Source organism: Variovorax sp. Soil_C_33, from assembly GCF_057656935.1.
On the sequence record NZ_JBDGJK010000005.1, the window covers coordinates 1 to 222,735 of the forward strand.

Sequence of the window (222,735 nt, forward strand, 5' to 3'; positions counted from 1 at the left end):
TGAGCGCCAGTCCGCATGCTCATTGTGAACAATCGTCGGTCAGCGTGCACTCCGCTCCCAGTTCACTGCGAATGTCGTCAGTTGGCCGATCCGAGTCGTAGGTCGGCTCAGTGCTAAGGACGGCTTCCGCTGCATACCTGCCGTACGGCGGTCGATGACGACAGGCAGGTGCGGATTCAACCGGTCGATGCAACGATTTGGCTGAACATCTCAGCCGGTGTGTGGAAGTCGAGGGTCTTCCTTGGTCGCTCGTTCAATTGTCTTGCAACGGCATTCAGCTTGGCCTGTGAATGGCTCGAGAGATCGATCCCTTTAGGGAAGTACTGCCTGAGCAAGCCGTTCGTGTTCTCGTTGGTTCCGCGCTGCCAAGGATTGTGCGGGTCGCAGAAGTAGACCCGGATGTCGGTCGCCAGGGTGAAGCGCTTGTGAGCCGCCATCTCCTTGCCTCGATCCCAGGTCAGCGACTTGTACAGCTCCTGCGGCAGCTTGCGAGCGTTCTTGATCAGCGCATTGACGACGGTCTCGGTGTCCATGCCCCCAAGTTTCACCAGCATCACGTAGCGTGTTTGACGCTCGACCAGGGTGGCAATCTGACTGCTCGTGCCCCCGAACAGCAGGTCGCCTTCCCAATGACCAGGCACTGCCCGATCTTCCACCGTGGCCGGGCGCTCGCTGATCGATACGGTGTCAAGGATTCTTCCGTGGTTATCGGTCTTCTGCGTGTGATGGCGCGAACGGCGCATGACCCGCGTGCGTCGCAGATGCTGCAGCAGTTCCTTCTTCAAGGCCCCACGGGCTTGGATAAAGAGGCTGCGATAGATGGTCTCGTGTGACACCTGGAAGTCCTCGTCGCCAGGATAACTATGCTTGAGCCACCCCGCGATCTGCTCAGGCGCCCACAGCGATTGGAGCTTGGCAGCCACGATGCGCGCCAAGGCTCTGTTCCTTGCCAGCTTGCATCTCTTGGGACGGTGCCCGCGGTCCCACGCCGCCTGGTCGGCCTGGGTCGCCCGATAGCCTTCTCGACCACCGTTGCGCTTGATCTCCCGGCTGACAGTCGATGGCGCTCGCCCGAGGATGCTGGCGATCGCTCGAATCGAGAAGCCAGCCACCGTGGCACGCGAGATCTCCTCTCGCTCGTCCAGGCTGAGTGCCAACGGGGAGCGGCGACGCTTTGGAGGCGGTATTCCGCCTGTTCGAGACAGGATCCCTTCGACTGATGAATGTGATCTATCGAACAGCTGGGCAATCTGTTGAAGGCTGTCGCCTGCCTTCCAGCGCTCCCACATCAATGCCTTCTGGTTGTCTGTGTAATACGTTCGCGCCCGGTAAGCCATCTGCAACACTCCTTCTGCCAACGGCAGTCATCAGTGTGTTGCATCGACCGGTTGAATCCGCAGCCGCATGCTGCCACGGCCAGCGGCCCGTCTACACAGCCAAGAGCCCCGCGTCATACCAGACTTCAGTCTTTCCAGGGGCAAGTAGCACGCGCCAACCGGGCGCAAGCGCGAGGTACGGCAAGAGGACTGGGGCATGTGAACCGAGATGGCTTACGTGAAGCGGCTGAAAGAACTGCGGGTCGTCGGATAGTTCGCCACCCCAGATGTACCAGCCGCATGTGCCATTCTCTCGTGGGTGACGAAGCGCGTTGAGCGGCAATCGAGAGAGCGTAGCGAGGGCGATACCCAACTTCTCGTTCTGGCCGGGAGGGTCATAGAGCGCGCCCCATTTCTGACAAATCTCCGCCTGGGATATGGACGTAATCATGAAACCAAATTTCTAAGCTCAGCGTGCACGGAAAGCGCGCCATGTTCGTACTGTGGCGATGCTAGCGGAACGTCCGGTTGAATCCGCAGCCGAACTCAGTCCGTCGATTGATCGTCGGCACGCGAGACGCGGTTGAGATCGCGAACTTCTGCGATACGAGGCTCAGTCAGCCACAAAGCATCCACCAGGGAGAATGCTTGCTCAGCCAGCGATGTGTTGATGACCTCGTGCCGACGCAAAGCTCGACCACAAATTTTCCGATCATCGGCTCGGCGACCGACCGCATCCACAACCATAAATGACCCACCGCGGGTGCTTGGCCTATATGCCAATGAGACAAGATCTCTTGCTGCGGGCTCCGAGCCTTCCCCCCAAGGGCCGATGATCAGATCGATGATCGGGTCATGTTCTGGAGCGCTCACTGTCCACTGTACAAAGTAGACAGCAAGCGCCCCTGATTTGTCAGACAGATCGCCCCAGATCGTTTTTGAAGTGCGCCCGCAGCAGTCGCAGTGACCAGTTGATTCATTCCAGAACTGGGAGGTAATTGGTGCAGGGGTAGCCATGTGATGCTAGGTATATGCGCGCAAGCTCTCGCCATTCCGTTGCTGCTGCGAGCCGATTCTGACCGATGACGAAAGGTCCGGTTCTGGCCGCATTTTGCCGTCAGGACGAACTGAGGCGCACCTCACTGAACCCCATTCGACGGAGGTTGCCCTGCGACTCGATTCGCCCGGCCGCGACGAGCAACGCGACCCGCTGGGCAAAAAAGACATCGGGAACGCCCACCGGGCGGTCTGGCATTGACAGCATGGCCGTTCCCACGACACGCGCCACCTTCCTCCAGTCGTTCGAGACTTGCGAGAGGAGCGCAGCGTCAATATGCGCCAATTCTTCGGGCGAGAGCCTGGCGACCTGCTCGCTTTGGACGGGCGAAAGCTCGCTGTCGTGGTGCGTATCCGGTTGCGTCATTGGTGGGTCGCTTCTCGATTGGGCCTTGGGTTGGGGGTTCGGTCTTGGCCGCATTTTGCCGCTCGATTGCGCTTCCGCACTTCGCTAACGCAAATGTTGACCGACCTTCTGCTGCAGTAGCGTGACGAGCTCAGGCTGCATGAACTGGAAGCGGTCAGGAACATCCAGGCACACGACCTTTTTTCCCTGCAAGGACGTCGCGAACCTCTGCTTGAGCTTCACCCGGTGCTGCTTCTCCATCACGAGTATCAGGTCCGCCCATTCAACCTGTTCGGCGCTCAGTACGCAGTCTGCGTCGGGCGCGAGGCCGGCGGAGTCCGTCTCGATGCCGGGCGCTGCGAACATGCTCTCGGCGGTGGGGCTGCGGAGCCTGTTCCTACTGCAGATAAAGAGCACACGGCGCATAGGTGGAGTCCGGACGTGGATGGGTAAAGCCGGAATTCTGGCAGAGCCCCGACCGTCTGCTCCTGGCCGGATCCTGGCGTACGAACCTCGTACCTTCAGCGAGCCTGCTTTCGGCGATGCCATGACGCCCACAGCAGCCCGGCAAGGTGCAGCGACACGGAGATGCCAACCAGCGCGTATCCGACAAGCAGAACCAGGCGAAACCGGCGCGGCTCAACGCTGAGCTTCTCGCCGTAGAAGGTCGCATGTAGCCACGTGGCAATCTCCGGCAGCCAATGCAGCACAACCAGAAAGATGACCAAGCAGGCGGTCGTCTTGAAGAAGAGTGGGAAGTCCGGCTTGGGGTACGTTGGCATTGCGGGCAGGCTTCCAATGTCAATTCTGAGGGCGGGCTCGAGCGTCGGCTGCTGGCCGCTTTTCGACTATCGTCTGATTTGAATCTTCTTCCAAAGCCCATGCGCAAAAACCAGCAGCAAAGCCCAAAGCAGGCTGTTGCCAAGCCATGCTGTCAGGAAGTTCAAAATGCCAGGGTCCTTGCTCAGGACGAGCCGACCAGGTGTTGACATGGCCAGCGCAGCAGCGGGTATCAATTGAGCCTGAAGGTGATCGAACGCCGTCCACGCCGCTCTGTCCTTGAAGCCGAGACCGGTCACTCCTGCCATCCACAACCAAGCGAAAGCGGTTACGACAGCGTGCACCATCCAAACCAACAGTACCGAAACCAGTAGGTGTCTTCCCCTCGATCGTGGCAATCCGTTGTTCATGTGCGTAGTTGAGGCTCGGTTTGGAATGTCTGGTTCTGGGCCGCATTCTGCCCTTGGTTCTCAGAGCTTCTTCATCATGAACGCTAGGTAGAACACCATTGGTGTGGTTGTCGATGCGCCCGAACTCTTGGTAGCCGCGCTTCGCATAGAAGTCGCGGGCCTGCCATTCGAACGTATCGAGCTTGGCGCTGTGCGCGCCCAAGCTTTTCGCCTTCGTCTCGGCCTGCCCAAGCAACTCGCTCCCAAGCCCGGCTGCCCTGGCCGCCTCGTCAACCCAAAGCACGTCGATGTGGAGCCAGTACAGGAAGACGTATCCGCGAAGCCCTCCGACCATTCGCCCTTGCTCATCCCTTGCGCTTAGCCATACCGGCTGCGATTCGGGATACTCGCCCACGAAACCGTAGTTGAAGTGGCGCAGCCGCCGACCGAGCTCGCCCGACCGCACCTCCTCTTGGGTCGCTTCGATGATGGTCCAGGCTGTCATGGAGGGCTCAGGTTGTTGCAGAGGCAGCCGATTCTGCCCAGCCTTCGATAGTCGGCTCTTGGCCGACTGTAGCCTGTCGCTCGCTTGGCGCTTCGGGCCCTGAACTGCCTTCCAGGCGATCATGCCGAAGGTCCGAGTTCAGTCTTGAACAGCGGTTCGAACCCGGCACTTCAAAGGATCCAAGCGAGGCGCTAGAGGCTACCTACTGCCCTTCAACTTTGAGTGGCTGTCTTCGGATCTATTGGCTTTGTCTGCAGATGCAATGGCTTGTTCTCGAACTTATTAACTCGGAACAATCGTGTTCGTGGACAAAACATTCGCAAACAGACCTCAACGCTCCGTGCGGCCGGGCAGATGCCTACTGCTGCCGACAGGCCAATGCGAATCCGCAAACGAGGCGCGATGCGTTTGCGCCAGAGGCCGCCGAAGTGTCATATCGAGAAAAGCGGGACCGCTGCAGCGGCTACCAGCGCAGCGCCGCCGTGTGCACCGGCGCATCCCACAGCCGCTTGGCTTCGTCGTCGAGCGCGGTGACGGTCAGCGACGCCCCGGCCATCTCGAGCGAGGTCGTGTGGTTGCCCACCAGCGTGCGCGCCACCACCAGCCCTTCGTCGGTCAGCCGCCGGCGCGCATGGTGCTGCAGCAGGTAGAGCTCCATCAGGGGCGTGCCGCCCAGGCCGTTGACGTGCAGCAGCACCTCGCGGCCGCGCGCCAGCGCGAGGTCTTTGAGGATCGGGTCGAGCAGCAGGTCGACGATCTCGGCGGCCGGCGCGAATGGCATGCGCTGGCGTCCCGGCTCGCCGTGGATGCCGACGCCGAGTTCCATCTCGTGCTCTCCGATCTCGAAAGTGGCCACGCCTGAGGCCGGCACGATGCAGCTGTTGAAGGCCACGCCCATCGACGCGGTACAGCTGTTGATGCGGTCGCCGAGCGCCTTGCAGTCGAACAGGTCGGCGCCGGCCTCGGCCGCGGCGCCGATCATCTTCTCGACGATCAGCGTGCCCGCCACGCCGCGGCGGCCGCTCGCGTGGGTCGAATGGTCGATGGCGACGTCGTCGTCGACCACCACCATCAGGTGATCGAGGTCGACCAGCATGTCGCTCGCCATCTGGAAATTGAGGCGGTCCCCGGCGTAGTTCTTCACGATGAAGAGCACGCCGCGGGCGGCGTTCACGCGGTGCGCGGCGGCCATCCACTGGTCGGGTGTCGGCGAGGTGAACACCTGCCCCGGGCAGGCGGCATCGAGCATGCCCAGGCCGACATAGCCGGTGTGCAGCGGCTCGTGCCCCGACCCGCCGCCGGACACGACGGCCACCGCGTCCCGCTTGGGCGTGCGACGGCACACGAAGGTGGGATCGAACTCGACGCGCAGGAGGCCCTCGTGCGCCGACGCCAGGCCCGACAGGCTTTCGACGATCGCGTCGTCAACGTAGTTGATGAACTTCTTCACCGTGTGTCCTTGCGGGCCGAACTTGAAACAGCGATGGTGGGGCGACGGAGCGCGGCTGTCATGCGAGGTTCTCCGCAGTGAGGATGTCGACGCGCGGGTTGCTGACCGCCAGCGCGCCGCGCACGCCTTCGCACAGGGCGCGCAGCACGCGCGCGGCGGTGGTGACCGCGTAGTGCACGTCCTGGTGCAGCACGAAGCTCAACGCACCCGAGATCAGCATCGCGCGATGCATGTCGAGCAGGTCGTGCGCGACCACGCCGAGCGAGGCGTCGTAGCCGTGGTCGGCCAGCGCCCGGTGCACGCCGTGGCTGCCGGGGCCGACGTTGTAGACGGCCGTCAGGCGGCCGCCCGTGGCGGCCGGGGCCAGCGCCTCGCGCACCCGGCGGTAAGCCTCGTCCTCGGATTCCGGCATGTCGTCCACGCGCAACAGCTTCGCGCCGGCGAAGCGCTCTTCGAGCACCTGCGCAAAGCCGATGCCGCGATCGATCTCGGCCGCGTACCGAGTGGCGGGCGACAGCAGCGCGCAGTGCCCCTGGCCGGCCGGCGCCTCGCGCCCGAGCAAGAGGCCGGCGGTGCGCCCGGCGGCGCGATTGTCGGCGCCGATGAAGGTCTCGCGCATCGAGCCGGCAACGTCGGAGAACAGCGTGACCACATGCACCCCGGCGCGCACCAGTTCGTTGACGGCGAGCTTCACCGGCGGCGTGTCTGGCGCCAGCAGGGCCACGCCGTCCATGTCGGACAGCTGTGCGAGCTCCTGTGCGAAGGCGGCGGCGTCGCTGGCCGGCAGGCGGCGGGTCACCTCGGTGATGTGCTGGTGGCGGAAGTCGCCGGCCGCCTGCGCGATGACGCGGTCCACCTGATCGAAGAAGCCGCGCCGCGTCGCCGGCAGGACGAAGGCGAAGCGGTAGCTGTCGGTGGAGCGCGGCCGGCCGCGCATCGGCGCGGCGCCGCCGAGCTCCTTCATCGCATCGCGCACGCGCTGCACGGTGACCGGGTTGACGCCGGGGCGGCTGTTCAGCACGCGGTCCACGGTGGCGGTGCTGACGCCCGCCGCCTCGGCGATCTGGGTGATGGTGACGGAAGTGGTCAAGGGGCGAAAAGAGCCTCAATAAATCAATCAGAAGTGTCGCCGATCTTCGACGTGGACTTGCACCGGGCAATCCCGAGCTTCCGCACCGTCCGGGTCCCGATGCCTGAGGTCTTAGGGTTTGCGTTGATTGATTTATTTATTGCGCTCTTTAATCTTCACTTGCCTTCCTACCGCGGCGAGCGCCGCCTGCCATACACAGGAGATGAGCAAATGAAGTGGTTGAATACGCGATCGACTTTCGCCGCCGCGATGCTCGCGGCGCTCGGGCTGGCGTCGGGTGCCGCGCAGGCCCAGACCAAGCAGCTGACCCTGTGCTGGGCCGCCTGGGACCCCGCCAATGCGCTGGTGGAGCTGTCGAAGGACTTCACCGCACAGACCGGCGTGCAGATGAAGTACGAGTTCGTGCCGTGGCCGAACTTCGCGCAGCGCATGCTCAACGAACTCAACTCCAAGGGCAAGCTGTGCGACCTGCTGATCGGCGACAGCCAGTGGATCGGCTCGGCGGCGACCGAGGGCCACTACAGCAAGCTCAACGAGTTCTTCGATAAGAACGGCATCAAGATGAGCGACTTCATGCCCGCGACCGTCGAGGGCTACTCGACCTGGCCCAAGGGCACGCAGAACTATTGGGCGCTGCCCGCGATGGGTGACGCGGTGGCCTTCACCTACCGCAAGGACTGGTTCGCGCGGCCCGAGCTGCAGGCTGAATTTAAGACCAAGTACAACCGCGAACTCGCGCCGCCGAAGACCTGGGACGAGTTGAAGCAGGTCGGCCAGTTCTTCCAGAACCGCACCCTCGACGGCAAGAAGGTCTACGGCGCCGCGATCTACACCGAGCGCGGCTCCGAAGGCATCACCATGGGCGTGACGAACACCATGTACGCCTACGGCATGGGGTACCAGAACCCGAAGAAGCCGTACGACATGAAAGGCTTCATTAACGGGCCCGAAGCCGTGGCCGGCCTCAAGTTCTACAAGGAGCTGTTCGATTGCTGCACGCCGCCCGGGCATTCCAATGCCTACATGACCGAGGACCTCGACTCCTACAAGTCGGGCCAGGTCGCGATGCAGATGAACTTCATCGCCTTCTTCCCGGGCATCGCGAAGGACCCGAACGTGGGCGGCGAGAAGACCGGTTTCTTCACCATGCCCAGGGCCAAGATCGCCGCGGCGCAGCTCGGCGGCCAGGGCATCTCGGTCGTCAAGTACTCCGACAAGAAGGACCTGGCGCTCGACTACATCAAGTGGTTCGCGCAGCCCTCGGTGCAGCAGAAGTGGTGGGACGCGGGCGGCTTCTCGTGCCACAACGCGGTGCTGACCAAGCCCGGCTTCGAGAAGAGCACCTCGTACGCGCCGGTGTTCCTCGACTCGATGAAGATCGTGAAGGACTTCTGGCAGGAGCCGAGCTACGCGCAGCTGCTGCTCGCGATGCAGAAGCGCACGCATGACTACGTGGTGGCCGGCAAGGGCACGCCGCAGGAGGCGCTCGACGGCCTGCTCAAGGATTGGACCGAGGTGTTCAAGGAAGATGGAAAGATCAAGCCTTAGTAGCTGGGCCACCCCCGTAGCGCCTTCGGCGCTCCCCCTCTAGGGGCGCCGCTGGCGGACCGGCGAAGCCGGATCCGCGGCGGCCGCTTGATCATGCGTCTCAACCGAAAGCTGTCATGAGCTACGTCGTCCACACGAGGTCTACCGCCTCACCCCCCATGCGATTGCGCCTGCACTCGCCGCAAGGCCTCTCCGACCGCGCCCTGGCCTGGCTCTTCGTCGGCCCGACGATCCTGCTGCTGCTGGCCTTCAACATCTTCCCGCTGCTCTGGACCCTCTGGCTGTCCTTCACCAACTTCCGGGCCAACCGGCCCGGCGCGGACGTGCTCTGGGTCGGCATCGGCAACTACTCGCGCGTGCTCAACGACGAGTCGATCTGGGAGAACATGCGCGCCACCGCGCACTTCCTGTGCTTCTCGATCACGCTGCAGCTCTTGATCGGCTTCGGCCTGGCGCTGATGCTGAACCGGCGCTTTCGCAGCCACAGCTTCTGGAGCACCGCGATCCTCCTGCCGATGATGCTGGCGCCGGCGGTGGTCGGCACCTTCTGGAAGTACTTCTTCGAGCCGCAGTACGGCATCTTCAACTACATCGTCAGCTTCTTCGGCGCTCCTCTCGGATATTCGGGCACCTTCACGATGCTCGGTGACATCAAGCTCTCGCCCTGGGCCATCGTGCTGGTCGACACCTGGATGTGGACGCCCTACGTGATGCTGCTGCTGCTCGCCGGCCTGCGCTCGATCCCGCCCTATCTCTACGAAGCCGCCGAGATCGACCGCGCGAGCGAGTGGACCAAGTTCTGGCGCATCACGCTGCCGATGGTGATGCCTTTCATCATCCTCGCGGTGCTGTTCCGCGTGATCGAGAACTTCAAGATGTTCGACCTCGTGGACCAGCTCACCAACGGGGGGCCGGGCTCGGTCACCGAGCTTGCATCGATCAAGCTCAAGCGCGAGGCCTTCGAGAAATGGCGCACCGGCTACAGCTCGGCGCTGGCCATCATCCTCTTCGTGTCGATCTACGGCCTCTCGCTCGTGACGGTGCGCTTTCTCGACCGGGTGAAGCAGCGATGAAAACCACCGTTCACAGCCCTCTGGACCCGACGCCGCGCGCCAAGGCCTTCGCCGGGTTCGTGGTGATCGGCTATGCGCTGATCTCGCTGATCCCGTTAGTGTGGATCCTGATGACCAGCTTCCGCACGCCGCAGGACGCGATCGCGTACCCGCCTCAGGTCGTCACGCAGCCTTCGCTGATCGGCTACGTCAATCTCTTCACCACCCGGTCGCGCGTGAGTTCGCAGGAGCTGGCCGCTCTGCCGCCGCCTACCACCTGGTACGAGGACCTGGTGCGCGAGCAGCAGATGATCTTGGCCGGGCCATCGCGCTTCTCTGACCGCTATCTCAACTCGGTGCTGATCGGATTCGGCTCGACGTTGCTGTCGGTGGTGCTGGGCACGCTCGCGGCCTATGCCTTCTCTCGCTTCCGCGTGCCGGGCAAGGACGACCTGCTGTTCTTCATCCTGTCGACGCGGATGATGCCGCCGATCGCGGTGGCCATCCCCATCTACCTGATGTACCGCGCGGTCGGCCTATCGGACACGCACCTCGGACTGATGCTGCTCTACACCGTGGTCAATCTCTCGCTCTCGGTGTGGCTTCTCAAGGGCTTCATGGACGAGATCCCGCGCGAGTACGAGGAGGCCGCGATGGTCGACGGCTACACGCGCTTCCAGGCCTTCATCAAGGTGGTGCTGCCGCAGGCCGCCACCGGCATCGCGACCACCGCGATCTTCTGCCTGATCTTCGCTTGGAACGAATACGCCTTCGCGCTGCTGCTCACCAGCGGCACGGCGCAGACCTCGCCGCCCTTCATTCCGACCATCATCGGCGAGGGCGGGCTGGACTGGCCGGCGATGGCTGCGGGGACGACGTTGTTCCTGCTGCCGGTGCTGGTGTTCACCGTGCTCTTGCGCAAGCACCTGCTGCGCGGGATCACCTTTGGAGCCATCCGCAAATGAACAAGCACTGGTTGTCCCGTTCCCGGTGGGAGCCCGCCAGCATGGTTCTCATCGCCCTCGGCCTCGCGATGCTGATGCAGCCCTGGTCGCTCGACATCTTTAGCTACTCCTTCGCCGTACTGCTGGCCGGCGTCGCAGGCTACACGGTAGCCGGAAAGCTGCATTGATCATGGCCGAAATCCGCATCGAGAACCTGCACAAGCGCTTCAGCGATTTCGTCGCCGTGCGCGATTCCACGCTGACCCTCGAAGACGGCAAGTTCGTCGTGCTGCTGGGCCCCTCCGGCTGCGGCAAGACGACCACGCTGCGCATGCTCGCTGGCCTCGAGTTCCCGACCTCGGGCTCGATCACGCTCGCCGGCCAGCGCGTGACCTACCTGCGCCCGCGCGAACGTGATATCGCGATGGTGTTCCAGCTGTTCGCGCTCTACCCGCACCTGGGCGTGCGCGGCAACCTCGAGTTTCCGTTGCGCAACGAAGGCCTCCCGCGCGCCGAGATCGACCGCCGCGTGGCCGATGTGGCGGCCATCCTGCGCATCGAGCATCTGCTGGGCGCGCGCGTCGGCGGCCTGTCGGGCGGCGACCGGCAGCGCGTCGCGCTGGGCCGCGCCATCGTGCGGCAGCCGCAGGCCTTCCTGATGGACGAGCCGCTGGGCACGCTCGACGCCGAGTTCCGCGAGCTGATGTGCGTGGAGCTGCGCAAGCTGCACCAGCGCCTTCGCACCACGACCGTCTTCGTCACGCACGACCAGAACGAGGCGATGGCGCTGGCCGATCACATCGTCGTGATGAACCAGGGCGAGATCCTGCAGGCCGACGCGCCGGGCGGCATCTACAACTTTCCGAGCTGCATGTTCGTGGCGCGCTTCATCGGGCGGCCGCCGATGAACTTCATGCCGATCGAAGGCGCGGTGCATGCAGGCGATGAGGCGGTCTCGCTGGCCGGCCTGCCGGTGACCGTTCCGCGCATCGAGCAAGGCACTGCCACCGCCGCGCTCGGCGTGCGGCCCGAGCATGTGCGCGTCGGCGTCGAAGGCGAGGGCCTCGCCGCCGAGGTGCGGCACGTCGAGTACTTCGGCTCGCACTGGATCGCCGAGCTCGCCACCGCGGCCGGCAGCCTGAAGGCGCTGATCGACAAGTCGCAGCGCCCGGCCACCGGTGATCGCGTCGCCATCGCCTTCAATACCGCGCGCATCGTGCTCTTCGATGCCGGCACCGAGCAGCTGCTCGCCAGCGCCACGACGCGACGACACCAGGAGGCCCGGCGCCATGGCCAGCATTGAACTCAGCAGCGTGAGTCGCGCTTTCGGCGAGGTCAAGGCCGTGACCGACCTGAGCATCCAGGTCGCCGACGGCGAATTCCTCGTGCTGCTGGGCCCGAGCGGCGCCGGCAAGACCACCACGCTGCGCCTCATCGCCGGTCTGGAGCGTCCCGATGCGGGCCGCATCCGCATGGACGGACACGACATCACCGACAGCCTGCCCGCGAGTCGCGACTGCGCCTTCGTGTTCCAGCAGTATTCGCTCTACCCGCACCTGAGCGTGTTTGACAACCTCGCGTTTCCCCTGCGCTCGCCCTTGCGGCGCAGCGAGCCGGCCGAAGTCAAGCGGCGCGTGGAGGAGGTCGCGGCCATGCTGCACATCGAGGGCAAGCTCGCGCGCCGCGCGACCGAGCTCTCCGGCGGCGAGATGCAGCGTGTCGCGATCGGCCGCGCGCTGGTGCGCCGGCCGCGCGTGTTCCTGATGGACGAACCGCTGTCCTCGCTCGACGCGCAGCTGCGCGAGGAACTGCGCGTCGAGCTGCGGCGCCTGCAGCGCAGCACCGGCGCCACCGTGATCTACGTGACGCACGACCACGTTGAGGCGACCACCATGGCCGACCGCATCGGCATCATCGAGCAAGGCGTGCTGCAGCAGCTGGGCACGCCGCTCGAGGTCTATGGCGACCCGCGCACGCTGCCGGTGGCGCAGCGCCTTGGCTCGCCGGCCATCAACGTGCTGCCGGCGCAATGGTTCGACGGCCGCTCGCCGGCCGGCACCGCGCACGTCGCCATCCGGCCCGAGGACGTGCTGCTCTCGCCCGAGGGCGAGGCCGCGGGTTTCCAGGTCATCGAGTGCTCGCTGGTGAAGCATCAGCTGGTGGCGGAGCGGCAGGGCGTCGAGGTGCATGCGCGCGTGATGCTCGACGAGCCGCTCACGCCGGGTTCGCAGGCGCGCTTCGGCTTTCCGACCGAGCGCTGCCTTTTCTTCGACGCAGCGGGGCGCCGCATCGCCGCCGCAGCAGGCATCCAGGGAAGCCCATGAACACCAAACACATCATCGACGCGCTGGAGTCCGTGCAGACGGCCATCCTCGTCAACGAAAGCCAGATCGAATCGCTGGACCGCGCCATCGGCGACGGCGACCATTTCATCAACGTGCGCCGCGGCTGCGACGTGCTGATGGCGATGCGCGGCGAGCTCGCGCCGCTCGCGCCCGGTGCGGCCTTCGGCAAGATCGGCATGAAGCTGCTGTCGACCATCGGCGGCGCCTCCGGGCCGCTGATCTCGAGCTTCTTCATCGCGATGGGCAAGACCGTGGGCGGCATCGCCGAGCCCGACCGCCGGCAGTTCGCCGCCGCCTTCGCCGCCGGCGTCGAGGCGATCAAGAGCCGCGGCAAGGCCGACCTGGGCGAGAAGACGATGCTCGACGTGCTGATCCCGGTCTCGCGGGTGCTGCAGCGGCTAGCCGAGGAGAACACGCCGTTGCCCGAACTGTGCGCGCAGCTCACGGCCGAAGCGCACCGCAACATGCTCGCCACGCGCGACATGACGGCCACCAAGGGCCGCGCGTCCTTCCTGGGCGAGCGCGCGCTGGGCCATATCGATCCGGGCTCGAAGACCTGCGAAGTCGCCATCACCGCGGTGTGCGACACATGGAAGGAAACCGCATGAAGAAGTTCGTCAACGACGTCGACACGCTGCTGCGCGAGGCCTTGAGCGGCCTGGTGGAGGCGCACCCGCAGTTGCTGCGCGTCGAGTTCGAGCCCACCTTCGTCGCGCGGCGCGAAGGCGCGACGGGCAAAGTGGCGTTGATCTCCGGCGGCGGCTCGGGGCACGAGCCGCTGCACTCCGGCTTCGTCGGCCGCGGCATGCTCGATGCGGCCTGCCCGGGCCAGGTCTTCACCAGCCCGACGCCGGACCAGATGCTGGCCGCCGCAGCCGCCACCGAAACCGGCCGCGGCGTGCTGTTCATCGTGAAGAACTACGCCGGCGACGGCATGAACTTCCAGATGGCGAGCGAGATGCTGGAGACCGAGAACGCGACTGTGCTGGTCAACGACGACGTGGCGGTCGAGAACTCGACTCACACCACCGGCCGGCGCGGCGTGGCCGGCACGCTCATCGTCGAGAAGATCGTCGGTGCCGCAGCCGAGCAGGGCGCGACGCTGGCCCAATGCAAGGCGCTGGGCGATCGCGTGAACGCGGCAACGGCGTCGATGGGCGTGGCTTTCACCAGCTGCACGGTGCCGGCGGCAGGAAGGCCCACCTTCGACATCGGCTCCGACGAGATCGAGATCGGCGTCGGCATCCACGGCGAGCCCGGGCGCCGGCGCGCGGCCCACATGCCGGCCAACGAGATCGTGCGCACACTGATGGATGCGATCCTCGGCGACCTGAAGCCGAAGACCGGGCGCAAGGTGCTGCTGCACGTGAACGGCTTCGGCGGCACGCCGCTGATGGAGCTGTACCTGCTGCACCACGCGGCCGACCTGAGGCTGAAGGCCGAGGCGCTGGCAGCGACCCGGTCGCTGGTCGGGAACTACACGACCTCCCTCGACATGGCCGGGGCATCGCTGACCGTGACGCTGCTCGACGATGAGCTCGCGTCGCTCTGGGATGCGCCGGTGCACACGGCGGCGCTGCGCTGGTAGGGCAACTGTCGACATGGCTTTAGGCCGCTCTTCGACAGTGCCGACGCAGCTTGGGCCTGGTACGCCGACGGCAAACAGCTGGACTTTCCCGAGCCTGCCGGCGCGTTGGAGCAGGAGGAGTGCGCCGCCACGTAGAGCGCCGAGCGCACATCGGCGTCGCCGGCGCGTGAGATGTGCCCGGGGTTGTCGCTCTCTCCAGACTGGAAGCGCCTGGGCGTGAAGATGATTGCCTGCCGCCGGCGCACATGATGGGCCGGACGCGGCCAACTGCCGACATTCGCAGTGAACTGGGAGCGGAGTGCACGCTGACCGACGATTGTTCACAATGAGCATGCGGACTGGCGCTCATGCACCGGCGCATTCAAGGAGTTGCACCGATGCTGTCGAATCCGTGGGTTGTCATCACGATTCTTGCCATCGCGGCCGTCGCCGCATACGGATGGTGGAAGTGGTTCAAGATATTCAATTCCGCCGACGGGGAACGCTACTCGCGTGCAGTGACCCAGGGGCCGCTGGTTCCCCTTTCACCCGAGGACATTGAGGCTGACACCAAGCGCCGCAGCGACCCGACGGCGAGCTAGTCGTTCGACTGCAGCCGGCCAGTTCCGGACCTTCCAGACGAGCGCGCAATCCCCGTGATTTGATGCGGTCAAACTCATGCTCCTCCTACTCGTAGATTTGCTGCCGTTTTTTGCCCCCTTCCTGGCGCTCCTTGCTTTCATGGTTTGGGACAGGAAGCGAATGGGGAGGCCGAAGGAAGGCTCACCTTCGACGCTCGAAGTCAGAGGTGGATGGGACGGCCGCCAGAAGTGGAAGCTCTGGGCTGGTATGGGATGCGTTGCTGCGGCGATGGGAGCGGCCGAATGGATGAATCCCAAGCGCCCTCCCTTTTCGGGACGTTGGGGATGGCTGGAGACGATGGCGCACTCGCAGTTTGGCCAAGGCGGTATGGCATGGATTTGGTTCGCGGCAGGTGCAATGCTTTTTGCCGCAGCATTCATCAGTCGCGACTGAGGACTGCTTGAGCCGGGCGCGTCGCTGCCACTCGGCGGTCTAGGTCAGAATACGGCCACGAGGTCGTCCAAGCAGAGGAGCCACAGGCACATGAAGACTGAATCACCGCCTACTCTCGCGGGCAGGAAGCCAGATGCTTTCGAGATGAAGGTGCGATTGGGATGTGGGGCACTGCTGGGCCTGGTAGTCGGCTTGGGCATGTGTGTCAGCCTGTGGCCGCTGAGCACCCTGGGCGCGTGCATGCTTATGGGGGTCACCGTTGCGGGCTGCGCTGTCTGCGCAGCTCAGTTCGGTGACAGTTTCTGGTCAAATCTTCGCTGGCTGCAGTAGCGGTCCGTACCGCGGCTGCCGGCCACAACCGGACCTTCCGCGCTGACTTCCGCCTCGTCCCATGTCAGGCTACAGTCGACCTGAAGCCGACGTCAAATCATGGACTGGATTCTTTTCGCATCCGCGTTTCGCGCCAAGCTGAGACACCTCGCGAGTTGCTCCAAAGGAAACAAGGCGCGGGCTCTTGCGGCCAAGGTGTCCGCGCTTCCGTCGGCGTTCGCGACGATAGTGCTGCTGCAGTTCGTTCCAGACCGTGGGTATGATTTCTTGGCCACGATGAGCCTTGCGTTTATAGGCGCGGGGATGGCGGTTGCATATGCCGTACCGTCGCCGTTTCTTAGGCTCTTGCATCTCCTTGCGACCGACTTCAATCAGGTGGTGCTCTGGGGCAAGAGCAGTGAGCGGTCGCGCGACAAGGGCTAGCCTCCTCTCGGCCAGAGCCTGTCGTCACGGAGATCACGATTCGCGCGCAGCAGCTCCTCGCTTGGGCTGGTTTTCGGTCCATTGCTCCTTCCTCGGGCCGCGATTGATTGGGCTTGCCAAAATGTGATGTCGGGCCGGTTCGAAATGCACGTCACGGCCCTGATTCATTGATTACTCGCGCGGGCCCCCACCGCCATTCATGGATGGAGACGCTGAAATGCCCGAAGATCACAAGACAATCCTCGCGACCGCCAACGCCGCCATCATGGATGGCGACTTCGAAGGATTCTTGAAGTTCTGCACCGAAGACACCGTCTGGAACTTCGTGGGTGACACGATCCTGCGAGGCAAGCAGGCCGTTCGCGAGTGGATGGCCGTAACGTACAAAGAGCCGCCCCGCTTCCAGGTTCACCACATGATCGGCGACGGCGACTTCGTTGCCGCACTCGGCGAGATCACGTTGACGGACGAGGAGGGGAACACACGCCCTCATGCATACTGCGATGTCTGGCGATTCCGTGATGGCAAGATGGCCGAACTGCAGGCTTTCGTCGTCCTTGCACCGTAAAGACGGCGGGAGTTGGAGGAGGGCTTGTCGGCTCAGGTCCATTCACGATGGCAGCCTGGGCGGCTACAGTCGGCCAACCGCGGACTTCCGCAGGGCCGAACATCTCCGGCGGCGATTGAGGGGTACAGGTTTGGCTGCTAGACTGGCATTAAAGCAAACCTTAACGGATACTGCAATATGGCGTTGAGAGCATCAGACATTGTTCCCATCAGCGAAGCGCGCGCCCGGCTCACCGAACTGGCCGAAGACGTGGTCGGCAGCGGCTCAGAGAAGGTGCTGACGAAGAACGGGGCGAGCTACGTTGCCTTGGTCGATGCGCGCCGGCTGGACTACTACCATGCCCTCGAGTCGGAGCACGCCAGCCTTGTGCTGGCTGAAGACGCCATCACCGGCCTGCGGCAGGCCTTGGCAGGACAGTTCGTGTCTGACGAGGAACTGGACCAGGCACTCGGCGTCGCACCGGCGCCGTGAGCATTCCCGTCAACGCAAGGGTTCGGGCGGTCCCGAACTTTCTGGTGTGCCTGCACGCTGCGCGTAGCTTCATGGAGGAACAGGACGCCGCTTCTGCGCCTGTGCGCTTCAAGAAATTGCAGGCTGAAGTGGTCAAAGCGCGGGCGCTTCTTTCATTCGCACCCACAAGCGGGCGGCCTGCTCGATTCCTTGATGGCAAGTCGGGCTGGGGGCAGTTTCAAGCTGAACAGGCAAGGCAAATTGCCCAGGCACTTGGCTTGCCCGAGTTGCGGGAGCTGGTGCTGGCTCGCCACGTCTTGCTATACGCACATTCTGAGGGAGACGTGGTACTGCTCTCGATGCGGCACGAGCGGGAGTTGGGCTACGGGTTGCCCAGGCCATCCACCTGACGAGCGCTGACGAAGACTTGACCGCCGGGAGTCGGCCAGGACCGGACGGTCAAGGGTCTGCCAGAATTCCTGCTCTACCATCCCCGTCCAGACGCCACCAATGCGCCGCGTGCTCTTCATCTGCAGTAGGAACAGGCTTCGCAGTCCCACCGCCGAGAGCGTATTCGCGGGGCCCGACATCGAGACGGACTCCGCTGGCCTCGCGCCCGACGCAGACTGCGTACTGAGCATCGAACAGGTTGAGTGGGCGGACCTGATTTTCGTGATGGAGAAGCAGCACCGGGTGAAGCTCAAGCAGAGGTTCACGGCGTCCTTGCAGGGGAAAAAGGTCGTGTTCCTGGATGTTCCTGACCGCTACCAGTTCATGCAGCCTGAGCTCGTCACGCTACTGCAGCAGAAGGTTGGTCAACACCTGCGTTAGCGAGAGCGCCAGCGGAATCGAACGGCAAAATACGGCCCAGAACCAGACGTCGGCGAAGCAAGCAGAATCCGCGTCAAAGCCGACATTTGTGGAGGGAAGCATGAACGAATTTGTAGTCACTGCGGAGCGCCAGACATAGCTTCGATTCCACTCTCGTCGCTATCAACGGGATGGATCACTTGCAAGCTATGTCGTGACTCTGGAAGGCCACGGATTCAGCGCGACTGCGCAGGTTGGGAACCCCGAAGAGGGGCTGTCGCCCCTGAGGCTGTTCGATGAGATGGTCAGCGAATGGACCGGCTGGAAGGGTGAGAAGGGATGGGGTGCCCTTGACGGGGAGATGAGCCTGGTGGCCACTACCGATTCACTCGGGCACGTCAGCCTTGAAGTCAGTCTCGATCCAAGAGATGGGCCTCCTGAGTGGTCCGCGCGCCTCACGCTGGTTCTTGAGGCGGGGAGTCTGGAGCAACTCGCTGCGCAGGCAGGTGCGTTCTTCAGCTCCCGAGCGGTTCAGCACTAGGGCCGAGGTCGGCCATGAGCATCGGTGATCGGGCGGGCCCAGTAGCCCGCCGGAGCTGTCTCTCTAGACTCGTAGTCCGTTTACGAAGGAGAGCTCGAATGACGTACTTCACCGGAATCGATGTGTCGCTGCGCTCCGTCTCGATTTGCATCGTCGATGAGCATGGCGAGGTGTGCCACGAAGCCAAGACGGCGGCGCAGCCGGCGGCAATTGCTCAATGCTTGAGCAGCTTCAGCGCCGATGCGAAGTCCGTCGGCCTGGAAGCGGGAACATTGACTCAGTTCCTTGCCTACGGCCTGCAGGCGGCCGGCTTCGAGGTGATCTGCATGGAAGCCAGGCAGGTCAAGAACACCCTGGCCGCCATGCGCAACAAGACCGACCGCAACGACGCGCGCGGCATTGCGCAGATCCTGCGCACCGGCTGGTACAGCCGTGTGCACGTCAAGAGCATGCACAGCCATCGGGTGCGGGCGCTGCTGGCCAGCCGCAAGGCGATCCTGAAGAAGTGCGTCGACCTGGAGAACGAGCTGCGCGGGCTGCTCCGGGTGTTCGGATCTGCTTGCCGCCCCGCGTGGGCCACGGCGGCTTCGACGCCCAGGTGCGACAGACCTTCGCCGCGGACGAGATGCTGGCGTGCGCGCTCAACCCGTTGCTCGATGCCAGGACGGTGCTCTACAAGACCTACCTGAAGCTGGACAACGCCATCAAGGCGCTGGTGAAGGCTGATCCGGTCTGCAAGCTGCTGATGTCGGTGCCTGGTGTCGGGCCCGTCACCGCCTTGTCGTTCAAGGCGGGCGTGGACGACCCGGGCCGGTTCACCTCCTCGCGCACGGTGGCGGCGCACTTCGGGCTCACGCCCAGGCGCTTCCAGTCTGGGGAGAGCGACAACCCCGGCCACATCTCGCGCGCCGGCGACGCCGATGTGCGCTCTGCGCTCTACGTGGCGGCGCACTCGCTGCTCACGCGCAACGAGCAGTGGTCGTCACTGAAGGCCTGGGGCATACGGCTGGCCAAGACGCGAGGTCATCGCCGCGCTGTGATTGCCGTGGCGCGCAAGCTGGCGGTCATCCTGCATCGCATGTGGGTCGATGGCACGGTGTTCCGTTGGGGCGCTCAGGAGGTCGTCGCATGATCAGCTGAGCCAGACCAACCCCTGCTGAATGGTTGTTGTGAAGAGATTCGTTGAGGTGTGGACGATGGTCCGGATGAAGCCGCAAATGTCTGCTGCGCTTCAAAGCGCGCCCAAAAGCGTGGCTCCCCGCTCCGTCTGACCAATGCGTGCAGCGCCGGGCCGACAGGCCCGGGCCCGACTGCGTAGAGAAGCGTGACCTGCACCCAGACGATTCCAGCACAATGCCCACTACACAGAGACAGCCTGGTGTTGACAAACGGGCCCGATTAGAGAAGCGGACTGTCGATCGGAGCTTCAAGCCGAGGCGTACTGATCGTTCGGCAGTTAACAAGATGGTTGCCGCGGCACGGTTCTGATGTTGCTGGGCGCGCTCTGAGCATCACCTGCCCATCGTTGACGACATGCGATTGACTCGATGCACGAAACTCGCCTGCGCCGGACGAGTGGTTCCGCCGCCCATGTCAGCTTGCGCCGGAATGACTCGCGGCCTATACTGCGTGTAGCTACCCGCAATTGGATGACTGGGACCATGGCTATCCGCTCCAAGTGTGCTTGCACGCGCGTGCGCCGCGCCGCGCGGGTTCTCACCAGCCTCTACGACGAGGCGCTGGCGACCACCGGGCTGAACATCGCCCAGTTCGCGCTCTTGCGGGCCGTCGGAAGGCTGGGCACTCCGAACCTGTCGGAGTTAGCCGAGGAAATGGCGCTGGACCGTTCCACTCTGGGCCGCAATGTTCTGGTGCTGCAGCGCATGCGCCTGCTCGATGTGACCGAAGGCGACGACCTGCGGGCCAGGCGCATCACGATGACCACTCGCGCCCAGCGCTTGGTGGATTCCTGCCTGCCGATGTGGGAGCAAGCCCAACGCAAGGTGGAAGCGCGACTGGGCAAAGAGGGTGTGTCCACCCTGTTCGATCTACTCGAGCGGCTTGAAGCGGCGACTTGATCATGACGCAGCCGACTCGCCCCCTTTCGATCTCATGCGGGTACCTACCCGCTCCTGAAGGGATCCTTCTGCGGGCGCCGAAGAGAGGCCCTACTGGGCAATCGACGGCGTGCCGACGGCGCGCTTGCGACGCTGAGGCAGCGAAGCGGCCAGGCCGAGCACCGGCCTGTTCGAACATTCACGGCTGGTGGTCCTGGCCGCTCGCTCGAGCGGCCCGGGGGCGACCGGCCAAGCAAGGAGAAGTCCATGAACGCACCCCTTCGGGCAGTGGCGCTGCTATGCCTCGCCTTGCCCTTCCACGTCGCTCACGGCCAGTCGTCGGCACTGGTCGACAAGCCCTTTTCGCAGAGCCTGACGACGGCGGAGCTGAAGCGTGTCTACCTCGCCTGCGATCGGGCCTCGTCAACAGCGCGGCTTGCGATGCATGAGGCCATGCAGTGCTCGATCGTCCAAGAGGAGCTCAAGCAGCGGGAATTCGGCGGCAATTTTGACCAGATGCTGGCCTGGTGGAGGGAGCAGCGCGGCGTCGCGGAGGGCCGGACGACAAATCAGTGCGAGTCCCTAGACAACCAGGCCAATGTCGACGGCGGGCGGTGCCATCCTCCCCGGCACGCGCGTCGGGCCCCAGGCGGTGATCGGCGCTAGTCGCGTGTGTTGCGAGGGAGGCCGGGCCGGCGTGTCTGCGGCGGGCAATTGCTGGCGGATTGTTCGACAGACTGCCGAGTATGTCGCGGGCTCGCATCTGTCTTCAGCGCATCCAGCACGCCAGGACCCTGCTTCAGCGAACGATCGGGGGGCCCGATAGACGGCTTTGGGCCCTACCCAGATGCCGCGGCGTGAAGCGCGTGCACACCCACTCGACGTAGGGCAAGATGCGGCCATGAGCAGTCGTACGATGAGGGTTGCTGGATAGAGACCATGACCCCACCAGGATTCGAGTTCGATTGCAGCGCGGACTTGCCATTCATCGAGACATACAACGCGCGAAGGGCCCCTGATGCGCGCAGTCGCCTGCGAACGGAGATTGCGCCTATGCCGTACGAAGGTCGCATTGGCGCGCCATTGACATGGCTCTTGGCGAACCCGGGATACGACACGTCGCTCGGCTATCCCTTCAACCACCCGCCGCCTGTCACAGAAGGCTGGCCTCTTCAGAGCCTTGCGCCCGCCTACAGGGCTGGCTATGGGAAGTGGACCTGGGATCGCTTACGAGAACTGCGTGAGGCGCTGGGCGACCAGCACGTCAGCAACAACGTGCTGGCGCTCCAGTTGTGTCCATGGGCGTCAGCGTCGTTTGATGCCGGCTTGCGGCTGCCCTCCCGCGCTTTCGCTCGCAAGCTGGTGCTCCATCAACTGCAGATGGGGTCCCAATTTGTGCTGGTTCGCAGCGAGGCCACGTGGCGCGAACTGGTGCCAGAACTCGCAAACGTGACGCTCGCCCGGACCGCCCACCCGCTCTCCGCCTACCTCTCAAAAGGAAACCTGGGCGAGCACTGGAACGCGGTTCTTCGAGCGGTTTCCGGCGTGGCGGCCTGAGACCGACGGCGGCCACCGGCAAAATGCGCCCAACACCGGGCATTCATGACAAATCTCAAGACGCCTACGCTCGATGCGCTGAAACAGTTCCTTCATCCGCTCGGCTATCGCAAGAAGGCAGGTCTTTTCTCGCGTGAGTTGAAGGACGTCGTTCATCTTGTCGAGGTGCAGGGTTCGCGTCACAGCACTTCCGCGCAGGCCGTCTTCACGGTCAACTTGGGCATCTTCGTTCCTGAACTTGTGTATCCGGATGTCCGGGAGGCCATCAAGCCATCGATTCCAGGCGGCCACTGGATGCAACGTCTCGGCGTTCTATGCCCAGAAAACCAAGACCTTTGGTGGAAGCCAGAAACTCCCGAGCAGGCTCTTGAAGCGGCGGACGACATCCTGAACCGCCTGCGACTTTTCGGTATTCCCGTTCTTGAAGCTCTTCCAAACGCGGTCTCGCTCGTCGAGCTCTGGAAGTCAGGTCGGAGTCCTGGGCTTACTGAACGCCAACGCGCCAAATTCTTAGTTGTGCTTGGCCAAGTGTGAGTCGATGGGGCCCTCGACGAATGTCAGCTACGGAGGAAGCTGGACAGCCGGTATGGGCCGAGGCCGTGTGCAAACGCTCGGCGTCCAGTGTGCAGGCGATGACCCGGACGCGGCGAAGTTGCCAATAGCGGTTTGTCCATTAGGCGGTGCTCGGCAAGTGCGCCGGGGTCGTCTAAATTGATCGTTGGAGGGGGCCTTACGAGGCTCACGCCCCCATCAATCTCATCGCCTTCATCGTCCTGGCTATACCCAAGATCGCGATGACCCTCTTCAGGTTGTAAGCCAGCACGTGCAGGCTCATCTCGGTGCTCACGTGCTCCAGTTTCCTCGTCAGGAAGTGCGTCCAGCCCATCCAGTGCTTGAACGTTCCGAACACGTGCTCAACGGTGCATCTTCGCAGCGTCATGGCCATAGGCTTGTGGTCCAGGCGTTGCTGGACACGCTCGAGCACCTCCTCATACTCCCACCGCCGGATGCGCCGGTAGTCGCCGGGCGTGCATGGATCCTTCATGGGACACCTGGGGCAGGCGCTGGTCCAGTAGAGACGCGCCTTGAGTCCGTTCCTCTCTAACGTGCTGAACCTGTAGATGGCTCGTTCGCCTGCAGGACACTGATACTCGTCAGCCTTCGCGATGTAGATGAAGTCGCTCTTGTCGAAGCGTCCATCGGCCTTGGCGTTCGAGGTCATCGGCTTGGGCACGTAGGTCTTGATGCCCGCCTCCTCGCAGGCCTTCAGCTCCGTGCCGTTGAAGTACCCGCGGTCGGCAAGCGCTTGCAGCTTGGTCTTGCCCATCGCCTCGCGCGCAGCGTTTGCCATCTTGCTGAGTTGCGCGCGGTCGTGGCCGACGTTGGTGACCTCGTGAGCCACGATCAGGTGGTGCCTGGCATCGACGGCGGTCTGGACGTTGTAGCCCACCAGGCCCGTGCTCTTGCCTGACTGAAGCATCGAGCGCGCATCGGGATCGGTGAGCGAGCGTTGGCCGTCAGGCTCCTTCTTCAACTCTTCTCTGGCGTCATCGAGCTGCTTCATCTGCTGGCGCAGCTTCTTGATCTTGTCCTGCAATCGCTCGGTCTTGGCTTCGATCTCCGCGGGCTGCGTGCGGTCGGCTGTCTCCAGGGCGTCGAGGTAGCGCTGGATGCTCTGCTCGATCTGCTTCTGACGACCGTCGATCTTGCCAGGGGTGAAGTTGCGGTCGCGGCTGTTGACCGCCTTGAACTTGCTGCCGTCGATGGCCACGATGGCGTGCGTGAACAGTTTGAGCTCGCGGCACAGGCCGACGAAGCGGCGGCAGACGTTGCGAATGCCCTGGCCGTTGTCGTGGCGGAAGTCGGCGATGGTCTTGAAGTCCGGCGCCAACCGGCCGGTGAGCCACATCAGTTCGACGTTGCGCTGCGCTTCGCGCTCCAGGCGGCGGCTGGACTGGATGCGGTTCAGGTAGCCGTAGATGTAGAGCTTCAGCAGGACTGAAGGGTGATATGAGGGGCGCCCAGTGGCTGCGGGTTCAACGCCTTCGAAGCCCAGTGAATAGAGGTCCAACTCCTCGACGAACGCATCGACGACTCGCACCGGATTGTCTTCGCCGATGTAGTCGTCAAGGCACTCTGGCAACAGAGTGACCTGCTGACGGTCTTCGCCTTCGATGAATCGCTTCATAGGCCACCACCTCGTTCAAACGGGTTGGCTCAATATAGGCGGCCATCAAGGGAGTTTCCACACAGCCTTGGCCCTGAGCCGACCTTCGCCTCGCTCCGAAGCGGACGCCGACCAGCCCGCAGAAGCTACCGAAGTGAGTGCCTAAGCCGGATGCGTTTGCAGCACAGCCTTGATTTCCCGCACAAGCAAAATGAAGTCTCGGATGAGTGAACGCAATGCATCAGGGCTTCCCACATCCGGCCGCGGATATGGTGCGGGGCCGGAAAAAGGGCTTCTGGAGAAGGTCGGGTCCTCAAGAACCTTTGCGTCATAGGCAAGCACTGCGAAGTTCGAGCCGATGGTCCCGTTCGGACCGGCAGCCGACATCATTAGTTCGGGACCCGAGCGCTGTATCACAAAGAGCGCGCTCCACTCAAGCCCCGCGATAACCTCCGCTTCTACTTCGTATGAACGGTCGCGACTGTTATAGCGTGGCTTGGCATCGAGTTCATCAAAGGCGGCGATGACCTCCGCCTTTTGCCCCCGATAGCTCGATTGAGGGTTCCTGGGATAGCGGTCACAAAGCGCCCAGTACTTCGCTGGGAAGTCGATTGACAGCAAGAGTCGAAGAAATTCCTGTTGAGTCATATCGTTGCAAGCGGACTATGGAAGTCTGGTTCTGGCCGCTATCTGCCGAAGACGCCGCCTCGCCAAGCGAGAAACAGAAACCACCCGATGATGGCCGTCCACATGCCGATGACACCTGCGACCTCCATCTGGACCACAAGCCGCCCTCGTTGGTCTCTTGCAAAGCCATGCCAAGGAAAGGTCAGCGTCTTGTCCGTCTCGCTTTGAACCCTGATTTGTCCGAGCGTGAACGTGCCGAAGACCACGAGACCAAGGATGTACCCAATTGCCTCTCCAAAGAACAAAAGAAAGACGCCCCCCAGGATTGAGAGCAAGAACTCGGGGGTGGGCAGCATGAATACGGTTGTGTTGCAGCAATGGCGAATGTTTGCGGGCAATTCTTACCGGCTTGAAGGTCAGTGTGCACGCGCTTTCTGCACCTGCCCTGAACTTCCGGTATTGGCCGGCTGCTGCCTGTCATGCGGCTCGCCAACCTGTCGGTATTGTGAATATCTCCCATGGCTCGGAGAGTACCTGAGGGCGTAGGAAAAGGTTTTCCAGTCGCTCAATTTCCGGCAGCAAAAATTGCTTGCTGGCGCGAACCTTTCCGACCACCACCACGTCCCCAGGAACAACGAGCGAACGTAGGTACGAATTCGTCCTTTCCATTCGTGGCAGGAAGGCTTCCAGCCTCTGATTTGATGTGATGTGCTTGTCGAAGGAACTCATCACTATTCCGTCGACCCACCCGTGCTCGAGCGCCGGCGCAACGTCACCCAACATAGACTGAACCCACTCCGGCGTGTCTGCTTCGCCTACAACTTCCCGCGTGAAAGCGGCGAACCACACCTCCGCCACTGCGTTGTGCATCCAGAAGCACTTGCCTCGAAAGGTCATCAACGAGCTTGACACATTGAGCCTCCACCTCTTTGTATTAAAACCAAGACGGGCCGTCAGCCGATTTGAAAGGCCGAGAAGCCGACCGTGCTCTCTGCGCACCTTCTTCAAGGATGGCTCCCAGCCCATGGCCGCCTCAACCTCAACGACGCATCCCCAGGAATTTCCGCCGCAGTCAAGCGATATGGTCATCGTCTCGGTCGAGAAAACGCCCACAATTCTGGCAGTTCATACCTAGATTCGCGGTTGGATTGAAGGTCCGGTCCTGGCCGACTGTAGCAAGTCAGCTCGCAGCTCGTACTGCTGACCTATGGGGCGAACCCCGAAAAGCGGAAGAATGCCCGAAGGATGAGACTTTGCACAAACCACCATTGGCCGACCAGCAAGCCCGTGACTACTCCTGCCATAGGCCAGACCTTCGGGCCGGTCTGAAAGAGAAGTCGGGCCGCGAGCAAAGCACTCACGACCCCCAGCAAAGACAGGTACGTGTAATATGAATTGGTGCTCCAAAGAGTCTCGGAAGCCAAGATGGTTAGGCAAGACGCACAGGCGAACGGCCCCCAAAGTTTGACTTGTTGCAAGGTCATAAAGCTGATTTTCGAGGCTGGGGCGAACTTCCGCTAGTGGCCGAACTGTGCCATAGCTGTGTGAGGAGGCCGCGCTGCTATTCGCCGTCGAGGCGCAAGAGCTTCTCGTCGAACCAGATGTCTTCGTAGCCCGGCGCAATCAAGAAGCGCCAGCCGGGTGGCAATCCAAGGTATTTCTTTATCTCGGGCGCCCACCCGTCCAGATGCTCGATGTGAAGCGGCTTGAAGAAGTCGGCCTCAGTCGAGAACTCCTCGCCGGCCCAGATGTACCAACCGCTGGTCCCGGCGCTTGGTGGATGCCTCAGACCATTGATTGGGAGGATGCCATGGCGAACATCTAACGCTATGCCGAGCGTAAAGGTAGGCGGCGCCGCAAAGAATTCTGCGAGCAACCGACGACAGAGTTCGCGCTGCAGGTCTTCGACGGCGCTCCATTGATTCATGGCAGACCCACGCTGGCCGCAACGGGCGCCTTGGCATGGATAGTCATACAGGTTTTGAGCACGGTGTCCGAGTGACTGGTTGTGGCCGACTGTAGCCGGTCGCCGCTTAGGCGACGTAGGCCGAGCTGATGGTCCGGCCCGCGCCGGCGCGGTTGTCGATGACGATGGACTGGCCCAGCTCTTCGAACGGCCGCATTGTTTCCGCGACATGAACGCCAAGGTGCGAAAACGCACATCCGCGAGGCCCTTTGCGGTCGCAAACTTTATCCCACACCAACCCATTCAACCAATTGAAGGAATCCGACCATGAACACCGCTTCCAAGCTCCTCTCCGGTTTTGCGCTCGCGATCCTCGCTGCCGCCGGCGTCCAAGCAGAAACCTATGACGGGGTCGCCAAGGTCACATCAACCCAGAGCCGTGCCGCAGTGCGCGCTGAAGGTGTCGTGGCCGCACGCAGCGGCGACCAGTTCAGCGATGTGGCCGGGCAAGGCGTCGCCAGCATCGCCAGTTCGGTCGATCGCGCTTCGGTTCGCTCGCAAGGATTCGCTGCCGCTCGCAGCGCGAACCCGTACGCGGAAGGCTACGGCCAAGGCGTGACGCGCGTCGAATCGCCTGTCGACCGCGCCAGCGTGCGAAACCAGGCTCGCGCAGCCGCGCGCGGTGATCGCCTCGCCATCTGAAGTGCTGCGTTCCCGAAAAGCCGGGCTGGGCCCGGCTTTTCCTGATCCGTGCTCAGGCCCCGCCGGGCACTATCCCAGCGGCGCACGCAGGAGCTGACGACGCCACCATGCCCCATCTCAACAACGAGCGCAGAAAAACCCGGGGACAAGTGGTAGGCGACCCCGGTAGAAGTCGGGGGCAGCTTAAGGGGGCCTCCGAGCTGTGTCAGGTCAGCTGCGGACGAGCCAGATGATGAACAGGTGCGCCGGATAGAAGGCATAAAAGGCCCAGCGGCGACGCGGCATCGGTATGTCAACGTGCGACGCACCCCAGACGAGCGGCAGGCAGGCCAGCGCCGCGAAGTTGCGGTTCACGATCCAGAGCGAGGCGATCGCGGTCGCCCAGAGAGCGAGCCGAGTCGCAGTTGACCGGCGACAAAAGGCCCAGGCACCCAGGCAGCTCAGTACCCCGAACCACCAGAACTCGACCAGCGCTCCCGCAACGACAAAGGCCAGCACGGCCAAGGTGATCCGCGCTGCGCCGCCGAGCTCGACCATCCACACCATGCCGGTGGCCAGCAGCAGCATGAAGAGAATGTTCAGCGGCCACCACCCGCCGAGAGCGGCGAAGGGAGGCGTCGCCAGCGCGCCAAAGACAAGGAGTCGTCGCATCACCTTGAGGTGCATGCCCGCCTCCAGCGCGCCCGGACGCGCGAGGTTGTACATGAGGACGAAGCCGAAGAGAGGCAGGACCATCCGTCCGAGGTCGAACAGCACGGCCGAAGCCTCATTGAGCAGATATTTGTTGGCGTGATCGAACGCCATCAGGCCGAGCGCGAGCCATTTCAACGCCTCCAGCGTGCCGTCCGCGACAACAAGGCGATCGGTGGGCCGCGCAGGAGGAGTCGATGTCTTCGCGGAGAGTGCCTTTGCCATCTCAGTACGCAGGGGTCAGATCCGTACCCTCGTCCCACAGGCGGCGCCACTGCGCGTCGTATTGCGCCGCGATCGCCGGGGCGTTGCGCACCACCAGCACGTTCTCCGCATTGCGCTCGGCAGCGGACGCCGTGTAGTTGAAACTGCCGGTCTGCACGGTTGCGCCATCCACGACCATGAACTTGTTGTGCTGGATCGCATAGCGCGCATTGATGCGCACGGGCACCCGTTCGTTCGCCAGGAAGCGCGCCGCCGAATAGCTCTTGGTGGCTTCGTCTGAGTCGATGAGCACGAACACCTTGACACCACGGCGTGCGGCGTCGCGAAGCGCTGTCGCGATCGGTCGGCTCGTGAACGAATAGGCGGCCACGAGAATCGATGAGCGCGCGCCACGGATCGTATCGAGCACCAGAGGCAGGGCCTTCCCCGGCGTGAACGCGGCGGAGACGACGGCCTGCGTGGCCTGGGGCGTGGGCGCGAGCTCGGCGGATGCCGCGGCAGGCGCGCCGAGCATGACGACTGCAAGGACCGCAGGCAGGAGACGGCTGGAGAAGGAGGAGGGACGTACGGAGAGAGGCATGGTTTTTCTGATTCATTAGAAACGTGTGCGCGCGGGATCTTCGATGCCGGGCGCGGCGCGTCCGCGATGATGGGTCGGCGACTCTCGCATGCGCCGCGCCGGCACCCGGATGCGCTCACCCTGAGCCACCGCATCGGCCAGCTTGTCGCGGATCGCCTGCACGACACGGACCTGGTCGTCGGTGCGCGGCGTGAGGCGCCGGGCGAACTGCTCGGCCAGCTTCAGCCCGATGACGGCGCCGGCGAGTTCGGGATACTGGGCCAGGATCGCGCTCGTGGGCATCTGCCCTCCGCGCACGATGTCAGCCTTGCGGTTCAATGCTTCCAGATACTGTACTTTCTCCACGGTCCAGCCCATGCGCTGGGTGAGGATCTTCTTCTTGCCCACAAGGTCGCCCGCCTCGTTGCGATTCGGCACGCGAACCGTGACCGGTCGCGCGCCGCGCCGACTCAGCAGCACCTCGTCACCGATGCGTGCGCCTGAACGGGACTCGGCCAACGCGCGTTCCAGATCGGCGCCCCAAATCGTTCGCTCGCCGACCTCGGTCCTGATGCGCACGTAGTACGACATCCGCTGCATCGGATCGAACTGGTACGGCGCGGCCGCATGCGCGAGCAGGACACCGGTGATCGGAGGCCGGGGCCCGTCCCGCGGCGCGCGTCGCTCGCCAGTGAACGTTGACGCAGAGACGGCGGCCGCTGGTGCGCCGTCTGCACGCCCAGCCTGGCTACTCCAGGCTGGCGTCCTTTCTTTTGCACGCTGCAGTTGCTGCAGCTCCAGCGCGTCGGGCTCGTAACCCTGGACGCCGATGCCCTGCAGACTGGCTTCATGCCAGACCATGCGCCGGAACTCCCCGGTGCCGGACAGCTTCACCACCTGCCAGCCTCTCGCCTGCATGATCGCGACGATGCTGTGCACCACTTCCAGGTTGTGGGTGCTGACCCTGAGTCGGGTGCCGTGGTCGACAAATGCCAGTGTTCGATCGGGAAAGAAATAGCGATCGTCGATGCGCAGGAAGCGACGCGCGACTGCGTCCGGCACCACGCGGTTCGCTGGAGCACCAGGATGCGGGGGATGCTCCAGTACAGAGCCGGCCGTTGCATCGTCACTGGCGTGGCTGGGGTCCGGGTTCATGGGCGTCTCCTTGCCTCGTCTTCAGTTCAGCAGCTTCGAGATGAAGCTGTCGGCGGCTGCCTTGACCTCCTCATCGGTCATCGGACCCTGCGGAATCTCGACATCGTCGAAGTCGAGCGAGAAGTCTGCGAGGTCCAATTCGGCGAGGCGAACTTGATCGACTTGCATTTCGGGTGCCTCCTGCGAGGAGATGTGGCTACCTGCCCGGGCGCCATGCCTGGAGGTGCCGCTGTTCACCGATGAACTGTTGGCTGCGGGGCGCAGGCCCACCGCGTTGGCGAGCTCGAGCTTCGGGACCTCCGGTGGAGGCAGCTCGCGCCTGGCGAAGTAACGGTCGCGGAAGTAATAGACGCGACGGGCCAGCACGGGACGCAAGCCCTCATAGAACAGGATCATCCGGTTCGCGCCCAGCTCCTTGACCTCCTGCGGCAGCAGGAGCCGGCGCGGCTGCTCGCTGATGCTCACGGTGGGCGATTTGCCGGCGCCGCCCCACATTGGACGGCTGATGTTCTTCTGCCTGACCGTGTAGGTGCCGAGCTCGCGCGATACGGCCTCGGCGTCCTCGAACTCCTTGGGCGGAAAGACGATGCGCGCCGCGAGCATCTTGCGGATCGACTTGGCACCCTCGACGCCGTATTTCTCGATCAGCTGCGAGTTCGACTGGACGATCACGACCGTGCGCACGTTGTAGCCGGGCAGGAAGGCCGTGGATTCGGCGATGACGGGGATACGACCCAGGGCGGGGAATTCGTCAAGCATGAGCAGCAGCTGATGGCGCAGCGCGGGGTTGTTCTCGGGCAGCTCGCGGGTCTGCAGGCCGATCGCCTGCTGGAAGAAGAGGTTCAGCAGCGGCTGCAGGCGGGCGATGTTGTCCGGGTTGATCTGAACGTAGATCGAGATCGGGCGCTTGCGCAGATCGCGCAGGTCGAATTCGTTGGCCGAGGTGGCCGCGTCGATCATCGGGTTGAGCCAGAGATCGAGCCGGCTCGTGAAGGTCTTGCGGATGCTCGATGCTGTGGTGGGCGCCAGGTCGATCACGTCGTAGAGGCTCTGCACGGTCTCCTGCGACAGCGGGTATCCGGCGCGCTCGCACGCGTCGATCACGCGCTTCCAGTGCTTCTGGAAGCCTTCGTCGTCGCTGGCCATGCCCTGGCGCAGGACCTCCCCGAGTGTCCGGGTCGCGCCTTCGGTCTGGAACAGGTAGAGCGCGATGCCGAGGAAGAGCGAGCGCGCGGACGAGGTCCAGAACGGATCGCCCGCATGCGGATCGGGGAACAGCATGGTGCCGATGCGCTGCAGGTCGTCGATGCAGCGGTAGGGCACCGTCGAGACATAGCCGAGCGGATTCCAGCGCGACGAGCGCTCGCGCTGCGACAAGGGATCAAACAGATGGACCTCCTGGCCGTGGGCCTTGCGATAGCCGGCGGTGCGCAGGAAGTTCTCGCCCTTGACGTCGCTGACGATGGCGGAGCCTGGCCAGTTGAGCAGATTCGGGATCACCACGCCGACGCCCTTGCCGCTGCGCGGCGGTGCCTCGAGCTCGACACCCTGCTGGCCGGGCAGCACGAGGTACCGATGGCCAAGGCGCCCGAGGATGATGCCGTTCTCGCCGAGGAGACCAGCCTGTTCGATCTCGCGTCGGCTTGCAAAGCGCGCTTCGCCATGGAGCGGCCGCCGACGTGGCAGCATTGCGAAGCCGATGAGGCCGAGTGAGAGCCCTTCGCCACCGGCGAGCGCCACAAGCAGCGCACGACGGACGTCGGGGCGCTCGCGGTACGCCTGCCAGTAGCGATAGGTCGTGAGGGGCGTGGCCTCGCGCGGCGGCAACTTCATCGCCACCAGAAAAAAGTAGCCGGCCAGGTACAGGCCCACCGCCGTCGCGAGCAGCAGCGCGACCGTGACCTTGAACGGACTACGCAAGTCCTCGGAGCTTGGTACCAGGTTCAAACCAGATCTCCCGCACGATGCGGCGCTGACGCTCGCGCCCGCACTGCACCACCACGTCCACACTCAGCTGCGCCAGCTCAACACCCTCGCGCGTGCTCATGCCCTGGCCCGCGCCGCTGCGCTTCATCAGCTGCGCCAGTGCCACGAAGGCCATCTCGGCGGTGTCGGCGTGCACGCTCGTGATCGAGCCGGGGTGGCCCGTATTCACCGAGACCAGGTAGTCGTAGACCTCATCGCCGGTGCGCAGCTCGGACACAAAGACACGATCGGGTCGCTGCCGCTTGGCGCTCGCGAGCAGCTGTCCCGGCGTGACCGACGCCTGGCCTTGCGCGCCCTGCGAATAGAACAGTCGGACGTGGTTCGGCTGGTTGTGCAACGACAGCTCCTTCACGTCCTCGATCGTCACGAGACGGTCGTCCGCCGGCACTTCCAGGATCAGCGCCTTGCTCACCGTCGTCTTGCCGGATCCCGTGGCGCCGGACAGGAGAATGTTCTTGCGCAGCTGGACGGCCCGGCGCAGGAAGCGCACGAATTGGCGCTGGGTGAGCAGCTCGGTGAGTTCGCGATCGGCGTCCGAGGCGCTGCCAGCGTCTGCCTGCGCGTGTCGCGGTTTTGGCACGCTGCGCGTCGGCTCGAAGATTCCCAACGCTTCGAGTTCTTCCAGCGTCCAGAGCACGTTCGAGGGCCGGCGAATCGTGATCGAGACCGTTCGCTCCTCGGTTGCCGGCGGCAGCACGATCTGGATGCGCTCGCCGCCCGGCAGGGTCGCGGACAGCAACGGCTCGTTCGCGGAAATGCGTTGGCGCGTGTGGTTGGCCACGAGCTTGGCGATCGACATGCACCAGTCGAAGGTCGCGAATGGCAACGCGTCTTGCGTCCAGCCCGACTGCCGCTCGACGAACGCTGTGCCCGGCTGGTTGATGCAGATCTCCGTCACCTCCGGGTCCTCGAGCAGGAAGGCCAGGGGTCCGAGGAAGAGGGCGAGGGAAGAGGGCGAGGGACGAAGGCTCGTCCCTAAGTGCGCTGGGCAGGGTGGCGCCTGAGGCGCCATTGGCGGCCTCTCGGGGGTGGGAGTGCGCCTCACGGATTGGCTGCATCGTTTCGCAGTGCATAGACGGTGCGGAAATCCACATCGCGCGCCACGAGGATCTGGATGCGCTCGCCCTGGTTCTTGATCACGGTCGGGGGGATCGAGACGGTGCTGCGCAGCACCTCCGTCACGACGTCCCGACCCGTTTGGGGCTCGAGGACCACGCCGCCGCCGCCGCCGCTGCCGATGTTGGTGCCGCTTTGCTGGCGCGCCTCGATCGCCTCCATCGTGCCGTCGATCACCGAGATCAGGATGGCCGCACCGAAGCGCTGCCAGAAGTGCGTGTCGACGAAGCCGGGCAGGCCGTTGCGGCCGAGTTCGTCGGTGCCTGGCGAGGCGAGCTGTACCACCACGCCGGTGGGCGTGCGCGCTTCGTTCCAGACCACAAAGACGCGGCCCTGGCCCTGGCGAGGTTCGCCGCGCTGCTCGCCCACGTACTTGGTGCCGCGTTCGAGCAGCACGACCTTGCCGTCGGCGCCGTAGATGTCGCTCGCCCCGATGCAGGTCGTCATGCCTTCGAACGTGGAATTGATGGCGGTCTCCAGCGTGCAGTCGATGAAGGCGCCTTTGGGCAGCAGCATGCGTCGCGTAGGGAGCAACTGGGCCGCCGCGGCAGGAGTCGGCGTGGGCTTCAGGTTGGCGGCCAGGGTGCCGCCGCTCATGGGCGATGGCGCGCTGCCAGGCATCGGGAGCGAGCCCATCAGTTGCGACATGCTGGGAATCGCGCTTGGCATTGACTGCGGCGCAGCCAAAGCGCCAGAGGGCGCCGCGACGCCTGCCGTCTGAGTGGTCTGGGCGCGACGCAGCACCGGCATGCCGAGCTGGCGCTCCAGGGCCAGCTGCTCGGGGGTCTTCGGCGGCGGTCCAGCGTTGCCGTTGTTCAGCGGGACAGGCGGCGGCAAGGTGGAGCTCGTGGACAAGGGCGTTGTGTTCAGCGGCGGCCTCGGCGGATCCACGCGCCCCAGCGGTGGCACCTTCATCTCACCGGCCGCCCGCGCGGCCGCTGCCTTCTTCGCTGCGTCTTCGGCATCGCGGGTCTTGGCGTACTGGGTGTTGTAGTACCAGAAGAGAAATCCGGCGCCGAGCAGCACGATGGTGCCCAGGGCGAGCGAGCTGCTGATGCGCGTCTGGATAGAGCGCTCGCGGTTGACAGACGGGATTCCCCGTTCGCCGTGCACTGCGTTTCCGCCCGCGTCGGCGATCGTGGACTCGGTTGCCTCTCCCGCACCTTTGCGTGCTGGGCGGATTTCTCCGGTATCGCTGTCGACCGAATACGCCTCATCGACATCAACGGGATCCGACTCGGATGGGAGACTTCGTAAGCGATCTTGTGACGTCATGGGTCGTCTCCCGTCGCGTTTGTCGTCGTGCGCTGGACGCCGGGTACATTCGTGTTCGAACTCATCCGCGCGCCGCCGCCGGCAAAGGACCGGTTCACCACGCAGCCGACCAGCTTGCCGCGCCGCAGCACGAACCGCCGCGCCACGCGATGGATCACGACTTCGTCGTCCTCGATGTTGAAGTTGAGCAGCGACTCGCTGCCGTCGTCGTTCTGGACGAACATCGCGGGAAACTCGGAACGGGCCTGAAAGCGCAGGCGAGTCTGCACGCCATCGTCATAGGCGCTCATGGGCCGCAAGGCCTCGCTGCCGCAGAACCAGTAATCCGTGTTGCGGGGGCGGTCGCTCGCAGCCTGGTTCATTCGGGCTTCTGTCTGCCGTCGCTCGCGCTCGGCCGCCGCGATCCGGGCGTCGTCTTCCGGATAGGTGAAGCGGATCGAATACACCATGCGCCGGGCGGCTTGTCCCGCAGGCGCATGGGCGGAGACGACATACTCGAAGTGATAGGCACGCCGGTTGGTCAGAAGCGTCAGGTTGGTGGAGGCGCGGGCCTCCTTGGGCTTGATGAAGAAGTGGTTGCGCTCGGCGCCGACGTCGAATGCGCCGTTGTCGCCGGAACCCAGGTTGACGAACTCCTCGCCCTCTGCGAACTGCAAATGGATCTGGTAGCCCACATAGCCATGCAGCATTACCACGTCGTCCGGGTTGTAGGCAACGACCCGGACGCGGGCGTCTGCCGATCCCGCCCGCGGCACAGTCGCTGCCGAGGCGCCGCCGGGCAGCAGGCTCGAGGCGACGCAAGAGCCGAGAATGAGCATTGCGGCCACCGCCTTCATCGCGCGTCGGCCTTGCCCGTCGGGACAATGCTTGCTGCCAATTCCGGCTCACGCCGATACTCGACCACGCGAAAGCCCAGCGGGTTCAGCGAACGCGTCTTGTCGTCCTTCGAAGGCTGCGTGTAGGCGTATTCGATCATCGCCACCCAATGGCTGACCTGCTCATCGCCGGTTCCGCCGGGGCGGGTGTACTTGCTGAAGCGCACCTGGGCGAGCTTGTCCTTGCCGCTGTCGAGCTTGAGGAAGGCGACGGAACGTACCTGTGCGCGAACCGTCGTGCCGTCCTTGAAGACGTTCAAGGGGGAGAGCGGGTTGTTGAGGTTCCAGAGCGCCGCCCACTCCTGGTTCAGGCGTGGTGAATTCTCGGCCGCGATGAGCTCATAGTCGGCTTCGGCCGTGCCGTAGAAGTAGCGCTCACGCGAGATCACATAGGTGGAGAGGAGATTGCGCGTCACCACCTGCTCAATGGCGGTAGTGCCTTCGTAGGTGGGAACCACATCCACGATGCCGCTGCTGCTGTCGACCCGGATCACGACGGGAACGGGCTGCTTCAGCGGTGTCAGACCGGCAACCGCTGCAACGGCGAGGATGGCGATGACGGATGCGACACCTGCGACGATCCACGCGGTTCTCGCCGAGCGCATCGCGCGGTCCGCGCGATCCATCTCCCAGCTGCGGGCCTCGAGCAGGTATCGATCAACGGATGGTTCGCGGTTCATGAGCCGCTCCGTTGGTTGCAGCACTGGTCTGGGCGTTGATCGGGCTCAGTGTGCCCTCGCATTCAGGGGGAAGGGGAGGACGCGTCCCGCAGCCGAGCAGTGATGCGGATGCCAGGAGTGCAACGATGTGCTTCATGGGGCGTTTTCCTCGCACACTATCGGGACCGGTTCGGATTGGGCATGACCTGTTCGCGCGGGATGACCGTGCCGCCGCGTTGAGGGCCACCGATCCGGTTCCAGGTGTTGGCGACTCCGGTGCCGACGCGGTTGCCGGCCAGGCGTCGCAGTGAGTCCCACTTGCTTCCCGGTTCGTGTCGCAATCCGTCGAGCACACCGCGACTGAATTCATAGGTGGATCGCTTAGCACCACCCATTCCCCATTGGACGAGTCCGCTCACGAACCCAAAAGAACTGAGTGCGATGCCGCTCGCTAAGCCGGAAGCGATGGGCATCACCTGGCGCATGATCAAGAAGACCAGCGAGGCGCAGAGAACCATGTTGAGCGCGTCGACAGTAACGATCTCCGCACCGCGCGCCGCAGTCTGGGTTGCGTATGAGGAGACCACCTGCAACATGAGTGAAGCGACCAGAGTGCTCAAAACCGAGATGAGGGCGTAGTTCGCCAGTTGGGCAATCCACGCTTCAAAGAAGCGCCGCGTTGCTTCGAAGAACAACAAGCAAAGAAAGACGGGACCGATCGCCAGAATGATTGCCAAGGCGAGCTTCGAGAGCGCCAGCAGAAATAGCGCGTAGACCGCGACGCTACCCATGATCAGGTAGACGATCGCCCCAGCAAGATAGAAGCCGAAGTCGCCACTGAGAACGCCGCCCTTGTTCCAGAGATTCGATGCGACCCTTCCGCCTTGATCCCAGATGGTATCGACCACCGAGACGGGGGCACCCGAACCCGAGATGGCCGCTGCGAGCTGAGCGGGTGCGTTGAAGAAGGTGTCCACGATGACTTCGTTGAACAGCCACAATCGCAGGCCAATGCCCAGTACAAGCGCGATGAAGACGATGCGCTTGACGCCTTCCCAGACCGGCTCCTGAATCCGACCGGTCATGCTCAAGAAGCCCCACGTCACTGTGTAGATGGTGGCGAGGGTCACGGCCGCGGGCTCGATCGCGGAAGCGACCGCAGCAGTATTGGTCGCGACGTATCCCACTAGTTGTGAGTTGAGCCATGTCCAAAACTGCTGAAAAAACATGTCTGCCCCTTGTCTGAATCGAGCTCAGTCGCTTCCGCCATTCGCGGGCGGCATTGAAGGTTGAAAGCGCTTCTCGAAGTTGCCGTGATCAGGCTTCGGTGCCGATACGCTGGGAGGCATCTGATGGGCATGGTCGCGGGAAACTGGCTCCCCCGGAGGAGGCTGTTCCCCGCTGGAGTGCAAGTAAGCACCGCCTGCAGCGATAGCAGCGACGATGACAACGACCAACAGAACGATTGCCTTGGACATGCTGACTACGGCGTGGGTGTAAAGCGCGTCCCAAAACCACCGTGTCCCGATACGACCTGTTCGCGCAGTCGTTGCTGTTGCGCGAGCTCATCTGCCTTGGCAATTTGGTAGAGGCTTTGCAGCTTGGTCTGCTCATTGGCGAGCATGGCCTGCTCCGACTGAATTCGAGCTTGAAGGTCTTGGATGGCCTTCGGGTCCTGTGCTGTGCCAATCCGATCTATAAGCTGCTGCAGAGCAGCGAACCGTTGGCTGGTGTTCTGGTATGCACTCTGCGTCATCGCGTTCAGCATGGCCGAAGCCTGCCGACCTTGCTCGACCACCTGCCGCGTCTCTGGACTCAATGCCTCCATCTGGGTGGCAGAGAGAATGGCGTTGGCCTTCATGATCGCTTGCACCTGATTCGCGAGCCCCGAGTAGTTCGCGGAGGAGCCGTTGACGGTTCTCATCAATTCGTCGTAGCTCGGCGGCAGGTAGTTGCGCGCGAGCTCCGAGGTCGGCAGCACGTGCTCCATGCCCCGGGTGCCGGTCATCGAGTTGTAGGTCTGCTGCAGCTGGTCCCTGGACTGCTTGAGCTGGTCGTACTGCTTCTGCATCGCGGACAGCTGCTGTTGCCACGCCATGAGCTGCTGCATCAGGTTGGCAATGGCGGCAAAGTCGATCACCGGAATGCCTGCGCGGGCGTGAAACGGTGCCAGTGACGCTGCGGCCGCGATCAGGACGCCGATCAGTTGCTTACGCATGGGAGATCTCCTTGGATGAGGCGAGGGCGGTGGACCGATGGCCGGCCAGCGCCGCGCGGAAGTGCGGCAGCCACTGGTCGGGCTGCGGCCCGTGCCGCTCGATGAGCTGTCGCATGAGACGCACGTTGCCCGTTCGGCCTGATATGACGTGCAGCGCGTCGTCGAAGCCATGCAGGTCAAGCTGCGCGACGACGCTCACGTGGTTCTGCTTGATCAGGAACTGCCGAGAGCCGGGTTCGAGCTCCTGCTTGATCAGGGCGAACTCCCGATCCGTCAGGTTGAAGCCTTCGGTGTACTCCTGGTAGTCGGCCTCGGGGTTCGGAAACAGGATCTTGGTGGGTGTCTGCTCGACGATCGCACGCGCAATGCTGGAATCGAGCACGTGGCTCGTGCTCTGAGTGAAAGTCGCGATGCTCGCGTTCTTCTTGCGCCAGGTCTCCAGCCCATTCTTCGCGAATCTGGCGAACGCCGGGTCGTTGAGCAGCTTGGCGAACTCGTCCATCCAGCACACCAACGGGCGGCCATCCACCATGCGGTTGACGAGGTGGAACAGGTACATCGTCAGCGGTGCGCGAACCACTTCGTTGTCGAGGAAGTCCGTGACATCGAAGCCGACGAGCGTGTGGCGGGCCAGCATCGGCGCCACCTCGTCATAGTCGTTGTCGAAGACCCAGGCGTAGTCGCCATGCTCGGTGGCGCACCACTTGCACAGGCGTGCGTGCATGCCCTCCGGATCCGTGATGTCCAGGAAGGATGCGAGGCGCGACAGCCGGCGGAAGACCGGGTCTAGTCGCAGCGTGCCGCGCAGCGCCTGGTCGAGGTCCTCTTCCTGGCGGACGGTCAGCACATCGTTGGGGGCGCGCACCACCAGGCGGCGCAGCCAGTGCCGCATGAACTCCACGTTGTCGGCGATCGAGTCGTCAAGCTGCAGCGGATTGCAGCCTGTCGGCACGCCGTTCTTGAGCGGCAGGTACTGGCCGCCGAGCGCGCGAACCAGGATGTGCAGCCCTTCGTCTTTGTCGAAGATCACCTGCGTCGCATCCAGCCGGTTGCAGATGGCCACCATGCAGAAGCCGAGCAGGGTGGTCTTGCCGGTGCCAACCGGACCGACGCCCGTGATATGCCCCACATCCCGCCGGCTGCCGCCGTCGCCGCGCCGTGGATCGCTCGCGTGCAGCGAGAAGTAGTAGGGCGACCCGGCGCGGGTGACGAACATGGTCAGCGCATCGCCCCAGTAGTTCCCGGTGGCCCGTCCCGTCGGGAAGTTGTGGAACGGCGACATCGCCGCGAAATTGCGGCTGGTGATCGGCGCCTTGCGCGTGCGGTACGCGAAATTGCCCGGCAGCTGGGCCCAGAACGCGGGTTCGAGCGCGAGATCCTCGCGTGCCACCACCATGCCGGTGTCGCCGAGCAGGTAGCGAGCGCGAGCCACGTTGTCGTTGAGCTGCTTGAGGCGCGGCCGGATCTCGGCCGCGCTGGCGCCGTCGAAGGTGTCGGCCAGGACGTGTAGCGAGAAGTGGTGGTCTCCGATCACGAACCGGTTACTCATCAAGTCGTCGAGCGCGTCCTTCAGCTCTTCCGCCTGGGAAACCGCCATGTCGCCCGCGGCGGCCATCCGGTTGTGCTGGCGGCTCATCAAGTCGGCGGCCGTGCCCTTGCCGAGGAAGCTGAAGCTCTGCGTCATGACGAAGGGGAAGGGCGCCGTGAGCAGCGAACTGAACATGCCTGGGGCTGTCGGTGTGGGGTACTCCTTGATGCCCAGGAAGGCGCCGATGCGCGTCTGCGTTCCGGTGCGGTACTCCATCGCCTCGTTGCCGAAGAACGGCCGGGTCGTGGCCAGCACCTCGTTCAGCGGCGCCCGCGGCAGCGGCATGCGCTGCCATTCCCCGTTGATCAGCAGCCCCTGAAATTCCAACAGGGACGAGAAGAGCACGTTCGAGCTCTCCAGCCGGTAGACGCCCAGCGCCTGCGGGTCGTAGCGCTCCAGGGCGGCGAGGAGCTCCTGGCGCTTCTTGGTGCACTCGTCGAGCGAGTCGTGGAGCTCGGTGCGCTCACCCTCCGGATCGGTCTTCTTCAGGATGCGCAGCGCTGCATGGCCGATGCGGCCCGGCTGCGGCCGGAAGACCAGCGACAGGTATAACTCGTTGACCATCAGGCGCTCGCCGGCCATCTTGCGGCGGTAGCGCTGCTCGACTTCGTTAGCGAAGCCCGGCACGGTGCGGCCGACCGGATAGCCAGTCTCGCGCCGGCGGATCACGTGTGTCCACAGTGCGAGGTTGGGCGAAGCGATGTTGCGCCAGAGAACATTCAGGCGTTCGTGCCACCCGTTGATGTCCTCGTCGTCGGCGCTCTCGAAGCTGGCGCCGGAAAGGCGCAGGGTCTGGACGTAGTCGCCCGCGCGGGTCCTGGCAACATGCTCGTCCGCGTGCGCCAGCAGCGGAATCATGGTTGCCGCGCCGACCTCGCGTCGCAGCGTGCGTTCCCGGCGGAGCGTCAACGGCATCGCGCGCTCCCCGTCATAGGACGACCCGATCCGGCACCTGGCGCCGCCGGCCGTTCAGGTACGGCAGGTCGAGCGCCAGCGGGCTGTAGGAGTTGGCGCGCCAGTACCGGAGGTTTCCGGCGATGAGGGCGGGGAGCCGGGTGCGGCCCCAGAGCTGCAGCAGGTCGAAAAACCGCGGCTCGTAGAGGCAGACCAGGTAGAGGACGCCATGGATCGGCAGGAACGCCAACAGCCAGGCGAGGTTCTTCGTCACGATGAAGGACTCGGTCGTGATCACGACGTTGAACATCATGGCCGAGTAGGTGACGCCCCAGACTATCGACGGCCGGGTCATCCCCACGAACAGGGTGTCGCCGACGATGCCTTGGTTGCGGTTCATGGCGGCCGTTCCTTCAGGCTCAGACCCCGAACATGCCGCGGATCCAGGAGACGATCTGCGGACCGCCGAAGACCAGCACGGTGCCGAGCACCACGCCCACCATCCACCACCAGCTGATGCGGCCGAACCAGGCCATCACACCGGACACCATGACCGCCACTGCGGCCAAGGGCGTCAGGATGGCCACCAGCTGGGTCTGGGTCGCTGCCGCGCCGGTGGCGAAGGGACTGCCAGCCGAGGCGAGCGCCGGCAGCAGCGCGGCCCATGTGGCCAGCCATGCGAACCATGCATTCCGTACGTGCGCTGGACGCCGATGCCATGCGCTCAGGTCGGAAGCTCGAGCCGGGTCACGGCGCGACCGGCTTCCAGCGTCTCGAATCGATAGCAACCCGGCGCGCACTCCACGACGATCAGCTCGACGACCGCTTTCTTGTGGAAAGGCTCGACGAGCTCCGGCAGTGAGAGCTCCTTCGACATCGGCGCCGGATCTAGCTGCAGCCTCGTGGGGCTGCACCGGCGGATCGATGCTATGGCTTGTCTGTTCTCGTGGAGACGGAGCCGGATCTTGCGGAAGAGGAGGACAGAGCATGGTGCATTACTCCAAGCCGCGGGTGCGATCGCGGGGCGCGTCGGTTGGGCTCGACGGCTTGGCGAAGGAAACTGGGCCAGGCTTGTCTTCGCGATTGGCTTTGCCGTAGACATCCCACCATGGCGTCGGCAGTCGAGATCTGGTCGGGCTTGACCCGGCAGGTGAAGCCAAACCCGCGCGGGCCAACACGACGACATTGGCTACAGCGGAAGACGGGCGCGCCGCGCCGATCTCGCGCTTGAGGCCTGCCACATCGGCCAATGCGCGGACACGCTGCTCCTCGGCTTCGCCGGCGCCTGCGAGATCGGAGGCGGCAAGCCGCTCGGTCTTTCGCCGTCCCAGCGCTTCGACCAAGGCCTCGGACTTCCTCAGCTCGTCGCGCAGGATGCGAAGGCGCTCATCGTCGCGCGAGGATTGTTCGGCTGCGCTCACAACCACGCGGCTCGACGACTCGGCAAGAGCAGGGCTGGGATGGGGAAGGCACGCGGAGATGCTCAGGCAGACCGCAGCCGAAAGCCTTCTCCAGCCGTTCAACTCAACACCGCGATGAAGATTTCGCACTTGCATGAGCGCAATGTCCAATTTCGTTCGATGGTTGAGCATGAAGGATCACATCCAGGTGATGTGACTACCAAAATCAGTAGTAGGCAGAGAGATTGAGCTGAAACTACGCTCCCAGCCATTGGGTCCGCGTTCGAGGCTCTGAGGTGAATCGCATCAGCCACCACACCCTTCCTGCGGAAGAATGGCTAGGGCGCCTAGAGCTGCTATTTGGTACGACCAAAGTGCCGTATCGCAGCAGAAGTCAAACGAGCGGTTCTCGAATATCCGACAAAGGGTTTAAGGCACTGATGCGCGGGATTGCTGCATGCAAGTTTGGGTCTTCAGCAACCAGAAAGGTGGGGTCGGAAAGTCGACGCTGAGCGTGCTATTCGCGCATTGGCTCGCGGAAATGAATGGCGCGCGGGTTGGCGTGATCGATCTCGACACGCAGTGCAATTGCTCGAAGTCCCTGCATCGCTTCGACAGCGGGATGGAGGCGTCAGCACTGTTTGAATCGCAGCCGGTCCGCGTCCCCGAGGTTGCCGCCTCAAGCATCGCGTTGTTCAGGGGCAGCAAGCGGCTTGCAGATCTCGAGCTGGCGAAGCCCGAGGCGGTCATCCCTCTGTTTCGCAAGCATGTCGCGCTCCTGGCCCAGGCGTTCGACTACGTGGTGATCGACACCCCGCCTGCCCTGGGTCTGCGCATGAGTGCTGCGCTGATCGCTGCGTCGCGCGTGGTGTGCCCGATCGAGCTCGAGGAATACAGCATCGATGGCGTCACCGACATGCTGAAAACAATCTTCGGCGTGCAGAAGCGCTACAACCCGCAACTGCAGCTCGCCGGGATCGTGGCCAACCGCTTCAATCCGCATTCGGTGCGGCAAAAGGCTGCGCTGCACGACTTGGTGCTGCACTACAGCGATTTCGTCCTGCCCGCCAAGATTTCCACGCGTTCTGCGATTCCCGAGGGTCTCGCCGCCGGGGTACCTGTCTGGCAAGTCGCCAAGAGCTCGGCGCGCGAAGCGAGCGCCGAGGTGCTGCAGGTGTTCGCGTTGCTCAAGCAGCGCATGGAGCCAACGGCCGCGACGGAAGTCATGGGGGAGGGCGCGTCATGAGAGCACTCGAGTCGCTGGATCTCAGCTGCCTGGCGCAGTTCAGGGCGAGCGATCTGCTAAACGGGACCGATGCACCGATCGCCGATGGCGTGCCCATGCAGGTGGTGTTGTCGCAGATCGACTTCGATCCATCGCAGCCGCGGCGTACGGTCGATGAAGAGACCATCGGGGAACTGGCCGAGTCTATTCAGGCGCACGGGGTGCTCGAGCCCGTGTCGCTGCGCCGGCATCCGGAGGCGGCGGGGCGCTACATCGTGAACCGGGGGGAGCGTCGCGTCCGCGCCGCCAGGCGCGCGGGACTGGAAACCGTGGCGGCCTTCCTGGACGATCGGGTCGATCCGTTCGCCCAGGCCGCAGAAAACCTCCATCGCGAAAACATGTCGCCGTTCGACTTGGCGCTCTTCATTGCCGAGCGCGAGAGGGAAGGGCATTCGCGCGCGGAGATTGCCCGCCGGCTCAACAAGCCTCGATCATTCATCACCGAAGCCGCTGGCCTGATCGACGCGCCCGCTGAGGTACGGGCCGCATTCGAGACAGGACGCGTGGGTAGCGATACCCGGGTGCTTTACCGGCTTGCTGCGGCGATCAAGAAACGGCCGGATCAGACCATTGCGTTGCTGGAGGCCAGCGCGGCCATCACGCGTCGCAATGTCGATGCGATTCTTGACCGGCCCCTAGCAGCTGAGGGTGGCATGGCAGCGACTGCGGCGCCCGCCCGGATGAACGACGTTCGTGCACACAGCGCCGGCCGCACGGTGCTGGTGGTGGAGCACGGTGGCCGCCGCGGGTCCTTGCGGCTCAAGGCGCACGACAACGATCTGGCAGAGATTCGCTTCGGCGACGGGTCTCGCGACTTCATCAGCCTGAAGGAGCTCCGGCTCGTTTGCTGGGCCACGGAGGAATGAACCATGGGCCACTCAAGATCGACTGTCGATGCTCCTTCGCTAGTCACCTAGTTCCAGCGCCCTCGCGGCGAGCTAACCCCTGAGGTCGTCCAGGCTCTTTCCGGCATCCAGTGCGGCTTTCAGCCATCTGGGCTTGGGTCCGAACCCGCTCCAGGAATTGCCAGCATCATCCCTGTAGATCTTCGACGCTGCGCGCTTCGCTTTCTTGCGAGCAGGGCGGGCAGCTGGCGCGGCAGTCTCGCCGGACGCCGGCGCGGCGGAGACGGGCTTCGACGTCTTGCGCGATTCCGCTCGGAATTCGTCGATGGAGCGACCCGCCGCCAGCGCGTCACGAAGCCAATACGGGCGAGGTCCCCGGCCTGACCAGACGTTGCCATTGCCGTCGCTGAACTTCACACCGGACTTGCCTGATGCTTTCGCGGCCTTCGTCGGCTGAGCAACTGTCTTGTTCGTGCCGAGTCCCAGTTGTGCAGCGGTCAGGCCGTAATGCGTAATCGCCACCTTGATGCGGTCGATGACGCCTTTGACCTCACTGTTGCGCAGCGCTTCTGCCTGTCGTTGAAGCTGTTCGATCTGCTTCTGGATCTGCTTGTACGTTTGCGCCATGGATGGTTCCATTGAATGAATAGAGTGCGGACTTTACTCCATCATCAATTGGAAGCAGCTTAAATCAATTCGAAAGTCAAGCAATCCCACTGGCTGAATCTCGCGTCAGACAGCGAATCAAGTCTAGACCACGTCTTCGGGACTGCTGACGACTCTGCGGTACTTCCCCATGGCCTCTGGCTCGACCCCAAGCCACCGTGCGACTTGATCGGGATCTGTCCCGCGGCGCAGCTGTCGCAATGCAAAGGTATGCCGCAATCGGAACGACCCACCGTCGCTGGAGTCCAGGCCCGCTTCCTCCAGCACCTGCCTGGCGGCCTTGTATTGCGATTCCTTGCTCCAGGGCTTGCCGCTGCGAGTCGACGGAAAAAGGAAACTTCCAAGAATGCGAGCTTCCGCGCGAACCTGCAGCCAGTGCTGCAGCAACTCGCCCGCCCACGCAGCAATGGGCGTTTCCCGCGCCGGCGAGTTGCCATTGCCCGGCACCGCCACTTTCCATGGCCGCTCCCGAACACGGCCACCGTGCGAGGTCGGTGCATCGATGGTCAGCACCCGGACGTCGCCCGGCGCCAGCCCGCCGCCCAACTGCAGCGCAACGGCCACCCGGTTGCGCAGCTCTTGCCAAGTGAAAGCCAGATGACTGTCGCGGCGTGAGCCCGACAAGCCGGGGCGAGGACGCGCATCCGACAGGAACGTGATCAGATGCCGCGCCTCGGCCACCGACAAGAACTCAGGCAAGGGATCGGCCTGCGCGGCTTCGGCGTATCGGATCTCCGGGTGCGCATCGATCCAGTCGCTCGCCGCCGTGTTTACGCGCTCGCCGCTCTCGGCGGCATGGTGACGCAGCACCCGGTCAATCAGGCGCAGCAGGCGAAGCGCGTGACGGGGGGTGAGCGACAGGTCGGCGCTTTTCATGCCGAAGCGCGCCGCCTGGAACGCCTCCAGGTCGCGGGCATCGAGCGACGCCAATGACACCGCAGGGGATTGCCCGAGGCACCAGGCCGTGAAGCTGCCCCACATGTCGCGGTAGACCTCGACGGACGATGGCTGGCGCAGGGATCCAATGGCGCGCTGGTCCTGCAGCCAGCGCTCGAACGCCAGGCGATGAACGGCGACTGGCGCTTCTTCGAAGAGGGAAAGAGAAGGCATTGAAATTACGCTAACGGCGAGCCCGTTTGATTGTGCCTAGGCTGAGATGGTTTTGCACTGGGTGGTGGGATTTGGTGGCTGTATCTGGGGTTTATTGAACGTGGATGCCGTTAGTGTATTTTTATGCTGCGAGAGTGGCCAGTTCCAGTTCACGGCCAGGGGCGAGACCCAGCAGTCAACGCGGCGCCGAGCTCGAGGCACCGCGCCAGGTCTTCGGCGTCGATGTTTGGGGCGTGCAATTCGCCTCCGGTTGTCTGCGAATGCGCACGAACGAAGAAAGCCGGCATCACGAACCTTGGCCGCGAGCCGGTGGCACGAATCTCGACTTCGATCGCTACAGCCCATTGGATTGGGAGCAGTGCTGCCATGCCGCGAACTTCGTGGGCGTCCATGGCTGGGACAAGGGGCAGGAGCTGCGCAGCGTCCGCTTCGCGCCCGTCACGCATTGCACGTCGCGCACAGACCTGACGGAGCACGGGGGAGCACCGCGCCGGCCGCGACGACGAACGGACAACACGGCAGCAACCAAACCAGCCGCTGGATGGCGGTTACCTTGCTCTGGCCAAGCTTCTATTGGTCCGACCGCGCGGACCGAGCAAGCATCGGTGACGGCGGGCCCTCCCGCGCGCGCCGCTGCCGCTACTGCGCCTCGATGCTCGCCACCTTCATCAACCTCTCGGTCAGCGCGATCTCCGCGCGCAGGCTCTGCGCAAGCTCCTCGGGGGTGCTCGGCACGACGGCCGCCCCGTTGGCTTCGAGCTTCTCGCGCACCTCGGGTGTCGCGAGGGCCTGGTCCAGCGCAACGCGCACCTTCTGCGCCGCGTCCACGTTGGTTGGCACGCGCCTGCTCGAAGGCGGTTTCGCGCTGCGGACGCCGCGCGCGATCGGCTGGCTTGGGGCTAGCGCCTGAAAGATCGTTTCGCAGGCCACGCACGCCCGCTCAGAGCCGACTGAACGGGGACATTTCCTTCATTGCGACGCGACCTTGATGCTGCCGCGGCTCTTCCGCAACCCGGCCAACCACGCCGCGAGAGCTGCTGCTACGAGACCTGCCATGGTCCAGCCGAAAAATCGTGATGCGAGCAGTTCGCCCTCCCGCGCCGCGCCCATGAAGAACAGAACGAATGCGAGGACGTGCACAAGAGTGCGCTCAACTCTCACCCAAGTAGCCTCAGACCGAACCAGCCATGCAATAGCGACATCCGCGAGCCACCAGAGCGCAAAAACTGTATCCAGTACCGGCGCGCTCACTCGAGGAGTCGTCATGATGCGATTCCAGTCGTTCCCAAAGATGACGACGACTGCCCAATAGAAGTGAACGCAGAAGGCCACCAGGGCTGCCGTCCAGAAGGCAAGCCAATACCGGGCAGCCAGCTCGGAACGCCGCCGAAACGGGAACAGGCACAAAGCTGGCGTGACCAGCAGCAAAGCCACCCATATCGTGAAGAACGTGCGATGCAGATCCAGACGCTGGCTCGCCAGAATGTCGGGTGCCTTTCCGGGTCCTGGCGCTAAGGAAAAGATGCTGACATCGCGACTCAGCCATGCAGCGACAAAGGCTGACGCCAGGCCGACGGCGAGCGCCAAGATCGCAAGAAGCATGGTCCTGCGGCGGGGTAAGGGGGTTTGGATACAGAGTTTCATCTACAGACGACCAGTAGCAGCACCCTTTGGTGTTGGGTCGCGAATGCTACGGTGAAGCTCGGGGAGCAACTGTCACTTTTCCGACGATTCGGAAGCGCGACCCCGCTCCAAATCCCTGGCTGCGCTGCAGCCACTGCAAGGGCGTCATCCAGGTCGAACCACTCACAGAGATGGGACAGCACTACGGACAGATCCATACCGCCCTCGAGCGCAAAGGCCAGTCCATCGCGATTTGCCGAGGGCGGGCGATACGCTTCCGCTGGCTGCACAGAGGCACCAACCTCGCGCGACGATTCATGGGCGGTCGGCCTCGCTCACCGCCTCACCACACGAAGCACGATGTCGTTGATGACCACGTCGACCTGACCCTGGCTCCCCGTGCCCTCCTGGTTGAAATCAGAGGCGACGACCACCACCAGGTTCAAGCTCGGACTGACGTAGATGCGTTGGCCGTCGGCAGCTCCTGCCATGTAAGGGGCCGGAAGCCGGGAAGAGGGCGCGATCCACCATGAATAGCCATATGCCCAGTGCATCGGCGGCCCGCCTGCGTTCTGCTTCCTCGTCGCCGCCTCGACATAGTGGGCCGGCATCAATTGCTTTCCATTCCAGAAGCCATGCTGAAGGTACAGCCGGCCGAGCTTTGCCATGTCCCGCGTCGTGAGTTGCAAGCCGGCGTAGCCGAGCTCGCTTCCGCCCGGCCGGTCGATTCGCCACAGATAGCGCTCGATCCGAAGTGGCCCGAAAAGCTGCTTCTGAGCGAACTGCGAAAGGCTTTCTCCGGTTGCGCTGACCAGCACTCTCGCCGCCAGGTGCGCCGTTGCCGGATTGAAGTTGAAGGTCCTGCCGGGGTCGCTGACCAAGGCCCGACGCAGCGCAAAGTCGACCGGGAACGCCCACCTTCCGACTTGTTTGATACTCGGGTCGTATCCGGCCGTCAGGGTCAGGACGTGCCCGAGGGTCATCGCACCGACCCGCGCATCGACCCCTTCGCCGAGAGCTTGCGGGAGAAAGTCAGCGATCGGTTGGTCGACACTCTTGATGAAGCCCTGCTGAAGTGCGATCCCTGCAAGCGTTGACACCACACTCATGGTGGCGGAGTGCATGTCGTGCAGCGTCAGTGGCCCCAGCCCGTCTCGGTGGTACTCGAAGGCAAGCTTGCCGTTGCGCACGATGACCACGCTGCGGACACCCCGTTGCTCCGACCTGAGCGCTCGGACGAGTTCGGTCAAGCGCTCGACATCGAGGCGCTGCTCCCTCGGAGACGCCAGCTCCCAACCGTCCCGGACGTCTTTGCGCGGTTGCGACTGAGCTGCGCCCAAGGCGAGCAACATGAGAACCGCACCGGCTACGCGTCGGAGCGACAACGGCGTCAGCCGCGATGTGCGGTCGCGGTGTCGCAATGCGATTGCCATGCCAGCCTCCCGGGTTCACGTTGATGGCCGCGCGTGCTCAGCAGCCAGGTCCAGTATTCTTCATTCTTGCCGCATGTGCGTACCCCAGGGCCACGGCAAGGAGGCCGGTTCCTTCGGCAAGCGGGTTCAGGCATTAGCCCTCGAACCTGAGACGGTCGCGGCTTACATCCGATTCGGACGCATCCGTTGATATTCGATCCCGGAGGTATGCCATGGCTGTTGTCATCCCGTTTCCGCTCGCGCAACTTCCCGCCGGTGCTTCGCCGGCCGCGCTTTTTCCGTGGCGGGGCGACTCCATCAGCATCCGCGGCGTGCGCCTGCCGCGTGCCGAACTCGTCGACCGCTCGCTCTTCGCGCCCGATCAGCGGCAACGCCTGCACCAGAAGTTGCTGGCCGCCTCGCCGTTTCCGCACCTGGTTCTCGAGAACATCTTCCACCCGACCCTGCTGGAGCTGGTGGCCGAAGAGTTCGACATGCTTCCCAGCGACGACTGGGCCGACATCAGGACCGAGTACGAATCGACGCGCCGCTCGGTGCTCGGCGTGGCGCTGGGCCCGGCCTCGCAGCTGTACTTCGACATCATCCATTCCGGCTGGTTCATCAACTGGCTGTCGTCGCTCAGCGGCGTCGACTACCTGCTGCCCGATCCCAAGCTGTTCGGCGGCGGGCTGCACGAAAGCAGGACCGGCGCAACCTTCGCCGTGCACCGCGACTTCAATCGCCACCGGCATCTCGGGCTGAAGAACGAGATGGCCTTCATCACCTACCTCAACAAGGGATGGGACCCGGCCTGGGGTTCCGGGCTCGAACTCTGGGACAAGAAGCAGGACCGCTGCGTGATCACCGTGCAGCCAGAATTCGGCCGCACCATCCTGCTGCCGCGCGGCCCCGCGAGCTATCACGGCCACACCATGCCGCTGCAGGCGCCGGACGGCCGGCCGCGCCGCTCGGTCGCCGCCTACTACTACACCAGCCCGCTCGCCGGCAAGCAGCACGGGGACGAATCGGCCTCGGTCTTCATGAAGACGCGCCGAGTCGACCGCGCCAAGGCACTGGCCCGCATGCTGACGCCGCCTGTGGTCTGGCCGCTGGCGCGAAAGGTGGGCGGGCGCGTCTGAGGAGCTGGCCCGGCGCTGCCCGCAAGATGGGGAGATTAAGTCTTTCGACTGCGGGACTTCCCCGAGTGTGCGACAGTCCTACGCCAACGCTGGCAACTCCAGACACCCTCAGCCGGTGACGCTGCAGCAAGATGGAGCCATGAGACATCCGTGGTCGTGGTTTATGGCCGAGGTGATCGTGATCATTGTGCTGACGCCGGTGGTCACGATGGTGGTCTTGGCCATGGACCGGATCTACGCTGTGCTGGCGCTGCTGTCGCTGCCGTTCCTGTTGGCCTACGAACTGATGCAGCGCAAGGCCGAAGAAGCCGCCTTGGCCGAGCGCGAACTGGATCTGCTGCAGCTGGACCACCCAGACGTTCCACGACACATGCTGGAGCAAGCGAGGCGGGAAACGCTCATGCAGCGGCGCGAACATGAAGTCGACGTGCGGCCGTTGGAACGCGCTGAGACAGCGCAGATGCGGGTCGACACTGCAGGGCAACGCGCGCCAGACTTGTCGTGCTGATGCGCTGGTCAGAAGGCCACTGAGTCCGGCTCGGGACCGATCGGCACTCCACTCGGTCCAGCGTTGAAGTTGGTGAACTGCCAATCAGAGGTCTGGCCGACGCCCGGCTTGGACCAGTCGCAAACGCCGAGCGGCAAGACCGCTGCCAGTCTGGCCTGTTGCGCCGGCGAGAACACGGTGGCGCCGTAGGCAGGGTCAGCAAAGCTCAGGGGCTTGAGCTGACATTGATAGATGTCCTCGGACACGGGGCCGCCCGCAACCTGGCGCGGCGAAAGCGTGGGCCTCAACGGGCAAGCCGGGTCGTTCAACGCAAGCTCTGCCGCAAGCTCCGCATCGGTGCCACCCGGTGTTGCAAAACAGCCATCCTTGACATCGGCAGGCTTGCTGGCAAGAACCTTTGTCTCGAGCGACGCGGGGCTCTTGTCCGCCTCGATAGAGGCGAGCCAGCGATCCATCATCCTGAACGATTGAGCTGCAAGTGCCGCCCCGCCGAAACCGCTGCTGCCCCGAAGGATGTGGTTGCCGTGACCGCCGTTTGCCTGATCCAGACGCGCCCGTGCCTGGTAGCTGCGCCACGTCATGTGGATGTCCGCTCCGAGTTCAGGGCGAAGGTCGATGATTGGAACCTTGGCAAGATTCCTTGCATTGCTGTGCAGGCCACTGCGATAGATCTGCGCAAAGACATCAGGCGATGATCCGAATCGAGCGGCGGGAACTGTCGGCGCGGTGACCGCGCCTGCGGTCCATGCCATGTCGGCGGTGAAGGCACCAATGCCTTCATTCAATTGAACAAACTCTTCCGCGGTGATGGCGCCCTCTCGGAGTGCTTTGAGCCCGTATTGAACGCCGGTATTGTCGTAGGGAAGTTTCGGTTTGATGCTGCCGTCGATATCCGTAACCGTACCAAAGATCGCGATCATCATGTCGTGGATAGAGCAGCGAACACCGTTGGGGCGCGTTCCGGGCACATATACCAGAGATGCCGGAAAGCCGACCCCGCAGTTCGCTGGAAGAGTCGGGTTCTGCGGGTTTATGAACGAGTTGTTCCAGGTCTTGCAGTAGGTCGACGGATGTCCATTGATGGCGGCACGCGCAGCATCCACCAGAGCGCTGCCGCTCGGAGTCTGGTAGTAGCGCTCCAGCAGTCCGCAGTCTCTGGTCTCGATCCAGGTAGACACTGCGTCCGGATAGCTCACTCCTGTTTGAATCCCTTGAAGCAGCCCGGGCATCACGGAGGCGATGACCGTCTGCATCATCGATCCGCCGGAGCCGCCGTCAGACATCGTGTACCGGATCTCGCCATAGGTGTCGATGATGTGCTCCTTCACCATCATCATGTTCTCTGCCGCCAACAGTTCGTTGTTGTTGTCGTTGTGATTCGTGAGCTGGGCACTCGCGACCATGAAACCCGCTGCGAGCGCGTTTTCATCCCATACGAATCCGCCGAACGGGCTCAGCGATGCGTCTTGCTGGAATCGATTGCCGGATGCCGATGCCCCGAACTTCCAGTGAAGCTTGCCGTTCCAGCCCGCCTGCGGAGCCCAGGGCTCCCAGGGTTGGGCGGGATCGAAGTACGCGAGCACGGAGTAGGTGCCGCGGCCGTAGGTTCCTTTCTCGAGCCGCAGCAGCCGCTTCGCGACAACGCCGCGATCATTTGTGAAGTCGGCGATCTCCGCATTGGAAGGCCGCGCGGCGGCCTGGTATTCGACGAAGCAGGGATTGGCTCCCGAAATCGTCAGTGTGCAGCCGGAGCCCTGCTTCGCCACGGGTTGGTAGTAGTAGATGAACTTGGCCGGGGCGTTGCATTGCTCATCTGTGGGGTCCGAATCGAGCCCGTTGACTCGCGTGGGGACGCTGTCGGAGAGACCTGTGCCTTCGACGGCAAGCGTCACTGCCTTGCCATCCTTCGTGCCGCAGATCCACGGCTTGACCTGCGGGCCGGCGAATATCGGCCCGCCACGGGGATGGTTGGTGAGCGAAAGCCTTGCCCCCTTGCCGCTTGCACCCGTGGCGGTAACGGTGTTGCTGCCGTTCTTCAGCCCGGTCAGCACCCCCAACATTCTGCCGTTCGAACGGATGGCGAACTTCGATGTCACGTCTGCGCCGTTGAGGTCGACCTTGATGCCCGCGGCACTCGAACCGGCGGGCACAACCACCTCAACATAGGCGTCGCCGTCGCTGACGAGGTCGGCGCGATTCGAAAGCGTCTTGACGGCGGACGGAACGGCTGTCGATGCCGCCGGCGGGTTCACCGGCGGAAAAAAGCCCCCCGAGCCGCCTCCGCCGCAACCGCCCAGCAGCGCGGCTGCCGCAGCCAGCGCTGTTGTCCATCCAGTAAGAATATTGCGTTTCATCAGCGTCTCCGTATGGGTTGGCAACGCTCGGGACGCGTCGCTACCGCATTCAAGTGATCTACACATCTGCCGTCTGTTGTCGCGTTGACATTTCGAGGGTAAGTCCTATGTCTTCAACGTGGCGGAATCGCCGGCGCGATCGCCCTGGAACACATCGGGCAGGGCAGAATGGTTCCGCTTGCTGGGAGTCCGACCATGTCTGTCGATGCCGAAACTTCGATCTTTTTGCGCGACGCCAGATGGGCGCATGAACTCAGGCCCCACGAGTTGCTGCGTGTGCAGCAGAGCCTTGTCGACCGATGCTTCGACGCGGGCGCTATCGTGACGATGAAGGGGGCGCCTGCCGATCATTGGATCGGCGTGGTGAGGGGCATGGTGAAGGTCGACACCATGGAGGTCGATGGCCGCACGACCACATTCATCGGGGTATCGAAGGGCGGCTGGCTGGGCGAAGGATCAGTGCTGAAAGACGAGCCCCGTCCATACGAGATCGTGGCTCTTCAAGAGAGCCGGATCGCCTTCATGCCTCGCTCGACCTTCCTTTGGCTGTACGAGAACAGTCTCCCCTTCAACCATTTTCTGATCACCCAGCTCAATGCGCGGCTTGGGCAGTTCATTTCCTTGGTTGAGAAAGCACGAATGGCAGAGACGCCGGCGCAAGTCGCATTCGGTTTGGCGAGTCTGCTCAACCCGCTTCTCAATCCGGCCGCCGATTGCAAAGTGCGAATCTCCCAGGAAGAACTCGGAAAGCTGTGCGGCTTGTCTCGCCAGATCGTGAGCGGTTCATTGAGGCGCCTGCAGCTCGCCGGGGTCGTTTCTCTCGAGTATGGCGGCGTGAGAGTACTTGATGTTCCAGCACTCAATCGGTTCGCCGGCGTTGTCTGCCAATGAACGCGTCGAACTTCGCCCTCGCGCTCGGTCGTCGTCGAGCGCTCATTCTGAGCACAGCGCCGGACGCCCTACAACTCGGATCGGCCACGAACGTCGGTTGAGTCGCGCCAATCGTGCGGCGGTCAAGACCGACTCGGCTCGCTCGACGGCGCGAACCGAGCTGGCGGTTTCGACCGAAGGCGGACTGCCGCACGGGCGAGGTTGCTCGTCAAAGAACTGACATTAAAAGCTCGGTGAGCATGAAGTCATGCGTCGGCTGCGTAGCCGCGAACTGCCGACCATTCGGAGCGACCGACCGGTCTTCTAGCCGTTCAGTATCGCCATCGCCCGCGGGAATGCCGGGTTCAAGCCGAGCGACTTCCGTGTCATCTCCTCTTGCGCGAGCACGGTGCCGCCGACCAGCTGCCGCCGCGCGATGACGACGTTGTCGGTGGGGTGTATGCGCAGGACAGTGGGCGAGCTCACTTGCGCAATCAAAGCTGCGGCAGGAGAGCTTCGCGCCAGCGTGCCCCCATGGCTTCGTCGTCGTAAGCCACCACGCTCTGGCGCTGCTCGCCCAACAGCCGGCTGCCCAGCGCGACGCGGTCGCCCGCCTTCAGGAACAGCGGCGGCTTCTGGCCCAGGCCCACGCCCGGCGGTGTGCCGGTGGCGATCACGTCGCCGGCTTGCAAGGCCATGAAGCGGCTCAGATAGGACACGATGTGCGCGATGCCGAAGATCTGCGTGCGCGTGTTACCGCTCTGGCGCCGCACGCCATTGACCTCCAGCCACAGGTCCACGTCCTGCGGGTCGGGCAATTCGTCGGCGGTCACCAGCCACGGGCCCAGGGGCGCATAGCCGTAGTAGCTCTTGCCCTTGGTCCACTGCCCTTCGTATTCGAGCTGCCAGGCGCGCTCCGACACGTCATTGCACAGGCAGTAGCCCGCGACGTGGCGCAGGGCATCCTCCTCGCGCACGTGCCACGCCGGCGTACCGATCACCACCGCCAGCTCCACCTCCCAGTCCAGCTTGGCCGAACCGGGCGCGAGGATCAGCGCGTCGTTAGGGCCAGCCGCAGCGCCAGTGTGCTTGTTGAACACGATGGGTTGCGAAGGGATGGGCGTGTTGGTTTCCGCCGCGTGGTCGGAGTAGTTGAGGCCGATGCAAACCAGGTTGGGGATGCTGCCCACGCACGCGCCCAGCCGCACGCCGGCGGGCGCGGCCGGTAGTTGGGCGGGGTCGATCTCGCGCAGGCGCGCCAGCGCCGCCGTCGACAACGTGCGGGCATCGATGTCCGGCACCACAGCCGAGAGGTCGCGCACGATTCCTTGAGCGTCGATCAGCCCGGGGTTCTCGCTGCCGCGAGCACCGAATCGGACAAGTCGCATATCTTGTGTTCCTTCCAGGTTCAGTGCACCGGCTCGAGCCGCTCGCCCGAGTCCGCGCGGAACAGATGCAAATGCGCCTTGTCCGCACCCAGGCGCACGTGGTCGCCGGGGCGCACGCCGACCCGTTCGCGCAGCACGCAGGTGAGCTTGGTGCCACCCGCATCGACGACGAGGTGCGTTTCCGAGCCGGTGGACTCCACCACTACTACGCGGGCCTCCACGCCCGCGCCGTCCAGCCGCAGGTGCTCGGGCCGCACACCCAACGTGAGGGCCTGGCCGCTTGTGGCCGGCACGCCGGGCACGGCCCAGTGGTTGCCCGCGTTGTCGACAACGCCCTGGCCGTTGACTTTGACGGGCAGCAGGTTCATCGACGGCGAGCCGATGAAGGCCGCAACGAAGACGTTGCGCGGGCGATCGAACAGCTCCAGCGGCGTGCCCACCTGTTCCACCACGCCGTCGTGCATGGCCACGATCTTGTCCGCCATTGTCATGGCCTCGATCTGGTCGTGCGTGACGTAGATGGTGGTGGCCTTCAGGCGCTGGTGCAGCTCGCGGATCTCTGCGCGCATTGCCACGCGCAGCTTGGCGTCCAGGTTGGACAGCGGCTCGTCGAACAGGAAGACCTGTGGGTCGCGTACGATGGCGCGGCCCATGGCGACGCGTTGGCGCTGCCCGCCGGAGAGCTGCTTGGGCAGCCGCGCCAGCAGTGGCTCCAGCCCCAGGATCTTGGCCGCGCGCGCCACGCGCTGCTCGATCTCTTGCTGCGGCGCATGGCGCAGCTTCAGCGAGAACGCGAGGTTGTCGGCCACCGTGAGGTGCGGGTAGAGCGCGTAGTTCTGGAACACCATGGCGATGTCGCGATCCTTGGGCAACAGGCCGTTCACGCGGCGGCCGCCGATGCGGATCTCGCCGGCGTCGATGCCCTCCAGCCCTGCGATCATGCGCAGCAGGGTGGACTTGCCACAGCCCGAGGGGCCGACCAGCACCACGAATTCACCGTCGCGAATGTCGATGCTCACGCCGCGGATCACCCGCGTGCTGCCGAAGGACTTGGTTGCGTCCTGGATATCAACGGTTGCCATTTGGGGTACCTCGTTCAAACGGGATGTTGTTGCCGCGCGAAGTCAGTCGCGTGCCGCTGCGTCGCCGCACCGCGCGCAACTCCGGGTCCAGTGGCGAGTCGTAATCTCTCATCCCGCTTGCCAGGCAGTCTTCAGCCGTGTGTATTCATGCATGTAGCCGCCCACGGCGGCTTCACGCAGTTCTGTGAACTCTCGCAGTAGCGCGAGGGCCGCGCCAAAGGCGTCGACGTCGCAGCCCTCCAGCAACACTACCCAGCGGGCCGGTGCCAACAGGTCCTTGCGGTCCTTGCTTTCCGTTGTGGACTGGCCCGATACGCCGGCATCGGAGCGCAGCAGGTGCGCACCGCTGATGCGTGGCAACCGTGCAGCGGCTTCCATTGCCGAGGTGAGACGCGGCACCATGTCGTGCACAGCGTCGTCTGCGATGTCGAAGCGCATGGTCAGCATCGCGCCACCCGAGCCCACGCCGTGGCTGGCCACCACGCGCGCGAGTGAGCGCGTGGTCGTCTGGAAATGTGCGGTGGTCGCACGCGTCCATTCCGTAGGGTCGTTCAAGCGCGAAAGATAGTCGCTGCCCTGGATAACCTGAAAGCTCGATGTTTCGTACAGGGTGAAGAACTCCGGCTGTGTCGCTCCATCGGCAGCTCGATAGCGGCGCCCCCGCACAAAGCCGGGAATGCCCACGCGCTCGGGCATGTGCTCGTGCAGGTGCCAGGCGTAAAACTCCGCGCGCCCGGCCTCGGCGATGTCGTTCCAGATAGCCACTGCACCTTCACCTGCCAGCACGGTTTTGCTCCTTGAATGTTGGGGGCTCGGCCTCGCGCAGTTTGAGCGCAACTTGTCCGACCCCTTCGAAAACACAGCGCAGCCGCTCGCCGGGCCGCGCACGATGGACGCCGGTATGGGAACCGGCCAGCACAAAAGTCCCCGCCGCGAGGGTCTGGCCGCGCAGCGCCAGGTGGTTGGCGAGCAGGGCGACCGCGAGTAGCGGGTCTCCAAAAGGATTGCCGCCCTGCTTGTCGACCACGGGCGCCTCATCGGCCCACAGCGTCACGCGCAGCTTGTCGAACTCCAGCGGGCGCCAGTCGCTGCACGGCGCACCGAGCACCACCGCGCCGTGGCCCATGCCATCCGCCACGATGTGTTCGCGCGGCGAGGCGAACCTGGCCGGCAAACGGCTGCACAGCAGCTCGAAGGCCGGCATGATGGCGCCCACGGCGGCCATCACGTCGTCGCGCGTGCATCCGCCCAAGGGCAAGGGGCGGTCGATGCGCAAGGCCAGTTCGCATTCGACACCATCGCGCAGCAGCGCGGTGTCGGCGAGGACGGTATCGGACGCCATGCAGCCGATGTCGAACAGGGGCGCCGAGATCACCTCGGCGGCGGGCGGCGCCGCGAGCTTCCAGCCCACGACCGTGCCGCCGAGTTCGGCGCGCACGCTCTCCTGCAGACGATAGGCGCCCTCGAAGTCATCCAGGTGCTCGAGAGCGTGAGCCGTAATGAAGCCATTGGTGCGGCGCGCGACAGCGAGCTCGCACGCCAGGCGTTCGTCGCTCATCGTGCCATCAGCCATTGGCCACTTTCAGCGGCGTCTGCCCCATCATGGCCTCCATCACCTTGCGGCTGGGCCAAAGGTCGGCGATCTCCGCTGCGGTGGCCTGCACGTCGGGCGCAATGGCGGCGATGCGCTCCGGCGGGAGTCGCGCCACGGGACCGGCCACGCTGACGGTACCGATCGCGCGGCGGGTTTGCGGGTCCACGATGGCGCAGCCCACCGCGCACGTGCCTGGTTCCCCTTCCTCGATGGAAGTGCCGTAGCCGCGCTTGCGCGTCAGCGCGAGCTCGGCACGCAGGCTGGCCTCATCGCGCACGACGGGCCGGCCGAACCGGGAAGGCACGACGAAGCCGCGCGCCTTGACCAAGGCCACGGCCTGCGCCTCGTCCAGGGTTGCGAGCCAGGCTTTGCCGGTCGCGGTGGCGTGCAGCACCACGGGTTGGCCCATATCCGGGTCGTAACGCAGGCCGGAGAGGGCGCCCTGGGCCTTGGCGATCCAGATCAGCGCATCGTCTTCCACCAATGCGAGGCGCACCAGTTCTCCGGTCCGCGCGGCCAGCCGGTCCAGGGAGGGCTGGCAAATCTCCGTGATGCCGGAGGCGGCGAGGAAGCGAAAGCCGATGGCGGCCAGCTTCACCGTCATGCGGTAGCGCTGGCTGTACTCGTCCTGCACCGCCAGTCCCCGCCTCACCAAGACGGCCAGCAGCCGGTGCACGGCGCTCTTGGGCAGGTCCAGCCGCCGCGAGACATCGCTGATCGGCAGGCCTTGGGGGTGATCGGCCAGCAGCGTGAGGATGTCCAGCACGCGCTCGATCATGTCGCCAGTGGCCACGGAATCTCCATGTATTTAGAACATGGTTCCAATTTAGCACTCACGTTCGGCGCAACATCGAGGGATTTCCCGAGTGTCGAGCAGCCCCGCGACACTTACAGTGGAACGCCGTTCTACGCGAGGCCACCTTTAATGAATGCCATTCCCTACACGGAGGCCGCGACTGCGCTGCAGACCGACCCTCGGCCGCCGGGCTTCTGGGCGCGTTTTGCCTGGTTCGCGCCGGCCGTTGCCATACTGCTAGCCGTCACGCTCTACCCCACGGCCGTGGTGCTGTGGCTGAGCGTCCACCGCACGCGCCTCTATGAAGTGGTGGAGGGCGTGGGCCTGGCGAACTACGTTGCGGTGCTCACTTCCCCGGCCTTCCTCGAACTCAGCCTCAACTCCCTGCTGTACGTGTTTGGCGCGCTGGCGGTGGTGCTGCCCATAGGTCTGGCCTGCGCCCTTGCGCTGCAGAACATTGCGCGCGGCGCTGCGTACATGCGCACCCTGCTGTTGCTGCCCTGGACGTTGTCTATGGGCGTGGTGGGCTGCTTCTGGCTGTGGCTGCTCAATCCCTCTTACGGGCCCATGAGCTATCTGATGCGGTCCCTGGGCGTGGAGCCCGGCCTGATGCTGGGTGAACCTTCGCTGGCGCTCCTTCTCGTCATCCTGGTCACCGCGTGGTGGTCCTTTCCCTACGTGATGGTGATGATGAGCGCCTCGCTGCAAAGCATCCCGGCGGAGCTGTATGAAGCGATCGACATTGACGGGGGCGGCCTGCGCGCGCGACTGCGCCACGCGGTGTGGCCGCACATCGCGCCCACGCTGGGCAGCACCGCCCTGGCGCTGGGCATCCTCTATCTCACGCTCATCACGCTGATCCTGGTGCTCACTGGCGGCGGGCCGCTGGGCTCGACCGCCACCTGGAGCTTCGAGGTGTTCTCCAGCGCTTTCCGCTCCGTCGACCTGTCGCCCTCATCGGTCATCTCCGTCGTGGTGCTGGGGGTCAATCTCTTCCTTGGCTACCTTTACACGCGGCTCACCGGCCGCGTATCGGGCTGAACACCATGCATATCCGCCGTTCCGAAAAGATGCTGTCCTGGGCCGTGTTGACGGCCTTGGTACTGGTCGTGCTGATCCCGCTGTCCTGGGCCGTGCTCACCTCGCTCAAGAGCGAGGCCAACGTCATGGCCTACCCGCCCACCTTCTTTCCTACCGAGCCGAGCCTCTCTGCTTACAAGGCGGTGTTCCGGAACCAGACTTTCGGCTCCGACCTGTTCAACTCGGTGCTCTATGCCGTCGGCGCGGTCGCGCTGGCGGTACTGCTGTCCGCGCCCGCCGGCTACGCAGCGTCACGCTTTGAGTTCCGCGGCAAGCGCGCCGTGATGCTGATGATCCTGTCCACGTCCATGATCCCCGGCGTTGCGCTGCTGGTGCCAACGTACTTCCTTTTGGACGCGTTGGGCCTCTTGAACAACGCTGCGGTCATCATCGTGGTGCAGGCCGCGCGCCTGGTGCCGCAGACGGTGTGGTTCATGCAGAACTTCGTGGATGCCGTGCCGCGCGAACTGGACGAGGCCACTCAGGTGGACGGCGCCAATCACTGGCAAACCTTCACACGGGTCATCCTGCCTCTGGTGCGACCCGGCATCGCCGCAAGCGCCGTGATCGGCATGATCACTACCTGGAACGACTACATCACCGTGGCCGCGTTCGCGCCTGAGGTAGCGCACCGCACGATGCAAGTGGCCCTGGTCAACCAGGTGTTTGACAGCATCGGCATCACCTGGTCGTACGTCATGGCCTATGCCGTGGTGTCCTCCCTTCCCATCGTCGCCATCTTCGTGCTCGCGCAGCGATGGTTCATCAGCGGCCTGACCGCCGGCGCCGTCAAAGGCTAGCCCGCCACATGCTTACTTAAACCAGGAGACAAGACATGACCGAGCAGAAACCCGCAAACATGAACGAACAGAAGCCAGTGTCCCGCACGAACCGGCGCATCTTCCTCGGTGGCATGGCCGCCATGCTCGGCGCGCCCGCGGGCCGGGTCTTCGCGCAGACCACCGAGACCATCGCCTACGACACCTTTCTCGACCCGGCCAATACCAACGACCCGCGCGCGGCGGCGCAGACGCAGATGATCGCGGCCTTCGAGGCCAGCCAGCCGCGTGTGAAGGTGCGCGTGGTGGTAGACCCCGCCGGGCAAAACGGCGTACGCGCGGCGCGCGCCAAGTCGGACAGCCCGGATGTGATCCGCGTGAACAACTTCCAGATGCCCGAGTTCGTAGCCACCGGCTCGGTGCTGGCCATCGACGAGCTGATCGCGCGCGACAAGGTGGACACCACGGACTGGCTGATCGGCCTGGACCACACGCGCGTCAACGGCAAGATCTGGGGCCTCCAGCAGGACTATCGCATCCCGATCTACGTCTACCGCAAGAGCAAGTTCGACGAGGCGAAGATTGCCGCGCCTCCGCGCACATACGAGGAGGTGGGCGCGCTCGGCCCGCTGCTGACCAAGCAGAACCAGATGGCCTACGGCGTCCCTATCGGCCTGAGCGGCGGGATCGGCGGTGCGCAGGCCTTCATGGAGTTCATTGTGAGTTCCATCGTGGCGGGCAACAGCGACCCCTTCTTCGCGCCCAGCGGCCGCGAGATCGGCTTTAGCGACAAGCGACTGCTGCTGGCTGCCAGCATCGTCAAGGACCTGTTCGGGAAGAAGGCTGCGACACCCGTGAGCCTGCAGTTCGCCTATAACGAGCTGCAGGACGGAATGCGCGCGGGCACGGTGGCGTCTGCCACCTTCGGGCTGTACCGCTATCGAGGCCTGAAGGCGGCCGTGGCCAACGACCTGGCCTGGGCACCGGCCCCTTCGGTGGCGCCTGACGACAAGCACGCGGTGTACGGCTTCCAGATGTGCATCAACCGCCATTCGCCACGCCAGGGCGGCGCATGGGAGTTCGTCAAGTTCATGGCGAGCCCGGCAGCTCAGGCGATCGCCGCACGAGGTGGGGAAGTGGTGGCGCGCGCCAGCGCCTACAAAGACCCCTACTTCAAGACGCCGGAAGCCGAGGACCAGCTGGGTTGGAAGGCGTTGGTGGAAAAACGCGGCCGCATGGTGAACTACTCCATCATCCAGTCAACCTTCAACCAGATCTGCGGTGAAGCCTTCCAGCGCATGATCCTGCGTGATCTGGCGCCCGCAGCCGTGGCGCTCGAGGTGCGCACCCGCTACACCGAAGCGCTGGCCAAAGCATGATGCCGCATGTCACTGGAACAACCCGACTCTATGGGTTGGTGGGCGATCCGCTGACGACAGCCAAGTCGCCCGAACTATTGAACCGGCTCTTTGTCGAACAGCGCGCAGACGCGGTTTGCATCCCATTTGTGGTCAAGGACGATGATCTTCCCGCATTCGTTACCGGCGCACGAGCGTTGGGGAATCTCTCCGGCGTGCTGGTCACGATGCCTCATAAGCAACGGATGCTGGCCTTTGTCGACGAACTGCATCCGACTGCCCGTCAGGTCGGCGCACTCAACGTCATACGTTGCGATAAAGATGGGCGCTGGGTCGGTGCCATCTTCGATGGCCTCGGCTGTGTGCTCGGCATGCAGTGGGAAGGTAACCACCCGGCGAACAAGTCGGTTCTTCTCGTCGGCGCCGGAGGTGCAGGAAGAGCTATCGCGTTTGCAGTCGCAGGCGCGGGCGCCCGGACGTTGACCATCTTCGATGTCGACCAGCGTCGCGCCGACGACCTCGCCAAATCCGTCGCCACCGCGACCGGTTGCACCACACATTCTGGCCCAGCTGATCCTCTCGGATTCGAGATCGTCATCAACGCCACGCCGCTGGGCATGAACGCGAATGATCCCATGCCCGTGAATCCCGAGCGACTGGATCCCGGCAGCATCGTCGTAGACATCATCAATGCGCCCGAGCTGACGCCGCTTTGCCGCGCCGCTCATGCGCGCGGTTGTCGCACCCAAGGCGGAGGCCCGATGCACGAAGGGCAGGCGTTGCATGCCTTGCATTTTCTTGGATTCGATTTCAGCCCGGATGGGAAGTCAATACCGGAAGATGGCCTGCTGTCCGTTCCGCCCAAGGAGGAAACCCTTTGATGCCGAAATTCTCTAGGGCAGATGCCCCAGTTCAACCGCTTGCCTCGCTTCTGCATGACTGCACGAAAGAAGGACACGCATGAAAGTCGCATTGCTGGAGGCCAGTCATTGGCATGTCCCCCTCTATCTCGATGCGCTCGAGGCGCCCGGGATCGAGGTGGTTGCCGTTTCGGATTCAGAGCAAGTAAAGGGGCAGGCTATTGCAACGCGATTCAAGAGTACGCTGTATGCGTCGCCTTACGAGCTGCTTGAGCGCGAGCAAGTCGATTTTGCGTTTGTATTCGGCCGGCATTCCGAAATGCCGGCGCTCGCGGAGGCACTGATCGCACGAAGAATTCCATTCGCACTGGAAAAACCCTGTGGCGTCAACATGTCGCAAGTCACCCGGCTGCGGATGCTGACCGAGGAGGCCAACCTCTATTGCGCGGTACCGTTCATCTTTCGCATGAGCGACCTGCTCCGCGCGCTGAACGGGGCTGAAGGCAGCATCCCGTCGGACTTCAACTACATGTCCTTCCGTTTCATCGTAGGTCCGCCTGGCCGTTACGAAGCTGCGGGCTCAGGCTGGGCGCTCGATCCCGCGTTTTCCGGCGGCGGATCCACGATCAATGTCGCCACGCACTTTATAGACCTCTTTAGATTGCTGACCGGCAAGGAGGTCACTCGCGTCTCAGCCACCATGAACTCTCGAACACACCGAGGCGCCGTCGAGGACTATTCGTTGCTGACGATGCAAACCGATGATGGCGTGATCGGCCTCGTGGAGACCGGATACAGCTTCCCGAGTACTCCAGACGAGCAGCGCGAGTTCTCGTTTACTCTTTCATCCAATCGCATGTACGCGAAATCGGGCCCCGACCGGATCGAGATTCGGGACCGTACCAACCTTGCCGCCGGCACCCGGAGTCTGCGCCTCGAGTTGGAAACTGATGCTTACTACCCCTTGTTCGTCAGGCGGGTGCTATCTGAATGTCGCACGGGTGCAAAGCCGATCGCCTCATTGCGCGACGCCGAGGCAATGATGCAGGTCATGGACGCCGCCTACGCTTCCGCTCGGCAAGGAGGTTCGCTCCAGACTCTTGTGCCGATTTCCATGTGATCCGACCTTTTCGAAGGAAAATCTAATGAGCAAGCCTGCGCGATACCAAGGTCCATTGCCGCTCGACCAGGCGAAATCCAAGTTCGTTCACACTCCCCTCGAAGACAGCCGCTTTCACCGGGATGGCCCTCGCGCGAATGTCGAGTATCGGGATCTCGGAATGGCAGACGCTTCGGGTGGTCGCATCGGCGCCAAACACATCCGTGCTGTCCAGCCATTCGGTAAGGAGACCGGTTGGCACTGGCACGACATGACCGCGCACTTCGTGTACGTGCTGAAAGGCTGGGTCGAATTCAGGTTCGACGGCATGCCCGAATCAGTGACCGTCGTTGCCGGCTCCTGCCTCAGTCAGCCTGCCGGCGTGGCGCACAACGTCGTTCGTCAATCCGACGACCTCGAGTTGATAGAAATCAACACCCCCGCTGACTATGTCACGGTCGAGTGCTCTCTCTGAGCGGAAGTGGCGCGCCCGCGACGACTGACCATGCTAGTGGACGCCGGTGAGGATTGACTTGACACGTCCTCTTTGACGATTCGCTTGCGCGTCGTGGTCGCGCACCACAAGACAGCTTCGCTCCACTCGAATCACATCCTCGCGCTCCATCGCCTTCAGTTCGGAGTTGACGCGCTGGCGCGAAGCACCCAACAACTGGGCGAGCTCATGCTGCCGCCCAGCTTGGGAATGAGGTCGGTGTAGGAGGCGCTCTGGCCCACGAAGACCGGGTTGAAGCCGGTCTTCCTGGCCTCGTCCATCGTCCCGACCGTTTCGCGGACAATGGTGCCCAGCACCACCAGCTCGCAGCCGGCGGATTTCATCTTCGCGACTTGCGACGAGAAATCGGTGGCGCCGCGATGACGCGAATGATCAAACGCGCTCGAGGCACAACGCGATGCCTTGCCCACCGCCGATGCACAGCGACACCACCGCCTTGCTGCCACCCGTTCGCTTCAGCGCGTGGGCGACCTTGGTGATGAGGATCGCGCCGGTGGCGCCGATCGGATGGCCGTGGGCGATCGCTCCGCCATCGATGTTGAAGCGTGATGGGTCGATCTTGAGCTCATCGCGAACCACGATTGCGATGGACGCGAAAGCTTCATTGACCTCGTAGCGATCGACGTCGCCCACCTTCCACCCCGCGCGGTCGAGCGCCTGACGGATAGCCGGCAAAGGCCCCAAGCCGAAGAAGCCCGGCTCGACACCTGCCACCGCAACGCTGCGGATGGCGAGCAACGGCGTTAGGCCGGCTTCACGTGCTACCGAACTTTCACAGACGATCATGGCGGCAGCGCCGCCGTTGATGCCGGGTGCGTTGCCTGCAGTGATCGTGCCGTCGGGTCGGAACGCGGGCTTGAGGCGTGCGAGCGTTTCCACCGTGGTGTCCGGGCGGTTTCCTTCATCCGAAGCGAAGATCGTCGCCCCTTTGTTGCCCTTGATCGTCAACGGCTCGATCTCTTCCTGGAACCATCCCGCCACTTGCGCCGCCGCGAACCGCTGCTGACTTTGCGCCGCAAAAGCGTCTTGGGCTTCGCGCGAGGCGCCGTACTTCTGCACCAGGTCCTCCGTGTGCCAGCCGGAATGTTTGCCGGAAAACGCGTCATTCAATCCGTCGAGCAGCAGCGAATCCATGGCCTCGGCATTTCCCATGCGCGCGCCGAAGCGCATGCCGGGCAGCAGGTAGGGCGCGCGGTCCATGTTCTCGACACCGCCGGCGATCACGATGCGCGAAACGCCGGCGAGCACTTCCGCATACGCGGTCGCGACACCTTGGGCACCGGAGCCGCAGACGCGGTTCACGGTCATGGCGGGTACGCTCACCGGCAAGCCGCCGTGGATTGCCGCCTGTCGGGCCACGTTCATGCCATTGCCGGCCTGCACGACGTTGCCCATCACGACGGAATCCACCCGGGCCGGGTCGAGCCCGGAGCGGCGCAACGTGGCAGCGATGGCATGTGCGCCCAGTGCGGCTGTAGGCGTTGTCTTGAGCGATCCACCGAAACTGGCGATGGCGCTGCGCACGGGGGAACTGATGACGATGTCTTTGCTCATGATGTTTGCCCTTGGATGCTTTCAGGGTGGGAATTGCGGGGCGCGCTTGTCAATGAAGGCTTGAACGCTGCTGTCCAGTTGCGTCGCCGCTATTTCCAAGCGCCGGCAGATTAACTAACGATCGTTTACTAACTGAAGCGTATGCCGTCGCGGCCCTCGTGTCAAGGCGCTGAGCGACTTATGCCATCGGTCGCCAGGGCGTGTGGCCGATGATATGATATGTATCATATTTTTCGCTAGAGTCCGTCCGTGAGCACGACCCGCCAACCCGGCCGCAAGGAACTGAGCCATCAACGCATCGTTGAAGCCGCCGCGCGGGCGATCCGGCGCGAGGGCTTCGCCGGTGTCGGCGTCGCCGACATCATGAAAGAGGCGGGGCTGACGCATGGCGGCTTCTACGCGCACTTTCCGTCGCGCGATGCGTTGCTGGTTGAGGCGATCGAGAGCGCAGGGCTCGAGAACGCCAAGAACGTTCTCAGCAGCGCCCAGGACGCGCGACTGCGAGGCATCAGCGCCTTTCACAAACTGGTCGTGGGCTATCTGTCTGAGGCCCACTTGAAGAGCGCCGAAATTGGCTGTGCCGTGGCCGCGCTCGCGTCCGAGATGCCGCGCCAATCGACGGCGGTGCAAAAGGCCGCCGCGCAGAGTGTCCGAAGGATGCTGGATGCTGTGCAGCAGGCATTGCCGCCAGGCGTCGAGCCGGAAGCGGCCGCCTCGATCGCGAGCCAGATGGTGGGGGCCTTGCAGATGGCGCGCGCCCTTGGCGCCAATGCCGAAGGCAAGTCGCTGCTGGCCGCGGTGCGCCGGCAGCTGCTTGCCCAGTACGACACCCGCCGGCACCACTGACGCATGTTAATTCGGCCTGTCCGGAAATTTTCATTCAACCAAATATGACGACGCTCATATTGACTCGTTGACCTCTATCCCATCACCAGGAAACCTCACCATGAAACTCGACAACGCCATCGTTTTCATCACTGGCGCTAACCGTGGCATCGGGCTGGCCTTCGCACGCGAGGCGCTGGCCCGCGGCGCGCGCAAGGTCTACGCCGGCGCCCGAAACCCGGCGAGCGTTAACCTGGCCGGCGTTGAGCCCATCCAACTCGATGTGACCAACCCTGCCGAGGTTGACGCTGCCGCGGCGCGTTGCGGCGACGTCACGCTGCTGATCAACAATGCGGGCATCGCGAACTTCGGCGGCTTTCTCGCGGACGGCAGTGAAGAATCGGCGCGCGCCCAGCTTGAAACCAATTTCTTCGGTCCGCTGCGCCTGAGCAAGGCATTCGCGCCGGTGCTGGCGGCGAATGGCGGTGGCGCGATCCTGAACGTGCTCTCCATCGCGAGCTGGATCAACCGCCCGACGCTGGGCACCTACGGCGCCAGCAAGTCGGCAGCCTGGGGCCTCACCAACAGCCTGCGCCACGAACTGCGCGCCCAAAAGACGCAAGTAATCGGCATGCACGTCGCCTTCGTCGACACCGATATGACAACCGCGATCGACATGCCCAAGTCCTCGCCCGACGTGGTCGTGCGCTACGTCCTGGACGCAGTCGAAGCAGGCGCCGAGGAAGTGCTGGCCGACGAGCGGACACGCCAGGTCAAGCAAGGGCTCTCGGCCGAGCCGGGCGTTTATCTCGTGACACCCGCCTGAAAGACGTCGATGATGAAAAGCAAGGTCGCACTCGTCACCGGTGCCTCGTCCGGCATCGGCCAAGCTACTGCCCAGCGGCTCGCCCACGCGGGCTACAAGGTCTACGGCACCAGCAGGCGGGGCGGCCCGCCGGGCAGCCAACCGTTCGCGATGCTGGCGCTGGACGTCACCAGCGATGAATCGGTGGAAGCCGTCGTGCAGGAACTGATTCACACTGAAGGCCGCATCGACCTCCTCGTGAACAACGCCGGTTTCGGTGTTGCCCCTGCCGCCGCGGAAGAGAGCTCGATCGAGCAGGCTCGCTCGATCTTTGAAACCAACTTCTTCAACATCGTTCGGATGACGCGTGCCGTCGTGCCGCACATGCGCAAGCAGGGCGCAGGCCGCATCATCAACATCGGTTCGGTGCTGGGTTTCCTGCCGATGCCCTATGGGGCCCTGTATGCCGCGACCAAGCACGCGGTCGAGGGCTACTCGGAGTCGCTCGACCATGAACTGCGCACCCGGGGCATTCGGGTTTCGGTCATCGAGCCCGCCTACACCAAGACCCGGTTCGACGCGAATTTCGTGGAGCCGGACGCCAAGCTCGATGAGTATCGCGAGGTGCGGGCGGCTCTGGGCAAAACCTTGAACGAGGTGATGGCGGCAGCCGACGAGCCGGCCGTGGTGGCAGACGCGGTCCTGAAAGCGGCAGCCGCTTCTCACCCGAAGGTGCGCTACACCCCCGGGGGCCTTGCCAGCCGCCTGCGCTTCCTGCGCAGGTTCGCTCCGTCCGGGCTGCTGGACTCGGGAATCCGAAAAGATTTGAAACTCGACTTGAGGGCTGCATCATGACATTCAAAGCACTACTCGCCACCCAAGACGGCAAGACGGTTTCGACCCGCGTGGTCGACATGAGTGAGCAAGACCTCATGCCTGGGGACGTGTCGATCGCCGTCGACTATTCGACCGTCAACTACAAGGACGCGCTGGCGATCAGCGGCCGTACTGACGTCATCAAGACGTTCCCGCTGATCCCGGGCATCGACCTGGCGGGTACGGTCGAGGCATCGTCGTATCCCGGTATCGCAGTCGGGGACCGTGTGGTCGTCAACAGCTGGGGGTTGAGCCAGACGCACCACGGCGGCTATGCGCAGAGGGCGCGCGTCAAGGGCGAGTGGGTAATCAAGCTCCCGGAAGTATTCTCGACCCGGGATGCGATGGCCATCGGCACAGCCGGGTATACGGCGATGCTATCGGTCCTCGCGTTGGAACATGGCGGGATTACACCCGACCGTGGCGACATCATCGTCACTGGCGCGAATGGCGGCGTCGGCTCGATCGCGATCGCGCTTTTGTCGGACCTCGGCTATCGCGTCATCGCGTCCACGGGACGGATGCAGGAAAGCCAGTACCTTCGCGATCTCGGCGCGGCCGAGATCCTCGATCGCAAGACCCTCTCGGACGCAGGCGCACCCATCGCGAGGGAAAGATGGGCCGGCGCCGTGGATTCGGTGGGCAGCCACACCTTGGCCAACGTGCTGGCGCAAACGAAGTATCGCGGCGTGGTGACGGCGTGCGGCTTGGCTCAAGGGCTCGATCTTCCGGCGTCGGTGCTGCCCTTCATCCTCCGCAACGTGACCCTCGCCGGCATTGACTCGGTCAATGCCCCGCAGCACGTTCGCGTCGAGGCATGGTCGCGACTCGCCCGCGACCTGGACCTCGCCAAGCTCGCCCGCACGACCCAGGTCATCGGCCTGGCCGATGTGCCCGCCGTCGTCGGGCGGATCTTGGAGGGACAGGTTCGCGGCCGCACCATCGTCGACGTCAGCGCCTAAGGGGTTGAGCAGGGGCATCGGCCACTTCGTGTGCATGACTGGGCCGAGCACCCGAGCACCTACCGGGCCAGTCTTGAAGAGGCCGAGGTTGGGACCCACGGGACAGGAAATTGGGGCGTGAACTGCCATCCTGCTGGGGCTTCTACGCTGCATCCAAGGCCTTGCCGCGGGTGGCGAGTGGGCCGGTGCGACCGTCGTGACGGCGGAGTTGGCACCGGTACATCGGCGCGGTACTACGGCATGTACGCACAGCTCGGACCAGCGCTTGGATTCTTACTTTCCAGTGCGACTTTCCTGCTCACGACTCTCACGATGAGCGACGCTGCGTTCCTCTCGTGGGGATGGCGGGTTCCCTTCCTTGCGAGCGCCGTACCGATCGTCGTCGGCTTCGTTGCGCGAATGGCACTTGACGAACCCGAAGAGTTTCAGAAGACATCTCGAGATTCGCTGTGCGCGATATCGGCGGCCGCACCGAGGATTCCTTTGGGGGGATCTGCCGAAATCGGGTTACGGGAAATGCCAAGAATGACTTTCGGCAGCAGGTCTTCGACCGGGAGTGGCCATTGAGGGCCTGGGGCCCATCGCCTTCACTTGCGAGTCCCTGACCTTCCCCGACTCGGGTGTCTCGACGATTGCCTTGCACTCCATGTCGCAACCCGAGGAATGCGCCTTTCTCGGTCATTGCATGTTCTTGGCACGTGCCGTCTTTTGCGGATGTTGCTATCCCTTGCCATGCGACGACGGGCTGCTGGCGCCCGCGAGCCGCCCGATCTGAAAGACATTTTCTGGCGATACCTGCACATAGTCGTTCAGCCCGCCGGACCGCATGATCGGATAGGCCTCGGCTGTCTGATAAACGCCGTCTCTCAGGAGTGCCTTGTCGATGTACACGGCCACCACCTCGCCCAACACGAGCCAGCCACCTACCTCTTTACCTTCGGTATTTCGGAACTGCACGATGTCGATGACCTTGCATTCCATGGCTGCGCGGCATTCCCCCACCCGCGGGACGTTGACCTTGCGCCCGGCCACGGCCGTAAGGCCGGCAAACGGGAACTCGTCTTCCCCGTGCGGAAGCGGTGATGAGGTCTGGTTCATCTGGTCCCCCAGTTCACGGGTGACCAGGTTCCAGGTGAACTCGCGCGTTTCTGATGCGTTCTGAACGCTATCTTTCCACGCGATCGAAGAAAATCCGATGATCGGTGGGTCGTAGTTGAACGCGTTGAAGAAACTGTAGGGCGCGAGATTGACCCGCCCCTGCGTGTCGCGCGATGAGATCCAGCCGATGGGCCGCGGGGCGACCAACGCATTGAGCGGGTTGTGGCTGAGCCCGTGGCCGTTGGCCGGCTCGTAGTAGTGAAAGTCTCGAACGGTCATTGTGTGGGCCCTTCTCGCGCGGCCGCGTTATTGCGGCACCAGGTTAAGGGTCTTGGCGATGTTGATGAACTTTTCGTTCTCTGCACGCAAGAAGGCCGCTGCCTGCTGCGGCGTCATGGAGTCCAGCTTGCGCAAGCCCTGCGCGTTCACGAGCGCGAGAAATTCCGGACTGTCGTTCCACTCGTGGAAGGCCTTGTTCAGGCGCGCGACAACGCTATCGGGTGTACGCGCGGGCGCGAGCAAGCCCGCCCAGATGCCGAACTCGAAGCTCTTGAATCGCGCGTGCTCGCCGAGCGTCGCGAGCTCCGGCAGGAGCGGATGTCGCTTGGTGCTCGCGATGGCGATGGCCTTGATCCGCCCGGTCTGAATCATTCCCAGGATCGGCCCCCCAAGAGGTACAAACGCGAGGTCCACGTCGCCGCCGCCGACGGCCGTGGCAATGGGAGCGATGCCTTTGTACGGCACCTCCAGCAACTTGACGCCGACCCGCTTCTGCAACTCATCGGCCGCAAGATGAGCGAGCGAGGCCTGGCCCCAGTGGGCAATGGACAACTCCTTCGCGCCAGGCTTTTGCATCTGTTCGACGAGCGCGCTGAGGTTGTTGAAAGGGCGGTCGGGATGACTGACGAGGACCATGTCCGCGCTGCCGAACGAACCGATGAGCTTGAAGCTGTCGGACGTGTACTTGGCCGAAGCGACCGTGAGCGGCGCCACCGCCAAATCCGTACCGTTAGTGGCGAGCAGCGTGTATCCGTCGGGCGCCGCGTTCAGCACGTTCATCGCCGCGATGGAGCCGCTCGCACCGGGCATGTTGTCGACTACCAGGTTTTGTCCAAGGGCGCGCTGCAACACGGGTACGGATGGCCGTACTGCAGCGTCGACCCCGGCCCCGGCCGGGTAACCGATCTTGATCAGGATGGGTTTGTTCGGATAGGGCTGCGCGGTGGCGGCGGCGGCGCCGCACAGCGCGACCACGACGACAGCGGTATCAAGGAGTCTGCGAGTCAGTGTTTTCATGTTTTGTCTCCATGCACCGGTCGGAACCGGGCAAAATGTTGTGAATAGAAGGGTTATCCGTTGAGGAGATCGCGCGCTGAGTCAGCGCATATGCCGAGCTGTTCAGCCCACCGAGACACTCTGCGGTCGCAGCTCCTTTCGCAGGATCTTGCCCACGGCTGACTTCGGCAAAGCCTCAACGAAGGTGATGTGGCGCGGCACCTTGTAAGGCGCAAGGAGCTTGCGGCAGTGCGCTTCGAGCTGTTCAGCCACCAACCCGGGTGAGCGGCGAACCACGAACACGTGGGGTGCCTCGGCCGATCGCTCGTCCGGCACGCCGATGCACGCGCATTCGAGCACGTCAGGGTGCATGGCGACCACACCCTCGATCTCGTTGGGATAGACGTTGAAGCCGGACACCAGGATCATGTCCTTCTTCCGGTCCACGATGTACATCAACCCTTGCGCATCCATCGTGACGACATCGCCGGTCTTGAACCAGCCGTCGGCGGTGAATGCCTTGCGGGTCTCCTCTTCCCGATTCCAGTAGCCCGCGAACACCTGCGGTCCCTTGATAAGCAACTCACCCGGCTTGCCCAGCGGGACCGGTTGCCCAGCGTCGTCAACGATCAGGACGTCCGTCGATGGTACGGGCGCGCCAATGGTGCCGTTGCGACCCGGGGCGTTGAAGGTGACGCTGGGCGAAGTTTCGGTGAGTCCATATGCTTCGGTGATCGGCGGGCCGCCTGCCTCCACCCACTTCTTGGCGACAGCCGCCTGGATCGACGCGCCTGCGCCGATGACCAGGCGGCAGCGGGAGAAATCTACCTTCGGAAGTTCAGTCGAGGCCACCATGGCGTTGAACATCGTGTTCACGCCGATCAACATGTCGAAGGGTGCCCGCTGCAACTCGTCGCACAGCGCCTTGCTGTCGCGCGGATTGACAACAAGGCGGTTGTGGGCGCCGCAGGTCAGGGCCATCAAAGTCATGCCAAGCGGGAAGATGTGGTAAAGCGGCAGCGGCGCAATCAATTCCATGCCTTCCAGATCCAATACGAGCCGCAGCCAGGATTGCATCTGCAGCACGCTCGCAAGCACATTGCGGTGCGTCAGGGACGCCCCTTTCGAGACGCCGGTGGTGCCGCCGGTGTACTGCAGGAAGGAAAGGTCCGAGGGTTGGACTTGGTGGGAGACGAAACCGAATGGCGGCAAGGCCGAAATCGCATCGCGCAGCGATACGACCCGGGCGTCCCGGCTGCCGGCCTGCGCCGCGGACTGGGCGGCGGGAGCGAGCAGTACCTGCCTCACGCCTTGCATGGGTACTGTCAGGACATGGCGCATCTGCGTCTGGTCCAGCACCTCGCTTACTAGCGGCACGAACGGCTCTCCGGCGAGCAACAAGGCGGCGCCGGAGTCGCCCAGCTGGTGGAGCAACTCGCGGGTCGTGTAGAGGGGATTCATGGTCACGCCCACCATGCCGGCGCGCAGGATCGCAGCCAAAGCCACCGGATAGAGCAGGTTGTTGTGCAACAGGAGGGCGACGCGATCGCCGCGCTGGAGACCTGCGGCCTGCAACGAGCGCGCGAGCAGCGCCGATGCACGTTCCACTTCGGCAAAGGTCAGGGATTCACCCGCGCAGCTGACCGCGGTGCGCGAGGCGTACCGCGCAAAGGCACGCTCGAGCAAGGTCACGAGCGTCTCGCTCTCCTCAATGTCCAGGTCTCGGGGAAGGCCGGCCGGGTAGGCCGCATGCCAGAGTCGTTGTTCCATGGTTGTCTCCTGATGACGCCGGTGCTCAGGCCGCCAGCGCTTCGCGCACGAAGTCCATCCGGTCCTGGCCGAAGAACATCTGATCGCCGACGAAGATCGTCGGGGCCCCGAACACGCCGCGCTTGACGGCTTCCTCGGTCGTGGCCTTGAGCGCGGCCTTGGTCTCCGGGTCCTGCGTTAGGCGCTCGATCTCGGCCGGATCGAAGCCGCCGGCCTTCAGGATGTCGGCCGTGAGCTGCGGCTCGTTCAGGTTGAGCGCATCGATCCAGAGCGCCTTGAACACGCAGCCGAGCAGTTGCTGCAACTGCTCGGGGCGGCGCAGCTGGACGCCGGTCACCGCGCGCATCAGGAACAGCGTGATGATGGGGAAGTGCACGTTCTCCTTGAAGGGCACCCCATAGCGGCGGGCGTGGCGTTCGTAGTCCATCTGTACGTAGCGCCCCTTGACCGGGATGGTGGCGGGCGAGGCGTTGCCCGTGGCCTGGTAGACACCGCCGAGCAGCATCGGCCGGTAAACGAGTTCCGCGCCGTGGCTCTCGCACATTCCGGGCAACTGCGTCCAGGCCAGGTACGAGGCCGGGCTGCCGACGTCGAAGAAGAAATCAACGGTTCTGCGCATCATGGTTCCTTTAAATTAACGAGCGTTTGGTAAACGGACGCTATTTCATTTCCAGGCGCCTGTCAACGGGACTTGTCTGGTCCGCCAATTCGTTTGACAAACGATCGTGCATTGAATATCGTTGCATAACTGAACGCTCGTTATTTAAAGGAGAGACACATGGACAAGTCGACAGACCCTCGCGGCGTGGCGCTCGTCATTGGCGCAGGCGACGCCACCGGCAGTGCGATCGGCGCGCGATTCGCCCGCGAGGGCTACGTGGCGTGCCTCACGCGCCGATCAGCAGACAAGTTGGAGCCCGCCGTGGAGCGCATCCGCTCGGCCGGCGGCGCGGCATTCGGCTACAGCAGGGATGCGCGCAAGGAGGAGGACGTCGTCGCGCTGATCGACCAGATCGAAAAAGAGCGCGGCCCGATCGAGGTGTTCGTGTTCAACATCGGCGCCAATGTGCCCAGCAGCATCCTGGAAGAGACGGGACGCAAGTACATGAAGATATGGGAGATGGCCACGTTCAGCGCCTTCCTCAACGCGCGCGAGGTCGCCCGCCGGATGGTCGCGCGCGGCCGCGGCACGATCCTTTTCACCGGCGCGACGGCGGGCATCCGCGGCTCGGCCAACTTCGCGGCGTTCGCCGGCGCCAAGCATGCTCTGCGAGCGCTAGCGCAGAGCATGGCGCGCGAACTCGGGCCCAAGGGCATCCACGTTGCACACATTGTGGTGGACGGTGCGATCGACACGGACTTCATCCGCACGCAGTTCCCCGAACGCTACGCGCTGAAGGAACGGGACGGCATCCTGAACCCCGAGCATATCGCGGAGAACTACTGGTACCTGCACACGCAGCCGCGTGATGCCTGGACATTCGAGATGGACCTGCGCCCCTACATGGAAACCTGGTGAAAGACGACACATGAAAACACGCATCACTGAACTCTTCGGCATCCGCCACCCCATCATCCAGGGCGGCATGCACTACGTCGGCTTCGCTGAACTGGCCGCGGCAGTGTCCAACGCCGGCGGCCTGGGGTTGATTACCGGCCTGACCCAGAAAACGCCAGAGTTGCTGGCGAAGGAGATCCGCCGCTGCCGCGAAATGACGGACCAGCCGTTCGGGGTGAACCTTACGTTCCTGCCCACACTGGCCTCGCCACCGTACCCCGAATACATCGCTGCGATCGTCGAGGGCGGGGTGCGCATCGTCGAGACAGCAGGACGCAGTCCTGAGGCCTACATGCCCGCGTTCAAGAAGTTCGGCATCAAGGTCATCCACAAGTGCACCTCCGTTCGGCACGCGCTGAAGGCCGAAGCGATTGGATGCGACGCCGTGAGCGTCGACGGCTTCGAATGTGGCGGCCATCCGGGCGAGGATGACATGCCGAACATGATCCTGCTGCCTAGGGCCGCAGAGGAGCTGAAGATCCCATTCGTAGCCTCTGGCGGGATGGCGGACGCGCGCAGCCTGGTGGCGGCACTCGCTTTGGGCGCGGAAGGCATGAACATGGGGACCCGGTTCGTGGCCACCCAGGAAGCGCCGGTGCACCAGAACGTGAAGGACGCGATTGTCGCGGCAACCGAGCTGGACACCAGGCTCGTCATGCGCGGCCTGCGCAACACAGAGCGCGTCCTGACGAACTCGTCGGTCGAGGAATTGATCCAGATCGAAAAGGAGAAGGGCGCCAATCTCAAGTTCGACGACATCATGGAGCAGGTCGCTGGCGTCTACCCGCGCGTAATGGTGGAAGGCAAGATGGATGCCGGCGCCTGGAGCTGTGGCATGGTGGTCGGGCTCATCCGCGACATTCCCACGGTGCAAGAACTGTTCGATCGCATCATGGACGAGGCCGACCAGCTGATCACCCAGCGGCTAGCGGGATTCCTGGAACCCGTCCCAGCCTAGGCTGTTTCAACGGCCACTCGGTAGCGGAAAGGCCGGCCCGATCGTCGAAAAGTCGGGTTTGCGCTTTTGCAGAAAGGCGCTGAACGCTTCCTTGGCGGCGGGTTCCACCAGCATGCGTTTAAAAATTGAGCCTTCGTCGTCCATTCTCTGCAGCACGGCAGATTGCTGTCCGCTTTTCATCAACCGCTTGATTTCTACCAGGCTGCTGATGGGCTTCGCCGCGAGCCTGGCGGCTTGCCCTTGGGCATAGGCATTGACCTGGGACGCGGGCAAGACCTTGTTGACCAACCCGGTCTCCAGAGCGGCATCCGCGCTCAGGGGCTCGCCGAACAGCAAGGCTTCAGCCGCGCGGTGGTAGCCGAGTAGTTGCGGCAACAAGAGGCTCGAGGCAGCCTCTGGGCACAGCCCCAAATTGACGAACGGCATCGTGAAGGCGGCGTTGTCGCCCGCATAGACGAGGTCGCAGTGCAACAGCATGGTTGTGCCGATTCCCACGGCAGGTCCACACACGGCAGCCAGCAGCGGCTTGGGGAATGCGGCGAGGGCGCGCATGAATGGAAACGCCGGTGCCTCGGAGTCCGTTGTCTGAGTCTTGGCGAAGTCGCCCAAGTCATTGCCGGCTGAAAATATGGTTTCGTGGCCTTGCAGGACGGCAACACGTATCGAGGGATCCGTCGCGGCCGCGCTCAACGCTTCTGTCAGTGCCGCGTACATGGCCCCGGTGATCGAGTTCTTTCTCTCCAGCCGGTCGAAGGAGATCGTGTAGACGCCCGCTTCAGCGCGCGTGAGAATGCCGTTGTTCATGAGGAAGTTCCTTGTTGAAGGTAGCGGTCGCGCAACAGCTTCTTGTAGAGTTTGCCGGTCGCATGCCGCGGAAAATCGGACTCGAAATCGATGCTTTTGGGTGTCTTGCTCGGTCCGAGCAGTTCGCGGCAGCGCGCCATCAGCGCCTCCGCGACCGCCGGTCCGGATTGCTCGGGCCGCGCCGGCTGGATGACGGCCTTGACTTCCTCGCCGAACTCCTCGTTCGGAATGCCGAAAACCGCGGCGTCCGAGACGCGTGGATCCTGCAGCAGCACGTCTTCGATCTCCTGCGGGTAGATGTTGACGCCGCCCGAGATGATGACGAAGTCCTTGCGATCGGTGAGATAGAGATAGCCCTCGGCATCGACATGCCCGATGTCGCCGAACGAGCGCCAGCCTTGCGCGCTGGTGGCGGCGCGGGTCTTGCCCGGATCGTTCCAGTACTCGAATTGGGCGTTGCTCTCGAAGTAGACCTGCCCGGTCTCCCCAGGCGGCAACTCATTGCCTTCGTCATCGAGGATGTGCAGGATGCCGTCCGTGGCTCGCCCGACGGAGCCCTTGTGCGTGAGCCATTCGCGTGAGGTGATTGCCGTGGAGCCGATGCCTTCGGTTCCGGAGTAGTACTCGTCGAGCACGGGACCCCACCAGTCGATCATTTCCTGCTTGACGTGGACCGGGCAGGGCGCCGCGCCGTGAACGGCGTGGATCATCGAGGCCGTGCTGTACCGCTCGCGCACCTGGGGCTCCAGGCGCAGCAGGCGATGGAACATGGTTGGCACCCAGAGCGAATGCGTGCAGGCGAACCGGCCAATGGCGGCGAGAGCACGTTCGGCATCGAATTTTTCCATCACGATGCTGGTCGCGCCGAGATGGATGGCCGCGGACAGGAACCGGTTTGGCGCGCTGTGGTAAAGCGGCGAGGTGGACAGATAGACCGACGATGCATCCAGGCCGAATCCGGCCGCAACCCCGGCGTTGCGGTTGTCTATGCCGTCAAATTTGCCCTCGAATGGCGGTTTGCGAACGCCCTTGGGCCGGCCCGTCGTGCCCGACGAGTACAGCATCTCCCGCCCGGGAGCGAGGAAGGGCGGTGAATCTTCCGATGCCGCAGCGAAGTGCGCGTGCCACCGGTCCATCGAAGAAGATGTGATGGCCACGCGGGCTTGCGAGTCTTTGACGATGTATGCGGAGTCCACCGCCGAAAGGCGCGTCGACATGAGCGTGTAGTACAGGCCGACGCGTTGCGCTGCCAGCGTGAGGAAGAGCAGCTCAGGCGAGTTCTCGAGGCACAGCGCGACGCAGTCATGCTGCTTCAAGCCAAGCGAGAGCAGCGCGTTGGCAGCTCGGTTGGCTTGGCGTTCCAGCTGGGCGAAGGTGAATGCTTTGCCGCTCTCCAGGAAGTGCACGGCCAGCTTGTCAGAGGTGGCGCGTGCGAAATGGCTCAGGTGATACATCGGGGCACGGACCTTTACAGCAGGTCGAGCGCGGGCTCCATGAGCGCGGACGATCCGGCCCGAATTTCCGCGCGGAGTGCCGCAGTCTGCGGCAGTATGCGCTGGAAGTAGAAGCGGGCGGTCGCGATCTTCGAAGCGTAGATCGGGTCTGTCGACTCGGCCTTGTTGATCGACACTTCGGCCATGCGTGCCCAAGTCCATGCAAGGGCCAGATGCCCGACCAGGCGCAGGTAGGGCACTGCCGCGGCTCCGCTCGCATGGGGATCGTCGGCGCATGCGCCCACGAGCTCGGCCGTAAGCTGCCTGACGTCGGCGACCAGTTGGGCCAACGGTTCCGCGAACTCGCGCATGGCTTTGCGTGGCCTGCAGGTTTCGGCAAACGCCCCCGCCATGTCGAGAAGGGCGTTCATGCGCTGGCCATGGTCACCCAGCACCTTGCGTGCGAGCAAGTCCATGGCCTGAACGCCGTTCGTCCCTTCGTACAGTCCGATGATCCGGACATCGCGCAGGTGCTGCTCGACTCCGTTCTCGCGAACGTAGCCGTGGCCGCCGAACACCTGCATCGCGAGCAACGTGGACTCGACCCCGAGATCGCTGGCCATGGCCTTGACGACGGGAGTCAGCAGCCCCAGCAGCTCGCCGGCTTCGGCGCGCCGCGCCGCGTCGGGATGAAGCCGCTGCAGATCGCTGAGCTGCGAAGCCCACAACGCAAGTGCGCGTGCGCCCTCCACATTGGCCTTCTGCGTCAGCAGCATGCGCCGCACATCGGCATGGCCGGCAATCGGATCCGCGCTCTGGTTCGACGATCTCGCGCCCGCCACACGGCCCTGCAGCCGATCCTTGGCATAAGCCAGAGCCTTCTGGTACGCGGCTTCCATGACACCTATGGCGATGACGCCGACCATCACGCGCATGTAGTTCATCTGCACGAACATGCCGGCCAATCCCCTCTCGGCCTCCCCGAGCAGCCAGCCCGTCGCCCCGTCGAAGTTCATGGTGCAAGTCGAGTTGCCGTGGATGCCCAGCTTGTGTTCGATGGAGCCGCAGGTCACGGCATTGCGCGGACCCACGGCGCCGCTTGCGTCCGGGATGAACTTGGGTACGATGAAGAGCGAGATGCCCTTGACGCCCGGCGGCGAATTGGGCATCCGCGCCAATACAAGGTGCATCACGTTTTCCGTGAGGTCTTGTTCGCCGCCGGAAATGAAGATCTTGGTGCCGCTGATGCTGTAAGTCCCGTCGGGTTGCGGGACCGCGCGGGTTCGAAGCAGGCCCAGGTCGGTGCCTGCGTTCGGTTCTGTCAGGCACATCGTGCCGGCCCACTCTCCGGAAGCTATCTTGGGGAGGTAGAGTGCCTTCTGCTCGGCTGAGCCATTGGCGGCCACATTGACATATGTGGCATGCGACATGCCGGGATAGGCCGACCACGCCATGTTGGCGCCCCCGAACATTTCCGTGACAGCGGTGTCGACCACTGAGGGGAAGCCCTGGCCGCCAAACTCCGGGCTGCAAGCCAGCCCATGCCAGCCGTTCCTGGTGAACTCGTCGTACGCGTCCTTGAAGCCAGGCGCTGTCCGCACCACGCCTGGCGCGGGCATTGTGCATCCGTGCTGGTCACCCGCCGCGTTCAGCGGCGCAATCACATCGGACGCGAACTGGCCGGCGGCGGTGAGCACTTGGTCGATCGTGGCCGCGTCGAACTCCGCCTGGCCGCACGCATCCATCATCGATGGGACCTGCAGCAATTCGTGCAGAACAAACTGGAAATCGCGCAGGGGGCTCTGGTAATTCATCTTGCTGCTCCTTGCTTCAAGCGACTTCGAACAGGCCCGCGGCACCCATGCCGCCGCCGATGCACATCGTGACGACAACGTAGCGCGCGCCGCGCCGCTTGCCTTCGATGAGCGCGTGGCCCACCAGCCTCGAACCGGTCATGCCATACGGGTGGCCGATGGTGATGCCCCCACCGTTCACGTTGAGAAGCTTGGGATCGATGCCGAGGCGATCGCGCGAGTAAATCACTTGGCAGGCGAAGGCTTCATTCAGTTCCCACAAGCCGATGTCGCTCACCTTCAGACCATGGGTCTTCAGGAGCTTGGGCACCGCGAACACCGGGCCGATCCCCATCTCCTCCGGTGCCAATCCGGCGACGGCGATGCCGCGATAGATGCCCAGGGGCTTGAGCCCGCGTCGTTCAGCCACGGTGCGCTCCACCAGCACGCAGGCCGATGCGCCGTCAGAAAGCTGACTGGAGTTGCCGGCCGTGATCACGCCGCCCTCGACCACCGGTTTGAGATTAGCGAGGCCTTCGAGTGTCGTGTCCGGCCGGTTACCCTCGTCACGGTCGAGCCGCACATCCCGGTAAGTCACGGCGCCCGTGTCCTTGTCAATCACGGCCATGGACGCGGTGATCGGCACGATCTCGGCGTCGAACAGGCGCTTGTCCTGGGCCATCGCGGTGCGGCGTTGCGCTTCAAGCGAATAGGCGTCCTGCGCTTCGCGCGAGATGCCGTATTTCTTCGAAACAATCTCGGCCGTCTGGAGCATCGGGATGTAGGCGTGCTGGACCTGCGCAACGAGGTTCGCATCGGCCGTTTCCCCGACCCACTTGACAAACGGGTTCTGGACGGCGGAAATGTTTTCCTGCCCGCCGCCCACGGTCACATCCATCCCGTCGACGATGATCTGCTTGGCCGCCGTTGCGACGGCCATCAGGCCGGACGCGCATTGCCGGTCCATGGTCTGACCAGGAACTGACTGCGGCAGTCCCGCGGCCAACGCGGCAAGGCGCCCGATGTTCATGCCCGCCGTCCCGCCGGCCATCGCGGTGCCGATGACGACATCCTCGACTTCCCCGGGGTTGACGCCGGCGCGCTGCACCGCATGACGGATCGCGTGGCCCATCAGCGTGGGCGACTTGATGTTGTTCAGGGCACCGCGAAAAGCCCGGCCGATGCCGGTGCGTGCGGTTGAAACGATGACTGCTTCTCTCATGTAAAAAGCTCCGGGTTGGTTTGGTAGGGATCCTGGACGGCGCTCAGGCGGCGTCCAGCAGATCGGCGTATCGGCGCGCGACCACCCAGCGGCTCAGGCGCAGCGCCGGCGTGAGTTCTTCGTCGCCGGAGCGCAGCGGGCGTGGGATCACCCGGACGTTGCGCACGCGGTGGCGCTCGGGAAGCCGGCCATTCGCGATCTGGACCTGCGCCGCGATCAGCGAATCGATTTCCGGCAGCGCGAGCAGGCTGGTGTAATCAGTGAAAGGCAGCTTGTGCTGCTGCGCGTAGTTCCTGATCCGCTCTTCGTCGAGCGAAAGCAGCACGGTCGTGCGCTCGCCCTTGTGCACGACAACGGCGTCGGCGATGTAAGCACTCTGGCGGAACGCATCCTCTGCAACCTCGGGGCTGATCGGCGTGCCTTTTGCGCAGACCACTCGCGCCTGAACGCGGCCCAGCAGGCGCACGCGCCCCCGCTCGTCGAGGCGGCCCAGGTCGCCGGTGCGCAGCCAGCCGTCTGGGTCCGTCGGGATGTGGGATATCTCGCCTCGTTTCCAGTAGCCGGGAAGCGGGTTGGCGCTGTGTACGAGGATCTCTCCGTCGGGTGCCAGCTTCAGCTGCGCATCGGTGCAGAAGCCCACTTCTGCCAGGCCATAGCAATCGAGTACCGAAACTCCGATGGTTCCGAACCATTCCGCCATGTCGCCCGGACTGGACGCCCCGCTCGTCAGCACCAGCCGCACGTTCTGTAGTCCCAGGGCCGCCCGGATGCGACCGCGTGTCTTGCGCTGCCACCAGCTGGGCCTGGCTGCGGAGAGGCTCGCGGCATAGGCGGCGCGGGCGACTGGAATGGCTTCCTGCATGAACAGCTCGGTCAGGCCCTGCAGCTTTTCAAAGAACCGCGGAGGGGCGAACAGGAAGTGCGGCTCGACCTCGAGCATGTCATTGAACACCGTCGCTGGGTTCTCGGGAAAGTGAAGCAGGCTTTCGTGCACGAGCATCGCTTTGGCCGCCAGCAGCCGTTCGCCATGCTGCGCCAGCGACACGACGGAGAGCGATCGATCCCCCGGGTGCAGGCGCAGCCACTGGCGCGTTGCACGGACTTCCTGCATGAATTCGTGCTGTCGCACGGCGACCAGCCGCGCCGCTCCGGTGCTCCCCGCCGTGCTGGCGAGAAACGCGATGTGATTGCCGTTGCCGGCGTCGATCCGGCTGTCGAACAGGGCGGGCCGCTTGGCGGCGGCTTCGGCGCCGCGGGCGCGCCAGTCGTCATAAGAGCTGACCTGCGCATCGGTGAAGCGCCTGAGGCCGCGGGTCTCCATGACAACGATGTGTCGCAGGTCCGGGCATTGGTCGCGCACGGCCAGCACTTTCATCAATTGATCGGCGTTCTCCACGATCACCACGCGGCTGCCCGCTTCGACGAGCGCATGCCCGACCTGTGGCGCCGTGCTGCACGGATAGATGCCATGCGACACGTAGCCCATCGCCTGCGCCGCCACGTCAGCGATCAGCCACTGCGGGCGATTGTCCGAGAGGATGGAGACGACGTCTCCGGGTGCGAGCCCGGTATCCCCCATCGCGAGGCCGATCGCCCGCGCCTCGGCGAAATAGTCGCCCCAGCGCGGGCCCTGCCAGATGCCGCATTCCTTGTGTCGCAACGCGGGGCGATCACTCCACTGCGCGCAGCGGCTCCGCCACAATTGCGGCAGCGTCGCGATGCGCGCTTCGTCGGCTGCCAGTGATGACGCCACGTGGATCACAGCGAGATCTTGGCCGGGTCGACCACGCTGGACCGCGCCGTCCAACGACCCTGCACCACTTGCTCGACCCGCGTCCATTCCGGGTCGATGTGGTTGTTCGCGAAGCGCTGCGTGTCGTACGAATTCACCCCCTTGAAAGCGGATGCCTGAAGCGCCTTCACCAGCTTCTCGGTCGTCAGATCGCGACCCGCATTGCGCACCTCCTGCAGGAACCAGCTGGTGTAGTCGTAGAAAGTTGCGGCCACATCATCCGGCTCGGCCTTGAAGCGCTTGCGGTAGCTTTCGGCCCACGCCTTTTCTGTGGCGTTGGCCTGGTCGGGCGTGGCGATGCGCCACGTGCCCACGCCATAGACGCCCTCCATCGCCTCCTTCCCCAGGGCGATGGTCAGGCCGGCGCGGCCCGGGCTGGCGGTCAGCACGTTGACGCCGGTCAAGCCGAGCTTTTTGACTTCGGCCGCGACGGCGATCGTTTCGCGTGTCGTGGTCGCGCAGACGATCAGGTCCACTCCCGCCGCCTGCATGCGCGCGACGTGCGAGGAGAAGTCCAGATCCCCGACCTTGTAGCTGGCCTCGGCGGCAAGCGGCATGCCCTTGGCCGCGAGCGCCGCTTTCACGCCCTTTCCGACCAGGTCGCCAAAAGGGCCTTCCTGGTAGACGAAGCCGACCTTCTTCGTGCCCAGATTGCCGGTTGCCCACCGCACCGCCGCCGACGTCGTGCTGTCGTAGTTCAGGTTGGTGGTGAATAGCAGTGGCGTTTGGCCCGCTGCCTGGCGCACCAGGGCCGAGGCGGCATAAGGCGCAAAACAGATCACGCCGGCATCCACGGCTTTTTTCACCGTGGCCACGTTCGGGCCCGAGCCGAAGGGGCAGAGCAGGGCGAAGACCTCGTCCTTCCGGATCAGCTTGTCGACGGCGCGCACGGCTTGCGACGGCTGGCTCGCGTTGTCTTCGATCACCAGCCGGAGCTTGCGGCCATTGATGCCGCCGGCCTCGTTGGCCTCGTCGATGCGCATCTGGATGCCGTTGCGGATCACGGGCATGGCGATCGCCACCGGTCCGGAAAGGTCGAGATGCGTGCCGAGGACGAGTTCCTTGTCGGCAACACCGGCTGCGCGCGCCGGTGTCCACAAGGCGCCTGGCGCCGCGGCAGCAATGCTTGTCTTCAGAAGGGTTCGGCGGTTGAGTGTCATGGGGATTCCTATATCAATGCCAGGAGGAACGTCGACGCGACGGGCGAATGCCGCCGCCGGCAACTTGCGGCAGGTGGTGCGAAGCGCCACCCAGGTAGAACTCTTTGATGTCTTCGCGCTGCGAGAGGGCCTCGCAACTTCCCGCCGCCGCCACGCGTCCGAGTTCGATCACGAAGCCGTGATCGGCGGTCGCCAGCGCGATGGCGGCGTTTTGCTCCACCACAAGGACGGCGGTCTTGGTCTGCTCGCGAATGCGCTTGATGATCGCGAAGATGTCCTTCGTGAACAGAGGTGAGAGGCCGAGCGAAGGCTCGTCCAGCAACAGCAGCTTCGGCCGTGCCATAAGCGCGCGGCCGATCGCCGCCATCTGCTGCTCGCCGCCAGACAGAAGGCCGGCCTGCTGGCGGTGACGCTCCTTCAGGCGGGGAAACCAGTCGTAGATCTGCTCGACGTCCTGCGCGACTTGCGCGTCACGGCGTGCGAAGGCGCCCATGCGCAGGTTTTCGGCCACGGTGAGGAACGGGAATATCTGGCGCCCTTCGGGCACCAGCACGAGGCCGCTGCGAGACACTTCATCCGCGTCCATGCCGCCTATGGGCCGCCCTTCGTATTCGACGGTCCCGTTCGAAGGCGCCAGCACCCCGGCGATGGTGTTGAGCAAGGTCGTCTTGCCGGCCCCATTGGCGCCCAGCACCGTGACGATCTGCGCGGCATGCACTTCGAGGCTGACGCCATGCAACGCCCGAACCGGGCCGTACCAGGTCTCGAGATTGCGGACGGACAAGAGGGTGCTCATTCAGGTCCCCAGGTAGGCCGCGATCACGCGCGGGTCGGCTTGGACTTGCGCCGGCGTTCCGTCCGTCAGCACCTGGCCTTGGTCCATCACGATGACGCGCTTGGCCACCGCGGCAACCAGCGACATGTCGTGTTCCACCATGATCACCGTGATGCCGAGTTCCGCCTGGATGTCCTCGAGCCAGTAGGCAAGTTGGCGCGTCTCGTCGGGGTTGAGTCCGGAGGCCGGCTCGTCCAGCAACAACAACACGGGCTCGGCTGCCAGGGCGCGTCCGAGTTCGACCACCTTGCGTACGCCATAGGGCAACTCGGCCACGGGGCGATTACGATGGGGGGCGAGATCCAGCAGGCGCACCACGTTCTCGACCCGTTCACGCGTTTGCGCTTCCGCCCGTTGGACGGACGGCAGGTTGAGCATCTGCGAGAAGAAGCTGCCGTGGTTCGCCCGGTGGCGGCCGAGCAGCAGGTTCTCCAGCACCGTCGCGCCCTCGAAGAGTTCGATGTTCTGGAACGTCCGTGCGATTCCTTGGCGCACCACATCGTGACGTGCCAGCCGTGAAATGTCGCGGCCGTTGAATCGGATGCTGCCGCTGCTCGCGTCGAATACGCGCGTGATCAGGTTCAACAGTGAAGTCTTGCCCGCGCCGTTCGGGCCGATCACCGCCAGGATCTCGCCGGCCGCAATGGACAGGCTGACATCGCGCACGGCCTTCACGCCGCCGAACGACAGGCTCAGGTGCTCGAGTTCGAAAAAAGCAGCACTCATCGATAGCGCTCCGACTTCATGTAGACCTTGGTGCGGTGGATGCTGCTGGTGCGCACCCAAGGAAACTCGCCGAGCACCTTGCGGATGCGGACCCAGCGTGCGTTCAGTCCGCCGGGCTCGAGCAGCACGAAGAAGGTCAACACGGCGCCGTACACAAACAGCTCCAGGCCGAACTGCGCGCCCACCCTGGCGGGCAGCGCGTCCTTGAGCGCCGAGATGAGCGACGGCAGCAGCCCGATCAGCACAGCGCCCAGGATCGCTCCGCGTAGGCTCCCAAGTCCCCCGATGAACACCATCAGCACTAGTTGCAGTGACAGCGCCAAGCCGAAAGCCTCGGGCGTGATGTGTTGCATCTGGTGGGCGAGCAATGCACCGGCCAAGCCCGAAATCCCAGCCGAGAGGCTGAAGGCGATGACCTTGGTCCGTGCGACGTCGATGCCGAGACCCTGGGCCGCCGCCTCGGAGTCGCGAATGCCAATGAACGCGCGCCCGGTCGCAGAACGCATGAGGTTGACCAGGAGGAGAAGCGCCAGCACAAGCACGACCAGGCAGACGAAATAAAAGGGGCGTGGGCCACCAAGGCTGAACCCGAAAATGGCGGGGTCCGGGACGGGGAGGCCGCTGTGGCCCGCCGTGACGCTTTTCCACCGGCCGAGGACATGCTCGGTCACGATGGCAAATGCCATGGTGACCATTGCGAGGTGCAACCCCGACACCCGGATGGCGGGCATACCGACGAGCAGCCCCGCAATCCCTGCGCCCGCGGCCGCCAGCAGCAGCGACACCGGAAAGGGCATGCCGTTCGTGAGGAGCACCACATGGACGTAAGCGCCGATGCCGACGAACGCGGACTGGCCGAGCGAGGTCTGGCCGGTGAAGCCGGTGAGCATCATCAGCCCGAGGCTGGCGACGCACATGATCAGGATGAAGGTGGCCTCGCCGATGTAATAGTTCGGCAGCACCCAGGGAGCGGCGACCAGAGTCAGCGCGAGCAAACCGTAGGCGACGCGGTCAGACCTGCTGCGTAGCAGCTGCCGTGCTTGGTCGAACCCGGTTTCGTAGCGTGCCATGGCTTCACACCCTCCGGCCGTGGCTCTCGCCCAGGATGCCGCGTGGATAGAGCATGAGAACCGCGATGAGAACGAGGTAAGGCGTAACGTCTTTCACGCCATCGGACAGATAGACACCGGCAAACTGTTCCAGCAGTCCGATGAGCAGCCCCCCGATCACGGCACCTGGCGCGCTGCCGAAACCTCCGAGTACCAGCGCGGCCAGGGCCTTGAGCATCACGAACCACAAGCCCAGATCGACCAGGGTGATGGGGGCGAGCAGCAGGCCGCACAACGCGGCGATGGCGCCTGAGATCGCCCACACGATCGAATTCAGGCGCTTGACGCGCACGCCGCAGAGATACGCGGCGAGCTGGTTCTGCGACGTGGCGTGGACGGCGACGCCCAGTGCGGTGCGGCGCAGGAAAACATACAGAAGGGCCGTGACGCCCATCGCGGCCCCGATGATCACCAGGTTGAGTTCGGCCACGACGCCGCCAGTGATCTGGATCGACTGCCCTGTCCAGGGCGTGGTGTAGCTGCGCGACTCTGGCCCAAAGAACATGCTCACGGCGCCGCGGATCATGAAGCCGATCCCGATGGTTAGCATGACGCCGGCGAACTGCGGCCGGCCCACGATCCTGCGCATGATCTTCGCCTCGAGCAGGAAACTGAGCGCGGCCGTGATGGCCACCACGATCACGAGGCCTGGCCAGAAGGGCAGGCCGGCCCCCACGATGAATCCCCATCCGAGAAAGGCGGACAGCATCACGATGTCCCCCTGTGCGAAATTCAGGATCTCCGTGGCCTTGTAGCTGAGGACGAGCCCCAGCGCCACGAGCCCGTAGATGGCGCCGGTGGAGATGCCCTGCACGATCAATTGGGTGAGTTGCGTCATCAGGTGATCTCAACGGAGGTTTTAGACAAACGTTCGTTTAGTAAACGACCATTGGACTATAGGCGCGCCAGAACGGTGCGTCAACGCCCTGCGGCGCTGCTACGAGAGGGGATTACCCTTAGTTCTTGACCGCATTGCAGCGGCTGCGTCTTCGGGGTCGTGGGCGTCCAGCCAATCGATGTACGGATGTGCGCGGCGAATCGCGCCCTCGCACGCGAGCACGTGCAGGACCTGGTTCACACGCTGGCGGCTGGCGCCCAGCAATCTCCCCAACTCGGCTTGCGTGAGCGCCAGCCCGATGCGAGTCGCCGAGACTTCGCGCGGCGGACAGCAAGGGAACTGCACTGTTCGTCTGAGCGGCGGTTAGGAAACGACCGTTTGTCAAACGGATGGTATGTTATGCTCCTAGCACAGTCAGTTCCAAATTTGCGGAAGATGCATCCATGCGCTATCCAAGCACACACAAAGAGGAAACTCGCAAGAAGCTCATCGGCAACGCAAGGGCTATCGCCAAGCGAGGTGGGTTCGGCACGACGGGCGTTGACGATCTGATGGCGAGCATCGGCCTGACCGGCGGCGCGTTCTATGGCCACTTCCCCAGCAAGGAGGCGTTGTTTGCCGAGTTGGTGGAGCAGGAAATTTCCAACAGTACCGACATGCTCGCGGGCGATGAATCCTCGCCGCCCGACCACGTCGCCAAACGGCTGCGCAGCTACTTGAGTTCGTACCACGCCCTGCATCCGGAAACGGGTTGCGTTCTTCCGGCGCTGGGGCCGGAGATCGCCCGGGCCGGGCCCGAGGTGCGCGCCGCCGTCGAGCAGGGTCTGAAGCGCTTGCAGAAGAGCTGGAGCGGCCGCATCGGCGACCCAGATGCCGCGTGGGCATTGATCGCCCAATGCGTGGGTGCGCTGGTGCTGTCGCGTGCCGTGGAGTCCGAGCGCACCCGCAAGGAGATCCTGGCCTCGAGCCGCCGCTATATCGACCAGACGCACGCACTGGACGAGGCCCCGGCAAAGCCATCCAAAGCATCCTGACGGCTCGGGACCCGTTCGAGTGCCGAATGTTCAATCAATTACTGAACGATCGTGTTCCAGCTACGGCAGAATTGATGTCTTTCCCGTCGCTGGACTGCACCGGCACAAAGCTGCGCCAACTGGCGCGCGTCGTGGCGCACTACTATGACCTCGAGCTCGGCAAGGTGGGTCTCGGAACCACGCAGTATTGGCTGTTGACCGAAGTTCTGTCACATGGGCCGATACGCCCCTGCGACTTGGCCCACGCGATGTCGCTATCTCCGTCAACGTTGACGCGCAGCCTCAAGCCTCTCATCGCGACCGGTTGCTTGGCCCTGGGCCCGGGCACTGACGGGCGCACACGCAGCGTGTCCATCACCACCGCCGGTCGCAGGAAGTGCGCCGAGGGCCTCCCTCGTTGGACCAGCGCGCAGGCCAGAGTGCATCAGTTGCTCGGAAGCCGAATTGTGAGGGCGGTGCACGCGCTCCTTGAAGACTCCTCGGCGCGCATGTCAGCAACGCACCTATGACTAGCCGCCTCGGTCTTCGCCCCAGAGCCTGCTTGACCAAGGGATTCCACACAAAGGCGTCGCTGGCCCGCACTGCTTGCGGGTTGCTGGGGCGCAATGGCTTGCATGGAACGGAGCCTCAACGAGTTGATCGCGGCCAGCGGTGCGCCACGCGGCTCGCTGTACTACCCCGATCATCGCCCCCAAAATTGTCAAGCGCGACGGCGGCCACAGGGCATCCATCGGAGGAAAGGTCTTCGGTCATCGAGCTGGCGAACAGCGCCGATACCTTTTCCTCGAGAGGTCTTCGAACGCAGTGCGAAAGCATATATGCGACTTGGAGAAACACGATCGCGAGCGGCCTGCTGGAACCTGATTCGACGCGGAGGACGCTGGTGGCCGCTTTGGTTCTGATGACTCCCAAAGGTGCGTTAATCAGCGTTCGCTTAACAAGGAACCCTGCAGTTTTGTTGGAGGCGGCAAGTTCGCTCGCAAACCTCCTCTGTTCACGTGGGGACTGAAATGAAATACTACCTGGCCAAATTCCTTCCACCCCGCGCTGACTTTCTCGTCACCATGACCCCTGCAGAAGTCAGTCTGATGCAGGAGCACGGAGCCTTCCTCAACGATCTCCTTCAGAAGGGAGTGGTCGTGGCGCATGGTCCGGTGGACGATCCGGCAGGTGGATGGGGACTCTCGCTCTACCAGGTCGAAGATGGCCAGGATGTCAGCGCGATCGCGGCGAACGACCCAATGGTGAGGTCTGGCGGCGCCCGCTATGAGGTGTTCCCGATGCGGCACCTGAAGGCGCGCGGCTGAGATTGCGGGCTTTCACTGGGTTGAGTGTCACACCCGACCCAGGCGCTGCGCAAAGCAGCGTAGTGGCTGCCAGAATTCCGACACGTTGGTCGGATGCCCGGGGCCGGAATCTTTAGGATCGATGATCGAAAGGCTGCTTCCGGCCGAGACCGTTTGCACACGGCCTCGGGCCAGGAGCGGACGTCAGCGTCGCGGCTATCGTGTTGGTCCGGGTCGCGCTCCGCGGAGTGCGCGCGGGTGTGCCTCGAGGAACTGCGACTGCAGTTCCTTGGTAGACGGGGAATGCCGGAAGCCGAGATTGCGAACCTTGAGCGACAGCTGCTCGCAATTTGTGCGACCGAAGAACCACGCTCAAGACTGTACAAGCAAGGAATTGTCCTGGTGGCGAAGGGAAGGGCAGACTTCAAAACGGCGATTGCCCATGACGCCGTCCTGAATCGAGACCTTGTCACAACCATCGGCGGCGGGCAGCGTGCAATGTGTATAGGCGGCACGCCCGGAGGGCAAAGTGGCGCTGGCGCTGGGTTCCTCTTCAAGGATCTGCCGTCCCCAATGTTCGGGCGAGCATCGGAAGCGGTTCTTGCCCGTCTGCACGGCTCCGATAACACGCAGCTCGCTTCGCTGCCAGAGTACGGTGTGGCTTGAGGTGCGGACCTCAACGAGAAGCTGCGCTGGCAGCTACAGGGTTGGCGACGGCCGCAATGGGCCCCGAAGCAGACGTCGTGCAATAAGAAGCGTCAATTAGACCTCGCCAACTGGCCCTGCAGTTCAGGGCTCGGAACGAAAAGCGGACAAGGCCGAGACCGGGCAGAAAACCATGACCAATTCATGGACCACATCGTGCATTCGCGTCATACATCTCCTGCGTCGGATCGGTGCCCATGTCGCTCGGCAGGCAGACGATCGAGCGTTCAGTCGACGGTCGCTCCCGTCGCCTTCACCACCGTCGCCCACTTGGCCCTTTCCGCGGCCAGGAAGGATGCAAACTGGGCGCGAGGGACCAGTTGCGGCACGATGCCTTGCTGCGCGATCGCAGCATGCACATCCGGCGTCCCCAATACAGCATTGATCTCCTTGTTCAGCACTGCGAGCACATCCTCGGGGGTCCCGGACGGCGCGACCACGCCGTAGAAGACGGAGTACGTCAGGCTGGGAAAGCCCATCTCTGCAAGCGTGCCGATGCCCGGTAGCGCGGCATGCCGCTTCTCCGAGGTGACCGCCAAAGCCTTCAACTTGCCCGCGGACATGTGCGGCAGGGCCGACGTGAGCGACGCGAAGTAGATGTCCACCTGGCCCCCCAGCACGTCAGTCATGGCCGGCCCCGCGCCCTTATAGGGCACGTGCTGCAGGCGCAGACCAGCGGTGACTCGCAAGCTCTCGCCCACCAGGTGTCCCACCGTGCCATTGCCCGAGGATGCGTAGAAGACGTCGCCCTTCTTGCCAGCTTCGATGATCGAAGCCAGGGATTCGAAGCGGCTTCCCGTCCGCACGACCAGCACGAGCGGTCCGGAGCCGATCAAGGCGACCGGCGCAAGTTCGGTAAGAGGGTTGAAGTCAAGCTTCTTGAACAGGAATGGATTGACGGCCAGGTTGCTCGTCTCTCCCATCACGAGCGTGTGCCCATCCGGCGCGGCTTTGGCCCCTGCGCGCAACCCGATGTTGTTGCCCGCGCCGGGCATGTTCTCGACCACAACTTTCCACTTGGCCGCCTCCGTCATCCGTGTGGATACGAGGCGCGCCATCGCGTCCGTACCGCCACCTGGAGGGCTCGGGGAGATCAGTTTAATCACCCGCGCCGGGAACGCCTGTGCGAGTGAGTGGCTAGCCAAAGAGCCCAGAACGCTCGCGCAGAGGAGAGTGAAGGTCCGGCGGCTCAAGGGGCGTGGACGTGTCGTCATGGTGCTGGTGACTCAGGGTGAAGAGCCGAGTGTCTGCGTGGCGTTCTGCCTTGACAATCGAACAATCCAAACAGGTAATGTGAGCCAATCTCAATAATCACGACGACATCCGCCCATGAACATCGCGATGCTTTCGACACTCAAGACCATCCTCGAGCAAGGCAGCTTCACGGCTGCCGCCGAGATAGTCGGGTGCAGCCCAAGTGCGGTAAGTCTGCAGGTCAAGCAGATGGAGCAGTATTTCGGCCAGCCCCTGTTCGACCGCTCCACACGCTCGGTGACGCCGACGCCCTTTGCGCACGACGTGGTGGCCGCCGTGGGGGAATTCTCGGCACGCCTGCAGGTACTGCGGGCGCGGCCGGCACTCAAGGTGCAGGGCCGCATCCGCCTGGGGGTGATCACTAGCATGCAGACTGACGTGTTGCCGCCCGTGCTGGCGCGGCTCAAGCAGGAGCACCCTGCGCTCGACGTGGTTGTGCCGCCACTCAACGACACCGACGAGATTCTGGCTGAACTGAAGGCGGCGCGAGTGGAGATGGTCCTGGTTGTGCGGCCGGAGAACGGCGGCTCGAGGCGCTTGTCCTGGAAAGACCTCCACGCCCAACCGTACGTCATGCTGGCTCCGGCGCAAGCCACCGAACGAACCCCGAGGCAATTGCTGCAGGCCTATGGCTGGATCAGCTATGACAGCAGCATCGCCGGCGGCAGGGTGGCCGCGCGCCTTGTGAGAACTCTCGCCCCCGATGTGCGGCACGCACTGGAACTTCGCTCGACGGACGCTATCGTCGCGATGGTCGCGGAGGGCCTAGGCGTATCAGTCGTGCCGCAGCCCAGAAGCGCATTGCTCCGTGCCTACGCGGTGCGCGAGGTCGGCCTGGGGAGCCGGGCGCCTTCGCGCCGCATCGCACTGGCCTGGCGCAGTTCCGATGACGACAGCCGCAACCTGAAGGCCGTCGCCGCGGCCTTCGACGCGATCTTTGCGCAACGCTCCGGGCTCAGCTGAACGCCCGCTCGCGTAGGCCTGAGAGGCTCTGCGCATTTATGAGCCTTTCTCATAGCAGCAGTTGGGATTTATCGATTCCCATCACAGCCCTAGCTGTCTAAATTACGACTACCCCCCGCGGCCGGCACCTCTTGGCACCGCGAACGACGCAACGACTGAAAGTTCATGAGCAGTTCCAGTTCCTCGACTCTGGTCGATCTCCGAAGCGACACCGTCACCTTACCCACCGACGCGATGTATGCGCGAATCCGCGTTGCGCCCCTCGGCGACGACGGCCTGGACGGAGATCCCACGGCCATGGAACTGGAGCAGTACACAACTAAGCTGCTGAACAAACCTGCAGGGCTGTATGCGCCTAGCGCGACCATGGCCAATCTGTTGGCGATCCTCGCGCAAGTCGATAGGCAGCAAGTCGTGCTGGCTGGCGCCGGCTCGCACATCTACACCGCCGAGCGTGGAGCAGCCACCTTCACTGGCGCTTTCTACCAACCCATCCCCGATCCCGAAGGCGCGCTTGACCTGCAGGCGCTCGAGGCGGCGTTGGGATCGACGAAAGGCAATGTTCAAGCCCGTCTGGTCTGCACCGAAACTTCGCACAACAATGAAGGCGGTTCGGTCGCTTCGTTGGAGCACATGCGCAGCGTGTTCGACCGGTGCCGCGCCTTCGGCGTGCCTGTGCATCTCGACGGTGCGCGCCTGTTCAACGCCGCGGTGGCGCTCGGAACGTCCGCAGCCAGCCTTTGCGAGCAGGCCGACACGGTGTCGGTCTGCTTGTCCAAGGGCCTGAGCGCCCCCATGGGCGCCGTGCTGTTGGGGCCGACCTCCGTGGTCGAACGAGCTCGATGGTTGCGAAAGCTCCTAGGAGGCGCGCAGCGTCAAGTTGGAATCTGCGCGGCGGCCGGCCTGGAGGCCTTGACGTCGCAAGTCGCCCGTCTTGCTGACGACCACGCCACCGCGCAGCTGCTGGCACAGGGCTTGGAAGCCATCCCGGCATTGCGCGTCAGGCGGCCCAAGACCAATATCGTGCAGGTCACGGTGGAGGAGACGGGGATGACCGCCAAGGAGTGGGAGGGCCATTTAGGCGCCCGGGGGGTCCTGGTCCGGCCCTGGGGACCCAATCTGATGCGGTGCGTGACGCACCGCCACATCGACAAAGCCGGCGTGGAGCAAGCCATCGCCGCCTTCAGATCCGTCGCCGCAGCCACTGCGCCGGCCACGCCGCGCTGAGCTCTTCACCCCTTCCCATCACGCAGCGCAATCCCGCCGTCGTGCTATCCCTGAAAGCACCCAAGGAGACAATCCCGTGAGAAAACAAATCCTTCGACCCATCGCGGCGCTGGCCGCCTGCGTTCCTCTGTGCGGCTGGGCCGCCTGGCCCGAGAAGCCAATTCGAATGGTGGTGCCCTACGCCGCCGGCGGTGGGGCCGACATCACTGCGCGCATCGTGTCGCAAGAGATGAGCATCGTGCTAGGCCAGCCGATCGTCATTGACTACAAGCCGGGCGCGGGCGGCGTGATCGGCGCCGACAGCGTTGCGAAGTCGGCCGCCGACGGCTACACCGTGCTCTACGACGCCTCGGCCTTCTCGGTCAACCCGTCATTGCGCAAGCTGCCGTTCGACGCCGCCAAGGACTTCATTCCCGTTTCGCTGGTTGCCACGGCACCGCAGATCCTGGTGGTGCCCGCCGCTGCGCCCTACAAGACGGTCCCGGAGTTGCTCGACTTCGCCCGCAAGAATCCCGGGGCGCTCAGCTTTGCATCCGCCGGCGGCGGCACCGGGTCGCACCTTGCGGGCGAGGCACTGAACCAACAGGCCAAGCTCGATCTCATGCATGTTCCCTATAAGGGCGGTGCGCCCGCGATCACCGACCTGATGGGCGAACGAGTGTCGATCTACTTCGGCAACGTGGCCTTCAGCCTGAGCTACATCAATGGCGGCAAGGTGCGGGCGCTGGGCGTCACTTCCCTCAAGCGCATGGCGATCCTGCCCGACGCCCCTACGCTTGCCGAACAGGGCTTGCCGGGCTTCAGCACGGCAGAATGGAACGGCGTATTCCTGCCCAAGGGCACGCCGCACGACGTCGTGCAGCGCCTCGCCAAGGCAGTGCAGGCGGCGGTGAAAGATCCGAAGGTCAAAGAAAAGCTGCTGCAGCTCGGCTTGGAGCCGGGTGGCACCACACCCGAGGAATTTTCTAAGTTCGTGCAGGACGAGACGAGCCGGGCCAGCGCACTGGTGAAGGCGCGCAACATCAGGATTGACTGAGAGAACCCCGCAAACGGCCCGATGGCATCTAACGTTGTCTCTGCGGATTTCTCTCACGAGAGTCCGGCGGGATGCCAGGTACAGCAGGGGATCCGCCCATTCCGTCATCTGGGTCACTGCCTCGGGCCGAGCCAAGTATCCGCAGCGCAAGCGTACCTCCCGAGCAGCCAATCGAAACTCAACCTTGAGGCAACTTATGGCGCCCCGATTATTTGTACCCCCCAACGCCTGCGATTCCCACATTCATATATTCGATCGTCGTTTTCGCGAAACCCTTCCCGCTGATGATATGAGCGCGATTCCGTGCACTGTATCGGCCTACGCAGAGGTCCAACGGGCGTTGAAGATCGAGCGCGCGATTGTGGTGACACCTAGAAACTTTGACACGGACAACGCCGTCACAGTAGATGCAATCGCGCAAATGGGGCTACACCGTGCACGGGGTGTGGCGGTATTGCGCCCCGACGTCAGTGACTCAGAACTCCGACTGCTCCACGAGCAGGGTATCCGCGGCATTCGTTTTACGCTCTATACGCCAGAGCATGCACCAACCTCATTCGACATGGTTGAACCGCTGGCGGGCCGGATAAAGAAGCTGGGCTGGCATCTCCAGCTCCATTGGACCGCAGAGCAGATCGTCGCGCATGAAGCCCTCCTAGATCGACTTCCAGTGGAGGTCGTCTTTGATCATTTGGGGAGGTTGCCCGCTTCCACAGGCCTTGATCACCCTGCCGCGGCAATCATCGAAAGACTGTTGCGTGGGAATCGCGCCTGGATCAAGCTCTCGGCTCCATATCTAAATTCCGTGAATGCGAAGCAAAGTAATTATGAGGACGTCGACAGAGTCGCCAAGCACTGGATCAAAGTAGCGCCCTATCGTGTCGTCTGGGGAAGCGACTGGCCCCATACCTCTTTGAAGAGTCCTTCCAGCACGGCTGTTTTCCTGAAGAAGCTTTTCTCGTGGGTTGATGATCAGATCTCTCTTGATCGAATCCTTGTGTCGAACCCAACACGCCTCTACTGGAATGCGCAAGCGTAGATCGCGAGTCGCTGCATCAAGTAGGAACCTCCCGGGGGTCCGCGAGAAGCCTGCGTGGAGCAGGCCCTCGCGGCCTTCAGATCCATCGCTGAAACCACGGCGCTATGAACTCTCCACACCTTCCATCATCACTCACCGGTAGCCACCATCATGACCCACGAAACCAAGTTTACCAAGCAGTCGCCCAGCTTCTACGCCGGTGATGCCCTGCATGCCATCAAGCGAGAGAAGATTCAGAAGGCCCTGGAGCAATCCGGGTTCGATGCCTTCCTCTTCTGCAAGGCTGAGGCGGTGCGGTGGGTCACAGACTTCTACGTCAAGGGCTTTCGCCCTTTCCTTGAACCCGAGTACGTTGCCCTGGTGGTGAAGGGCAAGCCGCCCGTAGTGGGCTACATCTCCGGCAGCGACGACTTGCGGATCAAGTTCAAGTCCGACATCCAGGACGCCCGTCGCTTGCCTCACGTGTCGAAGTGGCACGAAGTCATCGAGAAGATGCTCTCCGACTATGGGGTCAGCCGCGGCCGCATCGCCACGGACATCATGCCCCACATGGTGTACCGGGGTCTCACCAAAGCATGTCCAGACCTCGAGATCGGTGATGTCACGCCCATGTGGTTGCAACTCACCGCAGTCAAGCACCCGATTGAAGTGGACCTCATCCGCGCGTCCTTGCGCGTGGCCGACCTCGGCGCTCTGGCCGCGATCGAAGCCATCCGGCCCGGGGTGACCGAGCATTCGGTTTCCGCCGCTGCTGTTACTGCGATGCGGCGCGCCGGTTCGGAGTTCGAACCGTTCATTCCGTTGATTGCTTCCGGCCCGAATGCTTCGATGTTCGAACGCATCGCCACCGAAAAGGTCATTCAGGCAGGTGAGATGGTCATTCTCGACATCGGAGCGGTCGTGAAGGGCTACACCGCTGACCTCGGCCGCACGGTGATCTGCGGCGGAGAACCCACTGCGAAGCAGCGTGAGATCTACCAGGCGACGCACCTCGCCCTGCAAGAGGCGAAGAAGATGATCCGTCCAGGCGTGACTGGCAAGGCGATTGATGCACGCGCACGGGAAGTCATCGTCGACAGCGGCTGGGGCGAATACGTCTACACCGGCAACACAGGGCACCAGCTTGGCTACGGACTGCACGGCGAGCCGCTTGTCGATCGCCGCGTGGACTTCGTGGTCGAGGAGAACATGGTCATGTGCCTCGAGCCCCGCATCGTGCTGCCTGACCAGCCGGAGGTCGGTGGCGCGCATCTCGAGGACGTCGTCGTGGTCACGTCGAACGGCTGCGAACAACTCAACACGACGCCGTACGACGCACGCCTGCTTGCCTAAATCCGCACCGGAGAGCTCAATGACTCGTATCTCGATGAACCGCCGCCACTTCACCACTACGTTCGGTGCGGCAGTCGTGGCGACAGCCATGCCCGGAATCGCGCGCGCCCAGAGCGACAAGCCGCTGCAAATCATCGTCGGCTATCCGCCGGGCGGCAGCACGGACACCTTTGCACGCCTGCTCTCGCAGCCGCTCCAGGGAGTCCTCGGTCGCAGCGTGGTCGTTCGCAACCAGCCGGGAGCAGGTGGGCAGATCGCAGCCTCGGCGCTGCTGCGCGAAGGAACGGACGGCTCTGCCGTGCTCGCCATCAACCAGCCTGACCTCAACCTCGCCATCGCGCGCGGGAATGCCGGTTTCAAGGCGAGCGACTTCCGGGTCATCATGGCCGACCTGCACGAGCCTCGAGTGTTCCTGGTCAAGAACGATTCTGGCATTCCGAACTTCGTTAAGTTCATCGAGCAGGCAAGGGCAAAGCCCGGGAAGCTCTCCATCTCGGTGGCGGGTGGGACCGCTCAGGAGGTGATGGCGAAGTGGCTGACCGACAAGCTCAAGATCGACGTGCTCGTCGTCAATTACAAAGGCGGCGCGGAAGCGGTCAATGCGCTGCTGGCTGGCGATGTCACGGCCAACCTCGGCGATGACTTCGTGCGGTCAAGTCTGCGTCCCAAGACCACGGCACTCTTCATCGGCTCGGACAAGAAGAGCCCCCGTTGGCCGGAGGCGGACACCTTGCAGAGCCAGCTGAACGCGCTTGGCGTCGCAATGCCATCCCCTGAGTTTCTTGGTCGCTACGGCGTCTATGTTGTCTCTGCCGCCTTCGCGCAGAAGAATCCGAAGGGATACCAGGAGCTGCAGCAGGCGATTCTGAAGGCTCGCAGTGGGCAAGTCTTCACGGACTACATCAAGACCAACAATCTTGCTGACCTGTCGCTTGGTGAGCCCGGCGAGCAGTACGAGCGGGTCTTCGCAGCGGAGATGCAGGAGATTGAACGCATGACGAAGTAGCCTGACTTCACTTGCCATGGTGGGAGAAAGACTGCGCCATTCCCGGTGATCTTGGCGACCGGCCGATCGATCGCCCGTTCGAGGCCCGCCTACTCCTGTTTCGGCTTCAGTCTCCGGGCTCTTTCCGCTGGTGCGTCCTGGCTGCCGCGCGACCTTCATTGGTCACCTTCCGCAAGATTGCAGGTCCCAGGTAGCGGCAGCATCCATCTTCCACAAGCACCGGTGGGATATCAGCCTCGACCAAGGCCGCAGACCTGAGCACCGCCAGCTTCTCGATCTCGTCCTGGTCGCAAACTTTGATTGGACCCTCGGCAGCGCAGAGCTGCGTGAGGAGTGTCATTGGCACGTCTACTTCTCCCGTCATTTCAAAAGTGGCCGTCGGACTCTATGTCATCAGTCCAGTGAGCGCGTGCCAAACGGGAGACATCGAAGCCTTCAGTTCATGGAGACCCTGAAAGCTGTGGCGTCAAAAAAACAACGCCGGAGGAACATATCCTTGAGCGCAGACGCATGGTTGCGGCGGCGACCGGTACATCGAAACCGCTGCCACGATCCTGGTTCGGGGACGACGTCGGCAAATTGACCGAGGTGCAGACGGAGAACTTGGCTCGCCAGGACTGCCGGTTCAGGTCAGTCCAGGTAGTCAAGAAACATCGGAGTCACTTGCTGGAGAAAGCAGACCTCCGCAGCCTCAATGACGCGTGGCTCCAGATCGAAATGGATGAACGTGCCATAGGGTGCCCCGGAATCACGTGTCAGCAGCCGCCCGTAGTACGACTCAACCAAGCCAACAAAGGGGCGATAGCTGACCAGGGATTCATCCTTGGAGACGTGGCTGGTCACGAACTCGCCCTGCTCGATCGCATGCTGGCAGAAACTCTTCTGCAAGGGGACTGCTTGCAACCAAGTTCGGTACTCAGAGGCACGATCAAATACGTACTCGGCCTTCAATGATTCGCCGCTCAGTTTGTATATGGCCGTGTATCGGTACTCAGTCCTGTCATTGAGCATCCCCAAAGCATGGCGAACTCCATGGGCAGCAAGCGCGCGGCGAACTGCAGCCGCCTGTACGGGCATATCAAACTCAGACATCGGGGAATTTCGTTCTAGGCGGCGTGCGCAGGAGGCTCAATCGGGATCTTAGTTGCCGAGGAATCTTTGTGCTCGGGTGGGGATATCGAACGTTCCCGCAGTTCGGCCGCTTAGTAAAACAACGGGTCAGTCACATTCCTCCATAAACGCTGTCCTTTGAGAATGAAGCGGTGACGAGCCTTCCCGCGAATCGCGTCTCTTCGATGCCGATTCCTACTGGGTCGGACGATGATTGGCATGTCCGTCGAATGCTGTATCAGTTGCTGCGGCGCGCGTGAAGCAACGCCGTCAGCCGGTGCCGCCCTTGCATATGCGCGCTCGAACGATCTGCTGCTCAGACCGGCCGGAGAACGCGATGAAAGTGCAAGTGCCCCACCCACGGATGCCCCGGGTAGGGCCACCCTGGCGAGTCCTGCCCCTATGTTTCGGCTACAACTCGGAGCCCACACAATCGAGAAACGCACAACGACAACGATGCTCCGGACCCTCGGCCTCATTTCGCTCGAGCGGCGCTTTTTTCACCAGCACCCTCGTCTTACGATCGGCTGGCGCAGACGGTTAGCTGCCTCCCTCGTGACCGGGTGTCCCGTTTTCGTGTCTCACTTTGAAACCTGCTTACCCCGCTCGGAGCACCTTGGCACAAAGAACCCGCATCTTTCCGAGAGATTAGGAGCATGCTGCGCAAGGGATTGGCGGCCCTCGAGCCACCCGAGGACTACGGCGCCGTGAACGTCGTTGAACTTGGTGTCTCGCGTGGCGCTTCCTCGGGTGCGTTCGTGGCAGCAGGAAGTTCAACCGGGGACCACATGCTTCAGAACTATGACGGCAAATGCGCGACTTACTTTTCGACGCCGCGCGTCGAAATCGAACCGCTGCTGCCGGAATTCTCCTCCAGGGTGCTAGAGCTCGGTTGCGGCGCCGGTCAGACGATGCGCTGGCTCAAGGAGACAGGCCGCGCCGGCCAGGGCTGGGGCGTGGAGCTCTTCGAACCGGCTGCGACCCTGGCACGCGCCTATTTTGATGAAGTCTTGGTCGGCGACGCCGAGTCGTCGGTTGAGAGGGCGTTCGATGGCAAGCAGTTCGACTTGATCCTGTGCTTGGACGTGCTTGAACACATGGTCGATCCATGGCACTGCATCGAGATCTTGGAGCATCGCCTCACGCCCGAGGGCAAGTTGGTGATCAGCGTGCCGAACGTGCGCTGCCTGAGAGTCCTGGCCCCCCTGGTGCTGCGGGGCGAATGGCGATACGGGGACGAGGGCATCCTGGATCGCACCCATTTGCGCTTCTTCACGCGAGAAAGCGCACAGGCCCTGGCCTCTGGCACCGCGCTTCGCGTTGAACGCTGCCTCGCCCATCGCACGGCGGACTCGAAGCTCGCAAAGCTGAATCGCTGGACCCTCGGCCGGCTTGACGACTTGACCGCGGTGCAGTACCTGATCTCCGCCTCGCATTCGCCTCCGCCGAGACCACTTTCGGGCCATGCGCCCTAAGCCAACCGAATGAAGATGTGCGAAAGGCAATCGTCGCTGCGAGCCGGCTTCGCCCCGACATTGCCACGCGACTTCCACCTGTCGCAAAGCTGATTCAAAGATCAGCCTCAGTTGGACAGCGGAGGGGCTTGCCGAGGCAAACTCGATTTGGATCCGAAGGTGAGTCCTCGCAGATTGCGGATGCGAATTGACGCAATGGCGTTCGACCTTGAAGATGAGAGCGTACGTGTCCGCTGCGCCGCCCTGCGCCAGCGGGGTTAGCTGGGGAGCTCCGCCGCGACGCGCGCGCCACTGCGCCTTGCCACGAGATCGATCTCGATGCGGGCACCTTTCGCCAGACCAGTCACGCCGACGCAGGTTCGAGCGGGTCGACGCCCGCTCGCGAAATGATGGGCGTAGACCGCGTTCATCGCCGCATAGTCTTCATCGAAGTGCGTGAGATAGATGCGCACCGACAGCGCATGCTCGAGGCCGAGGCCGCAACCGGCCAGCACCGTCTGGAGGTTCTTCAATACCTGGAGCGTCTGCGCCTCGATGCCTTCGGGATAGGGTGCATCCAACGACGTGCCGACAAACGGCATCTGCCCGGTGACGAACACCCAGCCGTCGGCCTCGACCGCGTGGCTGAAGGGCGCGACCGGGTCTGGTGCACCGGTGATGATGTGGAAGATGGGGGACATCGCATGGAGGCAAGCCAGTTGCATGCCAGCCTGCGTCATGGCGAGTGGCACGCGTCTTGCGCACCCTACGAGCAACCAGGGAAACGCCGCCGTGCATTTCGAACAGTTCTCGACCGACTCCTATCCGGTGCACCAGCGGCCCCATGCGTGGCGCGATGCCCTGCATTTGCACTGCCTCCAGCCCGAAATGGTGCCGGCATCAGCCCCCCTGTATGGCACCTTGATCGCGGGGCGCACGACGCGCGGGGTCGGAATGGCGCGCATCTCCTCATCGCCGCAGACCATCCAGCGACTGGGCGACGCAGCCGATGCCATCTGGCTCGCGCTGCACCTGAGCGGTGATGCCGCGCTGCACGATGGCCAGCAGACCATCGAACTGGTCCCCGGGGACATCGTCTTCGGCCCCGCCCGCGCGCGGGCCGGCCTGGATTTCCGTTCCAACTTTCGCCAGTTCATGGTGTCCATGCCGCGTGCCAGCCTGAAGGCCCGGCCGCCCGCTGGCCCCGGATTCGCGCTCGGCCACCTGTCTGGTCGGGCGGGCCTGGGGCGCATGTTCGCGGGCACACTGACCGCGCTGGCCGACGCCTTTGACACCCTGAATGATGACGACGTCGCGCCGGTCGAGGCGGCCCTGTCGGAGTTCATTGCGACGAGCCTGGCCGCTCAGCGGGACCCAGCCTCGCCTGCCATCAGCAGCACGCGGGCTGCCACGATGCACCGGCTTTGCCAATACGTCGACGCCAACCTCAGCGATGCATCGCTATCGCTGGCCGCCGCGGCCGCCCACGAACGCCTGTCCGAGCGCCTGGTGCAGAAGCTCTTCGAGGGCCTCGGTCAGACCTTCGCCACCTACGTGCGCCAGCGCCGCCTCGAACGATGTCGCGCTGACCTCGCGAACCGCCAATATGGGCATCTGTCGATCTCGGACATCTGCTTCCGCTGGGGCTTCAACGATCCGGCGCATTTCAGTCACTGCTTCCGCGACCGCTACAGCATGTCGCCGCGGCAGTACCGGCAGCAGGCCAACGATGCCAGCCAGCAGTCGCTGCGCAAGCGCATCCGGCGCGGCTGGCCGTCTGGCTACTTCGAGACGCCCGCCGAGGACCCGGTGTCCCTCAGCACTCGCATCGACGACCGGGCCATGGCCGAAGGCCCCGCCGCCACCACAGCGCAGGCGGCGTCGGCCGTGCAGCATGGCAGCAGTGTCGTGGCCGGCCGCCACCACCACCTGCCGGCCACCGCGCAGACCATCCACTGGGGCTACTTCAGCCGCTCGATTCCGCCGGTGCTGACCATCACCTCCGGTGACATCGTGACGATCGAGACGCTGACACAGCACGCCTACGATGACCACGAGCGCATGATCAAGGGCGACTCCGGCGCCGAGAGCGTCTTCCACTGGACCCGCGAGCACAAGGCCGTGGACCGCCGCGGCGCCGGCCCCACCGACGCGTCGATCTACGGCCGAGGCAGCGGCGAAGGCTTCGGGGTGCACATCTGTACCGGGCCCATCTACGTGAAGGACGCGCAGCCCGGCGACGTGCTGGAGGTGCGCATCCTCGATCTCGCGCCGCGGCTGGCAGCCAATGCCAAGTACGAGGGCCGGACCTTCGGCAGCAACGCCGCAGCCTGGTGGGGCTTCCACTACGACGATCTGATCGAGGAGCCCAAGCAGCGCGAGGTGGTGACGATCTACGAGGTCGACTGCAGTCAGGGCCATGCCTGTGCTCACGCCGTCTACAACTTTCGCTGGACCCCGCAGCGCGACCCGAACGGGGTGCTGCACCCGACCATCGACTATCCCGGCATCCCGGTCGACCGCGCTTCGATCGTCGAGAACCACGGCGTGCTCCAGGGCGTGACTATCCCGGTGCGTCCGCACTTCGGCGTGATCGCGGTGGCGCCTGCCGAGACCGGCCTCGTCGATTCGGTGCCGCCCTCGTGCTTCGGCGGCAACCTGGACAACTGGCGCATCGCCAAGGGCGCCACCCTCTACCTGCGGGTTGGAGTCGACGGTGGGCTGCTGTCAGTGGGCGACCCACACGCCTCGCAGGGCGACAGCGAACTGTGTGGCACCGCGATCGAATGCTCGCTGACGGGCGTCTTCCAGATCGTGCTGCACAAGGCGGATCAGCTGCGCGGCGAGCCCTTTGCAGACATCGACTACCCCCTGGTGGAGACCGCCGACGAGTGGGTGATCCACGGCTTCAGCCACCCGAATTACCTGAAGGAGTTCGGTGACAAGGCGCGCAGTGCGATCTACGAAAAGTCTTCGCTCGACCCGGCCATGCGCGACGCGTTCCGCAAGACCCGGCGCTTTCTGATGACCGCCATGGGGCTGACAGAGGACGAGGCGATTTCCCTGATGTCGGTGGCCGTCGACTTCGGCGTGACGCAAGTCGTCGACGGCAACTGGGGCGTGCACGCGGTCATCCGCAAGTCGCTGTTAGCCGGCCGCCAGGCGCCGCAGGGCGCAGCTGTCAACGGTCCGTGAAGACGCTCTTGCGAATCGAACCATGGACGCCCCAGTTGGCGTCCACCACCTGCGTCACACCAAAATCAGCCGCCACCGACAGCAACGCGATGGCCTCATCTTCACTGAGACGGTGCACCGTCATCAGGAAGCGGCGCAGCTTGCGGAAAGCGTCGCGCATGGCCGGGTCGAGTGAGGACTTGCCTGCGATCAGCGTCTGTGCCTCGGGCCCGAGAGCGGCCAGGTAGTTGGGATAGGTGAAGCCGTAGACCGACCACTGCTCTTCGGTCTCCAGCAGCGGGTGATCCAGGCCTTCGAGTATGGTGCCGCCCAGCTCGGACTGCTTGTGCAGGATGAATTCGAAGTCGCCCGTCAAGGAGGTCTCGATGGCGGTACCACCGAGCTCGCTGTCGCCTTGGGCCGCATGCGGGTCGCCCACCGAGAAGAACGCGCCGGGCACGGCCACCGGGTAGTACATGCGCGCGCCCTTGCCGATGCGCCAGTCGTCGATGTTGCCGCCGGTGTAGCTTGGCGGAATGGAGCTGACGAAGTCGGACTCCGACGGCGCGAGGCCCATGGTGCCGAAGTGCAGGCGGGCCGGCACCTTGACATGGCGCAGGATGTTCTCACGTTTCTTCACCAGCGCAGGGTCTACACGCACGCCGGGGTAGTCGATCATGGCGTGCACCACGCCGTCAGGGTCGGTCTGCGGCGTCCATACGTAGTTGTATACGGCTCGGGCGAAGGGTTCGCCCGAGGTATCGAGCTCGAAGATCGTCACCACCTCGCGCGGCTTGGGCTCCTCGATCAGGTCGCGGTAGTGGAAGCCCCAGGACGCGGCAGCGTTCGAGCCGAAGCAGCGGCCCGCGTAGCAATGGTTGCAGCTGGGCCGGGGGCGCACGTCGAGGATGCGCACCTCCAGCACGTCGCCCGGCTCGGCGCCTTCGATGACCACGGGGCCGGTGAGCAGGTGAACGCCCACGCCTTCGCCCTCGCCGAGCTTGAAAGGTCCGGTCACCGGCCCGGCACCGCGGCGGGGCACGGCCTTGTGCTCGCGCGTCCACGCGAACACCGACTCGGCGCCGGGGTCGCCGGCGATCATGCGCTCATGGTCGTCGTTGGCATGGTGCGTCAGGGTCTCGATGGTCACCCGGTCGCCGGACTTCACGACGAGCGACGGTGCGACCGCCTTGCTGAAATAGCCCCAATGGATGGTTTGAGAAGAGACTGGCAGGGTGTGGTGCTTCATGGGAATCCTTGGCGGGTGTGGGCTTAAGCGGGGATGGGCATCGAAGGCGTCGGCAGCACATCGGCCGACATCACGCGCAGGAATCGGGCGGTCTCCCGATGCCGGGGTTGCTGCAGCACCTCGAGTGCCGGCCCGCTCTCGACAATGCGGCCGCCGGAGAGAAACACCACGCGATCGGCCACCTCGGCGGCAAAACGCAGTTGGTGGGTGGAGATGACCATCGTCAATCCATCCTCCACGGCGAGGCGGCGGATCACCTCCAGCACCTCGTTGACCAGTTCGGGATCGAGCGCCGACGTGGGTTCGTCCAGCAGCAGCACGCTGGGCCCCGGCGCCAGCGCGCGGGCGATGGCCACGCGCTGCTGCTGGCCGCCGGACAGGTGGCGCGGCAGCGCTTCGACGCGGTGAGCCAGGCCGACCCGGCTCAGCAGTTCCAGCGCGCGCCGGTCCGCGTCCTCGGCCGACCAGCCGTGCACCCAGCGCAGCGGGCCGGCCACGTTCTCGCGCGCCGTCAGGTGCGCGAACAGATTGAACTGCTGGAACAGCATGCCCACACCCAGGCGCGCGCGCTCGCGGGCCAGGTCACTCGGGCTCATGAGTTGACCGTCAGGCCGGTAGCCGAGGCGGTGGCCTCCGACATGGACTTGTCCAGCGTCCCAGCTTTCGAGGTGGTTGATGCAGCGCAGGAGCGTGCTCTTGCCCGAGCCGCTCGGGCCCAGCAGCGCGACCACTTCGCCCGCCTGCACCGTGAGGCTCAGATCCTTGAGTACGGCCTGCGAGCCATAGGCCTTGGACACGCCGTTGATGCGCAACGCGACGGGCGCATCAGCCAGCCGCGAAGCGCGGGCTGCACGGTCGACGGCCGCGGCCCCGGGTGCCGACAGCGCGGCGGGTATAGCGTCGTCGGGCTCAGCGTCGTCGGGCTCAGGCGCTGGCCCCTCGGCGGCTTTTTCTGAGGGCGAAGGGCTCACTGCTGGCTGCGCGGTACGGCGCCAGGGCAGCCACCGCGTCAGTCCGCGCAGCGCCGCCTGGCGGTCAAGGTCAAAGCGTGCTTCGAGCGCCAGCTGCACCATGCTGATTGCGCCGGTCAGCACCAGGTACATCACTCCGGCCGCAAAGAAGACCGAGAAGAAATCGAAGGTCGACGAGGCCAGCTGCGAGCTGCGCAACGTGAGCTCCTGCACCGCGATCACCGAGGCGAGCGAGGAGTTCTTGAGCGTGCCCACTGCCTCGTTGCCCATCGCGGGAATCATCGAGCGCAAGGCCTGAGGCGCGATGATGCGGCGCATCAGCACGCGCGGTGTCATGCCCAGGGCCTGGCCGGCCACGGTCTGGCCGCGGTCGACACCGACAACGCCCGAGCGAAACATCTCGGCGATGAACGTGGCCTCATTGAATGCCAGCGCCACGCCAGCGGCCAGGAGGCCGGGCAGCGTGATGCCGACGTGCGGCAGCGCGTTGTAGACAAAGATCATCTGCAGCGCCAGGGGCGTGCCGCGGAAGATCACCGCATAGCCGCGGGCGAACCCGGCCAGGGGCGTGAAGCGGCTGAGCTGCATCGCCGCCAGAATCAGTCCCACCACCACCCCGCCCGCCAACCCGATGGCGGTGGCTGCGAGAGTGAAGACGATGCCCTGGATCAGGTAGGGCATGGAGAGGTAGTGGAGGAATAGCTCCATCTCACTTCACCACGAGCAGGCGCGGCGCCTCGAGGTTCTCGACCGGCAGGCCGTTCTTCTTGAGCAGATCGGTCTGGATGCCGGCCTTCTGGATGGCCACCAGCGCGGCCATCACCGCGTCGCGGAAGTCGGTCTTTCCCCTGGGTACGGCGATGCCCACCGAGTAGGGAATCGTCACTGCAGCCGCCTTCTCCAGCTTGTCCGGATAGGCCTTGACGGCGTTGTCGACGGTGTTGACGTCGTTGACGTAGGTGTCGGCGCGGCCGGCCAGGATCGCCTGGATGCAGTTCTGGTTGTTGTCATAGAGCTGGATCTCGGGCTCGGGCTTGCCCATGGCCTTGCACTGCGGCGCCAGCGCCTGGATCAGCGGCACCTCGACATAGCCGGTGTTCTCGGCCGCTACCGTGCCGCACATCGAGGTGTTGATGCCGGTGATCTTCTTCGGGTTGCCCTTGGCCACCAGCACGCCATCGAAGACCTTCGAGTAGGTGATGAAGTCGGCCGCCTTGGCGCGCTCTTCGGTGGCGTAGATGTCGGAGATGACGATATCGGCCTGGCCGGCCTGCAGTGTGGTCAGCAGTGCCGCAAAGGTCACGGGCTTGTAGGTCAGCTTGAAGCCCAGGCAGGCGCCGATGGTCTCACCCAGGTCAATATCGAAGCCGATGTACTTGTTCGGATCCTTGGGGTCGATGGTCTCGTAGCCGGGGGTGTGCGGGTTGATCGCATTCACCAGGGTCTTGCCCTTGAATTGCGGGTACTTGGCCTGCAGCGCCGCGCACTCGGCGGGAGCCTTGGCGGCCTCGGCGCTGGCCGGCGTAGCGGTCACCGCCAGGGCCGACAGGCTGATGGCCGCCAGAGCCACGCTGCGCATGCGCGCCAGTGCGAGGGGCCGACGCGTGACACAGCGTCCGGCCGGGAGGGGAAGGTTTTGCATGGTACGGGGCTCCTGTGGAAACGATGCGAGCCGGCCGGCACCACGCCCGCCTTGCTGCACCGCACCATGAGAGCGTAAGAGCCGGGCCGCGTGCGCACTTGTCTGTAGCCGCACGACTGCTTGTGCGGCCAACAAACTTTCTGAGCCTGCGATTCGAGGATGGCGAATGCTCGGCGCCGAAGGGACCGCTTGAGAAGATGAGCGCCCCCGTACCCCTCGCCACCCCCATTCCCAACCCTCAGTAGCCAGTCTGACACCGCGCCCAAAGGCGCGAATCCGCCGCCGATGACTGGCTGCGCATCGTCTCTCCAAAGGCAACTGCACAGATGAGCCGCCTCAAAGAGGTCGGCTGTTCTGCTCCCGGTGGTTGCTTCGGCTGCGCGCGCGTCGGCTTGGTCTTCGCGCCTTCGGGGGCAGCGGGTCGGGTGTCATCACCAGGCGCCCGGCGGGGTACTGGTTCAGGGAAATCGCGCGAGCGCTCGATTGGCGCGTCAAGCCATTCCTCGTATTGCGCCTCGGGCAGGCTCACCACCGCGTGTCCTGGCAGGCGCTGCTTTCTACAGTGCAGCCAAGCGCATGACCGCCCAACCAAAGGCAACCATCAACGCAACGATATGGGCAGCCTTCGTCCACACGCGCTGGGGCCGTCTGGCCCGGAACGGGCCGGCAATCGGCTGGAACGATGACGAGCGGATCTCTCGGTCCGGCTTGTCGGTCCACCACCCCATGTTCGTGTCGTAGTCGTGTTCGTCCTTCATGCCGGTGATTCTCAAGGCATGTAGTACTTTGTAGCTCTTTTTGATTCAACGGTGCGTCGAAGAAATGTGGAATTCTCACTTTTCTTAAACTTTAGTCTTATAGTCATCCCGCAAGGAACAAGAAAGCGGCGGGGCGTGGAGCCGCCCAAGAGAAGGGGGCTGACATGGCGCTCGAAGGCATGCATCGCGAACTGCTGGGCCATCTTCAAGCGAAGCACGCTACGCAATTGCAGATCGTCGCGTGGGAGGATGCTTGGCGCGACGCCATAGCTGGCTCGTTGCTCCCTTGTCCCGAGTGCTTTCTCGGGGGCAGCGTAAGTGGGCTCGACCCGCTCCCGAACTGCGGGGCCATCGGCCAAGCCCGCTGTCGGCGCTGCTATACGGTTTTCATGTTCATGAATCGATGACGCCTCGGCGCCTGACTCGCGCTCAAGGGGTAGCGGATGAACGGCGCCATCTGCGTCGGGTGGATGTCTCCCAGTCTGGCGGGAGCTTGAACCTCGAACCGTTTCTCAAACTGCTTGCGGCACTTCTCCGCTTGATAGTGGCTGCAAATGGGAGGCTTCTGGCAAATTGAACGATTGCCAGATCTTGCGGCGCTTGACACTGTATGCTTATCCAGTGTTTTGTACCGTCTATCGCCTGTATCGGCATACCGAGCGGCTGCCTCCAGAGTTGGCGCGCGCTGGAGGTGTATTCGGCTGGCTGCTCGTTACCCACCGAGGCAAGCTGTCGCCCCGGCATGAGCTTGTGGCCAGGCTCTACCCCACCCCGAAGATCGAGGTCCAGTCCCTGTTACCCGAGCTCTGGTATCCGCAGCTCAAGTTGGTCAAGGAAGGCATCCTCATCGCAGGGCACGAGGTAGCCGGGTTGAACGAGAGGGCCCACCAGCGCTGGTGGTGCGTCCCGGGCCCGATGGATGATGGCGGCCGCACGCGCTTGGAGGCACACCATGGTTGACGATCCGTACAACGCCTGGGCCCGAGCCTTCGCCAACGAGTGCGCGCGGACCTCTGACGGCAATCTCGACCCGCATCAGGCCTCTACGTTGCGAACAAGGAGCGGATCCTGTTGAGGTGGCGCGGGGCTTGGGAATGAATCAACAGGAGTTCTTCGGCGCGCACCCTACCTTGCATCGCATGCCATCCTGGCTCGGCCTTGGCATTCACGCTGAGCGAGAGCTGCCGCTGGAACCTGGCGACTACAAGGTGACCCCAGGTGACGAGCGCCAGCGAAGAGATCCACGCGCATGTCCGGGTCTCGCCGCCATCTCATATCTCAATTGAGATACAATTCCTGCCTCTGCTACGAATACTGAGGACGACAGTGGCACAGACTTCAATGCTCCATGTCCGAGTGGACGATGACCTCAAAGCGCAGGCGACCGCCGCTTTGGCGAACGTCGGCCTAACCGTCTCTGACGCAATCCGGATCCTCCTGACACGCGTCACAAAGGAGGGTGGACTGCCGGCCGGACTGGCGGTGGATGACTCTGCCTATGACGCGTGGTTTCGTGCGAAGGTCCGGGAGGCGTTGGAAGACTCCCGTCCAACAGTCCCTCACAAGCAAGTCATGGCTGAAGCACGCGACCTGATTGCCAAGAATCGACGTGCTAGAACTTGAATGGCGCGAAGCGGCTCGCGCCGATCTGCTGTCCATCGTCGAGTACATCGCGCAAGACAACCTCGATGCGGCGCTGGCACTCGTCACGGAGATCGAGGAAAAGGCCGAACGGTTGCGGGAGCAGCCCAAGCTGTATCGGCCGGGCCGCGTCAGCGGCACGCGCGAGATGGTGGTACGGCCAAACTACGTGGTTGTGTATTCGGAATCAACGATTGCCGTGACGATTCTGCGCGTCTTGCACGCCGCACAGATGTGGCCGCCCGCACGTCCCTGAGGGAATTTTGTAGCTCGGACTGATGCTCGACTCGACCTATAGGACGATGTCGATCGGGCTGGGGCCTTCGGACGAATTTGCCCCGGACAGCATTGACAAGTTGGCTGTGCCTGATGACGCGCCATTACTGTTCAGCCGCTACACACGTTGTCGAGGCTTTTTTCAAATGTCGCATTCCTGGCTGAATAGAAATGTCCCATTTCAATGGTTTGGCCTCGGTGACCGCCTTGCCTAGCTGTCCTCGCAGGTTTGTTGGCCGAGCGCGAACTGGATCTGCTGCAGCTGGATCACCCAGACGTTCCGCGACACATGCTGGACCAAGCGAGGCGGGAAACGCCCATGCAGCGGCGCGAACATGAAGTCGACGTGCGGCCGTTGGAGCGCGATGCGAAAGCGCAGAGGTGGGCCGACACTGCAGCGCAACGCGCTGCAGACTTGTCGCGCTGATGCGCTTGCTGGCCGAAGCGTTCGACAGTCACGTGCTCAACGCGCACACACTCAAACAAGCCCAGCAACTTCGTTGTGCAAGGCGTGTGGTCATACACGGAGCACAACCTTGGCGCTCTCCGGGAAGCACTGGCGATACAGCGCAAGCTCTATCGCGAGCACATGGCTCGCATGCCGAAAGCGCAGCGTCCGATTCCGTTGCTGGACCGCCTGAAGGTCGCCTACCCGCACTTGGGGGCGCAGACCAAATGGTTCTTGCCGAGGAAGCGCCGCGAAGTCATGGCCGTGCGAAGCACGAACTTTCCGCACTTGAAGCAGGACATCATGGCTTCCGCGCGCGGCGTCGTGATGATCGACCCTGGCGTCTTTTTGACGTAGCGCAGACCATCCTGGGTGAGTTGGGTGGTAGACATGCGGTTATTTTACCCGGATGCAATTAGACCCTCTATGAACCTGACTATTGGCCGGGCCCCAGCTTGCCGAGCGCGGGAGGACCGTAGGAAGCGATCCTGCAAGGTTCAAGATCAGCACGCATTGCCTGGCGCGCGCGCCTGATCGGCGTGAGAGCGGTTGCTGTGCTGCATGCAGGACCGGTGGCGACAAGTGCGCATTCTCTCGGCTACCCCCCGGTTGAGGAAGGCATCAAGAATGTGAAAGTGATCGTCGTGGAACTGCGTCTCCATGCCGCCGAGCTCCGACACGGGCACCCACCTGGCTTCGCTTGCGTCGTCACTGCCGCGCACCTCGGGCAGCGGGCCATTCCCCAGGAAGAAGTAGTGTGCATGCGTGATCACCCGGCCCCGCTGGCTGCGATCAGGGTGATCAAACACCTGCACCTCACGCAGGCCTGCCTTCATCGTGGAAGGCAGCAGCCTGAGGCCGGTCTCCTCCTCGAGCTCCCGTACCGCGGCCTGGTAGACAGTCTCACGCTGCTCCAGGAAGCCGCCCGGCAGTGCCATCAGACCTTTCCCCGGCGCCCGACCGCGGCGGATCAACAGCACATGGCCGGCCATGTGCACCACCGCGTCCACGGTCACGAAGACGGGCGGGTAGGGCGAGCCCGCCCACAGCGCCCGCTCGGCCGCCAGCGCCTGCCATTCGGCACGCAGCGTGGCGAAGTACGGCAACTGCGTCCATGCCCTCAGGAAGTCCAGCGTCGAGGGCGGCACCTGGCTGGCGATCGCAGCCAACGCGGACTCGACGCCTTCTCCTGCAAAGAGCGCGGCGCGCAAGGCCTTGGCGTGGAGCTCGCCCTGACGGCCGACGTCCACCAGCTTCCAGTCCGGGAAATCGTTGAGGTAGTCGCTGGTCGCATCCTTGCGATGCCCCACCAGTGCAACCCGTGCCCCGCGCATGCCCGCGGCGGCGGCGACGCACTCCCGAACCGCAGCGACCCAACGCGGTTGGGAAAAGTAGTCGCGCACCGGCAGGAACTCCACCCGGGCCCGATCGGCTTCGGGTAGAGAGAGCCGGATCATCTCGGCGCGCTCTTGCCAGGTGAAAGGGTTCTTTGGAGAGCGGGCCTGGTGGGCGGAGCCGATGAGCACCAGGCACCGCGGCGCGATCTCCAGGCCGCGGCGGATCAGCGCGGCCTGGCCGTCGTGGAACAGCTGGAAGCGGCCGATGCAGACCGCGCGATCGAATTGTTCGCCCATGTTCTTCCTCCTCAGGGATATATCGCCGCGATCGGCATTTGCCGGCCGGAGCCGAAGGCCCTGCCGCGCACGCGCACCACAGGAGGGGCCTGCCGGCGCTTGTATTCATTGCGCGCGACCATCCGGTGGATGCGCTGCATCACGGCCGCACCTTCCGCGGTGCCGGCGAGCCGCTGCACGAATGCGGCCGCCGCGTCCCGTTCCCGGGGTCCCAGCCGCGAACCCTCGACGTGCAGTTTCAGGATGGGGTCCAGGACCTCGTAGGGCGGCAGGCTGTCGCTGTCTTGCTGCCCGGGTGCCAGCTCGGCGGAGGGCGGCTTGTCCAGGATCACGGCGGGGATGAGCTCCCGGCCCGCGGTTTCGTTCAGGTGCCGCGACAGCGCGAAGACCTCGGTCTTGTACAGGTCCCCGATGGGGCCGAGGCCGCCGTTGGTGTCCCCGTACAGGGTGCAGTAGCCGACCGAGATCTCGGACTTGTTGCCGGTCGTCAGGAGCAGGTGCCCGAAAGCGTTGGAGTACGCCATCAGGATCGTGCCGCGCACGCGCGCCTGCAGGTTCTCCAGCGCGACGCCGCCCAGCGGCTGGCCGATGGCCGCCTGGAAACCCTGCTCGAACGCGGCCACCGGCGCCTGGATCGGATGCCGGATCAGCTCGATGCCCAAATTGCGACACAACTGCTCCGAATCCTGGACGGAGCCGCTCGACGAGAAGCGCGAAGGCATGGTGATCGCGGCCACATTGCGTGCCCCGAGCGCCTCGACAGCAAGAGCCAGAGTCAGCGCGGAATCGATCCCGCCGGAGGAGCCCACCACGGCTTGCCGGAAGCCGCAGCGGCGGGCGTAGTCGCGGATGCCCAGCACGATCTGGCGACGGTAGAACTCCAGGGACGGCAGGCCCTGCGACGGCACGGGCGGCGGCGGCTCGCCCCCCACGAGGAAGCGCCCGCCTTCGAAGTCCAGCGTGACGCAGGCGCTCTCGAAGCGCGGCGCCTCCCACGTCACCCGCCCGCTCGCCTCGACGCCGAACGAACCACCGTCGTACACGAGCTGGTCCTGCCCGCCCACCTGGTTCACGTACAGGACTGCCAGCCGGTTGCGGCCGGCGGCCGCCGAGAGGACCTGGTGGCGTTGCTCGCGCTTTCCGACGTTGGAGGGGCTCGCGTTGATCGAGATCACCAGGTCGGGGGCCGCGTCGCGCAGGCGCTCGAACGGGTTCACCGGGTAGTCGGCGCCGGCATCGTTCCAGCCATCCTCGCAGATGAGGAAACCCACGCGCGTGCCATCCACCTCAAGCACGCTGGCGGTGTCCGCTCCGGGCTCGAAGTGTCTGCGCTCATCGAAGATGTCGTAGGTGGGCAGCAGTTGCTTGGCGTATTCGAGCACGAGCTCGCCCGCCCGGATCACGCACAGCGTGTTGCGCAGCCGCTTGCCTGGTCCGGCATGGCGCGCGGGCAAGCCCACCACCCAGTGCAGCGACGGCAACTGGCGGCTGGCCAGCAGCAGGTGGCCGAACGCAGCCTCGACCTTGTCCAGGAAGGAAGCGTCATCGAGCAGGTCGCCTGGGTAGTAGCCGGTCAGCGACAGTTCGGGGAAGACCACGAACCGGGCTTGCGCCGTGTCAGCCGCCTTCGCGGCGTCGAGCATCAGCTGGACATTTCCCTGCAGGTCGCCGACGGTCGGATTGATCTGCGCGACTTGGATCCTGAGCATCGCTTCTCTCCTCAGGCGGCCTGGACGTTGAACACCTGGCGCAAGTAAGCGAGGAAGGTCGCGTCCTCGCACAGCGTCTTGCCCGGCGAGTCGGAAAGCTTGGCCACCGGCTGGCCGTTGGCAGCAGTGAGCTTCATCACGATGTTCAGGGGCGTGAGTCCCACATCGTTCGTGAGGTTCGTTCCGATGCCGAAGCCCAGTTGCACCCGATCGGCAAAGGTTTCATGGATGCGCACGGCCGTCGGGATGTCCAGCCCGTCCGAGAACACGAGGCGCTTGGTGTGCGTATCGATGCGCAGCTTCTGGTAGTGGGCCAGTGCCTTCTCACCCCAGGCGATCGGGTCGCCCGAGTCGTGGCGCAGGCCGTCGAACAGCTTGGCGAAATAGAGGTCGAAGTCCGCCAGGAAGGCGTCCATGCCGACCACGTCGGTCAGCGCGATGCCCAAGTCGCCGCGGTACTCCTGAACCCAGTCCTCCAGTGCGGCGCGCTGGAAGTCGCGCAGGCGCACGCCCAGTGCCTGGTAGGTCTGGAGGTACTCGTGCGCCATCGTTCCGATCGGCACCAGGCCGAGGTCCTTGGCCAGCAACACGTTGGACGTGCCCTTGAAGAACTCGGGCGCCTCGTTGCGCAGCGCGCGCACCACTTCGCGCTGCCACGCTGCGCTGAAGCGGCGCCGCACGCCGAAGTCGAAGATCTCGAACGGGTGGGCGCGCCGGGGCCGGCGTGCGAGCTCTTGCAGCCGCGCGATCTTGGCCATCAAGCGGCGCTGTCCCTCAGCCACGGCCGCGCCGGCATCGAATCGCCTGAAGTACAGCTCGTTGACGATGGCCAGCACGAAGATCTCGAAGGCCATCACGTGGACCTGCGGTCCGCGCGCCTGGATGCGCAGTTGCCCGCCATCCGCCCAGGCGCGGATGAAGTCGCGCTGGAAGCTGAAGATCCGCAGGAAATCGACGAAGTCGCTCTTGATGAAGCGCAGGCCGCGCAGGTATGCCAGCTCGTCGGGCGCAAAGCGCAGGCTGCAGAGGTGATCCAGCTGCTCGTTCACATCTGCGAGTAGCTCGGCGAGCGGATAGGCGGGCTGATTGCGGCAGACGAAGGTGTATTCGGCCTGCGTCTGCGGGTGGCGGTGCAGCATGGCCTGCCACATCGTGAACTTGTACAGGTCGGTGTCGATGAGACTGCTGATGATCGGCGTCATGACGGCTCCTTTTTGTTCGAGCTTCAGGCCAGCGACCGCAGGCACGCGTCGGCGCTCGTGACCGTGGCGCCGCGCGCGCGCATCGCATCCAGGAAGGCGCGGGCTTCGGCTTCGAAGCCCGCCACCGGGCTCATGCAGTCCTCGAGCAGCACGAGCTTGTCGACGCGCCGGGAAGGAAGGTGGTCGGCGAGGTGCTCGGTGGTGGCCCGCACGCAGTGGCTGCTGGCTTCGCCGGCAATCAGGATGCGCTGGCCCTGGTCCAGGGCGGCGATGAGGCGCGTGTTGAGCTGGGTGTCGCGATCCTGCTCGTCGGGCACCTCCGCCTGCAGGGCGCTGTAGTTCTCGGTCCAGGCATTCATGCCCTTGAAGATCTTGCGCACCGGCTGCAGCGTAGAGACCTCCCAGCGGCCGTATGCCGCCCGCACGGCCGACTGGACGTTGTGGCCCCAGGTGCCGATCTCGCAGTGCACCGGCCAGACCATCAGGCGATAGCGCCCGCCGGCCTCCAGCGCATCGAGGTACGCCAGCACGCGCGGCAGGACTTCCGGCCGGCGCGGCTCATAGGTGCCGGCGCGGACCTCCGCCGCGCTGATCTGCGTGAACGGTTCCACCGCGCTGCCGTCGGCCTTGCGCCACATGGCCGGCCGCTCGATGCCCACGCGATGGTGCGAGTCCAAGGTCACATGGATGTCGTCGAGCTTGTCCCGGGCGCCGTCGATGAACGCCGCCAGGCGGTTCATGTCCGCGTTCGCACCCTGGACGGGCAGGGCGGCACCTTCGATGTCCATGAAGTCGTTCTGGGGATCGATGATGAGAAGCTGGGTACGGAGGTTGGTCATGGAATCGGCTCCTTGCGGTTGTGAGTTGCTCTGTACAACTTTCAAGGTTGTATAGTACAACCTTGAAACAGGAAGTCAAGCGCCATGGCAATCTCTCAGCGCAAAGCGCATCTCGCCTTCGAGCGGCCGTTGGTCACGGTGGACATCGTGATCTTCACGGTCCGCAGCGAGCGTCTCGAAGTGCTCATGGTCCGCAGGCCAGAGCTGCCGCAGGAGCCATTTCCCGGCCGCTGGGCCTTGCCCGGGGGCTTCGTCGACGTCGACATCGACCGCAGTCTGCTGGCCTGCGCGCGCCGCAAGCTCAAGGAGAAGACCGGCGTGGCCACGCCCTACCTGGAGCAGTTGGGCAGTTGGGGAAGTGCCTCGCGCGATCCGCGAGGCTGGTCCGCCACGCATGCCTATTTCGCCCTGATCGCCCCGCCTTCGGCCCGGGAGGTGGCTGCAGGCGCTCCCCACGAGCATGAATGGGCTCACGTCGACCTGGCGTTGCAGCGCAAGCTCGCGTTCGACCACGCCGAGATCCTCGCCGCAGCCCTGGACCGGCTGCGCAGCAAGGTGGAGTACACATCGCTGCCAGCTTTCCTGCTGCCCGAGCCGTTCACGCTGCCGCAGCTGCAGCGCACCTACGAGATCGTGCTGGGCCGCGAGCTGGACAAGAGCGCGTTTCGCAAGCGGATGCTCGATGCGGGCTTCCTCGAGGAGGTCGATCGGGTGACCGGGCCCGCCGGGCGCCAGGCACAAGGCTATCGGGTGGTGGACCGCTCGGAGGCGACGGTGTTTCCGCGGCCGTTCAAGGCAGGGGAATAGGCCTCCAACGCCAAGATTGGATGCCCGGTGCCGTGTGAGCTGTGGGCCATCCGGAGCCCATGGTGCGCGTGGGTTGTGCCGCACCGAGGGAGTTCAACCGAAAGCCACCAGGCCCGCCGGGCTCCTACGGGCCATCCCGGAACGTGGCTACACCTTTGCCCAGCGCGCTTCGCCTAGATTGGTCTCGCAGCGATGTCGCTCCGAGCACTCAAGGAGACACTCATGGCAAATCAACCAGGACAGAACAATCCGAATCAACCGGGCAACAAGCCAAGTCAGCCGGGTCAGCAAGAGCAGACCAACCCTGGAAGGCAACAGCCGGGCCAAGGCAACCCGACACCCCAGCAGCCAGGTCAAGGTCAGAAGAGATAGGCCTTCGAAAGCTCGCTCCGCCCCAGGGGCGCTGAAGCCGCCGTCCAACGGCGGCTTTTTCTTGTGCTTCGGGAAGCCGCGAAAAACCGTTCAGAGCTCGATCACAGTCTCCGCCAAGTTTGGACTCCACCTACAATTTCCGTTCGCATGGCAAAGCTTCGCAAACACACGTCTTCCACCCCTTTTGTCAGGGTGGCGCCCAGCGGTGTTCACGGCCTCGGCGCCTTTGCGACGTGCGCCTTGCCCGCTTTCGCATTGCTAGGTCTCTACGAAGGCCGGCGCTACTCGCAGCGAGAAGTCGCCTCGAAGGTCTGGGATGACCAGCTCACTTACCTCTTCACCTTGTCCAATCATGAAACCATCGATGGCGCCAAAGGAGGCAACGGCACTCGCCACCTGAATCACGCCTGCGACCCGAACTGCGAGGCGGTCGAGGAGTACGACGACGCAGGCCGGCTGTTGCTGAAGTTCCAGACGATCGTTGCGGTGGATGCAGGAGACGAACTGTTCATCGACTACTGCCTGACAGCGGATGACGGCTCGCCGCCCACGGACTATCCCTGCCGTTGCGGCTCTTCCAACTGCCGCGGCACGATGCTCGCGCCTGCCGAAGCCACCTAGCCCGGCGAGCCGTTCACACGCACCATCCATCGAACGCACACTGCCCGGTCCGGCATGCGCGACGCCGTGCGGAAGCACCTCGTGGCCACGCAGCGGCAGATGACGCAGACGACAGGGCCAACTCTCCTGGGCCCTGCCCGGCAGTTTGCGGCCCAGTTGCCGGCAGCTCGTGGCCCGCTCGCGCGGACTGGAAAATTCGAAGATGGGTGAAAGACCCCGCCCGAAGATTCAAACTGTGATGCGCAGCGGGTTCAAGTAGCCTGGTATATCTGGGTTGCGTCCTGCGCGCCGATCGACAATGGGCATGAGTCCTTTCAGGCGCGTCGGTGATGCCTCATGGAAGTCATCAGCCGGCGCGCGCCAGTGCTTACTGGATGCGCCATACCCATGCGACGCACGCCTTGGCGCGTGGGGTCGAACTGACCGTCGTGCGCGACAATCTGCGCGGCGACGCGCTGGCAACTTTGACACATGGACCTCACGCTACCGTTCGTATCTCTGGACGGCTTCACCCGGGCTGATTGCCCAACCGAGGATGACGCGTCGTTTGTGTTTCCCCACGTGGCGATCACCGAGCGAAAGATCGCCGGCGTCCACACCGCGATGCTGCGGGTCTCCGATCACCAGCGTTGGGGAGGGCAGTTCGTCCGGTACCTCCGCACCGTCTATCAAGCACAGGGAAGATCGCCGGCCGCAGCAGGACGCGGCACCGTGTACGGATTCCCTACCGAGGGCGATCGCGACGCATTCTGCGACCTGGTTGGAGCAGTCCCTGGCAGGTTCATGCGAGCCATGGCTCAGAGGCATTCGGCCTGAGCAGGCTTTCGTTGGGCGTTCCGGCGGCCGAGCTCGGATCCGGGGGGCACGGGTTCGGTACGGACAGCGCCTGGCGGGCGTCGTCGGTCTACTCCAGGGCGATGTTCCGGTACTCAGCCAACATCGTGCGGCGGAAATCGATCACCGGTACCAGCTTGTCATCCGAATCGGGAAAGCGGGCGCGGATGTTGGCTTCTTCGCGGACCCAGCATCCCCGGGAAGTCGTGCCGTCCCACGACGTCAGGTAGCAAAGTCGATAGGGCGCGATGCATTCCTCATGGGCATCGGTCAACTGCAGCATGTGGAACAGGCTTCCGTGCGCCACGAACAAGACGCTGGGCTGCGTGTCGCAGCCGAGAATGAATGTGCAAGTGGCGACAAATGCCACGACTGAAGATGCCTTCATAACTGGCTCCAGTCGATGTCGGGAAAATATCGATTGAGCGCTTTGGCACCAGGGCAGTCAACCCTCGATAGGACCGGCCACGCTGCCGTCGGTTCGGTTGCCGTTGCGAGATGCGGCAAACCTTGCTCGGTGTCGCGGCCAGGGTTAGCGAAAGCTCCCGACCATCGGGGGTCCGATCGCCCGGGAAAACGCGGATGATGGTTGCATGAGCTCGATCGATTCAGCAGCGGCGCTCCTGCACGCCGCCTCGCGCATCTCGGTACTCTCGGGCGCCGGTCTTTCGAAGGCGTCAGGGATCCCGACGTACCGCGATGCCGACGGCCTCTGGAGGGACGAGAACGCGGTCAAGTTTTCTCACATCGACGATCTGAAACGCGATCCCGAGGGCTTCCACCACTTCTGGGCGGCGCGGATGGCGGCGTTGTCACAGGCCAGGCCCAACCCGGGTCACCGCGCGCTCGTCGAGCTGCAGATGCGCAGACCGAGCACGGCGCTCATCACGCAAAACGTCGACGGGCTGCTCGCCGAGGCCGGCGCGCAGGAGGTCTTCGAACTGCACGGCAACCTGCGGCGCTGGCGATGCGACAGCTGCGGAAACCGGGAAGGGCCCTGGTTGTCGCAACGCTGTCCGCGCTGCGGCGCGCGAGCGAGACCCGACGTCGTGATGTTCGGGGAAATGCTCGACGAGGAACTCCTCACCAGGACGCAAGAGGTCGCGGCGCAAAGCGACGTGTTCCTGGTCGTGGGGACCTCTGCGGCGGTTTACCCGGCGGCAGACCTGCCGATGATCGCGGCGACGAACGGTGGCAAGATCATCACGCTCAACATGGCGGCGATCGATGTGGATGAGGTGGCGGCCGTGGTGCTGCGGGGCCTCGCAGAGGAAATCCTGCCCGACCTCATCCAGGCCGCCCGACTCAAGCCGTAGGCAGTCTAGCTTCGGCTTCACGAACCCGGCTGTGTTCTCGTCCGCGCCGGCTTCCCTTGTGCTGAGCGAGGGGTGAAGGGACGCGCGGAACCCTGGAAAGCTCAACGTTGCTCGGGTCGCGCACTACGCCGGCTCTGTCAGCCCGACACCACCGACCAGAATCCGGGCACACACTGGCGCGTGCACCGCTCAGCCAGACCTGCTCTTCGTCCAGCTGCAACGAGGTCGAAGGGTCGATGTCGCCTGGTGGAGACCGCCAAGCTCAATGGGCTGGACCCCGAGGCGTACCTGCGCGAGGTGCTCACGCGCATCGCCGAGCACCCGATCAATCGCGTCGAGGAACTGCTGCCCTGGAACCTGCGGGCAGACCCAGTGCTGCAGAGGCTGGCAGCGTGAGCACCCCGGGCGTCGAGCCACGGTTGCTGGAGGTGCTGTGCCGTCAGCAGTCGACGCGGCGCACCTCGTCGCTACGTACCTGATGAGACCGCTCTAGGATGGCGCACTGGCTCGGCTCGAAGCAGATGTCAGAACGCCCAGTTCAGGTTGACCTTGAACCCATGGTCCTGCAGCCCGTCGCCGAACTGGCCCGCGTAGGAGGCGCCCAGCTTGAGGTTCGGCCGCAGCTGCGTCTCCACGCCCGCTTCCACGACCGCCACGTTCTTCGCCAGCGGTACGCCTGCGATCGTGAACGGCAGGCTGCCGCCGAAGGCATGCGTGCTGGTCGGCGTGGTGTCGCCGAAGGCATGGCGCCAGCCCACCAGGCCGCGCACGCGGGTGCTGTCACCCAGTTGTGTGCTGGCGCGCACGCCCAGCGTAGAGAAGGTCGCATCGACACTGCCGCCGTCGCCGTAGAGCGCGGCCAGCCCGCCGCGCTCGAAGAAGGCATCGCTCTTCACGCGCACATGGGCCAGGCCGGCGAAGGGCTCGAGCGCCACCGCGCCCGTGTCGATGCGATGGCCCAGCTCGCCGAAGAGCTGGGTGGTGGTGCTGTCGTATTTGGCCGAGAGGCTGTCGGCGAAGCCGGCGAAGGCCACCGATCGGCTGGTGTCGGTCTTGTTCCAGCTCTGGCCGGCGCCCAGGCGCAGCGCGGTGGCGCCCCACTGGGTGCCGCCGTAGGCGCCCAGGTGGTAGCTGTCGGTCTTGGCACTGCTGTTGCGCGCGTCGGTGTCGGCGCTGGCGCGGCTGTAGCCGCCGAGGCCACCCACGCGCCAGCCGGCGCCCACGCCGGTGTCGGCACCGACGACGAAGCCGCCGATGTCGCGCTTGAGCTTGGCCGCATTGCCGTCGCCGTCGATGTGGCCCCACGAGCCGAAGACCTGGGACCAGGCGGTGCGGGCCTGGTTGTCCGCAGGCGTGCAGCCCTCGCCTTGGCTGCCCTGCACCGGCTGCTGGGGCTGCTGGGGCGCGCTGCCGGGCGCGCAGGTGGCAGTGCGCAGCCGGTCGATGGCCGCCTCGCGCACGAAGCGGCTATCTTCCAGCATCGCGGTCTTGGTGGAGGCATGGATATCCACCGACAGCTGGTTCAAGGCATCGCGCGCGGCGAAGTCGCTGGGCAGGAAGGCCACCGCATTGGAAAGAGCGTTGCTGTCCGGCAGGCTGTCCAGCGCCGCGGCCACGGCCACCTGGTTGGGCGTGCCGGCCACCTCCGTGAAGCTGCGCACCTTCTCGGCATTCAGGTAGACGTTGTTGGCGTCATAGCTGTCGCGCAGCTGGACGAAGGCCGTGCGGGTGTCGCCGTCGAGGCTGTAGGTGCCGGTGACGCCGCCATCGGCCGTCAGAACCGTGTACCGGTTGCCCACCACGAAGTCGCTGCTGTTGATGCGCACGACGTTGAGCCTCGCCCCACTCGCGATGCCGGCGGTGCCGCTGGCGTGGATGAGGTCGGAGGCATTGGACGCCGGGTCGACCTCGACCTCGTAGGTCGAGCCGGCGGCTTGCGTGAAGTTGCCGTTGACCGTCAGCGTGCCGATCGAGTTGCCCGGGGCGACGGTGCCCGCAACCGCCAGGCTGCCGATGGTGCCCGAGCCCTGCAGGCGGCCTGTCGCGAGCACGTTGGCGCTGCCGCCGAGGACGCCATTGACGGCCAGTGTGCCGGCTTCCACGGTCGTGGTGCCGGTGAAGGCTGCGCTGTTGCCGCTGAGGTTGGTGAAGCCCGAGCCGATCTGGCGGATGGCGCCCGCGCCCGAGATCGCGCCGCCGAAGTCCAGGCGGTCCGAGCGGTTGAAGGCGAGCGTGCCGTTGTTCGTCACATCGCCCGTGATCGAACCCGACGTGCCGCCGTTGCCAAGTAGCAGCGTGCCCGCCGAAATCGTCGTGCCGCCGGTGTAGCTGTTGTCACCGGTCAGCACCGCCGTGCCGAGGCCGGTCTTGATCAGCGCACCCACGCCGGAGAAGGGGGAGGCCGCAGTGACATCGAAGCCGGCGGTGTCGAGGGTAAGCCCGCCCGCGGCGATGTTGAGCTCGGTGCCGCTGAAGCCGGTGATGAAGGCCGTATTGCTGGCAGCCGCGCGCAGCGTGCCGCCGTCGAAGTTGGCCTGGCGCATCACGCCCGTGCGGCCCGTCAGCGACTGCGTGGCCAGCGTACCGCCGCCGCCGAGGTTGAGCGTGCCTCTTCCGGACGAGCCGGCGGCCAGCGTCACCGTATCGGCGGTCGCCGTCGCGCCGTTGGAAAGCGTCAGCGTGCCTGTACCAAATTGGCCGATGTTGAGTGCCCCGCCGCTGCTCAACTGCGAGCCAGCGCCTGTGAGCGTGAGCGTACCGAGTCCACTTGTGCTGAGGGTGAGCCCACCAATACTGATAGGGCCCGCCACCGTCACGGCGCCGCCGTTGTCCACGTTCAACACGCTGGTGCCGGAGGCGGCACCGGTAATGCCGCTGCCGACAATCAGCGATCCTCCCACGCTCCACTTCGAGCCGGCGCCGGAAACGTTGGCGGTGCTGTTGCCGCCCCTCCTGAACATCGTCGCGTTGCCCGTGGTGGCGAGGGTACCGCCACTGGTGATATTCAGCACCGCGTTGCCGCCTACTATCCCAGACTGCCCCAAAGTCAGACTGTTGGCGATGCTGACGGCGGCGCCATTGGCAATGTTCAGGGTGGCCGTAGCGCTACTGCCATTCCCCAGGATGGTGCTGGCGGCGGTAGACCAGGCCGAGCCCGGACCCGTGACGGTGACGGTGGCATTGGCCCCGTTAGCTTGACCAATGATGTTCGTGCCTGCCGCCACCGACGTCAGGGTGCTCCCGCTCTGGATGGTGAGCGCGCTCGAGCTCGACGCCGTCGTGCCCATCGTCAGGATGCCCATCGTCGCGGTGGCCGGGCCGGAGACGCCAAGCACGGCGGGATTCGGCGTGCTCGTGCTGATCGTCACGTTGCCGGTCGGCACCGTGCCCGTGGACCAGTTGCTTCCGACCGTCCAGTCGCTGCTCGTCGTGCCCGTCCATGTTTGTGCGCTGGCCGGTGACGACCAGCAGCAGATGGCCAGCGCAGCGGCGCCGACGCCGGCCAGCAGTGCCTGGCATCGACGGTTGTCCCCGCCGCTCTTTCCGCGCCCGGTGGTGGATTCCGAGGCGACCACCCAGGTGTTCAGGGCCCTGGACCAGACGATGCGGAACACATGATTCATTTGATTTGTTTCCTTCTAAAAATCAATTCGAAAAGCTGATCTGCGCGCCTGCGGACGGGCAGGCGAGTGCTGGTGAAAGCGGGTCCCTGGCTTGCGTCGCTGCAGCGGACCAAGCTCGCGCCGGCAGTGTCCGAGCCGCACTCATTCACTGCGGCCATGAAGGCACCGCCAACGCAATCACAGAAGTGGGGAGGGGAGGCCTTTGGGGTGTCGCTGCCGAGGGGCCGAGATGCACGAACCGGGCGCTCCTGTTGGAGGATTTGTTGTTGCGAGTTGCCTTTTCCGCATGGCTGGATTTCATCGACCTTTTTCATCACATGTTGTTACTTGTGATGATGCCGCGGGTCAGCCATCTATACGACTTGCTCGTAAGTCGTAAATACTCAAAGCGCTGAACAGGGGCTGGGCTCTGTTGCAGCGCAGCGACAGTGGATGCCAGCTCTGAGGAAATTGAATTGGGCCGTCCCTGCTCTGCCCAGAACGCCCAGTTCAGCGTCGCCGTACAGCGCCGCCGGGCCGCCGCGCTCGAAGAAGGCTCGCTCTTCCACGCGCACGTGGGCCAAGCGGCGAAGGTGACCGAGCGGTTGGTGTCGGTCTTGTTCCAGCTGTAGCTGGCGACATAGAGGCCCGGGTGGTAGCTGTCGGTCTTGGCGCTGCTGTTGCGCACATCGGTGTCGGCGCTGGCACGGCTGTAGCCGGCCGGGGCGCCCGCGCGCCAGCCCGGCGCCCACGTCCGGGTCGGCACCGGACTACGAAGCCGCCGATGCCGCGCTTGAGCCTGACGGCGTTGCCATTGCCGTCGATGCAGCCACAGGAGCCGAAGACTTGGCCTCAGGCGGCGCGTTCCTCCCCGTCGGGCGTGCAGCCGCCCTCCGCCTGCTCGTCAGGGCGCCGCGAGTTTCTTTGTCAGATGCCTACCGGGTGCGCAGATGCAGGTGTTGGCGTCGTATCTGTCGCCAGCTGGATGAAGGCAGTCGCCTCGTCAAGGATATCTGGCTGGGCCCGCGAGATTTCAGTGGATGGCGGCTCGGGTCGTGGCGGGGCGTGCGACGACGAACACCAGAGCTGCGTCATGGGTCCACCATCGGCACAGGCAGAATCCCGTCACAAGCGGAAGCAGAACCCTTTCTCGCGAGCCGCGTGCCCGGAAGCCCACGTCAACGAGCTTGGCCGGGTGCTACTTGCGCGCCTCCAGCACCAAGTTGAACGGCGTCTCGGTCGCGCGGCGGAAGCGGGAGAAGCCCGCCTCAGCGAAGACATGCCTCAGCCGGCGTTCGCCGGCCTGCGCGCCAAGCCCCAGCTTCACTTCCTGCGACAGTGAGTTGGGCGTGCAGATGCAAGTCGACGCCGCGTAGAACAGCCGGCCCACGGGATTGAGGTTCTCGTCCAGTTCGTCGTTGGCAAAGGGTTCGACCAGCAGTACTGAGCCTCCCGGCTTTAGCGCCTCGTGCGCACGCTGGGCTGCCCCCACGGGATCGCCCATGTCGTGCAGGCAGTCGAAGAAGCACACCAGATCAAAATCGCTACCCGGGAAACCTTGTGCAGTCGCTTGGGTGAACTGGACCCGCTCGCCAACGGCGGCAGCAGCCGCGCGCTGGCGCGCCTGTTCGATCGAGCGGTCGTGAAAGTCGAATCCGTGGAAGGTCGACTTCGGAAATGCCTTCGCCATGATCAGGGTGGACGCACCATGACCGCAGCCGACGTCGGCGACCTTTGCGCCCTGCTCGAGCAGGGACACCACGCCGTCGAGCGCCGGCAGCCATTCGCTGACCAGGTGGGCTCGATAGCCGGGCCGGAAGAAACGCTCGGTTCCAGAGAAGAGGCACGGATGGTGATCGGCCCACGACAGCGCGCCGTCGCCGCGCATTGCGGTGACCACCTTGTCCTTATCGAAGTACATGCTGGCAAGCACGACCGCTCCGCCGGCCACGTAGACCGGCGAGTCCTCTTGCGCCAGCGCCATGGCCTGCTCTTCGGGCAGCCTGAAGCGGCCCTGGTTGTGTTCGACGTAGCCGCTCGCCGCTTGTCCGCTGAGCCACTCACGCACGAGCCGGGCGTTGCAACCGGTGCGCTCGGCCAGTTGGTCTGGCATAACCGGGTTTCCGTCGGCCATCGCCCGGTACAACCCCAGTTCCTCACCGAGGATCACGTTGGCCATGATGGCCGCGCCACCCATGTCGACGACGAGCTTGCTCATGAACTCGTTAAGTTTGGCTTCGTCCATCACATCGTCCCTCCGCGGGGCTGGGATGACACCATCGGCGCGGGTAGCCCGCGACTCGGCCGGGGAGCGCACCGCCCGGTGCACGAAGAATTCTCCTACCGTCAAGCTGAATGGGTCAACGCGGCATCTGTAGCCCTTCCCAGCCAGCACGGCGCTCCACTAATCCAGCGAGCACGAAGTCCGTCGCCGCTCACCTAACGCGACAGCGCCGCGAAGTAGGCGAAGAACTCCTCGCCGTTCCGGGCTCGGCTCCGCGTTGATCGCCATGGGCATGGCCGGCTTTCTTGCCGCCGTGACGCACGCACCGCTCACCTGCCTTCATCATCGTGATGGAATTGGTCGACGGCCATTCGATGGTGCTGAGCCTGACGGCCTCGGCCATGCTGGCCAGCCTGGTCTCGCGAATGACCAGCCGGCCTCTCTACGAATCGCTGGCCGCGCACATGGTGGGGGGGCGCAGTCGGCTCGCCTGCGCCGGTGGTGACGGCGTCTCAGCAAATGCTCGGCGACGGCCGTCAGCTCCATGAGAGATCCCATTTCTGATTGATGCCTTGCTTCCGACCCTGATCGCGTGGCCGCATTTGCTTTTCTGTAGCTTCAGTGGTATGCAACGCTCGAGCGTCCTGAGCGCCTCACCGTAGCGGCACGAGTCCATCCAGCAACGTCGGGATGAGTTCGCTCACCGTGGGATGAATGTGCACGCAGCGTCGGATCACGCGGTACGACGCATCGGCCGCCATCGCGTCCAGCAGTGAATGCACGATCTCGTCGCCTTCGATGCACAGCAGAGCCGCGCCGAGGATGCGCTCCGTCTTCGCATCGACCAGCACCTTCATGAAGCCCTGCGTCTCGCCGCGTTCCTTGGCGCGGCCCACGCGACTCATGGGCATCACGCCCACCAGGGCGGGACGGCCGCTGGCCCGCACCTGCGCCTCGGTCAAGCCGATGCGGCCGAGCGGCGGGTCCGTGAAGAGCGCATAGGCGGGGATGCGCTCAGTGCTGCGGCGCGCCTCGCCGTCCAGCAGGTTGGCGGCGACGATCTCGTGGTCGTTGTACGCGGTGTGTGTGAAGGAACCCTGGCCGTTTGCATCGCCCAGCGCCCACACGCCGGGCACGCTAGTGCGCAACTGCGCGTCGACGGTGATGAAGCCGCGCGCATCGGTGGCGATGCCGGCGCGTTCCAGGCCCAGGTCGTCAGTGTTCGGCCGCCGACCCACCGCGCACAGCAGGTGGCTGCCCTCGATCTCGTGCGCCGCGCCGCCGGCCGCCAGCGCGATGCGGATGCCCTGGCCGTCGGCCGACTTCGACACGCGCGCATCGCGCACGCCGAGCAAGAAGCGCACGCCCTCTCTCTCGAGGATGACCTGCACCTCCTGCGACACCTCCGGGTCCTCTCGCGCGATCAGGCGATCGGCGTACTCGAGCACCGTGACCTCGGCGCCGAAGCGGCGGTAGACCTGCGCGAACTCGAGCCCGATGTAGCTGCCTCCGAGCACGACCAAGTGCCGTGGCAGCACGTCCAGGGCCATCATCGAGGTGTTGGTCAGCACCGGCACCTGGTCGATCCCGGGCCAGTCCGGCAGCACGGGACGGCCGCCGGTATTGATGAAGATCTTCGGCGCCTCCAGCGTCTCGCCATCGACCTCTACCGCGTGAGGCGCGACGAAGCGCGCGTGGCCGCGCACCAGGCGCAGGCCCTGCATGCCTTCGAGCCACTGCGTGAGGCCCTTCACCGCGTTGTCGACCACGGCATCCTTGCGTGTCTTGATGGCCTTCATGTCGACGCCTACGGCGCCGTGGAGCACGACGCCGAAGTCGCGCGCGCGGCGCGCCAGGTGGGCGACGCGCGCGCTCGCGACCAACGTCTTGGTCGGCATGCAGCCGTCGTTGACGCAGGTGCCGCCGAGATGTTCGCGCTCGACCAGCGCAACCTGCATTCCGGCCTTCACCAGGCGGGCCGCGAGAAAAGGCCCGGCTTGGCCGCTGCCGATGATCAATGCGTCGTAGTGCGTGCTCATGGGCCGGTCCTTTCCTGCTTGAGCTAATCCGCGCGCACGGTCGAGGTGATCGAGGCCACCACGGCGGATGCCATCGCGAACTGCGCCTGCCGGTCGGTGATGCCGTGCCGGCGCGCGATCCAGTCGAAGTCGGTGTAAGCCGCCCAGACCGCGCCGCTCTCGTCCTGCAGCACCAGCAGGCGCACCGGCCAGTCCAGTCCCGAATACGGGTTCGAGGTCAGGAACTGCGCGCCCAGCGGCGGATTGCCGAACACCAGCAGCGTCGAGGGCCGCACGCGGATGCCGGCTTCGGCCGCGAGCTGGGACTGGTCCACCGCCATGAAGAACACGATGCCCTTGTCGGCGATGTCCTTCCTGATGCGCTCGATGGTCTCTTCCACCGAATAGGCACTGCGGACCTTGATCAGGCCGTCGGCGGCCGGCGCCCGACCTTGCGCCGGCGACTGCGTCGCAACCAGTGCCAGCCCGAGGCAGGCCGCCGACAGAAGCCTGGAGATGTGAATGAACATGGCGCGCTCCTCATGTCACATCTCGTGCGGGTCCATCTGCTTGCCGGTGGGGAACAGGTCCACCGAGATCAGCACGGCGGTGGTGCTGCCGGTGTTCTTCCACCAATGCGAGGTGCCGTTCCTCTCCGGCGCCACGTCGCCGGCGCGGTGCACGATGGGCACGGCACAGCTGCTGGCGTACTCGACCACCTCGCCGGAGACGATGTAGATCATCGCCGGGCGCTCGTTGTGACTGTGCCAGGGCACGATGCCGCCGGGCTTCATCTCGAGCTGGCGCAGGCGGAACAGGCGGCCCTGGAGCGCCAGCGGCTCCTTCGACAGGTCGGTGCTGTAGCGCACCACGTCCGTCACGTCCTTGGGCGTGGTCGGTCCGGGCTTCTGGCCCTGTCCGTCGGCGACGACCTTGTCGGCCGGGCATTCGCCGGCATGGACAGACGGCGCCAGGGCGGCGAGCGCGCTTGCGGCCAGCGCCGCGAGCAGGGCATGGCGCCGAATCGAGCGGCGCGGGGGATTGGCGATGTGCATGGTGACTTTCTCCTGGAAGCGTGATTGACGAGGGACGGGCCGCCATTCGGCGGCTCCGCGATGCACTGTGGCCGCCGCGCTTCACGCCGCGGTCCGCCAAAGTTCACGCTTTGGTCACGCATTGCCAGGGAGGCCGGATCGGGCGCACAGTGCGCACAGCGCGCCTGCGCCGCGCCATGGGAAGAGGAGGAACGCGATGAGCCCGACGCCCGAAGTCCACGCCTGGATCGCCGACACCGGTGCCTTCCGGCTCGGTCGCGGCCTGCTCGCGGGTCGGCGCGTGCTGCTCAAGTGCGCGCAGCAGCTGCCACCGGGCGCCGCCGAGGGCGCGGCGCTGCGGCGCGAGTGCGAGCTCATGGCCGGCCTGTCCTGCACCGCGGCGCTGCAGCCGCGCCTCTTCGACCTGGCCGCGGGACCTGCGCTGGTGATGGACGATCCGGGCGGCGAGCCGCTGTCCTCGCTGCTCTCGGCCGGCGGCCTGGCGCTGCCGCTGGCGCTCGACTTCGGCGTGCAGCTCGCCACCGCGCTGGCCGAGCTGCACCGGCGCGGCCTCGTCCACCGCGGGCTGCGTCCCGAGATCGTGCTGGGCGATTGCGCATCGGCCCGCGCCTGGCTGGTCGATTTCGCGGAGGCGGGCAGCGAGGCCGGGCAAGCGCTGCTGCCGGCCGCCGCCATGGGCACGGTGGCCCCGCTGCGCCATGCCTCGCCCGAGCAGACCGGCCGCACCGCCAGCAGCCCCGACCACCGCAGCGACCTGTATGCGCTCGGCGTGCTGCTCTACCAACTTCTGACCGGCGAGCTGCCGTTCGCCTCCGACGATGCCCTGGAGCTGATCCACGCGCACATCGCGGGCACGCCCGTGGCGCCTGCTGCGCGCGTACCAGGCCTGCCGCAGCCGGTGTCGGACATCGTGATGAAGCTGCTGGCCAAGTCGCCCGGCGAGCGCTACCAGAGCGCGGCCGGCCTCGCCGAGGACCTGGCCTTCTGCGCGCGCGAATGGGCGGCGCACCGGCGCATCGCGCCTTTCGTGCCGGGCCTGCGCGACCCGGCGCGGGGCCTCGCGATCCGTGCGCAGCTGTACGGCCGCGAAGCGGAGCAGGCGCTGCTGCGCGCGGCCTGCGAGCGCGCGCGCGAGGCGCAGGCGCGGCCCGCAATGCTGCTGGTGGACGGCTATGCCGGCATCGGCAAGACCGCCCTGGTCCTCGCACTGTGCCGGCCCCTGGTGCGCCGGCAGGGCGGCTATTTCGTCTCGGGCAAGTTCGACCAGGTGGTGCGGGGCGTGCCCTTCGGCGCCCTGATCCAGGCCTTTCGCGAGCTGGTGCGACAGATACTCACCGAGAGCGAGCCGCGTCTGGCGCACTGGCGCGCGGCACTGGCGCAGGCACTGGGGCACAACGGCGGCGTGCTGGCGCAGGTGATCCCGGAGATCGGCTTCATCCTCGGCGAGCAGCCGCCGCCCGTGCCGCTGGGGCCTACCGAGACGCAGAACCGTTTTCAGCGCGTGTTCCGGAACTTCGTCGCCGCGGTGGCGCAAACGGCGCATCCGCTGGTGGTCTTCCTGGACGACCTGCAGTGGGCCGACGCCGCCACGCTGGCCCTGCTCGAGCCCCTGCTGGACAGCCCGGAGATCCGCGGCCTGCTGCTGATCGGCGCCTGCCGCGACAACGAGCCCGATGCGCCGCAGCACCTGGCGCCCGCGCTGCACGCCCTGGAAGCCGCCAGCGTGGCGGTGCAGCGCGTCACGCTCGGGCCGCTGCGCCTGGCCGATCTGGCCGCCCTGGTGCGCGACATGCTGCACGGCGAGCTCGAGGAGGCCTTGCCGCTGGCGCGCCTGGTGCTGGAGAAGACCGGCGGCAACCCCTTTTTCGTGCACCAGTTCCTCCGCAGCCTGGAGCGTGACGGCCATTTCCGCTTCGACGCGGTGGCGCAGCGCTGGCGCTACCGGGTCGAGGCCATCGCGCAGGCACCGCTGGCCGAGGATGTGGTCGAGCTCATGACGCGCAACATCCAGCGCCTGTCCAGCCGCTCGCAGTACGCGCTGACACTGGCGGCCTGCATCGGCAACCGCTTCGATGCGCACACGCTGGCGCTGATCTGTGAGCAGCCGCAGGAGACCGTGGCGGAGGACCTGGTCCAGGCGGTGGCCGAGGGGCTGATCGTGCCCGTCCCGCCCGATACCGAGGCCTCGGCGCACGGGGACGCGCCGGCCTACGCCTTCCTGCACGACCGCGTGCAGCAGGCCGCCTATGCGCTGATCCCGCAGGCGCGCAAGCCCATGCTGCACCTGCGCATCGGCCGCCTGCTGCGCCAGCGCGCGGGCGAGGCGCCGGCGCAGCAGGGGCTGTTCGACATCGCGCACCACCTCAACCGCGGGCGCGGCCTGATCGAGGCGCCCGACGAGCGGCGCGAGGTCGCCCGGCTGGACCTGCTCGCGGGGCGCGAGGCCAAATCCTCGACCGCGCACGAGGCCGCGCTCGAGTTCTTCCGCGCCGGTGTCGACCTGCTCGACGAGGCGCAGTGGGCGGGCGACCATGCGCTGTGCTTCGCGCTGCAGCTCGAGGCGGTGGAAAGCGAGTACCTGTGCGGCCGCTTCGAGGCAGCGCAGCCGCAGTACCAACAGCTGCTGCTGCGCGCCGCGACGAACATCGAGCGCGCCCGCGTCCATCGGCTGCAGAGCGTGCAGCACGAGCACATGGCGCGCTATGCCGAGGCGCTGGCAAGCACGCGCGCAGGGCTGGCACTGTTCGGCCTCCGCCTGCCGGAGACCCCCGCCGACACCGAGTCCGCGTTGGCCGTCGAGATGGACCGCATCGCCGCGCTGCTGGGCACGCGGCCGATCGCGGCGCTGGTCGAGCTGCCCCCGATGGACCATCCGGAAACCCTCATCGTGATGAGCATGCTGACGGACATCTGGGCCTCGGCCTTCATCCTCGGCAACCCGACGCTCGCGCGGCTGATCTCGGCGATCCTGGTGCGGCTGTCGCTCACGCACGGCAATGCCGAGGAATCGGCCTACGGCTACGTCACGCACGCGATCACGGTCGGTCCGGTGCAGGGCGACTTCCGCAGCGCGCACGAATTCGGCATGCTGGCACTGGCGGTCAACCACCGCTTCGGCGACACGCGGCGGCGCAGCAAAATCTACCAGCAGTTCCATGCGCACGTGAACTTCTGGCGGCGGCCGCTGGCGAGCTGCATTCCCTATGCACGCGAAGCCTGCCGCAGCGGACTGGAGAGCGGGGACTTTCTCTACGCGGCCTACGGCGCCGGCACGGAGCTGTGGGCGGCCTTTCTCGCCTGCGAGGACCTCGCGCAGTTCGTGGAGGCGCATGTGCCCAACGTGGCACTGATCCGCAAGCTCAAGAACCAGGGCTTCGCCGACGCGACGCAGCTGATGCTGCAATGGGCGCTCGCGCTGCAGGGCCGCACGCGCGGGCCACTGTCGCTGTCGGACGAGGACTTCGAGGAGGAGGGCTACCGCCAGCGCTACCGCGACAACCCCTTCTTCGCCAGCTTCCACGCGGTGGCCCGGCTGCACCTGTGCAGCATGCTCGGCACGCCGGCCGAGGCACTGGCGGCGGCGAGCGTGGCCGGCGCCACGGTACACCAAGTGGCCGGCACCGTCTGGCCCCTGACCCATGCCTTCTGGCACGCGCTCGCGCTGGCGGCCTGGCATGACGAGGCGCCGCCGCCCGAGCAGGGGGCGGCGCGCGAACAGATCGGCCATGCCCGGGCCTACTTCGCGATGCTGGCCGAGAACTGCCCCGAGAACTTCCGCTGCCAAGCCCTGCTGCTCGCCGCCGAGGCCGCGCGCATCGACGGCGAGGAGGGCATCGCGATCAAGTTCCACGAGCAGGCGATCGAGTTCGCGGCGCAGCATGCCGGGCTGCTGCAGCTGCTCGCGCTCGCCAACGAGTTGCATGCGCGGCTGCGGCTCGCGCGCGGCGAGGCCGTGCTCGGTGCGCTGTTCATGGCCGAGGCGCGCGCCTGTTATGCGCGCTGGGGTGCAGGGGCGAAGGTGGCGCAGCTCGAGGCCCGGCATGCCTGGCTGCGACCGGTGCCGCCCGCATCCGGTGCGGAAGCCGCCGCTCCGTTGCCGGCCACGGCTGCGTTTCCCGCGGGCGGGCACGTCGACGGACTCGATCTCGACCTCGACAGCGTGATGAAGGCCGCTCAGGCCATGGCCGCCGAGGTCGAGCTCGACCGGCTGCTGGCGCGGCTGATGCGCATCGCGATCGAGAACGCCGGCGCCGAGCGCGGCTGCCTGGTGCTCGAAGGCGAGGGTGATTCGATGGTGCATGCGGCCGACACCCTGCAGGCGCCGCAGGCCGCAATCTCGCGCGGCACGCCACTCGCGGCATCGCGCAGCCTGCCCCTGGGCATCGTCCACTACGTGCGCCGCACCGGCGAGAGCGTGGTGCTTGCCGACGCGGCGGCCGACAACCGCTTCGGCAGCGATCCCTACATCCAGCAGCATCGGCCGCGCTCGGCGATGTGCGTGGCGGTGCAGAAGCAGGGGCGACTGGTGGGGGTGCTCTACCTCGAGAACCGCCAGTTCCCCGGCGCCTTCACTGCGCAGCGCATCCTGGTGGTGCGAATGCTGGCCACCGAGGCCGCGATCGCGCTGGAGAACGCGCGCCTGTTCGAGGGCCTGCGGCGCGAGATCGGCGAGCACCAGTCGGCGCGGGCGCAGCTGGCCGAGGCCCTGGCGCAGGTCCAGCGCCTCAAGGACGACCTGGAGGCTGAGAACGTCTACCTGCGCAGCGAGCTGATCGCCAACGTCTCGCACGACCTGCGCACGCCACTGGCGGCGCTGCGCGGCTACCTGGAGATGCTGACGCTGAAAGGCGATGAGCTGCGGCGCTCCACGCAGCGCAGCTACGTCGAGATCGCGTTGCGCCAGAGCGAGCACCTGGCGACGCTGGTCGACGAGCTGTTCGAGCTCGCCAAGCTGGACTTCAAGGGCGTGCGGCTGGCGCGCGAGGCCTTCCAGTTGGCCGAGCTCGCGGTCGACGTGCTGCAGAAGTTCCAGCTCGGCGCCGACCGGCAGCAGGTCGCATTGCGCTTCGAGGGCGGGCAGGCCGTACCACCGGTCGATGCCGACCTCGGGCTGGTGGAGCGCGTTTTCGACAACCTGATCGGCAACGCCCTGCGGCACACGCCGGCCGGCGGCTCGGTGAGCGTGACGCTGCACGCCGAGGCCGCGCGGGTGGCGGCCTGCGTGGCCGACACCGGCGGCGGCATCCCCGAGGAGGAGCTGCCCTTCATCTTCGACCGCTTCTACCGCGTGGATCGGCAGCGCGAGCACGCCGGCGGCGGCGCCGGCCTAGGCCTGGCGATCGCGAAGCGCATCGTGGAGCTGCACGGCGGCGAGCTGCGGGTGCACAGCATCGCTGGACAAGGCAGCCGCTTCAGCTTCGACCTGCCCGCAGCGCAGCCGGCCGCCGGCCAGGATGCCAGTCAGGAAGCGGCGACGCCCGAAGATTCCGCGCGCAGCCGCGCCAGCGCCTGAAGCCGTTCCAGCTCGGCCGCCGCACGCGCCAGGAAGATGCGGTAGACCGCGTCGACCAGCACCTCATCGCCCAGCGGCGCGCGATGGCGGAAGGCCAGGTGGCCCAGCATGCGGCCGTCGCTGGCGATGATCGGCAGGCCCAGGTAGGCCTCCCAGCCGGCCTCGCGCGGGAACATCCGCGCCAGGCCGCTGCGATGCAGCGCAGGGCGCTCGGTGCGGACCACGGCTTCGCAGGGGGTGCCGGCCAGCACGAACTCGAAGTTGTCCTGGAGCGCGCCGTCGGACCAGCAGGCCAGGGTGCGCACCCGCGTCGGCGGCTGGTCGGCGCACTCGGCGACGAAGGCGCAGTCCAGCCCGAGCGCGCGTGCGAAGTGCCGCACCATGGCCGGAAAGAAGGCTTCGCCCACGGCACCGGCCGTGCCATCGGCCACCGCCTGCAGCACATGCGAGACGCGGCGCAGCTGCGTCACGTCGGTGTCCTGGCCGATCACGCGGTACGCGGCGCCGCTCGCGCGCCTGAGCGCGACCCCGCGCGACAGCACCCAGCGCACGCTGCCGTCCTTGTGCAGCAGGCGCAGCTCGTGCTCGAAGCGTGCGTCTGCCGGCGGCGCGTCGCTTGCCAGCGGGCGTGCCAGGGCCTCGTCCAACATGGCGCGGTCCTCGGGATGGACCCGCGAGCGCCATCCCTGAAGATCATTGGCGAGCTCGTGCGCCTCGAAGCCCAGCATGCTTTTCCAGCGCGGCGAGAGCTGCACGCGACCCGACCCCAGGTCCCAGTCCCACATGCCGTCCTGGCTGCCGCGCAGCGCGGCGGCATAGCGCTCCTCGCTCGCGCGCAGCTCGGCCTCGGCGGCGGCGCGCGAGGCCTCGGCGCGCTCGAGCGCGCCACGCTGCTCGGCCACGCGCTGTTCCAGCTGCGCCAACCTGGTATTCCAATCGTCGCGGCGACGCGCGGCGCGGCGCGCAGCCGAGACGGTCAGCCAGGCGAGCAACGCGAGAGCGAGCAGCGCCACGGCGATCATGGATGAGCTCACTGGACTACCTCCTCCGTGATGCGCTGCGCGGATGCCTTGGCGGGCACGAGCGGCAGGTCGAAGCTCAGGCAGGCGCCTGTACCTTCGACGCTGGTGGCCGCCAGTTCGCCGCCGTGCAGCCGCACGATGCGCCGCGCGATCGCGAGGCCGAGCCCGCCGCGCCCACCGGGCAGCGCGCGGTCGGCATGGTCGTAGCGCTCGAAGATGCCGGGCAGCGCGTCGGCCGCGATGCCGCAGCCGGTGTCGCGCACGGCCATGCGCGCGCGCCCCGGGTCACAGCCGAACTCGATGCTCACCGTGCCGCCGGGCGGCGTGTGGCGCAGCGCGTTGTCCAGCAGGTTCTCGAGCACGCGCTCGACCATGCCGATATCGGCCAGCGCGCGCACACCGCCGGCCTGGCCATCAACGGCCAAGGCGCGCAGCACGATGCCGCGCCGCTGCGCATCGAGCGCGAACTTCTGCGCCACGTCCTGCGCCAGCTCGGCCAGCGAGAAGGCCTCGGGCTGTGGCCGTGCCTCCTCGCCCTCCAGCTGGCTCAGCGCGAACAGATCGTCGACCAGCCGCCCCAGCCGCTCACTGTGGCGCACCGCGGTCTCCAGGTAGTTGCGCTCTTCCTCGACCGGCAGGCTGCCCTGGCGCAGCAGCAGCAGCTCCAGGTAGCCTTGCATCGAGGCCAGCGGCGTGCGCAGGTCGTGCGACACGTTGGCCAGGAGCTCGCGGCGCCGGCTGGCACTGCGCTCGAGCTCGGCCACCTGCTCGCCGATGCGCCCCGACATGCGCTCCACGTGCGCCGACAGGCGCTGGATCTCGTCGCCGTGTGCGTCGGCGCCCGGCACCCGCAGCGGTTGCCGGCAGCCGAGCTGCGCGCAGGCCTCCAGCGCATCGGCCAGGCGTCTGAGCCGCCGCGAGAAGCGCCAGTAAATCGCCAACGCCGCCAGCGCCGCCGGGGCGGCGCCGACGAACAGCATGTAGAGGCTTTCCACGGCGGCGAGGCTCGTTTCAACTGTGGGGATCGGCGAACTTGTAGCCCACGCCCCAAACGGTCTGGATGTAGTCGGGCTTGCCCGGATCGCGCTCGATCTTGTTGCGCAGGCGGTTGATGTGGGAGTTGACCGTGTGCTCATAGCCGCTGTGGCTGTAGCCCCAGACCTGGTCGAGCAGCTGCGCGCGCGTGTGGACCCGGCCCGGGCTCCGTGCGAAGTAGGCGAGCAACTCGAATTCCTTGGCCGTGAGGTCCAGCAGGCGGCCATCGAGCAGCGCCTCGTGGCGCTGAAGGTCGATGCGCAGGCCGCCGGCCTCGATCGGCTGCTGCGCCTGCTGCGCGTGCTCGGCCGCGGCCTGCTGGTGGTCGGCGCGGCGGAACACCGCCTTCACCCGCGCCGCCAGCTCGAGCATGCTGAAGGGCTTGGTCAGGTAGTCGTCGGCGCCCAGCTCCAGGCCGAGTACGCGGTCGAGCTCGGAGGATTTGGCAGTCAGCATCAGGATCGGCGTGTAGCGCGGCAGGGCACGCAGCCGGCGGCAGATCTGCAGGCCGTCCATGCGCGGCAGCATCAGGTCGAGGATGACCAGGTCGTAGTTGCCGGCCTCGCCCTCGGCCAGCGCGCCGAGGCCGTCCGCGATCAGGCGGCATTCGCAGTCGAGCTCGGCCAATTGCAGCTTGACGAGCCGGCCGATGTCCGGGTCGTCCTCGACCACCAGCACGCGGCGGGTCATTGGCTGACCTCCCCCAGGCTCGTCATTTCGTGTCCCTCGCGCACCCCCTGCTGAAGGAGGGGGCGAGCGCCTTCGGGCAGCCGGGCGGCGCTCATGACTGCAGCTCCGTAAAGAGTCCCAGCGCGAGGTGACGCCCCAGCGTGGAGGCCAGATCGAAGGCTGGATCGACGTCGAAGGCGCAGGCGCTTGCCTGGCCCAGCCCGGCGCCATCGGCCAGGGTGCGGAGCCAGCGGTCTTCGTCGGGATCTAGCGGCACGAACACGATCTCCAGCGCCTGCTGCAGCACCAGCAGCCGAACGCCGCCTTCATCCAGCGAGACTGTCACCGTGTCATCCGCGCCGGCCTGGTTGGCCTGCCAGATGCGCAGCACCGGGTAGGGCGAGGACACGAAGCGCGCCGAGGGCTGAAGCGCCAAGCGCAGGCCGGCCTGCGCGGACGGCGGCACCTCGGCCAGGCGCGCGAGTGCGAGGGCTGGCAGCTCGGCCTCGTGATAGGCGCGGTGCACCGCCCATTCGAGCGCGGCCACGTCCGGCAGGTACGGCAGCACGGCCGCTGGTGTCCAGGCGCGCAGGAAGGCAGGAAAGTCGACGCCAAAGTCGTGCAGGTCGCCGGAGCGCGAGGGATGGACGCCGATGCAGGCCTTGGCGGCCTGGCGGAAGAAGGCACTGCCGACCAGCCGCTCGGTCACCGGATAGACGGCCGCGAGCGCGGCGACCAGGCTCTGAACCATGTTGTTGCGGTAGATCGCCAGCCGCCGCGCGGCGGGCAGGGCGCCGGGGCGGACCAGTGCCACCGCCGCGGCCGGGTCGCCGCGCCGCAGCAGCGCGTTCATCACGCGGACCTGGGTGTCAGGCAGCGCAGGCATGCCGTTGCTTCCATCATTGCGCGAGCCTTGCCGGCCTCGGCCACGAGGGCGGGCAGCGGGGGCAGATCGGCGTCCCATTCGACCAACGTCGGCACGGCGCCGAAGCGCTCGAGCGCCGACGCGTAGAGCGCCCACACCGCGTCGGCGACCGGGACGCTGTGCGTGTCGATCAGGATCTCGGCGCCGTCGTCGAGCGTGTTGCGCGTGAAGCCCGCCAGGTGCATCTCCTGTACCGCGCCGCGCGGAATGGCCTCGATGTAGCCGATCGGATCGAAGCCGAGGTTGTGCGCGCTGACGTGGATGTTGTTGATGTCCAGCAGCAGGCCGCAGCCGCTGCGTGCCGCCACCTCGGCCAGGAACTCCCATTCGGGCACGGTCGATTGCGCGTAGTCGAGGTAGGCTGAGAGGTTCTCCAGCAGGATCGGCCGCCCAAGGTATTCCTGCACGCGCTGCACGCGCGCCACCACGTGCGCGAGCGCCTCCTCGGTGTAGGGCAGCGGCAGCAGGTCGTTGGCGTGGACGCCGCCCACCGAGGTCCAGCACAGGTGGTCGGAGACCAGCGTGGGCTCCAGGATGCGCACCAGTTCGGCGAGGCGTGACAGGTGCGTTTCGCACAGCGGATCGACCGAGCCGATGGACAGGCCCACGCCGTGCAGGCTGAGTTCATGACTCTGGCGCGCGAGCAGCAGGAAATGCAGCGGCTTGCCGCCGCGGCCGAAGTAATTCTCGCTGTGCGCCTCGATGAAGCCCACGGGCGGCCGTGTCTCCGCGAAGGCGCGCCAGTGCTCGGGCCGAAGGCCGATGCCGGTGCGTCCGGCCAACGAGGAATATGCGTGTCGCATGCTGTCATCCTGGTGCTGGAAATTCTAGGCAGGCGACCGGGCCTGGCGGCGCCCGTGACGAAATTGTGAAGATTGCGCCTGGCGCATCAAGGCCGTGCCCGCCGCGCCAGCGTCAGGGCCGCGCCGATGGCGAGGCACATCAGCAGGAAGGCGGCCCAGGCATAGGGCCACAGCAGGGGCATGCCCACCAGGATCAGCCCGTCGTTGCCGCCCGGGATCAGCAGGCTGCCCCAGCCCATCAGCATGCCGCCGGCCAGGCAGCGCAGGCATTGCGCCGCGGTGATTCGCCTGCTGCGCCAGCGCCCCGCGGTCCAGCCGCCCCAGACGGCGCCCAGCAGCAGGGCCACGAACAGCGCGGTGCGCGCCGCGAGGCTCGCGGCCATGCCGCGTGCCAACTCGGCCAGCACCTCTGTGTAGGCCCAGGCGCCCGCCACCAGCAGCATCAGCACGAAGCTGATGCCGATGACAATGGTGGCGGCATGCGGGGCCCAGATGCGCTCGGCCAGGGCGCGGCGCGCACCGGGCATCCGTCTCGACGGGGCCAGCACGCGCCAGGCGGCGAATGCGAGGAAGAGCAGGGCCACCCAGGCCGGCGCCTGCAGCACCGGCGAGCCTTGCGGCAGCGGCTGCTGCGGCCCCGGGCCGAACAGCGGCCCGACGCTCAGGCAGCCGAGGTAGAAGCCCAGCGGCGTCAGCGCATAGCTCCATTCGCCGGAGCCGAGGCGCGCAATGGCGCCGAACACGCAGGCCCGATTGACCCAGGCGCCGAGGCCGAGCAGCGCACCGCCCGCGATCGTCCAGCCGCTGAGCGCATAGCCGGCGGGCATGGCCGGCAGCAGGTGCAGCGCCTGAGCTAGCAGCAGGCCGCCGGCCACCCACAGCGAGGCTTCGCCGAGCGCCAGCAGGCGGCGCGCGCTGCGCTTGTCGACGATCTCCACGACGGCTGCCACGGTGCAGGTTCCGCCGCGCTGGATCGCGAAGCCCATCACGCCCGCGCACAGCGCGGCGAGCGCAAAGGCCAGGCCAGCGAGCATTGGACTCATGGCAGCGCTTCGGCGCCATGGAACTTGCAGACCGAGGCCATCCCCTCGTCGTCCTCGATCCGGCCGGTCAGCGCGGCGATGCGGCCGCTCTCCAGCTCGAAGACCCAGCCGTGGATCGCCGGCCCGCGGCCTTCGCGCCAGGCCTGCTGGACCACGCTGGTCTTGCCCAGGTTGTAGACCTGCTCGATCACGTTGAGCTCGACCAGCCGGCGCAGGCGCGCCTCCTCCTCGAGCGGCTCGAGCTGGCGCCAGAAGTATTGCTGCGTGTCCTTGATGGTGCGCAGCCAGTTGTCGATCAGCCCGTGGGAGGCGCAGCCCATGGCGGCCTTGACGCCGCCGCAGCCGTAATGGCCGCAGACGATGACATCGCGCACGCGCAGCACCTCCACCGCGTACTGCAGCACCGACAGCAGGTTCATGTCGGTCTGCACCACCAGGTTGGCGATGTTGCGGTGCACGAACATGTCGCCGGGCCCGGTGCCGGTGATGCGGTCGGGCGGCACGCGGCTGTCGGAGCAGCCGATCCACAGGAACTTGGGATACTGGCCCTCGGCCAGCTTCTCGAAATAGGCAGGATCGCTGCGCAGCTGGTCTTCCACGAACTGCAGGTTGTTGCGAAGCAGTGCCTCGATGCGGTCGGCCACGGCGTCCTCCTTTCGTGTCAGCGGTGCTCGATCACGCCTTCGATGGGGTCGGACGGCTCCTGATGCCAGGGGGCGCGGTGGAACATGCGCATCGTGTCGGCGTAGCCGGCCTGCCGCCGCGTGCGGATGCCGGCGGGCGTGAAATCGATGTCCTTGGTGTGGTCCTCGCCATCGACGCGCGGCGCCAGCAGGTGCACCACGTGCATCGTGGTCCCGCAGCCCCACGAGGCCAGCTCCGCCACCTCCGGGGCGTTGCGCTTCGCCGCCGGGATCTGCTTGTGCAGTTCGCGGATCACGTGGCGCAGGCGGTGGATCTGCTTCTGGCGCGCGATGTGGCTGTCGGCGCGACTGGCGAACTGGATGTCCTTGTGGCGCGCCATCACCTCCCGGATCGATTCGGGCTCCGGGGCGGTCTGGTGCCACACGTTGACCGCGAAGATCACCGAGTCGCGGCGCGGCTTGTCGTCGAGCACCGCCTCGATCGGCGTGTTGGAATAGACGCCGCCGTCCCAGTAGGGCTGGTCATCGATGCGCACCGCCGGAAAGGCCGGCGGCAGCGCACCCGAAGCCATCACGTGGTCGACGCCGAGCGGCTCGCGGCGCGTGTCGAAGTAGCGCATCTCGCCGCTGCAGGCGTTCACCGCGCCCACGGTCATGCGCGTGTGGCACTGGCACAGGTACTCGAAGTCCACCAGCGACTCCAGCGTGGCGCGCAGCGGCGCGGTGCTGTAGTAGGAGGCCGCCTCCACGCCCAGCGGCGCGGCCGAGCCGCGCAGCGCATGCAGGTTGGGCGTGAAGAAGTCCGGGATGCCGCGCATCACCGTTGCCATGTTCGACACCAAGTTGCCCCAGCCCATCCAGTCCGGGATGTATGCGGTGGGCGTGGAGGCCTGCATCTGCGCCCAGAAGGCGTTCAGGCGATCCATCCGGTGCTGCGCCTCGTTGCCGGCGATGAGGGCTGCGTTGATGGCGCCGATGGAGGTCCCGATCACCCAGTCGGGCTCGATGCCTGACTCGTGCATCGCCTCGTAGACGCCGATCTGGTAGGCGCCGAGCGCGCCGCCGCCCTGGAGCACCAGCACGGTCTGGCCGGGAAGCGCGCTCTTGCCGTTGTTGGCGCCGCCGGGCGCGGCGCGCGGCTTGCTTGAATTCGCCATGCGCGGTCTCCGGTGCTCAGTGCAGCGTCCAGCCGCCATCCATGGCCAGCGCGGTGCCGGTCATCGAGGCCGCGGCGTCGGAAGCCAGGAACACGGCCAGCGCGGCGAGCTCCTCCACCTCGATGAAGGACTTGCGCGCCTGGTGCGAGAGCATCACGTCGCGCACCACCTGCTCGGGCGAGATGCCATGCGCCTTGGCCTGATCGGCGATCTGCTTCTCCACCAGCGGCGTCTTCACATAGCCGGGGCAGATGGTGTTGGAGGTGATGCCGAACTCGGCCAGCTCCACCGCCACGGTCTTCGACAGCCCGATCAGCCCGTGCTTGGCCGCGACGTAGGCCGACTTGAAGGGCGAGGCGGTGAGCCCGTGTGCCGAGGCGACGTTGATGATGCGGCCGAAGCGGCGCGCCTTCATGCCCGGCGTGACGGCCTTGATGACGTGGAAGGCCGAGGACAGATTGATGGCCATCACCGCGTCCCACTTGTCGTCGGCGAAATCCTCGATCGGCGCCACGTGCTGGATACCGGCGTTGTTGACCACGATGTCGACCTTGCCGAACTCGGCCTCGGCCGCCGCGATCATGGCGCGCACCTGCTCGGGCCGGCTCATGTCGGCGCTGCTGTAGCGCACCTTGACGCCGAACTGGCGCTGCATCTCGCCGCGCGTGAACTCGACTTCCACCGGATTGCCGAAGCCGTTGAGCATGATGTCGGCGCCGCGGCCAGCGAGGGCGCGAGCGAGGCCCAGGCCGATGCCGCTGGTGGATCCGGTGACGATGGCGGATTTCTGCTTGAGCATGATGCTCTCCTCAGGGTTGGGGTTGGATGCGGGAAAGCGCTTCGGCGGTGGCAGCAGGGCGCTCCGCGTCGGCCTCGCCGGTGCGCGTGAAGCGCAGATGGGTGATATCGGCCGCGAACAGCATGCTCCACGTCCACTCGATCCAGATGCGCAGCTTGCGCCCGGCGGTGGGCATGCGCGACAGGTAGTAGGCGCGCCACAGCAGCCAGGCCGGGAGCCCTTGCAGGCGCAGGCCGAAGACACTCGCCACGCCCTTGAGATGGCCAGTGGTGGCCATCATGCCCCTGGACACATGGCCGAAGGCCTGCGTCGGTCGGGCCTCGAGGCGCGCCAACAGGTTGCGCGCCAGTGCACGCGCCTGGGCCACGGCGAACTGCGCGGTCGGCGGCGCGAACTGCCGCGTCGCCTGGTTGTGAACCAGCGCGCAATCGCCCAGGGCCCAGAGCTGCGGCCAGCCGCAGACCGACATGTCTGGCTCGGTCTGGACGCGCCCGCGCAGGCGCGGCAGACGCAGGGCATCGAGCAGCGGGTTGGGCCGGGTGCCGATGGTGCAGATCACGGTGGCGGCATCGAGCCTTTCTCCGCTCGCGAGCCGGACCCCGTCGGCGTCGACCTCGGCCGCCAGCGCGTTCAGCCGCACCGCGATGCCGCGCCCGCGCATCGAGCGCGCGGCCGCATGGCCCAGCGAGTCGGGCAGCTCGGCCAGCAGGCGCTCGCCGCTCTCGATCACGCTGACCTGCAGTTCCTCGGGCTGCACCTGCGGGTAGTAGCGCGCGGCGCTGCGCAGGAAGTCGGCCAGCGCGCCCGCAACCTCGACGCCGGAGAAGCCGCCGCCGATCACCACGAAATGGCCGAGCCGCCGGCGCTCAGCCGGGTCGCGCTCGAGCTCTATCCGCGCGATGCGCTGCAGTACCCGATTACGGATGAACAGGGCGTCGCCGACCAGCTTGAGCGGCAGCGCGTGCTGCTCCAGCCCGGGCACCAGGCCCAGGTCGGCGCGCGTGCCGAAAGCGAGCACCAGGTGCTCGTAGGCGATCGCCATCGGTCCCGCCAGCGTCTGCGCCTGCACGCGGCGGCGCTCGGCGTCGATGCCGGTCACGCGGCCCATGACGAAGCGGCTGGTCTCGCCGCGCCGCAGCATCTGGCGGATCGGCGCCACCACGTGCTCGGGGAACACCGAGGCGCCCACGACCTCGGCCAGCATCGGGTTGAAGGTGGTGTAGCTCTCCTCGCTGACCAGCACCACGCGCCAGCCCTGCGGCAGGCGCGGTGCCAGCGCGCGCGCCAGGGTCGTGCCGGCGAAGCCGCCGCCGACGATCACGATGTTCCTGTGTTCGGACATGGTGCGCTCCCGCTTCAGCGACGGCCAGGGTGATGCCGGAAGTGCCGGCCGATCAGATGGTCGAGCGAGAGCCGCCCCGGCCCGTGCAGCAGACTCACCAGCAGCAGCAGACCCCAGGTCTGGTGATCGCGCAGCCCCACCGCACCGAGATCCGGATAGGAAATCACGGCGACGATGTTGAAGACGAACAGCACCAGCGCCGAGAAGCGCGCGCCCAGGCCGATCGCGAGCAGCACCGGAAAGGCGAGCTCGACGCCGGTGCCGAGCCAGGCCGCGATCTCCGGCGGCAGCAGCGGCACCGCGTACTCGTTCTCGAACAGCGCCAGCGTCGAGCTCCAGGTCGCGATCTTGGTCAGCCCCGACTTGAAGAAGACGGCGGCGACGAACAGCCGCACCGCGAGGTCGGCCAGCGGCGCGAGCGCCCGCAGGCCGCGGTGCGCGGCGCCCACCTGCTCGGCCAGGCGCCGGGCCAGGCCGGCGCGACTCGGATGGGCGACGGGCATAGAAGCCGTGGTGTTCACGATCGGCTCCTCAGCCCTTCTTCGCCGCGGCGGCGCCGCCGTGCACGTTCTCGGGCTTGTTGGTCACCATGCCGCCGACGATGCGCGCGCATGTGCCCTTGGCGACATAGATCCAGGCCTCCGGGTCGCGGTCCGCCGTGGAGGTGCCAGCGCACGAGCCTTTGCTGGTGCCGCAGTCGTTCTGGCCGGCCTTGACGATGCCGGCGCATTTCTCGGTCTGGACCTTCTGCGCCAGCGCGCTGGTGCTGGCGGCGGCCAAGCCCAAGGCGAACAGGCTGGCGATGGCGCCGTGGATGCGTTGATGGTGCGCGTTCATGTGAAACTCCTTGTGACGTCGAAGTGAAAGAAGGACCGGAACGGCCCGGTGCGTCTTGCACCGTCTCACCGTTCCTGGGCTCCAGTCTGGCCACTGCAATTCACACGGCCATCAATGAAGTCTCACGAATCGATCACGCGTTCCTGCGTCGCGATGAGTCGCAATAGCAGGGGGCGGCTTAGCCCGGGCCTGAGAAGGGATAGCGACTTCCCGCCGGTTTGAGGACCCCGGCCGGATGGGCGCAGGCGCGATGGCTTGAGTCGATGCCTTGAGTCTCTTGAGCGTCGGTTTCTTGCGTCGCCTCGGCCGCCCAAATACGCCAGACCCGCAGACCCGTAGCGCAACGGTCTGCTCCTTGCGGGGTCGAGCTGCCTGGCTAGAATTTGTAGGCCTACTGCCAAAACTCACGCACCGTTCCCGGCACAGCGCCCGGCCGGGAGCTGCAGATCACTCAGGGTCTGCAAGCCCCCAAGCTGCATGGAGCGCCGGTGAGCGACCAATCGTCGTTCTGCTCAAACAACGTGATCGTGGCATCGTTGGGGAAGATGCCCAGCAGCCGCCCGATTTGAAGATCCGCGTGGTCAATGTGGCCAACCTCATGGCGCTCCAGTCCGCGTCTGCGCACCCGCACGGGCTGGGCGGACTCGGAGTTCGACTCCGTCTTCACGGAAGACAAGCCGGTGATCTTCGCCTCCCACAGGTACCCGTGGCTGATTCACCGACTCACCTACAGCGCAACAACCACGACAATTTCCACGCGCACGGCTACCGCGAAGAGGGTACGACAACTATCCCGTTCGACATGACGGTGCTGAGCCGGCTGGACCGCCTTCACCTGGCGGCCGATCGACCACGTGCCACGGAGTCGGAATGCCGCGGGCCATGTGAAGCAGCACCTGCGCGACCGTCCGATGGCGCACCGCGGCGCCTGGATCACTTCCCGCGGCGAGGACATTCCGGAGATCCTGAACTGGCGGTGGCTAACTGATGCCTCCGCTCTGAGAACTCACCGCTGCATAGCCTGAAGTGTGGCGAGTCATCCGGGGTCGTGTAGGTGGGGGTTGGGCATTCGGGGCCAGTCGATTCTCTGGGCCGGGAAGGCGTCCGTTGGGCAGCGAGCTAGCGTAAAACTTCGCGCAGCAAGTAGCTCTTTGGTATTACATTCCGGTAGAATCGCACACTTCAAAACGCGCCCGGTCATACAACACACGACGGATGAAAGATGCGCCTCCGGCTTGTCCTTCTGCTCCTCATGGCGTCTGCCCTCTGGCAGGTCATCGTGATCGGTGGCCGAACCGGCACTTTTGGTGAACCGAAAGAGGTGGAACACGCGCTGCTCCATTGGCAGGGCTTGGCGCATCACCATCACCATGATGGGTCTGTCACGCTGGATGGCTCGGAAGAGTCGGTACAGCACGTCGTCATCGATGGCTTCCTCAACACTGCCGCCGTTTGGTTTGTCGCTCCGATCTTCTTTCCTCCTGGAAAGGCAGTGCGTCCCATCGTGGTCGATGAACTCGACGCACCATGGCCGGACCTCGCCGGCCCTAGAAGACCTCCCAAACGCACTACCTGAGAACGCTGCTGCGCACCTGCGCACGCGCAGGTAAGCCGTTTTCACGTTGACCGACGCATCGCGTCCGTGGGCTCACTCCCGCGGCGTGGCACCGCAGCGCCCCCGAGCAGGCCCGCAGCTCGGCGCGTGTCGTTCGGTCCAGTGATCGTGGAACACCCTGAAATTCGAGACCGGCATGTCTCAAGGCGCAGCCATCGTCTTCGGCGCGCGGTGCCAGCTTCTGGCTGAGGGAGCAATTCAGCTGCGCTCAGCGTTAGCAACGAAAGCAATCGAGGAGCCAAACAATGCCTTCCTTCAGCCCAGTTGACGTCGTCCGTCCCTTTCCTGACGAGCCCCGGGTACGACCTGCGCAACTGCAATGGCGACGCCGACAGTTCTTGTCCCGAGATGGAGACGGTGCCCACTTCGGGGTGTTCGACAGCTTCAAGGCTGCGCGCGCTTGGCTGCCCAACAGCCCGGATCTAGATGACTCTGCTTTGAGCGAGTACGTGGACGTGCGATCGAAGAAGGCGTTCCCTTATGACTATTCGTTCATGTGGTGGCTTGACCGCGCACTGCGCGACGGAGCGAGCAGCGTTCTGGATATCGGCGGCTCTGTCGGCCTTCACTACTATGCCAATTGCCGGTACTTCCGTATGCCAGATGCTCCGACATGGCGAGCGGTCGAGGTGCCGTCAACGGTTCTGACAGGCAAGCACCTGGCGGCGCGAAACGCCGCTTCAGCCCTGAGCTTGAGCGAGAGCCTCGATGAATCCATAGGAACTCCCTGCGAGGACGTCTGGATCTCCGTGGACGCCATTCACTACTTTGAAGACGCACGGCCCGATCAGCTTCTCAAGAAGTGCACACGTCGGCCGCAACACATCCTGTTGAGCCAGCTCCCCCTCTACAACGGAGAGGACTTTGTCACCATGCAAAAAATTGGTGAGGGTGCCTTCACTCCAGTGCATGTCTACAACCGCGCTCGGTTCATTCAGGACATCAAGGCGCTTGGATACACGCTCTGGGACAGATGGGCCGTACAGGACCGCTCCATGGACCTGCGTGGTTATCCCGACCGCTCATTTCCAAGTTTCACTGGCTTGTACTTCGTGGACAGCGCACGAATGTTCAAGCGATCCAAGCCGCTGCCTTCTTGATCGGCCTCATCGAATGCGCGCCGGGCTTCCAACCATCGTCGCTCTCGGCTTCCGCTCAACGATTGTCTTCATGGCGGCCAGTCCGAATCTCGAAGCGATGTTGGCGCGTGCGGTAGTGGTGCTGGCCGTGCTGGCCGTCGGCGTGGTGGCAGCTTGGAGCGACGGCGTGCCGCCCGTCGCGGCCGTGCCGTCTGCGTTGGCGAACACCATTCCGCTGGCTGTGCTCGGCGACTCCAACAGCCATTCCTACCAGGATCGCACGGCTTTTCCGCCCGGCACTCGCGAGCGCGGCGGCGCATTGCGCTCGCGCACGTTCCAGTGGACCGAGGTGCTGGCGCGATTGCGCGGCCACGAGATTGACATCGGTCCCTGGGTACTGTGGGGACAGCCCGGCTGGGTTGCCTTGGCGCGCGAGTCGATCGGCCTGCCGGCCTCTCGTGCGCCTCAAAAAGAGGACTACCTCTACAACTTCGCCAACTCGGGGGCCGCTTGCAAGAATTTGATGGGCGAGCGGTTTGGCCAGCGCTTCCGGCAGGCGCCGCGCCTGGTGGCGCTCATGAACCAGGAAGCCGAGCGCTGGCGCCGCGGCGTGGTGGTGATCAGCATCGGAGCCAACGACTGGAACGCCTGGCTTGACCTCCAATCGCGCGATCCCTCGGCGCCTGAGCTGCGCCGCACGATCGACTACTGCACACATCAGATCAGCGCCGCCATCTCGCTGATCCACGCCTCGCACCCATCGACGCGCATCCTGCTTGTGGGATTGCGCACTGGAGCCGACGACCCGGACAATTTCGACAAGTACCGCAGCAGCTTCGCCATGGCCAATATCAAGAAAGCCCTGGCCGGCGCCAATGCCGAACTGCGCAAGATCACTCTCGCCGATCCGCCACGGATCGCCTTCCTCGACGTCGAAGCCTGGTTCGTGCAGCGATGGGGCGAACGAGGCCCCAATGGAGAGCCCACCTACAAGACTGTCACCATCGCCCCCGACTTGCGCGTCACCAATTCAGCAGGTGACGAGCCCAACAATGCCGTGCTCAAGGACGGCCACGCTGGCGTGGCGGCGAACGCAATGCGGGCGCAATCGCTCGTCCTGCAACTGCACGAAGACTTCGGGCTCGCTTTGACGCCGATCAGTAATGAAGAGGTGGCCCGCCTCCTCGCCCCGTGAGCATTGCTTTTGCAGTTGCCTTCTCAATACTCTTCCGCTCGATCATTGGTTATGGCGAAAGATCGGTTCGCACGAGGCTGGACTTCGAATCGCTTGCTCGATTGGACCGAGTTTCCCAAGCGTCTTGCATTCGCCCCTCAAGCAGGCGAGAAAAACGACGTCATCGCGCGTTCTTCACCTTCGGCCCGGCGCTTCGCGCCCGGCTCGACTTCGCGCTCGCGAAGAACTACCCGGCCCGCAGTGAGTATGTCGGGGCCGTTTGACCGCGCAGAAGCATCGACCGCAAGCCTATGGTGACGTGGCCGCCGCGCCCAGACCAGCCAGGGCTTTGGTCAAGCCCTCGACAGACGGGCAGGCATCCGCTCCATGCCGTCTGGCGCGCCAGGCAGGGTCGTTGTAGCCGAACCAGGTCTGTTGATAGCATGCTGCCAGATCAAGCCTTGAGCGGAAGGTCGATCCCCACTGTTTGCTGGCACTCCGTGAATGCAAAGGCGGCGAAGGCGCATAGCGCACACGCGACAGCGACAGTGATGCGGACGAGTGTCATGTTTTCCCCCGCCTGGCCAATTTATCGGCCAATTTCCGGCTCGCCGAGCGCGCGCAACACGCTGCCAGACAAACCTTCGAACCCATCCTCCACAAAGTCGTAGTCCATGTTCGGATGCGGGTCCGGCGGTCCTTCGGGTCCCCATTCGTCGGGTCGCCTCACGAATGCGGTTCGATAGCCCGCCGCGCGGGCGGCGTTGAGGTCGAAGTTGTGGCACGCCACCATGAGGATCTCGGAAGGCGGGAGGGCCAGCCATCGCGCCGCCGTTTCATACGCCTCGGCGCGCGGCTTGTAGACGCCGATCATTTCGCACGAGATCACCGCATCCCAGGTCAGGGCGTTCCTGCGAGAAACATCGATCACCAACGACGTGGGCAACATCGTGAACGCCACGACGGGCAGGACCTGACGCAATGTCGCCATGGCAGCGGGGAAGTCGGGCCAGGCGTCCAGTTCGTGCCAGGCACGCCAGATGTCGTGTCGCTGCGCCGGTGTCAGTGCCTGCAGGTCGAAGTGACTCAATGACTCGTCGAGGGTCCGGCGATGCACATCGTCCATGTTGAAGGTCGGCCGGTTGAGCCCGACGATTGTGGCCATGGTGCGTCTGCGCCAGTCGTTGGCAATGGCATGCCAATCGACTGGCGAATCTTGTTGGCGAGCGACCCGGTGGAGCGCTCGCACGACACCGCTGTGCCAATCGAGCACGGTTCCTCCGGTATCGAAGGTGATGGCGCGAAGTCTCATGGTGCCTCGATGTCCTTGAAGGTTCGCACGGCCGCCGCGATCTTGCTTGTCGGATCAGTAGGTGCGCTGCCGAGTTCCTTACAGATACGCAGCCCATGCTCACAGTCAGAGCTTCCGCCCGCGCGGTTCAGGATCTGTTGGACGGCGCGCCGAGAAGCCAGCAGCACTATGCAAGTGGCGCTTAGGCGGCGAGCGCTCGACGTGAACTTGCTCGGCCACGATGTCTTCAGAGGCGCATGGTATTCACGCGACGCGCCTAGCGAACTTGATCACGTCGGTTCATCTACGCCAAAGACGTGGATCACACAGCACCGACATACTCGCCGCGCGCCGGGTAGTCGTTCTTGATGATGAAAAGAACACGCTGGACCGTTGCGTCGGGCCAAGGGTAGCGAGGCAGTCTGACCGGCTCTCACATCCCGCGGCCGACCCAAACGGTCATCGATGACGTCTTGTTGCGGACATGCCATGGCACACGTTTTCCTCCTAAGGGCCGGTGGTCAGCCGCATATAACGACGGGTGCGCCCAACCTGTATCGGTTCACCACATCCATGTCGGGTTCGAGACCCAGGCCCGGACCGTTCGGCACGGTGATCTTGCCCTGCTTTGCCCGAACGGCATCGTGATACGGGCTCGCTTCAAGGTCTCCGAAGAACAGCTCGAACGCGGTCGTTGGTGCCAAGGCTGCAGCCAGGTGCAGCGATGCGACGTAGCCCGGGCCGAAATAGAAACAGTGCGGCACATAGTCGACGCTGTGGGCCTTGGCCAGCGTTGCCGCCTCGACCACGGCGGAGATCCCGCCGAACTTGATCACGCTGGGCTGGCAGATGTCGATGGCACCAGCCTGCAGCATGGCATGGAGGTCATGGATGCTCGCCACGTTTTCTCCGGCCGCGATGGGCATGCAGGTGCTGGCACGTACCCGCGCAAGACCGGCATGATCCTCGGGCGGCCACACCGGTTCTTCCAACCAGGCTAGGCGCAGCGGCTCGAGCTCCCGAGCGCGGGCGATCGACTCCGACACCGTCCATGGACAATTGGTGTCGAGCGCAAGCCAGACGTCGGGGCCACACGCCGTTCGAGCGGCACGGATGGTGTCCATGCGCACCTCATGGAGTTTGAGGTGCAGGAAGCCTTGCGACAGGGCCCTCTCCGCCGCCGCAGCCACTAGTGCGGGCTCGGCATAGCGCAGCAAGCTCGCATAAGCCGTCAATTCTCGCGGCTGTCCGCCCAAGAGTGTGCAGATCGGCGCCGAGGCAATCTTGCCCGCAAGGTCCCACAACGCAATGTCGATGGCCGAGAGCGCATGAACTACCGCGCCGCTGCGGCCGTGGATGTGGAAGAGGCGGAACAACTCGGACATGAGAGCCGCACGTTCGGTCGGGTTGCGACCGATGAGCGCAGGCCCGACCAGCGTAGTCAACGCGGTGCAGGTCGTCGGACACGCAGGGTGGCCCCAGCCCTCACCCCAACCATCGAGACCGGCATCGCTGCACACACGCACGAATAGGCTGTCGACAGACGTCCAACTCATGCCCGCGAAAGCCGTTGGAGCGGCGCCCATGTCGAAAGGTACGCGGATCAGGTGGAGCTCGATACGGGTGATCTTCACGGCACACCTCCGCGTTGGGGACGCCCATGGTCGCACGCGCTCCTTGTCTTGACAACCGCAGACTTGGGCTGGCGCGAACGCCCTCGGCAACGGATAGCAAAACACCATGGATCAATCCCGCACGATGTTCGCCGACGCAGGCGAGATGGCCTTGGCTGGTATCGCCAGATCGAGCTATGCGCTGGCCCTCGCCCTCGCACTTGTCACATGTGGCATCGCGCATGCTCAAGCGCCCGCCGTGCCCAAGGCAAGCACGTCAAGTCCGAGATCTGCGGCGCCGACCAGCGCGCAGGTGGACTGGGCCGCCAAAGTGCGCATCACGAAGCGCACCGCGGCCTATTGGCGGGTCACGCTGGACAATCCTCCACTCAACATCATCGGTTCCAGTGTGGTCAAGGAACTCGCCGCTGTCCTCGATCAGATCGAGGCCGACCCGCAGGTCCAGGTGGTGGTCTTCGACAGCGCAGTGCCCGGCTACTTCTCCGCGCACTACGACCTGCTCTCGCCCCTCACCGATACCACGGGGCTGAGTCCCGGACCGACCGGTATGCCTGCTGTCCCGGACATCATCGCCCGCCTGAGCCGAATGCCCGTCGTCACGATCGCATCGGTGCGAGGAAGGGCGACCGGCATCGGCAGCGAAATCATTCTGGCGTGCGACATGCGCTACGCCAGCCGTGAGAAGGCAGTGCTTTCCCAGTTCGAGGTGGGCGCCGGATTTGTCGCCGGCGGCGCTCCCATGGCCCACCTGACACGGCTGGTTGGGCGCGGCCGAACGATGGAGATCATGGTCGGCGCGGACGACATCAACGGCGACATCGCCGAACGATACGGGTATGTGAACCGGTCGCTGCCCGACGCGAAGCTCGATTCGTTCGTGGACGAGCTGGCGATGCGCATCGCGTCCTTCGACCGCCAGGCCGTGATCGACACCAAGAAGCTGGTCAACGCCGCGAGCCTACCGACCGACGCGGAGCTGCAGGCAAGCTGGGAGGCATTCATTGCCTCGGTACAGCGGCCCGCCGCACAGGCCAGGCTGAAGGCCTTGATCGACAAGGGCCTGCAGCGTCCGAGCGATGCGGAGCGGCACCTGGGCGGCTACCTCGCCGAATACGGGAAGTGACACCCTCGCATGCGCATGCGCGTGCGCGTGCGCGTGCGGGCCGATTTGTATGCCAGTGTGTCAGAGCGGTGCGCGAATACAGCGGAATGCAAATCGGCCGTTGCTCGACACACCGCCGATACAAGCGCCTCCTTTAATCGACCCCATGGCCCGCCCTGTGGTGAGCGCCAAGCCGCCGGCTCCAGCTCCGTTGGTGCCCGAGCCCGTGTTCATCAAGAAAGGATTGTCCCGATGGCCCAGCTGACCGTTCAAAGGCTCTTCATGGTCGCCCTCCTGCTCGCAGTCGCCGTGTTGGCGTCATGCACGCACCTCGGCCATCGAAGCCTGCGGGAAGAGGTTGGCTTCCTCGAGATCGATTCGGGGATTCAACTCAGAAGGCTGGTCGTTCGAAGCACCAAGCCCAAGGGCAGCGTTCTTTTCCTGCACGGCTTTCCCGAAACCCTGTACGCCTGGAAGAACATCGCGCCCGCGCTCGCCGACGACTACGAAGTGCATGCTTTCGACTGGCCGGGCTTCGGACTCTCGACAAGGCCGCCGGCGGACAAGTTCTCCTACGCGCCCAGCGACTACGCGCGCGTTCTGAAGGCCTACATCAGGAAGGCGAACATCGACCCATCCACACTGACCATCTACGCCACCGACATCGGAGCCCTGCCTGCGCTTCTGCTCGCGCTCGAGGAGCCGGGCATCGCCAAGGCCATCATCGTGGGCGACTTCGCGCCGCTGAACAGGCCGCAGTACATGGTGGACAACCTGCAGGCGCTGAAGACGAAGCCCTCCTCGGACGCGGTGCGCGTCGCGTTGAACAAGAACCGGGACGAGATCCTGGAGAACGCGTTCAGACGGGGTTTGGCCAAGAACGAACAGTTCGAGCTTCCGCAGGAGTTGAAGGACGACATGCTCCGCGGCTGGAACCACGGCAGCCTCACCACTGCCGACGCCTTCTATCACTACTACGCCCACTTCACCCGCGACCAGGAGTACTTCGAAGCCAACCTTGGCAGGCTTCGGACCCCCGTCAGGATCGTGTGGGGGGAGAAGGACTTCTACATCAAGAAGGAAATGGGCCTCGAGCTCGCGCAGAAGGCCAAGCTGCAGATCACGGTACTCGCCAACATCGGGCACTACCCGCACCTTCAGGATCCCAGGCAGACCGTCAACGAAGTTCGCGCTTCCGCCCAGGGCGGCAGTTAGAGGACATTCTTCCAACATCACGAAAAGGAAACTCAATGAACACGATTCGAACCATGGTCGCAGCGATGCTGCTCGTCGGAGGCGGCTTGGCCGCACAGCTCGCACTCGCGCAGCCCACTGGGCTTGGACGGACCGACGTCCTGAAGCACGATCTCGACATCCCCGGACGCGAGGTCGTCCAGGTTCGGGTGGACTTCGGTCCCGGGGTGGTGGCACCGAGGCACTCGCATCCCGGCGTGGAAGTGGCATATGTTCTCGAAGGCACGATCGAGTATCAGATCGATGGCAAGCCGCCCGTGATTCTCAAGACAGGAGACGGCTTGTTCATTCCCAACGGCGCAGTTCACACGGCAAGAAATGTCGGCTCCGGCAAGGCGTCGGAACTCGCCACCTACATCGTCGAGAAAGGCAAGCCCGCGTTCGTACCCGCCCCGTGAGCATGGACCCCGCGCCTGCATCTCAGACCGGGGCACCCATACGCAGATCGCGAATCTGGTTCGGAAACTGCGCAGATGCCTTGCTGACACTGAAGGCGGGCGGGCCGAAAGCGTTCAGCCTGCGCGGGAAATCCTCTAAGGATGACGGATACCCATCCTATCGATCGCACCAGCACAGTTGCTCGCCACCAATCTGGCCACTGGCACGCGTCCCGCGTGCGACTCTCGCGGTGAGTCCGGACGCGGGCCGCCAATGTGTCGCAGGAGAGCACTCTTGCTTGTGCGACGGACCACGCGATGGGAATTCTTTCCAAGCTGTTTGGTGTCAAACAAAAGGCATGGACGCCCCGCGTCGTCGAAGAGATGGGCAGGCTTTCTGAAGCCTCTCGTATGGCGCTCGCCATGTCGCTGATGGAGGACCTTGGAGCGGGAAAAGTCGCAGGTAACGAACGGCTGCGCCTTGTCGACAAGGCTGGTTGCCAAGCGAGTCTTTTGTTCGACACAGGGCTAGCGCAAGAGCATGCCCACCTGGACGCCGATGCTGAATGGAGAGAGGTGATGGCGTGGATAGCGAGGAAGCCGCTCCTGCGACATCTGGTGGTCCAGACGCTGCGCGTCCTTCCAATAGTTCATCTGGCCGCGACGGCGCAGCCGTTGGACCCTCTGCCTGGAATACGGGTGCTGGAGCGTTTCGGGAAGGATGTCCCCGTGGCGCCAAGCCCGGGCTCATACGAGCGGCTGCTCAGGGAAGTGTTGGACGCAATGCCCGACGAGCTTCGGGCCCGGATGCTCAGCTGGATGCAGCAAACCGCGTAGGGAGTTCGAGAGAAGAGCGGCCTTGTAGGCGTGCTCGGTCTTCGTGGACCTCGCGCGCTTTCTCGTCCAGACGACCCACGGCCAATGAGTCGTCGCTCGCATCGTGCTGTGGAAAAGATGGTCGGCGCCGCACCAACATGGCTTGCTGCAGTGCATTGACCCGACGCACCAAAGCGTGCTGCTACTAATGAAGGAGGGGCTTTGTGCACTGCACCAAAATACGAAAGTCAAGGCCCTGTTTTCCCCTTGGCCGGTGCATGACTCTGTGGACAACTGACCGAACATCTCGCTGGAGCCGCATTCTGATTGGCTTTCATTGCAGTGCTCAACGAACGAGCAATCCTAGCCATCTCGACGCGAAAACGATGGAAGGGAGTTGACGATGAATCGAAATTTCACCGTTTGGTCGTCGCTGGCCTGTGTGCTCGCTGGCGTGCTGGCGTGCTGGCGTCGGTGCCGGCCTCGGCCCAGGTGGATTACCTGACGAATCACCTCGAGTCCCAGCGATGGAGCCGAAAGATGGACCACGACAACAGGATGCGCCGACAGAAGCAGGCGGCCGCCCCCAACGCGTCGACCGCTCCCGGCGCTGCCGACGTGCAGGCTGCCCGCCATGCCGCCGCCCGGCGGCTTGAGCCGGAATATCAGATGCGAGTGGCGCGCGACGGCAAGGCAAGCGCCGACCGGTGGTTGAGTGCAAGGGCACGCGCGCTGGGCGAGCGCGATGGGTCGATGGCACGAAGGGCCCTTCCTCGGCATTGACGCCGAAGCGTTCAATCCTCTCGGGGACCCGGCAGGTGCCTCCGGGCACAACGGCACACTCGCTGCGTGATCTTCGCCCTGCGAACAGGCTCGATCCGCATCATTTCTTGGTCGGTCTCCAGATCGAAGAGCTGGGCCAGCTTCTCGTCGAACACCAAATATCCGTCCACCCCCACATGTAAAGGGGGTGACCTGGCTTGAGCAGCGCACTCAAACGGCGGCGGCGGTTAGCGGTACAGAATACTGGATAAGCATACAGTCTTTTGCTATGCTTCCAACCATGGACGAGACGCCTTCTGACCTCTGGATTGCCGCTTGCGCGCACCGGCTTCAGCAGCGCTGGCGGACCGTCGACCCGCTGGAGCTCGAAGAGGTGGCCGCCGAGCTCTGGCGCGACGAGCGGCTGCGGGCCATGGCGCCGGGCGATGCCGCGGTGGCCTGGCTAGGCCCGGTGACGCCTCTGCCGTTCTGATTGCTACATTCGGCCACGTGCAACAAGTACCTGTCCCCGGAGGCCGCTGAATCGAGCGCTTCTGGCACGTCGGGGCGCGCAACCCGCCACCTTGGCAGCGGGAAATCTTTCCGCGCGCGCCCGGCCCCTTCATCCGCCGCCGCGCGACGCCGCGGACTACGAGCGCGAGTTGGTGATCGGGCAGTGGGGACTGATCCCCTGGTTCGCCAAGGAGCCCAAGCTCAAGTCCCGACGAACAACGCCCGCAGTGAGGAACTGGCGGAGAAGGCCAGCTACAAGGACCCCTGGAAGCGCGGCCAGCGCTGCATCATTCCGGCCATGAGCTTCGACGAGCCGTATTGGGGGGCCGTTCGAGCATCCGTTTTCAAGGTGCGAGTGGTGGCGCTTCTGGCGCGCGGACGGAGCGCCCTGGGGCCTGGCCGGCTCTGGAACGTCTGGGTCGACAAGGCCACCGGCGACGAGTTCGAGAGCTACACGATGTTGACGCTTAACGCGGACGCGCACCCGCTCATGGGTCGCATGCACAAGCCCGAGCTGGACCGAAGACGAAGGAGAAGCTGCCGCTCGCGCTGCAGGACAAGCGCAGCGTGGTCCCGATCGAGGCAGCAGACTTCGATCAGTGGCTGGAGAGCACGGTCGAGCAGGCGCAGCTGCTCCTCAAGCTGGCACCGGCTGAGATCTTCGAGGCCGCCCCGGCGCCGCCCGATCCGCCTCGGGCGCCGAAGCCCAAGCCGGAGCGCGCTCAGTCGAAGACTCTGCCGCCGGCAGACGCTTCGCTCTTCTAAAGGCCACCCATGACGATGATCCTGCACGTGGAACGCGCAAACCACGGGCAGCTGGAGCGCGGTCTGGCCGCCGCGCGCGCAGTGTTCAAGGCGGCCGACGTCTCCCCCTGGGCCGCGGCGGCGGCGCATCACGCGCGCGAGGGCTGGGATGTTGGCGGGTTCGCCGACGAGCTCGAACCGACGCCCGAGCAGCACGCGGCCGCCGCGGTCCTGGACGATGCCAGGGCGGCCGCCATCGAAGCCTGCTGTGCAGGATGGTCAGTGGAGCTGCCGGACGGGGACCTGAGCATTTCGCCGCCAAGATCCTGAGTCCACTAAGCCACCGGGGTCGGCGATCTTTCCTTCGTCAAGCGACGGCGCCGGCCGACGGAAGGGGCAATGCACGCGCCCAGCATTAACTTCTATGCGCCGCGCTCGCTTTCTTGCTCTGACAGTTGAGCTGCTCCGATCTGGAGCATTCCAATGGGTGCTGTTCGAATCCTTCGATGACCTGCCAGGCTTTGAGCCATTCGCGCGATCGGACCTCAGCTTCACGACTTACCAGAGCGCTTGGGACGCCGGGTGCGAGGCGCTTCAATCCCTCATGGCCGAGCCAACGTTGGACCTACTCGACGACGACGACCTTGGCTGAGCAGCTCAGTCGCCTTGCGAAGAAGCGCCTGATTGTTGTTCTCGAATCAGGAAGTCTTCGATCCAGGCGCGCGCCTTGGTGGCAAGCAGCTTTCTCGCCCTGACCTCTTCAGCTACGCCGCCAACTCCGACGCGGAACATCACTCTCCCGGACCGCATCACGTCGGCAAAAAAGTAAATGCTTCCGCCCACGGGCTCAGACCCCACCTCGATGGTCCAATCGGGTGGAGCGGCCGGCGGATCGGTTTGCTCGCGCGCGGGTGAAATGTTCATCGGGAGTCAAAAGTCGCACTTCTGCAATCCAGTATTGCGCCGCTCCCGATCGAATGCAACGGGAGCAATGTCATGGTCAGAACATGATTTAGTGAATCCACGATTGAGCAGACACTGGATCGGTTGAGGCAAAAACCTCAGTCCAGCCGTGGAACTCCGCGCCTGGATTGCAGGTGCACGGTGCTGCCGCGCCCCCGCAGTTGCAACCGCCCTCGGTGATCACCGATGGTCGGTCCGTGTGGTTCTCGCAGACCCAGCCAGACCCGAGGCAATGGACGCAATTCAGCGAGCTCATGTCTCGTTGGGGCGCGAGGTCTCGCGATCCTCAACCCAGTGAGTGCCCTCGCCATAGGTCTCATTGCCGGCAGCCATCATCTGCTCAAGCGTTCGACGGCTTTCGGGCGTATCGGGGTACCACAGCCTACCGCCAGGATGCACCGGCACCCCTTTGACGGTGAGCTGCTCGTCGTCCCTTGCAATGTCGTCGGACCAGTTTAGGCGGATCTCTTTCACCTTGATCTCCTGCTCAGGGGAGTGATCGAGCTCATGTCGCGCTTGTGCGTGTTCGCGAGGCTCTCCCGGTAGGCCTAGCGTTTGGAGTGGTGTTCCGAGGCGCCCGTCTCGCAGGCTTCGGGCCGCCGAGCGCGCGAAGCGACTGGATCAGCTTCTCGTCGGCAGCGTCGGAACTGGCGTCGCGGTGTTTGGTAGGCATGACCGCCTCACAACTTCAGGTACTGGCGCACGTTCTCGACCTGGTCACCGACGGCCGCCACTGCCTGGCGCAGTTCGTCTGGCGTGACGCCGAGCACCGCCGCCCAATCCCTTACCTTGTACTCTTCGTTCACGTTGATCCGCTTGCGGTCCTGGCCGCCCACCTTCGTCTTGTCGTCTGCCATGTCGCGCTCCTTTCGTCGATCACGAAGGGATTGGCACATTTCGCTCGCAGCGCTCCTGTAGGTCAGCTTTGCGCCTGCCTGCCAGCCAGCGGCTTTGCAAGCTGGCGGGAAGCCAGATTTGGCGCTGCACAGGAGTAGCGGGGTCACTACCATTTCGGAATGCCCTCAAACTCGCCGCCGGCTTCCGTTTGGCGCCGCTACTGGCTGCCGAGCGCATGTCTGCAGAAGGCTGAGGCCGGAGCAACGCAGGCGCAGGTCATAGAAATTGCACGGGCGAACACCGCTTGGCTCGCGAGATGGTTGCCGATTTATCTGCTGCGGTGGGCCCTGCTTTTCGTGGCATGCGAGGTCGTCTTTGAGCTCCTGGGCGACTTGGCCCGCCTGCTCCCTGTGAATGGCATCAGGGCATTGCTTCTGTTCGTAATTGGCAGGCTCGCAGGACAACTCTTCCTCGCTCACAGCGGACTGCGGAAGCATTGACGCCGACCTGACCTGTGTAGGTGCCGGCGTGGTAGCGACGTTTTGTATACCCGGCCCCGCCGACCTAAACTTGTTTGAGCTGCTACCACCCGCAGCTGACCTCATGAAATGGCGCTCCGACCCGGAGGCTGCGGCTCATGGATCCTCCAGGAGCCGCGCCTGGACAGCTCGCTCCATGAGAGGAAATTCGACTACCGAGGCATGATGATCACCATCGAGCTGACAGGTGATGGTGACCAGATCTCTGCCCACGCTGATGTGCACAGACATGGGCAATTCGCAGGCCGTGTCGATTGACCGCGAGCCAAGCGGAGCGGCAGATTTTTTTCGACAAGCTCGATCGCAAGGCGAAAGAGCTCGCCGACGGACTCTTGGCCGCCAGCCAACTGGCTGGGACGGGCGCCTCCGAACGCTAGCTGCTTCTGCGGAATAGATTTCGAGCTAAGTGATTGATTTCATTGGAAACCACGGAGGGTCTGCCATTGAGCACAACCGTCCCGCGTGGAACGAGAGTCACTTTCTCGGCATCCTTTTCCTTCTTTCCGTCCTGGACGAGAACAGCAACAACGTCCGGGAACACGGCACCTGCCGCAACATTGCCTCGTCGTAGGTCAGGCGAAAACTTCGCGGCTCTGCGCCGCTGTAGATCAGCGTCTCCCCGGTAGCTACACCGTCGCCTACAGCAGTGTTGCGTAGCACCCAGGACCACGGCGCATCGGCCGCCACCGTCCCTGCGTCAAAAAGCGCATCTGGCATGACAAGTCTTCTTTGGTTAACAGCCGCGTTGGGCTGCATTCTTCTCGCGCACCGCCCGCGATTTGCGCCCCTCATGCGCCGCCCCCGCAGCCGCTTAGAGAGTGATTTCTTGGCCGTTTCGGACGGCGCCGTGATTCCAAATTGTGTTCCCTTCAATGCGCCACCAGATTTCACCGGCGCCGCTTGGGATCGGCGTTCCAACGCGCCCACCCCTCGGTATGGACACCCTCTGAATTTTGAGACTGCTCATGGGGCCCGCGCTTAGTTCGCTTTCGGCGGCGTTCGATCAATCCGCCTTGATGTCCGAGCGCGCGGCCGCGGCCCGCATCCGGGGCAGCTCCGTCTCGATGCGCGCCTTCAGGGCCGCGCCGTTGCCGTAGGCGTGGGTCAGGCCCAGCTCGGCCAGCTTCTTCTTCATCTCCGGCGTGTTCGCGACCTCGGCCAGGGCCTTCTCGAGCTTCTGCTGCACCGCGGGCGGCAGGCCGGCCGGACCGAGCAGGGCGAACCAGGTGCCCATCTCGAAGCCGGGATAGCCGCTCTCGGCCACCGTCGGCACCTGCGGCAGCAACGGCAGGCGCTGCGCCGAGAGCACGGCGATCGGCTTGATCCTGCCGGCCTTGATCAGCGGCGCCGTGGCCACCACGGTGTCGACCGCCACCTGCACCTGGCCGCCCATCAGCGCGGTGAGGCTGGGCGAGCTGCCGTTGAAGGGCACGTGCACCATGCGGATGCCGGTCGCCGACTTGAGCATCTCGCCGCCGAAGTGCACCGAGGAGCCGGTGCCGAAGGAGCCGTAGGACAGCTTGTCCGGGTCGGCCTTGGCCTGCGCGACGATGTCCTTGAGGGTGCTGCCCGACGTGGCCTGGCCGGCCACCAGGATCAGCCCCATGTCGGCCACCATGCCGATCGGCGTGAAGCTGCGCAGCGGGTCGTAGGGCAGGGAGGGGCGGATCGCCGGGTTAAGGGTGAGCGTGGTGCTGGCGCCCAGCAGCAGCGTGTAGCCGTCCGGCGGCGCCTTGGCGACGAGAGAGGCGGCGATCACCGTGCCGGCGCCGGGCTTGTTCTCCACCACCACCGGCTGGCCCAGCTTCGCGCCGAGCCCGGTCGCCAGCAGGCGGCCCAGCACATCGGTGGCGCCGCCGGGCGCGAAGGGGATCAGCAGCTTGACCGGCCGCGACGGGTAGTCGGCCTGGGCGAAGCTGCCGGTGGAGGCGGCGGCCAGCGTGCAGGCCGCCAGAAGGCAACGGAGGAAATGACGCAAGGATTCTTGGCTCATGGCGAGTTCCTGTCGATGAAAAAACGAGGTGCCTTCAGCCCAGCAGCGGGCTGGCCGCACGCGCATGGCCGCTGGCCTGGTCGTAGGCATGGCCGATCTGCAGCACGGCCCAGTCGGCCTGGGCCGGGCCGATGATCTGGATGCCCGCAGGCAGGCCGCCGGGACCGAAGCCGGCGGGCGCGGCCAGGGCCGGCAGCCCGGCCATGGTGGCGGGCACCACCGTCTGCATCCAGCGGTGGTAGGTGTCCATCGCGCGCCCGTCGATGGCATGCGGCCAGTCCAGGCCGGCATCGAAGGGGAAGACCTGGGCGGCGGGCATCACCAGGAAATCGAAGCGCTCGAACAGGCCGCGCAGCGCCTGGTACCAGGCCGAGCGTGTGCGGGCGGCATGGTAGACCTGCTGGCCCGACAGCCGCAGGCCGCGCTCGATCTCCCACACCGCCTCGGGCTTGAGCAGGGCGCGCTTGGCCGGGTCCTCGTAGAGCGCCGCGTTGGCGCCGGTGAAGCTGAAGCTGCGCAGGTCGATCCAGGCGCGCCACAGGGCCTCGAGGTCGAAGTCCGGGCGTACCGGCTCGACCGTGCAGCCGACGGTCTGGAAATGGCGCAGCGTGTGCGCGCAGGTGTCCAGCAGGCCGGGCTCGGTCGGCAGGTGCCCGCCCAGGTCGCCGAGCCAGCCGATGCGGGTGCCGCTGAAATCGCGCTCCAGGGCCTGGGTGAACACGGTGGGGTCGTCCTGCCGGCGGGTGAGCGGCAGGCGGGGGTCGAAGCCGGCCTGCACGGCCAGCAGCAGCGCCAGGTCCGGGATGTTGCGCGCCATCGGGCCGGCGACGCTGAACTGCTGGAAGAAGAGCTCGTCGGTCGGGCCGTGCGGCACGCAGCCGACCGAGGTGCGCAGGCCGTAGACGTTGTTGAAGGCGGCGGGCGTGCGCAGCGAGCCCATCATGTCCGAGCCGTCGGCCAGCGGCAGCATGCGCAGCGCCACGGCCACGCCGGCGCCGCCGCTGCTGCCCCCGGCGGAGCGCGCCGGGTCGAAGGCATTGCGGGTGGTGCCGTAGACCGGGTTGTAGGTGTGGCCGCCGAGGCCGAACTCGGGCGTGTTGCTGCGGCCGACGAAAATCGCGCCGCCGCGGCGCATGCGCTCGAACACCACGGCGTCGGTGCCCGAGACCTGCCCCTCGAAGATCGGCGAGCCGCGCGTCGTGACCATGCCGGCCACCGGCATGATGTCCTTGGGCGCCTGCGGGAAGCCGTGCAGCGGGCCCAGCGACTCGCCGCGCGCGAGCTGCGCGTCGCGTTCGGCGGCCTGCAGGCGCAGCGCCTCGGGATCCTGCCGCGCGACCAGGGCGTTGACCACCGGGTTGAGGCGGTCGATCTGCGCGAGGTAGGCGTCCAGCACCTCGGCGCAGGACAGCGCGCGGGCGTGGATGGCACGGGACAGGGCCGTGGCGTCGAGCGCCACGATGTCGGCGTCGTTCTGCGCGGCGGGTTTCAGGGACATGGGTGTGACAGCAAGAGGGCGAGGCAACGGCGCAGGATAGGCAAGGCCGCCCTTGAGCACAATCGCGATTTTTTCCAGCTATCTTTGCGTTTCACGCAAACCGGAGCCGCCGTGCCGATGCTGTCCCACCGCCTGCAGGAGACCTCGCTGCGCTACTTCCTCGAGGTGGTGCGCTGCGGCTCCCTCACCGAGGCGGCGGTGCGCCTGAACGTGAGCGCCTCGGCCATCAGCCGCCAGGTCGCGATGCTGGAGGCGGTGCTCGGGGTGCCGCTGTTCGACCGCCGTCCGCGCGGCATGGTGCCGAGCGCCGCCGGCGAGCTGCTGGCCGCGCACGCGCGGCGCGTGGCTCTGGAGGCAGACCGGGTGGTGTCGGACATCCAAGGCCTGCAGGGGCTGCGCCGCGGGCGTGTGCGCCTGGCCAGCTCCGCGGGCTTCGCCATCGAGTTCCTGCCGCGCGTGATCGCGGCCTTCCGCGAGCGCTACCCGGGCATCCAGTTCCACCTGCGGGTGGCCGCGCCGACGGAGGTGACCACGGCCGTGCTGCACGGCGACGCCGACATCGGGCTGACCTACAGCCGCACGGCCGAGCAGGGCATCCGCGTCGAGCACCGGCAGCCGGCCGCGGTGCTGGCCATCATGCGGCCCGACCACCCGCTCGCGCGGCTGCGCAGCGTGACGCTGGCGCAGATGCGGGCCTACCCGATCGCGCTGCCCGAGACCGACAACACGGTGCGCCAACTCTTCGACATCGGCTGCAGCGAGCGCCGCATGGTGTTCGAGCCGGTGCTGGTGAGCAACCATTTCGAGACGCTCACCAGCTTCGTGCTGTACGGCGGCGGCCTTTCGATCTCGGGCGAGGTCACGGTGCGGGAGCGGGTGCGGCGCGGCGAGCTGCATGCCGCCGAGATCCGCGAGCGCGGCATGCGCGGCCGCGCGATCGAGCTGCAGACCCTGCACGGCCGCACGCTGCCCGAGGTGGTGCGGACCTTCCTCGGTTTCCTGCGCGAGCAGCTGCCGGCGCCAGCCTGAGCGCGCGCCGCAGGCTTCAGACGACGAGCGCATCGCCGACTACTTCAGCCTGACGGGGGTCAGATCGACACGCTTGAAGCTCCCGATCGTGTGCGCAAGGGCATGGGCAGCTATAGGACAAGCCTTGTTATGTCAAATCCATTCTCCAACGCCCGGCCTGCCACGCCCGTGGGTCGCGGGGCGTGGGTTCCACCCGCCAACATCTAAGGAGAACGAGACTCTCGAGTCAGGCGGCGACAAGAGGGGGAAAGCTCACCTGTTCACCCGGCGCTCGAGCTCTTCGATGCTTGCAAGCACGGCATCGAGTGGCGGCACGTCGCCGAAGATCATTCCCGCCATGGCCACATAGTCGGCGCTCAGCGCGTCGCGCATGGCGGGCGTGGGTGTCAGCGTGAATGTGCCATGTGCAGCGGTCGTCAGGCCGAGGTCGGCACTGCCGAAGAAGAGCCGCGCATGTGTCGCGCAGTTCGCGGCGAGAGCACGATTGCCGAGCCACTGCGCTGCGCGTTCGTTGCGCAGGAGCTGGTGGGCGTCGTAGTAGTGACGCGAGACCCGCTGGCCGCCATGGCGCAGGACACCACGCCGGTCATGCCACTGCCGCAGGCCGTGGAGGATGATGATCTTGTCCCAGAACGTGCGCTCAGCCTCGACGGTGATGACGTTGTCAACGCGAAGATTTAGATCGGGAAGATCGGCCGCGATATACGGCGTCACTGAAGCGGACGTATGCGGATCGAGGGCCGACTTCGCTCCCGCTTCGATCTTTACGGCGGATCGGATGTAGTCGTCTGTTCGTGTCGTCGCCGCCGGATACCAGAGCAACAAGGTCTGTCCATCCGCATCGTCCGGATCGCGCTCCAGTTTCATGCGGCCCTTGCCAACGGCATCGACACACTTCGCAAGCTGGCTTGTCAGCGAACCGTTGATGAATGCCTGACAGGCCTCGCGGATTGCATCGAGCCTCTTGCGCTGCTGCTTGCCGCTGAGCGCGTCAAGCTCGGCGGGCTCGACGGCCTGCCCGATGTCTTCCCGGAACACCGTGATGTCGATGTCCTCGGAGAAGCGGGGGATGAGGTCAAAGGCCTTCGAGAGCGATGTCCCGCCCTTGAAGAGCAGACGGGGGCTTCCGGCCTCAAGGCCGTTGAACAAGGCGTCGAGCGTCCAGCACACCCAGAAGTCCTTCTCGACGTTCTGCACCGCTGTGCCGAGGCGCGCAGCGGTTTCCACGAAAAGCGCGCCTCTGTCGGCATCGCTCGATGCGATCACATCGTCATAGGCCGTGTTCATCGCGGCACCGCCGGGGTGCTGGCGGGCGAGGGCTTTCGCCGTGAGGCGGCCTTTGTCGGATCAGGTGAATCAGCAGGAGGCATCGGGTCGAAGTCCGGAATGGTCCGCAGGAAGCTTTGCATCCATGCGGGCAGGACGCTGAAGCCTTGCTTCAAATCACTGCGGATGCTTTCACCGTGCTTGGGATCGCTTAGAAGGCGCGCCAGCGTCTTTCTGATGCGGTCGCCGTCTCCGGGCAGCGTGTCCTTGAGCCAGTGCAGGGCCTGGACGACCCGCATGGCGGGTCTGCCTGCCCAATAGAGGCGGCTTGGCGCGGTCGGCTTGAACTCGATGGTGAGCTTGTCGAGGTGGATCGAACGGGGCTGCGTGTCTGTGTAGATCGTGACGCGTGCCGGAACCGCATCGGTCAGGCCGAGGTCGTTGGCTGCCGTCATCCCATCGACGAGGATGCGGGCTTGGTCGCGACGCGCGAGCGCATCGACGACCGCACGATAGTCCGGTGAGGCTGGACGCTTGGTGAGACTGTTGAGGGCAGGGCGGTCGTACAAGCCGCGGTCGATCCGGCGCAACGCGCCACGTGCGACCATGCGTTGCAGCGTCTTGTCGATGGCGGCGCGCGTTCCCAACGCGGCGAAGTCAGCGGGGACCCAGACATAGCCAGGCGCGGCGGCGTCGAGCATGGCTGTGATGCGATCTACGGTGTCGGACATTTGAATCCCTTGTCCGAAATTTATATATAAACTTCGGACAAATAGCAAGCCAGAAGAACCACAGCGCGTCCGAACTTTATATATAAATTTCGGACAACTGGACCTATTGTCCTGGGACCCTCACTATAGCTAGCGTCTTCGCTTCGTTCCGCCGCTTATCTAGCGTCAGCCGGGACGATCGGGGCGAGCCACCTTGATTTGCAGACAGTTGGGTAGTCGGTAAGGCGCAGGGGCTAGACGAAACTCGACGGGTTCGAGTGCGTTCTGCACTGTCCTCTGTAAGGCCGGTTGTCAAACGTTCAAAAGACGGTGCGCAGCGCATCTGACGCTCCTTGAAAGGCGCGGCTGCTCGGCCCCGCTACGACACCGACTGCGGAATCGTGAACACCATGTTTGCCGCGCCGCGGAATTCGCCCTTCGTCACAAGGAACCACAGCGTCGCGTGGTCGCCGAACAGCTCGCCAACGTTGCCGCTCGCGGCGGCGCGGCGCGCGACCATCATGCCGTAGGTGTTGGCGCGCGTTTCAGCGGCGGTGAAGTGGTTGCCGGTGACGCTCATGAAGTTGCCGGCGCAAACCACCATGTCGGCCGTAAAGGTGTTGCCCGTCAGCACCACGGTCTGGAACAGGCCCCGTGCCTGTCTGACGGTCAGCATCTTGATGGTTTCCGCGCCTAGCGCCAGCCGCGTCACCAGGTTGTGCGCGAAGACCAGTTGGCCGGTGCCGGGTTGGACCTCGAACTCGCCGGGCTGCAGTGCGCGCAGCAGCGCTTCGCGCGGCACCTCGGGGTCGGGGATGCCGTAGAAAGCCACGTCGCCCGCGAACTGGCAGTGCGTGATTTCGCAGACGCTGGTGATCTCCTGGAACACGGCCGCGGCACGTATCGCCGCCGGCAGCGTGCAGCCGCGCATGCGCAGCACGCGCGCGTTGCCCACGGCCAGCCAGGGCAGCTGGCTGTCGTTCCTGCCGGCCACGTGCACGCCGTCGAGTTCGACCTGGGCGTTGTTGTTCAGCGCGATCAGCGCGCGGCCGCTCAGCGTCAGCTGCAGGTCGCGCAGTTCCAGCGCGTCCAGGCCGGCCAGGGCGATCGGGCCGGCAGCCGCGATCGCCGCCGTAGGCCCGCAGCCGTGCAGCGATAGGCGCCGCGCGGGTCGCGTGTTCGCGGCGTCCAGCTGCAGGCCGGCCTCCAGACGGTGCTGGCCTGGCAGGAAGCAGATGCACAGCGAGGGGCGCGCAGCCAGAAGCTTCTCCAGCAGTTCGCTACTCAGTTCAGGGAAGTTGCCGCCCTCGCCGATGGTGATCTCGCAGCTGCCACCCCCATCGCTGGTGGTCGGTGTCGTGGCCGTGGCCGCGAACACCAGCACCTGCTCGGACACGGGGCTGCCGCCGCTGGTCAGCAGATGCGCGCGCACGCGCTGGTGCTGCGGCGTGCCCAACTGCCATGGGCATTCGGCCAGCCCCTGGGCGTTGCAGCTAGCGTCGAAGGCGTCGGCCGGTGGACTGCCCACGCTGCCGGCCCCGACCTCCACGGTGAAGCGCACGCGCGCGCCGGGCACCGGCAGTGCGCCGCGCATGACGCGCACGCGCAGCGGCTCGGGCAACGCGCCGCCGGGCGTGGTGTCCTGGCCGTCGCCCCCCACATAGAGCAGTTGCGTCATTCCGGTGAGCGGCGGGAACAGGTCGCGGCAGTCGGTGATGGCCGTGACCAGGCCGTTGGCATCCACCGTCACCAGGCCCAGGCGGGCCCATCCGTCGCGCACGCCGGCCGGCGGCTCGGCGACGGGGTCGCCGTCGCCGTCGCGCGGCCATTCCACGTCGGCCGTGACGGTGCGCGCCGGGATCTGCCAATAGTCGCCCGGGCGGTAGCTGCCGCCGGGCGCAAAGCGGATCTGCACGCCGTCCTCCAGCGTGATCCAGTCGCCTTCCTCCACCGCCAGCGCGTTCTCGCCGACCGTGGCCGATGTGTGGTCCCAGCGCCGCAGTACCGGATGGCGCGCCGGGTCCTGGCCCAGCGTGCCGGCGGGCACGCCGGCCAGCACCAGTTCCAGCGCATCGTTGCCATCGTGCAGGTACTCGAAGAGCTGGCCGGCGCGGCCCTGCAACTCGGCCTCGTCGTCGACCAGTTCCACGCGGTCGTGCAGGGCCAGGTCCAGGTTGGCGTCGCGGCCGCGCGCGGCCAGACGCACCGTGGTGCGGTTGGCGGCGGTGTCGATGCTGACTTCCTGCACCGCGTAGGCGACCGAACCGTTCTCGCGCGACCACTTGAAGCTGGCTGCGCCGCTCACGTCCACGGCATGGATCTCCACGCGGTAGAGCTGGTTCTCCAGCCGCCGGTAACCGGCGCTGGCGGCGATCTCGCAGACGCCGGTCGCGGCCAGCTCAGGCTCGGCGCGGGCGGCCATGCGGGCGGCGGGCGGCGCGGTCAGAGCGTTCCAGGCGGCCACGTCGGCGCCGCAGTGCCAGGCGGCGTCGTTGGGCGCGGCCGGCAGGGCGAGCGCGCGCACCTGTACCACCTGCTGCGCGCGCGTGGCCGTGTCGGGCCCGCCCAGCGCCACCTCGCGGATGCCGGGGGCCTCCAGCGCGCTCACATGGCGTTGCCAGGCGCGCAGGTAGACGAGGTGCGTGCCAGCCGCGAGCCGAAACGGCACGCCGCCGTCGGGCTGGTTGGCCAGCGAGGCGGCCTGCTCCCATTCGCACAGCTGGCCCTGCGCGTAGTAGCGGCCCGCGCCGATGCGCAGGCTGGCCGCCGGTAATGCCGCGGGCGCGCCGGCGCCGGTGGCGGCCACGCGCCAGGCCTGGCCGCCACCGACCAGCCACGGCGCCTCGGTGCCGGCCACTGCAAGTCCGGCCAGCGCCGGGCTTCCGGCCACGGGCTGCGCGCTCCAGGTGTTGCCGCCGTTGGTCGTGGCCAGCAGCGTGCCGCCGTCACCGGCGATCCAGCCGTTGTTGGCGTCGCGAAAATGCACGGCGCGCAGCCTGGCGGTGCTGCCGCTGGTGGAGGCCGTCCAGGTGGCGCCGCCGTCGTTGCTGCGCAGCACGGTGCCGCCATCGCCTACCGCCCAGGCCTGGCCGCCGGTCAGCGACACCGCGCGCAGCGTGGCGGTGCTGCCGCCATCCACGCGGCTCCAGGCCGCGCCGCCGTCGGTCGTACGCACGATGGCGCCGCCCGGCCCCACGGCCAGGCCGTCCTGCGCGCTGGCGAAGGCCACGGCGTACAGCCGGTCCACGCCGCCGGCGTGGCGCGTCCAGTTGGCGCCGCCGTCCACGGTGCGCAGCACCAGGCCGCCGTCGCCCACGGCCCAGGCGTGCTGTGCATCGAACACCGCCGCGCCGCGCAGCGTCTGCAGGCTGCCGGCGTTCTGCACGGTCCAACTGCTGCCCGCGTTGTTGGTGCGCAGCACGGTGCCGCCGTCGCCCACGGCCCAGCCGGTGTTGGCGGCGCGTCCGATGGCGCGCAGGTGCCGCGTGCTGCCGGTGCTGGCGAGGGTCCAGGCCGCACCACCGTTGGTGCTGACCAGCAGCGCGCCGTCCTCGCCGGCGATCCAGACGCTGTTGGCATCCGCCGCGTGCACCGCCAGCGCGCCCATGCCGGCCGACAGCGCGAAGCCGGCGTTCTCGGCCGGCGCGCCGCTGACACCGATCACATCCTCGGCCAGCCGCTCGGCGCGGTGGCGCGTGATGTCGCCCTGCTCGTTGAAATCCGCATCGGTGATCACGCGGCCTTGCTGCATGCGCACGGCGGTGTAGTGCGCGCCGGGCTCGAAGGTCTCGCGCGAGAGATCGGCTTTCATGGTGTCCTCCTCAACTGGCGAAATGCACGCTGGCGGCCAGGCCCAGGCGCAGGTATTCGGCGAGCGCGTCGCGCAGGTTGGCCTCGCGCTGCGGTTGCTGAAGATGCTCGTAGGCGCCCATCTCGGCGCCGCTGGCCGCACCGGCGCGGATCTGCCCGGCGCAGCGCAGCTCCAGCTGGCCCAGCGCCGGGTCGCCATAGCGGCGCGAGACAAACAGCGGCCGCACCGTGGCCTCGACCTCGGCGCGCACGGCGTCCTTGTCGGCCGCCGTGGCGGTGACGGGCAGGACGGCGAGGCGGACTTCGGTCTCGAGTTGCGGCTGGCAGCGGTAGCGCCGCGGTACCTGCGAGGCCGGCGGCACATAGCAAAATCGCACGCAGCCGATCTGGCGCCGCTCGGCCAGCACCGGCGCGTCGAAGATGCAGTCGCTGGCATTGAGCGACAGCGCGTTGACGGCGCCGAAGAAGCTGGCGCGTTGCAGGTCCAGCGCGGCCTCGGGCGCGTCCAGCGCGGCCGTTGCTGCGCCGTCGGCGAGGCCGAGGCCGACGATGCTGTCGGTCACCTCCACGCCGCGCACCGGGCCGGCCACGACGACCGGCGCGCAAAGGCTTTGCAGCAGCCGCAATTGCAGGCGCGGGCTGTCGGCGCCCACCGTCAGGTGTTGCGCGCCCAGCACCGTCTCGGGCAGCAGCGTGCAATGCGCCAGTTCCAGTTGCCCCAGGTGGCCGGAGGCCTGCAGCGGCCCCTGCAGCAGCAGGCCATGCAGGAACAGCGCGCCGGGGTTCGCTGCATCGGTATCGGCCGTGCCGCGCACCTGCAGCCGGCCTTCCCAATGCGCGCGCACCTGTCGGGCCTCGAAGCGGCCGGGCACGCGCTCCACGCTGCCGGGCGGTGCGCCAGGGATGGGCTGCAGTGGCCACTGGCCGGCCACCACCAGCAGCTGCGAGGCTTCGGGGATCTCGATCTCCAGCGCGGCCGCGGTGTCGATCTCCGACAGGCTGTCCATCACCACGATGACGCCGGTGCGACCGGCCGGCTGCGTGTTCCAGGCGTCGACGGCCTCGCGCAGCGTGGGGAACAAGATGCCGCTTCCGTCGTCGGGCAGCAGGTGCGACACGCCTACCTGCCAGACCTCGGGGTCGAAGAAGCCGCCCACGTCCTCGTCGGCCGTGCTGCCATCGGCCGCGCGGTTCGCCGCGCGCAGGGCCGCGCTGCGCTCGTAGGGGCCACCGCCGGTGTCGGCGACGCTGCCGTGGGCCGCATGCAGCCAGACGCGCGCCACCTCGAGCGCGGGGGGAAAGCCGATGCGGCCGCGCCGCAGGTCCAGTGCCAGCGCGCGTGGCGTGGGAATCGCCAGTTCAACGGTGTCGGGAATCTCGCAGATGCAGATGTCCTCTCGCGGCACCTCCACCGGCAGGGTCTCGCCGGCCAGTTGCACGAAGCAGCGCAGCACCGGATCGCGCTCGGTCATGAAGCGCGCCGCCGGTTCGGCCTGTCCTGCCCGCAACCGTTCCAGCTCGGCATGCAGGGCCTGTTCGCGCAGCGTCGCGCTGGCGTGTTCCTCGCGCGCGGCCTGGGTGATGGCACTGCCGCCGGTCTCGGTGCGCGGGCGGTTGAAGAGCGGCGCGTCCACGCCGGCCGGATGCATGTGCCAGAAGCCCTCGGCGTGGCGGCGCGCACTGATGAAGTCGGCGCTCGTCATGTCGGCCGGGGCGCCAGGCGCGCCGAGGCCCAGTTGCTGCGAGCGCAGGCGCCATAGGTACAGGCCGACGTTGGGGATGTTGAAGCGCCCGCCGCGCGTGTCTGCGTTGCGCACCTCCAGCGTGTGGGCGAAGGGATCGAAGGCGCCGGCCGAGGCCTGGGCCAGTTCGGCGGTCTCGGCGTCGCGCACGCAGGCCGTGACGGTGGGCCGCATGCGCACATGGTTCATATGCTGGGTGGTGCCCAGGCGCTGGAAGAATTCCACGGCCGCAGCGGGCCAGCCGGTGACGTCGCGCGCCAGTTGCTCCAGCACCAGCGCCGTGCCCTTGCGCCGGCGGTAGGCGATGGTGTTGGCGACCCAGGCGCGGGTGCTGACGCCCGCCGAGGGCACCGGCCGGATCGGCCGCGCGCCCAGCAGGTCGCCGATGTAGGGCACGGTCCATTCGTCGCAGGTCTCGATGAACCAGTTGTCGTACAGGCGCGCGGTGTCGGCCTCCACCGCCTCGAGTTCGCTTTCGATCACGGCCAGCAGCGCGCGCAGCGGCGCGCCCTGCTCGCCATCGCGCAGGCGGTGGATGACAGGCAGCAGCTGGTAGAGCCGTTCGGGGGTGAGCAGACTCATAGCGTGGCCTCCACCAGTTCGAGTGCCGCGGGGTTCAGCAGCATCAGCTCGGCTGGCTTCATCGCCTTGGCCGCGCTGTCCCAGCGCCCGCCGAACGCCGGCACGACCTGCATGTCGCCGGCGGCCGCCGCGGGTTCGCCATACGGTTGCAGCACGTCAAGATCCACCGCCACCACGCCCGGCACCTGGTGCAGCAGTGCGAGCAGTTCGGCCGCCGTGACCGACTGCGCCAGGTCGCGCGCATCGAAGCCGAAGGCCCCTTGCAGCTTCGTCCTGCAAGCCGCGAGCACGGTGTCGGCTTCGTCGCGCGGATCGATCGCGACACGCGCCGTGCAGCGGAAGTAGCGCAGCACCGAGGCGCCCAGCACGAAGGGCTGCGACGGATCGGACAGGTCCGCGATGGCCTGGCGCAGGTTGTCCATGACCTCGGCGCCCGGCGCGCCGCCGGTGGCGCCGGCCACCGACAGCAGCACGCGCGAGCTGCCGTCGACCCAGGCCAGGTCGGCGCGCGCCTTGCCGATGCCGGGAAAGGCGCGTGCGAAGTCCTGGTAGTCCGACAGCGAGACCACGCGCTCGAAGGCCAGCAAGGTCAGCGGCGCGTTGCGGCGCGCATCATGAAGTTGCTCGGGCCCCTGGGCGCCGCTGGCCGGCAGCGGGTTGCTCACGCCGCGCAGGCCCAGCGGCATGGCGCGCAGCATGGTCAGCGTGCGCGCCGCGACTTCGCCGTCCGGGCCGATGCCGCTGCGGTAGCGCGCCTGCACGTTCATCTGGCCGCTGGGCAGGCGCGCGCCGCTGCGGCCGTCGCCGAACAGGATCTCCATGCGCGCCTCGTTGTCGATGCGCGTGGCATAGACATGCTCGTCCGGCGCGGCGCCGTGGAGCGAAGGCCGCTCGGTCCACAGCAGGCCGTTGACGCGCAGCTCCAGCGTGCTCTTCACGCCGGTGGCCGAGGCCGCCGTCAAGTGCGTGGTCGGCGGCTTGCGAAGCGTGAAGCGCTGGAACGGTTCTTTCGCGTCGCCGTTGCCCAGCACCTCCTGCACGCTCTCGCCATGCGTGGCACGAACCACGTTGGCGTGGATCTGCAGGTCCTCGCGCCGGTAGCTGTACGTCAGCGGCTGCTGCAGCACCAGCATGCTGCGGCCACCGCCATGTTCCACCTCGTCGAGCAACGCGATTTCGGCCGCATCCACGCCGGGCAGGTCGTGCCGCGGGCCGACGAAGGCGAGCGGCTGGCCGTGCGCCACGCCCAGCACCATGGTCGACAGCTCGATGCGCCTGCTGCCCGCTTCCACCGGCGACTCGATCGGCAGCTCGGCCATCGGTTGGCGCCGGCTGGCGACATGGGCCGTGGTGTCGCGGAACAGGAAGGCCTCCGAAGGCGCAGTGCTTCGGGGCTGGCCGCTGCCATCGGCCAGGCGAAGCGCCGTCGCGCGCGCCGACAGGCCATAGTCGGCGCGCGAGACTTCGCGAGCGTCGAACAGGGCATAGGCGGTGGCCTTCTCGCTGGGCGCGTCGAAGACCATCCAGCTGCCGGGCGCGAGCTTGGGTACCGGGCGCTCCAGCAGCGCATGGCAGGGCGGCAGCACCGTGCTCGCCAGGTTGCTGTTGCCCTGCGAGTCGGTCCAGATGTTGCGGCTTGCGCCCAACGAGCCGCCGCCGGAGAGCGGGTCGCCGTCGTCCCAGCCGCTCGCGTAGACCGGCTCCTTGGTGTTGGTGGCGGGCAGCGAGCCCCACTTGGGCGCGTTGTGGCCGAAGAAGCCCAGCCGCTGCGAGAAGCTGAAGGTGCCGGCCTCGGGCGCCACCGGCTTGGACGGGGGCTTGACGCTGGCCGTGATCGCCTGCACCAGCTGCAGGCTGCTCCAGCCCTGGATCGCGATCATGGCCTGCAGCTCGTTCTCCTTCCAGCTCTGGCTGGCAATGGTGCTGCCGAGCGCGCTGCTGGTGAAAGGCACGCTCTCGATCTGCGCCTGCGCGTAGCCGCCGAAGGAGAAGGACAGGATCGGCACCGCCCAGTGCAGCAGCGGCGGCGCTGCCGGCGTCACCGGGTCGGGCAGCGGCTCCAGTTCGATGCGCACGCGGCGCAGCGCGGGCTCGTCCTCCACCTCCAGCGCGCGCAGCACCAGCTGGCGCAACTGGCTGCCGTTCTTGCCGACGAAGAGCAGCAGCTCGCCGGCCTGGATGCCACTGGCCTGGTCGGAGAGGTAGACGCGCGCGACGTCGAGTGCATCGACCGTGGGCTCCACGGCCAGGCCGGGATCCAGCCGGTACAGGCTGCCGCTGCTCAGGGCCGGGTGCAGGCCGGCGGTCTCGCTGGCCAGGCTGCCTTCGGGATAGAGCATGACCAGTCGCCGCGTGCCCGCCACGTCGAGCAAGGCCAGGTCCGCCGGGCGTGTCTGGCGCGGACGCAGCGCATTCCATTCGGCGCGCGCGACGATGGGCTCGCTGGTCTCGAACACCTGCGGCAGCTTGCCCTGCGGCGGCACGCTTTGCACCGGCGCGCCGGCGGCGATGGTGCAGACGCCCGGGGCGCCGGCGGCGTCCTCCACGGTGAAGACCAGGTGCACGCTGGCGGCCACGCCGGGCCGCAGTTCGTAGCCGACGGCGCGCGCCAGTTCCAGCACCGAGCGGCGTTCGGTGGCGGTGCGCAGGAAGCCCTCGTTGGCGATGCGCTCCTGGTAGAAGGTCAGCACATCGGCCACGCAGGCGGACGCGTCCACCAGCGCGACGGCCGCGTCGTCGGGCTCGCGGGTGCGCAGCGCGGCCAGCGGCCGCGGCGCACTTGCAGGCACGCCGGGCACATGCCACAGCGGCAGCCGAGCCAGCATGCGCTGGTAGAAGCCGGGCTGGGTGTCGATGCGCCACGACAGCGCGGACAGGCCGGGCGCGTTGTAGATCACGCCGGGCTCGGCCTGGCCCTCGCAGCAGTGGCAGCCGTCCAGCGGGGTGTCGTCGCTGCTCATTTCATTTCCTCCGCCGCATGCACCTCGAACTGGATGCGGCCGTGGTCGGGCGCGTTCGGGTCGTTGTCCAGCCGCGCGATCTCCAGCCGCGCCATCGCAATGCGGCCGGCGTCGATCTCGTCATCCGGTTGCCGGCCCAGGCGCTGGAAGCGCAGCGGCTTCACATGCGAGACCCCTTGCACCGCCATCGCGGCGGCGACCACGGCGCTCAGGTAGACCGGCTCGCCGAAGCTGAAGCGGTCCGGGTGGAAGAAGCCGCCCGGGGTGGTGGCGAACACACGCAGCAGCCGGCGCTGCACGTCGGCCGCGAAATAGCCCGCCCGGGTGCAGACGTGCAGCGCGATGTCCAGCGCCACGTAGGCCGGCGCGTCGATCTCCACGTCCTGCCCGGCCAGCCGGTAGCGGTCGATGAAGGCCGTCAGGCTCTCCTCGAAGGCCGGGTCCATGCCCTCGGCGCCGCGCCGGTCCACCGTGATGAACATGGTGTGCCAGCTGCCGGTCCAGCGCCGCGTGGCCACGGCGCGCTGCACGCGGCCGTCGCGCATCGCGACCTCGGCATAGTCCTGCGCCGTCACCGCGCGCTCCTGGCGCCGGAAGGCCTGCGGCGCGTCCATGCGCGCGCGCGCCAGCGTGACAGGGTCCACGCCGCCGGCGGCCGGCAGCGGGTTGCGCACCCGCGTGATCCCATCGAAGTTGCACAGCACATGGGAGATCGCGTCGGCACCCACGTTGCCGGCGCTGCCGTTGCCCACGCGCACGCGCGCCGACAAGGCCTCGGCCGCGCCGGGGCGCAGGCCGTTCACGCCGTCGCCGAAGCGCAGCAGCACCTGGCCGTCGGCTTCGGTCTCGGCCACGAACTCGACGGCAGCGGCGCCGCTTTGCAGCAGGTCGCGCCGGGCACTCCAGCGGCGGCGATCGCCGTCGCTGGTCACCAGCACGGCTTCGCGCGTGTCGGCCAGGTCGCGCCGCAACGCGGCGGTGGCACTGGCGGCCGGATCCACCAGCAGCGCCTGGCCGGCCGCATCGCGCACCAGGGCCTGGCGCGTCCACGGCAGCAGCGTGGGCTGGGCCAGGCGAAAGCGCGGCACGCGGCCGCCGGGCACCGGCACCAGGGACTCGAAGCGCGGCGCGCTGAAGCCGTGGTCGGCCAGCGCGATGTTGGCGCAGGCGCCGGCCATGTCCTGCACCAGCACGCCGGCGATGACCTTGGACAGGCACAGGTCGAAGGGCAGCGCATCCTCGGCCTGCCATTGCACTTCGACCAGCGGCTGCTCGGTGACCGGGTCGCGCCGCGGCACGGGCGAAGGCGCGCGTCCGGGGCTGGCTTCGGGGTCCACGTGCGTGAGGCGGACCACGTGGCGCTGCTGCGCGTCGGCATCCCTTGCGAGGCCGTTGGTGGTGCCGGCGCGCGCCTCCAGCAGCAGCAGGTCGCCCACGCGCAGGCGCAGTCGGTTCGCCTCGTCGTCGCGCAAGAAGGCGCGCGTGGCGCCGCGCGGCAGGCAGCAGGCCTGGTCGCTCCAGGTGTAGAGGCGCAGGTCGTTGTGCGCGCTGTAGAGCTGCAGTGCCGTCAGCAGTTCGAAGGGCTGCGCGCCGGCCGCGACCAGCGCCTGCGCGCTGTCGGGCGAGCCGAGCCGCGTGGGCGAGCCGTGCGCGCGCGTCAGCAGCAGCGTGCCGTCCAGGCCGGTCGCGCCGTCGCAGGCGGCGAGCATTTGGCCGTCGGCCGCGGCATCGATCTCGAAGGCCACCCAGGTGCGCGCGTTGCAACCCTCGTGCACCGCGTAGTCCAAAAGCCGCGCATGCCGGCGCACCGACACGCGCTGGCGCGCCGTGCCCAAGTAGGCCTCGGTCGCGACTGCGTCCTGGAAGTAGGCGATCTCGTCGGCGCGGAAGGCCAGTGCCTCAGACAGCGTGACCATCAGGTCGGCCGGGCTGCGTTCCTTCCAGTTCGGCATCAGCACCGACAGACGGTCCAGCACCAATCGGCGGAAGCTCTGGTAGTCGCGCGCCAGGTAGTCGATGTCGGGTGCGCGTTGCGGCAGCGGCGCGCAGTCGTCCTCCACGCGGCAGTCGAAGTCGCTGGGGCAGTCGACCTTGAAGCCGAATGCGATCTGCGCCAGCGCCGGGTCGATGCCGTCGGGCGGCGCGTCGGAGCCGGCCGAGGCCACCAGCCGCAACTGGTAGCGCGAGAAGTCGCCGATGCTGTCGAGCTCCACGGTCAGCACGTCGCCGCTGGCCGACACGCCGATGGCCTGCGGGTCGCGCACGCGCACGCCGCCGCGGATCTCGATGTTGGATGCAGCGAGCGGCGCGGCCGGCGCGAAGGACAGGTCGTGCACGAAATGCAGCAGCAGCCGCGGCTGGCCGTGCACCACCTCCAGGTACTCGATGCCGTTGAAGGCCCGCGGTGGATCGGCCTGCGCGGCCTGGCGCACGGCGGCGATGCGTCCCGGGTTGCTGCAGAGGTATTGGCTGTTCATGTGATCTCCCGCCTGAACTGCGCCTGGCCGCTCTGCTGCGTTTCCAGCACCGTGTAGCGCACCGTCACCGACAGCGCCGCGTCCTCGCTCTCCGCGCTGACCTCGTCGATGCGCATCAGGTGGCCCAGCCACTGCTGCAGCGAGCCGTGCACCAGCGCCTGCACCGTGGCCGCCAGCTCGGGGCTGTTGGGTGCGAAGACGAGCTGCATCAGGCCGCAGCCAAAATCGGGCCGGTTCACCCGTTCGCCCGGCACGGTGAACAGCAGCTGCTCGATCAGGTCGCGCAGGTGCGCCTCGCGCGACACCGTCGCGCTGCGCCCGCGCCCGTCGATGCGGAAGGGGAATCCGATGTCGGTGTCCATGGTGTTCACATCCCTATGACGCGGGTCTGCGCCGCCACCGCCACCAGCGGCGTGCCGGTGGGCGCGCAGATGGCCTGGCTGCTCATCAGCAGCACCGGCTGGCCGGCGGCGAACACGCGCGTGGCCGCCACGATCCATTGCGCCGTCACGCAGGGCCCGTTGCCCTGCGGCGGCGAGAAGGCGCAACCGACCACCAGGTAGGGCGCCGCCTGCGTCGCCACCGGCTGGCCCGAGACCAGCACGCGCGGCACGGGAGCGCTGGGCGTGGCCTGGCCGCCGTGCGCGCACAAGACGGTGGCGCCGAGGTGGAGGAGGGGGCCGGACATGCTGCTGCGCCTAGACGATGGTGAGGGCGCCGGCGTTGACGGTGACCGTGGGACCGGTCATCACGATGGAGGCGCCCTTGCCGTTCTGGATGTAGATGCCGGTGTCGTTGACGATCAAGGTGGCGCCGGTCGCGCTCTTGAGCATGATCCCGCCGCTGGGCCCGGGCAGGTCGCTGATGGTCAGGCCGTTCTGCAGCGGTGTCTGCAGGGTGATGGCCTGCACCGCCGGCGGCGTCAGCCGCGCCAGCGCCGGCACCTCGGCCGCGCTGCCCCAGAAGCAGCCGACCCAGATCGGGTGGTCGATGTCGCCCTGCTCGTACTCGATCCACACGCCCGAGCCGATCATCGGCAGCGCGAACATGCCGTTCTGGATCCCGGCCACCGGCACGCAGGGCATGGCCCAGGTCGAGGGCATCAGCCCGCCCACGTCGGGCACCTGCACCATCAGCCGGCCCATCTGCATCGGGTCGATGTTGTTGAGCACCATGCCGCGGTATTTGCCGTAGAACTTCTCGGGCACTGGATGGGCTCCTTCAGACGGGGACCTTGGGCGTGATCGACACCAGCCCGTTGCGCGTGAGCTCGAAGCTCTGCTTGAACTCGCCGCGCCTGAGGTTGCTGGTCACGCTGCTGACGTAGTACAGCCCGTCGTAGGCAATGCCCACGCCGCGCACGCCGACCAACCCGCGCGCCTTCAGCGGCCGGCCGTAGCGCAGCACGTCCAGCGTGCCGCTGCCGCTCACCGCGTCCTGCGACTTGGCCGCTTCCGCGAGGCCGGCCGAGATGGCCCGCATCGGGCTCATCTTGGCGGTGTCCTTCATGAACTTGATGTTGGCGAGCGGCGTGGGCAGCGCGCCCAGCGGCGGCTGCAGCGGGTTCAGGTTGGGGATCGGGATCGGGATCGGAACGCGCGTGAGCTGGTTCTGGATGAACACGACGGGCAGCACGCCCTTCTCGGGATCGAAGGTGAAGCTGAGCGACTCGACGTTGGTCAGCGCGTCCATGTCCACGTTCAGCGCCGGCTGCGGCACGCCGATCTTGAGTTCGGGGCCGAAGTAGGCGATGTTGGTGCCCGGCGTCGGCCCCGGCTCGACGTAGAACACATAACCCACCTGGCGCGCCAGCTCCTGGATGTAGGCCAGGTCGGTGCCCTGCTGCGCCGGGATCTTGTCGATCGGGATCTGCACATCGGGGAAGAGCACCGGGATGATCATGGGGATGAGGCCGAAGGGCGCGTACTTGGCGCACAGCAGCGCCACGCGCCCCTCCACCGGCACGGCCGGGAAGGGCAGGCCGCTCCAGTCCTGCTTGTCCATGGCCTTGGTCACGTCCTCGCCGGTCACGACCAGGCTGCCGGGTTGACCCTGGCTGCCGGGCTGAACCTGCACGTTGGTCATCACGCCGTCGAACAGCGGCTGCGGCTGGCCGTTGAGCGTCACCACCAGCAGCACGCGCAGCGCCGGTGTGAAGGGCGTCGAGTTGACGCCGGCCAACAGGAAGATGGTGTTGAGTTCCGAGCGCGCGGTGATCGAGAACTTGAGCTGGAAGCCGCTCGCGCTGCCGGTGGCGGTGCGCACCTCGACGCTCTCGAGTGCGTCCGTCACCACCCGCGGCACCGGGATCGGCACGATGGGGCCGATCATCAGGCTGAGCTGGATGCCCTTAGCGAACATCTCCGGCTCCAGGTGCGGGCACGCCTTCGGGCAGCGTGATGGCCAGTTGGCGGCCGACTTCGGCCACCAGCGCCTCGGGCAGCATCGCGCCGTTGGCGTCGGCCAGGCGCCAGTTCTGCTCGGTGGCGCCCAGGTGCTGCGCGGAAAGGTTGTCGAGCCGGTCGCCGGCCACGACGGTGGCGGTGGCCATCCGCGCGAAGTTCTCCGGCGGCGGCAGGAAGCGCCGCGTGACGAACACCACCTGTCGGCCGTCCGGCAAGGTGGCCTGCGCGGTCGGCAGGCCGTGGTAGCGGCTGTCCGGGGCGAAGGCCGGCTGCGCCAGGCCGTTGGCCTGCATGAAGGCCTGGATCGGATCGACCATCACGAAATCCCCCCGATGCCGAGCGTGGAGAAGCTGACGGGCTGCACTTTTGCGGCCAGCTTCTCCTTGCCCTGCAGATAGGTCATGAACAAGGCCCCGCCCTTGGACGAGAAACCCAGGTCGTCCACCGACAGCACGCGCAGGCTGAACGAAACCTTGGCGCGGATCGGGTTCAGCGCCGGGTCGAAGGCCTCCTCGGTGATCGAGAAATCGGCCAGCTTCACCGGCACGATGCGGCTCTTGCCCCACACGAAAAGGATCAGCGGCGCCAGCATGGGTGCGATTTCCAGGGTGCCGGAGCTGGCCTGGCTGTCCACCCGCTGCAGTTGCGTCGCGCTGGGATGCAGCAGCGACTCCAGCACCGCGAGCTGCGGCGCGATGCCGTGCTCGATCGTGCTGGCGTTCTGGTCCGGAAACTCGAGCTGGTCGGTGGCGTCGATGTCGGCCTCGAAGCTGATGGTCTCCACCGCCGGCCCCTTGAAGCGCGTCGGCTCGGTGCGGTCGGTGCCTTCGCCGCCGACGGACTGGGCCTGCAGCTTGCGGGTGAGCGAGTCCGCGTTGTATTGCAGCGAGATCACGCGCCGCACCTGGGCCGACTCGGGGTCGACCAGCACCAGGCCGCCCTTGATGAGCTTGGGGGAGTTGGGCGTCGTGCTCATGGGGCGGGCTTCTCGGGGGGTGGCGCGAAGCTCGACTTCGCGTGGAAGGTCGGGTCGTTCTCGGGCCGCGTGAAGTGGTCGTGCAGCGACGCGTCCAGGCTGGCGTGGTGCAGGTAGGCGACCACGCGCTTGGCGGTGACCCGCAGCTTGGTGTTGCCGGCCGCGTCGTGCTGGCGGTCCTCTTTCCACTCGTACTTGTCCGGGTTGTTGAGCGTGGCGCGGGCCTTCGCGGCCAACTGGTCGAGGGTCAGCAGGACCCGCGTCGTGAAGTTGAAGCTCTGGGTGCCGCCGTCGGGCATGCTGCCTTTGACCTCGTATTTGCGGTGGGGCACGCCCTTGATCTCGACGGCGGTCGAGGTGAGCTCGCCGGGAACGAAGCCTTGCGGCACGCCGCGCTGCGAGGCCATGAATTCGCTCGCATTGGCCGGCTCGAAGCCTTCCTCCGTGAAGTCGTGGCGGTACACGCGCTGGCCCTGTTGCTCGAAGGTGGTGTTGGCCCTCGCCACGGCCTCGGGCCGCGGGTCGTCCTTCACCAGCCGCGCCGCCAGCGCGTTGCGCCGGTCGTCGGACAGGTGGCCATACAGGCGCTTCATGTCAGGCAGCAACTCGGCCACGGTGAACTTCGCCTCCCCGGGGCGCTGGAACAGCGGCCCCGAGAAGCCTTCGAAGCTGCCCCCCTTGGCGACGGCAGCGCTGCGGTCCGCCTCGTGTTGCTTCTGCGCGGCCGCGATGTCGGACTTGCGCTTGGCCAATGCCTTAGCGCGGGCCTGCTGGGCCGCCAGGAGATCCTTGCCCTTGAGGTTCTTGTCGACGGCGGGCGGCTCGGGAAACTGGGCGTCCAGCTTCTTCTTGAAGACGGCATCGCCGCGCGCGAACTCGGCGGCGGCCTGCTCGCCGAGCTGCGGATCGGTGCCGTAGGTCTGCTCGTGCGTGGGCGCGATCACCGTGCCGTGGCCGCCGAAGGCCTCGTCCAGAAGCTCCAGCATCTCGCCGTTGCGCCCGAGGTCGCAGCCCTTGATGCGCACCACGGTGTACTGGTCGACCTGGGGCGGGCCGACCTGCGCCAGCGCGGAGCTGCCGTTCGTGGGGTGCAGGGCCGCGCGCAGTTCGGTGGCGTTCAGCTTGCTGTCCGGGTCGCGGGGCTTGAGGCCGAACATCAGCGTGCCGTCCTCGTTGGCGTGCGAGACGATGTACAGGTTGCCGATGGGCGCGCTGATCTTGTCGGCGACGTGAAGCAGCACGTCGGCCAGGTTGCGCTTGCCGGTCACGATGATCGCCTTCGGCCGGTGCGCCCGGAAGAAGCCCTCGGCGCCGCGATAGAAGGTGTCGCGCGTGTCGACGCCCATGATGAACACGTAGTCCTGGCGCGGCGGACCGGGGGCCTTCGGCGGCTCGAAGGCCGCCGCCGCCGGCGCCTTCACCTCCGGCTCGTCGGCCTTGGCTCGGCGCAGGCTGCGCTCGCCGGCCAGCGCCGACTTGCGCCCGCCGACGAACTTCTGGTCGAAGAAGTCGCGCAGCGTGTCCTCTTCGTCGCCGTGGAAGTCGCTGTCGAGTTCGTTCGGGTTGATCGCCGCGAAGATCGCGGTGAGGTCGGCCGGCGGCGCGTCCAGCAGCAGCGCCAGGATGCCGCGCTCGTCGTCGTTGCCGGTGTAGCCGGACTGCATCTCCTGGATGAGCAGGATCTTCTGCTGCGCGCTGAGCTGCGTGAAGGGCGCCTGCTTGTTCTTCCACAGCCGCACGATGCGCCGGGCCTTGTCGTCGCTGTCGTTGTCGTCCTCGATCTTGCCCGGCCCGTGGGTCGCGAGGTAGGTCTCCAGCGTCTTCACGGGGAAGTCGTCGGTCTCGAAATCGTCGAGATCCTTCGCGCTGAGGAGCTCGCGCTGCATGAGTCCGTTGCCGCCGTCCTGCTGCACCACGTGGGCCAGCTCGTGCGCGAGCAGGTGGCGGCCGGACAGCGTGGCCGGCTCGTACTGGCCGCGATTGAACACCAGGTCCTCGCCCACGGTGTAGGCGCGCGCGCCCACGGATTGCGCCGAGGCGGCGGCTTGCGCGTCGGCGTGGATGCGCACGCTGCCGAAGTCGTGGCCGAAGCGCGACTCCATGAACTGCCGCGTCGCCGGCTCCAGCGGCGCGCCGTCTCCGGCCAGGGTGGACTGCACCGCGGCGGCCGCGGCCGGGCTGCTCTCGCGCGCGCCGGGCGCTTGCGCGGGTTGCTGCGCTTCGCGCGCGACGTCGATCTGCGGGCCCAGCGGGTTGGGCTTGCCCGGGTTGAAGTGCTGGTAGAGCCGCACCAGATCGAGGTTCAGCGTGAAGCGCACGTCCTGCCTGCCCGCCTGCAGGTCGGGCATGGCGGGGGTCTGCGCCATCACGCTGCCGCCCGGCTCGATCAGCGGGTAGGGCGAGATGCCGTTGCGAAAGCCGCCTGACAGGTTGATGCCGTCGCTGAAGAGCCCCAGCTGGACCTGCATCGCCGACAAGGAAGGCAGCGCCGAACCCTTGGTATCGATCCGTCCGCTGCTGTCGAACTTGAGGCTGGAGAGATGCGTGTTCAGCACGCCGCCGTTGAAGGCCTCCAGCAGCGAGGTGGCGTCCAGGCCGAAGTCGAATTCGAAGCGCGTCTGCGCGCCGTCCAGGATGCGGTAGGTGAAGGTCTTGACCGGGAACTGCGGCACGAGGCCGGGCAGCATCGCGAGGTTGAAGTCGTCGAAGTCGCGGCGCATGGCAGGGTTCACCATCGCCATGCTCCAGAGGAAGGCGTAGTTGGCGCCCAGGAACACCGGCACGCCCACGCTCAGCTCCGCCGGCTGGCGCATGAAGTCGGCCGCCAGCTTCTCGGTGAAGACGCCGAAAGCCGGGTTGTTTTCGCCCAGGTTGGCGGCCACCACGCCCAGGCCTTCGGCGGCCGGGTCGGGCGCTTCCTTCTTGCGCTCCTCGTCCTCGCGCTGCACCGTCGGCGCGCGCAGCGGCGTCAGTGCGGGCTGGCCGCCACCCTGCATCACGCGGTTGGCGGCCTGGTCGGCTTCCTGCTCGTGGCAGTCACCCGGTGCGCCGATGGACAGCTTGGGTTGCAGCCAGGCAGAGGCCGGCGCGATCGTCGACGCGACAGGTGCGGGGCCGCTGGGGGCGCGTGAACGGGTCATGGGCAAGCCCTGTTCAGCACGTCGATCATCCAGTTGGCCACCGCGATGTCGCTGCGGCGCGAGTTGATCTCGTCGGCCACCCAGTCGCCGGCCTCGTTGAAGGCAGTGCGAAACGCCCGCGTGCCACGGCCGTGCCGCTGCTGCAGTTCGCGCGTGTGGACCGAGTGGATCTGCTCGTGCGCCAGCGTCAGCCGCTCCTCCAGCGGCCCGCAGGGCCCGGCCACCGGCGCCACCCGCACCGTCCCGCTCGAGTCCGTGGTGCCCGCCGTCACGAGGCTGCTGCCAGCGGCGGCAGCACGGGCCTCGATGCAGGCATCCACCTGCGCGCCGGTGGTGTTGGCCGGGTCGGCGCCGCAGGCGGTGTATTCGCCGATGAAGAAGTTGGCGTCCTGGATCTCGGACTGCAGCCGCGGGATGCAAGCGCAGAAGGCGGTGGTGATGTCCAGCAGGGCGCGATCGGGGAAGTCGGCGATCAGCAGCGCCGCGTCGCCCGGGTTGCCCTCGGCCTGCAGCTCTTCCACCACGTAGGTCACGGTCACCGCGCCGAGCCGGCCGTCCTGCGCCACGCCGTGCGAGGCCTGCCAGCGTGCCACGCCGAGCGCGAGGTCGCGGTCCGACACGGCCGGGAAGCGCGACACGCCGATCACGTCGCGGATCACCGCCAGCGAGTACGGGTCGCCGAACTGGCGTTGGTTGAAGCGGATCGCGTCCTCGATGTCGCGCTCGCTCATCGGGCGCTCCGTCGGTGCGGCCACCTGCGGCTCGATCGCCAGGTCGCACTGCACCAGCGGTGTGGTGGCCGACTGCTGCACCACGTGGGTCAGCTCGTGCGCCAGCAGTTGCCGGCCGCCGCGGCTGCCGGGCGCGAAGCGACCCGGCGCGAAGGCGATGTGCTCGCCCACGGTCCAGGCGTTGGCGCCCAGCGCCTGGGCCGAGCGCGCGGCTGCCTCGTCGGCATGGATGCGCACGCGCGAGAAATCGTGCCCGAAGCGTTGCTCGAAGTCCTGCCGCAGTGGCGCGTCGAGCGCACGGCCGCTGCTGGCCAGCACCTGGTCCACGCTGTCGGGCGCGGCGCCCGATGGCTGTGCGCTCGCGGCGGGTGCGCTGGCGCGCTGCACGCGGGGTGGACTGGCGAGCTGCGGGCGCGTGACCTGTTCGGCCACGCGATCGGCTTCCTCCTCCAGGGGATCGTGGGCCGCGCCCACGGCCAGCTTCGCTTGCAGGCCCAGCGCCTTCTTGCGCTCGCACTCGCTGCAATGGCCCCCGAGTCCCGCCGAGCCGCCGCAGGCGCACTTGCGCTGCAGCCAGCGATGCTTGCCGCCGCCTTGCGTGCGTTCGGCGCCGGATGTGCGTGCGGCGAGGGCGGCGGTCATGGCGCACCTGCCTTGTTGCCGGCCGGGGCCGCCGGGTCGCCCGCGATGCGCGCGGCCACGGCGCGGCCCAGGGCCGCGGCGCCGGCGTCGTGGGGCAGCCGGACCTTCTCGGCCTGCAGCGCATGGGCGTTGCCTTGCGTGACCAGCGGGCTGCCGCCGACGGCCAGCAGCGTGCGCAGCTCGGCCTGCAGCGCGTCGGAGACGCCCGCGGCATCGGCGCGCTCCACCCCGCGCAGCACCAGCCGGTCGATATGGAGGACGATGCGTGGCATGGCGTGCTCGCTTATTCCGTCAAGCGTTGCGGGTCCTCAGACCCACCCCCGCGTTTCTGCGTCCGAATAGGGCTTGTCGCGCTTGGCCGCGTCCAGCTGCGCAGCCTGCAGCAGCGTGGCCATGCCGATGGGCGTGCCGGCCTCGGCGGCCAGAAAGGCGGCCGCCAGCGCGATGTTTCGGATGGTGCCGCCGGCCACGTTCAGCCGCGCCAGCTTGGGGTGGTCGATGTCTGCATGGAGCGGCGCGCCGGCCGGGAACACCGCGCGCCAGATGCCTTCGCGCTGCGCCTGGTCCGGGAAGGGGAGGTGCACGACGAAGCGCAGGCGGCGCTGGAACGCGGCGTCCAGCGCCGCCTTGTGGTTGGTCGTCAGGATCGCCAGGCCGCCGTAAGCCTCCATGCGCTGCAGCAGGTAGCTGACTTCGATGTTGGCGTAGCGGTCGTGGCTGTCCTTGACCTCGCTGCGCTTGCCGAACAGCGCGTCGGCCTCGTCGAACAGCAGGATGGCGCCGGCTTCCTCGGCCGCGTCGAAGACCTTGCGCAGGTTCTTCTCGGTCTCGCCGATGTACTTGCTGACCACGGCCGACAGGTCGATGCGGTAAAGCGCCAGGCCGAGTTCCGAGGCGATGACTTCGGCGGCCAGGGTCTTGCCGGTGCCGCTGTCACCCCAGAACAGCGTCGCGATGCCCAGCCCGCGCGCGCCCTGGGCGGCGAAGCCCCATTGGTGGTGCACCGTGAGCCGGTGGCGGGCGTGGGCCGCGATCTGGCGCAGCACGGCCTTCTGGGCCTCGGGCAGCACCAGGTCGGACCAGCGCGCGCGCGTGTCGATGCGCTGGGCCAGGCCGGGCATGCCATGGGCCGGGCCGCGGCTGGCCTCGTGCAGCGCAGCGGCGCTGGCGGCTGCGTCGTCGCCGCTTGCCTGCGCGGCGATCTGCGCGATGCGGCGCGCGCCCAGGCGGTACTGCGTGGCCAGCGTGTCGACCACCGGCCCCAGCGCCGCGGCCTTGTCGGCCAACGCGGCCTGCCAGAGCTGCAGCCGTTCGGGCGCCTCGGGTCGCGCGATGTTCTGGCGCAGTTGCGGCGTGTCGCCCAGCGCCAATTCGTGGCCGCTGACGAAGACCAGGCCGCTCAGGCGTTCCAGCAGGCGCGCCACGGTTGCTTGCGCCTCGCGCTCCTCGCAGTGGATCAACAGCCCGCAGCCCAGCAGCGCAGCCTCGCGCAACCACAGCGCTGCGAAAGCGGCCTGCTCGGCGGCGGCCGTCGGTACGTCGGTCGCACACAATCGATATAGGCCGGCGCCCAGTCCGGCCGCGACGGCCGCGGCCACGTCGTGCTGGCCAGGGGCATCGTCACCGTCGAGCACGATGGCGGGCAGGCGGCTGGTGGCGCCGCGCAGCCGGGCCAGCAGTTGCGCGACCGCGGCCTGCTGGTCCCGGCCCATGGCGCCGGCCGGCGGCTGCGGCTGCAGCAGCGGCTGCAGGCGGTGGTCCAGCGCGTTCAGCCCGGCGATGAAGTGCAGCACGCGCTCTTCCAGGCGCAGCCTGGCGCCGGCGATGCAGGTGCTCTCGTCGACTTCCAGCAGGCGCCAGCGGCGCAGCGGCTCGTTCGGCGCGATGGCGCTCCAGTGTGGCTGCGGCAGTACCGCCAGCGCGAGGCCGAAGCTGGCCCACGGCCGATGCGGCTGGCTGCCGCCCTGGGCGCACAGAGCGGCGATGCGCGCGTCCATCTCGACGCCGGCCACCAAAAGCAGCAGGTCGCGCTCGAAGGCGCTGAGCGCGAACAGCGCCGCCAGCGTGTCGATCGCGGCCGGTGCCGGCATGGCGGCGCGCAGCGCGGCGGCCTGGGTTTCCGCCGCGGCGGCGTCGCGCGCACCGTCGCCCGCACCGTGGCCCAACAGGGCCGCCAGCCGCGCGAACTCCGCCACCAGCAGGCGCTGGTTGGCATCGCTCCAGGCGAGCAGGCGGTCGGGCGCGTTCACGTGATCTCCACCGTCCGGTCCAGGAAGCGCGGCAGTTCCGGCGGCTCGAAGTCCATGTCGATGATCGGGCTGTCGATGTCGTCGATGCGCAGGCGCGCCAGATGCGCGCCGACCGGCGCGTCGGGGATCACGAAGACCAGCGAATTCGGCGTGGCGCCTGCCGTCTGCGGCAGCACCTCCGCCGCGCCCAGCACCAGCACGGCGCGCTGGCCTTCGTGCAGGTCGGGCGTGAACTGGATCGAGACGCTGGCCGAACCGTCGCCCGCGCGCGCCACGGTCTGCGGCAGGTTGGTGATGCGCGGCGCCAGCGTCAGCAGCAGCGCGTTGGTCTCGTGCAGCCGGTCCTCGCCCTGCGCATCGGGCCGCGTCAGGCGCACGCTCACGCGGTACACGCCGGCCGGAAGCGTGGCCTGCTGGGCGGCCAGCGAGAAGGCGGCCACGGTGGCGGCGGGGCGGTCCGGCGCGGGGGCGAGCACCGGCAGCATCTTCGCGATGTCGAAGCGCGCGTTGCGCAGCCAGGCTTCGCGGTCGTCGCCGTCGAGCAGGCTGCCCTGCAGGGCCACGGTGTCACCGACGGCTGCCACCGGCTGGCGCAGTGGCGGCACGGCGCGCACCAGCACCGGCACGCTGGGCAGCAGGCTGGGCTGCACGGCGATGCCGGTCTCGCGGCCCGTGTCTTCGTCGATGCGGCCGCGCGTGAGCACCGGCAGCGGCGTGCGGGCCGGGCGCTGGGCCTGGATCAGCACCACCGAGGCGCTGTAGGCCATGCTGGGGCGCAAGTGGCTTTGCGTGGCGGTCCAGAGCTTGGACATCTCCTCGTTGTTCAGGTGCTGTGGCGTGATCTTGATCAGCTCCACCTGCTCGCCCAGGCCCGATTCGGACAGCGCGCGCAGTGCCGGCGGCAAAGTGGCGCCAGTGGCGGGCGAGGGGTTGAGCGCCGTGCGGATGGCCTCGCGCGTGAGCACCGGCATCTCGTGCAGCAACTGCATGGCGTAGCCCAGCAGGATTTCGGCATGCAGGTCCCCGGCGCTGTAGGCCGACAGCAGGTAGTGCAGGTCGAGCGCCAGCGGCGGGTTCGTGAGCCGCGCACGGCCGGCGCCGTCGCGCGAGGGCAGGGCCTCGTTGCGCCAGCCGGCGTTGGGCGTCACACCGTACAGGAACAGGTTGAGCTGCGAGGCCTCGGTGCCGCCGGTGGGCACCACGCGGTCGGGCGCCAGCAGGCTGACCGTCACGCTAGAGCCCAGCACGCCGCTGACGTTGCGGTTGACCAGCCCGTCGTTGAGCAGGTCGCGCAGCACGGCGCTGACGCCGGCGATGGCCAGGGCCGTGCTCATGTCTTGCTCCGCGTGGCGAGGTAGGCGTCCAGCGACACGGGTTGCGTGTGCTCGCGCGGGCGGGCCTTGGGACGGGGCGCTTCGTGCAAGGCCGTCACGTCGATGCGGCCGATATGGATGTGGACCTCGGTCTCTTGACTGGCAGCGGCCTGCGGCGCCGGCGGGAGGGCGAACGCTGCCGGGCCCCGCACCGTCTGAGCCAGGGACGCGGCGTGGCCGGCAGTGCTTGGCTGCGGCGGCAGCAGCGGCATGGGTTCCGCGCGGCGCGGCGGGGGCGTTGACTGCGGCCGGGCCGGTGTGTGCAGGGACGCCATGGTGGGCATGGCAGTGGCCGGAACAGCGGCCGTGCCGGGTGGCTGCGTGGGCGTGGCTACCGACGTGCGCGTCGCCGCAGCCTCGGCATCCACGGGCTGCGCGCCCCCGTGCTGAGCGGCGACGGCGGGCAATTGCACGCGTGGTGGCACGGCTTGCTCTGGCGCGGCCGTGACGAGCGAAGCTGGCTCGGGCGGCCGGGGCCGCGCGCGCGCGTGGGTCTCGGGCGCCGCCGCTTCCATCAGCGGCGGCGCCGCGTCGGCCTGCGGCCGGTCGAGGCCATCCGCGCCGAACGGCAAGCGCACATCCGAGCGCACTGTCCAAGCGTTGCCGGTGGCGCGCTGGGCCAGGCGGTGCAGCAGGCCCGTCATGCCGCCCCCACCATGGCCAGGTAGCTGGCCCGCCGCGCCGGCGTCAGCGCCAGGATCTGCGCCTCGCTCCAGCCGTAGGCGCTGGCCAGCTGGTGCACCTCGCGCAGCAGCACCAGCGCACGTGCTTCGATCTCTTCCCACAGCAGCTGGCCGGCGTCCAACTGCACCAGGTCCGCATGGCCGCAGGCCACACACTGCAGGGCCAGCGCCAGGTCGGCCTGCGGGTCCAGCGCGTCCAGCCCTTCTTCGACGGCCCGCAGCGCCGCCTCATCCAAGCGCGCGGCATCGCCGGCCAGGGTGCAGCGTGCGAGTAGCTGGCGCGCGGCGCGTTCGGCATCCGCGTCGGCCGCCACGGCCGCCAAGTCGCGCAGGCTGGGCGCGCGCACGCGCAGGCCGGCGACCTCGGCCTCGCGCGGGGTCAGGTCGTCGTCCTGGACAGGGGCGAGCAACTCCCGCGCGTCCAGCTCGAAGGCCAGGCGCTGGCCGCATCGCGGACAGTCGGCATGGCCGTCGATGCGCGGGCCGAAGCAAGCCGCGCGCAGTTGCAGCAGGCTGGCGTTGACCGCACCCAGCGGCAGGTCGGGGATGGCCTCGGCCGGCCAGTCAGGGCGCGCCGCGGCGGCCAGCAGCGCACTGCGGTCGAGCGCATGGCGTCTGGCGCCACACTCCCACAGCGACAGCAGTTCAGAGCCGGCCAGCGCGCGCATAGCCACCTTCCGCACGGGGTCGTCGTTCAGGCAGGTTCGTTGAAGGTGGGCTCGGCCGGTTCGACCACGTCGTAGTCGCGCTCCCAGCCCTCGTTCTCGAGCTTCAGGGTCTGGATCGCGACGGCGTTGGCGTTGGCGTCCAGGTCCGGCAGCGCCTGGTACTCCGACACCCAGCAGCGGAAGACCTTGTAGGCGATGGCGAGCTGGCCGGCCTCGTTGTAGACCTCGATGATCAGGTCCTTGCGAAAGTTCGCCAGCGAAACCTCGGCGCCCAGCCCGGAGCCGAAGTTCCAGACCTTGTTGGCCCAGCGCTCGAACTCGACGTCGTGCGTGACGCCGCGCTCCAGCGTGATGGCCTCGAACTTGGTGCGGCCCGGGGACTTGCGCGTGGAAGACGGATCGCCCCCCTCGCGGTGCTCCACCGGCTCGGTGCTGCGCTTGAGCGCGCCGACCTTGGAGATGCCGGCCACGTAGCGGCCGTCCCACTTGACGCGGAATTTGAAGTTCTTGTAGGGGTCGAAGCGGGTGGCGTTGACGCTGAACTGTGCCATGTCGTTGTTCCTCGATCAGGTGGGGATCTGGCCGACCATCTGCTGGATCTTGATGACCACGAACTCGGCCGGTTTCAGCGGCGCAAAGCCGACGACCACGTTCAGCACGCCCAGGTTGATGTCGGCCTGCGTGGTGGTCTGGCTGTCGCACTTGACGAAGTAGGCGTCGCGCGCCGAGGCGCCCTGGAACGCACCCTGGCGGAACAGCCCCTGCATGAAGGCGCCGAGGTTCAGGCGCACCTGCGCCCACAGCGGCTCGTCGTTGGGCTCGAACACCGCCCATTGCGTGCCGCGGTACAGGCTTTCTTCGAGGAACAGCGCGAGCCGGCGCACCGGCACGTACTTGTATTCGTCAGCGCTGGCGTCGGCGCCGCGCAGGGTGCGCGCGCCCCAGACCACGCGGCCGTTCACACCCATCGAGCGCAAGCAGTTGATGCCCAGCGGGTTGAGTTGGCCGTTCTGCAGATCGTTCAGGTTGATCTGCAGGTCCTGCACGCCGTTGAGCGCCGCGTCGAGCCCGGCCGGCGCCTTCCAGACGCCGCGCGCCACGTCGGTGCGCGCCATGATGCCGGCCACCGCGCCGCCGGGCATGAAGGTGTCGACACGGCTGTCGCGCAGCGGGTCGACCATGCGCAGGCACGGGAAGTACAGCGCGGCGTTGCGCGCACCGGGGCCGCTGAGGTTGAGCCCGGTGCGGCCGGTCTGCGCATTGGTGACGGCGCTGGCCGCCGGCACGGCCCAGCCGGGATCGGGGTCGACGACCAGCATGGCACGGCGCTCCACGCACAGCGCGAGCGCGGCCTGCCAGACGTTGGCCGGCACCGGGGTGTAGGTGGACGGCAGGGTGGTGGTGTTGCGCGCCAGCGGCGGGATCACCAGCAGGTTGAAAAGGTCGGCATGGGCCAGTGCATGGATGCCGGTGCGGCCGGCGGCATTGCCCAGCAGGTCCTCGGCGCGCAGCGGGGGGCCGTCGTCGCCGCCGGCGGCGTCGATCCATGTGATGGTGGTGGGCGTGACGGTGGAGGCGGGCCGCGCCGCCGGCACCGCGCCCAGCGCCCGCACCAGCGTGGATTCGCGCTCCAGCACCAGCGGCAGGTAGCGCGGGTCGCCGGCGGTAGTGGACACCGCACCGATGGTCTCGAACACGAAGTCGTCGCGGCCCGGCCGCACGCGGTAGCGCAGGCGCAGGTTGAAGCGCGTGGGGTCGGCGGCCGGCAGGCCGCTGTCGGTGCCATGGTCCACTGCGGCCGACAGCCGGCCGCCCCAGGCGCCCAGGCTGGCCGCCGTCAGCACGAGGTTGTCGCCGCCAGCCGGCAGCGTGAGCGTGGCGGCCGAAGCCGCAGCCGGCGCGTCGGCCGCATCCGGATCGGCCGCGGTGCCGACCAGCCGCACGACCAGCGCCAGCGCGCCGCCGTTCAGGTAGAAGTCGCGCACCGCATAGGACATGGGGCAGTCCACGGCCAGGCCACCGAACCGGCGCTCGTAGTCTGCGAAGCTGGTCAGCATCAACGGGTCGTTGATAGCGCCGGAGGCGGCCCGGCCGACGAAGGCCGTGATCGAGGTGGCCACACCGGTCAGGGTGCGCACGCCACTGGGCACTTCTTCCACGTAGACGCCTGGGTAACTCAGGGCACTGGGCATACATTCCCCTCCATCAATTGACGATCAAGAGCCTGGCGGCTCCGCCTGCGATCCCTCATGGCCTGCGGGCCGGGCGGCGCGGTACACCGTCTGGCCGTCCGGACCGAATGCGCACTCCATCTCGCCACTGGCCACCAGCGCGGCCAGCGCCGCACTGACAACGTCTGGCGAACTCCTCGCCGTCGGCGGCTGCAGCCACCAGGCGGCGATGCCCGCGACGGTGTCGCAGGCCTGCGGATTCGCACGCACGTAGCGGCCCAGGGCCGCTACCACTTCCGTCACCGCCATCAGGTCGTCGCGCCGGGCATTCAAGTCCACCCCACGAAGTCACGAACGCATCAGGTTGCAGCAAGCGTGCCATCTGTTTCTTCGTTGCAAGTGCTTGATTTGATTGGCGTTTTTGACAGGTCCCTGGGGTGGTTGTGCGGTCGGATACACAGCCCCCGCATTGCAATCCGGACGCGCTGCGTTGGCGGCTTCCCGCAGCGCCGCTGTTGCGAATGGGGTGCGTGTCGTGGCGGACACGGGTGTGCTTGCGCCGACATGGGGCCGCGCAAGCGGCGCAAGAATCCGATCCACCAAACGGTGGAGAAGTGCGGGAAGTGCGGGGGCGGGGAAAGGAAGGTGGCGCTAAACGCTACCGAGCGCGCGCGCCTTGACGCCGTATTTCTTGACAAGTCGACTCAGCGAGGCCCGTTCGATGCCGCTCAACCGTGCGGCCTCGCTGATGTTGCCGGCCGTGCGCGACAGCCAGTCCTCGATGAAGCGGCGCTCGGCTTGGTCGGCGGCTGCGCGCTTGGCCGCGCGCAACGAATGCGGAGGCGCGGCAGCTGACACACCGGGGACGCCAACCTGGGCCAGCTCGGGCGAGCATCGGCGCAGATCGTCGACGCCGACCTCGGATCCCTGGCAGACCACGTGGGCCTTGAGCAGCACGTGCTCCAACTGGCGCACGTTGCCAGGCCAGTCGTAGGCACGAAGCAGCGCCAGGCCGGGCTCGTCGATGCGGCGCGCCAAGCCGTCGGTCTGTCGCGCCGCCTTGGCCAGCAGGTGCGGCACCAGCAGGTTCAGATCGTCAAGACGCTCGCGAAGCGGCGGGAGGGTGACGCGAAAGGCGTCCAGCCGGTACAGCAAGTCGTCACGGAACATGCGCGCCGCCGCCTTCTCGTGCAGGTCAACGTTGGAGGCCGCGACGATGCGCACGTCCGCATGGTGCAACTGGTTGCCCCCCAGGGCCCGATAGCTGGAGTCCTGCAGAAAGCGCAGCAGCACGCCTTGGCCACGCGGCGACAGCGCTTCCACTTCATCCAGGAACAGCGTCCCGCCCTCGGCCAAGCGCACCAGGCCCTGGCGCGCCTGGCTGGCGTCGGTGAAAGCGCCGCGGGTGTGGCCGAACAACTCGCTCTCGACCAGTGTGTCGGGCAGCGACGCGCAGTTGACCGGGATGAACGGGCAGTGCCGGCGCTGGCTCTGGTAGTGCACCGCGCGCGCGACCAACTCCTTGCCGGTGCCGGTTTCGCCGGCGATCAGCAGCGGCGCGGACCACGCGGCGTAGAGCTTCACCAGCTCCATGGCCTCGCGAAAGGGCGGGCTGTGACCGACAAGATTCTGCGCCAGCGCAGTACTGGCGTGGCCGTCACCATCGGCCTCTGGACAGGCTGCGGTCTGCGTGCATGAAGAGCTGTTTGTGCGCATTCTTTGTCCGTCCTCAACCCGCCGACTGCCTGGCGAAACGCTTCGCGAACCACGTCGCGCCTGCGTTGCGTTCGCGTCGTCACAGAAGAGAGCCGTCGACCTCCATCGCATGACTTTGGAGAACACACGCCCTTGTTCTTTTGCAATGGCAATAACCCACGTCGCGCGAGATCCAGCTCCCGCGCGGCGACCCGCCTCCCCGAGTTTTTAGTCCAGCCGAGCCAGCCGTGAAAACACCTAACGCCCGGTGACCGAATACCGCAGCGTGGATCACCCCGACGCCGGCTGGCAACGCGCAGCAACGTGTCGCTCCGATCGAATCGCAGCACTGCTTCGGTGGACCAGAACGTGCGCCGCATTACGGCTCGTAACCTACCGACACGACTCGCCGCGAAACCAACGAAGCGCGCCCATCATCCGTCCACGGGGCAGAACGCGCATCTACCAAACGAACTAGTGACGCGAGTCAGAAGTTTGACGTCTCCCGCTGAATCGGGGCCATTCGCCAGTGCGCCTCTCGCGCAATAGCCTCTGACGACGCCCGCCTTGCTTATGTCCAGGTGCAGCCCGTACCGCAAAGCGCTTCGAACAAGCTCAGCTGCTGACTGCGCGGCCTGACCAACGCGAGTTGATGCAGGGTGGAAACGACATGTTGGCCGGCCGAGCACTCGAGACGCGTGAGCAACTCCGCTCGGCATGAAAACTTTGGACTCCATTCCGCCATGAGTCCACCAATGCACGCAAGCTGACGAGGCCGGCTTCGTCAGAAATGCACGTTTCCTTCGTAGGATCGGACGCCAGAAAGCGGACGCGACGCCGTTCGCAACCATACGATGTCGCCCTCATCGAACGAGGAAGTGAAGGATTCGCAATCATGAACAAGCGCAGCGATGAAATGGAAACGGTGCCTCATTGCTTGGATGACTTGCCAGCAGGGCATAGATCGCTAGCAAATGGCACGACATTCTCAAGGACCGTAGGCAACTTCTTCCGTAAGAATGGTGGCCCGGACGATCCAGTGCTGACAGTCGCCAAGGTCCAGCCCTTCTGGCAAGCATCGGAGGTCGTCCAGCGCAAACAGACAGGCGCAAAGTCGAATCTCTACAAGCACTGGGACGCCATCAGGGCCGAAGGCATCACGGCATCGCAGTTCATCGCGTTCTTGCAGCCTCTCGCCGACCTGGATGGCATCACGGTCTCCTACACCTACAGCGATGAAGACGGCACGGAGCACGTCTACAACCATAGGCGAGGTGAGCTCGGGAGTGTGAATCCGCTGTCCCGGGCGATTCAGGAGAAGAAGTTGTCCAGAGAGAAGGCCCTGAGCTTCGCGCTGAATGAGGAGGGCCGAATCTGGATCGAGAGCAACTTCATGGAGCTCGGCGAGCTGAAGTAGGCGTTCGAGATTCGAGCAGGGCAGCCGTAGAAGAATTTTGAGTTTGTGCCGATGTGAAAAGACTCGCTTTCACCACGCTCCTGCTGTCCTTCGCCTTGCCCTGCGCGGCAGAGTCGGGTGCGGGGAGCAGCCGTGCAACAGCCCACATCAGCTTCAACGTACACGTGCCACCGGTTTTTAAGGTCCTGCAAGCGACGCCCGTCGCCGGTGGCTACGAGTATCGAGTGTGGGCCAACATGAAGTCCATCGCGATCAACGGCAAGGAATATCGATTCACCCGAGTCGGCGAGACGACCCTGTTTGTATCTTCCTCAAAAGACACCTTCATTGTTCATGGCCTGTAAGTGCGGCATGCCCGTTCTCAGCTCACAAGTTGGATGCAGGGGACGAACTGTTCATCGACTATTGCCTGACGGCGGACGACGGCTCACCGCCCTCGAACTGTCCCTGGCCGCTGCGGTTCTTCCAATTGCCGCGGCACGATGCTCGCGCCGTCCGGAAAATTCGAAGACGGGTGAAAGACCCGGCCGAAAATTCAAACTGTGATGCGCAGCGGGTTCAAGTAGCCTGGTAGATCTGCACTTAGGTCCTTCAACAACCCGGGATTCGGCACGATGATGGACGACGTCTACTGCCTGGGCCGACGACATTCGACAAATTGCAGCAGGCGTCCCCTGCGAGCGTTTCGACCTCGATCGGGATCGCGCTTCCCAAATGATGCCGCGGGCCGTTCAAGGCAGGCGCCAGCCCCGATAGCCTGCGCCCACATCGAGCGGCGAGGGTGGGGGCCGCCCGCTTTCGGCGACGTAGCCGGCGTAGTCGAGGATGCGCACGGACGACTCCAAGACCTCCCTGCCGGCCCCGAGAGACGCGGCGCGCAATGCAAGACGAATGCACCCACCGCCGATCTCGTCGCCGCCGGTTCGGGCGAAGGCATACGTCTCCAGCCCCGCGCGTGCAAACCCGCCGATGCGGTCCGTTGAACGCACCGTGATCGTCGGCGCGACGAATATTTCGCCGCTGCGAAGTTCCACCGCCAGCGTCAGGTCGACCGGCTGGTCGGCTCGCGAAATGCTCAATCCAATCCAGAACACTTCATCGTCCGCAGTCGGCACGATGAGATCTCCATGGCGACCGAGCGCGACGGGCAACGCCCCCAGGCTTGGCGGCAAGCCAGTGCCGACAACGCCCGACTCGGGGCGCAGAAAACGCTGGAAGGACAGGTGCAGCCCGGGCGGAATACGGACGCCGGTGAGTTCCAGCCAGTCGGCTGACGGAATGGCGATGCGCGTGACGATCCTCCTTGCGGGCTCTCAGGTTTTGGCCTTCAAGGCCTCCAGTGCGCACGGCGGGATGTTCATGGCGGCAGCCTTCGCGCGCGCGGCGCGCGTCAGCGTGATAGAGCTGCCCGCCTGTCTGCCCCCGCGGCTGCCCCGCGTCGGCGCAAACGCGCCAGGCAATGCTCGCATTGCCATGGCGGCCGCAGGAGGGCCCGCCACCGCATCGGCCTCTTCCGCCGCACTGCCTGCCATCGGCGTCGCCCCCAATTCAAGGAGAACCGCTGACTCTTCTTCGCGGCCGCTTGCGCCCCCGAGAATGGCACGCGCAAGCTCCTGCCGGACTGCCGACTTCACTTCCTCGTTGGTATTCCACACCAGGAAGGGTGGAAGCGCCGCCAGTGCCTGCACGCGCGCCCACATGCCCGGGGGAATGAGATCGGCGCGCTTGCGCGCACCCTCCGCCAGCAAAACCCAGCTGCGCTGGAACATGGGCGGACCGCGCAGCGCGCCGACGCGCCGCAGCTTGGGGTCTGCACATTGCAATGCCAGCGCCTCCACGTCGGGGTGGCCATCCCCAACCAAGGCCCGCAAGTTGGCGACGACGACGTCGAGCATCCGAAGGTCTCGCCCCGAATCGCGCTCGCGCTCGATCAGCAGCAAGTGACCGCCGATGATGCCAGCCACCGGGTTTTGGGATTTCAGCATCAGGGCCTCGTCAACGCCCGCGCTCAGGATGCGCCGCTCGTTGGCCATGGCCAGTTTCGCGGTCTCCGCCAGCCGATCTTCCGTGTCGATAGCAGGGCTGAGCGGTACCTCCCGGCGACGCATCATCACCGCGATACGCGGCCGCGCATCGACCTTCGACGCACCCGGCACAACGCGCCGCAGCACATACACCTCCGTGCGCCAATCGGCGCAGGCAATCACGCTTTGCTCGATGGTGACTCCGTCTTCCAGACGCTGCCGCAGGAAGTAACTGCCCGGTTCGACCGCTCTCGCAGCAAACGCACAGGCGTCCGCCCCGTCGTTGCGCTCACCGTCCACTTCCATGTCGATCACCACATTGCCCGCCGCGTCGACGACACTGACACCGCGCCATGGCGGCGTAGTACCTGGCACCGGTTCGTCCTTTCTGCTGAAGGTCCGCACCATGGCCATGATCACGGCTTGGCCTGGCGCAAGTGCAAGCGCTCTGGCCGCTTCCATGGCGCGGCGACGCGTGTCCTCATGGTACTCGTGGGTGGCGGCGGTCTGGGGCAAGGGAACTACCGTGGCGAGCAGTTGCGGTTCCGAGAGGTCTTTGACAGCCCGACGGTCCTGGTCGAGCAGCATCACTTGCTGATTGATGGCGTTGCCGATGCGGATCTTCACCTTGAACAAGGCCGGCGGCAGGGGCGTCGAGAGGCGCGCCAATCCGTAGTCGACCAGGGAAAACCGGCTGTCGATGACGAAGATCTCCGCCGTAGCATCGTCCGGCGCGATCTCGAGCTGGAAGACTTCATCGCCCTTGCACGGCGTGACCGGGGGACCGGTGTCTTCTACCGCCACGTCCATCGGGCGCACGACTTCGAATCCGTGCCGAAGTCCGGCATCGGCAACCTCCATGAGGTACAAGCCGGGCCGCAACGCCACCGTCTTCGGCGCATTGCCGACCTGGAACTTCTGCATGACCGCCGGTGGCGAACCCGACCACAACTGCGCCATCTTCCCGTTGGCGGCGGGCGGAAAAGACACGCTCACGTCGTAGACCGGCGGCGCGACACCGCGGGCGAAGATCAGGCCCGCGTCCTCCTGGATGACTTCGGGCTCCTGCGCAACGTCGCGGTCATCGCGATCACGCTGCTCGAAACGCGCCGACTGCGCATTGCGCATCCAGTCGGCGAGGCTGCGACCCGTCACGCGCCCGTTGACGTCGGCCGCCGCGCCGCGCAAACCCTCGAGCAGCGTCCACGTGAAAACGCCGTGTGTCCGGCCCTCGTCCTGGGCGATCGGCAATTCGACGGCCTTCATCGGCCGCTGCGCGGCGAATGCCACGAAGTTGGCCAGCGGCGGATTGGTCCCCGTCGGAATCGGCAGCGGCGGATCGTGCGGTGGAATGAACGAGGCGCGGTTCATGCACGCGTCGACCCACAGCACGAACTCGCGGAAGCAACCCGAGTCCTGCAGCCAGTTGATCCAACCGGTGGCATGGACGTTCGAGGTCAGCCGCTCTTTGGCATCGGCCGTGAAAAGACACGCGCGTTGCCTGCCGGGCGAGAAACCATGGCCGGACATGTAGATATAGATGCGGCGACCAATGAGCGGAGCTAGACGGTTTTTCTTCTTCTCCTGCATCATCTCGTCAAGCTTTGACATGAGTCGGTCGAGATCGGTCATGTTGGGACGCGCATCGTCCGCGCTATCGGCCGCCACCGCCTTCACTTCATGGATGTTCTTGGTGTCCGCCGGAAAACCGCCTCCGTTCGGATCGAGCAGCCAAGCCTTGACGGCATCGACGTCGTTGTGCGGCCCCTGGAGATCGAGCGGCGAGCGGTTGTCGCCGAACTCCGGATAGCGGCCGATGCCGATCAGGATTGCATGGTCTTCGGTGTTCATCGGATCGTCACCGGCGCAGGTTCAGAAGGGGTAGCTTTCCCTGGCAAAGTCCTTGTCGGTCTGCGACAACTCCTTGTTCAAGTCGGCCGAGGTGCCGTCCAGGGTCCAGGCCCGCGGAATCGGATACATCATGATCGACGTGCTGTCCACGCTCGTGGCATCGACCGCGGCGAGTTCGAACTTCCTGAACATGTTCTCTTCGATGGTCGCCATGTCCCAGTTGTTCGGCGGGCCGGATAGATCCTTGATCACTGCATCCCGATTCCACTGCACGCCACCCGCCTTGGGGTTCTGATGCTCATGGATCATGCCGAGCGCATGGCCGAACTCGTGCAACACGACGCGCCGAATCTCGTCATCGGACGAGTCGACGGTCAACCAGCCGTAGTTCATCGTTGGCTTCGGCTCGGGAATCGAGCGGCATTGCGTGCCGATGTACGACCACGAACCGTTCCCCTGGATGAATGCGATGCGGATGTCCGTCGGACCTGCATTGCGAAACGAGATATCCACGTTGGCAAATTTCATCCATTCCCTTGCGACGGCCTCGACCTTCTTCTGCAGCGCAGGCGCTCCTTCAAGGAAGCGGCACGTGATCTCGCTCGGGGCTGGCCACTTCGTGGACTTCAGGAATGCGGCCTTGTGACTGGCGAGGCGCTTCTTGTCTTCCTCGCTGGGCGCGGGGGGAACGGGGCAGCTGCAAAAGTGAAGTTCATTGGTCGTCATGATGCTTTCCTTTCGTGTTCAGGGTCTATCTGACAGTGAGAACAGGCAACCTCAGCAAGCGCGGAACCGTCGATGAAGGAAGGCCCTGTGCTTGCCCGGGTGCCTGTTGGGGAGCGATGCCCTGTGCTGGCGCAGGTGCTTGCGGAGCGGCCACGGTCGGAGCCGGAGGGCTTACGGCCACGACGGTGCCCCTGGAGATGGCATCGTCGATGAGCGCGCGAATCTGCGCCGGACGACACACCGTCTCGTAGCGGCCGAGCAGCGCGACGGCGTCCGCGTAGTCCATGTTCGACAACTCGCCTTGCACCGATGCAAGGAAGGCGCTTTGCGACTCCCGCACGATCTTCATCACCGACTTGGCTGCGTCGGAGAACAGATAGGTGGTCGTGAACGCGTCCATGCTCGACGCGGCGAAGCTGAACGTCGTGGCGACAGCGGCGATCTCCTTGGCCCCACTGCCCGTCAGTCCCATGATGGCGGAGGCGAAGCCGCCGACCAGACCCAATTGCTTGCGCTCGTTGGACGCTGCCTGGTTCGCGCTGCCGACCGCATCGAGATAGCGATCGCATTGAAGGTCCAGCATGGCGCGACCGGAGCGGAACGCCTTGAAGGCCAGCGCCGTCTGGTCGGGGTTGGCCGAGCTCGCTTGCAAGTCCCTGGCGAAAGTTTCCGCCGCGTGGTCAAAAGCGGTGGTGCCGCCGCTGACAGCGGTGTTGGCGATGGTCGCGCCGGGCAAGGACTTGTAGGTCGTGCACCCGGCGAACAGCCCGACTGCAGCGAACGCGAAGGGCAGGCCGACAAGGATTCGCCGAATCGATTGGACCGTGACGTTTCGCGGGCGCATGAACTTGCTCCAGTCGTGGCCGCTGGCGCCCTCTCTTGCAGGCACCTTCGGCCGCCACATGCCGTGTTGGAGTGCGAGACTGGCGAAATTCTGTCGCGCACGACCCTCATTGCACATCCACTAAAAGGATGATGATGAGAGCCCAGCTCTCTTCTGGACCGTCACAGATCCGAGACACTTGAAGACAGGCGCCGGCAGGAGTAGTTTCACCCGCGTCGATCCCGGCACGAGGAGACAAGCTATGGAAGCCGAACAATGGTTTTCGGGCTTCGCACGTCGCCTACGACGCGGCACTGGACGAGATCCAAGATCCCTCGGGAAAAGTCCCAGCGCCGAGCCCACCTCCCGGGACTCTGGTGTGACCGATGGCTCGGATAGCAAGTCCCTGCTCGCTTGGCTCTGGGGCATAGCCATTGCCATCTGTGCGCTCATCGCACTTGCAATATCGGTGCAGCTGTACGCCGTCCGAAAGGCGAACGAAGTCAGGACTACCGCAGAAGTTGCGAGCGTCCAGCCGGAGGTTCGAGTCGCGCTCGAGAAAGACCTGGTCTTGTTCGAGACGGATACGCGAATGAAGTTGGTGCTGGGCGTCGTTCAGGCGCTGACAGGATTCGCCCTTCTGTTAGGGCTTGTCGCCACGTGGAAGAACTTGCAGGCCACCCATGAGAAGCTGGAGATAGATCGAAACGGGCAGTTGACCAACAGATTCAACGAAGCGACCTCACAACTTGGAGCGGACAGCAAGGAAGGTACGCCAAACATAGAGGCGCGCCTTGGCGGCATCTATTCGCTTGAATGGATCGCCAAAGACAATCCGCAACTCTTCTGGCCGGTGATGGAGATACTGACTGCCTATGTGCGTCACAATGCGCCTTACCTCCGAGACGCCGCCCCAAAGAAACCTCGCACTGACATCCAGGCAGTTCTTCAAGTCTTGGGCCGCTCTGACGCTGATCGCCACCGGCACCCAGATGACAAAAGGGTTCGGAAATTTGACCTTCGAGACGTCGACCTTAGGTGCGCTGAGTTCTACGACGCCCATCTTGAGTTGACTGACTTTTGGGGCGCTCACCTCGACAGAGCAGAGCTATGGGGCGCGTACCTCAACGGCGCGAAGCTCTCCCACGCCACCTTATGCGGCGCCAACCTCAAGCACGCCGATCTCACGAATGTCGAAGAGATGGATAGCACAAACTTCGACCAGGCTAACTTCCTCGGAGCCAAGATCGTCAATACGGACTTCACCAGATCTCTTGGCTTGACTCAAGCGCAGATAGAGAGCACTGGCGCCGATCGTCGTGGCGCGAAACTTCCCGGGCATCTGCACCTGTAGGGATGCATCAGTCAGCACAGTACAAGGGGGAACCAATGCTCGCGGTAAGCTAGCCGTGACCGGTGGCTCGTTGCCTTCGGGCACAGGGGAGTCCGACGCAGCCTCGCGGGTCCAAGACGCGAACGGCCTGATCACGAGCGAGACCGACTTCAAGGGCATCACGACCTCTACAACCTGGGACGTCACGCGTCGCGTGCCCACCTCGGTGACCACCCGCGGATCTGGCACCCCCGAAGCCCAGACCGTCACCACGCAGTGGCACGCGACGTTCAACCTGCCTGTCCTCGCACACCTCGCCCCGAAGCCGATATGCATAAGGTGTGCCCACCGGAGGCTTAAGAGCGGGGTCGCACGGTGATCCTGCAGAGAGCGCGGACTCGATCCCGCACAGCATCAGAACCACGCAATGGCGCGGGAGGAAAAGTCCTTTCGGCCGACGGCTCCGTTGCATCCTGCACCTCGGGCGCGCTTTCGCGCAATGGACATTTCGAAGTATCGCAGCCGGCGGCCCGGGGATGAAGGGCCCCGACGGGCGTGAACTCCGAGCGCCTGATCGGGATCAGGACCTGTTCTTTGGCTGGCTCCTGGGTCGAAATGGAGAGTGGGGTCGCTCACGCCGAGCCCCGCGCCCTATCCGAAATCACGCACGCGCGCCGCCAGCCTCGTCGTGTCCTGCCACGCGCAGCGGCCTTCCAACGCGGGGTACGTTCCTTCATCCGCTTGCAGTCGCTACCTGACCATTCCTTTTTTCCGATCTGTCCGGCTCGGTCGCGCTGGCCGAGGCCATGCAGGTCTTGCGCTATGTACATCTGCTGCGCAGCCTTCGCGGCCTTTGCCGCGAAATTGTTGCGCAATACGGTGGATCGATCGCGCGGTTGCAAGGCGATGGGGTGCTTGCCTTTTTGGCTTGGACGGCGCCTCGAACGAAGACGGGCGCCTGGCGATTGCCTGCGCCCTCAAACTGCACAGTGCAGTCCGGGCGAGCGCCTTCGGCGTCGCGTCAAATCGCTTGCTCCCCCTGGCGCTTCATTCAGGCATTCATGCGGGCCTCACCTACTTGGAGAACGGCGACGTTGAACGGGGTCGATACGACTTGGTCGGAAGCACGCCCAATCTCGCTGCGCGACTGTCCGCCCTCGCTGATCGAGACGAAATCTATGCAACGGAACAGGTGATCGCGCCCCATCTGGCCTCTTTCTCCACGGGCGGTCGCGCGATCTTGCAGCCCAGAGGATGGACAGCCCCGATAGCGGCATATCGCGTGCTGAATCTGGCCGTGCCAGAAATCGGTTTGGTGCGTCCTACACATGCGCTGTCCGCCAAGCCTCAAACACACATGAGCACAAGGCCAATAGCCGGCATGGACTCGCAAACGTCTAGCCCCGTGGGGACAACGATTCAGCGAGCGCGTGTGGTGGCCTATTCTGGGGCGGCAGGGGGCGAGCAGGCGTTCGACGTGAGGTCGATTGGCGCATCCGAAACCCCACCACGCCGGCAGAGGAGGGCGCCCCAATGGCAGTTGCCGCATGGCATATGATTGTTCGAGATGTCCGCGCGTACAGTGAAGTTATCTTGATCGCGAGAGATGTGGCGGGCAGCGCGCTCAGAAGGATGTGGACACTGCAGGGGGGCGCCCGAGCGGGCGATCCGGCCGCAGAGATACCGCACCCCCATCGGCCTTCGCCTATCGCCAGGCCGTATGAAGTTGGTCAGGCGGCTGTAGCCTGAGCAACTCTTCGCTGTCCATCGTCCCGGCCGACTACTCCACCTCTGAACTTCAGCGCGCCAGCAGTTGCAGCAGGCTGTTGGCGACGACCAGCGTCGCCTTGTGCAGTTCGTCCAGTGGAACGCGTTCATCAGCGCGGTGCCCGTTGGCTTCGAGCAGCGTCCGCGGGCCGGCGCCGTACATCACGGTGGGGATGCCGGCCTCGCTGTAGAGGCGCGCGTCGGTATAGAGCGGCACGCCGATCGGCGTCACCGACTTGCTCATCACGGCGCCGGCTTCGCGGCACAAAAGATCGGCGAGCGCCTGGGCGCCGGGCGCCGGCGCGAACGGCCGGGCCAGCAGGATCTGCCGGATCTCGACCGAGATGCCGGGCAGCGCGCGGCAGGCGTCCTCGATCACGCCGCGCAGCTCGGTCTCCGCGGCTTCGGGGACTTCCTCCGGAACGATGCGCCGGTCGATCCGCAAGCTCAGCGCGTCGGCGACCACGTTGGTGTTGATGCCGCCGTCGATGAGGCCGATCACCATCGTCGGATGCGTGATGCCGGGTGTCTGCGAAGGCCGGCCGGCCAATACGTCGCGGTAGCGGTAGAGCGCGGGCAACAGCGTCGCCGCGGCCTCGATGGCGTCGTGGCCGGTGTCCGGCCGCGCGGCGTGGGCCGATTTGCCGCGCAGCGTCACCTCGAGGTGCAGGCAGCCGTTGTGCGCCACCACCACGTGGTGCGAGAAGGCTGCCGAGAGTACGTAGTCGGGCCGGCTCAGGCCTTGCGAAAGAATCCAGCCCGGCCCGGCCATGCCGCCGGTTTCCTCGTCATAGGTGAAGTGCAACTCGACCGTGCCGGCGAGAGGCATGCCGGATGCGTGCAGCTGCTTGAGCGCGCGCAGGGCAAAGGCATAGGTCGTGAAGTCGGACTTCGACACCGCTGCGCCGCGGCCGTAGAGCCAGCCGTCCCGCACCTCGCCGCCATAGGGGTCGACGCTCCAGCCCGAGCCCGGCGGCACGACGTCGCCATGCGCGTTGAGCGCCACCACGGGGCCGTCGCCGAAGCGTTCGCGCACGATCAGGTTGGTGACGCTGCGCATGCCGTGCGTCGCCGCGAAGTCGGCCGGCACCGCATGCCTTTCCACCTCGAAGTCCATGCCCTCGAGCAGCCGGGCCGTGAGTTCCGCATGCGGCGCGCAGTCCCCGGGTGGATTGTCGGAAGGGCATTGCACCAGTTGCGCGAGCGTGCGCACCTGCTCGTCGAAATGCGTGTCGATGAACTGGCGCAGTGCGTCGCGGGCGGAAGAAGGGTCGGTCATGGTGGAGGTTCAGAGAAAACGATCGATGCGAAACGCGGTGATGTCGATCTCGGTGCGGCCGTGCACGATCAGGTCGGTCACGAGTTGGGCAACGACGGGCGCCAGCGTGTAGCCGTTGGAGCTGACGGCGTTGTAGAAGCCGGGCACGCCGGGCACCTCGCCGAGGATGGGTGCGCCGTCGATGTTGACGTTCATGCCGGCCCAGCAGCGCACCATGTGCAGGCCGCTCACGGCGGGCAGCACCCGGCGCGCCACCCACAGGCTGCCCTCGATGCTGGCGCGCTCGGCGCGGTTCAGGCGCATGTCCTCGTGGAAGGCGGCCGTCCAGCCGCCGCCGATGATGAGTCCGCCGCTGGTCGCCTGCTTGAGGCTCAGGTGCCGGTCGGCATGCGCGATCAGGTGGTCCACCAGCGGCGGCGCCGGCTCGGTGACGATCATCTGCAGCGGCGCGCCCTTGACGGGGATCTTCACGTCCAGCATGTCGCCGACGGTGCTCGACCAGGCGCCGCTCGCGTTGACGATGCGGCCCGCATGAATGGTGCCGCGCGAGGTGTGGACCGTGAAGCCGGCGCCATCGCCGGGCAGCCGCTCGATGTCCTGCACATTGCAGCCACGCAGGATGCGCGCGCCTTGCTGCTGTGCGCGCGCCGCTACCGCATAGGTCGCGCGCAGCGGGTTGATCTTGCCTTCCATCGGGCACAGCTCAGCACCCAGCAACTGCTCTGAAAGCGCGGGCGAGAGCCGCCGCAGCTCGGTGCCGTCGATCACTTGCGCGTCGATGCCGTGCCCGCGCTCCAGCTCGGCCTTGGCCTCGATGAAGCGCATGCCGGCCACGCTGTCGGCCACCATCAGACCGCCGGTGATCTTGATCTCGAGGTCCTCGTCGCAGTCGGCCTCGATCTGCTGCCAGAGGCGTACCGACATCGGCCCGAGCGGCAGCGTGGCCGCGGCCGGGCCGCCGCCTTTCTGGGCCTTGGCGCCGAAGTCGAAGGACAGCAATTGCACGTGCAGGCTGCCCGCGTTGGCGCCGGAGGCCTGCAGGTTGATGTCGTCACGCTCCACCACCGTGACGTCCCGGCCGGCCTTCGACAGGTAATAGCCGAGGCACGATCCGAGCACGCCGGCGCCGATCACCAGCACCTCGGTGCGCAGCGGCGCGAAGGGCGCGTGCTCCACGGGCCGGGCAAGGTTGGGGGTGATGGCAGGCTTGTGGCCGCCCCATTCGGGCTTCTCGAAGCCCAGCGCACCGGCCGGCACCGGCTTGGCCGGCGGGCGTGGCGCGAAGTACTGCTCGACCTCGGGCGGCCGCCCCGTCAGCTCGCTCACGAGCTTCGCGGCGGTCACCGCGCAGTAGCGGCCCTGGCAGCGGCCCATGCCCAGGCGCGTGTTGCGCTTGAGCGCGGCCAGCGTGTCGCGGCCGGCGCGGATCTGTTCGCGCACCGAGCCGAAGCTGATCTCCTCGCAGCGGCACAGCAGCGTGTCGTCGGGCGTCGTCGCCAGCGAGATCGGCGGTGCCTGGTAGAGGGACCACAGCGCCTGCTGGAAGCACTCGGCCTTCCGCAATTGGCCGAGCTCCTTGCGCGGCTCGGGCGCGCGCAGGTCGAGGATGCGCGCTGCCGCCGTGCCGGCCAGCGCTCCGCGTGCCAGTGCGACGCGCGAGCCGCCCATGTCGGCACCGTCGCCCACGACGAACACGCCGGGCAGGCTGGTGGCGCCGTCTTCGCGCGTCACCGTGGCGAGGTGGCCGAGATGGCGATCCACCGTGCGGTGCTCGCAGCCCAGCATGCGCGCCAGTTCGGTGGAAGGAATGAAGCCGTAGCCCAGGCACAGGGTGTCGGCCTCGAAGCGCAGCGTCGCCGATTGCCCATCGATCGCCGCAGCCTGCACGGCGCGCAGTTCGTCCTCGCCTTCGGCGGCGACCACCGCGTGGCCCCACAACAATGGCACGCGATGGGCGCGCAGTTGTCGCATGTAGCGCCAGCCGTCGCGCAGCAGATCGGGTGCGGTGCGCGCGGCCGTCGCTAGTTGTCGCCATTGGCCCAGGGAAGGGCGCATGGCCGATTCGAGCACCGCGACGACCTCGGCGCCGCCCGCCAGCAGTTCCGCGGCCAGCTGCAGGTTGAGCGGCCCGTTGCCCGCAATCAGCACCCGTTGGCCCGGCGTCACGCGGTAGGCCCGCGCCAGCGTCTGAGCGGCGCCGGTGCTCATCACGCCCGGCAGCGTCCAGCCGGGGAAGGGCACCGGGCGCTCGTAGGCGCCCGGTGCGATCACGAGCTGCCTGCAGCCGATGACGGTCGCGTGCCCGTCGATCAGCGCGCCGACCTCCCGGGGCGAGAACGCGGCCCACACCTGTGCGCCTTGCTGCACGGTGACGCCGGCAGCGCGCACTTGCTGTTCGAGCGCGAGGCCATCCGCGAACTGGCGATCGGGCGGCGCAGCCGCCTGGTGGGAGGGCGCCAGCGGCTTGTAGAACTGGCCGCCCGGCTGCAGGCGTTCGTCGAGCACGAGCACCTCGGCTCCGGCACGCCGCGCCGCGAGCGCCGCCGACAGGCCCGCCGGCCCGGCGCCGACGACCAGCAGGTCGACCTGCCGGCTTGCCGGCTCGGCGGCCGCTTCGGGCGCGAGCGGGCGCAGCGGATCCGCCGGCGTTCCCGCGGGCATCGCGGAGCGCACCTGCTGGCCGTCGGCCACCTTGGTGAGGCACGCGCGCTGGCTGGCCCGGCCGTCCACCGTCACCAGGCAATCGAAGCAGGCGCCCATGCCGCAGTACAGGCCCCGGCGCTCGCCGCCGCGGGTATGGCGCAACTGCCGGATGCCGCCGGCGGCCAGGGCGGCGGCAATGGTTTCGCCCTCCAGGCCGTCGATCGGCCGGCCGTCATACCAGAAGCGCACGGGGCGCCCGCTGGCGGTGATGGAGGGATGGGTCAGTCGGGCGCTCATTGCAGATCGAAGCAAAAAACCGCATTGACGCGATTGAATGTATACGTATACTACACGTATACATATACTTCGTCATTCGATTTTCAACGAGGACCGCGATGACAGCCTTCCGAGGCACCTATACGGTGCTCATCACCCCCATGACCGCCGACGGCAAGCACGTAAACGTGCCGGCATTGAAGAAGCTGGTCGACTGGCAGATCGAGGAGGGCATCCACGGGCTCATCCCCTTGGGAAGTACCGGCGAATTCCTGTCGTTGACGGCCGAAGAGAGACAGTTGGTGATCGAAACCTGCGTGAGCACGTCAGCAAAACGCGTGCCCGTGCTGATCGGCACCGGCGCGGAGTGGACCGACGAGTGTGTGCGGCTGAGCCGCGAGGCCGAGACCATGGGCGCCGACGGCGTCATGATCATTCCGCCGTTCTACAGCACGCCCACCGACGACGAGCTGTTTGCGCACTACCGCAAGGTGGGGGAGGCGATCGGCATTCCGATCATGGTCTACAACAACCCGGCCACGGCCAATGTCGACCTCAAGCCCGAGCTGGTGGCGCGCCTCTCCCGCATCGACAACTGCAGGTACATCAAGGAATCGACGCTGGAGGTCACGCGCGTGCGCGACATCATCGAGCTCTGCGGCGACCGCATGACCGTGTTCGCCGGCATCCTCGGCTACGAATCCTTCTGGCTAGGCGCACAGGGCTGGGTCGCGGTGTGCTCCAACCTGATCCCGAAGATGTCGGCGCGCCTCTTCGAGCTGGTCGCCGACGAGCGCGACATGCCCGCCGCGCTCGCGCTCTACAAGAAGATGCTGCCGATCGTGCGCTGGGTCGGCGGCCACCGCTACGTCGCGGCTTCCAAGGACGGCCTGTCGATGATGGGCCTGCCGGTCGGCAAGCCCCGCGCGCCGCGCCTGCCGCTGCCCGAGGCCGATGCCGTCGATCTCCGGCGTGCGCTCGACCAGCTCGGGCTGCTCGACTCGATCCGCGCCTGAGCGTCCCCGTTTCCCCTTGCTCGTCTCGTCCCTCTCCTGAAGGAATCCATCATGAAATTGCTTCCCGCTCTCGCATCGGCAACGGCTCTCTTCGTCTTCGGCGTGGGCGGGGCTCAAGCCCAAGCCCAGGCCCAGGCCTGCAAGTCGCCGGTGCCCGACTCGGCGCTCGTCAAGAAGGGCACCCTGGTGATGTCGGTCAACCCGACGCTGCCGCCGATGCAGTTCGTCGACCAGACCGGCGCGCTCAAAGGCATGCGCGTGGAGCTCGGCGAGGCCATCGCCAAGCGCCTGTGCCTCACGCCCGAATACGTGCGCATCGAGTTCTCGGCCATGATCCCGGGCCTGCAGGCCGGCCGCTGGGACGTCATCAACACCGGCATCTTCTACACCGAGGAGCGCGCCAAGCTGATGCAGATGCTGCAGTACGAAGACCAGGCCATCAGCATCAGCACGGCCAAGGGCAACCCGCTGAAGATCGCCAAGCCCGACGACCTCTCCGGCAAGAGCATCGGCGTGGAGATCGGCGGCTTCGAGGAGCGCAAGGCGCGCGAGCTCGACAAGCAGCTCACCGACAAGGGCATGAAGGGCATGACCATCCGCACCTTCGAAAACTTCGCGATGGCCTTCCAGGCACTGCGCGCGGGCCAGGTCGAGGTCGCGCTGTCGATCGACTCCACCGGTGCCGAATACCAGAAGCGCGGCGATTTCGATCGCGTGCTGCACGGCCTGTTCCCGACGCCGGTGGCGCTGGCCACGCGCAACAAGGAACTCGCCGTCGCGATGGCCAAGGTGCTCAACGAGATGAAGGCCGACGGCAGCTTCCAGAAGCTGTTCGACCAGTACGGCGTGAAGGCGATCGACGGCGCAGTGACCGTCAAGGGCCCCGCGGGCTGAGCGCGCTGCAGCCCCTCTGCACACGAAGGAAAGTCCATGGGACAAGGCTGGAACTGGTCGGGGTTCGCCGACTACCTGTTCAATCCGTACATCCTGAACGGGGCGGTCACCACGCTGTGGCTCACGCTGGCGGCCATCGCCGGCGGCCTGGTGGTGGGCTGCGCGCTGGCCCTGGCCCGGCTCTCCAGCCAGCGCTGGCTGGCCGGGCCGGCGCATTTCTACATCTGGGTGTTCCGCGGCACGCCGCTGCTGGTGCAGCTGATCATCATCTACACCGGGCTGCCGCAGCTCGGGCTGAAGCTGTCGGTGATCGAGTCGGCGCTGCTCGGCCTGATCCTCAATGAAGCGGCCTACCTCGCCGAGATCGTGCGCGGCGGCATCCAGTCGGTGCCGGTGGGCCAGCTCAATGCGGCGCGCGCCGTGGGCTTCAGTCAGGCGCAGACCATGCGCTACGTCGTCATGCCGCAAGCCATGCGGCTCATCATCCCGACGCTGGGCAACAGCATCAACGGCCTGCTCAAGACCACCTCGATCACCTCGGTGATCTCGATGGAGGAACTGCTGCGCCGCACGCAGGTGCTGATCCAGGAGAAGTTCATGGTGCTCGAGCTCTTCCTCGTCGCCGCCATCTATTACCTGCTGATGACCACCGCCTGGGACTTCGTGCAGCGCCGCATCGAGCGCCACTACGGCCGGGCCTACGGCAATGCGAGCGCGCCGGTCGTGGCCGCCGACGTGGTGCTCGAGCAGCGCTAGCCGGAGATTTGCAATGAGCAGCTACGACCTGATCCTCCGCAACGCCGACATCGCCACCGTGGGCGATCGCTACAAGGCCGACATCGGCGTGCGCGACGGACGCATCTGCGCCATCGCGCAGGGGCTCGACGGCAGCGCCGCCCGCGAGATCGATGCGGCCGGTCGGCTGGTCACGCCCGGCGGCGTCGACGGCCACTGCCACTTCGACCAGCCGACCAGCGACGGCTCGCGCTTCGCCGACGACTTCTTCACCGGCACGCGCTCCGCGGCCTGCGGCGGCACTACCACCGTGCTGCCCTTCGCGGCCCAGCAGAAGGGGCGCAGCATCCAGGAAGCGGTCGACGACTACCACCGGCGCGCCGAGGGCAAGGCGGTGATCGACTACGCCTTCCACCTGATCGTCGCCGACGCCACCAAGGACGTGACGCAGCGCGAGCTCCCCGCATTGATCGACAAGGGTTACACCTCCTTCAAGATCTACATGACCTACGACGATCTCAAGCTGAACGATCGGCAAATCATCGAGGTGCTCGCCGTCGCGCGCCGGCATGGCGCCATGACCATGATCCACGCCGAGAACAGCGACTGCATCGCCTGGCTTACCGAGCAGCTGCTCGATGCCGGCCTCACCGCTCCGCGCTACCACGGCAGCTCGCGGCCGATGGCGGTGGAGCGCGAGGCCACGCACCGGGCCATCGCGCTGGCCGAGCTGGTCGATACGCCGATCCTGATCGTGCATGTGTCGGGCCGCGAGGCGGTCGAGCAGATCCACTGGGCGCGCGGGCGCGGGCTGCCTATCCATGCGGAAACCTGCCCGCAGTACCTGTTCCTGAGCGCCGAAGATCTGGGCATCGATCCCGACGACCCAATGCACGGGGCGCGCTGCATCTGCAGTCCGCCGCCGCGCGACAAGGCCAACCAGCAGTTCATCTGGAACGGGCTCGCGAGCGGGCTCTTCACCATCTTCTCGTCCGACCATGCGCCCTTCAACATGAAAGGCGCCGACGGCAAGCGCGTCGCCGGCGACCAGCCTTCCTTCGACCGCATCCCCAACGGCATTCCGGGCGTGGAGACGCGCCTGCCGCTCTTGATGAGCGAAGGCGTGCTCGCGGGCCGCATCGACATCCACCGCTTCGTCGAGCTCACCTCCACCAACCCGGCGCGCCTCTACGGCCTGTACCCGAAGAAGGGAACGATCGCGGTCGGCAGCGATGCCGATCTCGTGGTGTGGGACGTCTTCGCACCCGGGCAGGAGAAGCCGATCTCCAACGACATGCTGCATCACGCCGCCGACTACACGCCCTACGAGGGCATGAAGCTGCGCGCCTGGCCCGGCGTCACTGTCTCGCGCGGGCGCGTGGTCTGGCAGGACGGCGCGTTCTCGGCCGAGGCCGGCTCAGGCCGCTTTCAGCCCTGCCTGCGGCCGCGCGCGCCAAACGACGGCAACCCGCTGGACAAGTGGTTGTGAACATTGCGGCCCCGGCGATGCCGGCCTGATAAGCTTTTCCCCATCCCTCGTGGAAAGAGCCTCTTCTCGCATGCCAAGCCTCCCCAGTCCGACGCAACCCGCCACCATCACGATCGCACCGCTCGAGGTGCGCTCCGCCAGCCTCGCCGAGCAGGCCTACGAGCGGCTGCGCACGCTGATCCTCGACCGCCAGATCTCCGCCGGCAGCCCGCTGCAGGAAGGGCGCCTGGCGGAGGATCTGCGCATCTCGCGCACGCCGATGCGCGAAGCGCTGGTGCGCCTGGCCGGCGAGGGGCTCTTGGTGCGGCGCGACGCGCGCTCCTATGCCGTGCGCGCGCTGGGCACCAAAGAGTACTTCGACTGCATGCGCGCGCGCGAGGTGATCGAATGCGAAGCCATCGCGCTCGCCGTCGGCAAGATCACGGATGCGGAAATCAACACGCTCGAGGCCGACATCCGCGAACTCGACAGCGGCGAGCACAACGAAACGGAGCACTGGCATTTCGACGACCGCTTCCATCTTCTGATCGCCACCGCCAGCGGCAACGTGGTTTTTCCCCGGCTGGTGGAAGAACTGCGCGTCAATGCGCGGCTGTTCCGCCTGCACAGTCCGCTGCATCGTCAGCGCGAGAACCACGACGAGCACGGCGAGATAGTTCGCGCGCTGCGCGCCCGAGATCCGGAGCGGGCGAGGACGGCGATGCGCAAGCACCTGCGCAGCCTGCAGGAAGACGTTAAGCGCGCGCTCATCGAGTGATGCCGAAATCCTCCTCAGCTTGCGATCCAAGGGGAGTGCCACTTCCTTGAGCGGCCTGCGATCCGCATTCGCTGCCGAGCGAAGCGCAAGCAGCCCGGCCACGACAACCAGAGCGGCACCGATCGCGTGCCCCACCGAAATCGGCTAGAACGCGACATCACTATTTTGGCGCGTACAGACTTTGTCGAGGCAAAGTTGTAATGTCGCATTGCCAGGGACAGCAAGAACCGCCACAGGGTAGCGGCAGGTGGCTGAAAGCTGATACCGGCGCGACAGGCTCCTTGCACGAAAGCGCCCACCAGTGCAGAGGCGCCTTACGTCCGCTCTGCCGCGCTTGCCACGCCCCGGTAACCGGCATCGCCAAAGGCCACCATCTCTTCGCCGTGAAGCAGGGCGGCGGCCTGGGTCACGTCATTGACGTTGGCCGCCGTGGTGACCACCGTATGCACGAGACCGATTCGACATCGACGCCGATATAGGCACACAATTGAGACGGTGGAACGGACTTAGTGAGCCCCCAAGTTTGTCGAATCTCTGCCATGGGGCAAACCGCAGGCCGCGTCGTGTTGACCGCGAGCCAAGCCGAACGGGACACCTTTCTTGAAAAGCTCGATTGCAAGGCGAAAGAGCTTGCCGACGGGCTCTTGGCCAGCCAAGCGGCCCCGGTGGGCGCCGCCGGGCGCTAGCTGCAAAAGGTGCCTACTGCGCGTGAACCGCATGGCCAACTTGCTGGTCGAGAGACTTCAAATCGTTAAAAGAAGTGGCTCTTTTGCCTGACGGTGCTGGTAGAGGTTGCTTCCGTGCCGATCAACGGCCGCGCCGTCGGCGAGCCCGACCAAGCCAAACCATAGTTCCTATAGTTCGCTGGAGCACGGTCTGGGCGCTCAGCGCAAGGCCTGAGGAAACGCCTACCTGAGTCCTATGCGGTGGGGACGCCAGCGCCCGGCATATGGACAGCCACGCTCGGATCGTGGATGCTGGAGCGACGCGACACGGGTCGAGGAAAGAAGCCGTGTCGTCCTCACATGCCACGCCGATGGGAACGTGGAATGGGCATCCAGTGCCAGCCCCATGTCTTTCGACGTGTCGGCCGCTGGCTGCCAGTCCAAGTCAGGAGTAATGCCGACGACAACCGGGAATGCAAGCAAACCGGTGCTGCCATCTGACGGCATGCCGCGAGGCAGCCGCATCGCGATCCACCGACGGTGACATGCCATGACGTTCCAGACCTCGACCTACGCCAACTTCATCTCCGACGACACGGCTGCCCGCGAACGCCTTTTCCTGCAGTACATGGGCTGGCGAGACGACTTTGACATCGTCATCGTCGGCTCGGGCATCGGCGGCGGGGTGCTGGCTGACGACCTAGCCGACCGGCTCGGCCGTCAGAAGCGGATCCTGCTGCTGGAGGCCGGCTCGTTCATCTACCCGACCCATGTCTACAACGTCTGCCGCTTCCCCAACAGCAGCCTGGCCAAGCACTTCGCTTGCGACACGTTCGTGCAGGCGGGTGGAAGCGGGGCGCAAAACTACATCGGTGAGAAACCGCAGTTGAACTTCGGCGGTCGCTCAATCTTCTGGTCCGGGCTGATTCCGGCCGTGCAGGCTTGGGAGCTCGACTACTTCCCGCCGCAGGTGCGGCAGGATTTAGCCTCCGGTCTGCTGGATCGAGCCGGAGAGACGATGAACATGTCGCGCACGATGGGCGCCACAGCCCGGGCGGTGGCGGAGCGCTTGAGGCAGTCGCCGCTGGCAGACGATTTCTTGATCGAGGAAACGCCACGCGCTCTGCACCAGCCCTACCTGGCGAGCGACGGCACGCCGAAGGACCAGTTCCACACGGAGCCGACCGGCGTGTTCAACACGGCCGAGCTGGTCCTGAACCAGCTTGGCCTGACGCCAGGCACCAGCCACGGCGACGGCCCTGGCCTGCACATGCTGCTCAACCACTTTGTCGAGGACGTGCAGAACCACCACGACCGGCTGGAGTTGGTGGTCCGCGACACCCGCAGCGGCAAGGCCCGTGTTTTCAAGGCCGCAACGGTCGTGCTTGCCGGCGGGTCGATCGAAAGCCCCAAACTGCTGCGCCGCTCCAGCATGTACCCATGGCTGCCCGACAGCGTGAAGCCCCTGGTCGGCCGCGGCCTGACCGACCACCCGACGTCGAACGAGATCACCTCGTTTGTCACCGGCATCGGCGGCCGTCCGCTGGGCGCCATCGACCACGGCAAGATCGTCTTCTACTCGCGCGGCCGGCGGGATGCGAACCAGATCCGCTACCCCTTCAACGTGGAGATGAACCTCAACCACGAGTACTGGCACCTGCGAAACAACGATCCCATGGCCGAGGCTGCGGCCGGGCCACCCGGTGCGGCGCGCCTGGACATCAAGTTCAGCTTCGGCAACTGCCTGGACGACAACAACGAGATCCGGCCGGCGCCGCCCTTCGGCTACGTACCGGAGATTGTCTTCCGCAACCAGAGCTGGGCCGACTACCTGGCCAATTCACGCTTCCTCGCGCTCGCGGGCTGGCAGAAGTCTTCCACAGAGATCTGGGACGTGCTCAACCGCGTGGCCCTGGACATCTTCGCGCAGTTCGAGTCCGGCGGACTGCCCGCTCAGCCCGCCGACGGTGCCCGCTACGGGAGCGGCGGCCTGGGCTTCGGCTGGGGTACGGTGCACCACGCAGTAGGCAGCCTGCGAATGCCGTACCGACCGCGGCTGGACGCGCCATTCTCGGCCGACTCTGTAGTCGACGAGAACCTGCTTGTCGTGGGCACGCACCGGCTCTACGTCTGCGACATGTCCGTGCTACCGCTGAGCACCGCGGCCAACCCCGTGCGCACCCTGACTGCGCTGGCCTTGCGGCTGTCAGAGCACCTCGGCTGAAGCCGCGTTCGAAGATGCAGTCGCACGATGACGCCGATGAACCACCGCTTCCAACTCGCCCGCGGCCAGAATCAGCCCCTCGTCCGCCTTCCTCGTGACCTGATCCATCTGCTATGGCAGCCCGCTCGCCGTAGCTCGGTAGAGGCCGGCATCGGGTCGACCTTTAGGTGCCACAGAGCGCCATCGTCAACATCGTCAGAAAGGGGCTGGCGAACGAACGACTTCGACAGGCCCGATCCCGCTGTAGACGGTCTCGCCGTTCTTGAGCGATGTCACGGTCCAGCGCTCGCCGGGCGTCACCTTGTAGTCGCCAGGGTCCAGCGGCAGCTCTAGCTCCTCATGGATGCCTAGGCCCAGCCAGGATGGCATGCGTAGCAGAGTTGGGCTGCGGGGAAAAAGTTCTTGGGTGGGTTGGAGCGCGTTCATGGTTCGTCGATATTGCCTTCCTCGTCCCACGCCTCCCGCGCGACCTCAACGGGTTCACGGTTGACGTTCTGGCGGTAGAGCTCTTCAGCAAGGTCCAAGACCTGGTGAGGGTCGGCATTGCCTTCTGCAAGGCGGCACCACTCGGCCAAGAAGGCATGCTGCCATCTGAACCAAGGGTCGTTCGCCAACTGCGCTAAGGCGTCGTTCATCTCAAGATCTCCATTTGCCATTCCTGCAGTACCCATGCTTGTTCATGCTTCTCCAGTCCGACGACGCGTATCTCGTCGCCTAGCACGGATGTGACGCGCGGCTCATAAAGCTGTGGGCCGCTCTCGTTCTCTGGGCCACTGAGGAACAACACCACGACCATGCGGTCGTCATTGGACCTGCGTGTGCTCAGGAGCGTGCCCTGGTACTCCTTCGGCTTCTGGTTCCACGTCAGGGATCGGCCTCCAATCCGCCGCGGTGAAACTCTGACTCTCATACTGTACAAATATACAGTTTCAGATGTCGCAGAATCTGTCGAATCTGCTACCAGTTTGGAGACGGCCATTTGCAGCCACTATCAAGCCGAGAAGCGACGCAAGCAGCTCGAGAAGCGGTTCGGGCTCAAGCTGCCGCCTGACTGGGAGCCCCCGCCCGGTGGGCTGCACATCTACCCGACGCAAAAGGCGCCGTTCATCCGCCGGCCGCCCGAGCGTGATTCAGGGGATCAGGCGGTGCCGGACTTCGAGATCGTCGAGGGGCACTTCGGCCTCCTGCCGGGCTTCGCGAAGGATGCCGGCTTCGGCAAGAACACGTATAACGCCCGGAGCGAGACCGTGGACCAGCTCGCAAGCTTCAAGCAAGCATGGGCGCAGGCTCGCCATTGCATCGTGCCCTGCGAGGCGATCTACGAGCCCGATTGGCGCACCGGCAACGCGATCCCGACCAGGTTCACCGCGGCCAATGACGAGACGCTCGGCGTTGCCGGTCTGTGGGCGCCGTGGAGGAACCCGCAGACAAGCTTCTGGGAACTGAGCTTCACCATGCTGACCATCAACGCAGACACGCACGCGCTCTTCAAGGAGATGCACCGGCCGGACCTGAAGCGCCCGCCCGAGCAGCAGGACAAGCGCATGGTGGTGATCCTGCCCGAGGACCTGTACGAGGAGTGGCTTGACGCGCCCGTTGAGCGGTCGCGGTCTTTCCTGAACCAGTACCCGGCCGAGCATCTGGTGATGACGCCCGAGCCGCCTCCGCCGAAGACGCCCAAGCAGAAGCCTGAACGCGCCAAGCCTAAGCAGCCCCCGGATCAGCCTACGCTGTTCTAGTTCGATGCAGGGGCTCCGCGGCGCACGCGTCAGTTCGCGGTGATCTTGCGATTACGCACGATGGCGCTCCATTTCGCGTCCTCTCTTTTCATGAAGTCGGCGAGTTGTGCGCGCGTCGTCGGCTGCGGCGTCAGGCCGTGCTTGTCGAGGGCATCCTTCACTCCCGGATCAGCCAGCACCTTGACGATGGCCTCGTTCCACCGCTCCAGCAACGCCACCGGCGTCTTGCCTGGCGCCACGAAGGCATACCAGTTGAGGGCCTCGAACCCGGGATAGCCCGATTCCGCCACGGTCGGTATGCCGGGCAAGTACGCCGGCCGCGTCAGACCCGTTGTCGCCAAGGGAATCAGATTGCCGGCCTCCACCTGAGGCAAGGCCGTAGGAGGCGCCGAGAAGTACGAGGCGATGCGCTGGCCAAGCAAGTCCTGCAGCGCTGGCGCACCGCCCTTGTAGGGCACATGCACCATGTCGATTGCGGCTTGTTGATTGAAGAGCTCGCCCGCCAAGTGAGAAGCCGAGCCCGCGCCGGTCGATGCGAAATCGATGCTGCCGGGCTTCTTCTTGGCGAGAGCGACGAATTCAGCCAGGGTCTTCACCCCCACGCCCTTGTGCACGACCAGAACATTGGGAAAGTTCACCCCGCCTGAGATCGGAGCCAGATCCTTGAATGGGTCATAACTCACCTTCATCACATGGGGCGCGATGGTGAGGGGTCCGATCGACCCGAACAAAAGCATCGACCCATCTGCCGGCCCGTTCGCAACAAACTGATGAGCGATGTTGCCCCCGGCGCCTGCCTTGTTGTCGACGATCACCGTGCGGCCGATGTCTTCGCCGAGCTTCTTGGCGATCATGCGTGCGGCAGCGTCTGCCGCCCCGCCGGGAGCGAAGCCGACGACCACAGTGATCGGCTTCTTCGGTGGAAAGTCCTGCGTCTGTGCCTGCGCATGCGCGGTCAGGCAGAAGGCCGGGGCGAGGATGGCGGCTTGCAGGAAATGGCGCTTTTTCATTGGTGGTCTCCGTGGGTGTATCGATTCGCCGATCAGTCCGCGCCGAGGCCGACCGGGTTCGGCAGGCGTTTCTCGACGGCATGCCGCAGCAGCGCCGCGCTGCGGAAGATGCCGTGGGCGAACTTGCCGTAGGGCAGCGTGGCGAAGAGGGCCATCACAGCCCCGAGGTGCAGGCACAGCAGCAGGGGGAGGGCTGGCGTTCCGCGACCGAGCCACAAGGCAATCCCACTGGCGCTCGTCAGGAACAGGAGGGCGATGAAGCCGAGGTCCATCGGCTTTTGCTTCAGGTCGCCGTGCAAGGCGTGGCGCTTGAGGTTCAGCCGCCATAGGCCGGCCGTCCCGACCATCAGGCTCGCGCCCCCGATGACGCCGAGCAACTTGGGCAAGCTCGGCAGCGCATAGGGCGCCACCCAGCCGAACACGTAGTGGTAAAGAGTGGCCACGCCGGTCGCGGCGAAGCACAGCATGAATCCGTAGAAGGTGAGGTGGTGAAAACGCCGGCGCGCGAGCGTGTAGGCATCGTCTTCGTTGTGGCAGCCGTCGCCATGACCGCCATCGAGGTACTTCAGGCGCAGCACCTCGCCTGTGGCCTCGGCAGCGGCGGGGGCATTCAGCGGCTCGCCGCTGGTTGCCGGCGTGACGTCGTGCCAGAAGCGTCGCACGCCCATCGAGAGCGCCAGCGTGGCAAGCAGGAACACCGGGGCGAACATGCCGACCAGCAGGTTGTGCGGGAAGATGCTGTAGAAGTTCTCGCCCGAAGCCGTGCCCCACAGGCCGCCTTTCATCATCACTCCGAGGGCGAGGAAAAGCGCCAGCGCAGCCGCCAGCGCAAGCGAGAGCGTCAGGCCATTGCGCCGATACAACGCGCCCAGGGCGGTCGGCCAGGCGTAGTCCGCATAGGTCTGGCCACGCACTTCGGCCATGGCCTTGGGCACGTTCACGGCAAACTCATGCGGGGGCGAATACTGGCAGGCGTGCAGGCAGGCACCACAGTTGTGGCACAGATTCGCCAGGAAGTGGATGTCGGCCTTGCCGAACTCGAGCCGGCGGGTCATGGCGGGGAAGACGGCGCAGAAACCCTCGCAATAGCGACAGGCATTGCAGATCTGCATCTGGCGACCCACCTCCGCTTCGGCGGCCGAAAGGATCGGAATGAAGCGTCGTTCGCCTTCCGCGATTGACAGCGGCTCGCGTGTCAGGGGTTCAAGCGCGGCCATGGTGGTTCTCTCCTTGTCTCAGTGCAGCGACAGCCGCCCGGGTGCCTGCGATGCGACCAAAGGCCGTACCGATGCTCATGCCCACGCCGGCGGTGTAGCCCTTGCCGAGGACGTTGCCAGCCATCATTTCGCCGGCCACAAAAAGGTTGGGGCTCGGGTGGCCGCCGAAGCGCACGGCGGCTGTGTCGTCCACCTTCAGGCCCAGATAGGTGAAGGTGATGCCGGGCCGCAGCGGGTAGGCGTGAAAGGGCGCAGTGTCGATAGGCCGAGCCCAGTGGGTTTTCGCTGGTGACAGCCCTTCGGTGCGGCAATCGTCCAGCGCGGTATGGTCGAAGTGGCCGACGCGGCAGGCCGCGTTGTACTCGGCGACGGTGTGCACGAAGGTGGCCTCGTCCAACCCGAGCCGGCGCGACAGTTCTGACAGAGAGTCGGCGACGGTGCCCGGAAACACGGGGGGCATGAAGCGCCCAATCGCCTTCTGGTCGATGACGGAGTAGGCCACCTGGCCCGGCTGCTGCGCGACCAGCCGGCCCCAAATTGCGTAGCGCTTGGGCCAGAAATCCTCCCCCTCGTCGTAGAAGCGCCGGGCCTCCCGGTTGACCACCACGCCCAGCGACACGCAATCGATGCGGGTGCAGATACCACCGTCATAGAGCGGTGCGCGGGCGTCGATGGCGACCATGTGGCCCTGCGACGGGTCGCCAATGGCATCGGCGCCTGCGTCGATCATCTGCTTGAGGAGCACGCCCTGATTGAAGCGCGTGCCGCGAATCAGGAAGTTGTCGGACGGCCATTCGCCTCGTTCGTTCTGGCCCCAAGCCTCGCGCAACCATTGACGATTCGACTCGAAACCGCCAGCGGCGAGTACGCAGCTTCTCGCGGTGATGCGTTCACCGGCCTCGGTGTGCACGGCCACAAAGCGGTCGCCATCGATTTCCACGGATGCCACCGGTGTCTCATAGCGAATCCGCACCCCCAGGCGCTCGGCGCTGCGATAGTAGGCATTGACCAGCGCCCTGCCTCCGCCCATGAAAAAGGCATTCGTGCGCGCCACGTGCAGCGCGCCGGAGAGTGGCGGCTGAAAGTGCACGCCGTGGTGGCGCATCCAGTCACGGCAATTCGAAGAGGCCCGGATCACGAGCCGCGCGAGGTGCTCGTCGGTCAGGCCGCCGGTCACCTTGAGGAGGTCCTTCCAGTATTCTTCTTCGGGGTAGGCATCGACCAGGACGTCCTGCGGCGCGTCGTGCATGCAACGCAGATTGCGTGTGTGCTGTGAATTGCCTCCGCGCCAAGCCTTGGGCGCGGCTTCGAGCATCAGCACGCTCGCGCCGGCCTCGCGAGCCATGAGCGCTGCGCAAAGTGCGGCATTGCCGCCTCCGACGACCAGCACATCCACTTGTTCACCGCTCACTTCTCGTCTCCTTGTTGGGTTAGGAGACTGTATTGACGCAGCCCTTCAAGCGACAGGCCGGTTCAGGCAACGGGTGTTCAGTCTTTGTGAAGACTGGCGCCGATCCAGCGGCCTTCTCTCACCAGCGAACGAGCCGTGTCCGCCATCACCACCCGGGTGGCCAGAGCCGCCGGAGACAGTTCATCGTCCGAGAGGCTGACGAGCAGGCTCCGCCGGCCCACATGCGCATCGGTGATCCGGCAACTGTGCACGCCCTCCGCAGTGTTTCTTGCAATGGCGGCACCGGGTTGTATGGTGGCACCCAGGCCGGCACGGACGGCATCCATCAGCAGCGCCAGGCCGTCAATCTCGGCTACG

209 protein-coding genes and 14 pseudogenes (1 of these 223 only partly in view) are annotated in these 222,735 nt (G+C 65.8%); 86 read left to right on the top strand and 137 right to left on the bottom strand.

Annotation, left to right across the window (positions count from 1 at the left end):
- Positions 1-176: 176 nt before the first annotated feature.
- From AC3A6B_RS09280 to AC3A6B_RS09320, 9 genes are all read right to left on the bottom strand, one after another.
- Positions 177-1,337, bottom strand: coding sequence for an IS30 family transposase (locus tag AC3A6B_RS09280; RefSeq protein ID WP_487836437.1), 1,161 nt, complete (start codon positions 1,335-1,337; stop codon positions 177-179).
- Positions 1,338-1,428: 91 nt separating this feature from the next.
- A complete protein-coding gene (locus tag AC3A6B_RS09285; RefSeq protein WP_487836438.1) occupies positions 1,429-1,767 on the bottom strand; it encodes an immunity protein Imm33 domain-containing protein in 339 nt (112 codons plus the stop codon).
- Between the two features lie 95 nt (positions 1,768-1,862).
- Positions 1,863-2,333 (bottom strand): hypothetical protein, encoded by a 471-nt coding sequence (locus AC3A6B_RS09290; protein WP_487836439.1) that lies wholly within the window; start codon positions 2,331-2,333, stop codon positions 1,863-1,865.
- Between the two features lie 100 nt (positions 2,334-2,433).
- Positions 2,434-2,739, bottom strand: a complete 306-nt coding sequence (locus tag AC3A6B_RS09295; protein WP_487836440.1) for a DUF3658 domain-containing protein — start codon at positions 2,737-2,739, stop codon at positions 2,434-2,436.
- A gap of 84 nt (positions 2,740-2,823) precedes the next feature.
- Positions 2,824-3,144, bottom strand: a complete 321-nt coding sequence (locus tag AC3A6B_RS09300; RefSeq protein ID WP_487836441.1) for a low molecular weight protein tyrosine phosphatase family protein — start codon at positions 3,142-3,144, stop codon at positions 2,824-2,826.
- A gap of 95 nt (positions 3,145-3,239) precedes the next feature.
- A complete protein-coding gene (locus tag AC3A6B_RS09305) occupies positions 3,240-3,500 on the bottom strand; it encodes a hypothetical protein (RefSeq protein ID WP_487836442.1) in 261 nt (86 codons plus the stop codon).
- Between the two features lie 19 nt (positions 3,501-3,519).
- Entirely contained in the window at positions 3,520-4,392 is an 873-nt protein-coding gene (locus AC3A6B_RS09310) for a GNAT family N-acetyltransferase (protein ID WP_487836443.1), read from the bottom strand.
- Positions 4,393-4,855: 463 nt separating this feature from the next.
- Positions 4,856-5,842: a dihydroxyacetone kinase subunit DhaK gene (dhaK, locus tag AC3A6B_RS09315; protein WP_487836444.1), complete on the bottom strand. Its 987-nt coding sequence runs from the start codon at positions 5,840-5,842 to the stop codon at positions 4,856-4,858.
- Positions 5,843-5,900: 58 nt separating this feature from the next.
- Entirely contained in the window at positions 5,901-6,932 is a 1,032-nt protein-coding gene (locus AC3A6B_RS09320) for a LacI family DNA-binding transcriptional regulator (RefSeq protein ID WP_487836445.1), read from the bottom strand.
- 210 nt (positions 6,933-7,142) lie between these two features.
- Here AC3A6B_RS09320 and AC3A6B_RS09325 point away from each other — a divergent pair, with 210 nt between their 5' ends.
- The 8 genes from AC3A6B_RS09325 to dhaK (AC3A6B_RS09360) all read left to right on the top strand — a co-directional run bounded on the left by AC3A6B_RS09325 (position 7,143) and on the right by dhaK (AC3A6B_RS09360) (position 14,409).
- Entirely contained in the window at positions 7,143-8,480 is a 1,338-nt protein-coding gene (locus tag AC3A6B_RS09325) for an ABC transporter substrate-binding protein (RefSeq protein ID WP_487836446.1), read from the top strand.
- A gap of 158 nt (positions 8,481-8,638) precedes the next feature.
- Positions 8,639-9,553, top strand: coding sequence for a carbohydrate ABC transporter permease (locus AC3A6B_RS09330; RefSeq protein WP_487836447.1), 915 nt, complete (start codon positions 8,639-8,641; stop codon positions 9,551-9,553).
- Positions 9,550-10,497: a carbohydrate ABC transporter permease gene (locus AC3A6B_RS09335; RefSeq protein WP_487836448.1), complete on the top strand. Its 948-nt coding sequence runs from the start codon at positions 9,550-9,552 to the stop codon at positions 10,495-10,497. The genes AC3A6B_RS09330 and AC3A6B_RS09335 overlap by 4 nt, the downstream gene beginning before the upstream one ends.
- Positions 10,498-10,538: 41 nt before the next feature.
- Positions 10,539-10,664 carry a hypothetical protein gene (locus tag AC3A6B_RS09340; RefSeq protein ID WP_487836449.1) on the top strand — a complete coding sequence of 42 codons (126 nt, stop codon included), beginning with the start codon at positions 10,539-10,541 and terminating at the stop codon, positions 10,662-10,664.
- A gap of 2 nt (positions 10,665-10,666) precedes the next feature.
- A complete protein-coding gene (locus AC3A6B_RS09345) occupies positions 10,667-11,779 on the top strand; it encodes an ABC transporter ATP-binding protein (RefSeq protein ID WP_487836450.1) in 1,113 nt (370 codons plus the stop codon).
- On the top strand, positions 11,766-12,800 hold the full coding sequence (locus AC3A6B_RS09350; RefSeq protein WP_487836451.1) for an ABC transporter ATP-binding protein: 1,035 nt from the start codon (positions 11,766-11,768) through the stop codon (positions 12,798-12,800). Before AC3A6B_RS09345 ends, AC3A6B_RS09350 begins: the two co-directional genes overlap by 14 nt.
- Positions 12,797-13,429, top strand: coding sequence for a dihydroxyacetone kinase subunit DhaL (dhaL, locus tag AC3A6B_RS09355; protein ID WP_487836452.1), 633 nt, complete (start codon positions 12,797-12,799; stop codon positions 13,427-13,429). The genes AC3A6B_RS09350 and dhaL overlap by 4 nt, the downstream gene beginning before the upstream one ends.
- Positions 13,426-14,409 (top strand): dihydroxyacetone kinase subunit DhaK, encoded by a 984-nt coding sequence (gene dhaK / locus AC3A6B_RS09360; RefSeq protein ID WP_487836453.1) that lies wholly within the window; start codon positions 13,426-13,428, stop codon positions 14,407-14,409. Before dhaL ends, dhaK (AC3A6B_RS09360) begins: the two co-directional genes overlap by 4 nt.
- A gap of 116 nt (positions 14,410-14,525) precedes the next feature.
- On the opposite strand, the pseudogene AC3A6B_RS09365 reads toward dhaK (AC3A6B_RS09360), so the two are convergent.
- Positions 14,526-14,627, bottom strand: a pseudogene (locus AC3A6B_RS09365) (transposase); the annotation flags it as partial.
- A gap of 159 nt (positions 14,628-14,786) precedes the next feature.
- Here AC3A6B_RS09365 and AC3A6B_RS09370 point away from each other — a divergent pair.
- The 13 genes and pseudogenes from AC3A6B_RS09370 to AC3A6B_RS09430 all read left to right on the top strand — a co-directional run bounded on the left by AC3A6B_RS09370 (position 14,787) and on the right by AC3A6B_RS09430 (position 22,693).
- The gene (locus tag AC3A6B_RS09370) at positions 14,787-14,990 is read left to right on the top strand and encodes a hypothetical protein (protein ID WP_487836454.1); all 204 of its coding nucleotides are present in this window, start codon (positions 14,787-14,789) and stop codon (positions 14,988-14,990) included.
- A gap of 76 nt (positions 14,991-15,066) precedes the next feature.
- Positions 15,067-15,423 (top strand): hypothetical protein, encoded by a 357-nt coding sequence (locus AC3A6B_RS09375; RefSeq protein WP_487836455.1) that lies wholly within the window; start codon positions 15,067-15,069, stop codon positions 15,421-15,423.
- A 429-nt stretch (positions 15,424-15,852) separates the two neighbouring features.
- Complete coding sequence (locus AC3A6B_RS09380) at positions 15,853-16,176, top strand: hypothetical protein (protein WP_487836456.1); 324 nt, start codon at positions 15,853-15,855, stop codon at positions 16,174-16,176.
- A gap of 217 nt (positions 16,177-16,393) precedes the next feature.
- Complete coding sequence (locus tag AC3A6B_RS09385) at positions 16,394-16,744, top strand: nuclear transport factor 2 family protein (RefSeq protein WP_162590208.1); 351 nt, start codon at positions 16,394-16,396, stop codon at positions 16,742-16,744.
- 177 nt (positions 16,745-16,921) lie between these two features.
- Positions 16,922-17,215 carry a type II toxin-antitoxin system Phd/YefM family antitoxin gene (locus AC3A6B_RS09390; RefSeq protein WP_162590207.1) on the top strand — a complete coding sequence of 98 codons (294 nt, stop codon included), beginning with the start codon at positions 16,922-16,924 and terminating at the stop codon, positions 17,213-17,215.
- The gene (locus tag AC3A6B_RS09395; protein WP_487836457.1) at positions 17,212-17,604 is read left to right on the top strand and encodes a hypothetical protein; all 393 of its coding nucleotides are present in this window, start codon (positions 17,212-17,214) and stop codon (positions 17,602-17,604) included. The genes AC3A6B_RS09390 and AC3A6B_RS09395 overlap by 4 nt, the downstream gene beginning before the upstream one ends.
- Positions 17,605-17,704: 100 nt before the next feature.
- Positions 17,705-18,025 carry a low molecular weight protein tyrosine phosphatase family protein gene (locus AC3A6B_RS09400; protein WP_487836458.1) on the top strand — a complete coding sequence of 107 codons (321 nt, stop codon included), beginning with the start codon at positions 17,705-17,707 and terminating at the stop codon, positions 18,023-18,025.
- A 151-nt stretch (positions 18,026-18,176) separates the two neighbouring features.
- Positions 18,177-18,545 (top strand): annotated as a pseudogene (locus AC3A6B_RS09405) (DUF6228 family protein); the annotation flags it as partial.
- A gap of 98 nt (positions 18,546-18,643) precedes the next feature.
- Positions 18,644-19,677, top strand: a pseudogene (locus tag AC3A6B_RS09410) (IS110 family RNA-guided transposase).
- Between the two features lie 529 nt (positions 19,678-20,206).
- Positions 20,207-20,623, top strand: a complete 417-nt coding sequence (locus AC3A6B_RS09415) for a MarR family winged helix-turn-helix transcriptional regulator (protein ID WP_487836459.1) — start codon at positions 20,207-20,209, stop codon at positions 20,621-20,623.
- 246 nt (positions 20,624-20,869) lie between these two features.
- Entirely contained in the window at positions 20,870-21,268 is a 399-nt protein-coding gene (locus AC3A6B_RS09420; RefSeq protein ID WP_487836460.1) for a hypothetical protein, read from the top strand.
- Positions 21,269-21,541: 273 nt separating this feature from the next.
- The gene (locus AC3A6B_RS09425) at positions 21,542-22,159 is read left to right on the top strand and encodes a hypothetical protein (protein WP_487836461.1); all 618 of its coding nucleotides are present in this window, start codon (positions 21,542-21,544) and stop codon (positions 22,157-22,159) included.
- Positions 22,160-22,204: 45 nt separating this feature from the next.
- The gene (locus AC3A6B_RS09430) at positions 22,205-22,693 is read left to right on the top strand and encodes a DUF4304 domain-containing protein (protein WP_487836462.1); all 489 of its coding nucleotides are present in this window, start codon (positions 22,205-22,207) and stop codon (positions 22,691-22,693) included.
- Between the two features lie 205 nt (positions 22,694-22,898).
- Here AC3A6B_RS09430 and AC3A6B_RS09435 read toward each other — a convergent pair whose 3' ends face one another.
- The 5 genes from AC3A6B_RS09435 to AC3A6B_RS09455 form a co-directional block, all read right to left on the bottom strand.
- Positions 22,899-24,347: an IS1182 family transposase gene (locus tag AC3A6B_RS09435; protein ID WP_487836463.1), complete on the bottom strand. Its 1,449-nt coding sequence runs from the start codon at positions 24,345-24,347 to the stop codon at positions 22,899-22,901.
- 141 nt (positions 24,348-24,488) lie between these two features.
- The gene (locus AC3A6B_RS09440; RefSeq protein WP_487836464.1) at positions 24,489-24,974 is read right to left on the bottom strand and encodes a hypothetical protein; all 486 of its coding nucleotides are present in this window, start codon (positions 24,972-24,974) and stop codon (positions 24,489-24,491) included.
- 38 nt (positions 24,975-25,012) lie between these two features.
- On the bottom strand, positions 25,013-25,309 hold the full coding sequence (locus tag AC3A6B_RS09445) for a hypothetical protein (protein ID WP_487836465.1): 297 nt from the start codon (positions 25,307-25,309) through the stop codon (positions 25,013-25,015).
- Between the two features lie 121 nt (positions 25,310-25,430).
- Positions 25,431-26,042 (bottom strand): hypothetical protein, encoded by a 612-nt coding sequence (locus tag AC3A6B_RS09450; RefSeq protein WP_487836466.1) that lies wholly within the window; start codon positions 26,040-26,042, stop codon positions 25,431-25,433.
- Between the two features lie 472 nt (positions 26,043-26,514).
- Complete coding sequence (locus AC3A6B_RS09455) at positions 26,515-26,880, bottom strand: immunity protein Imm33 domain-containing protein (RefSeq protein WP_487836467.1); 366 nt, start codon at positions 26,878-26,880, stop codon at positions 26,515-26,517.
- 306 nt (positions 26,881-27,186) lie between these two features.
- On the opposite strand from AC3A6B_RS09455, the gene AC3A6B_RS09460 reads away from it, so the two are divergent.
- Entirely contained in the window at positions 27,187-27,561 is a 375-nt protein-coding gene (locus AC3A6B_RS09460) for a helicase SNF2 (protein ID WP_487836468.1), read from the top strand.
- Between the two features lie 210 nt (positions 27,562-27,771).
- Here AC3A6B_RS09460 and AC3A6B_RS09465 read toward each other — a convergent pair whose 3' ends face one another.
- From AC3A6B_RS09465 to AC3A6B_RS09535, 15 genes are all read right to left on the bottom strand, one after another.
- Positions 27,772-28,476: a TraX family protein gene (locus AC3A6B_RS09465; RefSeq protein WP_487836469.1), complete on the bottom strand. Its 705-nt coding sequence runs from the start codon at positions 28,474-28,476 to the stop codon at positions 27,772-27,774.
- 1 nt (position 28,477) lies between these two features.
- Positions 28,478-28,990: a phospholipase D family nuclease gene (locus AC3A6B_RS09470; protein WP_487836470.1), complete on the bottom strand. Its 513-nt coding sequence runs from the start codon at positions 28,988-28,990 to the stop codon at positions 28,478-28,480.
- A gap of 81 nt (positions 28,991-29,071) precedes the next feature.
- Positions 29,072-30,190: an LPD7 domain-containing protein gene (locus AC3A6B_RS09475; RefSeq protein WP_487836471.1), complete on the bottom strand. Its 1,119-nt coding sequence runs from the start codon at positions 30,188-30,190 to the stop codon at positions 29,072-29,074.
- Positions 30,191-30,211: 21 nt separating this feature from the next.
- Complete coding sequence (locus AC3A6B_RS09480) at positions 30,212-32,137, bottom strand: type IV secretory system conjugative DNA transfer family protein (protein ID WP_487836472.1); 1,926 nt, start codon at positions 32,135-32,137, stop codon at positions 30,212-30,214.
- The gene (gene virB11, locus AC3A6B_RS09485; RefSeq protein ID WP_487836473.1) at positions 32,103-33,074 is read right to left on the bottom strand and encodes a P-type DNA transfer ATPase VirB11; all 972 of its coding nucleotides are present in this window, start codon (positions 33,072-33,074) and stop codon (positions 32,103-32,105) included. The genes AC3A6B_RS09480 and virB11 overlap by 35 nt, the downstream gene beginning before the upstream one ends.
- 143 nt (positions 33,075-33,217) lie before the next feature.
- Positions 33,218-34,405, bottom strand: coding sequence for a type IV secretion system protein VirB10 (gene virB10, locus AC3A6B_RS09490; RefSeq protein WP_487836474.1), 1,188 nt, complete (start codon positions 34,403-34,405; stop codon positions 33,218-33,220).
- Between the two features lie 158 nt (positions 34,406-34,563).
- A complete protein-coding gene (locus tag AC3A6B_RS09495; RefSeq protein WP_487836475.1) occupies positions 34,564-35,403 on the bottom strand; it encodes a TrbG/VirB9 family P-type conjugative transfer protein in 840 nt (279 codons plus the stop codon).
- Positions 35,400-36,122 carry a VirB8 family type IV secretion system protein gene (locus tag AC3A6B_RS09500; protein ID WP_487836476.1) on the bottom strand — a complete coding sequence of 241 codons (723 nt, stop codon included), beginning with the start codon at positions 36,120-36,122 and terminating at the stop codon, positions 35,400-35,402. Before AC3A6B_RS09500 ends, AC3A6B_RS09495 begins: the two co-directional genes overlap by 4 nt.
- Before the next feature lie 155 nt (positions 36,123-36,277).
- On the bottom strand, positions 36,278-37,330 hold the full coding sequence (locus tag AC3A6B_RS09505; protein WP_487836477.1) for a TrbL/VirB6 family protein: 1,053 nt from the start codon (positions 37,328-37,330) through the stop codon (positions 36,278-36,280).
- Positions 37,331-37,584: 254 nt separating this feature from the next.
- Positions 37,585-38,319, bottom strand: coding sequence for a P-type DNA transfer protein VirB5 (gene virB5 / locus AC3A6B_RS09510; protein WP_487836478.1), 735 nt, complete (start codon positions 38,317-38,319; stop codon positions 37,585-37,587).
- Positions 38,312-40,822, bottom strand: coding sequence for a VirB4 family type IV secretion/conjugal transfer ATPase (locus AC3A6B_RS09515; protein WP_487836479.1), 2,511 nt, complete (start codon positions 40,820-40,822; stop codon positions 38,312-38,314). The genes virB5 and AC3A6B_RS09515 overlap by 8 nt, the downstream gene beginning before the upstream one ends.
- 13 nt (positions 40,823-40,835) lie before the next feature.
- Positions 40,836-41,201 carry a VirB3 family type IV secretion system protein gene (locus AC3A6B_RS09520; RefSeq protein WP_487836480.1) on the bottom strand — a complete coding sequence of 122 codons (366 nt, stop codon included), beginning with the start codon at positions 41,199-41,201 and terminating at the stop codon, positions 40,836-40,838.
- A gap of 19 nt (positions 41,202-41,220) precedes the next feature.
- A complete protein-coding gene (locus tag AC3A6B_RS09525) occupies positions 41,221-41,589 on the bottom strand; it encodes a TrbC/VirB2 family protein (protein WP_487836481.1) in 369 nt (122 codons plus the stop codon).
- Entirely contained in the window at positions 41,526-41,678 is a 153-nt protein-coding gene (locus tag AC3A6B_RS09530; protein WP_487836710.1) for a hypothetical protein, read from the bottom strand. Before AC3A6B_RS09530 ends, AC3A6B_RS09525 begins: the two co-directional genes overlap by 64 nt.
- 118 nt (positions 41,679-41,796) lie before the next feature.
- A complete protein-coding gene (locus AC3A6B_RS09535; protein ID WP_487836482.1) occupies positions 41,797-42,393 on the bottom strand; it encodes a hypothetical protein in 597 nt (198 codons plus the stop codon).
- 265 nt (positions 42,394-42,658) lie between these two features.
- Between AC3A6B_RS09535 and AC3A6B_RS09540 the strand changes: the two genes are divergently transcribed.
- Positions 42,659-43,447, top strand: a complete 789-nt coding sequence (locus AC3A6B_RS09540) for a ParA family protein (protein ID WP_487836483.1) — start codon at positions 42,659-42,661, stop codon at positions 43,445-43,447.
- Positions 43,444-44,352, top strand: a complete 909-nt coding sequence (locus tag AC3A6B_RS09545; protein ID WP_487836484.1) for a ParB/RepB/Spo0J family partition protein — start codon at positions 43,444-43,446, stop codon at positions 44,350-44,352. Before AC3A6B_RS09540 ends, AC3A6B_RS09545 begins: the two co-directional genes overlap by 4 nt.
- Positions 44,353-44,424: 72 nt before the next feature.
- Here AC3A6B_RS09545 and AC3A6B_RS09550 read toward each other — a convergent pair whose 3' ends face one another.
- From AC3A6B_RS09550 to AC3A6B_RS09575, 6 genes are all read right to left on the bottom strand, one after another.
- Positions 44,425-44,958 carry an H-NS family nucleoid-associated regulatory protein gene (locus AC3A6B_RS09550; RefSeq protein ID WP_487836485.1) on the bottom strand — a complete coding sequence of 178 codons (534 nt, stop codon included), beginning with the start codon at positions 44,956-44,958 and terminating at the stop codon, positions 44,425-44,427.
- Positions 44,959-45,081: 123 nt separating this feature from the next.
- Positions 45,082-46,107: a tyrosine-type recombinase/integrase gene (locus AC3A6B_RS09555; protein ID WP_487836486.1), complete on the bottom strand. Its 1,026-nt coding sequence runs from the start codon at positions 46,105-46,107 to the stop codon at positions 45,082-45,084.
- Positions 46,108-46,256: 149 nt separating this feature from the next.
- Positions 46,257-46,475: a hypothetical protein gene (locus AC3A6B_RS09560; protein ID WP_487836487.1), complete on the bottom strand. Its 219-nt coding sequence runs from the start codon at positions 46,473-46,475 to the stop codon at positions 46,257-46,259.
- Positions 46,476-46,746: 271 nt separating this feature from the next.
- Positions 46,747-46,947: a hypothetical protein gene (locus AC3A6B_RS09565; RefSeq protein ID WP_487836488.1), complete on the bottom strand. Its 201-nt coding sequence runs from the start codon at positions 46,945-46,947 to the stop codon at positions 46,747-46,749.
- Positions 46,948-47,076: 129 nt separating this feature from the next.
- Positions 47,077-47,709 carry a hypothetical protein gene (locus AC3A6B_RS09570; RefSeq protein ID WP_487836489.1) on the bottom strand — a complete coding sequence of 211 codons (633 nt, stop codon included), beginning with the start codon at positions 47,707-47,709 and terminating at the stop codon, positions 47,077-47,079.
- Positions 47,710-48,065: 356 nt separating this feature from the next.
- Positions 48,066-49,163: a serine hydrolase domain-containing protein gene (locus tag AC3A6B_RS09575; RefSeq protein WP_487836490.1), complete on the bottom strand. Its 1,098-nt coding sequence runs from the start codon at positions 49,161-49,163 to the stop codon at positions 48,066-48,068.
- A gap of 212 nt (positions 49,164-49,375) precedes the next feature.
- Between AC3A6B_RS09575 and AC3A6B_RS09580 the strand changes: the two genes are divergently transcribed.
- Together AC3A6B_RS09580 and AC3A6B_RS09585 are read left to right on the top strand one after the other, a co-directional pair.
- Positions 49,376-50,281 carry a 2OG-Fe(II) oxygenase gene (locus tag AC3A6B_RS09580; RefSeq protein ID WP_487836491.1) on the top strand — a complete coding sequence of 302 codons (906 nt, stop codon included), beginning with the start codon at positions 49,376-49,378 and terminating at the stop codon, positions 50,279-50,281.
- 115 nt (positions 50,282-50,396) lie between these two features.
- Positions 50,397-50,789, top strand: a complete 393-nt coding sequence (locus AC3A6B_RS09585; protein ID WP_487836492.1) for a hypothetical protein — start codon at positions 50,397-50,399, stop codon at positions 50,787-50,789.
- A gap of 8 nt (positions 50,790-50,797) precedes the next feature.
- Here the strand turns inward: AC3A6B_RS09585 and AC3A6B_RS09590 are convergent, their stop codons facing one another.
- Positions 50,798-53,143: a DUF6351 family protein gene (locus AC3A6B_RS09590; protein ID WP_487836493.1), complete on the bottom strand. Its 2,346-nt coding sequence runs from the start codon at positions 53,141-53,143 to the stop codon at positions 50,798-50,800.
- A 195-nt stretch (positions 53,144-53,338) separates the two neighbouring features.
- On the opposite strand from AC3A6B_RS09590, the gene AC3A6B_RS09595 reads away from it, so the two are divergent.
- A complete protein-coding gene (locus AC3A6B_RS09595) occupies positions 53,339-54,034 on the top strand; it encodes a Crp/Fnr family transcriptional regulator (RefSeq protein WP_487836494.1) in 696 nt (231 codons plus the stop codon).
- Between the two features lie 303 nt (positions 54,035-54,337).
- On the opposite strand, the gene AC3A6B_RS09600 is transcribed toward AC3A6B_RS09595, so the two are convergent.
- The 6 genes from AC3A6B_RS09600 to AC3A6B_RS09625 all read right to left on the bottom strand — a co-directional run bounded on the left by AC3A6B_RS09600 (position 54,338) and on the right by AC3A6B_RS09625 (position 58,870).
- Entirely contained in the window at positions 54,338-54,499 is a 162-nt protein-coding gene (locus AC3A6B_RS09600) for a hypothetical protein (RefSeq protein WP_487836495.1), read from the bottom strand.
- Between the two features lie 8 nt (positions 54,500-54,507).
- Positions 54,508-55,401, bottom strand: a complete 894-nt coding sequence (locus tag AC3A6B_RS09605; protein ID WP_487836496.1) for a fumarylacetoacetate hydrolase family protein — start codon at positions 55,399-55,401, stop codon at positions 54,508-54,510.
- A gap of 20 nt (positions 55,402-55,421) precedes the next feature.
- Positions 55,422-56,483 (bottom strand): ABC transporter ATP-binding protein, encoded by a 1,062-nt coding sequence (locus tag AC3A6B_RS09610; protein ID WP_487836497.1) that lies wholly within the window; start codon positions 56,481-56,483, stop codon positions 55,422-55,424.
- A gap of 108 nt (positions 56,484-56,591) precedes the next feature.
- On the bottom strand, positions 56,592-57,269 hold the full coding sequence (locus AC3A6B_RS09615) for a hypothetical protein (RefSeq protein WP_487836498.1): 678 nt from the start codon (positions 57,267-57,269) through the stop codon (positions 56,592-56,594).
- Positions 57,256-58,041 carry a 2-keto-4-pentenoate hydratase gene (locus tag AC3A6B_RS09620; RefSeq protein WP_487836499.1) on the bottom strand — a complete coding sequence of 262 codons (786 nt, stop codon included), beginning with the start codon at positions 58,039-58,041 and terminating at the stop codon, positions 57,256-57,258. Before AC3A6B_RS09620 ends, AC3A6B_RS09615 begins: the two co-directional genes overlap by 14 nt.
- Before the next feature lie 7 nt (positions 58,042-58,048).
- Positions 58,049-58,870: an IclR family transcriptional regulator gene (locus tag AC3A6B_RS09625; protein WP_487836500.1), complete on the bottom strand. Its 822-nt coding sequence runs from the start codon at positions 58,868-58,870 to the stop codon at positions 58,049-58,051.
- Between the two features lie 132 nt (positions 58,871-59,002).
- Between AC3A6B_RS09625 and AC3A6B_RS09630 the strand changes: the two genes are divergently transcribed.
- From AC3A6B_RS09630 to AC3A6B_RS09655, 6 genes are all read left to right on the top strand, one after another.
- Entirely contained in the window at positions 59,003-59,914 is a 912-nt protein-coding gene (locus AC3A6B_RS09630; RefSeq protein ID WP_487836501.1) for a carbohydrate ABC transporter permease, read from the top strand.
- A gap of 5 nt (positions 59,915-59,919) precedes the next feature.
- Positions 59,920-60,753 carry a carbohydrate ABC transporter permease gene (locus AC3A6B_RS09635; protein WP_487836502.1) on the top strand — a complete coding sequence of 278 codons (834 nt, stop codon included), beginning with the start codon at positions 59,920-59,922 and terminating at the stop codon, positions 60,751-60,753.
- 35 nt (positions 60,754-60,788) lie between these two features.
- Positions 60,789-62,111, top strand: coding sequence for an ABC transporter substrate-binding protein (locus AC3A6B_RS09640; RefSeq protein WP_487836503.1), 1,323 nt, complete (start codon positions 60,789-60,791; stop codon positions 62,109-62,111).
- On the top strand, positions 62,108-62,971 hold the full coding sequence (locus AC3A6B_RS09645; protein ID WP_487836504.1) for a shikimate dehydrogenase family protein: 864 nt from the start codon (positions 62,108-62,110) through the stop codon (positions 62,969-62,971). The genes AC3A6B_RS09640 and AC3A6B_RS09645 overlap by 4 nt, the downstream gene beginning before the upstream one ends.
- Before the next feature lie 79 nt (positions 62,972-63,050).
- Positions 63,051-64,070 carry a Gfo/Idh/MocA family protein gene (locus AC3A6B_RS09650; protein ID WP_487836505.1) on the top strand — a complete coding sequence of 340 codons (1,020 nt, stop codon included), beginning with the start codon at positions 63,051-63,053 and terminating at the stop codon, positions 64,068-64,070.
- Between the two features lie 25 nt (positions 64,071-64,095).
- Entirely contained in the window at positions 64,096-64,524 is a 429-nt protein-coding gene (locus tag AC3A6B_RS09655; RefSeq protein WP_487836506.1) for a cupin domain-containing protein, read from the top strand.
- Between the two features lie 33 nt (positions 64,525-64,557).
- Here AC3A6B_RS09655 and AC3A6B_RS09660 read toward each other — a convergent pair.
- From AC3A6B_RS09660 to AC3A6B_RS09670, 3 genes and pseudogenes are all read right to left on the bottom strand, one after another.
- Positions 64,558-64,737 (bottom strand): annotated as a pseudogene (locus AC3A6B_RS09660) (helix-turn-helix domain-containing protein); the annotation flags it as partial.
- Positions 64,737-64,922 (bottom strand): annotated as a pseudogene (locus tag AC3A6B_RS09665) (ABC transporter substrate-binding protein); the annotation flags it as partial. The pseudogenes AC3A6B_RS09665 and AC3A6B_RS09660, both read right to left, overlap by 1 nt.
- Positions 64,923-64,935: 13 nt before the next feature.
- Positions 64,936-66,120: a thiolase family protein gene (locus AC3A6B_RS09670; protein WP_487836702.1), complete on the bottom strand. Its 1,185-nt coding sequence runs from the start codon at positions 66,118-66,120 to the stop codon at positions 64,936-64,938.
- Between the two features lie 246 nt (positions 66,121-66,366).
- On the opposite strand from AC3A6B_RS09670, the gene AC3A6B_RS09675 reads away from it, so the two are divergent.
- The 4 genes from AC3A6B_RS09675 to acuI all read left to right on the top strand — a co-directional run bounded on the left by AC3A6B_RS09675 (position 66,367) and on the right by acuI (position 69,585).
- Complete coding sequence (locus tag AC3A6B_RS09675) at positions 66,367-66,963, top strand: TetR/AcrR family transcriptional regulator (RefSeq protein ID WP_487836507.1); 597 nt, start codon at positions 66,367-66,369, stop codon at positions 66,961-66,963.
- Between the two features lie 100 nt (positions 66,964-67,063).
- Positions 67,064-67,768 (top strand): SDR family oxidoreductase, encoded by a 705-nt coding sequence (locus tag AC3A6B_RS09680; protein ID WP_487836508.1) that lies wholly within the window; start codon positions 67,064-67,066, stop codon positions 67,766-67,768.
- 12 nt (positions 67,769-67,780) lie between these two features.
- The gene (locus AC3A6B_RS09685; protein WP_487836509.1) at positions 67,781-68,602 is read left to right on the top strand and encodes an oxidoreductase; all 822 of its coding nucleotides are present in this window, start codon (positions 67,781-67,783) and stop codon (positions 68,600-68,602) included.
- A complete protein-coding gene (gene acuI / locus AC3A6B_RS09690; protein ID WP_487836510.1) occupies positions 68,599-69,585 on the top strand; it encodes an acrylyl-CoA reductase (NADPH) in 987 nt (328 codons plus the stop codon). Before AC3A6B_RS09685 ends, acuI begins: the two co-directional genes overlap by 4 nt.
- A 720-nt stretch (positions 69,586-70,305) precedes the next feature.
- Here the strand turns inward: acuI and AC3A6B_RS09695 are convergent.
- From AC3A6B_RS09695 to AC3A6B_RS09710, 4 genes are all read right to left on the bottom strand, one after another.
- On the bottom strand, positions 70,306-70,962 hold the full coding sequence (locus tag AC3A6B_RS09695; RefSeq protein WP_487836511.1) for a flavin reductase family protein: 657 nt from the start codon (positions 70,960-70,962) through the stop codon (positions 70,306-70,308).
- A 27-nt stretch (positions 70,963-70,989) separates the two neighbouring features.
- Entirely contained in the window at positions 70,990-71,979 is a 990-nt protein-coding gene (locus tag AC3A6B_RS09700; protein ID WP_487836512.1) for a tripartite tricarboxylate transporter substrate binding protein, read from the bottom strand.
- Positions 71,980-72,081: 102 nt separating this feature from the next.
- Positions 72,082-73,728, bottom strand: coding sequence for an AMP-binding protein (locus AC3A6B_RS09705; RefSeq protein WP_487836513.1), 1,647 nt, complete (start codon positions 73,726-73,728; stop codon positions 72,082-72,084).
- Between the two features lie 25 nt (positions 73,729-73,753).
- Positions 73,754-74,347 (bottom strand): 2-hydroxychromene-2-carboxylate isomerase, encoded by a 594-nt coding sequence (locus AC3A6B_RS09710; protein ID WP_487836514.1) that lies wholly within the window; start codon positions 74,345-74,347, stop codon positions 73,754-73,756.
- A 159-nt stretch (positions 74,348-74,506) separates the two neighbouring features.
- Here AC3A6B_RS09710 and AC3A6B_RS09715 point away from each other — a divergent pair, with 159 nt between their 5' ends.
- Positions 74,507-75,247, top strand: coding sequence for an SDR family oxidoreductase (locus tag AC3A6B_RS09715; RefSeq protein WP_487836515.1), 741 nt, complete (start codon positions 74,507-74,509; stop codon positions 75,245-75,247).
- 10 nt (positions 75,248-75,257) lie between these two features.
- On the top strand, positions 75,258-76,244 hold the full coding sequence (locus tag AC3A6B_RS09720) for an NAD(P)H-dependent flavin oxidoreductase (protein ID WP_487836516.1): 987 nt from the start codon (positions 75,258-75,260) through the stop codon (positions 76,242-76,244).
- A gap of 6 nt (positions 76,245-76,250) precedes the next feature.
- Here AC3A6B_RS09720 and AC3A6B_RS09725 read toward each other — a convergent pair whose 3' ends face one another.
- The 11 genes and pseudogenes from AC3A6B_RS09725 to AC3A6B_RS09775 form a co-directional block, all read right to left on the bottom strand.
- Positions 76,251-77,048, bottom strand: a complete 798-nt coding sequence (locus AC3A6B_RS09725; RefSeq protein WP_436295776.1) for an enoyl-CoA hydratase — start codon at positions 77,046-77,048, stop codon at positions 76,251-76,253.
- The gene (locus AC3A6B_RS09730) at positions 77,045-78,502 is read right to left on the bottom strand and encodes an AMP-binding protein (RefSeq protein WP_487836703.1); all 1,458 of its coding nucleotides are present in this window, start codon (positions 78,500-78,502) and stop codon (positions 77,045-77,047) included. Before AC3A6B_RS09730 ends, AC3A6B_RS09725 begins: the two co-directional genes overlap by 4 nt.
- 14 nt (positions 78,503-78,516) lie before the next feature.
- Positions 78,517-80,295 carry an acyl-CoA dehydrogenase C-terminal domain-containing protein gene (locus AC3A6B_RS09735; protein ID WP_487836517.1) on the bottom strand — a complete coding sequence of 593 codons (1,779 nt, stop codon included), beginning with the start codon at positions 80,293-80,295 and terminating at the stop codon, positions 78,517-78,519.
- 16 nt (positions 80,296-80,311) lie between these two features.
- Complete coding sequence (locus AC3A6B_RS09740; protein ID WP_487836518.1) at positions 80,312-81,496, bottom strand: acetyl-CoA C-acyltransferase; 1,185 nt, start codon at positions 81,494-81,496, stop codon at positions 80,312-80,314.
- A gap of 43 nt (positions 81,497-81,539) precedes the next feature.
- On the bottom strand, positions 81,540-83,258 hold the full coding sequence (locus tag AC3A6B_RS09745; protein WP_487836519.1) for an AMP-dependent synthetase/ligase: 1,719 nt from the start codon (positions 83,256-83,258) through the stop codon (positions 81,540-81,542).
- The gene (locus AC3A6B_RS09750; protein ID WP_487836520.1) at positions 83,255-84,538 is read right to left on the bottom strand and encodes an ABC transporter substrate-binding protein; all 1,284 of its coding nucleotides are present in this window, start codon (positions 84,536-84,538) and stop codon (positions 83,255-83,257) included. The genes AC3A6B_RS09745 and AC3A6B_RS09750 overlap by 4 nt, the downstream gene beginning before the upstream one ends.
- The gene (locus AC3A6B_RS09755) at positions 84,462-85,244 is read right to left on the bottom strand and encodes an ABC transporter ATP-binding protein (RefSeq protein WP_487836521.1); all 783 of its coding nucleotides are present in this window, start codon (positions 85,242-85,244) and stop codon (positions 84,462-84,464) included. Before AC3A6B_RS09755 ends, AC3A6B_RS09750 begins: the two co-directional genes overlap by 77 nt.
- Positions 85,245-86,009, bottom strand: coding sequence for an ABC transporter ATP-binding protein (locus AC3A6B_RS09760; protein WP_172217144.1), 765 nt, complete (start codon positions 86,007-86,009; stop codon positions 85,245-85,247).
- Positions 86,006-87,079 (bottom strand): branched-chain amino acid ABC transporter permease, encoded by a 1,074-nt coding sequence (locus AC3A6B_RS09765; protein WP_487836522.1) that lies wholly within the window; start codon positions 87,077-87,079, stop codon positions 86,006-86,008. Before AC3A6B_RS09765 ends, AC3A6B_RS09760 begins: the two co-directional genes overlap by 4 nt.
- 4 nt (positions 87,080-87,083) lie before the next feature.
- A complete protein-coding gene (locus AC3A6B_RS09770) occupies positions 87,084-87,956 on the bottom strand; it encodes a branched-chain amino acid ABC transporter permease (protein ID WP_487836523.1) in 873 nt (290 codons plus the stop codon).
- 99 nt (positions 87,957-88,055) lie between these two features.
- Positions 88,056-88,268, bottom strand: a pseudogene (locus tag AC3A6B_RS09775) (helix-turn-helix domain-containing protein); the annotation flags it as partial.
- Between the two features lie 131 nt (positions 88,269-88,399).
- Between AC3A6B_RS09775 and AC3A6B_RS09780 the strand changes: the two are divergent.
- The 3 genes from AC3A6B_RS09780 (at position 88,400) to AC3A6B_RS09790 (ending at position 90,297) form a co-directional block, all read left to right on the top strand.
- Positions 88,400-88,990, top strand: coding sequence for a TetR/AcrR family transcriptional regulator (locus AC3A6B_RS09780; RefSeq protein WP_487836524.1), 591 nt, complete (start codon positions 88,400-88,402; stop codon positions 88,988-88,990).
- Positions 88,991-89,495: 505 nt separating this feature from the next.
- A complete protein-coding gene (locus AC3A6B_RS09785; protein ID WP_487836525.1) occupies positions 89,496-89,999 on the top strand; it encodes an LmrA/YxaF family transcription factor in 504 nt (167 codons plus the stop codon).
- A gap of 1 nt (position 90,000) precedes the next feature.
- Positions 90,001-90,297, top strand: coding sequence for a YciI family protein (locus AC3A6B_RS09790; protein ID WP_487836526.1), 297 nt, complete (start codon positions 90,001-90,003; stop codon positions 90,295-90,297).
- 351 nt (positions 90,298-90,648) lie between these two features.
- Here AC3A6B_RS09790 and AC3A6B_RS09795 read toward each other — a convergent pair whose 3' ends face one another.
- Positions 90,649-90,891: a hypothetical protein gene (locus AC3A6B_RS09795; RefSeq protein ID WP_487836527.1), complete on the bottom strand. Its 243-nt coding sequence runs from the start codon at positions 90,889-90,891 to the stop codon at positions 90,649-90,651.
- Between the two features lie 317 nt (positions 90,892-91,208).
- Positions 91,209-92,195 carry a Bug family tripartite tricarboxylate transporter substrate binding protein gene (locus AC3A6B_RS09800; RefSeq protein ID WP_487836528.1) on the bottom strand — a complete coding sequence of 329 codons (987 nt, stop codon included), beginning with the start codon at positions 92,193-92,195 and terminating at the stop codon, positions 91,209-91,211.
- Positions 92,196-92,310: 115 nt separating this feature from the next.
- Between AC3A6B_RS09800 and AC3A6B_RS09805 the strand changes: the two genes are divergently transcribed.
- The 6 genes from AC3A6B_RS09805 (at position 92,311) to AC3A6B_RS09830 (ending at position 98,838) form a co-directional block, all read left to right on the top strand.
- Positions 92,311-93,198: a LysR family transcriptional regulator gene (locus AC3A6B_RS09805; RefSeq protein WP_487836529.1), complete on the top strand. Its 888-nt coding sequence runs from the start codon at positions 92,311-92,313 to the stop codon at positions 93,196-93,198.
- A 165-nt stretch (positions 93,199-93,363) separates the two neighbouring features.
- The gene (locus AC3A6B_RS09810; RefSeq protein WP_487836530.1) at positions 93,364-94,425 is read left to right on the top strand and encodes a threonine aldolase family protein; all 1,062 of its coding nucleotides are present in this window, start codon (positions 93,364-93,366) and stop codon (positions 94,423-94,425) included.
- A 76-nt stretch (positions 94,426-94,501) separates the two neighbouring features.
- Entirely contained in the window at positions 94,502-95,461 is a 960-nt protein-coding gene (locus AC3A6B_RS09815; RefSeq protein ID WP_487836531.1) for a Bug family tripartite tricarboxylate transporter substrate binding protein, read from the top strand.
- Positions 95,462-95,657: 196 nt separating this feature from the next.
- Positions 95,658-96,500, top strand: coding sequence for an amidohydrolase family protein (locus tag AC3A6B_RS09820; protein ID WP_487836532.1), 843 nt, complete (start codon positions 95,658-95,660; stop codon positions 96,498-96,500).
- 150 nt (positions 96,501-96,650) lie between these two features.
- Positions 96,651-97,832 carry a M24 family metallopeptidase gene (locus AC3A6B_RS09825; protein ID WP_487836533.1) on the top strand — a complete coding sequence of 394 codons (1,182 nt, stop codon included), beginning with the start codon at positions 96,651-96,653 and terminating at the stop codon, positions 97,830-97,832.
- A 19-nt stretch (positions 97,833-97,851) separates the two neighbouring features.
- The gene (locus AC3A6B_RS09830; RefSeq protein WP_487836534.1) at positions 97,852-98,838 is read left to right on the top strand and encodes a Bug family tripartite tricarboxylate transporter substrate binding protein; all 987 of its coding nucleotides are present in this window, start codon (positions 97,852-97,854) and stop codon (positions 98,836-98,838) included.
- A gap of 630 nt (positions 98,839-99,468) precedes the next feature.
- On the opposite strand, the gene AC3A6B_RS09835 is transcribed toward AC3A6B_RS09830, so the two are convergent.
- Positions 99,469-99,930, bottom strand: coding sequence for a hypothetical protein (locus AC3A6B_RS09835; RefSeq protein ID WP_487836535.1), 462 nt, complete (start codon positions 99,928-99,930; stop codon positions 99,469-99,471).
- Between the two features lie 674 nt (positions 99,931-100,604).
- Between AC3A6B_RS09835 and AC3A6B_RS09840 the strand changes: the two genes are divergently transcribed.
- On the top strand, positions 100,605-101,423 hold the full coding sequence (locus tag AC3A6B_RS09840; RefSeq protein ID WP_487836536.1) for a class I SAM-dependent methyltransferase: 819 nt from the start codon (positions 100,605-100,607) through the stop codon (positions 101,421-101,423).
- A gap of 257 nt (positions 101,424-101,680) precedes the next feature.
- Here the strand turns inward: AC3A6B_RS09840 and AC3A6B_RS09845 are convergent, their stop codons facing one another.
- A complete protein-coding gene (locus AC3A6B_RS09845) occupies positions 101,681-102,142 on the bottom strand; it encodes a RidA family protein (protein ID WP_487836537.1) in 462 nt (153 codons plus the stop codon).
- Positions 102,143-102,194: 52 nt separating this feature from the next.
- Here AC3A6B_RS09845 and AC3A6B_RS09850 point away from each other — a divergent pair, with 52 nt between their 5' ends.
- Positions 102,195-104,597 (top strand): acetamidase/formamidase family protein, encoded by a 2,403-nt coding sequence (locus AC3A6B_RS09850; protein WP_487836538.1) that lies wholly within the window; start codon positions 102,195-102,197, stop codon positions 104,595-104,597.
- On the opposite strand, the pseudogene AC3A6B_RS09855 reads toward AC3A6B_RS09850, so the two are convergent.
- The 4 genes and pseudogenes from AC3A6B_RS09855 to AC3A6B_RS09870 form a co-directional block, all read right to left on the bottom strand.
- Positions 104,584-105,849: pseudogene (locus AC3A6B_RS09855) on the bottom strand (acetamidase/formamidase family protein); the annotation flags it as partial. The gene AC3A6B_RS09850 and the pseudogene AC3A6B_RS09855 sit on opposite strands and share 14 nt — an antisense overlap.
- Entirely contained in the window at positions 105,849-107,504 is a 1,656-nt protein-coding gene (locus AC3A6B_RS09860) for an amino acid ABC transporter permease/ATP-binding protein (protein WP_487836539.1), read from the bottom strand. The gene AC3A6B_RS09860 and the pseudogene AC3A6B_RS09855, both read right to left, overlap by 1 nt.
- A 1-nt stretch (position 107,505) precedes the next feature.
- The gene (locus AC3A6B_RS09865; RefSeq protein WP_487836540.1) at positions 107,506-108,438 is read right to left on the bottom strand and encodes an ABC transporter substrate-binding protein; all 933 of its coding nucleotides are present in this window, start codon (positions 108,436-108,438) and stop codon (positions 107,506-107,508) included.
- 557 nt (positions 108,439-108,995) lie between these two features.
- Complete coding sequence (locus tag AC3A6B_RS09870) at positions 108,996-109,196, bottom strand: hypothetical protein (RefSeq protein ID WP_487836541.1); 201 nt, start codon at positions 109,194-109,196, stop codon at positions 108,996-108,998.
- Between the two features lie 1,326 nt (positions 109,197-110,522).
- Here AC3A6B_RS09870 and relB point away from each other — a divergent pair.
- The 3 genes from relB to AC3A6B_RS09885 all read left to right on the top strand — a co-directional run bounded on the left by relB (position 110,523) and on the right by AC3A6B_RS09885 (position 111,918).
- Positions 110,523-110,819 carry a type II toxin-antitoxin system RelB family antitoxin gene (gene relB, locus AC3A6B_RS09875; RefSeq protein WP_487836704.1) on the top strand — a complete coding sequence of 99 codons (297 nt, stop codon included), beginning with the start codon at positions 110,523-110,525 and terminating at the stop codon, positions 110,817-110,819.
- The gene (locus AC3A6B_RS09880) at positions 110,806-111,093 is read left to right on the top strand and encodes a type II toxin-antitoxin system RelE/ParE family toxin (protein ID WP_487836542.1); all 288 of its coding nucleotides are present in this window, start codon (positions 110,806-110,808) and stop codon (positions 111,091-111,093) included. Before relB ends, AC3A6B_RS09880 begins: the two co-directional genes overlap by 14 nt.
- A gap of 609 nt (positions 111,094-111,702) precedes the next feature.
- Entirely contained in the window at positions 111,703-111,918 is a 216-nt protein-coding gene (locus AC3A6B_RS09885; RefSeq protein WP_487836543.1) for a hypothetical protein, read from the top strand.
- A gap of 146 nt (positions 111,919-112,064) precedes the next feature.
- Here AC3A6B_RS09885 and AC3A6B_RS09890 read toward each other — a convergent pair whose 3' ends face one another.
- Genes AC3A6B_RS09890 through AC3A6B_RS09905 form a run of 4 tightly spaced genes read right to left on the bottom strand, consistent with a single transcriptional unit; the run spans position 112,065 to position 116,945 of the window.
- Positions 112,065-113,195 (bottom strand): bifunctional nicotinamide-nucleotide adenylyltransferase/Nudix hydroxylase, encoded by a 1,131-nt coding sequence (locus AC3A6B_RS09890; RefSeq protein ID WP_487836544.1) that lies wholly within the window; start codon positions 113,193-113,195, stop codon positions 112,065-112,067.
- Positions 113,196-113,206: 11 nt separating this feature from the next.
- On the bottom strand, positions 113,207-114,904 hold the full coding sequence (locus AC3A6B_RS09895) for an NAD+ synthase (RefSeq protein WP_487836545.1): 1,698 nt from the start codon (positions 114,902-114,904) through the stop codon (positions 113,207-113,209).
- Positions 114,905-114,915: 11 nt separating this feature from the next.
- Entirely contained in the window at positions 114,916-116,106 is a 1,191-nt protein-coding gene (pncB, locus tag AC3A6B_RS09900) for a nicotinate phosphoribosyltransferase (RefSeq protein ID WP_487836546.1), read from the bottom strand.
- Between the two features lie 23 nt (positions 116,107-116,129).
- The gene (locus AC3A6B_RS09905; protein ID WP_487836547.1) at positions 116,130-116,945 is read right to left on the bottom strand and encodes a cysteine hydrolase family protein; all 816 of its coding nucleotides are present in this window, start codon (positions 116,943-116,945) and stop codon (positions 116,130-116,132) included.
- 84 nt (positions 116,946-117,029) lie between these two features.
- Here AC3A6B_RS09905 and AC3A6B_RS09910 point away from each other — a divergent pair, with 84 nt between their 5' ends.
- The 4 genes and pseudogenes from AC3A6B_RS09910 to AC3A6B_RS09925 all read left to right on the top strand — a co-directional run bounded on the left by AC3A6B_RS09910 (position 117,030) and on the right by AC3A6B_RS09925 (position 119,561).
- Positions 117,030-117,752, top strand: coding sequence for an NUDIX hydrolase (locus AC3A6B_RS09910; protein ID WP_487836548.1), 723 nt, complete (start codon positions 117,030-117,032; stop codon positions 117,750-117,752).
- Positions 117,753-118,271: 519 nt separating this feature from the next.
- Positions 118,272-118,745: an SET domain-containing protein gene (locus AC3A6B_RS09915; protein ID WP_487836549.1), complete on the top strand. Its 474-nt coding sequence runs from the start codon at positions 118,272-118,274 to the stop codon at positions 118,743-118,745.
- Positions 118,746-119,101: 356 nt separating this feature from the next.
- Positions 119,102-119,209, top strand: a pseudogene (locus AC3A6B_RS09920) (tyrosine-type recombinase/integrase); the annotation flags it as partial.
- Positions 119,210-119,216: 7 nt separating this feature from the next.
- Entirely contained in the window at positions 119,217-119,561 is a 345-nt protein-coding gene (locus AC3A6B_RS09925; RefSeq protein WP_487836711.1) for a hypothetical protein, read from the top strand.
- A gap of 88 nt (positions 119,562-119,649) precedes the next feature.
- Here AC3A6B_RS09925 and AC3A6B_RS09930 read toward each other — a convergent pair whose 3' ends face one another.
- The gene (locus AC3A6B_RS09930; protein WP_487836550.1) at positions 119,650-119,967 is read right to left on the bottom strand and encodes a hypothetical protein; all 318 of its coding nucleotides are present in this window, start codon (positions 119,965-119,967) and stop codon (positions 119,650-119,652) included.
- A gap of 205 nt (positions 119,968-120,172) precedes the next feature.
- Here AC3A6B_RS09930 and AC3A6B_RS09935 point away from each other — a divergent pair, with 205 nt between their 5' ends.
- Positions 120,173-120,895 (top strand): SIR2 family NAD-dependent protein deacylase, encoded by a 723-nt coding sequence (locus AC3A6B_RS09935; protein WP_487836551.1) that lies wholly within the window; start codon positions 120,173-120,175, stop codon positions 120,893-120,895.
- A 243-nt stretch (positions 120,896-121,138) separates the two neighbouring features.
- Positions 121,139-121,291: pseudogene (locus tag AC3A6B_RS09940) on the top strand (transposase domain-containing protein); the annotation flags it as partial.
- Between the two features lie 128 nt (positions 121,292-121,419).
- Here AC3A6B_RS09940 and AC3A6B_RS09945 read toward each other — a convergent pair.
- The 4 genes and pseudogenes from AC3A6B_RS09945 to AC3A6B_RS09960 form a co-directional block, all read right to left on the bottom strand.
- Entirely contained in the window at positions 121,420-123,906 is a 2,487-nt protein-coding gene (locus AC3A6B_RS09945) for an autotransporter outer membrane beta-barrel domain-containing protein (RefSeq protein WP_487836705.1), read from the bottom strand.
- A 111-nt stretch (positions 123,907-124,017) separates the two neighbouring features.
- A pseudogene (locus AC3A6B_RS09950) lies at positions 124,018-124,518 on the bottom strand (ESPR domain-containing protein); the annotation flags it as partial.
- Between the two features lie 313 nt (positions 124,519-124,831).
- Positions 124,832-125,263, bottom strand: a complete 432-nt coding sequence (locus AC3A6B_RS09955; protein ID WP_487836552.1) for an autotransporter outer membrane beta-barrel domain-containing protein — start codon at positions 125,261-125,263, stop codon at positions 124,832-124,834.
- Positions 125,264-125,695: 432 nt separating this feature from the next.
- Entirely contained in the window at positions 125,696-126,742 is a 1,047-nt protein-coding gene (locus tag AC3A6B_RS09960) for a class I SAM-dependent methyltransferase (RefSeq protein WP_487836553.1), read from the bottom strand.
- Between the two features lie 244 nt (positions 126,743-126,986).
- Here AC3A6B_RS09960 and AC3A6B_RS09965 point away from each other — a divergent pair.
- Positions 126,987-127,269, top strand: a pseudogene (locus AC3A6B_RS09965) (chloride channel protein); the annotation flags it as partial.
- 105 nt (positions 127,270-127,374) lie between these two features.
- Here the strand turns inward: AC3A6B_RS09965 and AC3A6B_RS09970 are convergent.
- Genes AC3A6B_RS09970 through AC3A6B_RS09980 form a run of 3 tightly spaced genes read right to left on the bottom strand, consistent with a single transcriptional unit; the run spans position 127,375 to position 129,794 of the window.
- Positions 127,375-128,760: an FAD-containing oxidoreductase gene (locus AC3A6B_RS09970; RefSeq protein ID WP_487836554.1), complete on the bottom strand. Its 1,386-nt coding sequence runs from the start codon at positions 128,758-128,760 to the stop codon at positions 127,375-127,377.
- Between the two features lie 23 nt (positions 128,761-128,783).
- Positions 128,784-129,269, bottom strand: a complete 486-nt coding sequence (locus tag AC3A6B_RS09975) for a DUF302 domain-containing protein (RefSeq protein WP_487836555.1) — start codon at positions 129,267-129,269, stop codon at positions 128,784-128,786.
- A gap of 15 nt (positions 129,270-129,284) precedes the next feature.
- Positions 129,285-129,794 (bottom strand): cupin domain-containing protein, encoded by a 510-nt coding sequence (locus AC3A6B_RS09980; RefSeq protein WP_126839272.1) that lies wholly within the window; start codon positions 129,792-129,794, stop codon positions 129,285-129,287.
- Positions 129,795-129,990: 196 nt separating this feature from the next.
- Here AC3A6B_RS09980 and AC3A6B_RS09985 point away from each other — a divergent pair, with 196 nt between their 5' ends.
- Positions 129,991-135,306: a GAF domain-containing sensor histidine kinase gene (locus tag AC3A6B_RS09985; protein WP_487836556.1), complete on the top strand. Its 5,316-nt coding sequence runs from the start codon at positions 129,991-129,993 to the stop codon at positions 135,304-135,306.
- On the opposite strand, the gene AC3A6B_RS09990 is transcribed toward AC3A6B_RS09985, so the two are convergent.
- The 12 genes from AC3A6B_RS09990 to AC3A6B_RS10045 form a co-directional block, all read right to left on the bottom strand.
- Positions 135,255-136,340, bottom strand: a complete 1,086-nt coding sequence (locus AC3A6B_RS09990; RefSeq protein ID WP_487836557.1) for a PAS domain-containing protein — start codon at positions 136,338-136,340, stop codon at positions 135,255-135,257. The genes AC3A6B_RS09985 and AC3A6B_RS09990 overlap by 52 nt on opposite strands.
- On the bottom strand, positions 136,337-137,323 hold the full coding sequence (locus AC3A6B_RS09995; protein WP_487836558.1) for a sensor histidine kinase: 987 nt from the start codon (positions 137,321-137,323) through the stop codon (positions 136,337-136,339). Before AC3A6B_RS09995 ends, AC3A6B_RS09990 begins: the two co-directional genes overlap by 4 nt.
- A 16-nt stretch (positions 137,324-137,339) precedes the next feature.
- Complete coding sequence (locus AC3A6B_RS10000; RefSeq protein ID WP_487836559.1) at positions 137,340-138,053, bottom strand: response regulator transcription factor; 714 nt, start codon at positions 138,051-138,053, stop codon at positions 137,340-137,342.
- 91 nt (positions 138,054-138,144) lie between these two features.
- Positions 138,145-138,918, bottom strand: a complete 774-nt coding sequence (locus AC3A6B_RS10005) for an HvfC/BufC family peptide modification chaperone (protein ID WP_487836560.1) — start codon at positions 138,916-138,918, stop codon at positions 138,145-138,147.
- A complete protein-coding gene (bufB, locus tag AC3A6B_RS10010; protein ID WP_487836561.1) occupies positions 138,885-139,760 on the bottom strand; it encodes an MNIO family bufferin maturase in 876 nt (291 codons plus the stop codon). Before bufB ends, AC3A6B_RS10005 begins: the two co-directional genes overlap by 34 nt.
- Before the next feature lie 86 nt (positions 139,761-139,846).
- Positions 139,847-140,803 carry a YeeE/YedE thiosulfate transporter family protein gene (locus AC3A6B_RS10015; protein WP_487836562.1) on the bottom strand — a complete coding sequence of 319 codons (957 nt, stop codon included), beginning with the start codon at positions 140,801-140,803 and terminating at the stop codon, positions 139,847-139,849.
- A complete protein-coding gene (locus tag AC3A6B_RS10020; RefSeq protein WP_487836563.1) occupies positions 140,800-141,447 on the bottom strand; it encodes a carbonic anhydrase in 648 nt (215 codons plus the stop codon). Before AC3A6B_RS10020 ends, AC3A6B_RS10015 begins: the two co-directional genes overlap by 4 nt.
- Positions 141,448-141,464: 17 nt before the next feature.
- Positions 141,465-142,604 (bottom strand): patatin-like phospholipase family protein, encoded by a 1,140-nt coding sequence (locus tag AC3A6B_RS10025; RefSeq protein WP_487836564.1) that lies wholly within the window; start codon positions 142,602-142,604, stop codon positions 141,465-141,467.
- 16 nt (positions 142,605-142,620) lie between these two features.
- A complete protein-coding gene (locus tag AC3A6B_RS10030) occupies positions 142,621-143,403 on the bottom strand; it encodes a 3-hydroxybutyrate dehydrogenase (RefSeq protein WP_487836565.1) in 783 nt (260 codons plus the stop codon).
- Between the two features lie 10 nt (positions 143,404-143,413).
- The gene (locus tag AC3A6B_RS10035; protein ID WP_487836566.1) at positions 143,414-144,745 is read right to left on the bottom strand and encodes an NAD(P)/FAD-dependent oxidoreductase; all 1,332 of its coding nucleotides are present in this window, start codon (positions 144,743-144,745) and stop codon (positions 143,414-143,416) included.
- A 14-nt stretch (positions 144,746-144,759) separates the two neighbouring features.
- Entirely contained in the window at positions 144,760-145,266 is a 507-nt protein-coding gene (locus tag AC3A6B_RS10040; protein ID WP_487836567.1) for a DoxX family protein, read from the bottom strand.
- A 10-nt stretch (positions 145,267-145,276) separates the two neighbouring features.
- The gene (locus tag AC3A6B_RS10045; protein WP_487836568.1) at positions 145,277-145,582 is read right to left on the bottom strand and encodes a BufA1 family periplasmic bufferin-type metallophore; all 306 of its coding nucleotides are present in this window, start codon (positions 145,580-145,582) and stop codon (positions 145,277-145,279) included.
- Positions 145,583-146,166: 584 nt separating this feature from the next.
- Here AC3A6B_RS10045 and AC3A6B_RS10050 point away from each other — a divergent pair.
- From AC3A6B_RS10050 to AC3A6B_RS10065, 4 genes and pseudogenes are all read left to right on the top strand, one after another.
- Positions 146,167-146,570: pseudogene (locus tag AC3A6B_RS10050) on the top strand (phosphoketolase family protein).
- Between the two features lie 264 nt (positions 146,571-146,834).
- Entirely contained in the window at positions 146,835-147,158 is a 324-nt protein-coding gene (locus AC3A6B_RS10055; RefSeq protein WP_487836569.1) for a hypothetical protein, read from the top strand.
- Between the two features lie 284 nt (positions 147,159-147,442).
- Positions 147,443-148,297 carry a methyltransferase, TIGR04325 family gene (locus AC3A6B_RS10060; RefSeq protein WP_487836570.1) on the top strand — a complete coding sequence of 285 codons (855 nt, stop codon included), beginning with the start codon at positions 147,443-147,445 and terminating at the stop codon, positions 148,295-148,297.
- Positions 148,298-148,310: 13 nt separating this feature from the next.
- On the top strand, positions 148,311-149,471 hold the full coding sequence (locus tag AC3A6B_RS10065; protein WP_487836571.1) for an SGNH/GDSL hydrolase family protein: 1,161 nt from the start codon (positions 148,311-148,313) through the stop codon (positions 149,469-149,471).
- Between the two features lie 568 nt (positions 149,472-150,039).
- On the opposite strand, the gene AC3A6B_RS10070 is transcribed toward AC3A6B_RS10065, so the two are convergent.
- A complete protein-coding gene (locus AC3A6B_RS10070; RefSeq protein WP_487836572.1) occupies positions 150,040-150,762 on the bottom strand; it encodes a haloacid dehalogenase type II in 723 nt (240 codons plus the stop codon).
- A 500-nt stretch (positions 150,763-151,262) separates the two neighbouring features.
- Positions 151,263-152,375, bottom strand: coding sequence for a mandelate racemase/muconate lactonizing enzyme family protein (locus tag AC3A6B_RS10075; RefSeq protein ID WP_487836573.1), 1,113 nt, complete (start codon positions 152,373-152,375; stop codon positions 151,263-151,265).
- Between the two features lie 106 nt (positions 152,376-152,481).
- Between AC3A6B_RS10075 and AC3A6B_RS10080 the strand changes: the two genes are divergently transcribed.
- The 9 genes and pseudogenes from AC3A6B_RS10080 to AC3A6B_RS10120 all read left to right on the top strand — a co-directional run bounded on the left by AC3A6B_RS10080 (position 152,482) and on the right by AC3A6B_RS10120 (position 158,273).
- Positions 152,482-153,498, top strand: a complete 1,017-nt coding sequence (locus AC3A6B_RS10080) for an enoyl-CoA hydratase/isomerase family protein (protein WP_487836574.1) — start codon at positions 152,482-152,484, stop codon at positions 153,496-153,498.
- 9 nt (positions 153,499-153,507) lie between these two features.
- Positions 153,508-154,692, top strand: coding sequence for an alpha/beta fold hydrolase (locus AC3A6B_RS10085; RefSeq protein ID WP_487836575.1), 1,185 nt, complete (start codon positions 153,508-153,510; stop codon positions 154,690-154,692).
- 35 nt (positions 154,693-154,727) lie between these two features.
- Positions 154,728-155,129 carry a cupin domain-containing protein gene (locus tag AC3A6B_RS10090; protein WP_487836576.1) on the top strand — a complete coding sequence of 134 codons (402 nt, stop codon included), beginning with the start codon at positions 154,728-154,730 and terminating at the stop codon, positions 155,127-155,129.
- Positions 155,130-155,426: 297 nt separating this feature from the next.
- Positions 155,427-155,945: a hypothetical protein gene (locus tag AC3A6B_RS10095; RefSeq protein WP_487836577.1), complete on the top strand. Its 519-nt coding sequence runs from the start codon at positions 155,427-155,429 to the stop codon at positions 155,943-155,945.
- A gap of 306 nt (positions 155,946-156,251) precedes the next feature.
- Positions 156,252-156,707: a hypothetical protein gene (locus tag AC3A6B_RS10100; RefSeq protein ID WP_487836578.1), complete on the top strand. Its 456-nt coding sequence runs from the start codon at positions 156,252-156,254 to the stop codon at positions 156,705-156,707.
- Between the two features lie 280 nt (positions 156,708-156,987).
- Positions 156,988-157,179 (top strand): hypothetical protein, encoded by a 192-nt coding sequence (locus AC3A6B_RS10105; RefSeq protein WP_487836579.1) that lies wholly within the window; start codon positions 156,988-156,990, stop codon positions 157,177-157,179.
- A 183-nt stretch (positions 157,180-157,362) separates the two neighbouring features.
- Positions 157,363-157,647, top strand: a pseudogene (locus AC3A6B_RS10110) (SOS response-associated peptidase family protein); the annotation flags it as partial.
- Between the two features lie 119 nt (positions 157,648-157,766).
- Positions 157,767-157,964 carry a hypothetical protein gene (locus AC3A6B_RS10115; RefSeq protein WP_487836712.1) on the top strand — a complete coding sequence of 66 codons (198 nt, stop codon included), beginning with the start codon at positions 157,767-157,769 and terminating at the stop codon, positions 157,962-157,964.
- A 9-nt stretch (positions 157,965-157,973) separates the two neighbouring features.
- Positions 157,974-158,273 (top strand): hypothetical protein, encoded by a 300-nt coding sequence (locus AC3A6B_RS10120; protein WP_487836580.1) that lies wholly within the window; start codon positions 157,974-157,976, stop codon positions 158,271-158,273.
- A 327-nt stretch (positions 158,274-158,600) separates the two neighbouring features.
- Here AC3A6B_RS10120 and AC3A6B_RS10125 read toward each other — a convergent pair whose 3' ends face one another.
- From AC3A6B_RS10125 to AC3A6B_RS10150, 6 genes are all read right to left on the bottom strand, one after another.
- Complete coding sequence (locus AC3A6B_RS10125) at positions 158,601-158,867, bottom strand: hypothetical protein (protein ID WP_487836581.1); 267 nt, start codon at positions 158,865-158,867, stop codon at positions 158,601-158,603.
- 291 nt (positions 158,868-159,158) lie between these two features.
- Positions 159,159-159,380: a hypothetical protein gene (locus AC3A6B_RS10130; RefSeq protein WP_487836582.1), complete on the bottom strand. Its 222-nt coding sequence runs from the start codon at positions 159,378-159,380 to the stop codon at positions 159,159-159,161.
- Between the two features lie 206 nt (positions 159,381-159,586).
- Positions 159,587-159,763, bottom strand: coding sequence for a DUF3606 domain-containing protein (locus AC3A6B_RS10135; RefSeq protein WP_487836583.1), 177 nt, complete (start codon positions 159,761-159,763; stop codon positions 159,587-159,589).
- Between the two features lie 993 nt (positions 159,764-160,756).
- Positions 160,757-160,999, bottom strand: a complete 243-nt coding sequence (locus AC3A6B_RS10140) for a hypothetical protein (RefSeq protein ID WP_487836584.1) — start codon at positions 160,997-160,999, stop codon at positions 160,757-160,759.
- Between the two features lie 286 nt (positions 161,000-161,285).
- A complete protein-coding gene (locus AC3A6B_RS10145) occupies positions 161,286-162,275 on the bottom strand; it encodes a Bug family tripartite tricarboxylate transporter substrate binding protein (protein WP_487836585.1) in 990 nt (329 codons plus the stop codon).
- A 34-nt stretch (positions 162,276-162,309) separates the two neighbouring features.
- Positions 162,310-163,773 (bottom strand): amidase, encoded by a 1,464-nt coding sequence (locus AC3A6B_RS10150; RefSeq protein WP_487836586.1) that lies wholly within the window; start codon positions 163,771-163,773, stop codon positions 162,310-162,312.
- A gap of 117 nt (positions 163,774-163,890) precedes the next feature.
- On the opposite strand from AC3A6B_RS10150, the gene AC3A6B_RS10155 reads away from it, so the two are divergent.
- Positions 163,891-164,802, top strand: coding sequence for a LysR family transcriptional regulator (locus AC3A6B_RS10155; RefSeq protein ID WP_487836587.1), 912 nt, complete (start codon positions 163,891-163,893; stop codon positions 164,800-164,802).
- A 252-nt stretch (positions 164,803-165,054) separates the two neighbouring features.
- Here the strand turns inward: AC3A6B_RS10155 and AC3A6B_RS10160 are convergent, their stop codons facing one another.
- The 23 genes from AC3A6B_RS10160 to AC3A6B_RS10270 all read right to left on the bottom strand — a co-directional run bounded on the left by AC3A6B_RS10160 (position 165,055) and on the right by AC3A6B_RS10270 (position 195,103).
- Positions 165,055-166,089, bottom strand: a complete 1,035-nt coding sequence (locus AC3A6B_RS10160) for a nucleotidyl transferase AbiEii/AbiGii toxin family protein (protein WP_487836588.1) — start codon at positions 166,087-166,089, stop codon at positions 165,055-165,057.
- The gene (locus AC3A6B_RS10165) at positions 166,086-166,799 is read right to left on the bottom strand and encodes a DUF6088 family protein (RefSeq protein WP_487836589.1); all 714 of its coding nucleotides are present in this window, start codon (positions 166,797-166,799) and stop codon (positions 166,086-166,088) included. Before AC3A6B_RS10165 ends, AC3A6B_RS10160 begins: the two co-directional genes overlap by 4 nt.
- Positions 166,800-167,157: 358 nt before the next feature.
- Positions 167,158-170,589 (bottom strand): DUF6519 domain-containing protein, encoded by a 3,432-nt coding sequence (locus AC3A6B_RS10170; RefSeq protein ID WP_487836590.1) that lies wholly within the window; start codon positions 170,587-170,589, stop codon positions 167,158-167,160.
- 10 nt (positions 170,590-170,599) lie between these two features.
- Complete coding sequence (locus AC3A6B_RS10175) at positions 170,600-172,912, bottom strand: hypothetical protein (RefSeq protein ID WP_487836591.1); 2,313 nt, start codon at positions 172,910-172,912, stop codon at positions 170,600-170,602.
- Entirely contained in the window at positions 172,909-175,872 is a 2,964-nt protein-coding gene (locus AC3A6B_RS10180; protein WP_487836592.1) for a putative baseplate assembly protein, read from the bottom strand. The genes AC3A6B_RS10175 and AC3A6B_RS10180 overlap by 4 nt, the downstream gene beginning before the upstream one ends.
- Positions 175,869-178,349, bottom strand: a complete 2,481-nt coding sequence (locus tag AC3A6B_RS10185; protein ID WP_487836593.1) for a putative baseplate assembly protein — start codon at positions 178,347-178,349, stop codon at positions 175,869-175,871. The genes AC3A6B_RS10180 and AC3A6B_RS10185 overlap by 4 nt, the downstream gene beginning before the upstream one ends.
- Positions 178,346-178,711 (bottom strand): GPW/gp25 family protein, encoded by a 366-nt coding sequence (locus AC3A6B_RS10190; RefSeq protein ID WP_487836594.1) that lies wholly within the window; start codon positions 178,709-178,711, stop codon positions 178,346-178,348. The genes AC3A6B_RS10185 and AC3A6B_RS10190 overlap by 4 nt, the downstream gene beginning before the upstream one ends.
- A gap of 5 nt (positions 178,712-178,716) precedes the next feature.
- On the bottom strand, positions 178,717-179,037 hold the full coding sequence (locus tag AC3A6B_RS10195; RefSeq protein ID WP_487836595.1) for a hypothetical protein: 321 nt from the start codon (positions 179,035-179,037) through the stop codon (positions 178,717-178,719).
- 10 nt (positions 179,038-179,047) lie between these two features.
- The gene (locus AC3A6B_RS10200) at positions 179,048-179,557 is read right to left on the bottom strand and encodes a phage baseplate assembly protein V (RefSeq protein ID WP_487836596.1); all 510 of its coding nucleotides are present in this window, start codon (positions 179,555-179,557) and stop codon (positions 179,048-179,050) included.
- 13 nt (positions 179,558-179,570) lie between these two features.
- Positions 179,571-180,710 carry a hypothetical protein gene (locus AC3A6B_RS10205; RefSeq protein WP_487836597.1) on the bottom strand — a complete coding sequence of 380 codons (1,140 nt, stop codon included), beginning with the start codon at positions 180,708-180,710 and terminating at the stop codon, positions 179,571-179,573.
- On the bottom strand, positions 180,700-181,071 hold the full coding sequence (locus tag AC3A6B_RS10210) for a LysM domain-containing protein (protein WP_487836598.1): 372 nt from the start codon (positions 181,069-181,071) through the stop codon (positions 180,700-180,702). The genes AC3A6B_RS10205 and AC3A6B_RS10210 overlap by 11 nt, the downstream gene beginning before the upstream one ends.
- Entirely contained in the window at positions 181,071-181,730 is a 660-nt protein-coding gene (locus AC3A6B_RS10215) for a CIS tube protein (RefSeq protein ID WP_487836599.1), read from the bottom strand. The genes AC3A6B_RS10210 and AC3A6B_RS10215 overlap by 1 nt, the downstream gene beginning before the upstream one ends.
- Complete coding sequence (locus AC3A6B_RS10220; RefSeq protein ID WP_487836600.1) at positions 181,727-184,870, bottom strand: eCIS core domain-containing protein; 3,144 nt, start codon at positions 184,868-184,870, stop codon at positions 181,727-181,729. Before AC3A6B_RS10220 ends, AC3A6B_RS10215 begins: the two co-directional genes overlap by 4 nt.
- Positions 184,867-186,243 (bottom strand): eCIS core domain-containing protein, encoded by a 1,377-nt coding sequence (locus AC3A6B_RS10225; protein WP_487836601.1) that lies wholly within the window; start codon positions 186,241-186,243, stop codon positions 184,867-184,869. Before AC3A6B_RS10225 ends, AC3A6B_RS10220 begins: the two co-directional genes overlap by 4 nt.
- Positions 186,240-186,515 carry a hypothetical protein gene (locus AC3A6B_RS10230; RefSeq protein WP_487836602.1) on the bottom strand — a complete coding sequence of 92 codons (276 nt, stop codon included), beginning with the start codon at positions 186,513-186,515 and terminating at the stop codon, positions 186,240-186,242. Before AC3A6B_RS10230 ends, AC3A6B_RS10225 begins: the two co-directional genes overlap by 4 nt.
- 36 nt (positions 186,516-186,551) lie before the next feature.
- Positions 186,552-188,492, bottom strand: coding sequence for an ATP-binding protein (locus AC3A6B_RS10235; protein ID WP_487836603.1), 1,941 nt, complete (start codon positions 188,490-188,492; stop codon positions 186,552-186,554).
- On the bottom strand, positions 188,489-189,826 hold the full coding sequence (locus tag AC3A6B_RS10240) for a Pvc16 family protein (RefSeq protein WP_487836604.1): 1,338 nt from the start codon (positions 189,824-189,826) through the stop codon (positions 188,489-188,491). Before AC3A6B_RS10240 ends, AC3A6B_RS10235 begins: the two co-directional genes overlap by 4 nt.
- Complete coding sequence (locus AC3A6B_RS10245; protein ID WP_487836605.1) at positions 189,823-190,509, bottom strand: hypothetical protein; 687 nt, start codon at positions 190,507-190,509, stop codon at positions 189,823-189,825. The genes AC3A6B_RS10240 and AC3A6B_RS10245 overlap by 4 nt, the downstream gene beginning before the upstream one ends.
- Entirely contained in the window at positions 190,506-191,231 is a 726-nt protein-coding gene (locus tag AC3A6B_RS10250) for a hypothetical protein (RefSeq protein ID WP_487836606.1), read from the bottom strand. Before AC3A6B_RS10250 ends, AC3A6B_RS10245 begins: the two co-directional genes overlap by 4 nt.
- A gap of 11 nt (positions 191,232-191,242) precedes the next feature.
- A complete protein-coding gene (locus AC3A6B_RS10255; RefSeq protein WP_093103603.1) occupies positions 191,243-191,767 on the bottom strand; it encodes a phage tail protein in 525 nt (174 codons plus the stop codon).
- Positions 191,768-191,782: 15 nt separating this feature from the next.
- On the bottom strand, positions 191,783-193,408 hold the full coding sequence (locus tag AC3A6B_RS10260) for a phage tail sheath family protein (protein WP_487836607.1): 1,626 nt from the start codon (positions 193,406-193,408) through the stop codon (positions 191,783-191,785).
- Positions 193,409-193,432: 24 nt separating this feature from the next.
- The gene (locus tag AC3A6B_RS10265) at positions 193,433-193,726 is read right to left on the bottom strand and encodes a hypothetical protein (protein WP_487836608.1); all 294 of its coding nucleotides are present in this window, start codon (positions 193,724-193,726) and stop codon (positions 193,433-193,435) included.
- Between the two features lie 312 nt (positions 193,727-194,038).
- Positions 194,039-195,103, bottom strand: coding sequence for a sigma 54-interacting transcriptional regulator (locus AC3A6B_RS10270; RefSeq protein ID WP_487836609.1), 1,065 nt, complete (start codon positions 195,101-195,103; stop codon positions 194,039-194,041).
- A gap of 874 nt (positions 195,104-195,977) precedes the next feature.
- Here AC3A6B_RS10270 and AC3A6B_RS10275 point away from each other — a divergent pair.
- Both AC3A6B_RS10275 and AC3A6B_RS10280 read left to right on the top strand, forming a co-directional pair.
- Positions 195,978-196,499: a hypothetical protein gene (locus AC3A6B_RS10275; RefSeq protein ID WP_487836610.1), complete on the top strand. Its 522-nt coding sequence runs from the start codon at positions 195,978-195,980 to the stop codon at positions 196,497-196,499.
- A gap of 53 nt (positions 196,500-196,552) precedes the next feature.
- A complete protein-coding gene (locus tag AC3A6B_RS10280) occupies positions 196,553-196,843 on the top strand; it encodes a hypothetical protein (RefSeq protein ID WP_487836611.1) in 291 nt (96 codons plus the stop codon).
- Between the two features lie 387 nt (positions 196,844-197,230).
- Here the strand turns inward: AC3A6B_RS10280 and AC3A6B_RS10285 are convergent, their stop codons facing one another.
- The 4 genes from AC3A6B_RS10285 to AC3A6B_RS10300 all read right to left on the bottom strand — a co-directional run bounded on the left by AC3A6B_RS10285 (position 197,231) and on the right by AC3A6B_RS10300 (position 201,944).
- Positions 197,231-197,650, bottom strand: a complete 420-nt coding sequence (locus AC3A6B_RS10285) for a hypothetical protein (RefSeq protein WP_487836612.1) — start codon at positions 197,648-197,650, stop codon at positions 197,231-197,233.
- A gap of 162 nt (positions 197,651-197,812) precedes the next feature.
- The gene (locus tag AC3A6B_RS10290) at positions 197,813-200,374 is read right to left on the bottom strand and encodes a hypothetical protein (RefSeq protein ID WP_487836613.1); all 2,562 of its coding nucleotides are present in this window, start codon (positions 200,372-200,374) and stop codon (positions 197,813-197,815) included.
- Positions 200,375-200,395: 21 nt separating this feature from the next.
- Positions 200,396-201,100 carry a M12 family metallopeptidase gene (locus tag AC3A6B_RS10295; RefSeq protein WP_487836614.1) on the bottom strand — a complete coding sequence of 235 codons (705 nt, stop codon included), beginning with the start codon at positions 201,098-201,100 and terminating at the stop codon, positions 200,396-200,398.
- A gap of 25 nt (positions 201,101-201,125) precedes the next feature.
- On the bottom strand, positions 201,126-201,944 hold the full coding sequence (locus AC3A6B_RS10300; protein ID WP_487836615.1) for a hypothetical protein: 819 nt from the start codon (positions 201,942-201,944) through the stop codon (positions 201,126-201,128).
- Between the two features lie 241 nt (positions 201,945-202,185).
- Here AC3A6B_RS10300 and AC3A6B_RS10305 point away from each other — a divergent pair, with 241 nt between their 5' ends.
- Both AC3A6B_RS10305 and AC3A6B_RS10310 read left to right on the top strand, forming a co-directional pair.
- Positions 202,186-203,277 (top strand): pentapeptide repeat-containing protein, encoded by a 1,092-nt coding sequence (locus AC3A6B_RS10305; protein ID WP_487836616.1) that lies wholly within the window; start codon positions 202,186-202,188, stop codon positions 203,275-203,277.
- 667 nt (positions 203,278-203,944) lie between these two features.
- The gene (locus AC3A6B_RS10310) at positions 203,945-204,814 is read left to right on the top strand and encodes an adenylate/guanylate cyclase domain-containing protein (protein ID WP_487836706.1); all 870 of its coding nucleotides are present in this window, start codon (positions 203,945-203,947) and stop codon (positions 204,812-204,814) included.
- 240 nt (positions 204,815-205,054) lie between these two features.
- Here the strand turns inward: AC3A6B_RS10310 and AC3A6B_RS10315 are convergent, their stop codons facing one another.
- Both AC3A6B_RS10315 and AC3A6B_RS10320 read right to left on the bottom strand, forming a co-directional pair.
- The gene (locus AC3A6B_RS10315) at positions 205,055-206,302 is read right to left on the bottom strand and encodes a M20/M25/M40 family metallo-hydrolase (RefSeq protein ID WP_487836617.1); all 1,248 of its coding nucleotides are present in this window, start codon (positions 206,300-206,302) and stop codon (positions 205,055-205,057) included.
- A gap of 9 nt (positions 206,303-206,311) precedes the next feature.
- Positions 206,312-209,242, bottom strand: coding sequence for an FAD-dependent oxidoreductase (locus AC3A6B_RS10320; protein WP_487836618.1), 2,931 nt, complete (start codon positions 209,240-209,242; stop codon positions 206,312-206,314).
- Between the two features lie 98 nt (positions 209,243-209,340).
- Here AC3A6B_RS10320 and AC3A6B_RS10325 point away from each other — a divergent pair, with 98 nt between their 5' ends.
- The 5 genes from AC3A6B_RS10325 (at position 209,341) to AC3A6B_RS10345 (ending at position 214,112) form a co-directional block, all read left to right on the top strand.
- Complete coding sequence (locus tag AC3A6B_RS10325) at positions 209,341-210,237, top strand: dihydrodipicolinate synthase family protein (protein WP_487836619.1); 897 nt, start codon at positions 209,341-209,343, stop codon at positions 210,235-210,237.
- 51 nt (positions 210,238-210,288) lie between these two features.
- Positions 210,289-211,131 (top strand): ABC transporter substrate-binding protein, encoded by an 843-nt coding sequence (locus AC3A6B_RS10330; protein WP_487836620.1) that lies wholly within the window; start codon positions 210,289-210,291, stop codon positions 211,129-211,131.
- Positions 211,132-211,167: 36 nt separating this feature from the next.
- On the top strand, positions 211,168-211,887 hold the full coding sequence (locus tag AC3A6B_RS10335; RefSeq protein WP_487836621.1) for an amino acid ABC transporter permease: 720 nt from the start codon (positions 211,168-211,170) through the stop codon (positions 211,885-211,887).
- 13 nt (positions 211,888-211,900) lie between these two features.
- Positions 211,901-213,355, top strand: a complete 1,455-nt coding sequence (hydA, locus tag AC3A6B_RS10340) for a dihydropyrimidinase (RefSeq protein ID WP_487836622.1) — start codon at positions 211,901-211,903, stop codon at positions 213,353-213,355.
- Positions 213,356-213,425: 70 nt separating this feature from the next.
- The gene (locus AC3A6B_RS10345) at positions 213,426-214,112 is read left to right on the top strand and encodes a GntR family transcriptional regulator (protein WP_487836623.1); all 687 of its coding nucleotides are present in this window, start codon (positions 213,426-213,428) and stop codon (positions 214,110-214,112) included.
- Positions 214,113-214,435: 323 nt separating this feature from the next.
- Here AC3A6B_RS10345 and AC3A6B_RS10350 read toward each other — a convergent pair.
- Positions 214,436-214,593, bottom strand: a pseudogene (locus tag AC3A6B_RS10350) (transposase); the annotation flags it as partial.
- A gap of 734 nt (positions 214,594-215,327) precedes the next feature.
- On the opposite strand from AC3A6B_RS10350, the gene AC3A6B_RS10355 reads away from it, so the two are divergent.
- Positions 215,328-217,001: a GMC oxidoreductase gene (locus AC3A6B_RS10355; RefSeq protein WP_487836624.1), complete on the top strand. Its 1,674-nt coding sequence runs from the start codon at positions 215,328-215,330 to the stop codon at positions 216,999-217,001.
- A 195-nt stretch (positions 217,002-217,196) separates the two neighbouring features.
- Here AC3A6B_RS10355 and AC3A6B_RS10360 read toward each other — a convergent pair whose 3' ends face one another.
- Both AC3A6B_RS10360 and AC3A6B_RS10365 read right to left on the bottom strand, forming a co-directional pair.
- Entirely contained in the window at positions 217,197-217,370 is a 174-nt protein-coding gene (locus AC3A6B_RS10360) for a hypothetical protein (protein WP_487836625.1), read from the bottom strand.
- Between the two features lie 53 nt (positions 217,371-217,423).
- The gene (locus AC3A6B_RS10365) at positions 217,424-217,636 is read right to left on the bottom strand and encodes a hypothetical protein (protein ID WP_487836626.1); all 213 of its coding nucleotides are present in this window, start codon (positions 217,634-217,636) and stop codon (positions 217,424-217,426) included.
- 330 nt (positions 217,637-217,966) lie between these two features.
- Between AC3A6B_RS10365 and AC3A6B_RS10370 the strand changes: the two genes are divergently transcribed.
- Positions 217,967-218,740 carry an SOS response-associated peptidase gene (locus tag AC3A6B_RS10370; RefSeq protein WP_487836627.1) on the top strand — a complete coding sequence of 258 codons (774 nt, stop codon included), beginning with the start codon at positions 217,967-217,969 and terminating at the stop codon, positions 218,738-218,740.
- A 29-nt stretch (positions 218,741-218,769) separates the two neighbouring features.
- On the opposite strand, the gene AC3A6B_RS10375 is transcribed toward AC3A6B_RS10370, so the two are convergent.
- From AC3A6B_RS10375 to AC3A6B_RS10390, 4 genes are all read right to left on the bottom strand, one after another.
- Complete coding sequence (locus tag AC3A6B_RS10375) at positions 218,770-219,750, bottom strand: Bug family tripartite tricarboxylate transporter substrate binding protein (protein WP_487836628.1); 981 nt, start codon at positions 219,748-219,750, stop codon at positions 218,770-218,772.
- Between the two features lie 32 nt (positions 219,751-219,782).
- Positions 219,783-220,967, bottom strand: coding sequence for a tricarballylate utilization 4Fe-4S protein TcuB (tcuB, locus tag AC3A6B_RS10380; RefSeq protein WP_487836629.1), 1,185 nt, complete (start codon positions 220,965-220,967; stop codon positions 219,783-219,785).
- Entirely contained in the window at positions 220,954-222,378 is a 1,425-nt protein-coding gene (gene tcuA / locus AC3A6B_RS10385) for an FAD-dependent tricarballylate dehydrogenase TcuA (RefSeq protein ID WP_487836630.1), read from the bottom strand. The genes tcuB and tcuA overlap by 14 nt, the downstream gene beginning before the upstream one ends.
- A gap of 77 nt (positions 222,379-222,455) precedes the next feature.
- On the bottom strand, positions 222,456-222,735 hold the 3' end of the coding sequence (locus AC3A6B_RS10390) for a LysR family transcriptional regulator (protein WP_487836631.1). Its footprint extends 647 nt past the window's final position; only the last 280 of its 927 coding nucleotides appear in the window; its start codon lies beyond the right edge, outside the window — the gene reads right to left on this strand; the stop codon is at positions 222,456-222,458.

What these genes read in the sequence shown, in the direction of transcription:
- AC3A6B_RS09280 (WP_487836437.1), bottom strand. Translation starts at nt 1,337, where the DNA reads ATGGCTTACCGGGCGCGAACGTATTACACAGACAACCAGAAGGCATTG.
- AC3A6B_RS09285 (WP_487836438.1), bottom strand. Translation starts at nt 1,767, where the DNA reads ATGATTACGTCCATATCCCAGGCGGAGATTTGTCAGAAATGGGGCGCG.
- AC3A6B_RS09290 (WP_487836439.1), bottom strand. Translation starts at nt 2,333, where the DNA reads ATGGCTACCCCTGCACCAATTACCTCCCAGTTCTGGAATGAATCAACT.
- AC3A6B_RS09295 (WP_487836440.1), bottom strand. Translation starts at nt 2,739, where the DNA reads ATGACGCAACCGGATACGCACCACGACAGCGAGCTTTCGCCCGTCCAA.
- AC3A6B_RS09300 (WP_487836441.1), bottom strand. Translation starts at nt 3,144, where the DNA reads ATGCGCCGTGTGCTCTTTATCTGCAGTAGGAACAGGCTCCGCAGCCCC.
- AC3A6B_RS09305 (WP_487836442.1), bottom strand. Translation starts at nt 3,500, where the DNA reads ATGCCAACGTACCCCAAGCCGGACTTCCCACTCTTCTTCAAGACGACC.
- AC3A6B_RS09310 (WP_487836443.1), bottom strand. Translation starts at nt 4,392, where the DNA reads ATGACAGCCTGGACCATCATCGAAGCGACCCAAGAGGAGGTGCGGTCG.
- AC3A6B_RS09325 (WP_487836446.1), top strand. Translation starts at nt 7,143, where the DNA reads ATGAAGTGGTTGAATACGCGATCGACTTTCGCCGCCGCGATGCTCGCG.
- AC3A6B_RS09330 (WP_487836447.1), top strand. Translation starts at nt 8,639, where the DNA reads ATGCGATTGCGCCTGCACTCGCCGCAAGGCCTCTCCGACCGCGCCCTG.
- AC3A6B_RS09335 (WP_487836448.1), top strand. Translation starts at nt 9,550, where the DNA reads ATGAAAACCACCGTTCACAGCCCTCTGGACCCGACGCCGCGCGCCAAG.
- AC3A6B_RS09340 (WP_487836449.1), top strand. Translation starts at nt 10,539, where the DNA reads ATGGTTCTCATCGCCCTCGGCCTCGCGATGCTGATGCAGCCCTGGTCG.
- AC3A6B_RS09345 (WP_487836450.1), top strand. Translation starts at nt 10,667, where the DNA reads ATGGCCGAAATCCGCATCGAGAACCTGCACAAGCGCTTCAGCGATTTC.
- AC3A6B_RS09350 (WP_487836451.1), top strand. Translation starts at nt 11,766, where the DNA reads ATGGCCAGCATTGAACTCAGCAGCGTGAGTCGCGCTTTCGGCGAGGTC.
- dhaL (WP_487836452.1), top strand. Translation starts at nt 12,797, where the DNA reads ATGAACACCAAACACATCATCGACGCGCTGGAGTCCGTGCAGACGGCC.
- dhaK (WP_487836453.1), top strand. Translation starts at nt 13,426, where the DNA reads ATGAAGAAGTTCGTCAACGACGTCGACACGCTGCTGCGCGAGGCCTTG.
- AC3A6B_RS09370 (WP_487836454.1), top strand. Translation starts at nt 14,787, where the DNA reads ATGCTGTCGAATCCGTGGGTTGTCATCACGATTCTTGCCATCGCGGCC.
- AC3A6B_RS09375 (WP_487836455.1), top strand. Translation starts at nt 15,067, where the DNA reads ATGCTCCTCCTACTCGTAGATTTGCTGCCGTTTTTTGCCCCCTTCCTG.
- AC3A6B_RS09380 (WP_487836456.1), top strand. Translation starts at nt 15,853, where the DNA reads ATGGACTGGATTCTTTTCGCATCCGCGTTTCGCGCCAAGCTGAGACAC.
- AC3A6B_RS09385 (WP_162590208.1), top strand. Translation starts at nt 16,394, where the DNA reads ATGCCCGAAGATCACAAGACAATCCTCGCGACCGCCAACGCCGCCATC.
- AC3A6B_RS09390 (WP_162590207.1), top strand. Translation starts at nt 16,922, where the DNA reads ATGGCGTTGAGAGCATCAGACATTGTTCCCATCAGCGAAGCGCGCGCC.
- AC3A6B_RS09400 (WP_487836458.1), top strand. Translation starts at nt 17,705, where the DNA reads ATGCGCCGCGTGCTCTTCATCTGCAGTAGGAACAGGCTTCGCAGTCCC.
- AC3A6B_RS09415 (WP_487836459.1), top strand. Translation starts at nt 20,207, where the DNA reads ATGGCTATCCGCTCCAAGTGTGCTTGCACGCGCGTGCGCCGCGCCGCG.
- AC3A6B_RS09420 (WP_487836460.1), top strand. Translation starts at nt 20,870, where the DNA reads ATGAACGCACCCCTTCGGGCAGTGGCGCTGCTATGCCTCGCCTTGCCC.
- AC3A6B_RS09425 (WP_487836461.1), top strand. Translation starts at nt 21,542, where the DNA reads ATGACCCCACCAGGATTCGAGTTCGATTGCAGCGCGGACTTGCCATTC.
- AC3A6B_RS09430 (WP_487836462.1), top strand. Translation starts at nt 22,205, where the DNA reads ATGACAAATCTCAAGACGCCTACGCTCGATGCGCTGAAACAGTTCCTT.
- AC3A6B_RS09435 (WP_487836463.1), bottom strand. Translation starts at nt 24,347, where the DNA reads ATGAAGCGATTCATCGAAGGCGAAGACCGTCAGCAGGTCACTCTGTTG.
- AC3A6B_RS09440 (WP_487836464.1), bottom strand. Translation starts at nt 24,974, where the DNA reads ATGACTCAACAGGAATTTCTTCGACTCTTGCTGTCAATCGACTTCCCA.
- AC3A6B_RS09445 (WP_487836465.1), bottom strand. Translation starts at nt 25,309, where the DNA reads ATGCTGCCCACCCCCGAGTTCTTGCTCTCAATCCTGGGGGGCGTCTTT.
- AC3A6B_RS09450 (WP_487836466.1), bottom strand. Translation starts at nt 26,042, where the DNA reads ATGACCATATCGCTTGACTGCGGCGGAAATTCCTGGGGATGCGTCGTT.
- AC3A6B_RS09455 (WP_487836467.1), bottom strand. Translation starts at nt 26,880, where the DNA reads ATGAATCAATGGAGCGCCGTCGAAGACCTGCAGCGCGAACTCTGTCGT.
- AC3A6B_RS09460 (WP_487836468.1), top strand. Translation starts at nt 27,187, where the DNA reads ATGAACACCGCTTCCAAGCTCCTCTCCGGTTTTGCGCTCGCGATCCTC.
- AC3A6B_RS09465 (WP_487836469.1), bottom strand. Translation starts at nt 28,476, where the DNA reads ATGGCAAAGGCACTCTCCGCGAAGACATCGACTCCTCCTGCGCGGCCC.
- AC3A6B_RS09470 (WP_487836470.1), bottom strand. Translation starts at nt 28,990, where the DNA reads ATGCTCGGCGCGCCTGCCGCGGCATCCGCCGAGCTCGCGCCCACGCCC.
- AC3A6B_RS09475 (WP_487836471.1), bottom strand. Translation starts at nt 30,190, where the DNA reads ATGAACCCGGACCCCAGCCACGCCAGTGACGATGCAACGGCCGGCTCT.
- AC3A6B_RS09495 (WP_487836475.1), bottom strand. Translation starts at nt 35,403, where the DNA reads ATGAAGGCGGTGGCCGCAATGCTCATTCTCGGCTCTTGCGTCGCCTCG.
- AC3A6B_RS09500 (WP_487836476.1), bottom strand. Translation starts at nt 36,122, where the DNA reads ATGAACCGCGAACCATCCGTTGATCGATACCTGCTCGAGGCCCGCAGC.
- AC3A6B_RS09505 (WP_487836477.1), bottom strand. Translation starts at nt 37,330, where the DNA reads ATGTTTTTTCAGCAGTTTTGGACATGGCTCAACTCACAACTAGTGGGA.
- virB5 (WP_487836478.1), bottom strand. Translation starts at nt 38,319, where the DNA reads ATGCGTAAGCAACTGATCGGCGTCCTGATCGCGGCCGCAGCGTCACTG.
- AC3A6B_RS09515 (WP_487836479.1), bottom strand. Translation starts at nt 40,822, where the DNA reads ATGCCGTTGACGCTCCGCCGGGAACGCACGCTGCGACGCGAGGTCGGC.
- AC3A6B_RS09520 (WP_487836480.1), bottom strand. Translation starts at nt 41,201, where the DNA reads ATGAACCGCAACCAAGGCATCGTCGGCGACACCCTGTTCGTGGGGATG.
- AC3A6B_RS09530 (WP_487836710.1), bottom strand. Translation starts at nt 41,678, where the DNA reads ATGTCGAAGGAGCTCTCACTGCCGGAGCTCGTCGAGCCTTTCCACAAG.
- AC3A6B_RS09535 (WP_487836482.1), bottom strand. Translation starts at nt 42,393, where the DNA reads ATGCTCAACCATCGAACGAAATTGGACATTGCGCTCATGCAAGTGCGA.
- AC3A6B_RS09540 (WP_487836483.1), top strand. Translation starts at nt 42,659, where the DNA reads ATGCAAGTTTGGGTCTTCAGCAACCAGAAAGGTGGGGTCGGAAAGTCG.
- AC3A6B_RS09545 (WP_487836484.1), top strand. Translation starts at nt 43,444, where the DNA reads ATGAGAGCACTCGAGTCGCTGGATCTCAGCTGCCTGGCGCAGTTCAGG.
- AC3A6B_RS09550 (WP_487836485.1), bottom strand. Translation starts at nt 44,958, where the DNA reads ATGGCGCAAACGTACAAGCAGATCCAGAAGCAGATCGAACAGCTTCAA.
- AC3A6B_RS09555 (WP_487836486.1), bottom strand. Translation starts at nt 46,107, where the DNA reads ATGCCTTCTCTTTCCCTCTTCGAAGAAGCGCCAGTCGCCGTTCATCGC.
- AC3A6B_RS09560 (WP_487836487.1), bottom strand. Translation starts at nt 46,475, where the DNA reads ATGGCAGCACTGCTCCCAATCCAATGGGCTGTAGCGATCGAAGTCGAG.
- AC3A6B_RS09570 (WP_487836489.1), bottom strand. Translation starts at nt 47,709, where the DNA reads ATGCTTCTTGCGATCTTGGCGCTCGCCGTCGGCCTGGCGTCAGCCTTT.
- AC3A6B_RS09575 (WP_487836490.1), bottom strand. Translation starts at nt 49,163, where the DNA reads ATGGCAATCGCATTGCGACACCGCGACCGCACATCGCGGCTGACGCCG.
- AC3A6B_RS09580 (WP_487836491.1), top strand. Translation starts at nt 49,376, where the DNA reads ATGGCTGTTGTCATCCCGTTTCCGCTCGCGCAACTTCCCGCCGGTGCT.
- AC3A6B_RS09590 (WP_487836493.1), bottom strand. Translation starts at nt 53,143, where the DNA reads ATGAAACGCAATATTCTTACTGGATGGACAACAGCGCTGGCTGCGGCA.
- AC3A6B_RS09595 (WP_487836494.1), top strand. Translation starts at nt 53,339, where the DNA reads ATGTCTGTCGATGCCGAAACTTCGATCTTTTTGCGCGACGCCAGATGG.
- AC3A6B_RS09605 (WP_487836496.1), bottom strand. Translation starts at nt 55,401, where the DNA reads ATGCGACTTGTCCGATTCGGTGCTCGCGGCAGCGAGAACCCCGGGCTG.
- AC3A6B_RS09610 (WP_487836497.1), bottom strand. Translation starts at nt 56,483, where the DNA reads ATGGCAACCGTTGATATCCAGGACGCAACCAAGTCCTTCGGCAGCACG.
- AC3A6B_RS09620 (WP_487836499.1), bottom strand. Translation starts at nt 58,041, where the DNA reads ATGAGCGACGAACGCCTGGCGTGCGAGCTCGCTGTCGCGCGCCGCACC.
- AC3A6B_RS09630 (WP_487836501.1), top strand. Translation starts at nt 59,003, where the DNA reads ATGAATGCCATTCCCTACACGGAGGCCGCGACTGCGCTGCAGACCGAC.
- AC3A6B_RS09635 (WP_487836502.1), top strand. Translation starts at nt 59,920, where the DNA reads ATGCATATCCGCCGTTCCGAAAAGATGCTGTCCTGGGCCGTGTTGACG.
- AC3A6B_RS09640 (WP_487836503.1), top strand. Translation starts at nt 60,789, where the DNA reads ATGACCGAGCAGAAACCCGCAAACATGAACGAACAGAAGCCAGTGTCC.
- AC3A6B_RS09645 (WP_487836504.1), top strand. Translation starts at nt 62,108, where the DNA reads ATGATGCCGCATGTCACTGGAACAACCCGACTCTATGGGTTGGTGGGC.
- AC3A6B_RS09650 (WP_487836505.1), top strand. Translation starts at nt 63,051, where the DNA reads ATGAAAGTCGCATTGCTGGAGGCCAGTCATTGGCATGTCCCCCTCTAT.
- AC3A6B_RS09655 (WP_487836506.1), top strand. Translation starts at nt 64,096, where the DNA reads ATGAGCAAGCCTGCGCGATACCAAGGTCCATTGCCGCTCGACCAGGCG.
- AC3A6B_RS09680 (WP_487836508.1), top strand. Translation starts at nt 67,064, where the DNA reads ATGAAACTCGACAACGCCATCGTTTTCATCACTGGCGCTAACCGTGGC.
- AC3A6B_RS09685 (WP_487836509.1), top strand. Translation starts at nt 67,781, where the DNA reads ATGAAAAGCAAGGTCGCACTCGTCACCGGTGCCTCGTCCGGCATCGGC.
- acuI (WP_487836510.1), top strand. Translation starts at nt 68,599, where the DNA reads ATGACATTCAAAGCACTACTCGCCACCCAAGACGGCAAGACGGTTTCG.
- AC3A6B_RS09695 (WP_487836511.1), bottom strand. Translation starts at nt 70,962, where the DNA reads ATGACCGTTCGAGACTTTCACTACTACGAGCCGGCCAACGGCCACGGG.
- AC3A6B_RS09700 (WP_487836512.1), bottom strand. Translation starts at nt 71,979, where the DNA reads ATGAAAACACTGACTCGCAGACTCCTTGATACCGCTGTCGTCGTGGTC.
- AC3A6B_RS09705 (WP_487836513.1), bottom strand. Translation starts at nt 73,728, where the DNA reads ATGGAACAACGACTCTGGCATGCGGCCTACCCGGCCGGCCTTCCCCGA.
- AC3A6B_RS09710 (WP_487836514.1), bottom strand. Translation starts at nt 74,347, where the DNA reads ATGCGCAGAACCGTTGATTTCTTCTTCGACGTCGGCAGCCCGGCCTCG.
- AC3A6B_RS09715 (WP_487836515.1), top strand. Translation starts at nt 74,507, where the DNA reads ATGGACAAGTCGACAGACCCTCGCGGCGTGGCGCTCGTCATTGGCGCA.
- AC3A6B_RS09720 (WP_487836516.1), top strand. Translation starts at nt 75,258, where the DNA reads ATGAAAACACGCATCACTGAACTCTTCGGCATCCGCCACCCCATCATC.
- AC3A6B_RS09725 (WP_436295776.1), bottom strand. Translation starts at nt 77,048, where the DNA reads ATGAACAACGGCATTCTCACGCGCGCTGAAGCGGGCGTCTACACGATC.
- AC3A6B_RS09730 (WP_487836703.1), bottom strand. Translation starts at nt 78,502, where the DNA reads ATGTATCACCTGAGCCATTTCGCACGCGCCACCTCTGACAAGCTGGCC.
- AC3A6B_RS09735 (WP_487836517.1), bottom strand. Translation starts at nt 80,295, where the DNA reads ATGAATTACCAGAGCCCCCTGCGCGATTTCCAGTTTGTTCTGCACGAA.
- AC3A6B_RS09740 (WP_487836518.1), bottom strand. Translation starts at nt 81,496, where the DNA reads ATGAGAGAAGCAGTCATCGTTTCAACCGCACGCACCGGCATCGGCCGG.
- AC3A6B_RS09755 (WP_487836521.1), bottom strand. Translation starts at nt 85,244, where the DNA reads ATGAGCACCCTCTTGTCCGTCCGCAATCTCGAGACCTGGTACGGCCCG.
- AC3A6B_RS09760 (WP_172217144.1), bottom strand. Translation starts at nt 86,009, where the DNA reads ATGAGTGCTGCTTTTTTCGAACTCGAGCACCTGAGCCTGTCGTTCGGC.
- AC3A6B_RS09765 (WP_487836522.1), bottom strand. Translation starts at nt 87,079, where the DNA reads ATGGCACGCTACGAAACCGGGTTCGACCAAGCACGGCAGCTGCTACGC.
- AC3A6B_RS09770 (WP_487836523.1), bottom strand. Translation starts at nt 87,956, where the DNA reads ATGACGCAACTCACCCAATTGATCGTGCAGGGCATCTCCACCGGCGCC.
- AC3A6B_RS09780 (WP_487836524.1), top strand. Translation starts at nt 88,400, where the DNA reads ATGCGCTATCCAAGCACACACAAAGAGGAAACTCGCAAGAAGCTCATC.
- AC3A6B_RS09785 (WP_487836525.1), top strand. Translation starts at nt 89,496, where the DNA reads ATGACTAGCCGCCTCGGTCTTCGCCCCAGAGCCTGCTTGACCAAGGGA.
- AC3A6B_RS09790 (WP_487836526.1), top strand. Translation starts at nt 90,001, where the DNA reads ATGAAATACTACCTGGCCAAATTCCTTCCACCCCGCGCTGACTTTCTC.
- AC3A6B_RS09800 (WP_487836528.1), bottom strand. Translation starts at nt 92,195, where the DNA reads ATGACGACACGTCCACGCCCCTTGAGCCGCCGGACCTTCACTCTCCTC.
- AC3A6B_RS09805 (WP_487836529.1), top strand. Translation starts at nt 92,311, where the DNA reads ATGAACATCGCGATGCTTTCGACACTCAAGACCATCCTCGAGCAAGGC.
- AC3A6B_RS09810 (WP_487836530.1), top strand. Translation starts at nt 93,364, where the DNA reads ATGAGCAGTTCCAGTTCCTCGACTCTGGTCGATCTCCGAAGCGACACC.
- AC3A6B_RS09820 (WP_487836532.1), top strand. Translation starts at nt 95,658, where the DNA reads ATGGCGCCCCGATTATTTGTACCCCCCAACGCCTGCGATTCCCACATT.
- AC3A6B_RS09825 (WP_487836533.1), top strand. Translation starts at nt 96,651, where the DNA reads ATGACCCACGAAACCAAGTTTACCAAGCAGTCGCCCAGCTTCTACGCC.
- AC3A6B_RS09830 (WP_487836534.1), top strand. Translation starts at nt 97,852, where the DNA reads ATGACTCGTATCTCGATGAACCGCCGCCACTTCACCACTACGTTCGGT.
- AC3A6B_RS09835 (WP_487836535.1), bottom strand. Translation starts at nt 99,930, where the DNA reads ATGTCTGAGTTTGATATGCCCGTACAGGCGGCTGCAGTTCGCCGCGCG.
- AC3A6B_RS09840 (WP_487836536.1), top strand. Translation starts at nt 100,605, where the DNA reads ATGCTGCGCAAGGGATTGGCGGCCCTCGAGCCACCCGAGGACTACGGC.
- AC3A6B_RS09845 (WP_487836537.1), bottom strand. Translation starts at nt 102,142, where the DNA reads ATGACGCAGGCTGGCATGCAACTGGCTTGCCTCCATGCGATGTCCCCC.
- AC3A6B_RS09860 (WP_487836539.1), bottom strand. Translation starts at nt 107,504, where the DNA reads ATGGAGCTATTCCTCCACTACCTCTCCATGCCCTACCTGATCCAGGGC.
- AC3A6B_RS09865 (WP_487836540.1), bottom strand. Translation starts at nt 108,438, where the DNA reads ATGCAAAACCTTCCCCTCCCGGCCGGACGCTGTGTCACGCGTCGGCCC.
- AC3A6B_RS09870 (WP_487836541.1), bottom strand. Translation starts at nt 109,196, where the DNA reads ATGAAGGACGAACACGACTACGACACGAACATGGGGTGGTGGACCGAC.
- AC3A6B_RS09885 (WP_487836543.1), top strand. Translation starts at nt 111,703, where the DNA reads ATGGCTCGCATGCCGAAAGCGCAGCGTCCGATTCCGTTGCTGGACCGC.
- AC3A6B_RS09890 (WP_487836544.1), bottom strand. Translation starts at nt 113,195, where the DNA reads ATGGGCGAACAATTCGATCGCGCGGTCTGCATCGGCCGCTTCCAGCTG.
- AC3A6B_RS09895 (WP_487836545.1), bottom strand. Translation starts at nt 114,904, where the DNA reads ATGCTCAGGATCCAAGTCGCGCAGATCAATCCGACCGTCGGCGACCTG.
- pncB (WP_487836546.1), bottom strand. Translation starts at nt 116,106, where the DNA reads ATGACGCCGATCATCAGCAGTCTCATCGACACCGACCTGTACAAGTTC.
- AC3A6B_RS09905 (WP_487836547.1), bottom strand. Translation starts at nt 116,945, where the DNA reads ATGACCAACCTCCGTACCCAGCTTCTCATCATCGATCCCCAGAACGAC.
- AC3A6B_RS09910 (WP_487836548.1), top strand. Translation starts at nt 117,030, where the DNA reads ATGGCAATCTCTCAGCGCAAAGCGCATCTCGCCTTCGAGCGGCCGTTG.
- AC3A6B_RS09915 (WP_487836549.1), top strand. Translation starts at nt 118,272, where the DNA reads ATGGCAAAGCTTCGCAAACACACGTCTTCCACCCCTTTTGTCAGGGTG.
- AC3A6B_RS09925 (WP_487836711.1), top strand. Translation starts at nt 119,217, where the DNA reads ATGGACCTCACGCTACCGTTCGTATCTCTGGACGGCTTCACCCGGGCT.
- AC3A6B_RS09930 (WP_487836550.1), bottom strand. Translation starts at nt 119,967, where the DNA reads ATGAAGGCATCTTCAGTCGTGGCATTTGTCGCCACTTGCACATTCATT.
- AC3A6B_RS09935 (WP_487836551.1), top strand. Translation starts at nt 120,173, where the DNA reads ATGAGCTCGATCGATTCAGCAGCGGCGCTCCTGCACGCCGCCTCGCGC.
- AC3A6B_RS09960 (WP_487836553.1), bottom strand. Translation starts at nt 126,742, where the DNA reads ATGGACGAAGCCAAACTTAACGAGTTCATGAGCAAGCTCGTCGTCGAC.
- AC3A6B_RS09970 (WP_487836554.1), bottom strand. Translation starts at nt 128,760, where the DNA reads ATGAGCACGCACTACGACGCATTGATCATCGGCAGCGGCCAAGCCGGG.
- AC3A6B_RS09975 (WP_487836555.1), bottom strand. Translation starts at nt 129,269, where the DNA reads ATGTTCATTCACATCTCCAGGCTTCTGTCGGCGGCCTGCCTCGGGCTG.
- AC3A6B_RS09980 (WP_126839272.1), bottom strand. Translation starts at nt 129,794, where the DNA reads ATGCACATCGCCAATCCCCCGCGCCGCTCGATTCGGCGCCATGCCCTG.
- AC3A6B_RS09985 (WP_487836556.1), top strand. Translation starts at nt 129,991, where the DNA reads ATGAGCCCGACGCCCGAAGTCCACGCCTGGATCGCCGACACCGGTGCC.
- AC3A6B_RS10000 (WP_487836559.1), bottom strand. Translation starts at nt 138,053, where the DNA reads ATGACCCGCCGCGTGCTGGTGGTCGAGGACGACCCGGACATCGGCCGG.
- AC3A6B_RS10005 (WP_487836560.1), bottom strand. Translation starts at nt 138,918, where the DNA reads ATGCCTGCGCTGCCTGACACCCAGGTCCGCGTGATGAACGCGCTGCTG.
- bufB (WP_487836561.1), bottom strand. Translation starts at nt 139,760, where the DNA reads ATGCGACACGCATATTCCTCGTTGGCCGGACGCACCGGCATCGGCCTT.
- AC3A6B_RS10015 (WP_487836562.1), bottom strand. Translation starts at nt 140,803, where the DNA reads ATGAGTCCAATGCTCGCTGGCCTGGCCTTTGCGCTCGCCGCGCTGTGC.
- AC3A6B_RS10025 (WP_487836564.1), bottom strand. Translation starts at nt 142,604, where the DNA reads ATGGCGAATTCAAGCAAGCCGCGCGCCGCGCCCGGCGGCGCCAACAAC.
- AC3A6B_RS10030 (WP_487836565.1), bottom strand. Translation starts at nt 143,403, where the DNA reads ATGCTCAAGCAGAAATCCGCCATCGTCACCGGATCCACCAGCGGCATC.
- AC3A6B_RS10035 (WP_487836566.1), bottom strand. Translation starts at nt 144,745, where the DNA reads ATGTCCGAACACAGGAACATCGTGATCGTCGGCGGCGGCTTCGCCGGC.
- AC3A6B_RS10045 (WP_487836568.1), bottom strand. Translation starts at nt 145,582, where the DNA reads ATGAACGCGCACCATCAACGCATCCACGGCGCCATCGCCAGCCTGTTC.
- AC3A6B_RS10055 (WP_487836569.1), top strand. Translation starts at nt 146,835, where the DNA reads ATGGCGTCTGCCCTCTGGCAGGTCATCGTGATCGGTGGCCGAACCGGC.
- AC3A6B_RS10060 (WP_487836570.1), top strand. Translation starts at nt 147,443, where the DNA reads ATGCCTTCCTTCAGCCCAGTTGACGTCGTCCGTCCCTTTCCTGACGAG.
- AC3A6B_RS10065 (WP_487836571.1), top strand. Translation starts at nt 148,311, where the DNA reads ATGCGCGCCGGGCTTCCAACCATCGTCGCTCTCGGCTTCCGCTCAACG.
- AC3A6B_RS10070 (WP_487836572.1), bottom strand. Translation starts at nt 150,762, where the DNA reads ATGAGACTTCGCGCCATCACCTTCGATACCGGAGGAACCGTGCTCGAT.
- AC3A6B_RS10080 (WP_487836574.1), top strand. Translation starts at nt 152,482, where the DNA reads ATGGATCAATCCCGCACGATGTTCGCCGACGCAGGCGAGATGGCCTTG.
- AC3A6B_RS10085 (WP_487836575.1), top strand. Translation starts at nt 153,508, where the DNA reads ATGCGCATGCGCGTGCGCGTGCGCGTGCGGGCCGATTTGTATGCCAGT.
- AC3A6B_RS10090 (WP_487836576.1), top strand. Translation starts at nt 154,728, where the DNA reads ATGAACACGATTCGAACCATGGTCGCAGCGATGCTGCTCGTCGGAGGC.
- AC3A6B_RS10095 (WP_487836577.1), top strand. Translation starts at nt 155,427, where the DNA reads ATGGGAATTCTTTCCAAGCTGTTTGGTGTCAAACAAAAGGCATGGACG.
- AC3A6B_RS10105 (WP_487836579.1), top strand. Translation starts at nt 156,988, where the DNA reads ATGGACGAGACGCCTTCTGACCTCTGGATTGCCGCTTGCGCGCACCGG.
- AC3A6B_RS10120 (WP_487836580.1), top strand. Translation starts at nt 157,974, where the DNA reads ATGACGATGATCCTGCACGTGGAACGCGCAAACCACGGGCAGCTGGAG.
- AC3A6B_RS10125 (WP_487836581.1), bottom strand. Translation starts at nt 158,867, where the DNA reads ATGAACATTTCACCCGCGCGCGAGCAAACCGATCCGCCGGCCGCTCCA.
- AC3A6B_RS10135 (WP_487836583.1), bottom strand. Translation starts at nt 159,763, where the DNA reads ATGGCAGACGACAAGACGAAGGTGGGCGGCCAGGACCGCAAGCGGATC.
- AC3A6B_RS10140 (WP_487836584.1), bottom strand. Translation starts at nt 160,999, where the DNA reads ATGCCAGATGCGCTTTTTGACGCAGGGACGGTGGCGGCCGATGCGCCG.
- AC3A6B_RS10145 (WP_487836585.1), bottom strand. Translation starts at nt 162,275, where the DNA reads ATGAGCCAAGAATCCTTGCGTCATTTCCTCCGTTGCCTTCTGGCGGCC.
- AC3A6B_RS10150 (WP_487836586.1), bottom strand. Translation starts at nt 163,773, where the DNA reads ATGTCCCTGAAACCCGCCGCGCAGAACGACGCCGACATCGTGGCGCTC.
- AC3A6B_RS10155 (WP_487836587.1), top strand. Translation starts at nt 163,891, where the DNA reads ATGCTGTCCCACCGCCTGCAGGAGACCTCGCTGCGCTACTTCCTCGAG.
- AC3A6B_RS10160 (WP_487836588.1), bottom strand. Translation starts at nt 166,089, where the DNA reads ATGAACACGGCCTATGACGATGTGATCGCATCGAGCGATGCCGACAGA.
- AC3A6B_RS10165 (WP_487836589.1), bottom strand. Translation starts at nt 166,799, where the DNA reads ATGTCCGACACCGTAGATCGCATCACAGCCATGCTCGACGCCGCCGCG.
- AC3A6B_RS10170 (WP_487836590.1), bottom strand. Translation starts at nt 170,589, where the DNA reads ATGAAAGCCGATCTCTCGCGCGAGACCTTCGAGCCCGGCGCGCACTAC.
- AC3A6B_RS10175 (WP_487836591.1), bottom strand. Translation starts at nt 172,912, where the DNA reads ATGAGTCTGCTCACCCCCGAACGGCTCTACCAGCTGCTGCCTGTCATC.
- AC3A6B_RS10180 (WP_487836592.1), bottom strand. Translation starts at nt 175,872, where the DNA reads ATGAGCAGCGACGACACCCCGCTGGACGGCTGCCACTGCTGCGAGGGC.
- AC3A6B_RS10185 (WP_487836593.1), bottom strand. Translation starts at nt 178,349, where the DNA reads ATGAACAGCCAATACCTCTGCAGCAACCCGGGACGCATCGCCGCCGTG.
- AC3A6B_RS10190 (WP_487836594.1), bottom strand. Translation starts at nt 178,711, where the DNA reads ATGGACACCGACATCGGATTCCCCTTCCGCATCGACGGGCGCGGGCGC.
- AC3A6B_RS10195 (WP_487836595.1), bottom strand. Translation starts at nt 179,037, where the DNA reads ATGTCCGGCCCCCTCCTCCACCTCGGCGCCACCGTCTTGTGCGCGCAC.
- AC3A6B_RS10205 (WP_487836597.1), bottom strand. Translation starts at nt 180,710, where the DNA reads ATGTTCGCTAAGGGCATCCAGCTCAGCCTGATGATCGGCCCCATCGTG.
- AC3A6B_RS10210 (WP_487836598.1), bottom strand. Translation starts at nt 181,071, where the DNA reads ATGGTCGATCCGATCCAGGCCTTCATGCAGGCCAACGGCCTGGCGCAG.
- AC3A6B_RS10215 (WP_487836599.1), bottom strand. Translation starts at nt 181,730, where the DNA reads ATGAGCACGACGCCCAACTCCCCCAAGCTCATCAAGGGCGGCCTGGTG.
- AC3A6B_RS10220 (WP_487836600.1), bottom strand. Translation starts at nt 184,870, where the DNA reads ATGACCCGTTCACGCGCCCCCAGCGGCCCCGCACCTGTCGCGTCGACG.
- AC3A6B_RS10225 (WP_487836601.1), bottom strand. Translation starts at nt 186,243, where the DNA reads ATGACCGCCGCCCTCGCCGCACGCACATCCGGCGCCGAACGCACGCAA.
- AC3A6B_RS10230 (WP_487836602.1), bottom strand. Translation starts at nt 186,515, where the DNA reads ATGCCACGCATCGTCCTCCATATCGACCGGCTGGTGCTGCGCGGGGTG.
- AC3A6B_RS10240 (WP_487836604.1), bottom strand. Translation starts at nt 189,826, where the DNA reads ATGAGCACGGCCCTGGCCATCGCCGGCGTCAGCGCCGTGCTGCGCGAC.
- AC3A6B_RS10245 (WP_487836605.1), bottom strand. Translation starts at nt 190,509, where the DNA reads ATGACGGGCCTGCTGCACCGCCTGGCCCAGCGCGCCACCGGCAACGCT.
- AC3A6B_RS10255 (WP_093103603.1), bottom strand. Translation starts at nt 191,767, where the DNA reads ATGGCACAGTTCAGCGTCAACGCCACCCGCTTCGACCCCTACAAGAAC.
- AC3A6B_RS10260 (WP_487836607.1), bottom strand. Translation starts at nt 193,408, where the DNA reads ATGCCCAGTGCCCTGAGTTACCCAGGCGTCTACGTGGAAGAAGTGCCC.
- AC3A6B_RS10270 (WP_487836609.1), bottom strand. Translation starts at nt 195,103, where the DNA reads ATGCGCACAAACAGCTCTTCATGCACGCAGACCGCAGCCTGTCCAGAG.
- AC3A6B_RS10275 (WP_487836610.1), top strand. Translation starts at nt 195,978, where the DNA reads ATGAACAAGCGCAGCGATGAAATGGAAACGGTGCCTCATTGCTTGGAT.
- AC3A6B_RS10290 (WP_487836613.1), bottom strand. Translation starts at nt 200,374, where the DNA reads ATGAACACCGAAGACCATGCAATCCTGATCGGCATCGGCCGCTATCCG.
- AC3A6B_RS10295 (WP_487836614.1), bottom strand. Translation starts at nt 201,100, where the DNA reads ATGACGACCAATGAACTTCACTTTTGCAGCTGCCCCGTTCCCCCCGCG.
- AC3A6B_RS10300 (WP_487836615.1), bottom strand. Translation starts at nt 201,944, where the DNA reads ATGCGCCCGCGAAACGTCACGGTCCAATCGATTCGGCGAATCCTTGTC.
- AC3A6B_RS10305 (WP_487836616.1), top strand. Translation starts at nt 202,186, where the DNA reads ATGGAAGCCGAACAATGGTTTTCGGGCTTCGCACGTCGCCTACGACGC.
- AC3A6B_RS10315 (WP_487836617.1), bottom strand. Translation starts at nt 206,302, where the DNA reads ATGACCGACCCTTCTTCCGCCCGCGACGCACTGCGCCAGTTCATCGAC.
- AC3A6B_RS10320 (WP_487836618.1), bottom strand. Translation starts at nt 209,242, where the DNA reads ATGAGCGCCCGACTGACCCATCCCTCCATCACCGCCAGCGGGCGCCCC.
- AC3A6B_RS10325 (WP_487836619.1), top strand. Translation starts at nt 209,341, where the DNA reads ATGACAGCCTTCCGAGGCACCTATACGGTGCTCATCACCCCCATGACC.
- AC3A6B_RS10330 (WP_487836620.1), top strand. Translation starts at nt 210,289, where the DNA reads ATGAAATTGCTTCCCGCTCTCGCATCGGCAACGGCTCTCTTCGTCTTC.
- AC3A6B_RS10335 (WP_487836621.1), top strand. Translation starts at nt 211,168, where the DNA reads ATGGGACAAGGCTGGAACTGGTCGGGGTTCGCCGACTACCTGTTCAAT.
- hydA (WP_487836622.1), top strand. Translation starts at nt 211,901, where the DNA reads ATGAGCAGCTACGACCTGATCCTCCGCAACGCCGACATCGCCACCGTG.
- AC3A6B_RS10345 (WP_487836623.1), top strand. Translation starts at nt 213,426, where the DNA reads ATGCCAAGCCTCCCCAGTCCGACGCAACCCGCCACCATCACGATCGCA.
- AC3A6B_RS10355 (WP_487836624.1), top strand. Translation starts at nt 215,328, where the DNA reads ATGACGTTCCAGACCTCGACCTACGCCAACTTCATCTCCGACGACACG.
- AC3A6B_RS10360 (WP_487836625.1), bottom strand. Translation starts at nt 217,370, where the DNA reads ATGCCATCCTGGCTGGGCCTAGGCATCCATGAGGAGCTAGAGCTGCCG.
- AC3A6B_RS10365 (WP_487836626.1), bottom strand. Translation starts at nt 217,636, where the DNA reads ATGAACGACGCCTTAGCGCAGTTGGCGAACGACCCTTGGTTCAGATGG.
- AC3A6B_RS10375 (WP_487836628.1), bottom strand. Translation starts at nt 219,750, where the DNA reads ATGAAAAAGCGCCATTTCCTGCAAGCCGCCATCCTCGCCCCGGCCTTC.
- tcuB (WP_487836629.1), bottom strand. Translation starts at nt 220,967, where the DNA reads ATGGCCGCGCTTGAACCCCTGACACGCGAGCCGCTGTCAATCGCGGAA.